Raw genomic sequence first — 199887 nt, 5'->3', positions numbered from 1 at the left:
TGGGATCAAGTCTAATTGTTGTGTTTAAGCAAAAATTGTGGTTAATCTATATAAGAAGAATTCAACATTTTTCACGGATCAAGTCCAAAATCTGGGTTTTTACGATTTTAAGAATATAATTTAATCAAGCGAATAAGAAGTATTCGGTATTCCTCACTCCTCTAAATTGTGATCTAAAAGCCTTTACTTTGGCATTAAAGGATTCTGCTGAAGCGTTTGTACTTCTATTGATTGATAAAGTAATTGAGAATGGATCTGTAGTTAAGTGTTATGGTGTTGGCTATGGTATTAAAAGCCTTATCCAGCTGGTTAATTACGGAATATTCTGGTATTTATGCAACCTATACTTCTGGATTTGGAGAAAGCGATTTTCAACAAATTGAAACGCAGCAACATACCATCGATTTTTATTTTTATCCAAAGGATAATCAATATTTAAGTGTAAGTGGTGAATATTATGGTAATTCGTTACCTGATAATGATAATAATTATTTTATGAACCTGAGTTATCAATTTATTTTTAAAAAACCAAAAATAGATTTGAACATTAGTTGGCGAAATATTCTAGATACCGATCAATATATTAACGTCAATAATAATCAATATTATAACATAATAAGTAGTTGTCGTTTACGTCCTTCCCAGATGCTGGCGTCATTAAAATTTACACTTTAAATAGTTTAATTGTATTAATTATCTATCTACAAATCCAATGATTTGCAGTTTGGCATCAACACAATTCAAAGTAGAACCCCAAGCTTTCTATTTAATATCCTTTTTTAAGTCTTCAGGATTTTGTCTTGTGTCAAAAATTGTAATTATTTCAATTTCTCTAGTATTCAATTTGATTCTATAATAAAATGTAGTCTGTTTGGTTACGACACATTTATATAGGTTTTTAAATTCTGATGATTTAGGACAACTATCCGGATGAATAGCTATTTGCTTAATTTTTTCGGTAAGTTTTAAAATGAATTTATCTCTACTTTTTAAGCCCTAATTTTCAACTAAATACTCTGATAGCTTCAAGAGTTTAGCTTCAGCAAGCTCAGATAAAAAAACATTCATCTGTTAAGATATTTTCTCTAAAAAAGATTCGTAAGAAATCCGTTTTCCGTTATCTAAATCTTTTATCCCTTTTTTTATCTCTTTTTGTTCAGACAAACTCAATTCATCCCAAAAATCTATTTTTTCATTTTTTACAAAATCTGAGACACGTTGGATAAAATCAGAATTATCATTTTCTAATATGAGCTTCAATAGTTCCAATTTTGTTGCTTGAATATCCATTTGTGATCTTTTAAGCAAATTTACGAAATTTATTAGTTGCTTTTTTTTATTGTTTTTCATTCTATTGGGGCTAGCCCTAATAGAATGAAGCTTTGTGGACTTGCAACAAAAAAGGACTCTAAGAAGGCCGCTTTGATATACAGTATACCAAATAAAATAAATCCGCTGGATACTAATGATTTAGATTTAAAATTATCTTTAACCCTAACATCGCAAAATTTTTGAAAACATTTACTCCAATGGGAAAATTACACTCTTCATATGTCTTTTCATAGGGCTCAATACAAAAGCTCAAACTATAAACATAAATTGATAAAGATCTGCTGGTTATTAAATACAGAACGGATGCAAATAATGGGTTCTCTGTTGATTTGGAATTTGATCTTGACGGTCTTTTTATAAATATGTCAACCAAGCATCAATGCAATGCACCAAAGAAAAAGAGGTTAAATTTTCTAGTGATGATTTTATAATATTATCCAAGCGCGGACTCGATTTTGCTTTTTCTGAGCTTTTTGAGCATCCTTTTATTACCGTTGATCGTGGACAGGATTTAATAAACGGGAAAAAAAGTAAAAGTCCTAAGCGTGATCCCTACCAGAAAAGAACCTGATATGGCACTTGTAACCCTGTATCTGGATCTTGTGAATCAGCGGTTGCAGCTTCTTAAATAATCACTGAAAATCAATAACTTCAGCTGAGTATCAACTATAACAGTGATAAAGATATGTTGTCCGGTTTAGTGGAAGTATTTACTACTTTCGAAAAGTAACCCCTGAATTTTATGGGGAATGACACGAAAATAAATCGTAAGACAATGCGTGATATGGATACTAAATCTGGTGTAATAAAGCTTAAAATAATCAATGATAAAATAGATTGATAATACCCCTAACAGTTACAGTGTTAATAAAAAGGACTTAAAATTTAGAATAGATTGGCTGTTGACTTTCTAAAATTAACCCCTGCAAATGTTGTTCGAATTGTTACCGCTTTAGATACTATTTGGAAATGTGTTAGAAATAAATTCAAAATTTTTCTCTATCAGTTTTTTTAGTAGTTAATGTGGCTAATCATCTCTAACATCAGAAAATTTTTAAACAGGTTCAATTCTTTCAATAATTAGACTTCGAAAATTAAAATTTCACAATATAAAAATTGAGACAAATTGTGTTAAAAATCATCAACTACACAGTCTTTTTGTTTGAAATTTATCAGTGACATAGAGAATAGAAGGCCTTGTTTATTTTTTAGTAAATTTCAAATATGGTTATTAAATATATGACAATCAGTTTTTTAAAACACTTGTTTAGATGTTTATTTAAAAAAAAATCAATTTTTTTTCTTATTAAATTGATATTAGATCAGATTGCATCATTTGTTATAGTATATTTGACTAGAAGTAAGTAAATTTGGCTATGTTGAGATCTTTTGAGACTCGAAGTCGCTTAAATTTATAGAATGAGGAATTTATTATTTGTATTACACAATCGGTTGTGTTGTTTTTCTAATAAAATATTTAATAGCTACGAAATCGATTGAGTGTTCTGATTAAAGATTTCATTTTATTCGATTAGGCATTACGATAGCAAGAGATTTAAACGTGTTACTAACTATATTTTAAGATTAATTAATTTCTAAATTAAATTTTATGGAGAACTTTTTACTTTCTCAGAGAAGGAATGTCAAGCGACTGGGATTGCTTTTCTGCACGGTATTCTTTTGTTCAGGATTGCATGCCCAGATTAGCGTCTCAGGTAATGTAAATGATGGAAATGGTCCTATTCCAGGAGCCAATGTCATTCTTAAAGGTACTAATAATGGTACTGTCACTGATTTTGATGGAAACTACACACTGTCTGATGTGGACCCCAACGGAATATTAATTTTTAGTTTTGTTGGTTATCAGTCAAAAGAAATTGCGGTAAATAACCAAACACAAATCAATGCATCTTTAGAAAATGATCTCCAATCCTTAAGCGAAGTAGTAGTGATAGGTTATGGTACTCAAAATAAAGAATCAGTAACAGGATCTGTTGTTTCTTTAGATGGGGGAGACCTTGAAGAGGTTCAGGCGGCTAACTTTCAACAGGCATTACAGGGGAGAGCACCTGGTGTAAATATATCAACCACCAGCACCCGTCCAGGAGCTAATAATACAGCTATTAGAATTCGAGGGGTTAGATCGCTTTCAGGAGGTAATGATCCATTAATTGTTTTAAATGGTATTCCTTTTGCCGGGGGACTTAATGATATTAGTATCAATGATATTGAAAGTCTTGATATTTTAAAAGATGCCTCTGCTACGGCTATTTATGGTTCTCGAGGCGCAAATGGAGTTATTTTAATCACTACTAAAACGGGAAAGAAAGGGCAGAAAGCGACGTTTAGTTATAATACGTATTACGCTGTAAAAGATGTTTTTGCCAAATTCCCAATGATGAATTCTCAGCAGTTTAACGACTTGAGACAGGCAACTGCATTATTTAATAATGGAAACCCGATCTATGAGACCGGCGTTGATGAAGATCCTTCGGTAAATACCGATTGGCAAGATTTAATTTACGGTACCGGTATTCAAACCAATCACGATATGAGCGTATCAGGAGGGAATGAAAATGGTAGTTATAGTATTGGAATTGGCTATTTTAAAGAGACTTCTGTATTGCCGGTAGAGGATTTTCAAAGATATTCACTGCGCGCTCAGGTTGATCAGCAAATTGGAGCATTTCGTTTTGGTTTAAATTCAATTATGAATTACAATCTTACTAATGCCGCTGGAGCAGGTTTATATGGTAATTTAAGTGCAACACCTATTTTAAATCCATATAATGAGGATGGATCTTTAAAAAGAGTGGTAAGCATGCCTTTAGACGATTTTTGGGTGACTACAAGAGGAACTTTAAATGCAATTGGAGAAGGCAGAGTCAATTTGCAGAAGGACTACGGTACTTACAACAATATTTATGGTGAAGTAAATATACCGGGTATTGAAGGTTTAAAATACCGTATTAATGTGGGACTAAACTTGCGTTTGAGTCGCGATGGTAATTTTACAGGAGAGGGAGTAGCTAATATAAATCCTCAGGCACCTAACGGGGGTGGAGTAAGCAGTAGTCTTACTACCGATTATGTTATTGAAAATTTACTGACCTACGATAAAACTTTTGCCAGTAAGCATAAGGTAAACCTGGTAGGGTTATTTTCTTCTCAGAATACACAAACTGATGGAACCAATTTAAGTGCACGTTTTCTTCCGAATGAAGAATTCTTGTTCTATAATTTAGGCTCTGCTCTTCTTGAGGATGTTACCGGTTATGGCGGGTTTTACGGAGAAAACAGTTTGCTTTCTATAATGGGTCGCGGGATTTATCAATATGATAATCGTTATCTTCTAACAGCTACCGTACGCTCTGATGCCTCCTCCCGGTTGGCGCCAGGAAATAAATGGGTTACTTACCCGGCAGTATCTGTAGGTTGGAATGTGGCCAACGAGGCTTTTATGGAAAATGTAAGTTGGGTAAATCTGCTTAAGCTGCGCGCGGGTTATGGGGAAACCTCTAATCAGGCCGTAAGTAATTATGCGACCCTTGGGAATCTTGGAATACGCAATTATAATTTTGGAAGCACCTTCGCCACAGGTTACTTTGTTAATGAGTTGCCTAACGCATCCTTAGGCTGGGAATTTTCAGAAACCTATAACTACGGTATCGATTTCGCCCTTTTTGACAATCGTCTATCAGGAACCGTAGAATATTATACCACAGAAACAAATGATATTCTGTACCGTGTAGGCTTGCCCTCAAGTTCTGGAGTAGGTTCATTTGTAGGTAATATTGGAGCGACCAGCAATAAAGGGGTAGAAGTAGCACTTAATGCAACAATACTGGACAACCCTGATGGTTTTACCTGGGATTTTGGTGTAAACCTGTATACCAATAGAAATGAAATTACATCCCTAGCTAGTGGTGAAGAGCAAAATGTGGGACAATTGTGGTTCGTAGGTTCGCCAATCAATGTAATCTATGATTATAAGAAAATTGGTCTTTGGAATGAAAGTGATCCGGATTTTCAATATTTACAGACTTTAGAGCCCGGGGGGAATGCAGGAATGATAAAGGTAGAATATACCGGCGATTTCAATGAAGACGGTTCACCTACACGACAAATTAATGCAGATGACCGGCAAATTATTGATCCTACACCTGACTTTCAGGGAGGATTTAATACACGTCTGGCATACAGGAATTTTGACTTAAATATGGTAGGGGTATTCCAAAGTGGCGGTACTGTGGTAAGTACCTTATACTCTTCAGCAGGTTATCTCAATTTACTTACCGGAAGAAGAAATAATGTGGATGTAGATTACTGGACCCCTACCAATACTGGTGCAAAATATCCGGCTCCGGGAGGTATCCAGACTGGTGATGGTCCTAAGTATGGATCAACAATGGGATATTTTGACGGTTCTTATTTAAAAGTACGTGCCCTGACCTTAGGATATAATTTTGAGCGTAATTTAACGGATAACATTGGGATTCAAAATTTACGATTGTATGCCACTGTGCAAAATCCCTTTGTATTGTTTTCTCCCTTTCACAGAGAATCAGGTATGGATCCTGAAACGAATTCTGGAACAGATGCAAATGGTAACGCTCAAAACTCAGCTACCGGTACAAATGGTGTGATTTCAAGAGGGATAGCGACCATCGGAGCTAACGTGCCAACTACACGAAACTTTATCCTCGGAGTGAATTTAAAATTTTAAAAAATTATTATGAAAAGACTACAACTTAAAATGGCCGTTATAGCATTTTTCGCTATAGGTTTGATAGTTACTTCGTGCTCAGAAGATATACTTGAAGAGCAACCGAGAAGTGTATTTACTCCAGACTTTTTTCAATCGGAGACTGGGGTAGAAGGAGGAATAACAGCACTTTATACCCATTTGAGGTTTTTATACGGAGCGTGGAACTATTACAATTCTACAGAAACCGGAACCGATGAGTATACCTGGGCGCAGAGTGCAGATGGAAACTTTAAGGACATGGATTTGTCTGGAGTTGGCTCTATTATATCTACAAGTGCGCCCCCGGCAGGGCCCTGGAACAGTTGCTTTGGAGCTATAAATACTGCAAGTGGTATTATTGAAAATGCTGAAGCGGTAGGGATCTCTGATGCGCTGATTGCTGAGGCTCGATTTTTCAGAGCTTTTGACTATTTTCTATTAGTTCAGACCTATGGAGGAGTTCCTTTAGATCTGGGAGCCGGGGAACTACAATTCAATACCTCGACAAATCGTGGTTCTGTGCGTAATACCGTTCCGGAAGTCTATACCAAAGCAATATTTCCAGATTTAATAACCGCTGTAAATAATTTACCGGAAAACCCAAGATTAACCGGAACAGTAACTAAAAATACGGCACGCTTATATTTGTCAAAAGCATACCTGACGTATGCCTGGTGGTTGCAGAATCCAAACAATATTCCGACCTATCCGGAAGCTCCAAGAACCGATCCTGATGGGAGAGATGTTTCCTGGTATTTTCAGGAGGCGTATAATGTAGCTACAACCGCAATTGATAATCCTGGGCCTTATTCTTTACTTGACTATTTTTATGACGTACACTGGGCACCTAATGACAGGCATTCAGAAATGCTCTTATATGCTGATCATACTGAAGAAAGTGCTATTTATAATGGTGCTGATTTAGGCTTTGGTATATCAGGGGCCGAAGATAATGCCTCTGTATGGATGGCAACCTGGAATTATACGGCTATACGAAGCTCAGGAGCGTCAACGGTACAGCGTGAAGCCGCACAAAGTTATGGACGTCCCTGGACGCGAATGGCTCCTCCTGTAAATGTTTTTGAAGAAACCTTTGAAGAGAAGGATTTAGACTCCCGCTACGACGGAACCTTTGTAACAAGTTATAGGGGCAATTGGGATAAAGCGGGAGATACGACTCCTACCTATCCCAATGCTAATGGGCTTCCTATCGCCCCAGGAGATGCGGTACTTACCTTCTTAGATGAAGATAATCCGGCGGTGGATTATAACTCCGGAGATGGGGCAGGAGTGGGAGCAGGTGTCTTATCGGGCAGGTCAGACTTTGTGATTAATCCGGGAGGTATTAGCAGAGTGGTGTATCCGGGATTGTGGAAACTGGGCACCTATCGTACCGATAATGATGGAGGTCTGGGGTCACCAAATGCAGGTTTAACACGGCCCTATCCTATAGCCAAGTTTTCTGAATTTTATTTTATTGCAGCGGAAGCAGCAGTAAAAGGAGCGTCACCTCAGGCAGGCAAAACTTCAAGAGAATTAATAAATGTGATTCGGGCTCGTGCAGGAAGATGGCGTTTTGATAATGGGGAGCAAGAAGAACGCTTAGAAGATAATAGTGATTTGCTGGTAGATCAGACACCGGCAGAAATAACCATAGATTATATTCTAGAAGAACGATCCAGAGAGTACTTTGGTGAGGGGTATCGCTGGTACGATCTTGTACGCACTCAGAAATGGGAACAGTTTGCAGGCAGTTACAAAATAGCAGGTTCAGGTTATGGCGATCATACCCCGCAAACCTTTACCCGCACAATTGAACCCTTTCACTATTTACGTCCTATACCACAGGGTCAACTAGATGCCATGGAAGCTACAGATGCTGAAAAAGCAGCTTTCCAGAATCCGGGATATTAAAAATTGTTTGAGTGAGTATTAATTACTGTCCAAGTTTAATTGCGATTATTCTTGGATAGTTTTTATTTTTTTAATGGAGGTCTTACTTTAAATAAGGTAGAATTCTAAGTCCATTAAAGCTTATCCATTCTATATTTAATTGCGGTTAAAATAAGTTTGTTCACTTTGTTTTGAACTAAAAATCTCAACAACTTAAATTTTTTAAACCATCAATCCAGTACAGATGAATTTTATATCGTTTAGAATTATAATTCTTGCTTTCCTTGTGATTTCAATATTCTCTTGTGAAAGCAAACAAGAAGCAAAAACTACAACTTCAAAAAATACAGAGCAACAGGCAGATGGTATTCTGCCTTTTAGAGACATGCAATTGTCTACAGATAAGCGTATTAATGATTTGATTTCCCGACTGTCTTTAGAAGAAAAGATTAAACAGATGATGAACAATACACCTGGGGTCGAACGTTTAAAAATACCAGCTTATGATTATTGGAATGAGGCCTTACATGGTGTTGGCCGTGCTTCGGCAGCAACGGTATTCCCTCAGGCAATAGGTATAGGTGCCACTTTTGACACTGATCTTGCTTACAGGGTAGCTGAAGCCATATCAAGCGAAGCTCGTGCATTGTATAATGCTACGAGTGAAAAAGGCTATTACAACAGGTATAATGGATTGACCTTCTGGACTCCAAATATTAATATATTTAGAGATCCCAGATGGGGCAGAGGGCAGGAAACTTATGGGGAAGACCCTTATTTGACATCAATTCTGGGAACTTCCTTTGTAAAAGGCTTGCAAGGGGACAATGACGCCTATTTAAAAACGGCAGCCTGTGCAAAACATTTTGCCGTGCACAGTGGTCCGGAACAGGTCAGACACGAGTTTAATGCAGAAGTAAGTCAGAAAGATCTATGGGAAACCTACCTTCCGGCTTTTGAAGTTTTAGTAGATCATAAGGTTGAAGCGGTAATGTGTGCTTACAATAGCACTAATGGTGAACCCTGCTGTATAAATGAATATTTAATAACAGATGTACTGCGTAATAAATGGAACTTTAAAGGGCACGTCTTAAGTGATTGCTGGGCAATTCTTGATTTATACGTGCCTAAAGGTAAAGGAGGGCATGGGGCTGCAAGCTCTCAGGCCGAAGCTGCTGCACTTGCTGTTAAAAGAGGGGTTAGTTTAAACTGCGGGGATTCTTATGAAGCCTTAGAGGAAGCGGTAGCGAAAGGACTCATTACCGAAAAGGAAATTGAGCAGCAACTTGTTGTATTGTTGAAAACGCGTTTTAAACTTGGACTGTTTGATCCCAGGGGTAATAACCCGTATGACACCCTGTCCATGCGTATTGTAAACAGTAAAAAACACAGAGCATTAGCTAAGGAGGCTGCGCATAAAAGTATTGTACTCTTAAAGAATAATGGGATATTACCTTTAAAGAAAAATCTTTCAAAATATTTTGTAACTGGCCCCAATGCCACAAGCATTGAAATCCTCTTAGGGAATTATTATGGGGTAAACTCTAATCTGGTAACTATTTTAGAGGGAATTAGCGCCTCCATTGATAATTCAAGTCAGCTGCAGTACCGATTGGGAGCTATGCTCAATCAAAAATCCCTGAATCCTATTAACTATGCGACAGGAAACGCGGGCAATAGCGATGTAACCATTGTAGTTTTAGGCCTGTCCAGCACCTTACAGGGAGAGGAGGGTGATTCAATAGATTCTGACACCGCCGGTGACAGATTGGATTACGGCTTACCCGCTAATCAAATAAAGTATCTTGAAGACTTGCGTAAAGCTGCCGACGAGGACGCTGAAGATAAAAAACCTATAGTCGCTGTGGTAACCGGGGGTAGCCCGGTGGACTTAACCCGCGTGCAGGAATTAGCAGATGCTGTTTTATTTGTATGGTACCCGGGCGAAGAGGGAGGAACCGCTGTTGCAGATATACTTTTTGGGGAGGTCTCTCCATCCGGCAGATTGCCTATAACATTTCCTAAGTCATTAGAGCAGTTACCGCCCTACGAAGACTATTCGATGGTGGGACGCACGTATAAATACATGAATGCAGACCCCATGTATCCCTTTGGTTTTGGTTTGAGTTATTCTACGTTTACCTATAGTGAAGCAAAAGCAAATGCAACCACAATAGCTAAGGGTGATAATGCCTCAATAGAAGTTACTGTGACCAATACCGGCAGTGTAAAGGCAGATGAGGTTGTTCAAATGTATATCTCAGATCTTGAAGCTTCGGTAAGAGTACCTAACTTTCAACTGATAACTACAAAAAGAATCACCTTAGCTCCCGGAAAATCAAAAACCTTAGATTTAAAGGTTAAGCCTCAGGATTTTGAACTTGTAACAGAAGAGGGTACCCGGATTACGGAGTCAGGAACCTTTAAGATATATATCGGCGGTTCTAGCCCTATGAAAAGGAGCGAGGAGCTTGGTGCCTCAAAAATGGCTGAGTTGGAAATAATTGTAAATTAATTTGAAGAAATGAAAACCGCGCAACTCCTCAGTATTATTTGTACATTTTTGATAGTTAATCCTGCTTTACAAGCGCAGTTAAAGCTTCCCCGCTTAATTAGTGATGGTATGGTGCTGCAGCGTAATGTAGAAGTTCCGGTATGGGGATGGACTGAAGCTAATGCGGCTGTAACCGTTTCTTTTAATGATAAGGAATACAACACACAGGCTTCAGCAGATGGATCCTGGCAAGTTAAATTAACAGCAATGAAGGCCGGGGGACCCTACGAAATGCGTGTAGCCGGCCGTGATACGCTAATTGTGAAGGATATATTAGTCGGGGATGTATGGCTTTGTACAGGGCAATCCAATATGGTACATCAGCTTGACATTCATGACGTGCGCTATGCTGAGGAGATAGCAACAGCAAACAACTCTGAAATAAGACACTTTAAAGTCCCTATCAGCACGAGTATTTCGGGACCGCTACAGGATTTATCAGGAGGTGTCTGGCAACAGGCAGTGGGGCAGGAAGTACGGCCTTTTTCTGCTGTGGCTTCTTTCTTTGCAAAGAAGATTTATGAGCGGTATAAAATACCTATCGGCTTAATTAATGCCAGCGTAGGAGGTACACCTATAGAAGCCTGGATACCAAAAGAAGCTTATAAAGATTTTCCTGAAATTTTGGCTATTATTGAAGAAAACAAGGATACCACTTTAGTCAATAGTCAACAAAACTCAGGCCTGCAAAATTCTGAACAGAAGGAGGTAAAAGATAAAGGTTTATCAGGGAAGCTTGCCTGGTACGATGTGAATTTTAAGCCTAAAGACTGGAGAAGAATAAATATTCCCGGATATTGGGAAGATCAGGGAATAAAAGATCTAAACGGGGTGGTGTGGTATAGAAAAGAACTAGAGCTTCCAAAATCAATGGCAAATCAGGAGGCCAGGGTATTTTTAGGTAGAATAGTTGATGCAGATCAACTTTATATTAACGGGCAACTGGTAGGTGAAACCACGTATCAATACCCTCAGCGCAGGTATCAGGTTCCTGAAAACTTACTCAAGGAAGGTAAAAATAGCTTTACAGTACGCGTCACCAATTCCCGTGGAAAAGGTGGTTTTGTGCCAGATAAACCCTATTACCTGTTTACCGATAAGGATACCGTAGATTTAAAAGGCTATTGGCAGTACAAAGTGGGAGAGGTATTTAAGCCGTTTGATTACGGCGCTCTTGAAAATAACGCAACTGAAGAACCCCAAAAAAGAAGAATAAATCCTCAAAATGAACCTGCCGCTCTTTATAATGCGATGGTAGCCCCTTACAAAAACTATTCATTAAAAGGGATTCTTTGGTATCAGGGAGAAAGTAATACCGGAAATCCTCAAATTTATGATGATTATATGATTGCGCTCATCTCGGGATTACGCAGCGTTTTTAATAATCCTGAACTACCTTTTGTTTTTGCCCAGCTTCCTAATTTTATGGAGGTTTCCTATCTTCCATCAGAAAGTAACTGGGCAGCATTAAGGGAAGCCCAACTAAAAGCTTCTTCTGTTTCCAATACAGCAATGACCGTTAATATTGATTTGGGTGAATGGAACGATATTCATCCCGATAATAAAAAAGATGTGGGTGAGCGTATGGCACTTGCCGGATTAAAAATTGCCTATAATGAAGATATTGTCTTCTCAGGCCCCCTATATGACCATCATAAAATAGAGGGCGATAGAGTCATAATTACATTTAAGAATGCAGGAAGCGGACTTATTACAAATGATGGAGAAGAATTGAGTGAATTTGCTATAGCAGGCAAGAATAAAAAATTTGTATGGGCAAACGCAAGGATCGAAGGGAACAAAGTGATCGTTTGGAGTGACCAAATAAAAGATCCGGTTTATGTACGTTATGCCTGGGCTGACAATCCTGACAATCCCAATTTATATAATGAGGAGGGCCTGCCCGCTTCCCCTTTTAGAATAGAATAAATTTTAAAAGAAGTATATTATTTATTTAAAAATTATACCCCTATGCAGCTACTTAAATGTAAGGCGATAGCAGTAGTTCTTCTCCTTTTAATTTGCTCGTGTGCAGATGATCGTATCGCTAAAAAAGAAACCAGCGCAGAAACGCTATTCACCCTAGTCTCCAATGACCAAACCGGGATACATTTTAAGAATACAGTAGTAGAAACATCAGCATTTAATATTCTCAATTATTACGATATGTATAATGGAGGGGGAGTTGCATTGGCTGATTTTAATAATGATGAATTGATCGATATTTATTTTACATCAAATCAGGAGTCTAATAAGCTGTATATAAATAAAGGTGATTTTCAATTTGAAGATGTCACAGATAAAGCAGGGGTTCAGGACACTGAAGGCTGGACTACCGGAGTAACAGCGATAGATATTAATAATGATGGGTGGATGGATTTGTATGTCTGTAAATCGGCATCTATAGCTTCAGACCGGCTTCGTACAAATAAATTGTTTATCAATCAAAAGGACGGCACTTTTAAAGAAGAGGCTCAGCAGTGGGGATTAGCAGATGATGGATATTCTATCCAATCCTATTTTTTTGATTATGATAACGATGGAGATTTAGATATGTATCTGATTAATCATCGCAATGATTTTCTGAACTCGGTAGATTTGAAGGCTATCGTTGAAGATCAGAATTTTTATTCGCAAAACTCAGATCATCTGTACCGCAATGACGGTTCAGCATTTACAGATGTTACGGGAATTAGCGGGCTCATTAATAAAGAATTCAGTTTAAGCGCGTCTATAGGTGATTTTAATAATGATGGCTGGTTTGATGTTTTTGTAGCTAACGATTTTATCACTCCAGATAAATTATACATTAACAATAAGAACGGAACATTTTCTAATAAGATCAATACCCAGCTGCAACACATCTCATACAGCAGTATGGGGTCTGATTTCGCAGATATCAACAATGATTTTTTACCTGATTTATTGGTGTTAGACATGTCTGCCGAAGACCATCGCAGAGGGAAACAGAATATGGCCAGTATGAATACAGAGGGATTTTGGTGGATAGTGGAGGCTGGATTTCATTATCCTTATATGTCTAATGTACTGCATCTCAACAATGGTAATGGTTATTTTAGTGATATCGCTCAGGTATCAGGCGTTTCTAAAACCGACTGGAGTTGGGCTCCTTTACTTGCAGATTTTGATGGAGACGGCTTTAAAGATATTTTCATTACAAACGGGATCAAACGGGAGATCGCAAATCAGGATTTTGGTAATTTTTTAGATGCGAATCAAGATTCATTACAAGACATGCCCCTTGAGGAGATTCTTAAAAATATGCCTTCTGAAAAATTACAGAACTATGCATTTAAAAACAATGGAGATCTTACTTTTAAAAAAGCAACGAATGAATGGGGTTTAGATTTGGCTGTAAACTCTAATGGAGTGGCTTACGCAGATTTAGACAATGATGGGGATTTGGATTTGGTTTTAAATAACCTGGAGGATCAGGCCAGCATTTATAAAAACAATGCGACCACAAATTTTATTTCTATAAAGCTTACCGGAGATAATCAAAATAAAAATGGAATAGGAGCTAAGGTTAAAGTTTTTACAGACAGCACGCAGCAATATCAGGAATTATTTCTCTCCCGAGGTTATCAATCTTCAGTTTCTCCGGTACTTCTTTTTGGGGTAGGAGAAGAAAAAATAATAAACCGGATTGAAGTAGTTTGGAATGATGGTACGCTATCCACTTTGGAGCAGGTAAAAGTAAATCAAAGGATAAACATTTCTAAAAGCGAGTCTGAACAGGGGGTAGAGACTAATATTCATAGGCCTGCTACCTTTCAACGCGTAGATCCAATCACACTCGGTATTACCTATAAACATCAGGAGAATGTCTTTAATGATTTTACGAAACAGGTTCTTTTACCTCAAAAGCAATCTCGGCAAGGACCAGCTTTTGTTACCGCAGACATTAATAATGACGGGCTTACTGATATTTTTATTGGAGGGGCCTTAAATCAATCTGGAGAAGTCTATATACAGTCTGGAGATGGAAAATTCAATAAAACTTCTCAGCCGGCTTTGGAACTTGATAAAGCTTATGAAGATAACGGAGCCCATTTTTTTGATGCTGATCAGGATGGAGATTTAGATTTATATGTAGCGAGCGGCGGGTATGAACTCACTGAAGGTGATGCGCTGTTACAAGATCGGTTGTATCTCAACAACGGCTCAGGAGCGTTTAGTAAGACCTCTGCACTGCCTGATATAATGACGAGCACTAAGGCAGTAACCTCTTTTGACTATGATAAGGACGGCAAGTTAGATCTTCTGGTAGGCGGCCGCGTCATTCCTGGTAAGTACCCTGTCTCCCCGAAATCTTATGTGCTTAAAAATGAAGGCGGTAAGTTTATTGATGTCACTAAAGAAATAGCACCCGATTTAAATGCACCAGGGATGATAAATGAAATCATACTTTCCGATTACGATGGGGATAATGATAAAGATATTATAATCGTAGGGGAATGGATGCCGGTTACTATTCTTAAAAATGAAGATGGAAAATTTCACAATACCGAGATTCAGTCTTTGTCTGATACGCAGGGATGGTGGAACACCATCAAAGCGGTTGATTTTGATAAGGATGGAGATATGGACTACTTTGTAGGAAACCTTGGAAGTAACAATAAGTTTCATCCTACTAAAGAAAAACCACTGCACATTTACGGTAACTATTTTGATGAGGATAACAACTACGATATGATTCTCAGTAAGTTATATCAGGGGAATCTCGTGCCGGTAAGAGGTAAAGAATGTTCCACAGCCCAGAATTCATTTGTAAGTGAGAAAATTAAAAGTTACAAAGAATTTGCAAATTCTACACTCACAGATATTTATGGAACAGAGGGCATTAAAAACTCCTACCATAAAACGGCAACACTGTTTGAGTCTGTTTATTTAGAAAATCAAGGTAACGGTATATTTATCGTAAAGCATTTACCCACGACTGCACAACTGGGACCTACGATGTCTTTTGTATTTACAGATATAAATCAAGATGGGCATCTTGATGTTATAGGATCTGGTGCTATTCACGAGACCGAAGTAGAAACTGTAAAGTATGATGCTAATGTAGGCTACATTCTACTCGGGGATTCGGCAGGGAATATGACACCTTATAAAGATTTTAGCTTTTATAATGATTTGAATGCTAAAAAGATGAAGCTAATTACACTGAACGAGTTTCCCCATCTCTTTATTGCAAATAACAATAGACCTCTAACGGTTTTTAGACTCAATACTGCTGAAAAGTAAATTTTAATTTACTTTCCAGCCCTAAGTATTTGAAACAGAAATGTTTTCAGAATTCTAAAGAAGTAGGTTTTTAAATGAAAACCTGAGTGATTTGTTACCACACCACAAGTATTTGTAACCCTAGATAAATTTAGGAGGAGATGATTCAGTTAACTTAGCTCAAGTAGATTTGATAAAGACTTGTATTTAAAGTTAGTTTTCTTCAATGTTATAAGTGTGTTATTACAAAGAGAAAACACCAAACCGTCTGAAATCAGTTTCAGGCGGTTTTTTAAATATAACGGACAACAAATCTATCTGCATTAAAACTACTAAGAATTTCTGACGGAAAAAATTTTAAAAATAACCGGCATTTAATGAGCTCTCATCAATCCAGTAAAGCAGGTAAGTCTTTCATCTCAAAATAAGTCGGATTACTCAGTTCATTCTGATAAGTTTAGGAAATTCAGAATATAATTTTTTAAAGCATTTTAGAAAGTAATAATTTAAAAGTTAAGATTCTCTTTTAAGTAGATACAAATTCTTTATCTGGGAATAATTAAAAGTTGAGGTATTCAATGAAAGCACAAAAATCTTTGATAAGCGTCTTTATTTTGATGAACTGTATTTCATTTATGAGTTGTTCAGACGCGCCACTATTTCAGGAAAAGAAGAAAGAAACTACAGGATTGAATTTTGAAAACAGAATTACTGAAACTTCAAAATTAAATGTGGTGACTTATGAATATATGTACAACGGCGGGGGCATAGCGATAGGTGACTTGAACAACGATGGGTTACCTGATGTTTATCTTTCCGGAAATCAGATCGCTAATAAATTATTTCTAAATAAGGGCAATTTAAAATTTGAAGATATAACGCAGCGAGCTGCCATTATTGAAAAAGAAGGTTGGAAAACAGGCGTGACCATGGCAGACATAAATGGAGACGGCCTGCTGGATATTTACGTATGCTACTCAGGAAACGGACCGTCAGAAGGTGTTTCAAAATCCTTAATTGAAAACTATGAACGACGTGCAAATCAACTTTTTATAAATCAGGGTATAGATGAAGATGGGATTCCTAAGTTTAAGGAAATGGCTAAAGAATATGGTCTGGATGCGGTGGGGACTTTTAGTACGCAAGCGTATTTACTGGACTATGATCAGGATGGAGATCTGGATCTTTTTTTACTGAATCATGCCAATACCTTCAGAAGCAATATTTTAAATATCAAGGATTTAAGGACTAAAAGACATCCTTATTTTGGCAATAAACTTTATGAAAACAGGGATGACTTTTTTATAGATATTTCTGAAAATTCAGGTATTAGCGGAAGTGAAATCAACTTTGGCTTAAGTGCCGCAGTAAGTGATCTTAATAATGATGGCTACCCGGATATTTTTGTGACAAATGATTATTCTGAACAGGATTTCTGCTACATAAATCAGAAAAACGGCACTTTTAAAGACATATCTCATACGGCATTTGGCCATTTTTCGAAGTTCTCCATGGGATCTGATATTGCAGACCTAAATAATGATTTACGGCCAGATATTTTTGTGGTTGACATGTTGCCTGAAGATAACTACAGGCAAAAGTCATTAAAGGGGCCTGACGCTTTTAACAGGGAACGCATGCTTGTAGACAGCGGGTATCATCGCCAGTATATGCGTAACACGCTACATTTGAACAGAGGTTTTAAGCCAGATACCACATTAGTGTTTTCTGAAATTGCCCAAATTTCGGGAATCTCAAATACAGATTGGAGCTGGGCTCCGCTACTTGCTGATTATGACAATGATGGGCTGAAGGATATTTTTATAACGAATGGATACCTGAGAGATTATAGCAATCTTGATTTTAATAACTATACGGTTTACGAAGCTTTAGACGAGGCCCGTGCAAAAGGTGAAGAACTGGACTTAGGACTTTTAATAAGCAAAATTCCTGCTACTAAAACGCCCAATTATTCCTTTAAAAATTTAGGAGATCTTAGGTTTGAAAACACATCAGCAACTTGGGGCTTAGATAAAAAACAAGTTTCAAATGCTGCGGCTTATGCAGATTTTGATAATGATGGGGATCTTGATTTGATAATTAATAATCTTAATGAGCCGGTTGCGCTCTACGAAAACACGATTAGTGAAAGAAAAGATTCCCATTATATAAAAATACAGTTAAAGGGATCTGGAAAAAATACGTTTGCTTTAGGATCTAAAGTGATTCTGACTCTGAGAAACGGGGAGCAAATAGTTCAGGAAGTATATTATGGAAGAGGCTATCAATCCTCAGTTGAACCTGTATTAACTATAGGCTTAGGGAAAAATAATTCAATCCCGAGGGTAGAGGTGATTTGGCCCTCGATGAAAAAAACCGTACTCGAAAATGTTGGGGCAGATCAAATTGTTGAGCTTTCAGAGAAAGAAGCCAACGCAACAGAGAAGGCTTTGCCAGTTCTTAAACCAGATATCTTAACCGAAGTCACCAGGGAGGCAGGGCTTGATTTTGTTCATAAAGAAAACAATTATGTAGATTTTTACAATGAGAGTTTAATTCCCTATCAGTTATCAAGAATGGGGGGTAAAGCGAGTGTAGCCGATATTAACGGAGATGGGAATGACGATGTCTATTTTAACGGAGCTAAGGGGCAATCTGCTCAATTATACTTAGGGACCGATGCGGGTGCACTAATTTTAAAAAATAAGGAGCAGCCGTGGACTACCGATTCTCACAAGAATAAGGAAGATACGGCATCCCTGTTTTTTGATGCAGATGGTGATGGAGATTTAGATTTATATGTGGTTAGTGGGGGCAATGAGGCTTTTAATGGCAAAGAATATTATCAGGACAGATTATATATCAACGATGGAGCAGCCAATTTTACTGAGGCTCAGAATGCTTTACCCGATATGAGATTTAGCGGGGGAGTTGTTACTGCCTCAGATTTTGATAAAGACGGGGATCTCGATCTGTTTATAGGAGGGCGTGTTACCGGTAATGGATACCCGTTATCCCCGCGGAGTACACTCCTTAAAAATCAAACTAAAAATGGAATAGTTCGTTTTATAGCAGAATCCAATCCTGAGCTTGATAATATAGGCATGGTGACAGATGCCGTATGGGAAGACATAGATAACGATTCCTGGCCTGATCTTATTTTAGCAGGAGAGTGGATGCCGGTATCCATTTTTAAAAATAAGAATGGGACGCTTATAAATAGTACAGAAAGTTATGGGCTTTCTCATACAAAAGGATGGTGGCTGAGTCTGGTTGCGACAGATATTGATCAGGATGGGGATACGGATTTCCTTTTGGGCAATCTGGGATTAAACACAGAATTTAAAGCTTCTCCAGCTGAACCAATACGATACTACATTCAGGATATTGATTCCAATGGACGTATAGATCCGTTGCTTACCTATTACAATCAAGGAGAAAGTTATCCTTTACCGGGAAGGGATGAATTTTTAGGGCAAGTGCCTGGTATGAAAAAGCATTTCAAAACATATGACAGCTATGCTAAAGCGACCACAGCTGTTGTACTTAACAAAGCCAATATCAAATCTGGTTTTATTTTAGAAATTGAAGAACTGCGTTCTTCTTACCTTATAAATAACGGTAACGGAACTTTTGAGATGCGGAGTTTACCAAGAGAGGTACAAATTTCTGCTGTGCAGGATTTTATTCTGGAAGATTTTAATGGAGATGGACAAAAAGAGATTTTAACAGCGGGTAATTTGTATCCTTTTCGTGTAAATATCGGTCAGATGGATGCTTCTCTTGGGGCCTTGTTATCTTTTGAAAACGGGAAAATTACAGACTTGAACGCATCAGAAAGGCTTTGGTTACAAGGAGATATTCGCGATTTGAATATAATGCAATTCAAATCAGGAGAAAAACGTTTACTAGTATCCCGCAATAATGATAAGGCGAGTTTGTATACTATAAATGCTTTGGAATCCAACTAAATCCTATTTTTCAGACCTAGTAGGTATTTGTTCGGCGTACGCGCTTACTGAGCATCACAAGTCCCACCTATCAATCACACTTGGTTTTTTCACAGAAAATCACCCCCTTTTTTTAATACAGCCTATTTTGACTCTTTGTTTTTGTTTCAGATTTTTTTTCAAGCGTTAACCAGTTTTTAAGTGTCATTAATTCAAAGATCAGATTTGCTCTAAAAACATCAATTATTTTCATCTAAAACCATGTTTACAAGAAGCTGGCTCTTTTTTTATCATGGTATTTTTGAATTTAATTAACTTTTCGACTACTACGCACACTACCGGACCTAACAGAAGATTTCTCTGTCATATTCAGATACATTTGTGTCGGGATTCTTTGCTAAACCCCTATAAATTATACGCTTTCTAAGATACATGTTATATTCCAAAAAGTATATGTAACATAACAACAACTCTCATTTCAATTTAGCAGATACATTTGTATTGTAACAAAATGTTAACAATTTGATGATTTTTGGATATCAAAGTTATCAATGTCACAATCAGCTCAAAATTTTAAAGTTTCCTTAACAAGAATGTTTTTTAAGCGATGCAAAACTTGAGTTAAAATGAATATTTAGCGCAATCGTTTGAGAAGAGCAAATACAAAAAATACAAATTAGAAGTAATTAATCACGAAATCGATTTCTCGAATAATTTAAATTGGAAAGCCAAAACGTAATATGAAAATACCATTATTTAAAATTGCTCCAGCATCAAAAACTCTTCTCTGTGGAGTGGCATGCATGATTTTGTTTTCTGGGGAAGTCTTGTCTAAAAATGTTACCGTTTATGATGCTAAAGAAGTAGATCAACAGATATCTGTAACCGGTACTGTTGTCTCTGCAGAAGACGGTCTACCATTACCTGGTGTAAATGTTCTTATAAAGGGAGTATCAGGAGTTGGTACCGTAACAGACTTCAATGGGGAGTATTCTATCAATGTATCTTCATCAGAGAGCGTGTTACTTTTTAGTTTTGTTGGTTTTGAGTCTCTCGAACGCACCGTAGGTACTAATACAGTCTTAAATATTTCTTTACAGACCGATCAGCAGTCTCTTGATGAGGTGGTTGTAGTGGGTTATGGAAAGCAGAAAAAAGAAAGTGTTGTTGCGGCAATTACCCAAACAACAGGGGATGTGCTGGAGCGTACGGGTAATGTGCCCAATATTGGATCAGCCTTGGCCGGTAACGTGCCGGGTGTTATTACCACATCAAGTACCGGTTTGCCTGGAGACGAAGACCCACAGATATTTATAAGAGGTCAAAGCAGTTGGAATGGGAGTGGTCCATTGGTCTTGGTAGATGGTATAGAACGACCACTGGGTACAATAGCAGCAAGTTCTGTTGAGACCATAACCGTTTTAAAAGATGCCTCGGCAACAGCTGTATATGGTGTGCGCGGAGCAAATGGGGTGATATTGGTTACTACAAAAAGAGGTAAAACCGGTAAAGCAGTAATTAGAGCCCGTGTGAATACAACCGTTAAAACAGCCTCTAGGCTTCCGGGTAAAAAAGACGCTTACGATACATTCTTAGTACGTAACCGAGCGATAGAAAATGAACTTTCAAGGACCCCGGCTGCGTGGGGAGCTTACATGCCACAGGAAATTATAGATAAATACCGTTTTCCTGCAAATTTAGCTGAGAGTGAGCGCTATCCTAATGTTGACTGGAATGATGCCTTATTCCGGGAATTTGCACCCTCTTATAATGCCAACTTAAATATAAGCGGAGGTTCAGAATTTGTAAAATACTTTGCAGGCGTTGATTATCAACGGGAAGGAGATTTATTGAGAGCATACGATAATGCGAGGGGTTATGATCCTGGTTTTTCCTACGACAGGTTAAATGTGCGAACAAACTTAGATTTTCAGCTAACTCCAAGCACGGTGCTAAAGGTGGGGCTTTCCGGCTCTTATGGGGTGCGTAAAACGCCTTGGGACTTCAACTCAAACCAGTATGTTTATTGGAATGCGGCTTACACAACTCCTCCTGATATTTATTTACCACAATATTCTGATGGAACCTGGGGGTATAATGCACCAGAAGGTGGGGGCCAGGGTAACGCAATACTTGCACTTGCTGTTAGTGGAGTTCAGTATCTTACAAATACGCAGCTTCAAACGAATTTTACCTTGGAGCAGGATTTAGATTTCATTGCTAAAGGTCTAAGTTTTAATGGGACGTTAGGGCTTGACAATACATTTGTAGAACAAAACAGAGGGGTTAATGATCTCTTTAATAGTCCACAGGAAAAGTATATAGACCCAAATACAGGAATCGAAACTTATAGACAAACCTTTGATTCAAATACGGGCTTTGATTTTCAGCAAGGGGTTCGATGGAACAGTGCACCGGGAGAAGTAAATAATGGTGCAGCTTATAGAAGATTGTTCTATCAAACACAACTTAACTATGAGACTACAATAGCTCAAAAGCACGCCTTTACTGCAATGGGGCTTTTTAATAGAAATGAGTATGCGACAGGAAGTGAGGTTCCTTTTTATAGAGAAGATTGGGTTTTTCGTACTACTTATGGCTATGATAATAGGTATTTACTGGAATACAACGGGGCGTACAATGGGTCAGCTCAATTTGGGCCGGAATATAGATTTGCATTTTTCTCTTCCGGGGGTATTGGGTGGAATATTTCTAATGAAGGGTTTATGGAAAAATTACCATTCATAAATAATCTTAAGTTGAGAGCTTCTTACGGGGAGATTGGGGATGATTCTCAAAATCGCGGACGATTTTTATACCTCACACAATGGGCTTATGGTGGTCAGGCTGTTATAGGTACACAGGGGGAACAGGCAGAATCTAGCCCGTATGTATATTTTATTGAAGATGCCGTAGGTAATCCAGACGTAAGTTGGGAGACGGTTAAGAAAGCTAACGTTGGTCTTGATTTTGGATTTCTTAATGGAGCAATTAGCGGAAGTATTGATTTATTTCAGGATGAGCGTGTAGATGTTTTAATCAATGGAAATGACAGAGCTATAGCCGCTTATTTTGGTACTACAGCTCCTACAGCTAACCTTGGAGCTGTTGAGAATAAAGGGTATGAAATTGTTCTTAATCTTAAACATAGCTTTAGTGCCAACTTCAGCATGTTTGCAGATCTGAATATGACGCACGCAAAGAATAGAATTCTGGAACGTGATGATCCGGAGTTGTTACCGGATTATCAAAAAAGATCCAATTTCCTTATAGGACAGGCACGTACGTTTTTAGATTCTGGTTATTACAATACTTGGGATGAATTGTATGGTTCTACCCCTTTTAACAGCGCAGACGACTTCAAACTACCGGGAGGTTATCAAATCAATGATTTTAATGCAGATGGTGTCATTGATAGTTTTGATCAGGTGCCGTATGGGTATTCTTCCGCTCCTCAAAACACCTACAATGCAACAGTAGGATTTAACTGGAAAGGTTTCAGCGGTTTTGTGCAGTTCTACGGAGTGAATAATGTAATGCGTTATGTTAATTTCCAGAGTCTGGTAAATCAAAACAATATTGTTTATGACGAAGGTTCGTATTGGAGTAAAGACAATACCAATGCAGACACCCCGATACCGCGTTGGCTATCCTTGCCTAATGGCGCATCCTATGGATCCCGATACTTATACGACGGGTCTTATGTGCGCCTTAAGAATGCTGAAATAGCCTATACATTTAATGAAGAATCAAAATTTCTTCAAAGTGTAGGCTTATCGAGCCTGCGTTTATTTGTAAACGGTAACAACCTAATATTCTGGTCTAAACTACCGGATGATAGAGAATCAAACAATGCCGGTACAGGGCTCGCTTCACAGGGGGCATATCCCACTGTAAAGCGTTTTAATCTAGGATTAAATATCACATTTTAAAATTGTAACTATGAAAAATTGTATTCGAATTATACTTGGGTATTCACTAGTGATGGTATCTCTAGTATTACTATCATCTTGTGAAGATTATCTTGACAAGGAACCTGAAACAATTGTCGGGCCTGAGGAAGCTTTTAAAAATTTTGCAAATTTTCAAGGGTTTACTGAGGAGTTGTATATGTGTATCCCTGATTTTTCAAATGCATACTGGACCAATTCTTTCAATTGGGGTGATGATGAGATCACTTCTGCAGATATGAATTACCACATTGTCAACAAATTTGATGATGGTGATTTCTGGGGTTGGCAAAGAGAATATGATGGTTGGGGAGCTTCTTGGCTCGATCGGGGAGATGCTGCATCGCGAAACAACGACCGGTTTACTAAAGATATCTGGAATAACATGTGGTATGGTATCCGTAAAGCCAATCTGGGCTTAGAAAATATGGATTTACTCACCGATGCCACCACAGAGGAAAAAAACTTCATTAGAGGGCAGCTTTTATTCTTCAGAGGTTGGTTTCATTTTCAACTCATTCAATATTTTGGTGGTTTACCTTACATAAACAGTGTTCTGCCCAGTGATGGTGCATTACGGGAACCACGATTAAGCTATCGCGAGTGTGCAGACCTGGCTGCCGCAGATTTAAGGGGAGCTGCAGATCTACTTCCAGTCAACTGGGATGGAACACAACCCGGTAGCAGAACACAAGGAAAAAATGATCTTAGAATTAATAAAATCATGGCCTTAGGATATCTGGGCAAGAACTACTTATGGGCGGCAAGTCCTTTAATGAATTTTGAATCTACAGGAGCAAGAACCTATGATGCAGAATATAGTAAAATGGCGGCCTCGGCATTCGGGGAATTACTCACATTAGTAGAAAACGGAGGAACACCGTATAGTTTATTAGCGTTTGAAGATTACAGTGATAATTTTTATACCATTGGTCAGGGTTGGCGTATACCGGGAGGTACTGAAGCTATTTTCAGAGGGCCTTACTTTGGAGCAAATGGCTCTAATTACGGTACTACAAAACAATATCAGCCGGCAGTATTACAGGATGCAAGTAACTTTATGCCTACGGCAAATTATGTGAACTATTACGGTATGGCTAATGGTCTGCCTATCACAGATATCACTAAACCTGATCCTGTTTCCGGATACGACCCACAATATCCCTGGAAGGACAGAGATCCTAGATTTTACCACGACATTATCTATGATGGTGTTCAGGTGGTTCAAGGCTCTATGCCCGATGATGTGGAAGCAAATCGCTATGCAAATTTATTTACCGGCGGTAGTTACAGAGATGTAAGTACAGGCAGCCGTACGGGTTTCTTGAATTATAAGTTTATCCCTATTACTGCAAATAGATATGATGATGGATTTAATTATGGTAATAATTTGAATTTACACCTGCCCTGGATGCGTCTTTCTGATGTTTATCTAATGTATGCAGAAGCAGCTGCCCAAGGCTATGGTAGTCCTAACGGAAAGTCTGGCAATTTTTCAAGAACAGCAATAGAAGCAGTAAATGTGGTACGTGAACGTGCGGGAGTAGGACCGGTAAGTATCACTGGAGGCGATGATGTCGCCAGCGGTTTAGGAGGATTTATGAGTGAACTGCGCCGGGAGCGTGCCGTAGAACTGGCATTTGAGGGGCATCGTTTTAATGACTTAAGAAGATGGATGCTGCTTATCAGCAAGCCCTATACTGTAAAAACTTCTCTTGAATTTGATAGAGCTGGTGATTTTAGTACAGAAGATCCAACCTTAAACCGGGTGTTAAATATCAGAGAAGAAATTATTCTTGAACGTAATTACTCCTCTAAACATTACTGGTTGCCTTTAAAAACAGCTGATGTTAGTTTGTATGAGGAGTTTTCCCAAAACCCCGGATGGTAAAACTAAAAATCAAGAATGTTTTTAACATAAGGCACTAAAAATTATATAATCCAAACGTAATAGTAAATGAAATACTTACAAACAAAAATTGTTCTGTTTGCCTTAATTGCTTTATTCTCCTTAGAAGTCTTTGCTCAGGATGATGAGCAACTAACTATTGAGGCTACGGTCTTAAATAGCGACGCAAAACCAATTGAAGGGGCAATTATTAAAGATCAAAGGGACAATACTTTGGCGATAAGCGATGATTTTGGTTTTTTCACCACAACAGTCGATCAGGATTCCTATGTGAATATAGCTGCTTCAGGTTATAAATCGTATACCGTTAAAGTAGATGATGAGGACCTTGGGGACATCATTTTACAAGAAGGATCTGACGATGAAGTTCAAATAGCTTTTCGTAAGGTCGATAAGGAGAATATAATAGCAGGAGGTGTTTCTTATGTAGATGTTCCTGAAATTTTAGAGAAGAATTATACCACCTACAGTTTGGATGGATTAAATGCTTTTGTAGGGGGATTTAACGGAGGAAATATTTGGGGAACCAGTAATTATCTGGTTCTTGTGGATGGTGTTCCAAGAAGTGCACAGAGTCCCTTACCTATAGAAATAGATCAGGTTACTTTTCTTAAAGGTGTTTCAGCGGTTGCTCTATATGGAAGTCGTGCGGCGCAAGGGGTTGTTTTAATAACCACTAAGCGCGGAGAGATAGGCGATCAAAAAATTGATGTACGTGTAAATGCTGGTTTGTTTGTTCCTAAAAGATATGCAGAGTATCTAGGTTCTGCAGAATATATGACGTATTACAATGAGGCACGTGCAAACGATGGGATAGACCCTCTTTTTACTGAGGAGACCATTTTTAATCACGCTTCAGGCAGTAATCCTTACAGATATCCTAATGTGAATTACTATAGCGATGAATACCTCAAGAAGGTTTATCAAAGGTATGACGCGACGCTGCAGATTTCCGGAGGTAATGAACGAGCACGTTACTATACAGATGTAGGCTTTTTTAGAACCGGAGATCTTGTTGACTTTGGGCAAGCTCAGAATAACAAAACAGAACGCTTTAATATTAGAGGTAACGTAGACTTAAAAATAAACGATTGGATAAAGGCATCTATAGGTACAAATGCCACGTATTACAATGGTCGCGGTGTGAATACAGATTATTGGGCGAGTGCCGCTAACACGAGACCTAACAGATTTACACCTTTCGTTCCTATAAATTTTATTGACCCGGGTAATGAGTCCGCTCAAATTTTAATAGACAATAGCTCTACTATTGTAGATGATCAATTTTTGCTGGGAGGTACGCCATTAGATCAGACGAATTCCTTTGCAGCTATTTACGCCGGAGGGTATAATACGTTTACGAGTAGAGAATTTCAATTCAATACTTCGGTAGATGCAGATTTAGGAGGTTTTCTTAAAGGGCTTACGTTTAATACCATGTTTGGTGTTGACTATTCCACATCGTATAATCAATCTTTCAATAACGAATATGCAGTTTATCAACCTTTCTGGAATAATGTTAACGGAGAAGATGTTATTGAAAGGATAGACCGGTTAGGTGCAGATGCTTCAAATGGTATTCAGAATATTAGCGGCAGCTCCTATCAACAAACGGTTTCTTTTTCAGGACAATTTAATTATAAAACCTCTTTTGATGAGGATCAGCATTTTTCTGCAATGTTGATCGCCGGGGGTTGGCAACAATTACAATCTGGAGTATATCACCGGTTGAGCAGTGCTAATTTAGGATTACAGTTGGCTTATGATTACAAAGAAAAGTATTACGTACTTTTTAATGAGGCTGCAGTTCATTCTGCCAGATTTGCAAAAGGGCAGCGCACAGGGTATTCACCTACGGCAACACTTGCCTGGAAAATAGGGAAAGAAGATTTCCTTTCAGATTCTTCGATTGTAAATGATCTGCAACTCTCCGTTTCTGCAGGGGTTTTAAGTACTGATCTGGGTATTGATAATATACAAGGAGCTGGTGATAATCCTTACTTTTTGTCTCAAGGAGTATATAATCAGTCAAATGGTAACTATTACAGTTGGAGAGACGGGGCTTTAATAAGAACGACAAACTCTTTACAAGGGGAGAATTTGGACTTGACTTTTGCAAGAAGAAAGGAGATTAATGTAGAGCTAAAGGGATCTTTGTTTAATAATACCATAGATTTTCAGACGGCTTTTTTCTCAAATCGTGTTAAGGGAAATATCATTCAGGCTTCTGTCTTATATCCCAGTTATTTTACCAATGGTTTCCCACAATCGTCCTTTATCCCGTATATAAATTACAATAACGATGATCGTATCGGGCTTGATTTTGATGTGACCTACAATAAAAACTTTGGAGATTTTGAATTAGCTGTAGGTGTTGCGGGGCTTTATTATGATACAAAAGCAGCACAGCGTGCAGAAGAGCAGTTTGAGAACGACTATCAGTTCAGACAAGGTCTGCCTTTAGATGCGCGCTTTGGTTTACAGAGTGATGGATTTTTTGAAAACGAAACGGATATTGAGAATTCCCCAAACCAGAGTGCTCTGGCAGGAGGTAATGTTGCTCCAGGCGATATAAAGTATATAGATCAGAATGGCGATGGGGTTATTAATGATCAGGATCAGGTCTATCTGGGTAAAGCCGGCTTTAACGGGCCTCCCTTATCCGGAGGATTACATATTACTGCAAAATGGAAAGATTTAACCTTCTTTGCACTTGCTACAGGACAAACCGGTGCCTACGGGATAAAGGATAGTCCTTATTTTTGGATCGATGGTGAAGACAAATACTCAGCAGCAGTAAGAGATCGTTGGACTCCGGCGACTGCCAGTACTGCAACCTACCCCAGATTGACCTCACAAAGCGGGGCTAATAATTTCAGATCATCAGATTTCTGGATGTATAGTACAGATCGTATTGATCTGGCAAAAATTCAGGTCAGCTATGATTTACCAAAAGCAATCCTGGGGAACTCTCTTTTCAAAAGCCTGAATATTTATGTAAGCGGTTCAAATCTGCTTACTATTTCATCGGAAGTTGAACTGATGGAATTAAATATAGGAGGCGCACCTCAGACGCGATTTTATAACCTGGGAGTTAGAGCTCTGTTTTAAAAATAATTTTACAAGCATATATACATATATAGAGGTATGAATAATAAAATAGTATACATATTAATAGCATTTCTAGGGCTAACAAGCTGTGAAGATCTTTTTGAACCCGCCATTGAAAATATACGTGACCTGGAGGATGCCTATGAAGAGGCTACTTATGCAGAAGGCCTTCTCATTAACGGATACATCAGGATACCTACTTTAAACTGGTCATTTAATGATGTAGCGACAGATGATGCGGTCTCTAATGATATTAACAATGCCTATAGACAGGCGGCAACGGGGAGATGGGCCTCTAACTATGACCCTTTTACACAATGGCAACGGTCAAGATCAGCAATCCAGTACTTAAATATTTTTCTTACGGAGGCTGATAATGTGGAATGGGCAACAGATCCTGATATAAAAGAGCTTTATAACAGGCGACTTAAGGGGGAAGCCTATGGCCTTCGGGCATTGCATATGTACTACTTGTTACAAGCCCACTCAGGAGAAGCAGAGGGTAACCTCTTAGGAGTTCCATTAGTACTGAGCCCTGAAACCCCGGATTCTGATTTTAATATTCCCAGAGACACCTTTAAAAACTGTTTTAATCAACTCTTAAGTGATCTTGATAGGGCCGAGCAGATGCTGGCATTGGATTTTGAAGATATTACAGACCCCAGCTTACTGCCCAGTGGCTTAACAGATATTAATGATTATAATCGTGTTTTTGGAGAACGCGGAAGACAACGTATGAGCGGGCGTATTGCCAAAGCGATTCGGGCACAGGCAACATTACTTGCTGCAAGCCCGGCATACAGCGATGCAAGTGGCATAACCTGGCAGCAGGCAGCGAACAGTGCAGGGGCGGTGCTGGCATTAAATGGGGGTTTAGGTGGTTTAGCTCCTGACGGGCACACCTGGTATGCCAATACTTCACAAATAGCAGCTTTAGAAACAGGATCCAATCCACCTGAAATTTTATGGAGAGGTGACGTAGGCAATAGCAACAACCTGGAAGCAGAGCATTTTCCACCTACACTTTTTGGTAATGGGAGGTTAAACCCTACTCAAAACCTTGTTGATGCATTTTCGGCAGCTAACGGCTATCCTATTACTGATCCTGCGAGTAATTACGATCCTAATGATCCTTATACAAACAGAGATCCACGGCTTAGAACGTATATTTTAGTAAATGGTGCCACAGCAGGCGTTAATAATTCGCCTGTAGTTACCGCAGCAGATGGCACTACAAATGATGCCCTTAATGCAGAGGCAACGTCAACACGTACGGGCTATTATATGAGAAAGTTACTGCGGCAGGATGTAAATCTGAACCCTCAAACAACCACACAACAATTGCATTATGTTCCTAGAATCAGGTACACAGAGTTATACCTTATTTATGCTGAAGCGGCTAATGAAGCTTTCGGGCCCTTGGGGACAGGATCATTTGGTTTTTCAGCGTACGATGTAATTGCTGCAATACGGTCCCGTGCAGGTATTACACAGCCCGATGCCTACCTGGAGTCTATTAAATCTGATGAAGCTGCAATGCGGGATTTGATTAGAAATGAGAGAAGATTAGAATTGTGTTTTGAAGGGTTCAGGTTTTGGGATCTGCGTCGCTGGGGACTTGATTTAACAGAAACAGCTCAGGGTGTCAGCATCGAGAACGGGACTCCTCAAATCATTACTGTGGAGCCGCGTAATTATCAGGACTACATGCAATATGGACCGGTACCCTACAGTGAAATTTTAAAATTTGATGCGCTACAGCAAAATCAAGGTTGGTAGATCGCAAGCGTTTAATGCTATAATAAAATAAAATACAGATGAAAATAAACTTTCTTTTAATGATTCTTGGTGCAGTTGCTCTTTTTACTTCTTGTGAAAATGGCGATGCAGAATTTCCTGATTTTGAATATAATGCCGTGTATTTTTCCTATCAGTATCCTGTAAGAACGATCACCTTAGGAGAAGACCTGTTTGATACCAGTCTTGATAATGAAGGAAAATGCAAGATTTTTGCCACAGTTGGAGGAGTATATGAAAATGAGCAAAATATCACCATTGATGTTCAGGTAGATAATTCGCTGGTAGATGGATTTCTTTTTGGCGCAGATCAGGGACCTGTGCAAGCGCTTCCGGCAACGCATTACACATTAACCTCTAATGAAATCAGCATCCCGTCCGGCTCGTTGTCAGGTGGGGTAGAGGTTCAGCTTACAGATGCTTTTTTCAATGATCCAAAATCATTGAGCAATAATTATGTAATACCCCTAAGAATGCTGGGTGCAACGGCTGTAGATACCATTCTTTCGGGAAGGCCACAAGTAGATAATCCACGACGTGGCGTTTTTACAGATTGGGCTGTACAGCCTAAAGATTTTACTTTTTATGCGGTAAAGTATATTAATGATCTGGAAGCTTTTTATTTAAGACGTGGTCAGGATATCATTACCGGTAAAAATGGCAACACAGCACTTAACAGAACTGAAACAAGAAGGGAGCAATATGTAGTGGATGATGAGATTGTATTTCTGGATTCTAAGGCAAGATATCAGGTGAGTTTTCCTTTATCACTTCAGGATATTGAAGGTAATGACTTAAATATTGTTTTATTGCTCAATTTTGACGAGGAGGGTAATATAACTGTAGAATCTTCAAATCCATCAGAATATACGGCTACCGGAAGCGGAAGTTTTGTTAAAGACGGCGAAATAAATAGCTGGGGATCTCAGGATAGGGATGCACTTTACCTTTCCTATGAAATTGATACTGATGAACTACAAATAAGTACTCAGGATACACTTGTAACCAGAAACCGAGGTGTTTCCGTTGAAACTTTTGCTCCCATATTGCAATAATTACCGTTTTTAATATCTAAAAAGACTATGAAAAATTTTTATTTAAAATATGCCCTTGGTGCAGGTTTAGCTTTTTTTGCGAGCTGTGCCGAAATGGATCCTTTAGACTATCAGGTAGAGAAGCCCCTGAGTATCGAGATGCAGGAAGAATTAAACAGTCTGGAAACACTTAAAACCTATGTATCTGACCCTTCATTCAAATTGGGAGCAGGAACCAGTATTGGTTCATACAATGATAAAGGCGGAGTTTTTATGCTGACTAACACCAATTTTCATGAAGCAACAGCCGGTTACGGTATGAAACACGGTGCGGTTGTGGGGGCTGACGGTGAACTCAATCTGACTGCTGTTACAGAGTTTATAGAAAATACCGAGGCCGAAGGTATTTCGGTTTACGGGCATACGCTTATGTGGCATGCAAATCAAAATGCCGAGTTTTTAAACAGTACAATAGCGCCTATAGTTATTCCGGCTACCGGTGGACCCGACTGGGATGTTATGGGTTCTAATGATTTTGAAACCGACGAAGCCTCTAATTATACAAAACCAAATGAAAATTCTATATTTTCTTTTACTGCCGATGGGGAAGGGGCTGAAGCTACCGGAAGGGCCTTAATGGTGACCAACGACCAGGTACAAACGAATGATTATGATTCGCAGCTCTTTTTTACTTTTTCCGAACCTACGGCTGTGGGTGATGTATACAGACTAACCATGCAAATAAAGGCAGATGATCCTGCTACAGTACCCACACAAGCTCAGACTACGCCGGGGAATTATAAGTATTTTGATTTCTTTGGGCAATTAAACTTTACGACAGACTGGACTTCGGTCAATGTAGAAATAACGATTAATGAAAATACGGCAGGCTGTAATACCATCGCCTTCAATCTGGGAGCTACAGCAACGACCTACTATTTTGACGCTATTGAAGTAGCACGACTGAATGAGTCAGGCGGCGGCGGCCCGGATTGGGAAGCTTTAGTGAATAAGACATTTGAACCAGATGATGATACTTCAAATTATCAAAGTAACGGACCTAATGCGGTATTCTCATTTACAGCAGAGGGTACAGGTTTTGAAAATCAGGGTAGAGCACTTAAAATAACGAACGATGCTGTGCGGGATGAGGATTTTAATTCACAGCTTTTTGTTGTTTTTCCTAAAACTACTGAGGTAGGTTTAAAATACCGGTTGGAGATGGATATCAGAGCAGACGATCCCGCTACAATACCAACCCAAGCACATACCACACCCGGAGGGTATAAACATTATGATTTTTTTGGGGGTATAAATGCCACCACAGAGTGGAAACATATTGATGTACAGACTACTATAGGCGAAGCAACTTCAGGTTGTACCGCAATTGCTTTTAATCTGGGCAGTACGGCAACGAGCTATTATGTGGATAATCTTAAAGTAAGCTGGTTCAATGAAGAAGCCGGAGGAGAAACCATAATTGAAAAAACCCCAGAAGAAAAAAGAGACACGCTGAGCTTTCACCTGAATGAATGGATAAGCGGTATTATGGAAGTTTCTAAGTCCAATACGCACGCCTGGGATGTTGTTAATGAACCTATGGATGATGGTAAGCCTTACGAGTTGAAAACGGCAGTAGGCAGATCAGAAATTGCACCTGATGAATTTTTCTGGCAGGATTATTTAGGTAAAGACTATGGTGTACTGGCTTTTAAACTGGCTGAAACTTATGGCAATGCTGATGACGTGTTGTTTATAAATGACTATAACCTGGAGTATAATCTGGATAAGTGTAAAGGGATTATTGCCTATGCAGAATATATTGAGGATAACGGAGGGCGTGTAGACGGTATTGGTACGCAGATGCATATCAATATTGATTCCGATAAAGCTAAAATCACCGAAATGTTTGAGTTGCTTGCTGCTACAGGTAAGATGATAAAAATATCGGAATTGGATATTGGGGTAGGGGTTAAAACTTCAGAAGCCACCGAAGAGCTCTATATGGAGCAAGCAGCGATGTACCAGTTTGTCCTTCAGGAATATTTTTCTATTATCCCTAAAGAACAGCAATATGGAGTTACCATCTGGAGTCCTACAGACAGTCCTGAGAATTCTTCCTGGAGAGCAGGGGAGCCTATAGGTTTATGGACACAGGGCTTATCACGTAAACCTGCTTATAAAGGTGTTGTTGAAGGCTTGTCTGCACAGAATTAAAGTGGTTGACTTCTATGTCTATAAATCAGCTAACCCAATGTGCCCTAAAAGTCACATTGGGTTTAGTTTTTTCAAACAACGCAACCGGTTAACCTAAAAATGAATATAATGCCTTGTAAATTGTGTAAAATACATTTATTTAATATAGCAAAAATAAAGGCTTTTTACTATGTTTGAGATTTCTTTAAAAGTTACGCAACCGATTTCCAAAAAAAAAATTACAGCGTATTCTTAATACCACTATTTAATATCAATACACTTCATGAAATCCACCCAAAATAATATTTCTGTACTAGAGAAAGTAGGCTATAGCTTAGGTGATCTTGCAGCCAATCTCATTTTTCAAACGCTGATGACCTTTTTAGCATTCTTTTATACAGATGTCTATAAGATTCCGCCTTCTGAAGCCTCTTTTATTATTTTTACCGGAGGTATGATCGGTGCTTTTTTTAATCCCGTAATGGGGGTGATTGCAGATCGTACAAAAACGCGCTGGGGTAAATTCAGACCGTGGATTTTGTTTACATCTGTTCCCTTTGGTATTGTAGCTATATTAGCCTTTAGCACTCCAGATTTTGATCTTACAGGAAAGGTTACTTATGCTTTAATAACTTATATCCTGCTGGTGGTTATTTACTCTGCCAATAACTTGCCCTATGCCTCTTTAAGTGGTGTGATGACGGGCAATATGTCTGAGCGTAATAGTATTTCTTCCTACCGGTTTGTTGCGGTTATGGTGGCGCAGTTTGTAGTGCAGGTACTGCTTTTACCCCTGGTGTTGATTTTAGGTGAAGGAGATAAGGTAGAAGGGTTTAAACAAACCATCTGGTTATTTGCCATAATAGGTATCATTTTCTTTATAATAACCTTTTTAACTACAAGAGAACGCGTACTGCCCCAGGCAGAGGGTGTTTCTTCAGTTAAACAGGATTTAAAGGATTTGGTTAAAAATAAGCCCTGGCGTGCAGTGCTGTTGATCACCATTTTTGTTTTTATCACCTTGTCTCTTAAAGGAGGGATGTATGTGTATTATTTCAATGATTTTGTAGATAATGCCAGCCTGAGCACGTTCTTAAATGACGTAGGATTTAACACCTTTATTGACGGTCTTAATAATGCCCTGATCAATATGGGATTTGTAGGATTTACGTGGCCTGACGACCCGGCAACTTCAGGATTCAGTTTATTTAATGCAGGTGGAATCATTATGATGATGATAGGGATAGGGTTTTCTAAAACTCTGGCTGACCGTTTTGGAAAACGTGATGTTTTTGGCGCCAGCCTTTTCCTTTCGGCTGTTTGTCTTTTTCTATTCTATTTCTTTGATAACGATGCTATAGCATTAATATTTATTACCCAATTAGTACACGGCTTTTTCTATGGTATTTCTACTCCATTGCTGTGGGCGATGATTGCTGATGTAGCAGATTATTCAGAACTCATTAATTTTAGAAGAGCAACCGCTATCATTTTTTCTGCGATGATTTTTGGGTTAAAAGCCGGTCTCAGTATTGGCGGAGCCCTGGTTGCAGGTCTGTTAGCCTGGTATGGTTATAATGAACAGGAAGTTCTTCAGGATGCACTTACCATCACCGGCATCAAATTATCTGTAAGTATTTTTCCTGCTGTGACCTTTTTTATTAGTGTGGCATGTCTTCTTTTTTATAAAATTAATAAAACCCGCGAGCTTGAAATTCAGGATGAGCTGGCTAATCGACGCAGCCCTTCTCCTATAAAACGATTGTAATATTTAAAACTAATCAATGAAATCTTTAACCTACTTAGTATTAGCAGCATTAATTGTGATTTCCTGCAAAACGAAAACCACTTCGGAGACATCAGATACCGATGCTGAATCATTAACTTTAAAAGAAGCCTTACAGGATAAATTCTTAATAGGAACAGCATTAAACATTCGTCAGATTCAAGGCTATAACCCTGAAGAGATGGAGGTGGTAAAGGGTAATTTTAATTCTATAGTTGCAGAGAATTGTATGAAAAGCGAGCGTCTGGTTCCCACTCAGGGAAACTATGATTTTTCTGCTGCAGATAAATTTGTTGCCTTTGGTGAAGAACATGATATGGTCATCCATGGCCATACCTTAATCTGGCATTCTCAGACCCCGCGTTGGTTCTTTAAAGACAGTCTGGGTAATGAGGTGACCCGGGAAGAACTTTTGTCCAGAATGCAAAACCATATCAATACCGTAATGACCCGATATAAAGGACGCATTAAAACCTGGGATGTTGTTAATGAAGCTGTACTGGATGACGGTTCGCTACGTAAGAGTAAGTTTTATGAAATTGTAGGTGCAGATTTTATAAAGAAGGCTTTTGAGTTTGCGCATCAGGCAGATCCTGAAGCAGAGCTCTATTACAATGATTATTCTACATCTGTACCTGAGAAAAGAGAAGGTATTGTGAAGCTGGTTAAAAGCTTGCAGGAGCAAGGGGTAAAGATTCATGGAGTAGGTATGCAAGGCCACATTGGTCTGGATTATCCTGAAATTGAAGAATTTGAAAAAAGTATTGTTGCTTTTTCTGATTTAGGCGTAAAAGTTTCGGTAACAGAGTTTGATATTACGGTGTTGCCCTCTCCCTGGAACAATCAGGGAGCAGAGGTGTCTGCAAATTTTGAGTATAAAAAAGAAATGAACCCTTATGCCGATAAGTTACCCGACTCCGTGAATACTGCTTTTAATGCCAGATGTCTCGATTTCTTCAAGTTGTTTTTAAAACATGAAGATAAGTTGGATAAAATAACCTTATGGGGTGTAAATGATGGCAATTCCTGGAGAAATGGATGGCCTATAGCAGGGCGTACCGATTATCCGCTTCTTTTTGACCGTGACAATAAACCGAAAGAAGTGGTAGAAGCTATAATACAAGCCGCAAAAGAATAAAAATGATAAGCAGTTATATTAAAATAATTCTCCTACTCCTTAGCACGATTGTAGTTTCTGTGAAGGGGAACGCTCAGGATCAGGCCAAAAACCCTGTAATTCATGCAGATGTACCAGATATGTCCATCATTCGTGTAGACAGCACGTATTACATGAGCAGTACAACGATGCATATGAGTCCCGGGCTGCCGGTTATGAAATCTGTAGATCTTGTGAACTGGGAGCTTATCAATTATGCATACGACCGTCTGGTTGATAATGATGCAATGAACTTAGAGAATGGTAAGCATACATATGGTCGTGGCTCTTGGGCAAGTTCGCTGCGATTTCATAAGGGAATGTACTACGTATCTACGTTCTCGGCTACCTCGGGAAAAACACATATATATACCACTACCAGCCTTGAAAAGGGACCTTGGGAAGTACACGAATTTGAACCTGCTTATCATGACCATACCTTATTTTTTGAGAATGATAAGGTGTATATGATCTGGGGAGCAGGAACGCTGAGTATTGCAGAATTAAAAGAAGATCTGTCTGGCATTAAAGCGGAAACTAAACAGGTGCTTATAGAGAATGCCACAGCGCCCATAGGGAGTGCTATTATTCTTCCGGCAGAAGGTTCTCAGCTTTTTAAGCATAACAATAAATACTACTTATTTAATATTGCCTGGCCTAAGGGTGGGATGCGAACGGTGATTATACATCGTGCAGATCACATTACCGGTCCCTACACGGGGAGAGTAGCTTTTCAGGATGAAGGGGTGGCTCAGGGGGGACTTATAGACACCCTCGGGGGAAAATGGTTTGCTTACTTATTTCAGGACAGTGGCGCAGTAGGAAGAATCCCGTATTTAGTTCCTGTAAAATGGGAAAATGACTGGCCCGTGCTAGGTGTAGATGGTAAGGTTCCTGCTACCTTAAAGCTTCCGGAGAGTAAAGGGCTTATTCCGGGTATTGTAAACGCTGACGATTTTGAACGAAGCCCCGGTGAAAATACATTACCACTGGTTTGGCAATGGAATCATAATCCTGATAATTCATTATGGTCTTTAACCGAAAGACCCGGGTTTTTAAGATTAACAACGGGAAGAACAGATACCTCATTTGTTCAGGCTAAAAATACCCTTACGCAACGTGCCATTGGCCCGGTATCCTCCGGATCTGTGAAAATCGATATTGCTAACATGAAAAACGGGGACCTTGCAGGTTTGGCAATGCTTCAGAAGAAGTACGGCCTGATCGGGGTTTCCAATAAAGGAAATCAAAAATGGGTATTTATGAGTAAAAATGAGGAAGACGGAGGGATTCAGGATCAAATTCCGCTAGATCAGGACCAGATTTACTTTAAAATCGATTGTGATTTTAGAGAGCGTACTGATAAAGCAGACTTCTTTTACAGCTTAGATGGAATCAGCTGGAAAAAACTGGGAGAAACCCTGCAAATGCAGTATACCTTGCCTCATTTTATGGGGTATCGATTTGGCTTATTCAATTATGCCACAAAAGAAAAAGGAGGATGGGTTGATTTTGATTACTTCAAGATTGAAGACAACATTAGTACGTCTGAAGGAGGTGCCAAATGAGGATTTTTTTGGTAAATAGAACTTCAGGTACTCTTAATGGTTTATGCCGTTATTATATGGGCACGATACTGTTTTTGCTCTTAAACAATGTCCTTTTTGCTCAAAATCCTTTAATACAGGATCAGTTTACAGCAGATCCTACGGCACGCGTTTTTGATGATACGGTGTACATCTATCCTTCTCACGACATTATGTGTACCGAGGATAAGGGAAAGCCCGGATGGTTTTGTATGGAAGATTACCACGTTTTTTCATCGAAGAATCTTACAGCGTGGAAAGATCACGGGGTTATTCTTACGCAAAAGGATGTGTCCTGGACCGACCCGCAAGCATATAGTATGTGGGCTCCGGATTGTATTGAAAAGGAGGGCTTGTATTACTTTTATTTTCCTACTAAAAGTAAGGAGAGTGGTGCATTTAAAATTGGGGTAGCTGTTGGTAAAAGTCCGGTAGGGCCTTTTATTTCGGAGAAAAATCCGATTGAAAATGTGGATGGCATAGATCCCAATGTATTTATGGATACCGATGGTCAGGCATACTTGTACTGGTCGGGCAAAAATATTTACTTAGCAAAACTCAAACCGAATTTAAAAGAACTGGCTTCAGAGCCTGTAGTTATAGCGAATCTGCCTGAAGAAGGGCATATGGAGGGTCCTTTTATGTTTGAACGTAACGGGAACTATTACTTAACATACCCCCACGTAGAGGATAAAACAGAACGTCTGGAATATGCAATGGGTGATAATCCTATGGGGCCCTTTCAGGTTACCGGAGTACTAATGGATGAAAGTGCTACGGGCTGCTGGACGAACCATCATTCTATTGTCGCTTTTAAAAAGCAGTGGTATTTATTTTACCATCATAACGATCTGTCACCAGATTTTGATAAAAACAGATCCATAAGAGCCGACAGTCTCACCTTTAATCCTGACGGCAGCATTCAAAAAGTCGTACCCACGCTTAGGGGTATTGGGATTAGCGCTGCTGCAGATAAAATAGAAATTGACCGGTATACTAAAAAAAGCAAACACGCATTAGTACGATTTAATGATCCTCAGGAACCTTTTAAGGGATGGAATATTGCTTTAGAGCAAGAAGATTGGGTACACTACAATAGCGTTCAGTTTGATGAAAAGTATAGTAAAATTATCCTGTATGCACGTGCTGAAAAAGCATCTGTTCTTTCCATTACAGATGCTGTTCTAAAAAGTACTATTGCAGAAATACAGATAGCCCCGGGTGATGGCTGGGAGCGCTACGAGATTGCTATTGCCCCTGTAAATACGGGCAGGTATGACTTAGTGTTCTCCCTGAAAAAAGGGAAAATAGCAATTGACTGGGTACAGTTTAAGTGAGGTATTTGTGTGAAGAACTACCATCTCCAGAACCGAAAATGGTTGAATAAAAAAATTAATTATAATTCAAAATAAACACTAAGAAGTATGACTGAACCACGTTATTTAGTAGATGATGGCTATATGGCAGACCCTTCTGCTCACGTTTTTAATGGTAAAATCTATATTTATCCATCCCATGATATAGAATCTGGCATCCCAGAGAATGATAATGGAGATCACTTTGATATGCGGGATTACCACGTTTTTTCAATGGAACGTATAGACGGGGAAGTTAGCGATCACGGAGTAGCCCTGGACGTCAAAGATATACCCTGGGCAGGCCGGCAACTTTGGGATTGTGATATAGCGCATAAGAATGGAACGTATTACCTCTATTTTCCCCTCAAGGATAAGACTGATATATTTAGGATAGGAGTTGCCATAAGTGATAAACCAGAAGGTCCTTTTAAGCCCTTAGAAGCCCCTATGAAAGGGAGTTTCTCTATTGATCCCTGCATTTTTCAGGATGACGACAATGCCTACTATATGTATTTTGGAGGTTTATGGGGCGGGCAATTACAGCGTTACCGTAACGGCAAAGCAATAGAATGTGGTGCCGAGCCAGCAGATTCTGAACCGGCGCTACCTGCACGTATCGCACGATTATCTGAAAATATGCTTGAATTTGCAGAAGAGTCTAAACCTATTGTAATTCTTGACGCGGATGGAACTCCTTTAACAGCGGGAGATCACGATCGTAGATTCTTTGAAGCATCCTGGGTACATAAGTATAAAGGGACTTATTATTTTTCATACAGCACTGGGAATACGCATAAATTATGTTATGCCACAGGTGACAATCCTTACGGGCCGTTTACCTATAAAGGAGTGCTGTTAACTCCGGTAGTAGGTTGGACCACACATCATTCCATTTTAGAATTTGAAGATAAATGGTATTTATTTTACCACGACAGCAATCCCTCCGGAGGAAAGACCTGGTTGCGGAGTATGAAAGTTGCAGAACTGGAGTATGAACCTGACGGGGCTATTAAGACCAGAGACGGTAACGCATAACTTAGCGTGCGCTATGCGAAAAGGAGGCTTAAGGTCTCCTTTTTTTATATAAAAATGTTTAGAGCATTCGACTATTCTTCTTTTTTTAAGTGCTTTTCCTGATACTTTTTTGGTGGAGTTCCATACAAACTTTTGAAATTCGTAGAGAAGGTAGACAGGTTAGAAAAACCTACGGCATAGGCTACTTCGGCCACACTTATTTGTTTGGAAACCAGCAGATCGGCGGCTTGCTTTAAGCGTATGTTTTTTATGAGGTCACTAGCGGCCTGATTGGTAAGCTCTTTGAGCTTTCTATATAAATGAACACGGCTTATACCTACTGCCTGAGCGATCATCTCGACATTAAGATCAGAATTGTTGAGATTTTTATTGATGAATTCAATCACCTTTTCCAGTAAAATTTCATCAGAAGACTTTAATTCAACCGGTTTTACCCGTTCTTCCTGGGACTGACTTCCATCATAATTGTTTTTAAGTAATTTTCTGTTTTGAATGAGATTAGAGGCTGTTTTTTGTAAAATTGAAATATCAAAGGGTTTTGGAATATAGGCATCGGCTCCAAGGGTGAGACTCTCCAGATTGCGCTCCTGACTCGATTTTGCGGTTAATAGAATTACAGGAATATGATTGATATTTATATTTTTTTTGATGGCATGACACAATTCAAATCCGTCCATTTCGGGCATCATAATATCACTGATTACAAGCTGAGGTCGCTCGCTTAAGATGAGAGATAACGCCTCTTTTCCGTTAGGTGCAGTGAGAATGTTGAATGTTGTAGCGAGTTCTTTTTGTAAATACCTGCGTATTTCAACATCATCATCAACGATTACCACCTTACTTGCGCCATAGATGGTATCGTTTGAGATCTCCTCAGACAAAGGCTCTTTCTCAATCTGCTCCTTGTTTTCGGGGGTTTTCTTTAAATGTACCTGTTCAACCAGTTGCTCAGAAGGTAAGTGCTTATTTCCCAAAGGGATATGAATCATAAAACTACAGCCTTTATGAGTATCGTTATTTTTAGCGTAGATAGTCCCATAATGCAGTTGCGCTATAGACCGGGTAAGATGCAGGCCTATGCCGGTACCTTCAATGTGATGCGGGGTACCCTTGGCTTGGTAAAACCTGTCAAAAACCAAATGTTCCCGTCCTTGCTCAATACCTATCCCGTCATCAGTTACACGAATACAAAAGTAAGGCTGATCGTAGGAATCTCTTTTTTCTTCAAGAACGTCTAATTCGACGTGTACTAAACCTCCTTTACTCACAAATTTAATAGCATTGGCCACCAGATTTTGAACCACCTTGTCAAAATAATTAGGATCTATCCAGGCATACAGACGATCTTGTTCGTGTTTGAACTTAAAGTTTAATTCCTTGTCTTCAATTTGATCCTCAAACAGAGAACATATATTTTGTATATAGGATACCAGCTCGGTCTTTTCAAATTTCAGTTCCAGTTCACCACCGTCAATTTTACGCACATCCAGAAATTGACGGGTTAAGTTTAATATACGGTCTGTATTTCTATAAATGATCTTATAGGATTTTTGACGCAGGGGGTCACCATCAGCATGAATAAGCTTTCTTAGTGGATTAACGATGAGTGTAAGTGGTGTTTTTATATCGTGCGCGATATTGGTTAAAAACTGAAGCTTTGCCTCGTTTATCTGTTTTGATTTTGAATATTCACGCAGTCTTTCTTTACTAAGTTGTCTTTGTTTTAGCAGATAATACATAAAAGCAGCAAAGATCAAAAATGCGATTAAATAGATCACTTTTGCCGTAGAGGTTAAATACCATAAGGGATGTATAATGACGGTTAATTCTTTTATTTCTGAATATTTGTCAAAATCTTTAGCTCTTATTTTAAAGGTATACGTACCGGCTTCCAGATTATCAAATGCTACCGTATTGAGCCCGGGAATCAGATTAACCCATAAACCATTATTAACAGCATAGGAGTAGGATATTCGCTTGGGATTCACATATTCCAGAGACGAAAACTCAATGCTGAAGGAATTGTCTTTATAAGCAAGCTGTAAGGTGTTTGCCTGATACAGGGGTTTGTTTAGAATGGTAAATTTGCCCGAGGTCATTCCTTCACGAACGGGTTTATTCTGTAAGTACAGATCAGAAATAAATAGTTCGGGGCGTTGCTGCTCATTGGTGATTTCAGACGGGTTGAAATAAGTGACCCCATTCATTCCTCCAAAAAAAAGTTGGTTTTTATTGTAAAAGAAGGAGGCATTTTTGCTAAACTCATTTCCCTGCAGTCCATCATTAAAGAAATAGTTCAGGAAATTTTTCCGGGTAGGGTTGAATACAGAGATTCCCTGATTTGTACTGATCCAGAAATCCCCTTCTTTATCTTCTTCAATGGAGCAAATGGTATTACTGGGTAACCCGTCATCTATCGTATAGCGCTTAATTTCGTTTAATTCGGCATCTACTTCACTAAGCCCGTTCGCCGTGCCTACCCAGAGATTTTGAGAGCGGTCTTTATGCAGGGTGTAAACGATTTCGCCGTCAAATTTGCGCAAGCCATCCTCAAAAGCTTCAAATTGTTTGGATTTAATATTGAACCTACTCAGGCCGTCATAGGATCCTACGTAGAGCCGGTTATTGGATTTATCAAGTAATAAATTATTAATCCATTTATTATTGAAGAATTTGGGACCTTTAGGAAGGTCGTCTAACGAAATGTTATGAGATGTAATGGTATTGGTAGTCAGGTTGAGCTGAAAAAGTCCGGACCCCATAGATCCCAGCCAGAGGTTGTTAGCATCGTCTTCAACAATGCTATAAATGTTTTTTACAGGATTGGACTGCTCATCAACGAGGTTTTCTATAAACTGAGGTTTTAAGGTGTTGCGATCAATTTTTACTAAACCATTTAAATACGTGCCAATCCATATATTTTTGTTGTGATCTTCAACGATAGTAACGACCGTATTGAGGCGTCTTCCCAGATAATCCTGGTCTTTATAGTGTGTCACATTATTTTGGGAAGGAGAAATACGATATAAGCCATCCCCATCGGTGCCCACCCATAAAATCCCCTCAGAATCTTTATAAACAGCCATAACACAATTGGACCCTATAATATCCAGAGAAGCAGATTCATATCCTATATAGTTAAAATTGTTGAGTTTATTAGGAAGTAATACCACGCCTTTTTGATAAAGCCCAAGCCATATATTTTCTTCACTGTCCTGAATAATTGTATGAACTTTAGATTTGGAAAAATCAAAACTGGATACACTAAGTTGTTTGGGTACGAAAGAAAGACGCTCAGGATCAAAATGATATAAACCATTACCATCTGTACCTACTAAGAATTCTTTCTTATCGTTTATGAATAAAGAATGAATAGCAACGTTGTTAGTATTAGGAACAGCCTTAAAAGCACCCTCATCGGGAACGTATTGAAAAAGCCCTTTGGTATAGCTGCCTACATAAATAGTCCCCTTTGGATCCTCAACAATATCAGATAGGGTTGCTCTGATATTAGCATTTTCAAAATAAGAAGCAGTACGGTTTAGAAAGTCTCTAAAAAACAATCCGCTTTGGGGAGTAACAATCCAAAGATTCTGCTGCGAATCTTCATAAATTTTATCAATAAAGGAAGTTGGAACAAAATTGTCAAGAGGAGTAGCGGTATAATCATCTCCATTTTTATCCAGTCTGAAAATACCTCTTCCGGAGGTTCCTACTAATAATTCACCATTTGCGCGTTGGGTTATGGTGGTTACATGTGCATCGTAAGAGGTATTCTCTTCAGCAGAAAGAGGAATAGATTTAAAGGTATCTGTCCCGCTATCATACACCTGAAGACCATTAAAAAATCCGAAATACAGATTGTGATCACGATCTTCAAAAATAGTCTTTACATAATTGTTTAAAATAGAAGAGGGCTCCTTATTTTTATGTTTATAGGTTTCAAACTTAGCACCATCATATTTATTAAGCCCATCCTCGGTGGCGATCCATATAATACCATTATGATCCTGATGAATATCATTAATAAGGCTACTGGAAAGCTCAGCGTTTGCTGAAAAGAACCTTCCATTTTGAGCATAAAAACATAAAGGGCAAAGGAATAAGAAAAGAGATATAACAAGATTCTTTTTCAAAATGATAACTTTTATTCTAAAAATAGCTAAAATCTAATGATTTATAGCTGTATGATTGGGGAATTCATAAGATGTTTTTATCGTTTTCAAACATTTGGTAAATTCCTTTGATAGCCTCCTGTAATTTTAGTTATTCAACTTGTAAAGAATGGGGTATCAGATAAGTGGGGTGCTCATGCGTGCTGTCTTTAATAACAAGATGTTGTAATACAATGCCGGGATCTATACCATAAATTTTTAGCTCATGCTTACCGGCTTCAAGCTTTACAGGAGTAACCACACGGGTGATGTTATTGCCTACAGCGCTGTACCAGTTGTCTGGAGTATCTTTTTGAAGGTTTAATGTTTGCATTTCGCCCCCATCCAGTGCATATCCGAATTTTAAACCTCCGGTGTTCAAAAAGTCCTGAGTAGGGGAGGTGTAAACTATTAACGATCCCTCCCAAGCCTCGGGTAGTGTAAAATTGTAGGATAATTGCGTGTTTTGCGTTGTGATCTCTGTACTGAACCGGAGTTGAGGACGTACTGCAGTTTCTTGTCTTCCCAGATCAGGAATTTGTTCCCATCCTGTATTTTCTGTAAACCCTGTTGCAGGTATCGTCAGGAGTCCGTCATAACCCAAAAAGCCGGAAGCATCCTGAGGATACGCAGCCAGAGTTACTTTAAATGGAATTTGATCCTTGCCAGATTCGATAATAAGCATTTCATTTTTAAGCGTTTGATTTTTAAACTCCTCTTTCACCTGTAGCTGTATTGCTAAAGATTCTTCGATGACGCCTTCCATTGATGAGGCGCTTAACCATTCGGGCAGCTTTTTTATTTTGTAAGAACCCTTCTTATTGCCTCGGTTAAAAAGTGTTATTTCCTGCACATCGTGAAAACGATCAAAGGTTTTAATTTTTAGCGTATCAGTTGCCGGAAAATAGTCTGCTGTCCCAGCCGTAGTGGCTCCAGTAGTATTTATATTCGGGACCGCTATGATTTTGGTTTCGGGAATCTTGTTTTCCCGGGGTTCCTGCCAGGAAGTGTAGCCTATATGGGTCTGAGACATAAAATGATTCCATTTTGAATCGTTCATAGTATGATAGCGTTCTGTAAGTGCTTTATCTCTTAAAAATAATTCCTGTACTTTTTGAGCATATTCATTGGTTGAAGCTCTGCCTTGTTTGGCATATAGCGCATTTTTAGCAGCAGCAATATACATACTGTTTAAATTTGCAGTAGCCTGAACAGGGAAAAGTACCAGTTGAAAATAGGCCGAATGATAGGAAGAATCCAGCTTTTCTTTAAGACTAAGTGCTCTGTTTTCAAGATGTGAATATTCTTTTAAGATACCTTCTGCTTCGCTGTAATTGACCAGGCTATACGTGTTTGAACTCAGCAATTCTGGTTTACGCCTGCTGGCAAGTGTGCTATAGTCTTGAAGAAGTGCTGCTATTTCAGAGGCGTATTTGATGCCAAAATTTTCTGAAGCCCATTTTTCAGGATAATTTTTAAGATCTTTGAGGTCAAACGCTTCAGGATTCCACGCGTAATCCATAAAAAAACTGGTAGGATATTCCATCGGTTTAATATCCCCTACATTAACAATCCAGATTTTGCGAGCATTGTACGAATAGGCGAGTGACATTTGCTCATAAACTCTTGAAATCTGATTGGTATTGAGCCATTTATAATTGCGCGGTCCCCCCACGTAATCAAAATGATAATAAATTCCGTATCCCCCCGAACGTTCCGGCGCATTGGGGTCTGGTAGTTTACGTATATTTCCCCAGTTGTCATCTGCCAGTAAGAGGGTAATATCTTCAGGAACACGCATTCCCTGATCATAATAATCCTGAACTTCCTTGTAGAGCGCCCAAACTTGCGGGGTTTCTTTTGCAGGTTTCTCAGTTACTTCTTCAATTATTTCTCGTTGCTCTTTAACAATACGCTCTAGGAGTTCTATAGCGGTGCCTTCTGTCATGGGTTCGTCGCCATCCCCGCGCATTCCTACAGTTACAATACTTTCATTATTCCCCATTCGCTGCATTCCTTTCTTCCAGAAATCCTGCAGGGTGTTGCTGTTAGTTATATAATTCCAGTCCCCTTCACCATATTTATCCCATTCGGCGTGTGCCCGCATCAAAGGCTCATGGTGTGAGGTGCCGATTACCACCCCATATTTTTCGGCTTCGATGGGATTTTGTGGATCGTCATCATAAAAGGCACGACCCCACATTGCCGGCCACAAATAATTTCCTTTTAACCTTAAAATAAGTTCAAAAACATGCTCGTAAAACTCATGATTAAAGGAACCAAAATTTTCTTCAACCCATCCCGAAAGAGCAGGAGCCTCATCATTGATAAAAATACCCCGGTACTGTACTTTAGGTCCGGGATTCGTATAGCCACTGGCCGTTATATAAAGCGCAGCAGATTTTTTAACAGGAACATCTGCCCACCAGTACCAGGGAGAAACCCCTATCTGTTCTGATAAGGTATAAACCCCGTAAATGGTGCCGCGCTTATCGCTTCCCACCACGATCAGGTTGCCATCTACTTCCTGAATTGAAAAGGCCTCCCAGTTGCCTTTAATAGCATCTACATCGAGTTTACCTGCCTTTACGAGCTCCTCAATGTATGTGTTCTTGCCTAAAGTACCAATAATGACATTTCCGGTTTCTGATGGGGTATTAGAAATAACAGCTTCCTGAGCTGTTACACGTTTTAAATCTTCTTTAAAGTTAGTTACGGCGATTTTAACCCCTTCAAACTCATCAATACCGGTAATTAATGGCGCAGCACCCTTAGCATCTGCAAGAGTGAAGCTTCCGTTTTCGGGAGTTGTTGTTACCCATTGATTTTGACTATAACCCTTACAAACAGTTAAAATAAAAACGGCAATAAGGTAGTATCTGCCCAATTCTGAAAAATATTTTTTTAGTAGCATAACCGCATTATTTAGAAGGTTTTATAGTGTATTTGTTCATCAGGGCTTTTGCAGGCCCAGTTCAAGACCGGTAAGCTCAGCAAGGCCTTTAAGTCTGCCTATAAAAGAGTATCCCGCATAATAGGCTTTGTCACGCTCTAATGCGTGTAAATAGCCGTGGTCTGGTCTCATAGGTATTTTTTTACCCGAAGCAGCAGTATACTCAAGAATATGTTGCATCACGCGCTTCATAGGTACATCTCCCTCGAGGTGATCAGATTCAAAGAAGCTGCCGTCTTCAAATTTTTGAACATTACGCAGGTGTAAAAAATGAATACGGTCTTTGTGTTTTTCAAAAATTGCTATCAAGTCATTTTCTGGATTCGCTCCTAACGATCCGGTACAATAACAGAGGCCACAGGATGTGGTTTCAATGGCTGAAAAAATAGCATTAAGATCGGCGGCTGTACTTACGATTCTGGGAAGTCCAAGTACCGAAAAAGGCGGATCGTCAGGATGAATAGCCAATAGAATACCTATTTCTTCAGCGACCGGCGCGATTTCTTTTAAGAATAAAACCAGATGTTCTCTTAGTTTGCTGTCATCTATTTTATCATATTCGGCAAGCTGCTTTAGTAAATCCTGTTCTGTGAAATCTTCTGTACTTCCCGGCAACCCAAGCAGAATACTTTTTTTAAGTGTTAAAAGATCTTCGGTAGTACGCTCAAATTGCACTTGGGCTTCCTTAATTTGCGAGGCGGTGTAATCGCCAGAAGCGCCTGGTCTTTTTAGAATAAAGAGATCAAACATCCTGAATTTTACCGGATCATATTTTAAAATTTCTGCACCTCTGGCATTTTTAAAGCGATGATCTGTGCGTACCCAGTCAAGGATGGGCATAAAATTATACGTTATTGTAAAAATGCCCTGATCTGCAAGGTTTTGTAAACTTGTTTTATAGTTTTCTATAAGCTCGGCATAGTTTCCGGTTCGTTTTTTAATATGCTCGTGTACAGGAAGGCTTTCTACTACTTCCCAGCTCATACCGGCGGCTTCAATTTTTGCTTTTGTCTTTTGAATCTCTTGCGGTGTCCAAACGGCTCCAACAGGAATATGGTGCAATGCGGTTACAATCCCGGTTATTCCTGCCTGAAAGAGATCGTCCAGGCTTAGCAGATCGCGGTCTCCATACCAGCGCATGGTTTTTATAATAGATGTTTTCATTTAAAATCCTATTGAGTTTCCTCCGTCAACACAAAGTACTGTACCCGTGGTAAACTTTGATAAATCTGAAGCATAATAATAAACGGTATCGCCTATGTCTGAAGGAGCTCCTAATTTGCCCATCGGGGTTCTGCCCAAGACCTTATTTTTTCGTTCAGGGTCGCTGTCTAAAGCTTTACCCGACATATTTGTTTTTATAAAACCAGGAGCAATACAATTAACGCGTATCCCGTACTGAGCTAATTCTACGGCCATGGCTCTTGTCATTCCCTCGATGGCAGCTTTACTTGCAGAATATGCTATAACCTTAGGGATACCATACTGTGATGCCATAGAGCTAATATTAATTATACTGCCAGCGCCTTGCGCTTTCATAACCTGGGTAACTTCCCGGCTTACGGTAAAAACACTGGTTACGTTAGTATGCATAATTTTTTGAAAATCAACATCTTCAACTTCAAGAAATTCTTTTTTCATATTGATACCGGCGTTGTTAACAAGAATATCTATACGGCCGGCCTCAGCGGCAATTTGGCGTATGGACTGAGGTATTTTTTCAAGCTCGGTTAAATCGAGAATACAGGCTCGCGCATAAGCTCCCAACTCTTTAAGAGCCTTTTCTGTTTTTTCCTTGTTGCGTCCTATGATGTAGGTGCGTATTCCTTCATCACATAGTTTCTTAGCTGTTGCAAAGCCAAGACCGGCATTTGCTCCGGTAACGATTGCTACTTTTTGATCCATATTAGTCCCAGGAAGGTTTTATTCCGGGAGCATAAGGATCCCGAATAGATTCATAATACTCAAGAGAATGTGGTGCTTTTGGTATAAATGGAGGCATTTTCATTTGGGATAACTGCTGAAAATACAGCAGACATGAGTTTCTCCACCATTGCGCCTCCTCATACTGAATGTCTAAAAGCATTCGCGTTTTTTCATATACAGCGGGAGAGACGTAGTCTTGCATAGCGTTCCAGGTTTTCTTCATTTGAGCTACATCTTCAACCCCGTCCTGATACTTACGTGCAAGAGTGTACCATAAGCTTTGTCCATTTTTCATCTCATAGTCCCAGGCTACGTGATGAAACCAAAGCAGATAGTCTTCGGGGATAGTGCGTTTATTTTTATAAGTATTTTCGATCTCCTCAGCATACTGCGCCAGAGCATTGCTGCCGGTTGAAGTACGGTCAAAACCAATTCCCATACGATCTGCTTTATGATAATATACCGAGGTCCAGTCTTCCCGGCCTAAATCTTTCACCCACGGTCCCGGGCCCTGATGATGCCCTTCTGCCATTATGTGGTGTAAGCCCAGCGGTGTCATATAGTTTACAACGGCTTCTCTCGAATTGAGCAACAGCGGGGTCATGGTATCGATAAACTCAGGAGTCGTTGTAAAGGTCATCCCAAGCCACTCCCGTGCTATGGTTTCAGATTTCAGGTAAGGATCCCAGGCTAAACGGCCAAAACCATACCAATTGGCCTGAGCAAAAGGATGGCCGGTCCAGTTACGGGCAGTACCTATATTGGCAACTCCGGCAATGCCGGTAAGCTTCTTAGTGTTTAAGGAGCCGTCTATAACCTTCGCCACGATGCTTCCCTCACCCCGGGCGTAGGTGTCTTCCTGAAGCGTTTCTTCATACATTTTGGGTAAGAAAACCAGATGAGACATGCCGCCTAAATATTCTTGTGTAATTTGAAATTCCATCATTAAGGGAGTCTCAGGCATAGCGCCAAAGAGCGGATGAAAAGGTTCTCTGGGTTGAAAATCTATGGGGCCATTTTTAACCTGCACCAATACATTCTTTTTAAATTTTCCATCAAAAGGGACAAATTCTGAATAGGCTTGTTTCGCACGGTCTTCGGGCTTCTCATCAGAGTATACAAAGGCCCGCCACATTACAATCCCGTTATGTGGCTCCAGTGCTTCCGCCAGCATATTTGCGCCTTCTACATGAGAGCGACCATAATTATTGGGCCCCGGTTGTCCTTCAGAATTTGCTTTGATCAGGAAACCTCCAAAATCCGGGATTTTCTTATAAATAGCATTTGCCTTTTCTTTCCACCAGGTACGAACCTCTTCATTTAACGGATCTGCCGTTTTTAAACCTCCTATTTCAATAGGTGCAGAAAAACGAGCCGTCAGATAGACCTGAATTCCGTAAGGTCTGAAAGTATCGGCTAAAGCTTTTACTTTGTCCAAATACGTATCCTGAAGGATATAAGCACTGGCATTTACATTGTTTAATACGGTGCCGTTTATGCCCACAGAGGCATTAGCACGGGCATAATCGATGTATTCTTCTTTAATCAGGTGCGGAAGCAGATGCCAGTCCCATATTGAAAAGCCGGCGTAACCGCGTTCTACGGTGCGGTCGAGATTATCCCAGTGATTTAATATTCTTTTTTTAATTTTTGGAGAATCGGTAACAGAAAGCTGGGAAGTATCTGTATGCAACTGCAGCAGGTTTAAGTATCTGAACACTCCGTAGAGCAAGCCCGCGTCAGTCTGTGACGTAATGAGAATTACCGGTTTACCAGTATAGTTTAAAGAGGCAATTGTAAAGCCTTCTTCATCCTGTACAGCGTTTGAGGGAAGTTGTTTTTGCAGTTCCTCAGGTAATGCGGCTTGTTTTAAAATTAGCAAGGAAGCTTTATCCGGAGATGTAAAATTGGGTTGTAGCTCTAGCATTGCCTCTAAAGCAGTATTCAATTCTTCCCGAATCACACTACCTGTAGGTGTATTGTGGTCTACACTGATAGCAGCATTTTGTGAGGTGTAGTGTTTTTTAAGTGCCGCATCTTCAACAGGATGATATTGCAACCATAATTTATAACCTTCCTGCGCCAGGAGTATATTAAGCGGAAGAATGCAAAGAAGCAGGCAAAGTGTAGTTTTTTTCATAGCATTGAAGTTCTCAAACGATTTCTTTGATAGAATTGAAACCGAAATTTATAAAAAATTAAGCAATCGGTTGTGTAAAGTGATTCTTTTTTGTGTAAAAAATACACTAAAAGCGTTTAGGTAGATTTTTTGCGCACACTTGAAGCTCTTGAGATTACGTGCGTCTCAAGTACAGATATTTCTGTGGTATGCATCCCGTCCTCTTTTTCCAGATGCTCCAGAATTCTTCTTGTTGAAAGTTCGCCCATTTTTTGAGCAGGATGATAAATGGTAGAAAGGGCCGGCTCAACTATCGAGGATATAGGATCGTCGTTAAAACCAATTACAGCTACATCATCCGGGATTCGAATCCCTTGTTTCTTCAAATACAAAATAGCGCTTACTGCGGCAGTGTCGTTAGAAGAGAAAATACCGTCAGGCGGATTGTTTAATTTAAAAAGTTCTGCCGTGACCTGGGCTCCTTCTTCAAAGCTTAAAGTTTTCATATCTACAATAAGCCGCTCATCAATTTCAAGATCGTGATGTTTTAAAGCCTCAATAAAGCCTTTTTTACGCTGACTGTATACATTGAGATGTTGGGAACCTGCAAAATGAGCAATACGTTTACAACCCTGTTCGATAAGGTGTTCTGTAGCTATATAGGCAGAAGTGTAATTGTCAATAATTACATGATAACTCTGAAAATTGTTGGGCACCCGATCCACAAATACTACCGGAATTCCCTGATCTTTAAATTGGTTGAAATGATCCGTATTTTCAGTTTGCATACTCAAAGAGGCAATAATACCACATACACGACTGTCGTATAGTGCTTTAGCGTTAGATACTTCGTTGTCATAACTGTCATGAGACTGACTTATAATAACATTATACCCCTTTTCGCGCGCTGAAGTTTCTATACCACTAATCATATCTGAAACAAAAGGTCTGCTTATGTTAGAAATAGATACCCCTATGGTTTTACTATTATTACTACGCAGGCTGGCTGCAAGAGAATTGGGTCGATAGCCTCGTTCTTCTGCTGCCCGTTGAATGAGCTGCGCGGTTTTTTTACTTATACTTTTATGATTTTTAAGAGCACGACTTATAGTACTAGTAGAATAGTTTAATTCCCGTGCTAAATCATATATGGTTAATGTGTTCTTTTTTTTCATGCATCTGGAAGATTATACAAATATAGACATTCAATTAGGTATAACTTCTCTGCAATTTGAGGGCTACTGGTTTCATTAGAAATTCTAAAACTTAAAAACAATTGATTCTAAAAGTATTGGGTTAGTATTAATACCTGGAAGCTGACCACTAATACGTAAAAATAGAACATAAGAGTAAACAATCGGTTGTTATCTGATTTTTATCTTTATGAAATCTGGCAACAGTAGTCTCTATAATCATGAGTTGGTTGAAAATAGTAGGGTATCCAACCGATTCGTAAATTGTTAATAGGTTCCGTATAGATCCTTCTGTTCTCTTTCAGTTGACTTATATCAGAGAACCGAATATTTATAGAAATGCCTTTATTCTAAAATTTAATAGTTGAGTAAATCCAGGGTTTCTTCAACCGTTTCAACCGGATATTTGCAAGAACGCTGCTCACAAATATAAATGAGGGTTTGATTCTCCTGCCAGCGATCTTCAAAAATGGGGATCGTATTTTCAGAAGTATTGAACAGGATTAGCGTGTTAGGTAAATTATAGGACTGTAACTCCAGAGCTAGTGCTTTGCTGTTTTTTCCAACGAGTGCCACATCATAAAACGGAAAGGCAAAATTCAACTGAAGGCTTTCCCAGTATGCATAAGATGCAGGAGACGCCTCGATATCAGGGATTATGGCTGTTGTCATTTTAGCTGCCCGCTCTTTAAATTTATCTTCATACAGAATGTTTGATAATAAGAAGAGATTTTCAGCCATTACCGCATTCCCAGAGGGTAAAACCCCATCATTGGTTGTAACAAGAGGAGATATCAGATTATCTTCATTGGTATATTTGAGGAGGGGAGAACCTTTAACCGTAAATTTTTCCAGAGCGGTTTCTGTTAAAAGGCGGGCGTCTTTTAAATAATTAACCTTACCGGTTACTGTATAAAGTCTTAATGAAGCCGAGGCTAAATAGGTGTAGTCATCTAAAAAGCCGGATAGTGGTTTACTGTTTAACTTATAAGAATGTACAAGAATTTTACCGTTCCATGCATCCTTCATTAAAGATTGATAACTCTCCTCTGCCTGTTGCAGGTAACTTTGTGTTGTGGTTACTGCAAAGGCTTCGGCAAGAGCTTTAATTGCAAGAGCATTCCATCCGACTACAATTTTATCATCTTTAAAAGGTTTTTTGCGTTGAGCACGCAATGCTCTTAATTGAGTAGACCATTGTAAATTAAGCTCTTGCAATACTGAAAGGCTTAGGTTGTTTTCTTTACTAAAATTAGCATCCGTTTGCGTTTTAAAAAGATTGAATTCAGTTTTACCCGCTTTTTTCTGACTTTTAATCCCGTAGTACCATTCAAACAATTCTGGTTTTGTTGTTATTGATTTGGAGATCTCCTCCTGAGTAAACGTATAGAATGCACCTTCTTTAGAATCAAGATCTGCATCCAGAGAGGCCATAAATACACCCGAATCATTGCTCAAATCGCTGTTTAAAAATGCGATGGTCTCAACCAGTCTTTTTTTATAAAGCGGTTTTTTAAATAATTTATATGCTTTAGCATAAACACTTAGCATTTGAGCATTGTCATAAAGCATTTTCTCAAAATGAGGGTTTTCCCAGCGCTCGTCTGTACTGTACCTGAAAAATCCCCCGCCGAGATGATCATAGACCCCTTTTAAAGCAATATTATCAAGGCTTAGTTCAATAAAATCCGGTACCTTCTCCTCTTTATAAAGCGTAGCATAATCCATAAGAAAGCAAAGCGTAGAGGGCAGCATAAACTTTTGAGAACCTGTATTTCCCCCATAATTCTGATCCCAGTTTTTTTGCCAGTTCACAAGATTGGCGGTTATTGATTCTTTATCAGGAAGACGAATTCCTGTTTTACCCGGAGTATATTCATTTAAGGCTTGTATGCGTTTTGTAACCTCTTGCGCATACTGGCTTGTTTTTTCAGGATTGGCATTGTGTATACTGTCAATACTCTTTAAGGCAGTCAGCCATTCGGTTTTAGTATGATAAGTGCCTCCGTAAATAGGTTCTCCGTTAGGTAGCGTAATGATATTTAAAGGCCAGCCTCCTGATCCTGTCATGAGTTGCAATGCGGTCATATAGAGCTGATCAATATCGGGGCGTTCTTCACGATCTACTTTAATAGTGATAAAGTTATTGTTCATAAACCGGGCTACCGTATCATTAGAAAAAGTTTCTTCTTCCATAACAGTGCACCAGTGACACGACGTGTAACCTACACTTATTAAAACAAGCTTATTCTGTTGTCTGGCAGTTTCAAATGCATCAGGGCTCCAGGGTTGCCAGTTTACGGGATTATGTGCGTGTTTTAATAAATAGGGACTTGTCTCATGGATTAATTGATTGGTATGCGTTTCTTCCCTCTCTTTTTTAGTAGTAGTACACGCACAGAATACACTAAAAATTAATAACAGGAGCGTTTTAAAGTATTTTCTAAGAGTCATGATTGTTGACATTAATTTTATATACCCGTCCTTTTTTAAGGATTATGGAGTTTTAAAAAGAAATTTTAGACATTCTTTAATAATGAATAATCACCGGGGGTAATTATTCTTAATTAGAGCTAATTGTTTTCTAAAATAAGCCACACTTTTGAAAATGAGCCTGATTCAGATCAAAATGCATCAAATTTTAAATATGTTGCATCATTTATTATAGTTTCTAACCGCATTGTAAAGATATATTTGTTCAAAATCAATTTTAATGGAGCTTACGCAATCGATGTAAACCTAAGGTAAATTGTTTTCTTAAATAGAATTAAATCAAACATGAACAAATATGACTAATTTAAAATTTGCATTCATTGCATTTCTCGCTTTGTTAGCAACTACAGACGGTTATGCGCAAACTAAAACCATAACCGGGACTGTAAAAGATCCTTCGGGATTGCCACTTCCCGGAGCATCTGTGGCTGTTGTAGGAACTAATAAAGGAGCTTCTACAGATTTTGACGGGATGTTCTCAATCGATGGAGTAGCTGCTCAGGATAAAATTATTATAAGCTATGTTGGATTTGTAAATGAAGAATTGACTGTAGGTTCTCAGACTACATTTGACATTACGTTGCAGGAATCTGCACAAGCTCTTGAAGATGTTGTTGTAGTGGCTTATGGAGCACAAAGCCGTGCAAAGGTTACAGGAGCTATATCAACGGTAGATTCTGAAGCTATAGACGCTTTGCCGGTTACCAATGCAGAACAGGCACTTCAGGGACGCGCACCCGGGGTAACGATCACCAATTCGGGCGGCCCCGGTACGACACCCAATGTACGTATAAGAGGTCTAGGAACATTTGGAAATAATGATCCCTTATATGTTATCGACGGAGTTATTGTGGGAAACCTTTCCGGGATTAGTCCGTCTGACATTGAATCGGTTTCTATTTTAAAGGATGCGTCTACCACAGCCTTATACGGGTCTCAGGGATCTAACGGGGTGGTTTTAGTAACCACTAAGAAAGGTAAGCAGGGGAAAGGTACGCTTAGCTTTAATGCTTATACAGGTTTTCAAACTATTTACAAGCGTTATGACTTATTAAATACAGAGCAATATCTAAACTATGCACAGGATTTTGGAGTAGTTCCAGACAGACCGGCAGGCTTTTTAAATAACAATACAGATTTTCAGGATGCGATATTCAGATCAGGGCTTATGCAGAACTATAATGTCGCCTATTCCGGAGGAAATGAAAACGGAGTGTATCGGTTTTCTGCCGGATATCAGGATCAGGAAGCAGCAGTAATCAACTCTGAATTTGAACGTTATTCTTTTAGAGCAACCTCTTCCTACAACTTGGGGAAATTTAAGATAGGAGAGACAATGTCTGTGGCCTTTAGCAAATCAAAACCTATTTTAGAGAGTGGCGGCCGCTCTTTAATAGAACATGCCATTAAAGTGGCTCCGTATCTTAGCATTTATAATGAAAACAACCTGGGAGGCTTTCAGGGACCTAACAGTTCGGCAGACGGGCAAGATGCCGAGAATCCTGTACGCGTTCAAAGGCTCAGTGATTTTCAGACCAACAATGTCGCAGTAATCGGAAATATTTTTGCAGAATATGAACTTCTGGATGGTTTGACTTTCAGAAGTCAGGTGGGTCTGGATTATTTCAACAGTTATACAACCGAATTTACTCCTGCCTATAACGATGATAATTTGGGAAGTACGCATTTTCAGAATTTTGCATTTGCTGCACGCAGAACAAATCGTGGGCAGGCCATAACTTTTGATAACAGTCTTACATATGAAAAAACCTTCAATGAAGTACATAATTTTGAAGTACTGGCATTGATTGAAGATTATAACAGTAGTGCACAGAATTTTGCATCTGAAGCGCGTAATACAATTTCAAATGACATAAAAGAGCTGGGAAATGAGCAACAGTCTACAGGAAGTTCTTCCAGCGAAAACAACCGTTTAAGTTACCTAGCACGTCTTAATTATGATTATGACGGGAAATACATTCTTTCGGCTTCTTTTAGAAGAGATGCTTCTTCCCGATTTGGTGCCAATAACAGATGGGGTAATTTCCCGTCAGTTTCGGCTGGTTGGAATGTTGCACAAGAGCGTTTTTTACAGAACAGTGCATTTAATACACTCAAAGTAAGAGGAAGTTATGGTATTGTAGGTAATGATAAAATTGATGCCTATTTATACTCTCCTCAACTTTTTAATAATTTTATTTATCCCATTGGGGGAGAAGCCGCTATAGGTACAACCACAACGGGTCTTGCAAATCCTAACCTCAAGTGGGAAGAAACGAGTATTCTTAACGTTGGGGCAGATATTGGTCTGTTTAACAATCAGTTTACCGCTTCAATCGAATATTATAGAAATAAAAGCGATGATTTATTGATTCCGGTACAGTTGCCTTTGTCTTCCGGGTTTAGCAATTCGCTGTTCACTGCAAATGCCGGGTCTGTTGAAACAACAGGTATGGAAGTAGCTTTAGGATATAACGATTATGACGGGGATTTTACATGGTCAGCTAATTTAAATTTAGGTACCAGCCAAAACGAGGCCCTTAATCTGGGTGGAGCCCGGGAGCTATTTACCGGAGATGGTTTTGAAGGAGAGCAAATAATAAGATTGGCAGAAGGAGAGTCCCTGTTTCATTTCTATGGCTTGGTTACAGACGGAATTTATCAAAATCAGCAGGAGGTTGATGCTGTTTTTAGTGCAAATCCTGATCAGGATATCGTGCAGCCCGGCGACATACGCTATGTGGATACCAATAATGATGGTACGATTACCTCGGCAGACAGGCAGATTATTGGGAATCCCTTTCCTGATGTGACCTATGGTTTAAATCTGGATGCACGCTATAAAAACTTTGACCTTAATATTTTTATAAACGGAGTTGCAGGTTCAGAGCTTTACAATACCAATATTTATGACCTGGAAGGGATGACCCGTCTTTTTAATGCCGGGACTGCTGTACTGGATCGCTGGAGTCCTACCAATCCTTCTACCACAACACCACGACCTTTAGGGGCTCCTCAAAACGTGGTCGCTTCAGATCGGTTTGTTGAAGATGGTTCCTATACGCGTCTTAAGAATATAAGTCTGGGATATACCTTTAATGATGATTTTACTGAATTTTTCAATAAACTGAGAATTTATGTAAGCGGACAAAATTTAATAACAATAACAGACTATTCAGGTCTCGATCCGGAAGTGGTAAGCAGAGCAGGGGAATATGGTTTAGACCGTGGTGATTATCCCCAGCCGGTTTCCTTATTATTTGGTCTTGAAGTATCATTTTAAAAAATACAACTATGAGAAAATATAGAATAATAGCCATTGTTGCACTCTTTCTGGGAGTGACACAATCGTGTGACGAAAGTGATTTAGAACTTGTGAATCCGAATACCTTGAGTCCGGAGACCTTTTTTGCCGACGAAAATCAAATACGCTCTGCGGTAAATGCAGCATATGCTCAAAATCAGACCAATGCCTTATACGGCAGGCTCCTGTTTTATATGTATGATAATATGTCTCAGGAAAACTCAGCCAATCCGCAGCAGGAAGCTAATAAAGTTACCTATAAGAATTTTTCATTCGACTCCAGTAATAATGAGATTTCAGAATTTTGGGATAGCTGTTTTAAAGGCATAAACAAAGCAAATTTTGTGCTTTCTAATGTAGAACGCATCAACGAACTTCCCGATGCAGTGATTTCTCAAAGGCTTAAGAATAAATACATAGCAGAAGCACGTTTTTTAAGAGCACACTATTACTTTTTGCTAGTTACCCGTTTTGGAGGCGTGCCCATTTTTGATGGCTTGCCAGAAAGTGCAGAAGGACGTCCAAGAAATACTAAAGAGGAAGTGTATGCCTTTTTGACGGAAGATTTTAGGTTTGCAGCGGCAAACTTATTGCCAAAGGGAGAAGAAGATAATGGTCGTGCAACTCAGGGCGCAGCCCAGGCTTACCTCGGTAAAGTACTGCTTTATCAAGGGCTGTTTGCAGATGCTTATGATGCATTTAATGCTATGACCGGCTATGACCTTGAAGATGATTATTTTGATAACTTTAAAGAAGAGACCGAGCACGGGATCGAGTCTGTTTTTGAGATTCAATACGACAGATCTTTGGGAACGGCTGCAAAATGGGACTCTAACGTAAGCGGCGAAGGTTTTAATGAATCTACTTTTAGAGGTCAGGATTATGGGGTGTTGGATTGGTTTAATGCCTATCCGTCAGATGATTTATTGGATGAATATGAAGATGGGGATTTTAGAATGGACGCTAACTTCTATTTTGAAGGAGACACCTATAATAACGGTACTGGGGTTATATTGGAGAGCGACTTAACAACTGCCGAAGGAGTACGTCGTGCCGGATGGAGAAAATATCAAAATTATTACAGACGTACAGCCGAAGAGCAGGAGTCCAGTATCAATATGAAAGTTATACGCTATTCCGATGTGCTTCTGATGATGGCTGAAGCAGCCAATGAGACTAACAGAACCCCGGAAGCGATTGATCTGATCAACCGCGTGAGAGACCGTGCTGATTTAGAAGATTTACCAGACAACCTCTCTAAAGAGCAGGTTTTTGATGCCTTGGTTCACGAGCGCAAAGTGGAGCTCGCCGGCGAGCAGGTACGCTTTGATGATATCTTAAGATGGGGAATTTCTAATACAGAACTTGCAGGAACAAATTTTCAACAAGGAAAACATGAAGTATGGCCTATTCCTGACAGAGAAATTGCCGCTAATGATGCTATCAATCAGGAAGATCAAAATCCCGGATATTAAGTATAGCCTGCGTTAGCTTTTAATTAAAGCAACATTATTAAGTATAGTGTTGCTTTAATTTATTTAATGTTTTGAGGTAAAAGATAAATTGCTAAATCCATTCACGTCGATGATTTATTTTAAAAGGCTTTTCTATTTGATTTTTTTGGGACTGTGTATCATCTCCTGCGATGATTCGAACTCAAAAACCACAACCTCAGAATCTGATGACTGGAAATTGTTTCAGGAACTCGACTCTGCGCATACAGGAATTTCCTTTAATAATACGCTTTCAGAGAACGACTCTCTCAATTACTTCACCTACAATTATATCTATATGGGTGGGGGTGTTGCTGCAGGGGATATCAATAATGACGGTCTTGTAGATTTATATTTTACAGGGAATCAGGTTTCTAATAAGCTATACCTCAATAAGGGAAATCTGCAGTTTGAAGATATAACTGGTAAGGCAGGCGTGGGAGGAGACCAGAGATGGTATACCGGGGTTACAATGGCAGATGTAAATGGAGATGGCTACTTGGATATATATTGTTCAGTAAGCGGAAAATTTCAACCCCGCGAAAACCAGTTGTTTATTAATAATGGGGATGGGACTTTTATAGAAAAAGCAGCCGAATATGGCCTGGCCGACGCCGGTAACAGCATACAGGCCACTTTTTTTGATTATGATAAAGATGGGGACCTTGATATGTATCAGGCAAATTATCCGCCTACAAAATTCAGTTCACCTACCTGGGTGTATTCTCAACTGATGAAAAACCCTAAAGACTTGGAAACAGACCATCTGTATGAAAATACAGGCTCGGGTTTTATTGATGTCACAGACCAAGCAGGGCTGCGCTCTTACGGGCTTTCTTTAAGTGCAACCATAGGGGATTTAAATAACGATTCCTGGCCCGATATCTATGTTTCAAGTGACTTTAACGCTCCAGATTTAGTATACCTCAATACGGGCAACGGTAACTTTAAAGAAGTGGTAAAAGAGGCTACAGCCCAGACTGCTTTCTATGGGATGGGAGCAGATATTGCAGATTTTAATAATGACGGATTGCTTGACTTTTTTCAGGCAGATATGGATGCTAAAATAAACCGACGCAAAAAAGCCAACATGGCGAGTATGAATGCAGATTTATTTTGGAGTGTGGTAGATGCAGGGTTTCATTATCAATACATGCATAATTGTATGCAGCTCAATAATGGTGTTTTTAATGAGGAAGGTATTCCTAACTTTTCTAATGTATCCAGAATTACCGGTACTTCCTCTACAGACTGGAGCTGGGGACCTCTTTTTGCCGATTTTGACAACGACGGGTTAAAAGATTTATTTATAACAAACGGTACGCGCAGGGAAATTAATGACAACGATTATTTTAATAGAATTGAAGAGAAAGGTGGAATCGCAAAAGACAGTTTGTTGTACTGGAGTCAGAAAATTCCGGAAGAGAAATTAGACAATTTTATGTTCCAAAATAAAGGCGGTCTGGATTTTGAAAAAGCAAACACTTCCTGGAATATTAGTTTCAAAGGCTTTTCGAATGGTGGGATCTATGCAGACCTTGATAATGACGGCGATCTGGAGTTGGTCACTAACAATATTGACGATAAAGCTTCAGTCTTTCAAAATAATGCATCCACTAGATTGAATTACCTGCAGGTTGCTTTTAAAGGAAATTCGGCTAATCATCAAGGATTAGGGAACAGAGTTTATGTTTCTGTGGGTGACACGCTGCAAATGCAGGAGTTAACCCTTTCACGAGGCTTTCAGTCTGCTGTGGCTCCTGTGCTTCATTTCGGGCTTAACAGGACCCGTAAAATTGATCAGGTAAGAGTGGTCTGGACCAGCGGGAAAGAACAAATCCTGAAGGACGTAAATGGGAATCAAAAACTCATTTTTAATGAAAAAGATGCTGTAAGCCCCGCTCAGCATTCAGAAGAAATAAATGTTCTTTTTACAGAAGCTGATAAAACATCTTTCCCCGAGCATATGCATGTAGAAAATGAATATGATGACTTTAAAGACCAGGTTTTACTTCCTCACGCGATGTCACAATTTGGACCAGCACTTGCCGTAGGCGACATTAACAAGGATGGTCTGGACGATTATTTTATAGGGGGTTCAAAAGGCGAAAAAGGAGTTCTTTTTGTACAGCAGCAAAAGGGTTTTGTACCTCTTGAGACTTCAGTTTTTGAGGAAGATCGGGGTTATGAAGATCTGGATGCCGTTTTTTTTGATGCAGACGGCGATGGCGATCAGGATCTATATCTGGTTAGCGGAGGTTATGAGTTTCAGACAGATTCAAAGGCTTTAGAAGACAGATTGTACCTCAATGAGGGTGCCGGTAAGTTTAAAAAGGCAGAGAAGCAGGCCTTGCCCGATTTACATATAAGTGGGTCTAAAGCCTATAGTGCAGACTTTGATAATGACGGGTTGCAGGATTTGTTAATACTGGGGCGTCAATCTCCGGGCAACTACCCGCAGCCGGTATCTTCTTATATTCTATGGAACAGAAGTAAAAAAGGGGCATTAAAGTTTGAATTAAATAAAGAGAAACAACCACAGGGCTTTGAGGCTTTAGGAATGGCTACAGCAGCCGTAGTTTCTGATTTTAATAGTGATAACAGACCCGATATCGTGGTGGTAGGAGAGTGGATGCCCATTCGGTTTTTTGAGAATAGCGCAACGGGTTTTATTGAAGTAACTGATGAGGTAATGCCCAAAATGGATACTACAGGCTGGTGGTGGAGTATTGCTTCGGCAGACTTTGACGGCGACGGCGATCTCGATTATATAGTAGGAAATAATGGGCTTAACTATAAATATAAGGCCTCAATGGAAGAGCCCTTTGATATTTATGCAGGAGATTTTGATAACAATCAGGAAGGGGATATTGTTTTAGGATATTATAATGAAGGTAAACAATATCCCCTTCGCGGAAGACAATGTTCTTCAGAGCAAATACCCGGTATTAAAAATAAATTCAAGGATTATGCTAGTTTTTCGCAGGCAACATTAGGCGAAGTTTATTCCGATAAATCACTGAAAAATGCCTTGCATTATCAGGTTAAATCTTTCGCCAGTATTTATTTAGAAAATAAGAATGGGAAAATGATTGCGCATCCCTTACCTGCTTTAGCACAGCTTTCAAATATAAACGGGATTGTGATTGATGATTTTGATGACGACGGGAAACTAGATGCAGTTATTGCAGGAAATCTATATCAGTCAGAAATAGAGACTCCAAGAAATGACGCCTCTCGGGGATTGTTTCTCAAAGGAGATGGGGCAGGTGGGTTTGAAGGCGTTCCCCCGCGCGAAAGCGGACTTTTTTTACCGGGTGACGTAAAGTCTTTAAAGTTGATATCCTTTGAAGGGCAGAAACACCTCATCGCCGTAAAGAATAATGATTATGTGCACGTGATCAAAAGTATTCAGAAGTAATGAGGTCAGGGATTTATACCCTCTCAAATCGAATTTTATTTGATAATTCAACCAGATAACTTATGATTTTTAGAACGAAACATGTATTGATACTCGGTTTTTTGCTCACCTTAGCTTTTAACGGGAGCTTATACAGTCAGCAATTGGGCCAGAACAAGGAGGGCAAAGCTTATTTTGAGCAAGAACTCGATTCCATGAATATTGCCTATCAATGGTCGGAGATGGCTATACTAGGCACAGCGAATGATACAGAGCGTATAGGACCGCGCCCCACTATTACTTCCAGATTTCTGGCGCTGACTTTTGTGGCTGTTTTTGATGCCTGGTCCGTCTATGATGATTCTGCGATCCCGGTATATTTAAAAGGTTACGAGAAGCAACCTAAAGATCAGCAAACCCAAGCCAATAAGCAAATTGCAATAAGCTATGCGGCATATCGTACATTAAAAGAATACTATCCGGGCGACAGCCTGGTTTTTAGTGCTTTTATGAAGCGTTTAGGGTATGATCCTGACGATAATTCTTTAAATCCTGATACTGCTGTTGGGATAGGAAATCTTGCAGCAAAAGCAACACTAACTGCCAGACATCACGACGGGGCAAATCAATATGGGGAGGTTGCAGGTTTTTCTAAGCCTTATGCAGATTATACTAACTATAAGCCTGTTAATACGGTGGATCAAATCACCGATTATGACCGTTGGCAGCCAAAGTACTTTGAGAAAAAAGATGGTAAAAAGTTTGCTCCGGCCTGTTTGACTCCGTTTTGGCAACTTGTAGAACCAATCGCCCTTAAAAGTGCAGATCAATTCAGACCGGGACCTCCGCCACGAGTAGGTTCTGAGCAACTAAAGAAAGAAGTAGAACAGGTAGTGGAATTTCAAGCGAATCTTACAGATGAGCAAAAAGCTTTAGTAGAATTTATGCGGGACGGTCCTCAGTCTGTTCAGCAGGCGGGGCATTGGTTAAAATTTGCGCAGCAGGTTTCTAAGCGCGATAAGCATAGCCTTGATGAAGATGTAAAAATGTTTTTTATCAATCAGGTTGCAGCGATGGATGCCTTTATTGCTTCCTGGGACTCAAAAATGTTTTACGATTCGGCACGGCCGTTTGCATTGGTTCATTACTATTTTAAAGACAAAGAAATTAAGGGCTGGAAAGGTCCGGGAAAAGGCATAGATACCCTTGGCGGAGAGGATTGGAGGCCGTATTCTCCATCTGATTTCTTGTGTCCGCCATTTCCCAGTTATACCTCGGGACATAGCACGATAAGTGGTGCCTGCGCAGAGGTTTTACGCCTGTGGACCGGGAGTGATTCCTTAAATGTGCAGGTAGCTTTAAGAGCAGGGCAGCTTACCGAACCGGAAGCCCTGGGGGAAGAAGTCATCCTGGACTTCCCAACGTTTACTCAAGCTGCAGAAATGGCCGGTATATCCCGAGTTATGGGTGGCTATCACATTCAGTCAGATAATATTGCGGGTTTAACCTTAGGCCGGGCAGTTGCCCATCGCGTATGGGATTTTTATAACGAGCACTTAGGCAATTAATCATAAAAGAATACGTATGAAATCTATTTTAAAGAAAAGCATATCCTTTACAATCCTTTGGATTTTCAGCAGTCTGTTGCTGCTTCTGGCCGTATCGGGCTGTAGTTTTGAAAGTCCTCAAAAGAGTGGTTTAAAAGAGGCTAGTCCATTTCCTATAGGAGGTGCTATCGAAATAAGACAAATAGCAAAAGACACGGTTTTAAAAAAGATAATACAGGAGAATTTTAATAGTATAACGGCAACTTCAGACATGAAGATGTATAATATCCTGCCTCAGGAAGGGAATTATAACTGGAGGCAGGCAGACAGTCTGGTCTCTTTCAGCACAAAAGATAACCTGAGATTGTTTGGTCATACGCTGGTTTGGCATTCGGGCACTCCAGAATGGGTGGCGGAAAAAGGTTCTAAAGACAGTTTATGGCTTGCTCACTTTCTCAAAGAATACATTCAGACCTATGTGGGGAAGTATAAAGGTCAAGTTGCCGCCTGGGATGTCGTCAATGAGGGTTTTGAAACCCAAGGAGGCGACTACCGCAAGAGCCTGTGGTTTGAGGTACTGGGTAAAGATTATATTGCCAATGCCTTTAGATACACTCATGAGGCAGATCCTGAAGCAGAATTGTTTTATAATGATTTTAATCTGGAAAGAGATACGAGTAAGCTTAATGGCGTACTCAGTATGGTAGAAGAATTAAAGCAAAATGGAGTTCCTATCACCGGGCTGGGTGTGCAAATGCATCTGAGAATGGATATACCCAATGCACTGATACGGGAAAGTGTGCGAAAAATGGCAGCCACCGGTTTAAAAATACATTTTTCAGAATTGGATATAATATTCAATACCCATGATGATACCCGAAAAGGGGGCGTACAGCTTTATAAAGAACTTACCCCCGAAATGCTGAAACAGCAAGCTGCCAAATACAAGGAGGTTGCATTAATATACAGGGAAGAAGTTCCCGAAAGTCAGCAATTTGGCATTACTTTCTGGGATTTTACAGACCGGGATACCTGGATAAATCCATTTTTTGGCTTAAACGACTGGCCCACTATTTTTGATGAAAATTTAAAACCTAAACCGGCATTTTACGGTTTTAAGGAAGGGCTTCAGGCCGAATAAAATTTCATTCATTTCTGATTTCGGTGGGAAGTTGTCCAAATTCATTTTTAAAACATTTTGTAAAATACGAGGGAGAGGAGAACCCTACTTTATAGCCGACCTCACTTACCGATTCTTCCCCGTTTTCTAAAAGTTCTTTTGCCTTTTGAAGCCGTATTTTTCTGATGAATTCATTAGCCGTTTGTCCTGTAAGCGCTTTGATCTTACGATACAACTGGCTGCGGCTCAAACTGAGTTCTTCGGCAAGATTCTCCACATTAAGTTTGGTGTCGTCTATATGAAGGTGAATGTATTTAATGACCTTGACAATAAAGTTTTTATCTATTGAAGTGGTTTGAGATTTAATATTAGACTTATTGACCTCTTCAAAATATTTATTGAATAAGATTTGTTTGCTGTCTACAAAGCGTTTGAGCTGAGACTTTATAACTTTAATATCGAAGGGCTTATTGATATACACATCAGCTCCTGCATTAAGACCATCTAACCAGTCATCGGTTTGCGCTTTAGCCGTAAGCATCATTATAGGAATGTGGCTGGTTTTAAGATCAGCTTTTATTCGTTTACAAAATTCAACCCCATCCATCTGAGGCATTAAAACATCGGTTATAATAAGATCTGGCATCGTGTCTAGGGCCATTTCTAATCCTTGTTTCCCATTTAGGGCTTCCAGGATTCGGTAGGTGGATTTCAGTTGATCTTTTAAGTATTTTCTGAGTTCAAAATTATCTTCAACGATTAATAAGGTTTCCCGTTTATCATCAGGCTTTTTTTCTGGTGCTGCTTTAGACGCCGCTTGTGGATGGGGCACGAGGTCTACGGCCTGATCCAGTGGGGCCTGACCTTCAAATTCATTCAAAAATTCAGATTTCTTAAAATGACCCTTACCTAATGCCAGGTAAATAGTAAAGGTGGTGCCTTTATATAACGTACTGGTCACTTCAATTTTTCCTTTATTCATCAATAAAAAATTTCTAACCACTTCAAGGCCTATACCTGTACCTCCATAGTATTGTTTATTCATCCCTTCAACCTGATAGAAAGGATCAAATATTTTATTCAGTTCTCTTTCGGGGATCCCAAATCCGGTATCCTCAACTTTTATTTCGATTGCGTCTACTGCAACTTCGTTTGAGATCTCAGGTAACATGATTTTTTGGGCAGGGGAGAGGATAGAAACAGATACGAGCCCATTATCTGGTGTTGCTTTAAAGGCATTTGATAATAGATTGAAAATGACTTTTTCAAGCATTCCGGCATCGGCATAAACACAAAGTTCAGTTTCCTCGGTAAAAACCTCGAGAGCAATATTTCTTTGATATGCTTCTTCTTTAAAATGAGCTACAATTAACTCGCAAAAACGTGTGATATTAATTTTTTCAACCTTTATGCTGGTTTTATTGAACTGTAGTTTTCTAAAGTCCATCAATTCATTAATGAGCCTGATTAAGCGTTCTGTATTCCTGTAGATACTTTTGTGCTTATCAACGATCGTTTTTGGAAATTTATAGTCTGTAGTATGAATAAGATCTTCAATAGGATTTTTGATTAGCGTAAGCGGGGTTCTAAACTCGTGTGAAATATTAGTAAAAAACTGTAGCTTTCTGTTATTAAGTTCTTCTTCCTGTTGCCTTTTGTCACGCTCATATTTGATCAAGCGCTTTTCTTCCAGTCTTTTTTGTGTAAACCGATAACTTAAAAATAGAAGAAACACTAAAAGTGCGATATAGAGGCTTATCGCCCAAAGCTGTTTCCACCAGGGATTAAGGATTCTTATTTTTAGCATAATGGGTTCTTCGGTCCAGACCCCGTCATTATTAGAAGCTTTTACCTTAAAATTATAAATCCCTGCAGGGAGGTTGGTATAGGTTGCGTTTTTAGTACTTCCTACGTAGTTCCAGCTGTTATCAAAACCTTCCAAAATATAAGCGTAATTATTATCTGCCGGTCGCGTGTAATCTATAGAAGCATATTCTATGGTAAATACAGACTGTTTATGGGTTAAGGTTAATGCATCGGTTAGAAATAAAGCCTTATTCAGGGGGGAATCTTTTTCTTTTGGAACCACTTCTTCGTTAAAAAGTCTCAGTCCCGAAAAGTATAAATCGGGCTGCTTGACATTACTGTTTAAAGCGCTGGGGTCAAAATAATTAATCCCGCTATAATTGCCAAAATAAAGCAGATTGTCCCGGGTTTTCAGCACGGCATTGTTGTGGAAATCATTAGCTAACAGACCATCATTTTGAGTATAGTTTGTAACACTTTTGTCTGAAGGATTGTATTTTGAAATTCCGTCATTCCCGGCAATCCAGATCTTACCCTCTGAATCTCCAATTATAGAAGCTACCGTTTGTTTTTTAATACGCTCCTGAAGCCACTCAAAAGTCTGACTTTTTTTATCATACTTACAAAGACCGCCTCCATCTGTGCCTATCCAGATCGTCCCTTCAGGATCTTCATATAATGATAAAATGTAATATTGAACCTCCTCCGCTTTACGGTTTTCATACATTTTTTCATTCTGAGATTGAACAGAATACTTGCCAGACTTCTTTCTTACTGTAAAAAGTCCTTTAGTCGTTCCTACCCAAATAACTTGGTTAGAATCAATAAGTATTTTACGCACATCACAATTGGCGATGCCCGCATCTCTAAATGATTTGTCGTTGAGATGGGTAAATGTTGCTGTTTTAGGATTATAGGTTTGCAGGCCTGCATTAAAAGTTCCTATATAAATTATGCCTTGAGCATCTTCGGCAAAGCAAATCGTACTCCTTGAAGCCAGACCGTCTTTTTGAGTATAATTAATAAAAGTATCGCTGCCGTCCTTTAAAAAATAAATGCCCGTATTCCATGAACTGGCCCAAAGATTATTTTGACTATCAAAAAATATAGATTGAATATCGCTGCTTAAAAGTCCTTTGGCTACCGGGTTGTTTTGATCCAATAAATGGGTGTAATGCTTGGTGCGTGGATTATAGATGTCAATACCGCCACCATCCATACTGATCCAGAGGTTGGTGTCATCATCTTCGAGAATACCGGTTACAGAGCCATATTGTAAGGATTCCTCTTTAAAAGGAACACTCTCAATATCTTTAAATTTATCATAGTTTTTATCATAAAAACTAATGCCATTACTGTAATAACCTATCCAGATACGCTCTTCATTATCTACAAACAAACTCCATAATGAATTCGCCTGAATAAGATTGTCACCAAACTTTTGATTGGTATAATTATCCTGCTGATTACCGTTTTCATCCAGAATAAACAATCCGTCATTTTCTGAACCCACAAAAAGTTTTCCGTCCTTAAGCTGAGTTATCGATAAAATACGCTTATCAGATATTGGAAATTTATGGATCTTTGGATATTCGTTTTCAAAATTTAAACGCACCAATCCCTCATTGTAAGTGCCTATCCATAAGTTTTGATTTAATCCGGGAAATAATTTATGAATGTGGGTATGAACCTCAGCAATACTGTCTTTCGTAATAAAACGGCTGCGTACTATTTTATTTTCTGAAGCATCGTAGTGATATAAGCCTAAAGAAGTACCTAGGTAGGTCGTTGCATTTAAAGTGGTGATACTATTAAAACGAATCCAGTCGTAATTTACATCAGATTTAAAAGGAATTTGCCTGAACGCGCCGGAGGATATAGTTACTGTATAAGCCCCATTCCCATGTGATCCTAAAAGCAGTGTATTTTTATCCAGACTCCCGATACTATGAACCGGAAGTGTAAAGCCGTTTGAGCCTGAAAAAAGGTCTATTTGTTCAAAATCATCCGTTTCAAAACGGTATTTGTTCAAGCCTTTTTCCGTACCTACCCAGATGGTTCCCGAGGCATCTACAAATACGGCATGCACCAGTGAACTGCTGAGTGAATTTTTCTTTTTCCAGGTATCCTTATAAATTGAAAAATTGTTTCCATCATATTTGTAAAGACCTGCTCCATAGGTGCCAAACCATAAAAAGCCGTTTGCATCCTGTGCAAATGCCGTAACTGCTCTTCGTACCGGGATGTCTTGGACTTCTATAAACTTATACTCTTCATTTGAATTCTGAGCGTAGGTTAAATAGGTGCTCAATATTCCTAATAGGAATACTAATGCGGTATTTCTTTTCTCGGGGCTCATCATATATAAATCAAATATTAAACAGTGTATTGAAGCGTTGATCGAGAACTGCCTTCTCGTTTGAACACTTTTTTTTATAAAACAGTTAAATGATATCCTGCTCTGTGTATCCTAAATACTTTTGAAAATGCAATGGGATTTACAATTTAAAAATATACGCTATAATAATTGGGCGGAGAATCATTAATACCTTCTGTATGTTACCAGACATAAAGTTTTTGTAACCAGCTCAGGGAAGCGATGCCGACTTCAAACACTATTTTTGTTTGAAATCTTTATGATTAACTTTCGATAGGGGAGTTCGTGTTTTGTAATTATAGTGTATTCGAATCTTAGACTTACTTGTTTTATCAAGAGTTTTGAGCTTAGACTTTCTAAAAGTAATTACAAGAGAGCTAAAGTCATCGTTATTTTTTTTTAATGTGTTTTATACATTTTTTTGACAGCCTTTTAGAAGTTACAACGTATAGGTAAACTTTTAGTTTTTATATATTTTATAAAAACTAAAATAATTCTCCGCGATAATGAATAAAAAATTTTTCATAGCCCTTCTGTTTCTTGGATCATCTATTAGTAAGGCTCAAAATCTCAAGACGGTAAAGAGCCCCGATGGTAATCTTGAAGTTTCTTTAACAATCGATGAAGGAACGCTTTTTTATACCGTAAGCTACCTCAAGGAAAAAATTATGGCTAATGCCCCGTTAGGAATCAGAACTAACGAGGGAAATTTTGACGAAGGCTTGTCTTTTGTAACATCAGTCTCAGAGAAGATAAGCAACAGCTATGAACAGGATAAAATTAAGCAGTCTCAGATCACCTATACTGCTAATTCTTTAAAATACACCGTAAGTAATAGCGAAAACAAGCAGCTATCTGTTTTATTTCAAGTGAGCGATAACGATATCGCTTTTCGCTATGAGATTCCAAAATGGGGAGAAACCCGGGCCATAGTTATAGAAAACGAATTAACAGGTTTTAAATTCCCTGAAAATACAACTTCGTTTTTATCAGGAATGATGCATCCTATGACCGGTTTTGCACGTACAGCACCCAGTTATGAATCAGCGTATAATGCAGATGTGCCGGTATCCGGGCAAAATGCTTCAGAAGGATATATTTTCCCGGGCTTGTTTAAAGTAGAGCAACGTTTTTGGGTGCTGATTTCCGAAACGGGTGTACGCAGCCTGTACCCGGGATCCCATTTGAGCAACTATCAGGAGGGGGTATTTTATGTAGACTTTCCTTCTCCGGAACAAAACAATGGTTTTGGGAGTAGTAAAGCACAGGTAGGTCTTCCGGGCATAACGCCCTGGCGTACCATTACGGTAGGAGAGCACCTTAAACCTATTGTTGAAACCACAATTTCCTGGGATGTGGTTGAGCCGCTTTATGAACCCTCTCAAAATTACGAGTATGGTAAGGGAACCTGGAGCTGGATCATCTGGCAGGATGCCAGTATGAATTATGAGGATCAGAAGACGTATATAGACCTTGCTGCAGCGATGCATTTTAAATATATACTTATAGATGCCTGGTGGGATGAGCGTATTGGTTATGAGCGTATGAAAGAACTTATTGATTATGCAGCTTCTAAAGAGGTAGGGGTTTTTCTCTGGTACAACTCAAACGGGATTGTAAATGATGCGTTTCAGACTCCATTAAACAAAATGAATACGTCTATTGAACGTAAGCAAGAAATGCAATGGCTCAAAAAAGCAGGAGTTAAAGGGCTTAAAGTTGACTTTTTTGGAGGGGATAAGCAGGAAACGATGCGTTTGTATGAAGATATACTGTCTGATGCAAATGATTATGGCTTGATGGTTATTTTTCACGGAACCACACTTCCCAGAGGCTGGGAGCGTATATATCCTAATTTTGTAGGGAGTGAAGCTGTTGTTGCTTCAGAAATGCTCGTTTTTGTGGAGGATGTTCGCAAAAAGGAGGCCTATAATGCTTCAATACATCCCTTTGTGCGTAATGCGGTCGCCAGTATGGAGTTTGGCGGAGTAGTGCTCAACGACTATTTAAACAGAGGCAATAAAGACGGACAAAAACGCATGACCACTGATGCGTTTCAGCTGGCGACCGGTGTTCTTTTTCAGAATCCTGTACAAATGTTTGCGTTAACACCAAACAACTTAGACGATGCTCCGCAATTTGAACTGGATTTTCTTAAGAAACTACCCACTACCTGGGATGAGACCCGCTTTATTGACGGGTATCCCGGTAAATTTTCGGTAGTAGCGAGACGTAGGGGAGATACCTGGTATGTTGCCGGTATTAATGCGGAAAGCGAAGCAAAAAAGCTGCAGTTAGACCTTGCGTTCCTTTCAGGAAAAAAAGTCACTTTGATCAATGACGGTCAAAAAGGACAAACCTTTACTAAAGCGCTTAACATTCCGAAAAACGGAAAATCATCAATAACTGTGCAGCCCGGAGGTGGCTTTGTTATAGTAAACAACTAAAAACAGATGAATCTAAATATTAAAAACCAGTTTCTAATTGCTATACTGTTTGGATGTACTGCAGTATTTGCACAAAATCCTATCGTACAAACCTCGTTTACCGCAGATCCTGCACCTATGGTTTATAACGGAAAGGTATACCTGTATACTTCTCACGACGAAGACCATGCTACATGGTTCACGATGAACGATTGGCGCTTGTACACCACAGAGGATATGGTAAACTGGACCGATCACGGCGCTGTGGCATCCTATAAAGATTTTGAATGGTCTAATAACAATGCTTGGGCACCTGCTGCTATTGAACGTAACGGCAAATTTTATTTATACGTGCCCATTACAGACCGAAATGGTAAAAATGGTATTGGTGTCGCAGTTGCATCCAATCCTTACGGGCCTTTTTATGATGCTTTGGGCAAACCCCTTATACAAAACAGCAATGCAGATATTGATCCTGCAGTTTTCATCGATGATGACGGACAGGCCTATTTGTTTTGGGGGAATCCGGTTTGCTACTATGTGAAACTCAATGAGGATATGATTACTTATGAAGGGGAGATTCAGCAAATACCTAATACTATTGAAGCTTTTGGGAAGCGGGAAGGGAAACCAAATGAGCGTCGCCCTACAACCTATGAAGAAGGTCCCTGGGTGTATAAGCGAGACGGTATATACTATCTCATTTTTGCAGCAGGTCCCATTCCTGAACACATTGGGTATTCGACAAGTAAAAGTATTACCGGTCCCTGGACGTATCAGGGCAAAGTGATGCCTACCGAAGGCGGCGCATTTACAAACCACCCGGGAGTTATTGATTACAAAGGAAAAACCTATTTATTTTACCACAATGCTGCACTTCCCGGAGGAAGTGGTTTTACCCGTTCGGTGGCTGTTGAAGAGCTCAAATTTGATAATAACGGAAAAATCCCGTCGCTCAAGATGACCGAGGGAATTACGAAAAGTCTACAGGTATTAAATCCTTTTGTGAAAACAGAAGCGGAAACCATCGCATGGTCTGAAGGAGTAAAGTCTAAATCTAATGATGCCGTGGGTGTTTTTGTAACGGCGATAAAAAATGATGCCTACATACACGTGCGCAATGTAGATTTCAGAAAAGAAGGCGCCGGTAAATTTGCAGCCCGCGTGGGAACTACGCATAACAGTGACGTGATGATGGAAGTTCGTATTGATAGTAAAGAAGGTCCACTTCTTACTTCCATACGGGTTCCAATGACAGGCGGTGATGATCGCTGGGCCTTGGTTTCTTCAGAAATCGAAAAGGTGAGCGGCGTGCACGATCTCTTTTTTGTGTTTAAAGGAAAAGCGCAAACCAATATCATGTTTTTTGATTACTGGATGTTTTCAAAAAACTAAAACATAAGTTCAAACTATGCATCTAAGCAGCACAAAATTCAAAATTGTAAAATTGCTTTCGTCGCAAAGCCTGCGCCTTTGCATCGCGCTTCTATTTGGTACAACTGCTGCTGCTCAAAATACAGATTTGAGATTAGAGTATGACGAGCCTGCCAAACTTTGGGTAGAAGCCCTTCCGGTAGGTAATGGGCGTTTAGGAGGGATGATTTACGGAAACCCAGATGTTGAAACCATTCAGTTGAATGAAAACACCCTTTGGGCGGGCCAGCCCTACCGCAATGATAATCCACAAGCCTTGGAAGTTTTACCTGAAGCACGTGAACTCATTTTTAACGAGAACTATACGGAAGCACAGGATTTGATCAACCAAAAATTCTTTAGCGGTAAGAGCGGAATGCCTTATCAAACTTTGGGAAATCTCAACCTTGAATTTAAAAATACCGGTGAGGTAACGGCTTATTCCAGATCTCTTGATTTAGAAAATGCGGTTGCAACAACTTCGTATTCTCGTGGCGGCGTGAATTATAAAATGGAAGTTTTTTCCTCTTTTCCTGATCAGGTACTTGTCGTTCAACTTTCAGCAAACAAGGCCGGAAAAATTAGCTTTGACGCGTCATTGACCAGGCCTGAAGGTGCAATATCTTTTGTAGATACTAATAACATATTGCATTTACAAGGAACGGGTAGCGATTACGAGGGTATCGCAGGTGCCGTGAAATTTGAAGCTCAGGTAAAAGTAAGAACCACAGGTGGAAGCCTTTCGCAAAGCGAAAACAAACTGCAAGTATCAAATGCAGACGCGGTTACCCTTTACATTTCAATGGCGACGAACTTCTTAAGCTATAATGATATCGGTGGAAATGCCGAAGCTAAAGCAGCAGACTTTTTAGAGTTGGCTTCTCAAAAAAGCTATACCGATTTGAAAGATGTGCACATTAAGGACTATCAAAACTATTTCAATCGCGTCACTTTAGAATTGGGCGATGCGAACAGTTCTACTAAAACAACTGATCAGCGTGTAGCCGATTTTAAAAACGGCGATGATCTGGGACTGGTAAGCCTATATTTTCAATTTGGGCGGTATCTGTTGATTTCATCATCCCGCCCCGGAGGACAACCGGCAAACCTGCAAGGTATATGGGCCGAGGGCCTCAAACCGGCCTGGGACAGTAAGTATACCATAAATATCAATACCGAAATGAATTACTGGCCGTCAGAAAACACCAATCTTTCTGAACTTAATGAGCCTTTAGTTCAAATGGTCAGCGAGTTGTCACAAACCGGAAAACAAACGGCTAAAGAAATGTACGGTGCATCGGGTTGGGTAGCACACCACAATACAGATATCTGGCGCATTACCGGCCCGGTAGATGGTGCATTTTGGGGAATGTGGCCTATGGGAGGAGCCTGGTTGTCACAACATCTTTTAGATAAGTACGATTATAGTGGTGACACCCAATTTTTAGATTCAATATATACTATTCTAAAGGGTTCCGCCCGTTTTTTGACAGATCATTTAGTTGAAGAACCCGATCACGCTTGGTTGGTTATTTCCCCATCTATTTCTCCGGAAAATGCACCGTATAGCGACCATCCGGAGTCGGTTACTGCCGGAGCAACAATGGATAATCAGTTGGTTTTTGATGTGTTTACACGAACGCTTAAAGCTGCTGAAATTTTGGGAAAGAAAGATCCTGTTTTAAAGCAAATTGAAGCAAGCCTTAAGCGCCTGCCGCCTATGCAAATAGGTAAATGGGGTCAGCTTCAGGAGTGGATGTATGACTGGGATAACCCTAAAGACAACCACCGGCACGTTTCGCATTTATATGGATTATATCCATCCAATCAAATTTCTCCGTATCGAACCCCTCAATTGTTTGAGGCCGCAAAGACCTCATTGGTAGCACGTGGTGATGAATCGACGGGATGGTCTATGGGGTGGAAGGTAAACCTATGGGCACGTCTTCTTGACGGCAATCACGCCTATAAGCTCATTCAGGATCAGCTTAAACCTTCTATTCAGCCTGATGGGAAAGAAGTTGGAGGCACGTATCCCAACCTTTTTGATGCACATCCTCCCTTTCAGATTGATGGGAATTTTGGTTGTACAGCCGGGATTGCTGAAATACTGATGCAAAGCCACGCTGGGGCAGTACATATTCTACCTGCTTTGCCTGATGCCTGGAGACAAGGTAAAATTACCGGCTTAAAAGCACGCGGCGGATTTGAAGTAGCTGTGGAATGGACCGAAAATAAACCGGAGAAAATCGAGATTAAATCAGCGCTTGGCGGTATTTGCAGAATACGCTCCTATTACCCTCTGGCCGGAGATGGACTCACGAAAGCTCAAAATGAAAATACAAATCCGTTTTACCAGACACCCGCAATCAAAAAACCTTTAATCTCAAAAGAAGCTGAAGTTAAAATGCCGGAATTGAAACAGGTATTTGAATACGATTTGAAAACCGAAGCCGGTAAAACGTATAAAATTAACGGAAGAATTTAAAATTAATTAAGAGCCAAATCTTGATCAATAAAATAATTGGAAATGAAAAAAGAACTAAACGTATTTCTCTATTTTTTTCTTTTAGTAAGTAGCATTTCAAGCTTTGCACAAAGCAAATTATACCCTAACGAATTTGACTTAGATCAGGTAATCTTACTGGATGGCCCGTTAAAAGAAGGTCGTGATTTAAATATTAAAGTACTCCTTGAATATGATGCTGACCGCCTTTTGGCACCGTATCGTATTCAGGCAGGGCTTGAGTCAAAATCTCCGGGTTATCCCAACTGGGCAGGACTGGATGGTCACGTGGGCGGGCACTATTTATCGGCTATGGCTATGAATTCTACTGCCACCGGTAACGCCGAGTGCAAAAGCAGAATGGAGTATATGATTGCTGAATTAGAAGAAATTCAGCAGGCAAATGCTAAAAATAATCCCGATTGGGGCGTAGGATATCTGGGTGGGATGCCCGACAGCAAAACCGTTTGGACAAAATTGAGATCCGGGGATTTTTCATCCTATAAACAAACATGGGCACCCTGGTATAATTTGCATAAAATGTATGCCGGTCTTCGGGATGCCTGGCTTTATACAGCTAATCAAAAAGCTAGAAAACTCTTTTTGGAGTATTGCGATTGGGGAATAGCGATTACAAACAACCTCGATGCAGCACAAATGGAACAAATGCTGGATGACGAGCACGGCGGGATGAACGAAGTTTTTGCAGATGCTTTTAAAATAAGCGGGGACTCAAAATATTTGGAAGCCGCAAAGCGCTTTTCCCATAAAGATTTACTCGATCCATTGGCAGAAGGAAAAGACATCTTAAACAATATGCACGCCAATACGCAGATTCCAAAATTCGTGGGTTTTGCACGAATTGCTGAACTGACAGACGCAAAAAAGTATAAGGATGCCAGTACTTTTTTCTGGAATACAGTAGTAGAGAACCGAACGCTCGCTTTTGGCGGAAACAGCAGAAGAGAGCATTTTCCCAGTAAAGCATCCAGTATCGATTATATAAATGTAGTAGACGGGCCAGAGACATGCAACTCGTATAATATGCTCAAACTTACCGAAGATTTATTCAGAATAGATCCGCAGGCTAAATACGCGGAGTATTACGAGCGCACCTTGTTTAACCACATACGATCTTCCCAACATCCGGAACATGGGGGTTACGTGTACTTTACGCCTACCAGACCCAGACATTACCGCGTGTATTCTGCACCTAACGAGGCGATGTGGTGTTGTGTGGGTACAGGTATGGAAAACCATGCCAAGTACAACAACTTTATTTATACCCATAGCGGGGATGAACTGTATGTAAACCTCTTTGTTTCCTCCATTCTTAACTGGGAAGAAAAAGGAATCACCTTAAAACAGGAAACAAACTTTCCGGAAGAAGAACAAACCAAAATTACAATTACCAAAGGTTCTTCAAAATTTAAACTAATGCTGCGGTATCCTTCCTGGACAACAGAAAAAGGTTTTAGCATCAGCGTAAATAACAAGCCGGTTTCTATAGCTAAAGAAGCCTCATCCTATATTTCTATAGACCGAAAGTGGAAGAAAGGAGATGTGATAACATTGAATTTCCCTATGAAAAATACGACGGTTCAAATGCCTGATGTACCGGAGTATTTGGCATTTATGCACGGTCCTATTTTGTTGGGCGCAAAAACAGGAACCGAAGATCTCAATGCAATTATAGCCGGTGACAGCAGATGGGGACAATATGCTTCGGGCAAATTACTTCCTGTAGACCAGGCGCCCATTCTTATCAACAATGATCTGGCAACTATTGCTAACACGCTGCAACCTGTTGCAGACAAGCCGCTTCACTTTACATTAGAGACTAAAAAATTAAACGGAGAAAACATAGAATTAGAACCTTTTGCAAACATCCATGATGCCCGGTATATGACGTATTGGTTATCCCTTACCGAAGAAGGTTATAAAAGCTATACCGATTCTTTAGCCTTGATAGAGAAACGTAAAATAGCGCTTGAGAATCGTACCATTGATGCTGTTGCCACAGGGGAACAACAACCCGAGACCGATCATAACATGCAGGAAGAAAAATCCAGAAGCGGCAATAGCAACGAAGAGTTTTTTCGGGAGGCGCCTGCGGATGGGTTTTTCAGTTATGAGTTGGCCACAGCATCAAAAAAAGATTTGAGTTTGATGGTGCGCTATTGGGGAGCAGAATGGGGCGGTCGCAAATTTGATATTTACATTGACGATCAAAAATTGATAACAGAAGATAATAGTAAACGTTGGGAGCAATCTTTATTTAAAGACATCATTTATGAGATCCCCAATACGATGGTCGAAGGCAAAGAGCAGGTGCGGGTAAAGTTTCAGGCATTGCCTTACAATACCGCAGGAGCGGTTTATGAGGTGAGGATTTTAGATAAAGAATAAAACAGGCCGCACGAATCAATAAAACTCGAACAAAAACTAATGAAAAAAGCGATAGTCTACCTTTCAATATTTTTTTTAAGCTGTAGTGGTATAAGCGCGCAGGAATATCCCTATCAAAACCCTGCGCTTTCTCCAAACGAGCGGGCGGCAGATTTAGTAAGCCGGTTGACCCTTGAGGAGAAAGCCAATTTAATGTGCGACGTATCTGAAGCGATTCCGCGTTTGGGAATAAAGAAATTCAACTGGTGGAGTGAGGCTCTACATGGGTTTGCAAACACCAATGATGTTACCGTGTTTCCTGAACCGGTAGGGATGGCAGCGTCTTTTGATGATGAGCTGGTATTTAAAATATTTGATGCAACCTCAGACGAGGCACGAGCCAAATACCACGAGGCTATGCGTAACGGGGAAGAGAATAAACGTTTTTTAAGCCTTTCGGTATGGACGCCAAACGTAAACATTTTTAGAGATCCGCGATGGGGTCGTGGGCAGGAAACCTATGGGGAAGATCCGTATCTCACTTCCCGAATGGGCGTGCAGGTGGTAAAAGGTCTGCAGGGACCGGAAGAAGCCAAATATCGAAAATTACTGGCCTGTGCAAAGCATTACGCCGTGCATTCTGGACCAGAGTGGAGCCGGCATGAACTCAATTTGAATAGCATTTCACCCCGGGATTTATGGGAAACCTATTTACCGGCCTTTAAAGCACTGGTACAAGATGCAGAGGTGCGACAGGTGATGTGCGCGTATCAACGCCTTGATGACGAGCCTTGTTGCGGAAGTGATCGGCTTTTACAGCAAATTCTAAGGGAACAGTGGGGATTTGAGCATTTGGTGGTATCAGACTGTGGAGCCATTCAGGACTTTTTTACGTCACACAAGGTGTCTTCAGATGCGGTTCACGCAGCTGCGAAAGGGGTTTTAGCCGGTACCGATGTAGAATGCCAGTGGAACAACCACAATTATAAGCTCCTGCCCGAAGCCGTTGAGCGGGGATTGGTTCAGGAAGAAGATATTGATATTCGCGTTCAGCGGGTGTTAAAAGGACGCTTTGAACTGGGCGAAATGGATCCCGATGAAATCGTGCCGTGGGCTCAGATTCCGGCTTCAGTCATCAACAATGAAGAGCACAGGCAGCTGGCCCTGGAGATGGCGCAAAAATCAATGACTTTGCTTCAGAATAAGAATGACGTACTTCCGCTAAATAAATCAATAGATAAGGTGGGCATCATAGGTCCCAATGCAGATGATGAGCCGATGCTTTGGGGAAATTATAACGGGACACCGGTGCGTACCATTACCATTTTAGACGGCATCAGGTCAAAAATTTCGGAAGAGCAGCTCATTTATGATCAGGCCTGCGATTTGGTGGAAGACAAAGTAACACAAAGTTACTTTTCAAAAATAGGGATTAATGGTAAAAAAGGCTTTAAGGCTACCTACTGGAATACGCCCGATTATAGCGGTGAGGTCATTGCAGAAGAATACGTTACCAATCCGCTTAAATTGACCACCGCAGGTCAGCACGAGTTTGCTTCGAGGGTAAAGCTCGAAGGTTTTTCAGCCAAATACATAACTGAATATACTGCAGCGCGTGATGAAGAACTTGCGTTTAAGTATGGAGCTACCGGCCATTTCGAACTTTTTGTGAACGGTAAATCACTACAGGAAGTGAATAACTGGCGCACCCTGCCTGCATCGCTGCCTTTTAAGGTAGAGCAAGGAAAAACCTACACGATTGAAATACATTATGCCCAGCTGAATGACTGGCAGGCAAATCTCGAGTTCAATTTCGGAAAAGAAATTCCGGTAGATTTCACCAATTTGATCGCCAAATTAAAAGGAGTGGATACCGTGGTATTTGTAGGTGGACTTTCAACCTTGCTTGAAGGAGAGGAGATGCCGGTTAATTACCCGGGTTTTAAAGGAGGTGACCGCACCGATATAGAACTGCCGGCAGTACAGCGTAATTGCATGAAAGCCTTAAAAGATGCCGGTAAAACGGTGATTTTTGTAAACAATTCGGGTTCTGCAATTGGTCTTGTACCAGAGACACAAACCTGTGATGCGATCCTGCAATCCTGGTATGGTGGGGAGTCTGGTGGACAGGCCGTGGCCGATGTGCTTTTTGGCGATTATAATCCTTCAGGGAAATTACCCATTACATTTTACCGGGATACCACCCAGCTGGCAGATTTTGAAGACTATTCTATGGATGGTCGCACTTACCGGTATATGAAAGAAGAACCGCTGTTTAAGTTTGGATTTGGGCTAAGCTATACCCGGTTTGCCATAGGAGAGGCTTCGGTACCGGTAAGAGCATTGAAAAAGGGAGAGCCTTTGCAATTTACGGTGCCGGTTTCTAATGAAGGAGACCGCAACGGGACAGAAATCCTTCAGGTATATCTGAGAAAACAGAACGACCCGGAGGGTCCCGTTAAAACGCTCAAACAGTTTAAAAGGGTTGAGCTTAAGCCAGCGCAGGAAAAAATAATTGACCTTAAAATTGAGCCTGAATCTTTTGAATTCTATAATGATGAATTACGGCAAATGACAGCTGACAGTGGAGAATATATCATCTTTTATGGTAATAGTTCTGATGAAGCAGATTTAAAAAGTTTTACAATTAACCTACACTAGATAAAATTATGAAACAGCCTATCGTATTATTTTTTTTATGTTTAAATTTCTTATGGTCATTTGGACAAGAAGATGTTTTAGAAGATTTTCAATCTTCAGAGCTAAATCAACCCGGTAAACAATTTCCTATGGTTAATTCTCAGGGTTATGTACGTTTTAAGGTGAATGCACCTGCGGCAGATAGTGTATCTGTAAGTTTAGGCCTTGGTGGGAGCGGGGGTACCACACTTACAAAGAACAACGAGGGCTTTTGGACGGGTACTACAGCAGGGCCAATGGATGAAGGCTTTCATTATTACCACTTGACTGTCGACGGCGGAACGTTTAACGATCCCGGAGCGAATAACTATTATGGTTCTACACGCTGGGAAAGTGGGATTGAGATCCCTGCACACGATGAAGAATTTTATGCATTAAAAGAGGTGCCGCATGGTGCTGTGCAGCAAATTTTATTTCCGTCGCCCAGCACAGAAACTTCTCGTAGAGCTTTTGTATATACACCGCCTGGATATCAAAAAGACACCGATAAAGAATACCCGGTATTGTATTTACAGCATGGTTGGGGTGAGGATGAAACTGCCTGGATGAATCAGGGCAGAGCTAACCTGATTATGGATAATCTGATCGCCGAGGGTAAAATCGATCCATTTATTATAGTTACCACGTATGGGATGACCAATGAGATCAAATGGGGCGGTATTCGCGATTTTGATATTAAACATTTTCAAACGGTGCTTACCGAAGAGTTGATCCCGTATATAGATTCGAATTTTCGTACACTGGCTCATCCCGGAAACCGGGCGATGGCAGGTCTTTCTATGGGTGGGATGGAAACACGAATGATCACGATGAATAAGCCCAGCTTGTTTGCATACTATGGTTTGCTAAGCGGAGGTACGTATTCGCCTGAGGACGTGAAGGAGCACGATGAACTTAAACTTGTATTTCTAAGCGCTGGAAGCAAAGAAAATCCAGATCGTGTAAAGAACGCGGTAAGCGAATTAAAAAATGCCGGGGTTAATGCAGTTTCTTATGTTTCAGAAGGTACCGCACACGAATTTTTAACATGGAGGAGAAGCCTGCGGGAGCTTGCACCTTTGTTATTCAATTAAATTATGAAACGAATTAGAAAAACAGCAGGTCTTTATTTTCTCTTGGCAACCGCCCTTTGTGTTGCTCAGGATCAAGACGATTATAAACCTTCAAGGGTAAATCAACATGGCAAAGCTTTCCCGAAGGTAAGCTCTGGCGGGAGTGTCCGCGCTCAACTACTTGCTCCTGAAGCTCTTTCGGTTAAACTGGATATTGGTGGAGAGAAGTATGAAATGATCAAAGATTCTGCAGGGGTCTGGACGGGCGAGTCTGCGCCTCAGGATGCAGGGTTTCATTATTATCAACTAAATATTGACGGGGCTTCGGTTCCTGATCCGGGAACGAAGTATTATTATGGTGCCGGCCGCTGGGGAAGTGGGATTGAAATTCCTGCTCCGGACAATAAGATATTCGCTTTGCGAAAAGTACCACACGGCACTGTGGTTGAAAATCTCTATTTCTCACAAATTACCCAACAGTGGAGGCGTAATTTTATATATCTCCCACCGGGTTATAGAACTTCAGAAGAGCGTTATCCGGTGCTTTACCTGCAACACGGCAGTTATGAAGATGAGACCGGCTGGTCGTCACAGGGGCACGCGAATTTAATTCTCGACAATTTGATTGCTGATACTGAAGCAAAGCCTATGATTGTTGTGATGGACAACGGCTATGCATACGCTCCTGAAAACTCAAAGGAAGGCAGACCGGATTCTGTTTTTGAAGAAGTAATGCTTAAGGAGGTTATACCTTCTATAGATAAAGAGTACCGAACCCTTGCAGACCGCGAGCATCGTGCAATTTCCGGCCTTTCTATGGGAGCCAATCAAACGATGCGCATCCTTATGAATAATCTGGACACCTTTTCGTATTACGGTGGGTTTAGCGGCACTTCTAATTACCCGAGTACAGATTTAATTGACGTCAACACTTTTTTGAACGGGGCTTTCTCAGACGGAAAGGCATTAAATGAGCAGCTTAATTTATTCTGGCTTGGTCTGGGGACCAAAGAACCCGATCCGTTTCCGGAATCGGTAGGGGAGTTTAAAAAAATGTTAGAGCGCCAGGGCATAAGCTATACCTTTTACGAATCTCCTGAAACTGCGCATGAATGGCACACCTGGAGAAGGTGTCTGCATCAGTTTGCCCAGAAACTTTTTAAGTAATAAAACAAACACAAACTCGTACCTATGACAAAATATATTCTATTCTTTAGTATACTCCTTATGGCTTTTAGCCAGACTTCTGCACAGGATGAAAACTTTCAGATTTATCTGGCGTTTGGACAGTCTAATATGGAGGGGCACGCCCGGTTTGAAGCTCGTGATACCCTTGTTAACGATAGGTTTAAAGTTATGCAAACGGTAGATTGTTCTGATCTTGACCGTAAAAAAGGCAATTGGTATACCGCAAAACCACCTTTGTGCCGTTGTAAAACCGGTTTAACACCTACAGACTATTTTCGCCGTGAACTCCTTGAAAATCTACCCGAAGAGGTAAAAGTAGGGGTAATTAACGTTTCGGTTGGGGGATGCAAAATTGAGCTTTTTGATAAAGACAATTTTGAATCTTATGTAGAAACATCGCCAGACTGGCTCAAAAATATGGTTGCCGAATACGATGGGAATCCCTATGCCCGTCTGGTTGAAATGGCAAAACTGGCTCAAAAGGATGGAGTCATAAAGGGTATTTTATTACATCAGGGAGAATCAAATACGGGCGACAGCCTTTGGCCTCAAAAAGTCAAAGGAGTGTATGACAATCTGATCAAAGATCTGAAATTAGATCCAAAAAAGGTTCCGCTTATTGCCGGTGAGCTGGTTAGTGAGGAACAGGGCGGAGCCTGTGCCAGTATGAATCCGATTATAAGAACGTTGCCTGAGGTTATTCCTAATTCTTATGTGGTTTCTTCAGAAGATTGTGAGGCTATTGAAGACCATTTGCATTTTTCGGCAGCAGGCTATAGAAAGCTTGGCAGACGCTATGGGCAACAAATGCTTGACCTGTTAGGCTATCCGAAACTGGTTAGGGAAGCACCAAAAGGCTTTGATGTGGAACAGGAGAATATTCCCCACGGAAAAATGGATACCATTCAATATGCATCAAATACAGTGGGAACAAACCGAAAGGCTCTGGTTTATACCCCGCCGGGATATTCTAAAGGTGAAAAATACCCGGTGCTCTATCTGTTACACGGCATAGGCGGCGATCATCTGGAGTGGCTAAAAGGAGGCCATCCCGAAGTGATTCTTGATAATTTATATTCCAACAACGAGGCAGAACCCATGCTTGTAGTAATGCCAAACGGAAGAGCGATGCAAGACGATCGCGCGGTGGGTAACATAATGGCTTCTGATAAGGTCGAGGCTTTTGCCACTTTTGAACAGGATTTGCTGAATGATCTGATACCCTTTATCGAGAAGAATTATCCGGTTAAAAAAGACAGGCAGAGCCGTGCTCTTGCAGGCTTGTCAATGGGGGGCGGGCAGTCGCTTAATTTTGGTCTCGGCAATCTGGATACTTTTTCCTATGTAGGAGGTTTTTCTTCGGCTCCTAATACTAAAGCTCCTGAAGTTCTGGTTCCGGATCCTCAATTAGCCCGGGAAAAACTCAATTTACTCTGGATATCATGCGGCGATGCAGACCGCTTATTGCGTTTTAGCGAGCGAACTCACGAGTATCTGGCTAAAAATGATGTTCCGCACGTGTACTATATAGAGCCCGGAGATCACAACTTTAAAGTCTGGAAAAACGGACTTTACATGTTTGCTAAGCTCATTTTTAAGCCAGTAGATGCTTCCCTTTTTAATAAATACAGTTTGCTGGGTACACCGGCTCCTACAAACAGCGGCAATTCAAAATATCCGCAGTTGATGCCTGATGGAAGTGCAATTTTTAGGTTTAAAGCTCCAGATGTAAAGCGCGTACAGCTTGATTTAGCCAAAAAATACGAGATGAATAAAAATACTGAGGGCGTTTGGGAAGTGCGTACCGATTCTCTTACAGAAGGATTTCATTACTATTCATTGCTTATTGATGGAGTTGCCGTTGCAGACCCCTCAAGCGATACTTTTTATGGAATGGGTAGAATGGCCAGTGGGATAGAGGTTCCGTTTGATGGTGATGAGTATTACCAATTAAAAGAAGTACCGCATGGAGACCTGCGTATCAAACAATACTTTTCCCCGGTTCTTAATACATGGAGGCAACTTTATATGTATACGCCTCCCGGATATGACGACAGCGATAAAAAATATCCTGTTTTGTACCTCATGCATGGGGGTGGAGAGGATGAAAGTGGTTGGGCACGGCAAGGCAAAACTAATGTGATTCTCGACAATTTAATAGCTGATGCAAAAGCAAAACCTATGGTTGTGGTGATGCCAGACGGTAATATGCCCGTTTCGAGCTTTTCTGAAAATGGGCTGGAACTGTTTACAAGAGAACTTAAAGAAGGCCTTATTCCATTCATAGAGAAAAACTACCGCATCAAAGAAGGTGCTAATAATCGTGCGTTGGTCGGTCTTTCTATGGGGGGCATACAAACCTTATATGCCGGCGTTGAAAATACCGGTTGGTTTGGTTATCTGGGCGTATTCAGCTCCGGCTGGTTTGCAAATGATGATTCTATTTCGGGTAAGCATTATGAGTTTATGGGTGAAAACACAACACAAATTAATACAAACCTGAAGGAATTCTGGATCGCAATGGGGGGAAAAGAAGATATCGCTTATAAAAACTGTAAAGCGATGCTTCAAAAGTATGATGAGATTGGCATAGACTATACCTACTCAGAATATCCGGGAGGGCATACCTGGCCGGTGTGGCGCAACAATTTGTTTCATTTTGCACCCTTGCTTTTTCAATAACCTTCCAAAATGTATAAAAATAGGAGTAGAGACTCTGAAGTAACAAAAAGCAGCGTTTTCTCTCGTGGGATAGCAGCTAGATTAATCAAAGAAAGAAAGTAGTAATGCATAAACAAGAAAAATAATAAAATGAAAAAACAAAATCTATTTATTGTGCCTGCAATGGCATTCTTCTTAAGTCTTTCGGGATTTAGTTTAAAAAAAGATCAGCCAGATCCTCCGTCAAATACTCCGGTATTTTCAAAGGCCACCTATACGGGTAACGATGCAGTTTATACGAATAATCCGTTAGCATCAAATGAATTCTACAATCCGATATTGCAGGGTTGTTATCCAGATCCGGCGATAACACGTAAAGGAGAAGATTACTATCTGGTAGCCTCCTCCTTTGCCATGTTTCCGGGGGTACCCATTTTTCATTCTAAAGATCTGGTAAACTGGAAACAAATAGGGCATGTGCTTGACCGGGAATCTCAACTGGATGTTCACGATACAGGGATTAGCCAGGGAGTGTATGCTCCCGGGATCACGTATAATCCTAATAATGACACCTTCTATATGATTACCACAGCCTTTGCAGGAGGTCTGGGGAATATTGTTGTTAAGACTAAAGATCCTATGCAAGGCTGGGGCGAGCCTATTAAGCTGGATTTTGAAGGGATTGATCCTTCCCTATTCTTTGATGATGACGGTAAAGCTTATGTAGTGCATAATGACGCACCAGATAAAGGGAAAGAACTGTATCAGGGACATCGGGTGATCAAAGTTTGGGAATACGATGTTGAGCATGACCAGGTCATTAAAGGAACAGATAAAATAATTGTGGATGGCGGTGTTGATATTACTGAAAAACCAATTTGGATTGAAGCACCGCATTTGTATAAGAAAGCGGGTAACTATTATTTAATGTGTGCCGAAGGCGGTACCGGAGGCTGGCATAGTGAGGTTATCTTTATGGGAGACAGTCCCAAAGGGCCTTTTGAACCTGCCCCAAGCAATCCGATACTCACACAACGCTATTTTCCCAGTAACAGAGAAAATATGGTAGACTGGGCGGGCCATGCCGACCTGGTTGAAGGCCCCGACGGTAAGTATTATGGTGTTTTTTTAGGAGTACGACCCAATACTGAAAATCGCGTAAATACTGGGCGGGAAACCTTTATTCTTCCGGTGGACTGGTCTGGCACCTATCCTGTTTTTGAAAATGGTCTGGTACCTATGAAACCAAAGTTAGAATTACCCGAAGGAGTAACTAATAAAACTTCGGAGAAGGGCTATTTCCCGAATGGCAATTTTACTTTTGAAGAAGATTTTTCAAATAAGCAATTAGACTACCGGTGGATAGGTCTCAGAGGCCCCAGAGAAGCTTTTATCAAACAAGGCAAAAAAGGCTTAGAAATAAAACCTTTTGAAACTGAGATTACAGAGTTAAAACCCACATCAACCTTGTTTCACAGGCAGATGCATAAAACCTTTACATTCTCAACCGATTTGGCCTACAAACCAAAATCGGAGAACGATTTTGCCGGAATTACGTGTTATCAAAATGAGCGCTTTAATTATGCATTTGGGATAACCAAAAAAGATAAAGCGTATTATATAGTTCTTCAGCGTACTGAAAAAGGCAATTCTGAAGTACTTGCCAGTAAACCAATCAGTCTTTCTGAAAATATCTCGCTAAAAGTGGAGGCAGACAATGACGTGTACACCTTTAGCTTCTCCACAGATGATACTGCTTTTACAAAACTTGGCGACAGTGTCTCTGGGGATATATTATCCACAAATGTTGCCGGTGGTTTTACAGGGGCGATGATTGGTCTTTATGCGACTTCAGCAAATTCTATTCAGCCCTAAGAAGTACAAAAACAGGTAAGAATTCGGAGTCTTTTTTATATAAATACCCGAATGTTCTAATCGCGGGACATTCGGGTTTAAAAATTAAGCAGTACACTACTTCTATTGTGGGAATAAGGACTAATAATGTTTTAAAATGAGTATTCAGATAAGAGCTAACACTACTAAAATTAGTATTCTAATAATTTGCTCGTAACAATTTCGGATAGAAGAATTGATATAATTTAAATGACTAATACCTTAGACTGATTTGGTAGGTTTGTAAAATTAATTCATACTCCAAATCGTTCTAAATCTATTAGAAAAGGCAGTTTCTTTCGAAGTTTTATCCATTTCTTTTATGTATTTCATTAAAGATTCAATTCTGGAACTTCCTGATGGATGCGTAAAATCACCACTTCCCAGTAAGTCTTCTAAATAAACTAATTTTTGAACTAACAGATCATATACTTTTGGTTCGTTTTTAGAAATAAGGTAAAATGCCATTAAATCGGCTAAATATTCTGCCTTTTTGTAATCATTAGTTTCAGAGCCTGATGATAGTTCACTCTTTAAATTGAATGCCTCTACTTGTTTTAGGGTCGCGATATGTGCAAGCTCATGTGCCAGGACAAAGACCTGAATGGCTTTGTCGTTCAATTCTACAAGGCCTCTACTCACTTCAACATACCCAAAAGCAGCTCCTGCATTCACCGAAAGATCTTTTTTATCAATCTGAATTTCCTCCGGAATATTCAGATCTGGGTATTCATCAAACAACGGAACAACCTCAAGGGTATATAACTGAATGAACTGTTCTTCTTTGGTCAAGGTTTTTTGATCATCTTCAGTAGAATTGCTGTTGCAGGATGAGGCAATGCCTATAATAAATAGGATTAAAAGCATGTTTTTCATGGTATTATCAGGATAAAAGAAGTAGAGAATAGTGGTTAAATGCTGTCAAAGGATTTTCTGAAAGATTCGTGCAGATCAGCCGAATAAAAAAGAGGCTGTCTTAGCTTGTAGACAGCCTCTTTAACTAAGAATATAAAATCACAAGGCTAATTATTCTGCGTAATAGGTGAAGGTGTTTGTTATATCGGCCTCAGGAGTCGAATACGAAGATTCTAAAGGATAATCGTCTGAATTATACGCATAAGAAACTTCAGTCTCATCTCTTGTTATTGGATTATTCGTATTCACCCCATCAATTCCTGAAACACTAATCGCAGCGTAGGCTTTTGGATAAATACTTTTAAAAGGATTGTTTTTAGTATCGTAGGTAGCTTCTACAGGATTGATTTGCGCTGTACCATTATTATATTTTATGACATTACCATTAGCATCATATAGGTATGTTTGTAGATCATCTAAAACAGGCTCATCTCCTTGATGATTAGTTCTTTCTTCTCTTACCATTAAATCATTCTCATTATAGGTATACTCGAAGGTGTATTTTAATTCTTGGTCTTCAAATTCCTCAGCTTTCATGATTTTACCGTCTTCATAGGTGTAAACAGTTCGTTGTCCTTCAGCGGTTTTTTCAATCACCTGATTTTTGTCATCATAAACCAATGTATAGGTTACTGTATTTAAAAAGGCTTCAGATACCGAAAGTTTATTCACGAAACCTGAGTCGTCATCATACTCGTAAGTCCAAGTATCCTCTAAAACAAAACCACTCAAATCCAAAGTTTTAGAATAAGTCTTTATCTTAGAACCACTTCCTACTTCCGGGCGTATGTTTACGGTTACCGTGTATTGCTTTGCTGCTCCGTCTTCTGCGGTTACAGTAAAGGTTTTGGCTACACCATCTTCAAAGCTTATTGCGTCTCCTGAAGCTGGAGAAATGCTAGCATTTTCTGAAATAGTAATGGCTGGTATTACGCCAGTTAAGGAAGTTCCGTAAGGTACACTTACAGAAATAGCTGTTCCAAGGTCATAAGCTACAGCATCGGCTTCTAAACCGGTAAAGTCAAGTGTAAAGTTAGTGATTTCTGCAAGTGACGATTGTGGGATTGTATCATCATCATTGGAGCATGAAATTGTAGTCATTGCGACTACAAAAAGGCTAAGAATAAAAGAATACGTTCTTTTCATAAAGAATTAATTATAATGTTATGTTATCTTTTTTGTTCTCAGACATTGCGCAAGATAACAACGCAAGGCCCGGTTTAATTTTTAGTGCTTTTTAGAGATTTGGGTTGTTGATTATAGCATCATTGGGAATGGGAATACTATACCGCTCATCATTTTTTTCTAAAGTATAGCGTTGTCCATCGTAAGTTTTGGTAATTTTAGGCTGTGTGGTACGCCTTAAATCGAACCAGCGATGTCCCTCCATGGCAAATTCCCTCCTGCGTTCTTCAAGAATTGCCGAAAGCAATTCTTCCTCATTCAATGTTTCGATATGCTGCTGGTAGGTAGCGAATCCTTCAGGCGTATACCTGTGTTTGGCCAATTCCAGCAACGACGATGTTGCAGCTTCAGTTTGACCGAGCCTGACAAACGCTTCCGCTTTGATCAAATAGAGTTCTGAAGTGCGATAGCTCACTTTATATTTGGTATCTGCATTTTTTTTACTGCGGAATCTTCCTCCTGAAATCGGGCGGAAATACAGGTCAAAACGCAGATCGGCAGATTGGTCGTAGATTCCGGTTAGGTCATCTGAAATACTTGTGTTGTTCGCGGTGTCAAAAGATGCTACTGTTTCAAGTGCCAAAATAGATTCTACCGAGTTGTATTCGGAAGGCATACGGGAGGCATCAGCATTTAAATCCTGCAATTCGGAATGTATGTTCAACGCCGCATTAGCGTGATCAATCGCTTTTTGCCATTCATTTTGATAGAGATAAACACGTGCCTGAAATGCCTTAACCGCTTCAGTTGAAAATCGATAATTTAAGCCCACTTCCTGCTTATCCACATTAATCAAATCTTCTGCCCGGTTCAAATCATCCAGAATCAAATCATAGACTTCCTGTAACGAACTTACCGGGTACTCTACGTCAGTTTCATATTTAGTTACGATGGGGACTGCAGGATTCTGACCAGCTGTTGCTGTATCATAAGGCTTAGCATACAGATTTACCAGATTAAAATATTGCATCGCCCTAAGGGCATAGGCTTCTCCCACAAGCTCATCAATGGCACCCGAATCGCCTGTTATCTCGTTCCTGTTTTCGATAATGTGATTGCAATAAAAAATGATGCTATAAAAACTGGAGTATGGGAAACTCCTAGTCAATGGACTGGGATTATCATCATTCCAGATATATATGTCCGCATATTGTTCTATTCCAGGGCTGTCAGTATCAAGCTGTAATTCATCACTTCGGTAGGTAGTTAAAACGTTACCCAGATTGGTTATACTGTAAGCTGAAGTCAAAAAGCTTCTATAATCTTCTACCGAACTTGGAATAACCTGTCCCACGGGTTTGATATCCAGATAATCATCACAGGATATGCAAGCCATCAGCACTATATATAGGTATACTAGTTTTTTCATAAGAGTCATTTAAAATGTGAGATTAAATCCTGCAGAAATAACCTTTGGAATGGGTTGGGCATAAAGACTTCCATAGGTTTCGGGATCAAAGAACCCATCATAATCACTTCCGAACACAAATAAGTTTCGGCCTTCTATATTAAAATTCAATCCTGATAGTTTCAATTTTTCAAGATGCCTGGCGGGCAGTGCATAACTTAGTCTGATGCTACTTATGCGTATATAGGACATATCTTTTACCCAAATATCCAGATCGTCATACGTTCTTCCTGCGTCAAATGAATTGTACCAATTGTAGACCAGATCGGTATTAAAACCAGGAGAATTAGCACCAATGAGTGCAGGCAAATTACCGGTACCGGCATTTAAAATTTCAGTACTGTAATTAGTGCCCGGCCGAGCTAGTGTAGGGTAATAGCTAGGGGCTGCCTGCACAGTTTGGTTAAGTATAAAATTGCTTAGTATTCGTAAATCAAACTGTTTGTATTGAAAGGTATTTCTAAAACCTCCGCTAAATAGTGGAGCGCCATCACCTACATAGGAATACAGATCCCGGTGCTCTTGGTTGGTTAATTGACTGCCATCGGTACCTTCTTCCAGATTATAAAAATCAACAGCCGAAACTTTTTTCCCATCTTTCCAGAATAAGGGGAGACCGTTGCTGTCTAAGCCGGCAGTTTTGATAGCAAAAATAGCATTTGCGCTATATCCTTTCAAAGAAGGTTTAAAGTTTTCCTCTCGTATTTGAATGTCTTCAACAATGCTTTTATTATGCGAAATATTAAGACCGCTGGTCCATTTAAAATTGGTATTGGAGATGTTAACTGTGTTTATAGCGAGTTCAAAGCCCCTGTTGCTAACCGTTCCCCAGTTGGTATTGATGAAATTATAGCCGCTCTCCAGCGGTACTGCTCTCAGACCAATCAAGTCTGTACTCTTACGATAGTAGTAATCTCCAACCAGAAAGACTTTATTATCAAAAAGACCTAAATCAAGACCTATGTTAGTGGAAGTGGTTTTTTCCCATCTTAAATTGGGATTGGGGGCGCCCAGCGCCTGAATGATTTCTTCGTTCATTCCGGGTAAAATGGAGACATTTTCATAAACCCCCAAGACATAGGGAGAGGTACTTTTATCGATATTGCCCTGAATACCATAAGAGGCTCTTACTTTAAGATTGCTTACCTCTCTAAATTCATCCATAAAGCTTTCCTGATGTATATTCCATGAACCCGCTACGGACCATATAGGGAGGTAGCGGTATTTAGGGTTTACACCAAATAAGTTGGAGCCGTCATATCTTAAGCTCGAAAACAATGTGTATTTACGGTCGTAGGTGTACGATGCAGTGCCAAAGAATGAAGCAAAAGCATTCTCATTGTAGCGCTTATTAAGCGGGTCAAATAAAGAATTGGCTAATACCCGCTCATCGGTTATAGGGATGGTGGTTAGCGTATTCGGGTTATAGCCAAAACCTTTGGTTTGAATTTCTTCAGTTTTATTCCTTCGAAACTCGGTGCCTAACATTACATCCAGTTCGTGAAGATTATTAAAAGTGGTGTTGTAATTGGCAGTACTTTTCCAATTATATTGAAAAACGTCCGTATTCCAGTTCTGAATTATTCCACCATCGGGCATAAAATAGGCATCGCCGGTAGGGGTAGCGTATTGAGAACGCTGTCTGTATTTTCGGGTATAATAGCTGTTTCGGTCACTGAATTTTTCGGTTCTGTTAAAGTCAAATTGCAAACCCAGCTGTGTAGAGAAATGAAGGTCTTCGGTTACATCATAAGCTGCATTTAAGATCGATTTTATAGAATTTGCTACCAGATCATGACTGGTATTTCTGCGCTCCTCCAGTACATTATAATTGAGGTTAAGGTCAGAACGCTCTACCAAATCAGGATCGTAAACGTAATTCCCCTCATCATCCGTTAGACGTAAATAGGGATTGGCATTACGAGCATAATAAGCGGGATTGGTATACGAGTCAGCGCCTGTTATATAGGAAAATGTTTTATTCTGACTGGCAAATACCGAAACACCCACTTTAAAATCATCGTTTAAATTAAAATTATCTTTTAAAGTGATGTTGTAACGCTGCTGTCCCGTTCCAATGGTGCTTCCTTTTTCATCAAAAATACCTGCAGATAAGTAATATGTATTCTGGTCGTTTCCGCCCGAAATACTCAAACTGTATTGCTGGTTTACTGCCATTTGGTATAATTCACTCCCCCAGTTTGTATTTAGGGCCCTGAGATTATTGATCGCGTTTTGTACTTCGGGATCAAGTGCAGAAAATCCGTTGTTTTGAAATGTATCATAGGAATTGTAGGTATTGAGTATACGCGCCACATCACCCCGGTCCTTTTGGTAGGTCAGATCTTCGCGGCTGGCCAGAAACAATTCAAAATCCACCTTTTGAGAAGCGTTCATCAGGTTTAATTTGCTGTAATCCGGTTTTTGAGTAATAAAGGTATTCGCAGAGGCATTTATGTGCATTCCACCTTTTTTGCCACTTTTACTGGTGATAACAATAACTCCATTGGCTGCTCGTGCTCCATATATAGAGGTCGCAGCGGCATCTTTTAAAACGGTGATACTTTCTATATCTTCAGGATTCAGACCAGCTACCGGAAAAGATTGGAGGTTATCAATATTATCCTTATCACGGAACTCTTTGGGAATGTCTTCTCCTTCTAATGGAATACCATCTAAAACCCACAGCGGATCGGACGAACCGTTTAACGTTGCGGTTCCGCGTATGGAAATTTTAGAAGGGGCACCTGGAGCACCACTGGTAGGCTGTACCAAAACTCCAGGGAGTTGTCCGGTAAGCATTTGGTCTACTGTTGCTACCCCTGCCTGCTGAATTTCTGAAACGTCAATTGTGGAGTAAGCAGAAGTAGCCTTACGTTTTTCAATCTTCTGGTAGCCAGTGATGAGTACCTCCTCTAAATTCTGGGTACTTTCTTCAAGTACAATGGTTAAATCTGTAGCAGCGCCAGAAACATCAATGGTTTTGGTTTTAAACCCCATATAAGATACTAGAAGCGACTTTACAGTATCATCAATTCTAAGCTCAAAATGTCCGTCAAAATCGGTCGTTGTACCCAACATAGCGCCGTCAAGTACTCCCTCTTCTTTAGCTTTACTGCCTACCATCGATGAAGAGATGTAGACGGAAGCACCTGGAATGGGCATGTTCATAGCTGCGTCAACAACTGTACCGCTCACCAGTTTCTGCTTTTGTTGAGCGGTAGTAAGAATAGGAATGAAAATTACCAGATATAATAAATTCTTCATGAGCTCTAATGGTTCAAATTATATTCAATTCTTGAGATAAGATCCCGATAATGGGCCCGGGTTGCTTGATCACCTCTTTTCTTTTTCTTTTTTAGTAAAGACAATACTTTTTCAAGCGCTGCTCGTTTATTTGTACCTGCGTCTGAAACACGGGGGAGGTATGAAAAATGGATATTCTTAAACTGTTTAGAATTTTCCGATACCGTGTTCTCCTTTGTTTTTTCAAGAAGCTTGTTACGGTCTACAGTGAGCACATCTACATAATTCTTCTGGGTTATCCTGTCAAACATGTCTAAGGATTTACCTTTTTGGGTTTTTTCAAAAATGGCATCATAAAGTTGATCAAAAAGGTATTGTTCCGTAAATACCGGATTATCCTTCTTTTCAAGCACTTGATTTTCTGTTATACGCATAATACGATCGGTATCTACTAAATCATAGATTACATTGGTCTGATAAATACGAAGCATAGAAACAGGCGAGTAATAGCGTTCTCCATCAGGAGCATCGCGAACTGCAAAAATTTTATCAGTAATTTCAGGGGTGAAAAGCCATTTTTGCGGTTTTATCGCGTGCTCTATCAGGTATTCTAAAGCTCTTTCTTGTTGGGTTGCTGGTACCGGCACATAAGAATCTTTGCCATCACCATAAACCGTATTGTTGAGATAGACTCCTCCTATGTTTGCCATTACATGATGGTTGTAACGCTCCCATTGATCAATGACAGCCTTATAGAGTTTGGATGCTTTATAATAATCCTGCCCTTCTTCATGGGTCCAGTTAAGGAGATTAGGGATAATACGCTTTAAATTTTGTAATCCATATTCACTGGCTTTGACAGCATCATCACCCAAATCTTCGCTTTGTGATCTGGGGTCTATAACTTCGGCCTGTTGGGGGCCATAGAAATAGAGCGGATCGTCTTCGTGTTTGCGTATCCATTGATTCAGAATGGGAAGTTCTTCCTGAGCTGTTTTATCCTCTATCCATCTGTAACCCCAGGCAATGGCATATTTGTCGTATACTCCAATTTCAGGAGTTATATCAATTACATTATCCTCGGGCTGAGCTACATAATTAAATCGGGCATAATCCATAATAGAAGGTGCCGTACCGCCCATTCTTGAAGTAAAAGATCTTGATCTTAACGAATCTACAGGGTAGCTGTGGGAAGCACCCATATTATGTTTAAGGCCAAAGGTATGACCTACTTCATGAGAAGAAACAAAACGGATAGCTTCACCCATCAATTCGTTTGAAAAGGTATTGGCTCTTGCCTCAGGATCTATTGGACCTGTTTGAACACGAATCCAGGAATGCAAACCTTTCATCAGATTATGCCACCAAATAATGTCTGATTCCAGAATTTGTCCACTTCGCGGGTCTACCACTGAAGGGCCCATTGCGTTTTGATTTTCTGAAGCTGCATAGGTGATTACAGAATAGCGTACATCATCCACATCAAAATCAGGGTCTTCTTTACCGGGTACTTTTACCTGAATTGTATTTTTAAAACCAGCCTCTTCAAAAGCTTTATTCCAGTTAAGGACCCCTTTTTTTATATAAGGCACCCACTGGGGTGGAGTGGAAGGGTCTATATAATAAATAATAGGTTCTTTAGGCTCAACGAGTACTCCTTCATTGTATCTCTTAATATCCTCCGGCTTGGGTTCCAGTCGCCATCGGGTAATTAATTCCCGGGTTTCTACTTCCTGTTGTATATCGGAGAAATAGTCCATCGGTGTACCAAAATAACCAATGCGCTTATCAGCAAATCTTGGTTTCATAATATCGATAGGCAACAGGACTATGTTTGTGGTTACTCCAATAGATAGTGGTAGTGCCGGTCCGCCGCCTTCACTCACAGATGTGGTTAAAAGCGATTTTACCACAATATTTTCAGGAAATGACTTTACTTCTTCAAGAATTGACAATTCGGTTTTTATACTGCCACCAAGCCCTGTATTGGCTAAAATGTCACTAAAGCTTTTTTCCTTTCCGTTAAAGATTTTGTTCACTTTGATAAAGGCCGAAGTAGAATCTGTATTTTTAGCTTTTATATCAAATTCTTCGATAATAGATTCTCCAAAGTTAGCTTTTACGGAACGGGTGATAGCGTCTGAGGTAGGGGATTGTACACGTGGGTTGATTGTTTTTACCCATACTTTGTTCAGAACCGTATCTTTATAAAATCGAATCAATTTCGTTTCAAAAGCCATTCCTTTATTTAATCCGTGTCCGTTTAACGCATAAGGAACGCTTGAGATTTTGTTTACAACCAATAAATCTCTGGCTACTAAAGAATCAGGAATTTCAAAGTAATAATCCCCTTCCAGATTGTAAACATTGAATAAGCCTTTTTTGACGTTACCTTTTTTTAAAAAGTGCTGGTACGATAATTCCTGATCTGCATCGGCTATAGAATCAATTACCTTTTTAATATCTTCCGTACTATTCTTGTCTTCTTTCTGGTCCTTAGTTTTCTGAGCAAATTGAGAATGATACGCAAAAAATGCCAAAAGGATGAAAAACTGTCGAAAGTAGACGCAAGCTCTTAAAGATTTATCCATTGATTTAGATTATTTTAACGCTAAATCTCCGTTAATTGAAAAGTTAAAAAAAAGCAAATGGAGTGAAGTATGTAATTTAGAGAGTGAAATTAGATTTTAAGGTAGCAAAGGTAGGATACATTTAAATTTATCTCCAGTAACCTTCGTTTGAAAGCCTTCAATATTATAAAAATTGTAAGTGTTTTTAAGATAGATCAATCCCAGTTTATGACTTGCTGCTTTTGGGGTTTTTCGTGGGGTATACGTATTGATGACTTCAATGTAATTCTCATAAAAGAGAAGTTCTATTTGAAGCGGATTTCGTTTGGTAAATTCATTGTGTTTAATGGCGTTTTCTACAACGGTTTCCAGAGCAAGAAAAGGGATTCTTTTAGAGTAGAATAGCCGTTTATCAACTATATTATTCATAATGAATCGTATACTTTCACCAAATCGAATTTTTTGAAGAAAAAAGTATTGGTCAAGAAAGGTAATCTCCTTTTTAACTAAAATCAAATCACCTTCTTTATTCTCTAACAAATACCGGTAAACATCGGCCAGTTTTAGTACAAACTCTTGAGATAATTCCGGTTTTGATTCAATGAGTATATGAAGGGAATTTAAGCTGTTAAAAAGAAAATGAGGGTTCATTTTCTTTTTTAATTGATTCAATTGTAAAAGTGCATTTTCCTTTTGATATTTTTCATTAGCATTTATAAGCTGTTCTTTTTCTTCAACAACTTTGAGGTTTTCCAGAAACTCCTTTTTTAACTGATATCTGGATACCAATAGCAACAACATAAAAACAGCAAATGCTAACAAGCTTATCCAGAGAAAATACCTGTTAATTTGTTGGGTTCGCTCCTTGAGGATGAGATCTAGAGGAAAACTTTCAATAACAATCAAAGAAGAGTTTCCCACCTGAACCTTATCAAAATAGCGTCTTACGTCCAGATTTAGATATTCAGAAGTAGCTTCATCAGTAAATAGGTTTTTACCAGAATGGAGCGCAGGGTTTACTATATCTTTAGTTGAGACCCTTGTAAAGTAGGAATCTAATTTTGTACCTATATATTCCGGATCAGGATGTAAAAGACATATTCCTGTATCGGTAGTAACAACCGTGTATCCTATACGCGCTTCATTATTTTCAGAAAAATAGTTCCAAAAAGCTATTAAATCAATGTCATACCCTACCACATAACTTAAATTCTCTCGGCTTCTATCTACATAGAATTTTCGATAGATCACTTGACCTTTTGGTCTCACAATGGTATCTACAAACCAGGTGCGAGCTTTATCATAGTTTACGGGTAGCCCCTTTTTAAATAGTGTATCCTTGGTGCTATAAAGGTTTTCTACACCCTCCGGATTAAGGGTATAGGAGAAACTGTTTGCTATTAGTTGTGATGTTTGAGCTAAATCTGAAGTGAACTGCAGTTTTTCTACCAGTTGGTTACCCGGTTTCTCAAGAGTATCCGCTAATATTTTTTCGGAATACACCAGAAAAGTATTCAGGTTATTGAATTCAAAAGCAATACTATTCTTCTTTGAAATCAGATTTTCCTGAACAACATCTTCTAATAAATTTTCAGCAACTAAGGTTATTTTAGGAGTGATAAGAGCACTAACCACAAAAAATAAAATGATGAGAGTCAGGCTCGCATATAAATACCGCTTATGTTTTCTAAAGCTAATGAGCAGTTTACCGGAACCCATTTTAATTGTTTAACCAGTCTTTGAAGGACTGTATGTTTTTTGCACTTATTAAAATGGGATCATTGAAGCTGGGTACAGGTTGGAGTTCTACTTTCAAGCGACTTTGACTGTATTTAATAATTGATTTTATAGAATTGTGTCTTATAATAAATTTTCGATTCACTTTAAAGAAATCCCGAGGTGATAGTTTTTTTTCCAGATTAGATAAGGTGTCATCGTAAAGAAATACCTCTCCTTTACGGGTAAAAAGAAAAAGAGACTTATTGTCAGCCATAAAATAGGCGATTTCCTCACTGTTTATAGAGACTAACGCATCTCCTTTTGAGATTAAAAACCGGGTTTGGTATTTGTTTATTTCGGGTATGGTACTTAAATGATTGATAAGGTTTTCCAGGTTTTGGCTATCCTGAGTTGTTTGCTTTCTGTTGGTGACAGAAAAAAACTTCTCCAGAGCCCTGTTAAGGTTAGATCGGTTATAGGGCTTTAATAAATAATCAATCGCTTGAAATTGAAAAGATTGTATAGCGTAATGATCAAAAGCAGTAGTAAAAATGATGGGAATATCAATCTTTAAAGCTTCAAATATTTCAAAACTGTCTCCGTCACCCAGACTTACATCGCTAAAGATCAGATCACAATGATGTGTTCTAAACCAGTCGATAGCCTCAGATACGCTCTCTAATCTTTTCTTAATTACGAGATCGTAAGGTGTTTGCAATAAAAGTTTCTCCAAAGAATCAGCTGCAAGGTCTTCATCTTCAATTATCACAACTTCCATCGCTATTCCCGATTTAAATTAGTTATTACTCATAAAATCTGCCAAAGTTAACAAACTTCAAGTTTGACTAATAAAAAAATCTAGGAGAATTTTTCAGCAATCATGCCTAGATTCTTTTATCTTACCTATAACCGGAAAGGAAAACTTAAGTATTAAACACTATTTTTGAAAAATTCTTAATCCATAATGCGTGTAGAAGCTCCTAAACGATTTGATAGAATTATAGCTATTCTCATTCAGCTCCAGTCTAAACGAATTATTAAAGCTCAAGAATTGGCAGATCGTTTTGAAGTAAGTTTGCGTACGATTTATCGCGATATTCGAACATTAGAGGCTTCAGGAGTTCCGATTTCAAGTGAGGCCGGTGTAGGCTATTCTATTATGGATGGATATCGCTTACCGCCAGTGATGTTTACACGAGAAGAAGCGGGTAGTTTTGTTGCTGCAGAGAAGCTTATGCAGAAGTTTACAGACAAAGGACTGGGGACTTATTTTGAATCAGCTATGTTCAAATTGAAATCGGTGATGAAAGATGAAGATAAGGACTGGGTGAACGCTATTGAATCTCAAATACTCATAGAGCCTGAAGAAGCATTGTTTAACAAGGAGGTACCTAATGCTTTAGAAATTCTCTTTGAAAGTATAGCCGAGAAAAAACAAGTGCACTTGACCTATTTAGCTCAAGATACGGAAACACCTACGCATCGATTCATTGAACCTGTGGGTTTATTTCATGAATCTAGTCTCTGGTATATTTTGGCGTATTGCCATTTACGAAAGGATTACAGACAATTTCGAACGGATAGAATTAAACGCATTCAACGAACAGAAGTTTTATTCTTTAAACAGCACAATTCATTAGATAGTTATTTGAAAAGCAATATCGAAAAGGCTACAGTCAAGGTTCGTATTTTAGTAGACAAGAGTATTTTAAAGTATATCCGTAGTGGACTTAAGTACTATGGGTTTATATCTGAAAAAGACAAGGGAACACACGTGGAAATGAGCTTTTTGCCGCGTAATATTGAAGATGGTTTTGCCAGGTGGTACATGATGTTTGGAGATTATGCAGCAATAATAGAACCTGAAGATTTAAAAGATCGCGTGAAAGCGCTGTCAAAAAAAATAGCAGATACGCTTTAATTAATGTTCAATTGATGGCGTGAAAAGAAAACCATAAAGGATGAAGTGTTTTTATATATAAAAACACTTCATCCTTTATGGTTAAGTTATGTGAATTTAGTGTAGCTCCTCACATAAATAGCCTAAGGTATGCAAGCTGTCGAGCACTGCGGTGGCTCTCAAATTCTGAGTCTCAATCCTTAAAATATTATCACAATCTTCCAAGTCAAAATTCCATAGATCTGTAGGGGGTGTCAATGCATTTAAAACAGGACGTAGTTTATTAATATCCTTTTCCTCGCTTACAGATGTTTTAAAGACTAGTACGTTTTTCATAGTTATAAGCATCTAGCGCTCCCAAAAAAATGGAGGTTCAATTCCGAGATTTCTTAAGTATACATAACCTTGTCCGCGATGGTGTATTTCATTATCGATAAAATAAAAAATAGAAGAAATCACCGTCCCTTCATATTGTCCAAAAGTTTTAATGGTCTCATGAAATCTATCCTGAGTGATTTGGTTATAGTAGGTATTGATTTCTTCTGTAGCTTGATCCCAAAGGTTTAGGACCAGTTCTTTTTGATTTTTAGGATCAATATGTTCGTTTAATGCTTGAGTTTCTCCGGTGACAATTTCTTTTAAACCCGGTCCTGCAATAGCCAAAAGTTCTAGAGTCATCTCCGCAAAGCTTCGCATACCACCCATGCTATAATTGAAAAATTCCTTTTCTGGAAATGCCTGAATGACCCTACGGGTTAAACTACGATGGCCTTGCCAATGTGCTAATAATTCACTGGATGTAATCACATGATTTAGCGGTCTGTCAAATTGTTTAGTACTCATAATTTAAAATTTTAAGGTTGTTTGTAATTATTTAAACCAAAAGTAAAACTGGAGGGTGACAACAGTTTGTCAGCAGTAAAATCTATTTAAAATTTCGGTTGTGAGATTGAATATAGGCAGTGTGTCTACGCGTGAAGCTATCATACTCCCAATCGGTTATAATTCTATTAAACACCTGAAAAGATTAGATTTTTTTATCCCCAGCTGTTTTATCAAAATCAATCAAATTAAGCAAGTCGTATAGACATGATGTAGCCCTCTTTTGACTCTTTGAGATAAAATTAGTTTTAATAAAGAGATTGTATAGGAAGAAAGAATTCTACTGTAACATTTAAATCTTTCCCAAACTCCTACTTATTCGATGCTGCTAATTAGTTGTCATTGAAGCTTAAAGAGTTCTCTACTTTAAAAGTTAAAGCGTAGAGACGTCAAATTTGCAAACGTTCAGGTTTTGAGAGGTTTAAAGGAGGTCTGTCCTGTTGTACTGGTAGGGTTTGGGTTTTTGAGATCTTATACAAGTAGCATTGCTCACTATACTGTAGGGATTTAAAATCCTAAGACCAATTTTAGAAGCTCTATTAAATATTTGTTAAGCAGATTGTTTTTTATTTTACAATTTGGTGACATCCCCGGGTAGGGGATTTTTTCTTTTTGTAGCTCTTTATAGTAAAGGCAATCTTTAATATGAATGGGAATACACAAAAGGAGTTAAAATGTACCCGATACCTTACTGGTGAAATGGAACCTGAAGATCGTTTGGTATTTGAAATTGAGCTATCAGTAGATGAGGAGTTGTTAAAGCTCTTTAGGGATTATAAAACCATTTGGCAATTATATCCTCAAACTGAATTTGATCAGTCGGACTCAGAAATCGATAATTCATCTCCTGCTAGGGGATGGTATAAAAAATTAAGCAAGCCGATACTTGGTCTTGCAGCAGTCCTACTAGTAGTAGTTGTTAGTCTTCATTTCTTTAAAGGTTCTAATTCATTAATCCACCAAATCACTACGGCAAAGAATGAGCGTATACGCATACTGTTACCAGATAGTAGCGAAGTAGTTCTCAATTCAAAGAGCAGTATTGAATATCCAGATTCATATGACGAAATACGAGAAGTTACACTAAAGGGAGAGGCATATTTTAAAATTACTAAGGATAAACAGAGACCCTTTATAGTACATAATAATGGTTTTGATGTAAAAGTGTTGGGAACCTCATTCAGTGTAAATACACATACCGATCAAAAAAAAATATCATTGAAGGAGGGTAAAGTAGAAGTTTTGATAAAGGATAATAACGACAAAATCACACTCAACCCCAATGAACAATTGCTTTTAGATACGAATAAAAACAGAGTTATAAAACGCAATTTTAATGTTCATACAGAACTCTCCTGGGTAGATAATTTACTTATTCTGGAGAACTTACCCTTTAAGGAAGCACTGACAAAAATCGACAGTTTTTATGGTGTTCGATTTATAATTAATGATCCTCATATCCAGCAGCAACGCATCACAGGAGCATTCAAAGATCAAAACTTAGAAGATTTTATATCGTCATTAGAATTCATCACTAATGTGAAAGTAATTTATGATGAAGCATGTAGTTGCTATTTAATTAAGGCTATAAAAAATGATTGATTTGAATAACAAAGCAGAACATAAATCCCTGTCAGAAGATCGGCATTTGTTTAAGCGAATAAGTCAAAATGAGTATAAGGCATTAGATCTTTTATTCAATAAATATTACGATCCTTTATGTGGTTTTGGAAATCTTTTTGAAAAAGATCAAATGATTATCGAAGAACAGGTTTCAGACGTGTTTATGCTGCTATGGAATAAAAGAGAAGCGCTTACTGAAATAGAGAATCCCAAGTCATATATATATGTAATAGCAAAAAATTTACTAATCAAGAAAAATAAGTATGTAAAAAACAAACACTATTTAGATGACAAAAAAGAAAATCAATTGGTGTTAAAGGCGCACCCAAGCTTTGAAGAGGAAGTCATTGATCAAGAGCATCAACTGGCCTATCAAAAAGCAATAGCACAAATTTTAAAAGAGATACCTAAAAAATCAAGAGAGATTTTTGAAATGAGTCGCGTAGAAGGTTTGAAGTATAAAGAGATATCAGAAATAATGGGAATTTCTCCCCGAACTGTTGAAAACCATATAGCTACGGCACTTCGACTTATTAGTAAGAAAGTAGCAACAATAAGCTTTTAATTTTTTTAAAAATTAACCAAAATACGACCTCTCGTCAAGAGTTGGTCACACCAAACACACTCTAAAACTCCTATTTATGAAAAGAATATTAATTCTGACATTAGGCATATGCTGTATGTTTAATCTGAACGCATCACCTGATTTAACACCTGGAGATAGTCATTACAGGATATCGTTGAATCAAAATATAAATCTTCAATTACACAATATTAAGGTACAGCAAGTATTTCAATTGATAGAACAACAAATTGATAGAAAATTTATATACCGGTCAGATCGGGAAATATTTAAAAAAATTATCACAATTAATATTGCTAATGCGAGTCTTGAAGAGGTTCTTAGTCTACTTAAAAATCAAGTAGACTTAGACTTTAAAATTACTGAAAATGGCATTTTAGTTAAAGAATTAGCTTCTTCGAAAAGGAATTCCATACAAAAAAAGGGTATTCTAAAGGGACATGTAATAGACGATACAGGAAACCCGGTTCCCGGAGCAACTATTTTTGATCAAAAAAGCGGGATAGGTACTGTTACAGACTTTGAGGGTGACTTTAGTCTTGAGATTGTTTCAAGTGATAGGCCTGTAAACTTAAAGGTTTCCTATATGGGCTATCAAACCCAATTTATTGAAATTACGGATCCAGATGAAACTATAGCCATCCAACTGCTTCCCAATACAGAGAGCTTAAATGAAGTGGTTATTACAGGTCAGGGGGCCGATGTACGAAAAAAGCGTTTGCCTACTCAGGTTACAACGATTAATAGTGAAGAATTGGATAAAATCCCTTCACAGCGTATTGATCAACAACTGGCGGCGAAATTGCCCAATGCACAAATCAATCTTACTGGAGGTCAGGCAGGTGCCACCTCCATCATCAGAGCCAGAGGAGTAAATTCGGCCTTCTTAAGCTCAACTCCTATTATTTATTTAGACGGTGTACGAATGGACAATCTCAATACGCAGATGCAATTGGGAGGTACCTCTCAGGGTGCAGCTATAAGTGCTATTGCAGATATCCCAATGGATAATATTGATAAAATTGAATACATCAACGGAGGAGCGGCGGCAACACTATACGGTTCTGATGCGGCAAATGGAGTCATTCAGATTTTTACTAAAAAAGGAGGAAGCAAAGGGACTAATATTACTGTAGAGGCACAATCCGGAATTGAGACTCCAACGACTGATTTTTTACATTTTGACAGAACAAAAGACCTGCTCTTTAGAAATGGGGTATACCAGAAATACAGACTAAACCTGAACGGGAAAAGTGAATCTGGCTTTGGGTATACATTCTCCGGGAGTTTTAGAAAGAGCTCCGGAGTTCAGATTGAAGATCAGAATAAAAACATGAAGGCTGACTTTAGCACTGGTTTTCGGGCATCCCTCAGCGATAAAATAGATTATGAGAGTTCCTTTATCTATGTGCATAATGAGTATAAGCGTAATAGAAATGGAAATCAAGGGGGCTATACCGGGTTATGGTTTGCAGAAGATGGTGCTTCAAAAATTACCGGCCCCGGTTTTAATAATAGACTTGATGAACTGTCGCAGGAGGAGTATGATGAGATTAAAGACTTTGTAAGACGTGCTGAAGCCTTGCAGGACAACCAAATCATCGTAAACAGGTTTACAAGCTCTCAAATATTTAAATATAGACCCATAGAGAATTTATCCATACGTTTTACAGGAGGACTAGACTACAGAGCGCAGGACCAAAGTGTGGTGGTTACTAATGAATACTTATCAGCAACCAGAGGAGCAGAGGTTGTAGATGAGGGGAGTATTCAAAATGTACAGCGCAATTATCTCGGAATAACTTTAGAGTTAACCGCACAGCATAAATACAACACAGGAGATTTCTCCTTTATTACAACCGGAGGGGGGCAATTTTTCAGAACAGAGGATCATCAGATATTGTATAGCGGTTCCAATATAAGAGATGGAGCTCAAACTATTAGTGATGCCGCTGTAAAGGATAGTGATGAATTTTTAGCTCAAGTGCTTAATTACGGAGTATATCTTCAGGAAAATCTAGGGTATAAGGATAAGCTGTTTTTAGATTTAGGGATTCGTGGAGATAGAAACCCTTCATTTGGGGACAATATAGGCACTCAGTTTTATCCTAAAGCAGGGGTCTCCTATATGCTTTCTTCTGAGCCCTGGTATAAGAATACGGTTGTTAACTCCCTGCGGATAAGAGGAAGCTACGGGAGAGCCGGAAATTTACCGCCGGCATTTGCAAATGAAAAAACGATACGGTTTGATGGTTTTGCAGGGGATCAGGCTGCCTATTTTGGGCAGCCAGGAAACGACGACTTAAAACCAGAGAAAACAACCACAGTAGAAGGGGGGATTGATGTGGCATTGTTAAATAACAGGATTAAATTTTCAGCAGGATATTATAGGTCATTAACCGCTGACGCACTGTTTTATATCCCACCATCTCCTTCCAGTGGATATGCGGTGAGTCAGTTATTTAATATTGGAGAAATTGAAAACCATGGTCTGGAGTTGAGCGCAACCTTTGTTCCTATTCAAACCGATGCCGTTTCTCTGAGCATTAATGCGTCTTTTAATACGCTGAATAATGAAGTGCTCAACTCCGGAGGTGCTCCCCCCTTTAATATAAACGGGTTTAGTGCTCGTACTCTTCAAACGGTTGTGCAAGAAGGCTACCCTATTGGTTTTCTGAGAGGTAACTTTGGAACCTTTGATTCAAACGGTGTTTTAGAAGCTACAGAGCCTCAGTCGTTTTTAGGATCAACCATTCCAGACATTTTTGGGAATTTTGGATTAAACTTTTCATACAAGAACTTTAATCTTTTTGCCAACGGATCTTATCAGGCAGGAGGATTTGCACATAACTGGGATGCACAATTTAGATACTACTATGGGGCATCAGAGGACTTTATTCCACAAGGTGAAATTGATGCTAACGGACGAGCAAACTGGCTCAGTTTTACAAACCGATTCGTAGAGAAAACAGATTTTCTAAAAGTAAGGACTATAGGAGCTAGTTATTCCTTGGTATCTCAAAAAGCTACTTTTTATAAATCAATAGTTTTTGGAGTATCAGCTGTTAATCCAATCAATATTGCGGCATCCACATTCGATCCGGAGGCTACTATAAGTGGTGCGGCTCAGGGACAGGGAGGTGCCAGCACCGGCGGGATCTCTTATGCAACCTATTCCGCTCCGAGACAATTCTTAGGATCAGTAAAGATTAATTTTTAACATACATAAAATGAAAAATAATATAGCAATAGCAATTCTATGCGCTTTGTTGATAAGCTCTTGTGTGGAAAATCCAAATGTTACAGAAGAAGTCTATCTCTCTAACCCCAATGCAACCAGTAGCTGGATAACCGGCTTAAAACGTCAACTGGCCATTACTACCAATACCGTTAATATTAATGTGGCTATTACATCAGATAACTACTTTAACAACTATTCTCAGTATAGCAAAGTATTTGATGCTTTACAAATATCTTTTATTGATGTTGATGTGAATGCGTTACAAGCAGATGTACAGGCACTGCGGGAAATGGCTTCCTACGGTATTGAAACGATACTTCCTTCAGATGATTCTGCAACTGAAGAAGATGAGGCCTATATGTATATGCTTCCTATAACTATGCCTAATAAGCTGTTGTCAAACAGTTATCTTCCCATATTTAAGTTTTATTGGATATCGTATATACTTCCGTTACTTTTGATATAAGCAGTTGGTTTTGAGACAGACTGTCGTTGGCAACAAGCTAAAAAACATCGTGCTGAAATTGAAAATACTGTAAAATGACGAAAATTATTTCAAGTCCAAATTGTGGGAACTCACCGAAAATGGAGTTTTTAAAAGAATTCAATATTGCCTTTGCAAGAGGGAACGTGGAATTTATTACCGAAAGTGTAACAGACAACATTGTTTGGAATATAATTGGAGACAAAACAATCGAAGGAAAGGAAAAATTTACCGAAGAATTGGAAAAAATGAAATCCAGGAAAGTAAGTAAATTAGTTCTTGAACAAATATTATCGCACGGAAAAGAAGGAGCTTCAAATGGAATTATGAAAATGCAAGACGGAAAAAAATATGCGTTTTCTGACTTTTATAAGTTCAAAGGGGCAAAAGGAATAAAAATCACACTAATAACATCATACATAGTTGAAGTTTGATTGAATCGTAGACTTTTAGACCAAAAAGTAGAAAATTAGTAACGAAATGAAAAATTTAAAGCCAAATACAATTGAAGAATACATTCAATCTGCTCCAGAAGCATCTCAAAAAATAATGAAAGAACTAAAAGAACTGATAGAAAATTCAGTTCCAAAAGCAGAAGGCGGAATAAGTTGGAATGTTCCTATTTATAAATACAATGGAATACTTGCAGGATTTGACGTAGCAAAACAGCACGTTAGTTTTGGAATAGATTCTTTAAAAGAAGAAGATAGAAAAGCACTTAAGGAAAAAGGATATAAAACAGGAAAAAGTACTATTCAAATTAAATTTGACCAAAAAGTACCTATGGCAGAAATAAAACAACTGATAAAAGAGCAACTGATTACTAACGAAAAATAAAAAGCCAGTTGCCAATAACTTAGGAGATTCGTGCGGTCGGTACAGCCTGTCCCGTTGCAGAACGGGAACCCGGCATAAACGCCGTGTTGATTGAACCGCTTATTAGATAGATGTATTTTTTAGGTAAAACATTAGACCGTAATCTGGTTTGTGGGGGATGCGGTCTTTTAGTGTTATCAATGGATAAACAGGAATTAAAGTTCCGGTTATCCCGAAAAAATTAGAGGTAATGGGTATATTTATCGCGATATAACGAGTTGGCAGCAAGCTAAACCAAACAATTACAGAAAAAGGAATAAAACCAATAACAAATTGAAATCTAAATTAAAAAGTATCATCAAGGTCACCAACGACTATCAACCAAAGGAAGAGATTATCCTGAGAGATCATTTAGCTATGGAACGCACTAAATTAGCTAATGAGCGCACCCTACTTTCTTATATTAGAGCCTCACTTTATCTACTACTTGGTGGTATTGGCCTATTAGGACTGAAAGATTTTCAAGATCTCCGAATTCTAGGTTATGTTTCTTTATCCTTTAGTATTATACTATTGATAGTTGGGATATATCGTTTTACACAATTAAAGAGACACCTTAAACAACAGGTTTATAAACCTGTAGAAAACAAAAAGAATTGATGGCCTATGAGAATTTAATGTTCTAGAATTTCCCCCGATCCCTGCCGTATCTACATTAATACACTTTTAATATTCTTGGAGCTTTACAATGATGTGGTTGCTTACCCGTGCAAAATGCCTCTGTATACGATTCCTGCTTGGTTTATCCTGAGCAACGCCGAAGGGTCAGTACCGGTCCCGATAGGGATTGTAGTCCCGCTTTACTCATCCTTTTTTATTCTTCTTTAGTATCCGTCCGTTTCAAATTTCATCTGTAATTCTGGCTTACTTAATAAGTAAAAATATTAAACAAAATACAAAACGGAACATTGAACCGAATGAAAAACAAAAAGTATAACGGAATAAAAAAGCCAGTTGCCCCAACACCGGTAAACGTTGCACCCTCTAGATTAATAGTTTACCTTTCGGTAAAACAAAAAATGCCCATACTGGGCACACACAATCGCTAAAAAATAATAGCTGCCCTGCGGGACAGCAACGCTTTTTAGCGTAGCGTTGGCAATAATTACAAACAAAACGCTATAAAAATGAAAAAAATTAGACTCACAATTTTATTAACTTTCATTTCAAACTTATTATCAGCGCAGGATAAATCTGATATTATACAATTTGATAAATCACTAAATCAGTTTCATAATGTGCGAGATTTTAGTATTTCAAAAGACGGAAATGAAGCATATTTCACTATACAAAGCCCAAATCAAGAAATCTCGCAACTAGCCTACATTAAAAAGGAAAATAATAAATGGTCAAAACCAGAATTATTACCCTTTTGTGATTCATATATGTACTTAGAACCATTTTTATCATTTAATAATAACCGATTGTTTTTTGTTTCTGATAGACCATTAAATGATTCTATTAGTACTAAAAAAGATTTTGATATTTGGTATGTAGACAGAAATAACAAAAATGATGAATGGTCTAAACCCATTAATATGGGAGACCCAGTTAATTCAGAATTAGATGAATTTTATCCTTCCGTTAGTAAAAACAACAATTTATACTTCACAATGGTTTCCTCTAAGGGTTTAGGAAAAGATGATATTTATTTTTGTAAATGGGAAGGAGATAGCTATTCAAACCCTATTTTATTAAACGAAAATATAAATAGTGCTAGTTATGAGTTTAATGCCTTTATATCAGAAAAAGAAGATTTTATAATATTCTCAAAATACAAAGAAGAAGATGGTCAAGGGAGTGGTGATTTGTACATTTCTAAAAAGGATGAAAATGGAAAATGGAAAAAAGCAACAAATTTAGGGACTCCTATAAATACAGAGTATATGGAATATTGTCCATTTTATGATGAAAAAAAACAAATATTGTATTTTACAAGCAAGAGAAATAATTTAAAACCAAGAAAATTTAATAATATTTCAGATTTAAGTAAACATATTAACGAAAGTAGTAATGGACTAAGTAAAATATATATGATCTCTTTTAAGATTGAATAAAATTATTGCCAATAACTACTAGCATTCGTGTGGTCGATACAGCCTGTTCCGTTACAGAACGGGAACCCAGCATGAACGCCGTGTGTGTCCAAGTATGGGCATCTTTACTATATTGAGAGATATAGTATTAATCTAGAGGGTACAAGCTTGCCTTTGCTGGTAGGGAGGTCCCTTATGGGCATGGTAGTGCCTTGAACCATTAGTAAGTCGCAAGGTTGCTATTCGCAAGAATAGGACTGAAGGAAGCGGAACTACAATCCCGATCCTATCGAGACCGGTACTGACGAACAGAAATCAGATAAGAAGCTATTAGTTTGGACGAGCAAGCACATCAATGTGAGGTTCAAAATACTTATAGTGAAAACTAATATAGTAGATCTGGCAGGGATCGAGTGAAAGAAGATGTTCTTACCTGGAGGACGGAGCGTAAAGAAAATGTCTTGTAGACATTTTTAGCGAACGGGCCAGGCTGCCGCGTAGGATAGTCACGGGTTGGTATAGCGAAGAAGTCAGCAAAGGTTGCAATTCCGTAAACTACTTCTAGGACAAATATCTATTTTTATATACACAAAGCTAAAGTCTTTATATCCCATAAATTTTGAGGGGATTGGTGTATATTTAGTGTTGATATAACAAGTTGCGCAACATTTGATGAACTATCGAACAGAATTGAAATATGGGAATTTTTGACCTTTTTAAGAATAAACAAAAGTTCACCGAATTTAGATGTTCGACTTGCGGAGAAATACACGATGAATTGCCTGCTCTTGGATTCACAACACCATGCTACTATGAGACTCTAAATAAAAAAGATAAAGAAGAAATTGCGGAAATTTCAAGTGATTTTTGTGTAATAACTCACGAAGACCAAACTGACAGATTTATAAGAACTGTATTGACAATTCAAATTAATGATGCTTGTGAAAATTTGGATTATGGAGTTTGGGTTTCTTTAAGCGAAAAGAGTTTTAAAGAATATGAGGCTGACTTTAAAAATGACTCAGAAGAAAGAACCTATTTTGGAATGATTAGTAATGACATTCCAGATTATGAAGAAAGTACTTTGGGACTACACGTAAATGTAAACACAAGAAAAGACGGAATTAGACCAGAAATAATTCCGCACCAAAGCGAACATAAATTGATTTCAGATTGGGAAAAGGGAATCACAATTGCGGAAGCAGAAAAACGAGTGAAACGAATGAAAAAAACGTTGCACAATAACTAGCGTTCGTGTGATCGGTACGATATAACAAGTTGGGTGTAATTAGTCCTCACCAAGAAAATTAATTGCAAAATTAAACCATACGGATTGTTTTTATATATTTATACGTATAAAATAAATGTTATGGATACAAAGTTGACTTTAAAGCTTAATCAAAGGATTATTGAGAAAGCAAAGGAATATGCTTCCAACAAAAATATGAGCTTATCTCGAATTGTTGAAGCCTATTTACAGTCCTTGACTACAGAAAATGACAGCTCTGAATTTGAAATTTCACCTTTCGTGAAAAGCATCGCAACAGGAACTGAAATACCAGCTGATTTGGACTATAAAAATGAATATGCTGATTATTTAATGAAGAAATATAAATGAGTAAAAGGATTTTTATAGACACCAATATAATGTTGGACTTTTTAGGTGAGCGAAAACCTTTTTATGAACCGATTGCAAAAATTGCAACCCTAGCGGAAAAAGAAAAATTAACAATGGTTGTTTCTCCTATTTCATTCGCAACAGTAAATTATTTTCTTTCAAAATTCGAGAACCCTAAAATTGCGAGAGAAAAGCTACGAAAATTCAAAATAATCAGTGAAATATGTTCTCTAGATGAACAAACAATTGAAAAAGGACTCAATTCTTCCATAAAGGATTTTGAAGATGCTTTACAATATTTTAACGCAACCGAATCAGAATGCGAAATTATAATAACAAGAAACGGAAAGGACTTTAAAAAATCGTTACTACCTGTAATGTCAGCAAACGAATTTTTAAAATCTTTGAATATAAAATAACTACATCCCATTCCTGTTAAAAAAGGTAACTAAAATTAAACGAAAGGACAGTGGTACTTTTAAATTTAATCAAAATACATCATGGATTAAAGAGACTTTTTATCATGTAATCTATCCAGATAAGCTCTCCAGATGATCGTTATAATTGCCAAAAATGCAAAAACAACACCAACCCAAGGCGTAATAGATATACTGTATTGCGTAATAAAAAAACCACCTATAGCAGTTCCTAATGAAACGCCTAAATTTCCAAATGAAGTTTGTAAACTGTTTGCAAATTCTTTTGCATTGGGTGCTGCCGAAATCATATATCCCACTCCAATCAGAAAACACGGACCGTACATAATTCCCCAAAAACTGGTAACAAGTGCTACAATAAAAAATGTGTCGCCAGTATATGCAAAGGCTAATGGTACTATAAATACTCCGAGAATAAAGATCAGGGTTGTCCAAAACATATATTTACCCAAAAATTTACCTGCCAAGTAATTTGAGAATACACCCATAGCTCCAAATAGTAATAATAACAGACTTATTTCTTTTTCACTCATGTGTTTTTCTTTAGCAAGATAATCTGCGAAATAACTGTACGAACAAAACCATGCGGTGATCAATAATAAATTTAAAAGAGTTCCGGAAATAAATCTTGGCTGTACTAAAATAGAAAGTTGATTTTTGAATGATACTGGTTGTTCATTCGGCATGGAAGGAATAAATTTAAAAATGATAAATATCGTTACCAATATAATAAATCCTTGGATTGCGTAAGTGATCTGCCATGCATAGATACTAGCAAGAAATGTTGTCAAAGGAATTAGCGTTACTTGCGCAAGTGCAATACCTCCAATAATGATTGAGGTCAATTTCATTTGATCATTTTGAGATGTTCCTTTTACGGCGGCTGCTATGGCCATTGAGAAAAATGCAGGATGAAGCACTGTTGGTAATATTCTGAGGATCATTAAAAGCCAAAATGGCGGACTAAACATCGAGAAAAAATTGGATATGAAGAATAATCCTAATGCACATAGCATTATTGTTTTCTTATCGAACCTTGAAGCAAATAACACAGTAAAAGGTCCGGTAACGGCTATAAATAATGCAAATGCACTGAGGAGATATCCGGCTGTACCAATATTAATATCATAATGAGCGGCAATTTGTGGTAAAACACCAATAATTCCAAATTCTGTACTGATAATTCCAACGACACCAAGGCATCCTACGTAAGCAATTTTTTTATTTAAGTCTGTTTGCATAATAAACTGATCGGTTTAAAATAAGGGTGAAAAATATATCATTAACTGATATTGTAATTTTAACTAACTATAAAATTAATTTTATGATTGTAATTATTTTTTAATCAGCTGAATAAGCAGCTGAATCATTGCGGTCATTTCTGTTTTTTTTCTGTACAAAACATAATTTTTAAGTAGGGTTGTGGATGAGCTTGAAAGAAATAAAGCGGTAGTCTCCGTGTCCAATTCCTCTTTTACCAAATTTTGCTTCATACCTCTTTTAATGATTTCTACATATACATTTTTAATTTTTTTCTCATTTGCTACTAGCATTTGATTGATCTCATTGTCAACAAGCGCAATTTCAAAAATCATTCTTACAGCTAAGCAAACCTTATCATCAATAATACTCTGTGCTACAGCTAGATTTAATATTTTCTCTAAATCTTTAAGTGCGTTGTCACTATTATCATTGAGAAAAGCTTCATATTCCAACAATTTAGATTTTTGATATCGGTCAAGACACTTTAGAAAAAGTTCTTTTTTATCACCATATGTGGGATAAATACTGCTTCTATTTATCTTCATACGATTTTCAAGGTCAGAAAGTGAGGTTACATAATAACCTTGTTCCCAAAATAGATGCATTGCTACATCTAGTTTCTCTTCGTATTCAAATTCTTTTTTTCTTGCCATAGCGACGCAAATATATAATTATAAACCGTTCGGTTTAAAAATTTCATCTACTTTTTTTAAATAAACTTAAGGTGTTTACTAAGTGGTAGATAACGATCTAGTTTGCCCTTCTGCTTTTTCACAAAGACTGTCTGTCGGTTTAAATCTACATCGCAGAACCGTAGGGTAAAGAGTTGGTAGCTCCTTAGTACAGACCCATACAGCCTGTCCAGTATCAATCGGTGTTTGAGATATTTGGGTGCTTTGAGTAATGTGTGGATTTCGGCTTTGCTAAGCACTACAGGGAGTTGGTTCTTCCGCTTTATTTCGGAAAGCTTGACCTACTTGTTTTTTCTATGCCCAAGATCTTGTAAATGGTCTGCAGGTCGAAAATAGTGTGCTTGAAAAAACTGTCGGATGAAGTTTTGTGTAGGTTTTCACAATGAAAGTGGTAATCATTGATCATTTCGGTAGAGAGCGTCTCCGGGCTTTGTTTGTAGTGCAGACCCAGATGTGCCAGACATAGCTTGTAGTTATTCAGTGTACTTGCGACTTTACCATTGATCAAAAAGCTCCTACCAAGTTTTAAGTAAAGGCTTTCAAAGCCAGGAACGGCTGCGATAGCGGTCTCTACTATCGTTTTACTTTTTTATACATAACGGTAAATTTTAAGTTTACCCTAAATATAAGAATTGTTGTATTTTAGCTTAAGTAAGCTTCCGACCGATAGGGAGGATTCGCTCAGTCGAGTATATGGCTCCGCGATCAAATGACGGAGTCCCCCCTCACACCACCGTGCCCTTCGACTTAGCTCAGGATAAACCAGGCGGGTCACGTATATAGCAGTTCGTTAACTTGACCGCGATTGTTGATAGTATTCGAGCATTGCTGTATATCCCCTTGTCTTCAGGCTTTTTACGGTAATTGTAGTTCCGGATTTGGCGTTGCGCAATGAGCAGCTTCCTTTTTTGTTCGGCTCCACGCATTGGCGTGCTCTGGGTCGACACCAAACCGAATCAGGTTTTTCCGTTTTTGTTAGGGGCGTTTCCAATGATGCCATATACTAGGCAATCATGCTTTTGATACCTGGAAAGAACAGGCATTATGCAGTTGCAGCAGACTTGTAACGACTTTATTAAAACCCGAGATTTTGAGGCCTGCGATAAAAGAGCTTTGTAAGCTTCCCATAAATATGCTTAATAAGTTGCTGCGTTATCTTCTCATATTTAAGTTTTATTGGATATCTAATGTACTTCAGTTACTTTTGATAAAAACGGATAGTTTTGAAATAGACTGCCGTTGTATAGCTCCTAAAACAGAAATAAAGCAATGAAATTAAAGCAAAGAAGAAAATTAGTAACCTACTTAGCTGTTTTAGATCAACCGATCCGATTTAACCCTTTCGTTTTCAGTCGGACTTTTTTGTTATGGGCGTTACTTGGATTGATAGGTGGAGTAATTGCAGGAATTTATTGGATTGGACTTGAGTTTCTGACTCATCAATTGTCCTTTTTTAGCGGTTGGCAAGTAATTCCAGTAATGGCAATTTGTGGGCTTTTGGCAGGCTTGATAATTCATTTCATTGGAGATCCGGGAGAAATACACTTGATTGTGAACAACATTCGATTTAATAAAGGTAAACTAGACCCTAAAAGCAATCCTTCAATGGTTCTCTCTTCTTTGCTGTGTGTTGCATCAGGAGGTAGTTTAGGACCAGAAGCTCCATTGGTTCAAGTGACAGGTTCCACGGGAACTTGGGTAGGTAAATTGTTTCGACTAAAAGGAGAAGAATTAAGATCATTAAGTATCGCAGGAATGGCTTCAGGGTTTACAGCTTTATTTGGTGCTCCTCTAGGTGGTAGTCTCTTTTCATTAGAAATTTTGCATCACAAACACGCAGTTGAATATTACAAAGCAATTATTCCTGCGTTTGTAGCAAGTTGCTTCAGCTATTTAGTTTTCGCATTAATCATTCATTTAGGACTTGGCCCTGTTTGGGATCTATCAGCTTATGAATATTCAGGAATTTTTGATTTTGGCTATGCAGTTCTCTTTGCAATTATTGGAGCTTCTTTTGGTTGGGTATTTATATTTAGTACTAAATTTTTAAAATTACTTTTTGAGAAAAGACCTATACCTATTTATATTAAAACACTAATTGGTGGTATTCTACTTGGGTTAATTGCATTTTATTTTCCTATAACCCGATACTTTGGACATCACGAAATTAATGAACTACTCTCGGGCAATTTCCCATTGACCTTATTGTTTGCAATATTGTTCTTTAAAATTATTGCTATCTCAATAACTGTGACATCAGGTTGGAGAGGTGGATTTATTATTCCATTATTTTTTGTAGGAGCAACATTAGGGCTAATTATACATCAACTTTTCCCGACAATCAATTTAACGTTAGCTATAGTTAGTTGTATGGCTGCAATTAATGCTTGCGTAACTCGAACTCCAATGAGTACTACAATTTTACTTGCTACCTTGACAGGATTCGGACATTTTATCCCAATCTTGTTTGCAAGTTTAACAGGTTATTTTTTAGCACCCAGAATACCTTTTATAAGTTCACAAATGGAGAAAGAATAAAAAATAGGGTATACAATAACTAAGATTCTGTGGCTGATACTGTCTGTACCATTACATAATGGGAACCTAGCATGAACGAAGTTTTGACTCAACCGGCTGTTAGATTTTTTTTATTAGATAGGTGTATTTTTTAGGTTATGCAGAGTTCCGTAATCTGGTTTGTAGTGAATGCGGTCTTTTAATGGTATCTATTTATAAACAGGGATTCAAGTTCTGGTTATCCCTAGAAATGCAAAGGGGTAATAGGTATATTCATCGGGATATAACGAGTTAGCGGTAAGCTGAAAAAAAATGAGAAAATAGTTGAAAATATATGAACTACAACAACAAGAAATTTAAACCAGTTCAAAATTCAGAGAATGGCGAAACTACGGAAGAAACTATATTTGAGTATAAACAAATTGACAACATCCTGACATCTGAATATAAGGGTGGGCAAATAATAAAAGGGCATCTGATCGGATTGGTGGACGAAAATGGGAACATTGAAATGCGTTACCATCAAGTAAATGAAAAGGGACAATTAATGACAGGAATCTGTTATTCAAAACCAGAAATTTTAGAGAACGAAAAAATACGACTTCATGAAAGGTGGGAATGGACTTCTGGGGATATGTCCAGCGGAAATTCCATTTTGGAAGAGTTGTAGTTTGAATTAATAAATAGAAAAGCCAGTTGCCAGTCGAGTAGGTAAAGGGTAGTCTCACCCCTAAACCGCTATCAGGTAGGGTCGAACGACTGTATCAGGATATACTCAACACGCAGGGACAGGTCTATTGTGTATGGAGGGAACCCCCCGGTTGGTGCGCGATTGTATCGCGTGCACTACAATCCCTGACTCAGGTTGCTTGGTATATTCTCTGGAAACGAAAGCGTAGCAATAGGAAAGATTGAGTTTCCCCTTAGATACTAGTGGACGCATACTATACCCTAACGTGATCAACTTAAGTTCCTGTAGAATCGGGTCAAAATTCGGGCAATTACCACCAAACTGTCTGTATAGATAGCTATTTAAGAACGTGTGTATCTTTAATGTATACACCTTAGAAATTAATGACGATGCTATTGATTATAAAATTTTAAAATGACAAACTTCAAGCGACTCTTCCAAAAAAATCTTAAGGTCTCAAGCTAGTACTTTCAAGATCTAATGAAATTACCCGGTTTCGTAATTTATAGACGAGTTGGGTATTAGTCTTACACCCTCATACTTTGCGTAACCTATGTAAACTCTTTTCAATACTGCTTATAGAATTCGCTTCCATACCATACAATTCAAGAATTGTCTGTAACTTCCCAACAGGTACGCCGTGCGCCAAACCACTAATTACATAAATTTCATATTTATTGAGTTTAGGTTTTTTTACAGACGATTTCATAGGTTACTGATTTTTACAACTGCTTGATAATAAGATTTTTGAATATAAGCTACTTTATTTGTCTTATTGTATCCTGAGCCTTTCAAAAGCGGACTTTCCACGTTAATAAGAGTCGTAATTTATGAATTACGACTACAAGGGCTTGAATCAATGCTAGTAATCTACTTAATTTGCTCGAACAAAATTATCGATACAATTTTTCAAATACTACAGTTCTGATCAGCTTTTCATCCTCGAATTAAGATCCTTATTATTCTAAAAGAAATAGCATTATAAAAGCTTAATATTTTATTGGGGACTGCTATTCTTAAAACTAAATACTTTTAGTATTTAGTCAGCAAGCAGGCCAACTGTAGGGGGGTGGTCTGTTTTTTTTCTGTTTGTGATATCTTCAAACTTCTTATTCCGAAACTATTCTTTATTAAACGTTTTAAATAGCGCTATTATTGGATATTTTGTTTAGTATCCTCCTGTTCTATACTTTTCATAAACATACATCGATGCTTCATGAGAATTTGAATCCAATTAATACTTTATTAAAGTTAGTTTACTACATAAAAATCAGATTATTTACTATTGAAAAGGTAGTGGATATCTACTGTACTTCAACACTTTTAAAAACATAGCAAGAAGTTTTTGATCCGCCTTCTTTTGATTGAAAAAATCTGAACGTTACAAAGTAATCCAACTAAAAACGAAACTGGAATAGAAATTTGAGACGCTTATGAGGATTTGAAAAGCCTTCATCGCACGATTCATAAAATAGGAGGTGGGTTGGATGAATCTAATCCAAGAGATAAAGGCCAATCGGATATTACAATGAGTTTTGCCTATGAAGTTAGAAAGACTTTTGAATACCAGCGATTGAAAAGGGAATTCAGCTTCGATTCTGAAAATAAAATAGCATATTATTATCTGGTTTTAGATTTCATACACGATTAAGGGCTTTGGGCGGGCCACGCCCGAGTGATGTAATACTGTTGCTGAAGTGATCTTTTTTTTCTTAATAGGATGGTCTTAATCCGGGTATAGCCATATTCTGTGAGTTTATAGGCTGTCTATATATTTAGTGTTGATATAACAAGTTGTGCAGCATTTTTATTTTAGATCTATTAATCAAAGTTATCAGATAGAAATACATCATACTTAGTAAGTTCTTTTTCAACATCTGCATTTTTCTCCATATCATGAAAATGAGTTGTAGCCATCAATTCTAATCCAATGAATTTATTCATTTTATGAAATCCAAATAAGACTCCTTCATCAACACTTTTCTGATCAAAAAATTCATCTTTCAACTTGAAAGCTTCCTCAGGAGCATTCCAACTTGAGGTAACTATATATTTCTTGCCTTGTAAACTTCCTCCTGTTCCATAATTGATTGCAGGATTTTTTCTGCTCCTGCCGTCGCTTACATAAATTCCTTTATTATGGCCAGCTGTAAAAACTCTGTCTATATATTCTTTGAATCCAAAGGGTACTTGAAACCACCAGATAGGTGTATGATAAATAATGATATCAGCCCATCTGTATTTTTCAACCTCTACATTGATATCGTAAGCCTCACCAATTTGAGTTGTTTGGATATTGAACTCATCTTTTGCCTCTAGAAAAGATTTAGTTTTTTCTAATAAAGTTCTATTAAATCTTCCAGGTGAATGAGCAAATTTATGTCCACCGTTAATTATAAATACATTAATCATAACAATTATTTTTATTTCTGGATACAAAATTAAGCTGATCAATTCCATTATAAAAATAATATGATTTATACATTTGTATAAAATAATTAATAGATGGTAAATTTTGAATGGTATAGAACTTTCATTGCGATTTATGAAAAGAATACCCTAACTAAAGCTGCAAAATCCTTGTTTACATCTCAACCAGGAGTGAGTGTACATTTAAATGCTTTGGAATCATATGTAGGTAAAAAGCTCTTTGAAAGAACCTCAAGAAAAATGATTCCAACAGAAGATGGGAAGCAATTGTATGGATTTATAATTGACGCCATAGAGAAACTAGAAAAAGCAGAGCAACATTTTAAAAAAACGTCTAAAGAAATAATTCCATCTATAAATATTGGAATGTGTACAGAAACATTTCAAACGATTCTAGAATCAGAAATTTCATCCTTAAAATTTAATTTAGTAGCAAAGTTTGGAGATCATCAGGATTTAATAAAGGATTTAGATAATGGATTATTAGATCTTGTAATAACACCAAAAATCGATAAAAAATATTCCTTGACAGAATATGAAGCCTTCACAAAGGAAAATATTATAATGGTTGCGGGAAATAATACAGATTTAGGTAATATTAAAAATTATATAGAAGAAGAAAATTTTTCTGCATTAGAAAACGAATTAAAAAATAAAATATGGTATAGTGCTTCAAATGAAATGGAACATTTTAGAAGGTTCTGGTATGAAAATTTTAAAAAAAGAGTAGATTTTAAACCCAATTATATTTTACCAAATATTGGTTCAATAGTTAGGTGTATTGAGAATGAGGAAGGTTTTGCAATCGTACCAGATTTCTTAGTAAATAAATCATTAAAGGAAGAAAAAATAAAACTTATTTGGAGGGGGAAAAAGGATATTTCGAATACACTATATTTTGCAACTAGGTCAGATTTACAATTCAAAAAAGAAATAGATTTCATTAGAGAAATCTTCAAAAGAAAAATGGATGTAAAAACGCAGTACAAAAGCGGTTCATCCTACCGCTAAGCTTTGACTAGTGGCGTAAGAATAAGCAAAAGTATAAAAACTTAAAAAACGACTAATACAAGAGAGACTTGCTCTGTAATAGATGTTAGCGAATGCCAAACCTATGACCCTAATTTTAAACGCTAGGGTATAGTTATACATTTGCATTTCTAAACCCTGAACGAACTAAATAATTTTAATAGATTACGAAATTCTGTAAACTACTTCTAAGACAAAGGTCTATTTTTATAAACATAATTATAAGGTGTTGATATCCAGTGAATTTTGAGGGGATAGGTATATATTTAGTGTTGATATAATAAGTTGGCACCAATTAAATAAACTATGTCAGACCTAAATACAAATAACGACCCTGAAGAAGAAATTCGACAAAGACTTAAGCTTTGAATTGCCAGAAACCATAAGATGGGTAATTAGCATTCCTATAATCCTCTTGATACTTTTCATACTTGGGGTTTATGCATACCTAATTTTCTGCAATCCGAAATATATTGACCCTAACAAATTTGGTTTACCCTCAACTCTGATTGTTCTTATAATAATTTTGTGGATTAATAGTTTACTTTTCGGTAAAACAAAAGATGCCCATACTGGGCACACACACCGTGAAACACGCATTGCTTCTGATTTTCCTTTCGGAAAATCCTCGCAAGCGTTAACGTGCGTGTTTTTTAAGTATCTTAGTTCTTAAACCACGCAACGCCTGTTACACAATCACGTTGCGGTCTATTTAAGACAAACATTATGAAAACGAAATTTAACGCTTACGAAAAGACTCTTTACGAATTTTTAAGCGACATATATGTTGTTTGTCCCAAGTGCGAGAATCATGAAATAGGCGATCACTAGTCCTGGTCAATTAGTAGAAAGCTTATAGTATCATCTTTAAATTTGAAATGATAGGACAACATTAGAGGACTACCGGGGAAATTTCCTGAAATCTCAGCTTTTAGGAGCTGTTGACCCTCAAAATAATCTAGAGGTTTCATGGCTATTTTAAAGGTTTCGTTGGTTTTAGATATCCAATTTTTTATTTCCTGTTTACCCCGATGAGTTTTTCCTTCATCTTTTACAGTAGCCTCTTCTGAGAAACATGCTACATAGGCAAGGCTATCAGAATTATTTTGAGCATCGATTAAGTCTTTGATTGTCTGCGGTAATTTCATTTTCTTTTAAATTTACATTATTTGTATTGTTAGTGGCCTTCCACCAATATGCCGTCGTATAAAGCGCCATTGTAGCGGTGTTTAGAGGCATTTTGATAGGCATCGCTGTAGTACCATTTTTTAGCGGAATCTCCATCGGGAAATCGGGCGATTACGATACCCTCAATGGGTCTGCCTTCCAGAACTTCAAAAACCCCATAAGAAACCAAAACTTCCATAGGATGTCCATCTATAGTATCTTTTATCAGGTTTTGATAGGTTTCTAATTCCTTTTTGTCTAGGGTTTTTGTTCGTGTAAATACGATATAGGCTGCCATAGTCTTTATTTAAATTGTAGGAATAGTTCCGCCATCAATAACGTATTCCGTTCCTGTTAGATAATTTGCTCTTGGGGAAACCAGAAATCCTATCAGTTCGGCAATTTCTTCTGGTTCTGCCGGTCGTCCGTAGGGTATTCCGCCTAATGACTCCATTAAACTTTGTTTGGCTTCTTCAAAACCTGTATTTGAATTTTCGGCCAATCGTTCTACTAATCGTGATGATGATGTGGTCATGATCCAACCCGGAGATACCGTTAAGACGCGAACTCCTTTTGGAGATACCTCGTTAGATAAGCCTTTACTGTAATTAACTAAACCAGCTTTTGCGGCGGCATAAGGTAATGTGGAATCGTATAAAGGTAATTTAGCCTGTATGGATCCTATATGAATAATTACACCACTTTTATTCATAATCATTTGAGGTAAAAATCCACGATCTAAACGAACAGGAGCAAGTAAATTGGTCTGGAGCGTCTCCACCCAGTCGCTATCAGTTAATACAGCATAACCACCCCCTTTAGTTTCAGACCCTCCCAGGTTATTAATCAGAATATCCAACCTTTCAAATAGTTTTAAGGTTTCAGTAACTACTTTTTCAGTACCAGCGGTTGTACTTAGATCTGCAGCTATGAAGTTTAGGTTGCTTGCTTTGTTTTCAGGTAAATTTCTTGCAACTGCAATAACTTCTGCACCGGCTTGTGATAAACGCTCTGCAATTGCTCTTCCGGCTCCTTGGGTGCCACCAGTAACTAAAGCGATCTTACCTTTTAATTCGTTGTTGCTATTTGATGCTCTCATTTTTCAAAATTTTACTATTCAAAATTGAGTTATATGCTGAGTTATCACAAGTACGGAATATCGAATTGCATAGGGATAAAAAAATCCCTTATTGCTGCATTTGAGGCTTTAAAGTAAGTTTGTACTATGAACGAAAGAAAAATTCCTATAAATCTTAATTGTGGTCTCGACCTGGTTGCGGCTGTTTTGTACGCTAAATGGAAAATCCGTTTATTGTGGTTTATCCACCAAGGCTTTTTAAGGCCCAGTGAATTGCAACGTAAAATTCCGGAGGCTTCAAGAAGGGTTTTAAATATTCAATTAAAGGAACTGGAGGGCCACGAATTGGTCACTAAGAAAATTTACCCTGTTGTTCCTCCTAAAGTAGAATATACGCTCACTGAGTTTGGCAAATCAATCATTCCCATAATTTCAGTTTTAGGTAAATGGGGTGACGATAATGAAGATCGATTACGCTCAGTTATTACGAAATAAACCTAAAAATTCTACTTTTAAAAGACCATCCGGTCTTAGGTTGACTCCGTAAGATTACTAACTTTATAAATTAGAGTAGGGGATCTGATGCTCAAGCTTAAAAAATACTTAAAGTGTATTAGGGTACTTCTAACTCATAGAATATTCAACAAATTTTAAGCATTTCGAGGATATCTTTTTAAAAAAGGGGTAAACTTTTGAACAAAGGGATACGATTTGACACGTTCCAGATCGGCGGTGTCTGTTGATGAAGATAAGATGTATAACTGTAGATTGCATACCGGTTTAGGTATTGATTGAAATTTATCCAGAAATTCCCATCCGTCCATTACGAGTATATGTAAGTCTAGTAGTATAATGCAGGCTGACGTCGTTTTTGAATATTGCTCTAAAGTATTTAAGGCAGTTGCTCCATTTTCGCAGTATATGAAGATTAACGAACTAGCTGTCAGATTCATCATCATTTTTTCAACAATGAGCTGAATGATTGGATAAATACCGATTTATGCATTTAAAAGTATTTGTTGAGCTTCTTCCGTAATTTTTTTAACAATAGAATCCATTCCATTAGACGAAATTTTTAATTGATTTAACCAAAATTGCAAATCATCCAATTCATCTTTGTTTGACTCAAGTAGATTAATAATCCCTAATATTTTGATTAATGGAGCTCTTACCACATGAGACTGGGGCCACGCTATGTTTTTAAGTTCTCATTTAGCTTTTCAATTTGTTGAACGTTTAAGCAGGGGGTACTATGCCTATTCGATTTTAATGACAAATGAAATTCAACACCTACTTGATGAATATAAAAAAGCCTTGATTACTAAAAAGAAATAATATAAAACCTATAATAAATAGCCCAAATGTTTGTTTTAAAGCAGAAGAACCTTCAATGAAATGGAAAACAAAAAACTTGTAAGAAAACTTAAGAAAGCCAATAAAAAAGCTTTTAAGGATATTTATACATCTTACTATTCAAAATTAATTCAAACCGCAGAGCGATTTGAGTTTAAATTTCTTACACCCGAAGATTTTGTTCAGGAAACTTTTCTCAAGATCTACAATAACAGAGAACAATTAAAAGAAGACGTTCTTTTTGATAAGCAGTTATTTGTCATTTGTAAAAACATAATTTTAAATCATTTAAACAGAGAAAATAAGGTTATTTCTATTAACACCTATAACCTTAAAAGTGATTTTCAGGAAGAAGATAACCATAATTTTTATGAAGATTTCGAGCATAGAAAAACTCAATTAGAGTCTTTACTCTGCCAACTTCCAGAACAACAAAGAAAAATTTTTACACTTCACAAACTAAAAAATTATTCTTATCAGGAAATAGCAGAAGTTACCCAACTCTCCCCAAAGACAATTGCCAACCACATTTACCTAGCCAATAAATTTATTAAGAAAAAAATAGCGAACGCTTAGGAACTTTTTAATTCTCGTTTGTCATATAGGTGAATACAAAATAAACGTAATATGAAAAACCTAGTGAAATTTCTTAGTCTATTATCTTCATTTTAATTTTCTCGTCATGTAGTGATGATGATGCCCTTGTTCCCGAAACCACAACCGTGTTGGCAATTGGATTCAAGCCAAGGTTAGTTTGAAATATGAAAATCCATCTAATGGTAACATTATAGAAAGAGTTTACAATTTAACCGATTTATATGATCTTAAACTCACCTATACGGATGTTATAATTGACACCAATGCTAAACAAGAAATAACTTGTGAAAGCACAAATGCGATAGAGGGAGAATGGGAAAAAATTAATGAGAACACTTACAAACTTATCTTCGGCGAACAGACACAGGAAATAGGTGTTTCTTTTTTAGGTGTCGAAACAATGATGACCTTCGATATTGCTGAAGGAACGGGTGAAGGGACTATTATCCTTGAACGCCAATACCACTGAAGAAAATTTGTCTTTAGCGGTAAAAACAGTGAAGGGACTATTATCCTTGAACGCCAATAAACTACTCCAATATAATGACCTGAAGTTTAATTCAAACTTCGGGTTTACTTTTTTAAGGAAGGCTTTCACTTACGAGGGTTCAAATTGATATACAACTGAATATAACCCTGCATTATCAATCCAATGAGAAATATGAAAAGAAAAATGAATAAAGCTTAGGAACTTTTTAATTCTCGTTTGTCATATACCTATACGCAAACAATGAAAGTTGAAATATTTAAGACTGATATTAAAAATGAGCAACAGGCCAATTACTTGTTAACCTTACTTAGAAAAAGCATTTCAGATGCGTTAATCGATTTTGATTTTAAAGAGAACCATACTTTATTAAAAGTAAAAATAAATCGTGATGTTTCAGAAATCGTACATTCATTATTTATAACTCAGGGAGTAGATTGTCAAAAGCTTTAAAAGATTTATTATGGATGATAAAGAAATTGAAAAAAAATTACAAGATGCTTGGGAGGAAACTTCTAAAATACAGCCCAAAGATAAAGTTGAAAAATCCTGGCAAGATTTTTCATCAAGAACATTTAACCGTAAAAAGAAACCTATTAAACCCTGGCACTACGCAGCTGCGGCTGTGCTCGTTACTTTCCTTTCGATAGGTGGTTTGCGGATGTACAATAATTCATCATTTGAGTCTTCCATTGCCAGCAATATTAATATTATTGAAAACCCGGGCAATCAGAATAAAACCGTTTACCTTCCGGATGGCTCACTCGTAGAACTTGAACCAAATTCTCAACTCGAATTTTCAGATAATTTTAAAAAGAACAGAAAAGTCAGGGTAAAAGGAGAAGCTTTCTTTAGAGTTGAAAAAGACAAAGACCATCCATTTCAAGTATCGTGCAAAACTACCACGACTACTGTTTTAGGCACTGAGTTTACCGTGAAAGAAGAAATTAGTAATAGCGTAAGTGTCCAGCTTTATGAAGGTAGTATACAACTGAACGTAAAGGATAGTATCAATAACTGGATATTGTCCCCTGGCGAAAAGTTTGTCTATAATACTAATCAATTGACCATAACCGCTTTTGAAAGGTTTAAAGACTTTAATAAAAAACCTTTAAAAGAAGTTATTAACTATATTCAAACAAATTACAATTATAAAATAACCTTCCCTCAAGAACTACTACAAAAACAAGTAACAATTCGGATTCGAAAAAAGGAGACGCTATCGAACATTACACAAATATTATCCGAAATATATAATCTAAATTCTTATAGAGATGAAAACATAAAAGAAATAACATTTAAATAAAAAGCGAAAGGATGCCCTAGCCGCTAAACTAAGCATCCTTTCTATGATTAAAAGAGATATATCCATTTTAACCGAATATAAAAATACAAATTTCATGAAGCATATAAAGTATTGCTTTCTAATGCTTAGCTTAAATATCTTTTCGCAAAATATTACTGTTTCGTTAGATCAATCAGCAACGTTGAAACAATTATTTACTGAAATAGAAAATCAGACAGACTATAAATTTGCTTATAATAACTCCATAAATGTAGACCAAAAGCTAAGTGAAAAAATGGACTATAATGATGCAGAAATTGAAAGCTTTATTTCTATTCTCAATAAAAACTCACCTTTTCAATTTTCTGTCATAGGCAACAGTATTACTATTAAGAAAAGGGAATTACAATCTCAACAAGAGAGACATAAACTTTCTGGCGTAATTCTGGATGATTTGGGACAGCCTCTGTTAGGAGCTAATATTTACATTCAGGAAATATCAACAGGAGCTGTAACTGATGAAAATGGATATTTCTCAATGTGGCTCCCAGAAGGGAACTATACTTTAATTGCCAGTTATTTAGGGTTTGAAAACCAAACCCTAAATATAACCCTCAAGAGCAATAAAAATCTTAACATCTCAATGCTTGCAAACAACCAAACCTTAGACGAAGTTGTAATCACCCAGAACACGAAAGCATTGAATATCAAGAAACCGCAAATGAGTGTGAATAGCCTATCTGCTGAAGAAATAAAAGGAATGCCAGTAGTAATGGGGGAAGCCGATCCTTTAAAATCCTTGTTAACACTACCTGGGGTGACCAGTTCTGGAGAAGCCTCATCGGGCTTCAATGTACGCGGGGGTGCCGCAGATCAAAATTTAATTCTATTAGATGGAGCTCCCATCTATAGCGATTCTCATTTGTTTGGATTTTTCTCTGTTTTTAATGCTGATGCAATTAGTAGTTTAGATTTATATAAAGGAGGCATTCCTTCTCGTTTTGGCGGGAGAGTTTCTTCCATATTGGACGTACATCAAAAAACGGGAAATTATGAAGATCTCCATATTAATGGTGGAATTGGCTTAATATCCAGCAGGCTAACTGTAGAAGGGCCTATAAAAAAAGAAAAAGGATCTTTCATGGTGGCGGGACGTACTTCTTACGCTCATCTTTTTCTAAAACTAGCAGATAATGAAAATTCTGCAAAGTTTTATGATTTGAATACGAGGCTTAATTATAAATTAAATGAAAATAACAGCCTCCATTTTTCCGGGTATCTTGGGAACGATATTTTTGATATAAGCGACAGTTTCTCTAGTACTTATGGAAATACTATGGGAAATTTGAGTTGGAAACATCGCTTCTCCAATAACATCAACACAAATTTATCATTATTCTACAGTGACTATACTTTCAATTTAAATATAAACGAGCAAAACTTTAATTGGGATAGTACTATTAAAAGTTATGGATTAAAATACAATTGGAATCATTTTATTTCAGAAAATATACAGCTTAACTATGGTGTAGCAGCAAATTATTATGGTTTCAACCCCGGCACCTTAAACCCTGAAAATGAGGATTCTCAATTTAATTTTCAGCAGCTTGATAAAAAATATGCATTAGAACCTTCCGCATATTTAGATGTTGAACATAAAATTACAGAAAAACTTAATCTACGCTATGGATTACATTATAGTATGTTCTACCGCTTTGGAAAGCAGGAAATAAATACCTATGCTAATGATAACCCGGTAATCTATAATCCTACGTATAACATTTATGAAGAGGCTATCCCTACAGGATCAATTACTTATGATAAAGGTGAAAAAATTGCAAATTTCAATAATTTAGAACCCAGAATAGCCCTGTCGTATGCTTTAAACGATGATCAATCTTTTAAAGTGAGTTATAACAGAATGGCGCAATATCTACACATTTTATCCAACACACAATCACCCACGCCAATGAATATATGGACTCCTAGCGGACCGTTTATAAAACCACAACTGCTTGACCAATATGCCGTAGGATATTTTAGAAATTTTAATAACAAGAAATATTCACTCGAAACGGAATTCTTCTATAAAGATATTAAAAATAGAGTGGATTATGTAGAAGGTGCAGATTTATTGGCGAATAACAATATAGAAAGGGTAATTCTTAATGGGAAGGCGAGAGCTTATGGAATGGAATTATTACTTCGTAAAAACACAGGTAAATTAACGGGTTGGATCGCCTATACACTTTCACGGGCAGAACAAAAAACGGTGGGTAGATCTCCCGAAGAACCTGGAATTGCAAATGGAAATTGGTATTTATCTCCATATGATAAGCTACACGACATCAGTATTATAGCAAATTACGATTATAACAAAAAATGGTCTTTTAACGCTAATTTTTCATTGCAATCAGGTCAACCCGTGACGTATCCGAATGGATATTATGAGCTTGGCGAAATTCATATTCCTAATTATTCAAGCCGGAATGAAAATCGGTTACCTGCCTATCATCATTTGGATTTGGCAGCCACATATACTCCAAAACCTAATAAAAATAAAGGGTGGCAAAGCTCCTGGGTATTTAGTATTTATAATGTTTACAACAGACAAAATGCAGCTTCAATTCGTTTCACTACCAATGAAGATAATGGGTTAAATGAAGCACGCCGACTATCTATCTTTGGCATATTACCAAGCATATCGTATAATTTCAAATTTTAAAGAGATGAAAACAATAATAAAACTGAAAAAATTAAAATACGTAGGAATTCTTGTCCTGCTTTTTCTATGCTCCTGTGAGGATGTTATTGATGTGGATCTGGAAACAGGTGATTCCACAATTGTAATTGATGCCGAGATTTTATGGAAAAAAGGAACGGATGGAAGTCTCCAAACTATACGAATAAGCCGAATGACTGATTATTATAATCCAGAGCCCCCAAAGGTATCCGGAGCTCAAGTTTATATAGAAGATAGTAATGGAGATTTATTTACTTTTAATGAATCCAGTCAGTCAGGCCTATATATATGTGATAATTTTATTCCTCAATTAAACGAAAGTTATACGTTAAACGTCACATTGGAAGATCAAACTTTTACAGCCTCTGAAAAGTTGATGCCTGTACCGGAAATAAATCGTGTAGAGCAAGATTACGTAAAAGGATTTTCTGGAGATGAAAATTTTGAGGTTTCCATTTTTTACGATGATTCTGAAAATCAAGCTAATTTTTATTTAACTGATTTTAAAGCTAATGTTTTACAATATCCCGAGTACATTCTTACCGATGATGATTTTTATAACGGAAACGAAATTGAAAATAATTTTTCAAATGAAGATTTAGTCGTAGGAGATACAATAGAAATAATGCACAGGGGAGTTTCTGAACAATTTTATAATTATATGAATCTAGTATTGGAAACAACTAGTTCTAACCCTTTTTCTACTCCACCTGCAAATATTCGAGGAAATATCATAAATCAAAACAGTCCTGATGAATACGCTTTGGGATATTTCAGGTTATGTGAAGCAAACCATTTGTTATATATTCTAGAAGAATAGTGAACTGAGAATACCATTAAAATTGTACCGGTGATAATTTACAAAACTACTACAGAGTCTTCTGAAAGTAGTACAGTAGTAGTAGAGAAATTTCAAGAATTTGATTATACAGATTCGGTAAACGGTTGAAGCATTTTTAGTAGCCTGTTTATTCCTGAAGATTATGATGCTGACACTTCCTACCCCAATGATAGTTTTTATTGCTGATGCAAGTGTGGTATTCCGTAAGCGAATTTGTTATTGATTTCCTAACTTAGCTTTAGGATTGATAAACAGAAACAAAAGTTCCGGTTATCCCCGCAAAAAAAGGGAATAATGGGTGTATTTATCTTGATATAATGAATTCCCTGCAAGCAAAAAAATGAAGTACAGCGATAAAATTTATGGAGGCGTTGAATTCACAGGAGTTATCAAAGAGTTGATAAATACGAGTGTATTTCAAAGATTAAAGAGAATTCATCAAGGAGGAGCAATTTTTTTAGTCAATCCGAAAATAAACCATACGAGATTTGAACATTCAATCGGAGTGATGTTGCTTATAAAAAAAATAGGGGGAAGTATTGAAGAACAAGTAGCCGGATTAATTCACGATATTTCGCATACTGCATTTTCTCATTTAATTGATTACGTATTAGAAATCGAAGAAGAAGATTATCACGAGAATAGGTTTGAAGAAGTCTTGAGGGATAAAGAGTTAAACAGTGTTCTTAAAAAATATCAACTTGATATTAATAAGTTCATTGAAATTGAAAGCTATCAACTTTTAGAATATCCTCTACCAAATTTATCAGCCGACAGAATAGATTATACGCTAAGAGATTTGTTTCAAATTGGAGAAATTTCGATAAAAGAGATTTTATGGTTTCTAAGTGGATTGAAAATAGTTGATAATAGAATCGTCTTGATTTCTGAAGAGCACGGGAAGTGGTTTCAATCAAAGTATGAATTTTTAGTATCTGAATATTTTGGAGGAAAACAAAACAAAGAGGTGAATATCTTAATGAAGAAGATTGTAAAAGATTGTCTAACAAAACGAATTATTCAAGAGGAGGATTTTCACCAAGACGATTTTTATTTAATCGACAAGATAAACCGTTCAGTAAATCTAAAGAAAATGATAGGTGAAATCGGGAAAATAGGAATAGACAACGGAAAATTTATACAAAAGAAAAGGAAAGTTGATCCTGAAATACTTGTTGATAATCGAGTGTTGAAATTATCAGAAATAAGTTAAAAGAACCCAGCAGGTAATAACATCGGCTATAACAAAAGAGAGTTAAAAGACTAAAATGAAAATAATTACACAAAATAAACTAATTGCTCAACGGACAAGTAAATGAATTATAATCTCGCACTTGCTATAGACGAAAACCGTTGGTGCACCCAGCCGCTGTACTATTCCAATAGGTGAAAATCCTATCTGGGTAATTGACTGTTCACCCGGCAGAAAAATGAACAGGAATTACCGTGAGGTAGTGAACTGAAGCCTTGTTCTTTCAAATCATCAAGCCATAATGTTCAGTCGTGAACCCCATAGTAGCTAGGAGTTGTGTAAGCGTAGATTTGGGGAGTGTGTTGACGTTCGCGAACCCTGCCTACAGGAATTTTATAAAATACAAAAACCTGTTAGATATAGAAAAATATGCCCGTTTGAAAACCCTTGCGAAAGCTCAATGAAGAATACTATCGCTAAGCCGCGAGGAAAAATTCATGCACGGTTTGATCCAGAGATACTGCTATCCGAAATTTAATAACCTAGCAATTAAATATATTAATTCGGATAGCAGGCTCTATTCTACTGTTTCATACAGAACAAAATCCCCTGATTAAGAGGATATTTAAAACATTTTAATTCTTTGCGGAAAAAATATGAACTGGATAATGTAAAAAATATTCATCATTTAATTTTGAAACATTTATCCCTAAATCATTTACACCCAAATCAGCAATAATCATACTTTTTAAAGCATTTGCGTCTTTTGGAAAAGATGCTTTAAGTTGCTCTTTTAGTCCAATCTGCATCGAATAAAAATCCGTATTTAAACATTTAAAACCGACCTTTTCAAAAAGATTAGAAAATTCAGTTAATGAAAGTGCCGTAACATGAGAATAATCCCTGTTTTTTTCCATTTCATTGTATTTTTTAATTTTGGTATCTGGTAAAGAAACATCAACAACTAAAACCTTGCCCTCTGGTTTACAAACCCTTTTCATCTCAGACAAAACTTTAAATGGATTTAAGAAATGATGAAAACCAAATCTTGAAATTACAATTGAAAAGCTATTATCCTTGTAAGGTAAACTTTCAACATCTCCAATTTGCCAAGTCACATTAGCAAGGTTGAGCTTAGTCTGTAATTTTCTTGCCTCATCAAGCATTCCTTGTGTCATATCAATTCCTGTCACATGCTTGGTATATTTGGCGAATTCACATGATACAATACCAGAGCCACAGGCAATATCTAATACTGAATCACTCTTTGAAGCGGATGACAAGGAAATTAGCTTATCTAAAGCATCACTATGTGAAGTAATTGCAGTGTATCCACTTGCTTGCTTTGAAAATTGCTCCACAATTTTTTTTTTATGATTTTTAATATCCATAATCTATTATTTTAAATTTCTACAAAGCTCAGGAATAGAAACAATGTCTTTATTACTATATTTAGACAATGAATATTGATTATAAGACAAGTATTGAAATAGATTCGGGTTATGAAATAAACGAGTTACGTCCAGTAATTACCTATTCGGAAGATATTCAAAATGCTAAATGTGCAAATTCACATGCACATCCAAGAGGACAAATTATATCATGTAGCTCAGGTGTTATGGAGATTGTTACAAAATGTAACATTTGGATAGTTAACCCTTTACAAAGTGTTTGGATTGCTAGTAACGAAGAACATCAAGTTTTTTTTCCAAATAACGTAAAGGTAATTACAGCATTTATTGACAAATCAAAATTAAAGAATCTTCCAAAAGATAGTTTTGCCTTTGACAATTCGAATTTTTTAAACAGTCTTCTAGAAAAAATAATCTCTTTTTCTAATCCCAACAAGTTCACTCAACAACAAAATAGAGTACTCGAAGTATTTCTAGATGAAATCTCTACTTTGGAACCAAGCACAACCTTTTTACCGACAAGCCAAGATGAAAGAGTAAAAATCGTAGTAGACGATTTAATGGATAATTTTTCAAGCAAAAATACCATTGATTATTATGCTGATAAATCATCTGTGAGTCCAAGAACACTTTCAAGGTTATTTAACAAGGAATTAGGTATGAGTTTTGGAGATTGGAGAATGCGTTTAAAATTAATAGAAGCTGTCAAACAGCTAGGAGAAAATAAAAGTGTAAAGGAAATTGCCTTTGATCTAGGTTATGAAAATGTGAGTTCATTTACTGCGATCTTTAAAAAGCATTTTGGAAAAACACCGACAAGTTATCTAATGAAATAAGTACGAAAACACAACAACGTATCTTATGGTGGGAAAAATGCTAAATTCAAGCTTTGTGCGTTTAAGTAAATTTATAGCTAGCCGACAGGAATGAGTTTTGAAAACCGTCACAAGTCATATGTGTGCCGAGAGTTTTAGTCAAGACAAAATAGATCATTACAAATAAACTCAACTTGACAATACCTTATATTTACGAATGCAAAGTAAGACGCTTTTCGTTTAACTGGCATGCAGTAGGGTAGAGGAAATGCGATCAGAAGTTTAGTTTAGTAAACTAAATAAAACCCTGTAAATCGTAGTATTTACAGGGTTTTATGTTTTTGTGATATTCATATAATTTGATCCCTTATTTTAGGATGGATCTGTAGTTTTGAATCATTATTTATTTAAAAGTGGTTTTAAAACAGACCATACATTATTAGCTACAATTTTATGACCTTTTGGGTTAGGGTGTATCCCATCGTTTTGATTGAGACTGGCAATTCCACCTACATTTTCTAATAAAAAAGGAATGAGTTTAATGTCATTTTCTTCAGCAAGTTTTGGGAAGATAGCTTTAAAATCCTGAGTATATTCAGTTCCTAAATTTGGGGGGAGTTGCATACCGGCTAAAACAATTTGCGCCTGATGCGCTTCGGCTTTGACTTTATTGATCATCCATTGTAGGTTTTCACGCGTTTCAGCTACAGAAACCCCGCGTAAACCATCATTTGCTCCAAGTTCAAGAATAAAAATAGCTACATCAGGTTCTAAAACCCATTCTAATCTGCTTTTTCCACCGGCAGTGGTTTCACCGCTCAGGCCGGCATTTATAATCTGGTAGTCCAGATCAAGACTGTCAATTTTACCCTGAATCAAATCTGGGAAGGCATCATCTGGATCTTCTAGTCCGTAACCAGCGGTTAGACTATCGCCAAAAAACAAAATAGTTTTTGAAATAGTGTCAGTCGAAGTTTCAGAATTATATGAAGTGGCGTCAGTAGAAACTTCAGTTGAATTTTCTTTAGTTTCTACGGAATCTTTACAGCTTGTAAAATTCAGGCAAGCTAAAAAACAACAAAAGATTAACAGGCTTCGTACAGGTATCGTAAGTATATGTAAACGCATTTAGTTATTTTGCTTAAAAGCCAACATTTGTAAGGTTTTACACGGTTTTAACGTCAAAACCAAGATTATAGAAACAAACGCGATGACTTCCATATTAGAAATATCAAATTTAGAAAAAAGCTACACCAGTGGCTCTAAAAAGCTTACTGTACTTGAAGATATTAACTTTAGTATAACAGAACAAGAAACATTTTCTATTGTGGGGCCTTCGGGTAGTGGTAAAACCACCTTGCTAGGATTGTGTGCCGGACTTGACAAGCCAGATTCTGGCAGTGTTATTTTAAATGGAATTGAACTGAGCAGTCTTTCTGAAGACGAGCGCGCCGTTTTGCGTAATAAGCACGTGGGTTTTGTGTTCCAGGATTTTCAATTGTTACCTACACTTACAGCTATTGAGAATGTAGCTGTTCCGTTAGAATTGCAAGGCAATAAAAATGCATACGCAAGGGCTAAAGAACTTTTGATAAAGGTAGGTCTGGTAGATCGTAGCGATCATTACCCGTCTCAATTATCCGGAGGGGAACAACAACGAATTGCGCTGGCTAGGGCTTTTGCTAATGATCCTAAAATCTTATTTGCTGATGAACCTACTGGTAATCTAGATGCGGAAACAGGAGAGAAAGTCGTACAACTTCTTTTTGAATTGAATAAAGAGTTGGGAACTACGCTGGTTCTGGTCACGCACGATATGGAACTCGCTAAAAAAACGCAAAATATTCTTACCATTAGAGGTGGTAAAATAGCCAATTTAACAAGCGCTGTTTAATGAGTGAGTCAACAAAAAATGCAGCAGGTGTAAACTGGCTATTTAAAATGGCTTGGCGGGATTTTAAAGCCAGCGCAGGTAAATTGAGCCTGTTCTTGGTTTCGATTATTCTTGGGGTTGCGGCGATTGTTTCCATTCAGTCTTTTGGAGAAACTTTGAAAGATAATATCGCGTTGCAATCTAAGGCCTTGATGGGAGCCGATTTTAAGATTGATAGTGATAACGAACTTACCGAAGAAGCTATTCAGATCATAGATTCTCTGGGTGGAGCAAATGCAAAAGAAATCTCCTTTTCCTCAATGGCTGTCTTTCCTAGAAACGGAGCGACAAAATTAGTACAGGTTCGGGGTATAAGTGGAGGGTTTCCGTTTTATGGCGAACTGGAAACAGAACCTGTTGCTGCCGGAAAAGGTTTTCAATCTCAAGAAGGAGCGCTGGTAGATGCGACTGTGATGCTTCAGCTTGATATTAAAGTAGGAGATTCTATTAAAATTGGGGAGGTGCAACTTCCTGTTTTGGGAGGTTTGAGTAACGTGCCGGGAAGTAATGCCGTGTTTAGTGCGATTGCTCCACCTGTTGTTATTCCGTATAGTTATATTGAAAAAACAGGTTTGGTTCAGCTCGGTAGCCGTATAGATTATGAATATTATTTCAAGGCTCCACAGACTAATATGGAGCAGTTAGAACAAGCTATAGGAAAGCGTCTGGATGAGGCAGAAGCTGATTTGGATACGCATACTTCGACCAGTGAGCGTTTAGGAAGACGTTATGAGAACTTCGGAAAGTTTCTCAATCTGGTAGGATTTATCGCGTTATTACTAGGTTGTGTAGGAATTGCAAGTGCAACAACGATTTACATACGTGAAAAATTAAAATCTGTTGCTGTTTTAAAATGTTTGGGCGCTACCCGAATTCAGGCATTCTTGATTTACCTGATTCAGATTGGTGTCTTAGGATTTATAGGTGGAATTTTTGGAACACTTGCCGGTTTGCTTTTACAACAACTTTTTCCGGTGCTGCTTGAAGGATTATTACCGATAGATGTTGAGATTAGTATCTCGTGGACGGTTATTGCATTGGGTATTTTTATAGGTTCGGTTATGTCTGTGCTTTTTGCATTGTATCCGTTGTTGAGTACGCTGAATGTTTCGCCTTTACAAACCTTACGGGTTACGGAAAATGATAACAAACAATCTCTTAAAACAGCAATAGTTGTTTCTCTGGCTATACTCACGTTTATATTCTTGTTTGCATTTTGGTTGCTGGATAACTGGAAATATGCAGCTTCTTTTCTCGCAGGAATCGTAATCATTTTTGGAATCCTTGGCGGAATTGCACGCTTTTTTATGCGCTTGCTTAGAAAGTACTTTCCAGACTCCTGGAGTTTTACTTCGCGTCAAAGTTTGCGCAATCTCTTTCGCCCCAGAAACCAAACCGTGGTTTTGGTATTAGCAATTGGCGTGGGATCATTTTTGATCAGTACGCTTTATTTTACTAAAGATATTTTGCTTGCTCAGGCTAATTTAGATAGCAGCGCGCAACAGGCTAATATGATCTTGCTTGATGTGCAACGTGATCAGATGACAGATGTTGCTCAGACACTGACTAAGAACAATCTTAAACCTATAGATCAAATTCCGATTGTGACGATGCGTGTTCATAGTATAAACGGAATTACTAATGCTGCGCTAAAAGCAGACACCACACAGCGCATCAACCGCTGGATTCTCAATCACGAGTTTAGAACGACCTATCGCGATTCGCTTATTGCTTCGGAGGATTTACAGGCAGGTGAGTTTACAAATCGAGTGAAAACCGAAGAAGGGATTGTTCCCATTTCGGTAAGTAATAATTTTGCTGAAGATGCACAGGTTGCAGTAGGAGATAAGGTTATTTTTAATGTACAAGGAAGGTTGCTAGAAACCCAAATAGGGAGCATTCGTTTGGTAGATTGGAGCCGTCTGCAGCTTAATTTTTCTATTGTTTTCCCGGCAGGAGTTTTAGAAAAAGCACCACAGTTTGGGGTAATCACTACGCAGGTTCCGGATTCTGAAACTTCAGCAGCTATTCAACGTATTTTGGTAACCGACTATGCTAATATTTCAATTTTAGATTTACGTCAGGTGCTAACCGTGATTGAAGAATTACTGACCAAAATAAGCTATATCATTAATTTTATGGCGTTTTTCAGTATTCTAATTGGGATCATTGTGTTACTTGGCGCAGTGCGAACCAGTAAATATCAACGCATTCGTGAAAGCGTGCTACTTCGTACAATGGGTGCAAAAAGCAAACAGATTTTACGCATTCAGGGATTAGAATATTTGTATTTGGGAATTCTAGGATCGTTAAGCGGAATCTTATTGTCGTTGTTGGGAAGTTTATTCTTGGCTTATTTTGCGTTTGACACAGGTTTTATTCCGTCTTGGATTCCTTTTTTAGTGTTACTTCCGGGGATAACACTGCTTGTTTTGTTTATAGGATTGAGCAACAGCCGAAGCGTTATTAAAAGTTCGCCTTTAGAAGTATTGCGTAAAGAGGGCGTTTAACTTATAAAAACCGGATGAGGTACTGAAAGACTAATCCTGCGCCTATTGCGATACCAAAACTTAGCAAAGTTCCTATTAAGACATACTCGGTAAGTTGGCGGTTTTTCCCTTCGGTTAAATCTCCAAAACGAAAGACCGATTTGGCAGCGATAAGAAATCCTATAGCAGACCAGGCATTCAGTAAAATAAAAGCAAAGACAAATAAGCGTTCTAGAATACCTATTATTTTTCCGGCTCCTGCCAAAGAAGTACTTTTTTGGTTTTCTTTTTTGGAAGGTTCAATGGCATTTTGCCAGGGTTGTAAGATTACTTTTATTAAAATACCGGAAACAAAAGTCACAAAAAGCAATAGGCATAGCAGCAATAGAAACTGCGGTTGAAACAACGAGTTGAGATTTATAGGATAGAGTTCATAATAATATAATATCAGATTGAGCACCAACAAATGTGCAACCTGATCTGCCACAAAAAGTTTTCTGCTGTTCTTTTTTGTAGTTAATTTTATTTTCAATGCATCAATAGCATAATGGGTAGCAATAATGACAAAAACGCCCAAAAAATACTTGAGCTGAAATTGCAAGAGGATGAGTAATGCTAATAAATGAACACCTATGTGTGCGAGTAAATATTTTGATTTCCAACCGTGTTTTGTTTTATGCTTTACCCATTTTGTAGGCTGCAATACAAAATCACCCAGAATGTGAGCGAGTACTAATTTTAATGCGAGAGCTATCATAGCGTTTCGATTTGTTTTTCATAATAAGTAAGCATTTTTGTAACCTCGTCATAACCGGCTCTGCTAAGCGCTTTACTGATGGCGCTTTGTGCTTTGTTTAATTGCTTACTGAGTTCAGTTTGGTTAAGCTCTGGGGCTTCTAGGCGGGCTTTTACAATCGCTGCGGTCACTGGTGGCCAGTTATCCATAGTTAAGCTAGCTAGTGACAGCATCACGTTGAGCGTTTCGTCAAAATCTTTAGAAGCTGACTGAAGTACCAAGGTATTGTTTTTAATAGCGTCAAACGCTGTCCCAGAATGTACAAAAGCACTTCCGTTTGCCTGAGTTATTTGTGTCGCGGTATAGGTTTTATCACCAAGGCCAATAGCAATGCGCACATCGAGTTCTGCGCGCGTTTTAATTACGGCTTTGATATGTATTGCCGCTTTTAAGGCTGTTGTCGCATCAACTTCTAACTGAAAGCTGTCACCGCGGTAAATTTCCCAATCTTGAGGAGCCGTCCCATACTGATCAAGAATTGCAACAAGTTCTTGTTGCCATCCTTCATCTTCTCGTGAGTTTATGATGTCTCCTGTTAATACAGCTCTCATAATGTTACTAAAATTATACACTAAATAGATTATATGTTCGAATATACATTAAATAAATTATAATTTAAAATATATACTAAATGAGTTATAATTTAAAATATAGCTTAGAGAGGATATAACTGAAGCTTTCAATTTAAAAACCAACAGCCGTATCGTCACCACGACGGTCTGCGCCACCTTCTAAAGTTCCGTCTGGCAATACTAAAACCCCGTCAACTTTACCCAGAATTACGCTGTTTTCCTGACGAATTTCATAACCTTTATTTTGTAGACTATTGAGTGTTTCTTTCCCAAAGGCATTAGGCTCAAAAGTAACAATATCGGGTAACCATTGATGGTGAAAACGCGGCGCATCTACAGCTTCCTGCATTCCCATATTATAATCTACAACATTTAAAATAGTCTGCAATACCGAAGTTATAATTGTAGAACCACCCGGCGTACCAACGGTCATCCAAAGTTTACCGTTTTTCTCAACAATAGTAGGTGTCATCGAACTCAACATGCGTTTTTGCGGTTCGATTTTATTCGCTGCGGCACCTATAAGACCAAACATATTAGGTACACCGGGTTTCACACTAAAATCATCCATCTCATTATTCAGAAAAAAACCGAGTTCGTCTACATAGAGTTTAGAACCGTAAGCACCGTTTAAAGTAGTCGTTAGTGCAATCGCATTACCGTACTGATCTATGATCGAAAAATGCGTGGTTTCCATAGATTCATAACCGCTAATTACGCCTTGTTTAATTTCAGCAGAAGGAGTAGCGTTCTCAAAACTGAAGTTCTGCATACGTTCAGAAGCATAAGCTTCACTTGTGAGGCTATCAATCGGAATATCATTAAAGTCAGGATCCCCTAAAAAGAAGCTACGATCAGCATATGCATGGCGCTCTGCTTCGGTAATTACCTGAATGCTTTTTACGGAATTATGACCAAATCTCTGCATATCATAAGGTTCAAGCATTTTAAAGATCTGAGCCAGGCACACACCACCACTAGACGGAGGAGGCATCCCTATTACTTTTAGATTCTTGTACGTTGAGGTTATGGGTTTACGCCACACTGCTTCATAATTTTTAAGATCTTCAAGCGTGATAATACCGCCGTGGGCTTCAATAAAATCGACTAATTTTTGAGCAGTTTCTCCTTTGTAAAATTCGTTTTTTCCATTATCTGCAATGCGTTGTAAGGTTGCTGCTAAAACAGGATTTTTGATGAGATTACCGGTTTCAATTTTTAATGTATCGCTTTCGCGAAAGCCAACAGAATACAGAATCTCTTTTCCATTTACTTGATCAAATACAGAAGCATAATTTTGAAATCTGTTCAATTGATTTTCGGTTATAGCATAGCCATTTTTAGCGAGTTCAATAACTGGTTTTAAGATTTCAGACATAGGCATAGATCCTAGTTTTTCATTAATAGCAAACATCCCTGAAATGCTACCGGGAACACCTACAGCAAGCGGCCCTTGCCGACTTAAAGAATCAATAGGATTTCCTTCAGTATCAAGATACATATCATGCGTTGCAGCTATAGGAGCTTTCTCGCGATAATCAATACTGCCAATCTCGCCATTGGCTTTACGATAGACCATAAAACCACCTCCGCCTAAGCTTCCGGCGAAAGGGTAGGCGACATTTAAAGCCATATCTACAGCGATAAGCGCGTCAAAAGCATTACCGCCATTTTTTAAAATTTCGGCACCTATAAGAGAAGCTTCTTCTCGTGCAGAAACCACCATAATACTGTCTGCAAGATTCCCGCGTTGAATCTCACGCGGAGTTTCTTGTTCGGTTTTACAAGAGCTAACCAGTATTAAAAGAAGCAAAACTGTAAGCCAGTGATTAGAGATTTTAGAGCTGGTCAAAATAGTTTTTATCATATTTTATTGAAATTATACGGGGAATTGATCTTCTAATTCTTGAAGTCGTTGCTCACAAAATTGCCGTAATTCTTCAAAAAACAATGTGAATTCATTTTCAAAATCGTGGTAATACAACTGAAGGTCTTCAACGGCGCGATCCATACCACTAATATTCTTAGTTCTTCGGTTCATATTATAGAGAACAGTCGCTATACCGCTAATTTCAGTATAGCTCAACAACCAGTTATCTGCAATCATATGCGGTATCATTCTCTGAATCCCCGGAGTCAGTAACTCAAAGTGTTCATCAAGACTGTCGTAAAAATTCTCGATATAACTGGAGAGGGGAGTTGTAGCATAATTCTTCCAATTTTTTGCTAAAAAATGATCGTATAGAATATCTACAATCACACCGCTATAGTGACTATACTTGCTATGAAGACGTTTTGTACTTTGTTTCACAATGGGATGACTATCAGTAAAACTGTCTATGCTGCGGTGCAGTAAAATACCTTTTTGAAGTTGTGGTAAATAGGTTTTGTATTGTTTTCCTTTTATACCATCTGCCATAAAATTACCAATGGTAATTAGCGAGTCATCGCCAGACAGGTATATATGCGCTAAATAATTCACAGGCTTAAATTACAAATTATTGCCATATGCCTGCATTAGCATGTGATGTAATTATTTACAATCTATAGGCAATGCCAAGATTAAGTTCTAGCGCGTCGTAGCCTTCGTTAGGTTGTTTGATTTCGGCATTAGAAACATGCCTAAAACCTATTCTGCTATCTAACACAAATCTTCTAAAAAACTGAAAGTTGATTCCCAATGCCAGGTTATCAGAGAAACCAATGCCCTTAGCCATACGCTCAGAATCTTCATCAAAGTATCCCGGGCCTATGCTCGCAAGGCCGTAAATATTCAATTTTTCGGTAATAGATGTTCTGATGATTAAGCCACAGCTGAAAATATACTCATTTATAAATTTATGTAGCATTAAACGCTCTCTAAGAGCGCTATACTGGTCTGGATGCCCTGCAAACCAAGGATTAAATAGTTTGTGCTGGGCTCTATTTATTTCTGGTTGAAAGATAAAATCGTAGTCTAAAACACCGGACTTTATTCGATATAAAATCTGAATTTTTTGAAGATAAACTTCGTAATAATAATCGTCATCTTTAAAGATAAAATTGTCAACAGAGGCATAACCTGCGTTATAGCCTATTTGATAAAAACGTCCTTGAAGATTATCTTGAGAGGTCACCTTTAAAGTAATAGACAGGAAAAAGAGTATCAATATAAATCGTACCATAAAAATCAACTTAAATTTCAATTGTTTTGAAAATCAGTTTTTTAGGGGTATGATTAAAGAGGTGTTACAATATGAGGAATTTCAGGGAAATACTTTAATGCTATATTTGCCTTTAGTAATAGTTATCAAACATTATTAAATAGCAGAAACATATCTTATGACCCTAATAAAATCTATTTCAGGAATACGCGGAACCATTGGAGGCAATCCCGGTGATAATCTTACACCAATTGATGCCGTGAAATTTGCTTCGGCATACGGAACATTCATAAAAAAACAACGTAATAAAGACGAATATCGTGTTGTTGTAGGGCGTGATGCTCGTATAAGTGGAGAGATGATTCAGCAGCTGGTTATGCAAACACTTGTCGGGATGGGGATCGATGTAGTAGATCTTGATTTGTCAACAACACCTACAGTTGAGCTTGCTGTGCGACTAGAGCACGCTGATGGCGGAATTATTTTGACTGCATCTCATAACCCAAAACAATGGAATGCACTGAAATTACTTGATAAAAACGGAGAGTTCTTAAATGCTGAAGCCGGTGCTGAAATCCTAGAGATCGCTGAAGCTTCAGATTTTGCTTATGCTGAAGTAGATAATCTAGGCGAAATACACAAAAATGATGCGTATATAGACATTCATATTGACGAAGTTTTAGATCTGGAACTCGTGGATGAAGATGCTATTAAAGCTGCAAAATTTAAAATTGTGGTTGACGGGGTGAATTCAACAGGAGGTATCGCAATCCCAATGCTTTTAGAGCGTTTAGGCGTAGACGTTGAAAAATTATATTGTAATCCTAACGGAAACTTTCCGCACAATCCAGAGCCTTTAAAAGAACATTTAGGAGACATTTGTAAACTAGTCCCGGAAGAGCGAGCAGATTTAGGGATTGTAGTTGATCCTGATGTAGATCGTTTGGCTTTTATAGATGAAAAAGGGGAGATGTTTGGCGAAGAGTATACACTAGTTGCTTGTGCAGATTATGTATTAAGCGAGAATCCCGGCAATACGGTTTCAAATTTGAGTTCGTCTAGGGCACTTAGAGATGTTACTCAAAAACACGGCGGCACGTATTATGCAGCTGCCGTAGGTGAGGTCAATGTGGTTACAAAAATGAAAGAAGTAAAGGCTGTTATAGGTGGTGAAGGTAACGGTGGAATTATCTATCCCGATTCGCATTACGGTCGCGATGCGCTAGTGGGTGTTGCTTTGTTTTTAACACATTTGGCTAAAAAACAAATGAAAGTAAGCGAGTTGCGAGCTAGTTATCCGGCTTATTTTATGAGTAAGAAAAAAATACAACTTACACCAACTCTAGATGTAGATGGTATTTTAAAAATTATAGCAGAGCGTTATAGCAATGAAGATGTGAATACGATTGATGGCGTAAAAATTGATTTTGAAAACTACTGGGTTCATCTTCGGAAATCGAATACAGAACCTATCATTCGTATTTATACGGAAGCACCCTCGCAAGTGGAAGCTGATAAAATTGCAGATGATATGATATTAGAAATCAAGGAAATAGCGGGGATTTAAATTCTTGTGTTATCAAATAAAAAATGCCTTTGCCAAGAATGGTAAAGGCATTTTTTATGTTCTATCTGGCGTGTTTAAAACGTTTGTGAGTCCAGAGGTAATATTGTGGTGCTTTGTAAATTTGATTTTCCAAATGTTCAGCAAAAGCATCTGTAATTTCAAAATCAGGAACAGTATTGGGTTCTTCAGTAATTACTTTAAAAGAAGCTTTATAAAATCCACGTTTTACTTTATCTACAGCGAGATAGAGTACCGGCATATTTTCTGATTTAGCTAAGCGTTCAACACCTGTAAAAAACGGAACATTTTGACCAAGAAAGTCGGTACAATATTGATTACGTCTCGTTTTAGGTGATTGATCAGCTATAAAAGCATAGGTCGCCATTTTACCTGTGCGCTGCTGTTTTCTTATAATAAAAGTAGCTTCTTTATTAGCGAGTAATTTAGAATTCCATTTTTCACGAATATCGTGAATGAGCTTATCAAAATACTTATTCTTAATACGTTTGTAAATCCCGTAACCGGTGTGATCAAAATAGAATTGAAGCGCAGTCAACCATTCGTAACTAGCATAATGGCCCATTATAATTAGCGAACTGCGTTGTTCTTTTGCGAGTTTTTCGATGATTGTTAAATCGTCAAACTGAAAACGCTTTTGCAATTCTTCAGCAGATATAGATATCGATTTTATCATCTCTAGAAACATATCGCACATATGCCGATAAAACTGCTTTTCTATCTTCTTTATTTCAGTTTCTTCTTTCTCAGGGAATGCCAGTTTCAGGTTTTTTGTTACTGTTTTTCGGCGATAGCCAACAATATGGTAAGCCAGCACAAAAACAGCGTCAGAAACCTTATAAAATAGCCAAAACGGGAGTCTTGAGATCATCCACAGAAGTGGGTAAACCAGCCAAAAGATTAGCCATTGCATAACGCGTAATTTTTAAATTATGGGGCAAATCAGTATCTAAAATGTAAAACTTTAAAACCTGAATACTTCTCAAAAGCCTTTACGTTTTAAACGCTCTTAGTGCACAAATATAGGTATATTTGATCCTAAAATTAGAGCTTTTATGGGCGATTTAAATTTAATAACTGTTGTTGTTATTGGTATCAATGTATTGATTTCAATGAAGGGTTTTAATGATTATTCTTTTTTTGAAAAATATAAGTTTAATACCGGTGCGGTACGCAGGGGTGAACAAATACGTATTCTTTCTTCAGGATTTTTGCACGTGAGTACATCTCACTTGTTTTTTAATATGCTAACTCTTTATTTTTTTGCACCAATTGTTATTTCTCTTTTAGGAAACTGGGAATTTGTGGTTATCTATCTGGGGAGTTTAATTCTGGGGAATTTACTTTCCTATTACTTCCACAAGGATGAATACCATTATACGGCGGTAGGAGCTAGTGGCGCAGTATCCGGAATTTTGTATTCAGCTATTTTGCTTAATCCAGATATGAGCTTATATATGTTCTTTATTCCTGTTCCTATTCCGGCATATATTTTTGGAATAGGTTATTTACTGTATTCTATTTATGGAATGAGAGCTAATAATGACAATATAGGTCACGACGCGCATTTTGGTGGGGCAGTAGGTGGTTATGTTATTACTTTGTTAATGGCGCCTGTGTTGCTTCAGATCAACACCTTGATGGTAGGGCTTTTAGCAATTCCTATCGTAATTCTTTTTATCCTCAACAAGACTGGGAAGCTATAATGGCACGCCTCTTGCTTCTGTAATAGAAAATAAAACAACTATTATGAAATCTATTTTAATTCTTGCAATTACCGCTATGACAACTATGGCGCATGCACAGCAAATTCAACCAACAGTAAATGTAACCGGAGAAGGCAAAGTTATAGCCGTACCTGATGAAGTTACTATACGTATGGGGGTTCAAACCGAAGGAAAAGATGCTAAAACAGTGAAAACAGAAAACGATGCGAGCGTAGATAAAGTGCTTGATTATTTATTAAAAATGAATATTCCACAAAATCAGGTTCAAACCGAATATGTGAATCTAAATAAGAACTACGACTACAATACAAAAACCTATAGTTATAAAGCGAGTCAGACGATTTCAGTAAAACTGAAAGATTTATCAAAATACGATAAGGTAATGTCTGGCCTTGTATCTTCTGGAATAAATACAATAAACGGTATTGAATTTTCTTCTTCAAAAATGGAAGCGTATGAAGCTGAAGCTCGTAAAAAAGCAGTAGCAGACGCTAAAGAGAAAGCAAAAGAATACGCTGGTGTTTTAGGTCAGAATATAGGTAAGGCTTTGATGATAGCCGAGCAAGGAACAAGTGCACCACAGCCACAACCTATGTACAAAATGGCAATGGCAGAAATGGATTCTACACAGCGAACTCTTGCTCCGGGTGAACTAACGATTACTTCTAAAATTCAAGTAAGTTTTGAACTTTTAAACTAATAAATAATTTACTTGGCGTTAGCCAAAAACTAATAAAAGGGCTTATAAATCACGTTTATAAGTCCTTCTTCTTTTGTGTAGAACGTGATCATATTTTTTCCAAAGCTGTTGTATCGCTTTGTTTTCTTCTAATTCAGGATTGGTTTCTACTTGCGTGATTCCATTGGCTGAAAACAGGTCTTGCATCGCCTGGAATATCACAGCAGTTACTCCTTTTCCTTGATATTCAGGATCAATACCTATCAAGTAAAAAGCAGCAGTATCGTTTTGTTTACGGGCTTTTAAAAGATGGATAAATCCAAAAGGCCATAAACTTCCGTTTGCTTTTTTAAGAGCTTTACTAAACGAAGGCATCGTGATTGCAAAGGCAATTAATTTACCTTCGGCATTTTCAATACATTTAATATAATTCGGATTGATATACTTGATGTATTTGTCTTTATAATGATCAATCTGGTATTGCTGAATAGGCACAAAGGTGCTTAGATCATTATAGGTTTTGTTGAGCAACCCAAACATATCATCTACATAAGGCAAAATCTCTTTGCTGTTATTAAAATGAATCAATTTAAGTTTGTAACGCTCTGTAATTATTCGAGCAAACTTCTCTACTTTTTCAGGAGATTTTTCAGGAATCTGAATTTTATATTCTACCCATTCTGAAGCTTTTTCAAAGTTTAGTTGTTCAAAATGCTCTTTATAATAGGGGTGGTTGTACCAGGTAATCATGGTATTGAGGTACTCAAAACCTTCTACGAGCATTCCGGCTTTTTCCATATTACTAAAACCTACAGGCCCTTCAATCCAGTTAAGCTTATTAGCTTTTCCTATTTCTTCAATCTGAGCAATTAAAGCTTTTGTAACCTCAATGTCGTCAATAGCATCAAACCAGCCAAAACGCATTTTTGGTTTTTCTTGCTCATTAATTTCAATATGATTTATGATAGCAGCAATACGTCCTACAAGCTTTTTTCCTTTATAAGCCAGAAAAAAACGTGCTTCAGCATTTTTGAAAACAGGATTCTTTTCAGAATCCATGCTTTCGAGTTCGTCATTTATTAATGGCGGAACCCAGTTTGTGCTTTTATCATATAGTGAGAACGGGAATTTGACAAATAGTGTCAATTCCTGTTTCGTTTTCATTTCCTTAATTGTAATCATTATGCTCGAGTAATATAGCTTGTAAAGGTAACCGTATTTTTATTTCTGCGGAAGTAACTCGTCGTTACTGTGAAAATCAAGACGGTAAGAAAGCCCCAGTCCCAGTTGCTGGCGTTTCGGTGTTTCTTTAAAATTAATTAATGCACTGATGTCTACCTGTAAATCTTTGGTGATTAAATAAGCTCCACCAAACCGAAATAAATCATCAGCATAAATATCACTCATGATAACCTGAAACTCTGCAAATGCAGCAATTTTAGAGTTAAAGGAATGAGTCATTGTTGTTATCCAGGCTTTGGTAGGATAATCAGTTAAAAATTGGTCATATATAAAATTGTTCACCCATACCCAGCGTCCCCAATTGTGTTGAGTAATAGCAACAACCTTAGGTGTAAAACCAGACTGACTTTTTGGTAAAAAAGGATTATCATCCTCATATACATAGTTAGCACCGGAGTAAATAGATATTGCCGGTATTAAAGTACGCCATTTAAAAGCTCTGTTCGCGTGATAGCTATAGACGTTTATTTTTTCTTCATAATTTTTATAAGGATCGTACAACAGGTATTTTACACCTGCAGTAATAATTGGGAAGCCGCTATGACTGTATGGTTCACTTGTTCCTGAAGTTGGGGTAATATCCTCATATAAGTAAGAACCACTAAGATTGAACTCCAATTGCTCTCTTATGGCTCCATATCTAAATTGAAATTCGCCACCAATATTATCAGTATCAGTGTTTAGCAGGTTATGAGATTCTTTTCCCATTATCGCGCCAATCTCTGCCTGAAAAACACCACGTCCTACAGCAAAAGCACCCTGAGATTGCCCGGGACGATTGGAGTTAAGTGTTTCAGTGTACTGAGATTTAGCCTGTTGCATGCAAAAACACAGCAAAAAGGTTAAACTAAAAATCAATTTAGCTGGCATAATCCTGAAATATTTTGGTTTAAAGTTTAGGTGATAAAACCCCTAATCAGACAAACATAGTGTAAAAATAAGAGATAGCCTAAATATAGAATTAGAACCCTAAGATTTGGTTTTTATTCTTTTTTTAAGTCTAAAAAGAAGGGTAATGGTTAATTTTGTTTCAAATACAGTACTGATGAAATTTATACAGACACTTCTTATAATCCTCCTTATATTTTTTGGATTGCGCATTCTTTTTAGATTGTTGGCCCCTTATATTATGCGATATATAGCTAAAAAAGCAGGAGAACGTTTTCAAAATATGGCTCAGGGGTATTCTTCTCGAAATCAATCTCCTAAACAAGAAGGAGAGACTGTTATTGAAGATGTTCCCAGACGTGAGCAGACTTCAAATAAAAATGTAGGGGAATATATCGATTACGAAGAAATTGATTAATTTCCGCTTTCTAGTTTCTAGCAAATATTTATGAATTTTTCTTTTAAAAAAATAGGGCCACACCTCGCTGTGGTTTTGGTTTTTATAGTATCAGCATTACTTTATTTTAGTCCGGTGCTTTCTGGTAAAAAAATGTTCCAAAGCGATATACAGCAATATCGTGGGATGGCTAGAGAGCAAATGGATTTTAGAGAGCAAACAGGCGAAGAACCGTATTGGACTGACGCTGCTTTTGGTGGAATGCCAACCTATCAATTGGGCGCAAAATATCCTTTTAATTGGGTTAAAAGTTTAGATCTGGGTATTCGCTTTTTACCACGACCTGCAGATTATCTTTTTTTATACTTCATAGGTTTCTACATACTACTTCTCGTTCTCAAGCTAGATTGGCGCTACGCCGGACTTGGAGCGCTGGCTTTTGGTTTTTCGAGTTACCTTATTATCATTATTGGTGTTGGTCATAATGCCAAAGCGCACGCAATTGCATATATGCCGCTGGTTTTAAGTGGGATAATTCTAACTTTCAGAAAGAAATATATTTGGGGATTTGTGCTCACTACAGTTGCGATGGCTCTAGAAATTGTAGCCAATCACGTGCAAATGACTTATTATTTGATGCTTCTTGTTCTGGTTTTAGGTGTAGCCTATCTTATTGACGCGTTTCGTAAGAATGAGTTGCCGCACTTCTTTAAAAGTGTCGGGGTTTTAGTTCTTGCTGTTGGTCTTGCAATCGGGACTAATGCTGCAAGTTTAATGGCTACTTCAGAATACAGTTCTTTTAGTACACGAGGAAAAAGTGAATTAACTATATCTCCTGATGGAAATCCTAAAACGGATGTGGGCGGTTTAGATAAGGCATATATCAATCAATACAGTTACGGTATTTCTGAATCACTAGACTTATTTATCGCTGGTCTTTACGGAGGATCTAATTCTGAACCTTATAATAAAGATAGTGCTTTTACAGAATTCTTGAAAAAGCAAGGAGTTCCTGCAGCTCAAGTGCCTTCAATATTTGAACAATTTGGTTTGTATTATTGGGGAAGTCAGCCCGGTGTTTCTGGTCCGGCTTATTTGGGAGCAGTAATTGTTTTCCTATTTGTTTTGGGATTATTTATGGTAAAAGGTCGTCTTAAATGGTGGCTTGCTGGCGGTTCCTTACTTTCTTTATTGTTAAGTTTCGGCGGTAATTTATCTTGGTTTACTGATCTATGGATTGATTATTTTCCACTGTACAATAAATTTAGAGCGGTTACTTCTATACAAGTAATCTTAGAGTTGTGTGTACCGGTTTTGGCTGTATTCGGATTGTATAAAATGCTTCAGACAACTGATTCTAAAGAACATAAACTAAATGCGTTAAAGTGGACAACGGTAATCACGGGAGGATTGTCACTGATTATCCTTCTGTTTAAAGGAAGTCTTTTTTCATTTTCCGGTGGAAATGACGCGTTTTACATTCAGAATTATGGAATGGAGTTTATAAACGCGGTAAAAGAAGACCGAAAAGCACTTTTGGTAAGTGATACTATAAAGACTTTAGTTTTGGTATTAATCGCTGCTGGATTGATTTGGTTTTACTTGAAAAAGAAGGTTTCAGAAACACAGGTTATTCTTGTAATGGCGATTCTTATTGTTTTTGATTTGGTTCAGGTTGACCGTCGTTATGTAAATACAGAGAATTTTATGGCTGCTCGTATTGTAGAAAAACCATTTCAGGCGACACAGGCAGACCAGCAAATTTTGAAGGATACTACAAGATATCGTGTTTATGAGCAAAATGTAGGTCTTAATGGTGCGCGCACAAGCTATTTTCACAATTCTATAGGCGGTTATCACGGTGCAAAACCAGCACGCTTGCAAGATCTGGTTGAGTTCTATTTATATAATGGAAACATCAAACCCTTAAACTTGCTTAATGTTAAATATATAATTACCAAAAATGAAGAAGGTGCAGAGCAAGTACAGATAAATCCGCAGGCTAATGGTAATGCATGGTTTGTACAAAATGTAAAAATTGTACCTGATGCAGATACCGAAATACTTTCTTTAGATAGTTTAAACACTAAACAAACTGCAGTTGTTCAAGAGCAATTTGCAAATGAAATTTCTGGGAAGATGTTTCCTCAGGATTCTACTGCTTCTATAAGCTTAGTTGAGCATCAACCTAATCACTTAAAGTATCAGTCTAATTCTGATATGGAACGTTTAGCTGTTTTTAGTGAAGTATATTATCCTAATGGTTGGAATGCTTATATAGATGGAAATGAGGTAAATCACTTTAAAACAGATTATATTTTAAGAGGAATGATGGTTCCTGCGGGAAATCATACTATAGAATTTAAGTTTGAACCTCAGGTTGTAAAAACAGGTAGTAAAATTAGTTTAGCCAGTAATATTCTTCTGGTTTTAGTTATCATGGGAGCTGTGTTTTTAGGTATTAAAAGATCTAAAAAAGATTCTGAGACTGTTTCTCAATAGGTTTTAAACCTTGAATAATAAAATTTTAGTTCTGTGAAAAAGGTGTTGATTATCTGTTATTATTGGCCTCCGGCAGGAGGGCCCGGAGTTCAGCGCTGGTTGAAGTTTGTAAAATATTTAAGGGATTTTGATATAGAACCTGTAGTTTATGTTCCAGAAAATCCACATTATCCAATTGAAGATTCCAGCTTAGAAAAAGAAATTCCAAATGGGATTGAAATCATCAAAACGCCCATTTTTGAACCTTATGGTTTTGCCAAGCTGTTTTCAAAAGAAAGCACACGGCAAATAAGCTCAGGGATTATAAAACCAGAAGGCAAGCAAAGTTTTCTTCAGAAGTTGATGCTTTTTGTGCGTGGAAATCTTTTTATTCCGGATGCCCGAAAATGGTGGGTAAAACCTTCAATTAAATTTTTGGCTAGCTATTTAGATAAAAACCCAGTAGATATTATTATTACTACCGGTCCGCCGCATAGTTTACATTTAATAGGTTTGGCATTAAAAGTGCAAAAGGATTTGTCATGGCTTGCCGATTTTAGAGATCCTTGGACGACTATAGGATATCAGAAGAAATTAAAACTGACAGACTGGGCTACTAAAAAAAATGCAAATCTCGAATTTGAAGTTTTGAATAAAGCTGACCATATCTTGGTAACTAGCCCAACAACGCAGTCTGATTTTGAAAAAACGACAAGCACACCTATTAGCTGTATAACCAACGGTTTTGATGATGAAATTGTACCTGAAACGAGTTTAGACACTGCGTTTACTCTGGCACATATAGGATCTTTATTAGAAGATAGAAATCCTGAAATTTTATGGGAAGTGCTTCAGGAGTTAGTAACAGAATTACCCCATTTTTCAAAGGATCTAAAAATTGAATTGACAGGTAGAGTAGGAGCTTCAGTTGTTGATTCGATCAAAGAAAAAGGTTTAGAAACTAATTTATCACTTCCGGGATATGTGAATCATACAGAAGCTTTACAAAAGCAGCATAGTGCACAGTTGTTACTTTTGATAGAAATAGATTCTCAAGAAACAGAAGCGATAATTCCCGGAAAGCTTTTTGAGTATTTGGCATCAAGAAGGCCTATACTTGCAATAGGCCCTAAGCATTCTGATATAGCTTCAATTCTAAAGAAGTCAGAAAGTGGAATTTATTTTAACTATCAGCAAAAGCAAGGACTCAAAAAGCACATCAAATTTAATTATGAGCTTTTTAAAAATACGGGTATATCTTCGACCTCAGGAAATGTTGATGCATATTCCAGAAAAAATTTAACTCGAGATCTAGCCCGACTTATACATTCAATCTAAAATAAATATGGGTATTGTTGCGTCACAGTCCTTTAAGAATCTAATTACAACCTATTTGGGTTTTGGTATAGGCGCATTGAATACGCTCGTGCTTTATGTGCACTTTTTTAAAGATGAATATTACGGCTTAGTTGGTTTTTTATTGAGTGCTGCAACGCTGGCAATGCCTTTTGTTGCAGTGGGCGCACAGAATACGATGATTAAGTTTTATTCGTCGTATAGTGGTCGCAAACAAGATGATTTTCTATCCTTTATGCTGGTTATGCCCATTCTGGTTTTAATTCCGGTTTCTATAGGTGTTTCGATTTTTTATGATCAGCTAGTAGATTTTTTAGCTTCTAAAAACGAAATTGTTCGGCCTTACGCATTTCTTATAGGAATTATCGCTTTTGCGATGGCTTATTTTGAAATTAGCTATGCCTGGTCAAAGACACAATTGCAAAGTGTATTTGGTAATGTGATGAATGAAGTTTTTCATCGTTTAGGTATTATGGTTTTGTTGATTCTGTTTGCTTTTAAAGTATTTACAACTGAATATTTTTTATATGGTGTAGCAGTAGTTTATCTTATGAGAATGGGGATAATGATGAGTTATGCATTTAAATTACGCAGACCTCGTTTACGGATATCAATTCCTCAAGAATGGAAATCTATTTTAAAATATAGTGCATTGATCATAATTGCAGGTTCTATAGCAGTAATGATTCTTGAAATAGATATGTTCATGTTGGGTAAGCTAGTCCCTATTGAGAATGTAGCTTATTATTCTGTGGGAATCTATATCGCTGCAGTTATTGCAGTTCCTGCCAGAGCGATGCATCAGATTATGTATCCGCTGACCGCAAATTACTTAAATGAAAGACGTTTTATAGAACTTAAGGACTTATACAAGAAGAGTTCTATAACGCTTTATGCAGTATCAGGTCTGATTTTTCTTTTAATTATATGTAATATTCAGAGCTTATATTTATTGCTTGACCCTGCTTATAGCAAAGGACTGTATGTGGTACTTCTTATTGCTCTGGCAAAGTTGGTAGATAATCTAATGGGAAATAATAATGCAATTTTATACAACAGCGATTATTACCGACTTGTTTTAGTCCTAGGAGTTATCCTCGTCATTGTTGCTGTTAGTCTAAATCTGATTTTTATACCAAAACTGGGGATAAACGGGGCAGCTATTGCTACATTTATGGCTTCAGTTGTTTATGCTTTTTCAAAAATAGTGGTTGTGTTTAAGAAATTTAAAATGCATCCTTTTTCTAAGGAAACACTTTTCTTAACGGGTATTCTTGCGATATTGGGAGTAGGGTTTTTCTTTTGGAATTTCACTTGGAATCCTATTGTATCGATAGGAATGAAGTCGATTATTTTAAGCCTAACTTATTTAATTATTATTTATAAACTGAATATTTCCAGCGAAATCAATAATTGGTTAAACCTATACCTATTAAGGAGAAAATCCCGACCTGAATAAAATCAAGTGCGGGACCTTCCAACTAACCAACCAAAGCGTTTATATTTTAATTACCTCTTCCTGATCTTGAAGAAGCTTGTTTTTGTGTACTTCTACTAGTTCTGGCAGCATTGCTACTGCGTGATGTTTGTGAGCGTTGTTTTACGCTACGTTGCGGAGTAGCAACTCTTTTTGCTACAGTTCGCTGAGCGCTTTGTACTTTACGCTGACTACTAGAATTACGTTGTGCAACTGAGTGTTGCGTATTAGCATTTCTAGAAGTTGCAATATTACGATTATTTGAACTTCTTTGAGCAACAGAATGTTGTTGATTTACTCTTTTTACCGTATTATTTCCTCTAGAATTACTGGTTCTTGTAGTTTTAATCGTATTTCTTGCAGAATTATTAACTCTCGCTGTATTTTGAGCGCGACTTGTAACCCTTGCATTTTGGTTTACCGTATTATTAGAATTACTAGATCTATTATTGATAATAGCCTTGTTATTGCTAGATGTTCTTTGCGCAGTGTTTACACTGCGAGTTTGTCTAGAGTTATTAGAACTTCTACTATTTCTATTTGCTACAGTATTACGACTAGAGCTTGATCTGCCAGAATAATTTCTAGTGTTGCGGGCCTGCACTCTTGCTTTAGTATAACTACCACGTCTAGCATTATTGTGTGCAACGCGACCTTTTGGTCTTTTAAAATCGTGATATGCATTTCTATAGCCATTACGGTATCCTTGAGCATAATGATTTCTATGATATGCATAATCATAACGAATCGGACGATAATATCTTCTGTAAGGAGTATTATAGACTAAACATCTGTCAAAAAATGGTCTGTAAAAGAAGTTGTGATAAGGATGATACACATATCTTCTGTTGTGAATATTGATATAACCAGTCACGTGTGAAAAGCGAGCGCCACTATAATATATATTTAGACCACCAACATTGACGATTCTATTATTTCTATAATTAATATAGACATTTCCCGCTTGGGTGATTCTACCCCAATTATCATAATAAATGGGGACACTTTCAACTTGTATTACAGCACCATAGTCATCATATTGTACATATGGATCATAATTATAACCTGAATTGTAACTTATATTTACTGGTCCTGTGTTGATATTTACATTAACGCCTTGAGCGACCTGTGGCAAAACGAAATCAAATTCTCCGTCTGGATAAACTGAAAATTCAACCCCGTTTTCAACAAAAATATAGCGGCTACCGTCATAGTATCTATTTATTGAGGTATCATCCAAGGGTTCTGCATTTGCAGAACCTAAGCCTGTTATAAGGCCAACAAAAAGGTAAATTAGATTTTTCATAAGTTCTAGATTTAGATTGTTTGTACTCTTTTTAGATATTTTTGGATGGTACACTGATATAATTACAAGGAGCGTGCCATAAATTGAAAAGAGCTATAGGAGACGGTGTAACATCATTTAGAAATCTGCTACTAATGGTGTAAACAATCAAAAAATCAACATATTATGATGCTTAGAGAAGATAGAAATTTATTAGTAGCTGCTCATTTGAGTCAACTATTAGATTTTGTTACTGGTATAGGAGGGTTTATCATTCCCTTAATTTTATGGTTAACTCAGAAAGATAAAGTGTTGCAAATGGATGAGCACGGCAAGCAGATAATCAATTTTCAGATAAGTACTTTTATCTATTCAATACTTTGTATACCTCTTATTTTGTTTTTAGGTTTGGGAATATTAGGGTTTATTGTACTTGGAGTCTTGGTGTTAATATTTCCTATAATCAATGCTATTAAAGCTTCAAATGGAGAACCTATTTACTACCCATTAAGTATTCAGTTTTTGAAATAGTAACAAAATAACATTCATAAAAAACCACCAAAAAATGAGGGCACTGAAAAAGTCCCTGAAGGATTGAATTAAAAGGAGTAAAAACCGTAGTGGTTCTGCTCTTTTTTTTTGTTTTAAATATTGATTAACAGTAGCTTATTTTTATTGTTACAGCAACAAAAAAATCAATTAAGTGCATATTCCGATCTATATGATTCAATCGTACCCAAGGGCAATCTTCTTAGAAAAATCAATGAACTCATTGATTTTTACTTTATCCACGATGAACTGGTTGATAAATATTGTGCGAATAATGGGAGAAATGCAGAAAGTCCTATCTGCATGTTTAAATATCTGTTATTGAAAACGATCTATTCCATTTCCGACATGGATGTAGTGGAGCGTTCCCGATAAGATATGTCCTTCAAGTATTTTTTAGAAATGGCTCCTGAAGATGCAGTTATCAATTCCAGTTCCTTGACTAAGTTCCGCAAGCTGAGATTGAAAGATACCGATCTGTTGAACTTATTGATAAACAAAACTTTATCATTAGCATTGAAAAAGAAATTATTAAGTCCAAATCCATTATTGTTGATGCCATACATTCGCTATCTAGATCAAACCCTTATTCAGCACTTGAAGTTCTCAGAGAGCGTTCCAAGTTATTTCGTAAAGCAGTTTACGCTATAGATGAAGAGATGAAAGACCGCATGCCACAAAAGAACCTTTCCGGTGAACTGGATAAAGAATTGGCTTACTGCAGGGAACTTGAGAAGTGCATTGAATCGGATATGACATTAGCTTTAGTTCCTCCAGTCAAAGAAAGATTGAACCTGTTGAAGGAAACCGTGGAAGATACTCAGTAAAACTATATCCTTTCTAAGGATACAAGATGCTAAGATCGGCCATAAATCAGTTGAAAGCAAATTCTTTGGGTATAAGACTCACCTTATTTTGATATAGATAAATGCAAAACTTGCCCATTAAAGGATGGTTGTTATAAGCCAGGGGCGAAGACCAAAAGCTATTCGGTCTCTATCAAATCAAACTTACACCAAGAACAAATGATATTTCAGAAATCTGACTATTATAAAGAAAAATCCAAACACCGCTATAAGATCGAGGCCAAAAACAGTGAGCTAAAAAACGTTCATGGGTACGATCGTACTGTATCATATGGTATCCATAGGATGCAAATGCAGGGGCACTTGCTATTTTCGCCGTAAACCTCAAGAGAATTCTTAAATTAACTATATAAGTCCGAGATTTTGAGGGACACAAGCTTAAAACGTGCTACAGAGGGTTATTAGACTATTTTGAAGCATAGAATAATCAAATTATCGACACCTTAAAAATCACCAATAAAAAAGCGACCAAGTCAAAAAATATTTTTTTGCTTGGTCGCCTTCATAAAATCACCTCAAAAGAGATAGTTTTCAGTGCCCTCAATTTACAGGGCTTTTTAATTTATATATGGCTGAATTTATTCTTCGTCTTCACCATTATAATAAGCAGCAGTACCATGCTCGTGTACATCCAGGCCTTCTACTTCTTCTTTTTCAGAAACACGTAGACCTATAGTTTTCTTAACTATAAATAATACGATGAATGAAGCTAATACAGACCAACCTATCATAGAGATAGATCCTAAAAATTGAACACCAAGCTGACCAAAGCCACCTCCGTAAAGAACTCCGCCTTCAGTAGCGAATACACCTACTAAAACAGTACCTAAGAAACCACAAACACCGTGTACAGATATAGCTCCTACAGGATCATCAATCTTAAGTTTCTTATCAATAAATTCAATAGATAATACGACTACAATACCACAGATAAGACCTATAGCTAGTGATCCAAATGCATCAACATTACCACAACCAGCGGTAATACCTACAAGTCCGGCTAAAGCACCGTTGAGAGTCATAGAGATATCTGGTTTTCCGTAACGAATCCAAGTTAAGAACAGGGCAGAAACAGCTCCTATTGCAGCGGCAATGTTTGTGTTGATAATAACACTTCCCACTGCAATAGAATCATCACCACCAAAGGCTAACTGAGAACCACCGTTGAAACCGAACCAGCCTAACCAAAGGATGAAAACACCCAAAGCACCTAATAGTAAGTTGTGTCCTCTAATCACATTAACTTCTCCGTTAGGACCGTATTTTCCGATTCTAGGCCCAACTAATTTTGCAGCTACTAAAGCAGCAAAACCACCTACGGCATGTACAATTGTTGAACCTGCGAAATCAATAAACCCAAGATTATTTAACCAAGCTTGATCATCGAAAGGCCATAACCAACTACCGGATACCGGATAGATAAATGTAGTTAGTAGTACAGAAATTATAAGGTAAGATGAAAACTTAAATCTTCCCGCAACAGCACCAGATACAATGGTTGCTGCTGTAGCACAAAATACTGTTTGAAAAAATAAGTTATGCCAGTCATCTTGATTAAAAAATGCTAGCTCAGCAGGATTTCTCATAAATCCACCAAGTATGGTTTCTCCACCATACATAATAGAGTAACCTACTACCCAAAACATTAATGATCCAATTGCAAGGTCCATTATGTTCTTCATAATAATGTTACCAGCATTTTTAGCACTCGTGAAACCGGTTTCAACTAAAGTGAAACCTGCTTGCATAAAGAATACTAAGATTGCAGCAATGATGATCCAGAGAATACCTAAATCAGCATTAATAGCATCTACAGCAGTCTGTACAGCATCTGCTGGTTCTTGTAATAACATATAAGCCATAAAATTCATTTGTATAGATTAATTAGTTTTAGTTTAAAGTGTCTGGCCCTTTTTTGCCGGTTCTTACTCGGTATGCTTCTTGGACGTCAGAGACAAATATTTTACCGTCTCCAACTTCTCCTGTAGCACCTGCATCAAGAATCGCAGCAATAGTAGCTTGTTCAAAATCATCATTTACAACAATTGACAAATATCTACGCTGTATATCACTGGTACTATAAGAAACTCCACGATAAACGTGACCGTGTTTCTCATTTCCTAGGCCGGTTACATCCCAATAAGAGAAAAAGTTTACTCCTTTTTCATGTAAAGCCTTTTTAACAGCTGAGAATTTTGATTTTCTAATAATTGCTTCAATTTTTTTCATTGTAAAATTTAGTTTAGGTTAAAATGAATATACGGCCGCAAGCAAGAAAGAACCTAGGCTACCTGTATAAGTAGGTGTTCCGTCATAAGAGTCAAGAAAAACATCTTCGCTAGCAGAATCTAATCTAAATTCGGGAATAAAAGTCAAAGGACCAACTTTTGCATTAGCAGATAATGTAACCGCAAATACATTAGCATCTCCGTCAGCATCTGCACCTCCAATAGCATCAAAATCATTTATACCAGTACCGAATTGACTAAAGTACTCTGGGCGAAGTCCTAATGAAAATGAATCACTTAAAGCTGCTTGTGCATAAAGCGCAACACCGTAGAATCCATAATCATCAGCTAAATCTCCAGCATCCGTAGTGTTATAAGTAGCGTTTAATCCTAAATAAAATAAGTCACTTAAGTCATAACCCGTAGTTAAATCAACTTGAAAAGTTGATCCAGCTCCTTCTCCCATGCCTTGGTCGGTATAATCCCCATCCTGATCTCCGTATAATAAGTTTAAGAATGTGCTACCGCTGTCTGTAGAATATCCTAACTGACCTCCAAAAGTGTAACTCCCTGAAGGGTTAAAGTCGGTAAAGTCAGTAGCATTCATAACGGCAAGCATTGCACTCCAGTTGTCATCTAAAGCAAAGTCTGCTTTAAGACCTGAATGAGAGAATGGTCCGTAAGAGAACATATACGATGTAGAGTAGTTGAAGTTTGCGGCTGGTGAAATAACTTCATACCCTAAATAGGTGTTCCAGTTACCAAAAGTTAAGGTTACACTTTCACTAACGTTCCAGTAAACGTATAACTGGTTAACAATACTAGAACTGGAAGTTGTAGAATTAAAAACCGCATCTGTACCACGAGGACCATAAACCAGATCGGCAACAGCACCTACATTTCCTTTTTCGTAGCTTAATACTGCGTTTGCCATGCCTAAAGCAAAACCCGGTTGGTTTGCAAAAGAAGATCCTGGTGTAGGATACTCTTCATCTGTAACCTTGTTCAGAGTAGTGATGTTTTGTCTGAAATAGGCATCAATAGATCCAGATAATGTGAATCCATCAGTCCATGAAGTTTCTTCTTCTTGAGCAAAGGCAGAAATACCTAAGCATAGCATAACAGGTAAAATTAATTTTTTCATTTTCTAAATTGATTAATTGGTGAATTGCTAAACTAGGTATTATTTGAAACTACCCCTAAAAAAATAGGGGTAACGGTCAAATTTTTGTTATTTCGATAATTATACCCCCTAAATTTTTAGGGTATGTTACTCGAAACCGATTTCGATAGATTTAAATTGTGATATTATTTATGTTTAATGTGCAGTTTTTGTTAATTTTTAGTAAAAAATGAGGTAAAAAAGCATCAAAAACGTCAATTGTTAACATTCGCTTAAGATTTAGAGTTGTTCAATTATTACGGAAAAGGACGATTTTAGCCAAAAACCCATTTCATTTTCATCAAAAAGCAAAGCCATTTTTTGACTTCTTTATAATTTATAGTGCTTATTTTATGAAAATCGAAATAATGAAAATCTTATTCTCCAAAATTATTGGCATTTCAGTTTATTGAATAGCTTTATAATTCTGTCTTTAATAAAGAGCAAAAAATTTATGGAAAAACAAGGTTTATATTCACCAGAATGGGAGCACGAGAATTGCGGTGCGGGGTTCATTTGTAGTCTTGAAGGAAAGCAGTCTAATGGTATTATTCATAAGGCACTTGAAATTCTCGAAAAATTAGAACATCGTGGCGCAGTAAGTAGTGACGGTAAAACAGGAGATGGTGCCGGTATACTTATAGATATACCATATGATTTTTTTAAGAAAAATTGTGATTTTGAACTTCCTGAAGCAAGAGAATATGCTATGGGTAATGTTTTCTTACCTAAAAAGGAAAATCAGCGTGCATACTGTAAAAAAGTATTTGAAGAGCAAATTAAGGCGAAAGGTCTAGTTTTATTAGGCTGGAGGAAAGTTCCGGTTGATGCCGGTTATCTAGGTGCGATTGCAGCTAGTGTTGAACCACATATAGAGCAAATATTTGTAGGTAAGCCTAATGCTGATATGGAAGAGCGCGAGTTTATGGTTAAACTCTATACCGCTCGTAAAATAACAGAGCATACTATATTAGAAAGTAAACTTTCTGAGCGCTCTTATTTTTACTTACCAAGTTTATCTAATAAGACACTTATTTTTAAAGGTCTTCTAATGCCTGAGGATATTAAGTATTATTATACAGACTTATTAGATCCAGATCTAACGACAAGACTTGCACTGGTACATCAGCGATTCTCAACAAACACATTCCCTACATGGGATCTAGCCCAACCTTTTAGATATATGTGCCACAACGGAGAGATAAATACTTTACGTGGTAATGTTTCGCGTATGCGAAGTAGAGAAGAGCTCTTAAAGAGTGAATGGTTTGGTGATGAGATAAAAGAATTGTTTCCTATTATATTAAAAGGAAAGTCTGATTCTGCTTCTATGGATATGGTTGTAGAACTCCTTTTAATGTCTGGTAGATCTTTGCCAGAGATTATGATGATGCTTGTGCCCGAAGCTTGGGAGAAGCATAAAGATATGAGTGCTGAGAAAAAAGCATTTTATGAATTCAATAGCTGTATTATGGAGCCGTGGGATGGTCCTGCGTCTATTCCTTTTACAGATGGAGATTATATAGGTGCCGTATTAGACCGTAATGGTTTAAGACCTTCTCGTTATACGGTAACTAAAACAGGAGATGTAATAATGTCTTCTGAAACCGGAGTTCTTGATATAGAACCTAAAAATGTTGCTTTTCACGGTAGATTAGAGCCAGGTAAAATGTTTTTAGTAGACATGAAAGCCGGCCGTATTGTAAATGATGAAGAGGTTAAAGAAAGTATCGTTACGCAAAATCCTTATCAGGCTTGGTTGGATAAAAATAGAGTAAACTTAAAAGACATTCCTTATAGGAATGTTGATTTTAAATTAGAGGATACTGTTTTTGACTTGCGTAAAAATGCCTTTGGATATACTCAAGAAGATATTCGCACTATTATTTTGCCAATGGCTAATAAAGGTAAAGAGCCTATAGGTTCTATGGGATCAGATACGCCAATAGCAGTATTATCAGATAGACCTCAGCTCATCTACAACTATTTTAAGCAGTTGTTTGCTCAGGTAACAAACCCGCCTTTAGATGGTATCCGTGAAGAGTTGATTACAGACCTAAGTCTTACTTTGGGGCCAGATACCAATTTAATGGAGATTACTCCAGATTACTGTAAGAAAATTAGAATTCAAAATCCGGTTATATCTAAAGAAGATCTTGATAAGATTAAGAATTATGACAATCCTGATTTCAAAGTAAAGACCATACCGATGCTTTATGAATCTAAGCGCGGGTTAAATGGACTTGAAGATGCTTTAGAAGAAATGGTTGCTCAGGCTTCAAAAGGAATTGACGAAGGTCATACTATTTTAATTTTATCAGATAGAGGTGTAAATGCAGAAATGGCACCTATTCCAGCATTATTAGGATGTTCTTATTTAAATAGTGGTCTATTTAGAAGCGGTCAGCGCTCTAAGATGAGTATTATTGTTGAATCTGCAGAACCTCGCGAGGTACATCATTTTGCTTTATTATTTGGTTATGGTGCAAGTGCTATTAATCCATATATGGTAAATGAGATTATTCAGAAAGAAATTGAAGCAGATAACTTAGAAGGTGTAAACTTTCAGGAAGCTGTTGAAAATTATAACAAAGCTGTAGGTAAGGGTGTTGTTAAGGTAATGAATAAAATAGGTATTTCAACTTTGAATTCTTATCGTGGTTCTAGACTATTTGAAGCTTTAGGACTTAATTCTAAACTTATAAATAAATATTTCCCAAATACTCCAAGTCGTATTGAAGGTATAGGTCTTTATGAAGTTGAGCAAGAAATTGCAAAACGTCATAATCGTACATTTAACCGTAAGGATATTTCAGGAAATTTAGACTTGGAAATAGGTGGAGATTACCGCTGGAGACGCAACGGGGAAAAACACATGTTCAATCCCCTTTCTATTGCAAAACTTCAGGAAGCAGTACGTCAGAACAATCCTAAAACCTATAAAGAATATTCAAAACTTGTAAACGAGCAGTCAAAACAGTTGATGACAATTCGTGGTTTATTTGAGTTTTCTAATTACGATCCTATTCCTATTGAAGAAGTAGAACCTTGGACTGAAATTGTAAAGCGTTTTAAAACGGGAGCAATGTCATATGGTTCTATTAGTAAAGAAGCTCATGAAAACCTAGCTGTTGCAATGAACCGTATAGGGGGTAAAAGTAATAGTGGTGAAGGAGGAGAAGATGCAGAGCGTTTTTACAAAAGCCCTAACGGTGACTGGAGAAACTCAGCAATTAAGCAGGTTGCTTCAGGTCGTTTTGGAGTTACCAGTAATTATTTGACTAGTGCTGCAGAGATTCAGATTAAAATGGCTCAGGGAGCTAAACCAGGAGAAGGTGGGCAATTACCTGGTGAAAAAGTAAATAAATTTATTGCGAAAACCCGTAAAAGTACACCTTACGTAGGTTTGATTTCACCACCACCGCATCACGACATTTACTCAATTGAAGATTTAGCTCAATTAATTTATGACCTTAAATCAGCAAATAGAGAAGCGCGTATAAACGTAAAATTAGTGTCTGAAGTTGGTGTGGGTACAGTTGCAGCTGGTGTTGCTAAAGCAATGGCAGATGTGATCTTAGTATCTGGTTTTGATGGAGGTACAGGAGCTTCACCTTTAACGTCATTACGTCACGCTGGTTTACCTTGGGAACTCGGTATTGCAGAAGCGCAACAAACATTAGTTCTTAATGATTTACGTAGCCGTATTCGTTTAGAATGTGACGGTCAGTTAAAGACAGGTCGCGATGTTGCTGTAGCTTGTTTATTAGGAGCAGAAGAATTTGGTTTTGCAACTGCACCATTAGTAGCTTCAGGATGTATTATGATGCGTGTGTGTCACTTAAATACATGCCCTGTAGGTATTGCAACTCAAAATCCTGATTTACGTAAGAAATTTAAAGGTCAACCAGAACATGTGGTGAACTTTATGTATTTCATTGCTGAAGAATTAAGAGAAATTATGGCTCAGCTTGGTTTCCGTACTGTCGATGAGATGGTAGGTCAAGCTCATAAATTAAATCGAAATAAAGCAGTAGAACATTATAAGGCTGCGGGTATTGATTTATCTCCTATTTTGCATGATATTCAAGTTCCTAAAGGTGTAAAAATTTATAATACTGAAACTCAAAATCACCATTTAGAAAAAGCTATAGATTTTGAAATTATAGAACTAGCACACACTGCTTTGTTCCGTAAGGAAAAAACTACTTTAGATCTTGATATCACCAATTTAAACCGTGCAGTAGGAGCCATTTTAAGTAACGAGATATCTAAAATATATGGAGAGCAAGGTTTACCAGATAATACATTGAAAGTAAACTTTAAAGGTTCTGCCGGTCAGAGTTTTGGAGCATTTGCTACACGAGGTTTGACCTTAAAGATAGATGGTAATGCTAACGATTATGTAGGTAAAGGTCTTTCTGGAGCAAGATTGATTATTAAAGTGCCAGAAGAAGCAACTTTTGAAGCTAGCGAGAACATCATCATTGGTAACGTTGCACTTTATGGAGCAACTAGTGGGGAAGCTTATTTTAACGGTGTAGCCGGAGAGCGTTTTTGTGTAAGAAATAGTGGAGCTATAGCTGTAGTAGAAGGTATAGGAGATCACGGTTGTGAGTATATGACTGGTGGTGTTGCCGTAATTCTTGGTAAAACAGGGCGTAATTTTGGTGCAGGTATGAGTGGTGGTATCAGTTATGTTCTTGACGAGGATCAAACTTTTATAGGAAAATGTAATGCTACTGATTTAAACCTTGATCCCATTACTGAAGAGGAAGATAAGCTTCAACTTAAGGAGCTTATTACAAATCACTACAATTACACGCAAAGTTCATTAGCTCAGCGCATTTTAGAGAATTGGGATGCTTATTTACCTAAGTTTGTTAAAGTTTTACCGGAAGAATATCGTAAAGCATTGATAAGACTTGAAGAAGAAGAAAAATTAACAGATTTAACGGAATAAATAGAATCATGGGAAAAGTAACCGGATTTTTAGAATACGAAAGAAAGATTGAACCGTACAAACCTGTTGAGGAACGGATTCAGAAATATGAAGAATTTACCATACCATTAGATAAACCTGAGCTTAAAAATCAGGGTGCACGTTGTATGGATTGTGGTATTCCTTTTTGTCACAGTGGTTGTCCGTTAGGAAATTTAATTCCAGATTTTAACGACGCTGTTTATCGCGAGCGTTGGGAAGAAGCTGCTACTATTTTACACGGAACAAATAATTTTCCTGAATTTACAGGTAGATTGTGTCCTGCCCCTTGTGAAGAAGCTTGTGTACTTGGGATTAATGAAGACCCTGTTACCATTGAGAATATTGAGAAAAATATAGCTGAAGAAGCTTTTAAAAATGGTTGGATAAAAGCTAATCCTCCAGAAAATAGAACTGGAAAAAGTGTTGCTGTTATTGGATCTGGTCCTGCTGGTATGGCAGTAGCACAACAATTAAATCGTGCAGGTCATCTCGTAACTGTTTTTGAACGTGACGAGAAACCGGGAGGTTTATTACGCTATGGTATTCCTGATTTTAAGATGGAAAAAAGCGTGATAGATCGCAGACTAGCGGTTTTAGAAGAAGAAGGAATTATTTTTAAATGTGGTGTTCATGTGGGGAAAGATATCAAAGCTGATGAATTAAAGTCAGAATTTGATGCAGTAGTTTTATCTACGGGTGCAACAGTAAGACGTAATTTACCAATACCGGGTTCTGATTTAAAAGGTATTTATCAGGCGATGGATTTCTTACCACAAAGTAACCGTCGCGTAGATGGATTGACTTGGGAAGGGGAAGATATTAAAGCTACTGGCAAAGATGTTATTGTTATTGGTGGTGGAGATACCGGAAGTGACTGTATTGGTACTTCTATCAGACACGGAGCGAATAGTGTGAATAATTTTGAGATTATGAGTAAGGGGACTGCAGAGCGCCCTGAAAATCAGCCTTGGCCATATTGGCCGATGCGTTTACGCACCAGTAGTTCGCATAAAGAAGGAGCAGAGCGTTTCTTTTCTATCTCTACAAAGAAATTTGTTGGTGATGATGCTGGTAATTTAACCGGTCTTGTTACTGCAGAAGTAGAATGGACTCATAAGCCTGGAGAACGACCTAATCTTTCTGAAATTCCTGGAACGGAGAAAGAATGGAAAGCAGATATGGTTTTATTAGCACTTGGTTTTACTGGTAGTGAACCAACAATTGCTGAACAGTTAGGTATAAAGATGGATGCCAGAACAAATATTGAAGCATCTATTGAAGATTATATGACCAATGTCCCGGGTGTTTTTGCTGCTGGTGATACACGTAGAGGTCAGTCTTTGATTGTTTGGGCTATTTCTGAAGGTAGACAAGCTGCTCATCACGTTGATAAATATTTGATGGGAAAATCAGATTTACCGCTTAAAGGTGATGGAGATCTTCCGCGAGTGTAAATTATTTTTATTATAAGTATCTGAAAGACCGATTATTAATTTAGTCGGTCTTTTTTATGCTTTTTTGACGCAACCTTTTTATCATTTTTGCGTCTTATAACAAATAATAAATAACAATGAATATAAGAATAGCTTCAGTAGCACTTATTGTGAGTCTGTTTGTTTCATGTGCAGATGAAAATGATACTACAGCAGATTTGGTTCAACAAGAAATTTCTGTAGAATTAAATTTGGTTAAAATGAGCGGTCAGATTAGAGGTTCAGAAACTACCGGTGAAGAAATGTCTTGGCGAGAAACCTACACTTTAGGACCGGGAATGCGGTTTAAAAAGGTTAGAAAAAGTGAAGGCAAGACTTTAACATCCGAAGGTTTTTTTGATATCGTTATGATTAATAGTGATAAGTACCTCAAGTTTGTACATGATTCTGATAGTGAACTCGTAGGTAATTGTACAGGAGATAAAACAGAATTATTAAAATATACTAGCTCTGATAGTTTAGAGAGTACTTGGAGTGCTTGTGACGGCCCGGGATTGCAGTATACATTTAATTAAGAACACAAACTAGAATTTAAAAGGCTCGGCATATGTCGGACTTTTTTCGGAGAAAAACAAAAAGCGCCCTAATGCTTTAACACAAGGACGCTTTTACAATAAAAGGTACTTACTTATCTTTCTTAACTATTTAGCATTACGGGCATTACCAGCATGGTTACTTTTTCACCTTCATCTAGTCCGTCTACAGGAGTTAAAATTCCTGCACGGTTAGGAAGTGACATTTCTAAAGAAACGTCATTAGCGTTAAGGTTATTAAGCATTTCTACAAGAAAACGACTGTTGAAGCCTATCTGCATATCGTCTCCTTGATAATCACAGGTTAAACGCTCTTCTGCTTTGTTACTGTAATCTATATCTTCAGCAGAAATGTTAAGTTCTGCTCCTGCAATTTTTAAACGGATCTGATGCGTGGTTTTATTAGAGAAAATAGAAACCCGACGTACAGAATTTAAAAATTGATTACGGTCTATAATTAGCTTATTTGGATTTTCCTTAGGAATTACAGCTTCGTAATTAGGGTATTTTCCATCAATTAATCGGCAAAGTAACTGAACGTTATCGAAGCTAAACTTCGCATTTGAGTCATTATATTCTACCTTAATATCATCATCACTAGCTGCTAAAATTCCTTTTAAAAGATTCAAAGGTTTTTTCGGCATAATGAATTCTGCCGTCTGATTTGCTTTCACATCAGTACGACCATACTTTACAAGTTTGTGTGCGTCAGTTGCTACAAAAGTTAAACCTTCTGTATCAAACTGAAAGAACACCCCACTCATTACCGGTCTTAGATCATCGTTACCGGTTGCAAAAATAGTATTGCTCACCGCTGTTGCTAAGACCCCCGCAGGAATACTTACCGTACTAGGATCGTCAAGTTCTACAGCATTAGGAAACTCTTCACCAGAAGCATATGCTAATGCATATTTACCGTGATTTGAGCTGATTTCAACAGTGTTGTTATCACCTGCCACAAACGTTAACGGTTGCTCTGGAAATGTTTTTAGCGTGTCTAAAAGCAAACGAGCCGGTACAGCAATGCTTCCGTTATCGTCAGATTCTACATCAAGTGTAGCAATCATTGTTGTTTCTAAATCAGAAGCAGAAACTTTTAGAATGTTTTCGTCTAACTCAAACAAAAAATTGTCTAAGATAGGTAGGGTATTGCTGTTATTGATTACTCCACCTAAGACTTGTAATTGTTTCAAAAGGTAAGAACTCGATACAATAAATTTCATAAGAAATAGCTATTTATGCGGTTTGACCAGAAGTCAAAACTTGAATTCAATTGGTTGTGAAAATTTTTTTAAGCTGAATTTGCAGCCTCACAAAGATATCGTAATAGGCTTTTTTGTCGAAACAAACTTATCAACACTTATGAGTTGTAACGGCGCTTTCTCAAATAGGTATAAACAAAGCTAAAAATTAAAAGCATAACCAGCGGAAGCCCTAATGTCAAGGCCTGCCACGTGTAACGGTCATTAGTTGTTTTTTGAATATCAAGTGCAGGAAGCACAATACTCTTGCTTCTAATGTTAATAAGACCGGAGTCGTCCAGAAGGTAATTGACTGCATTGAGTAAAAATTCTTTGTTGCCATATTCTTTAAAAGTGAACTTATCAAAACCTAATTCTAAGGGTCGTCCATTTTGATCCAGATCATTTTTAATTAAATCTCCATCTGCGACAACAATCATTGCTGTTTTTCTTATTGCGCTTTCGCGAAAAGGAATCTGGCTATTCTCAATAGGAAGAATACGATTTATAAAGGCTGAAGTAAATTGGCCTTCCAGTAAAACTGCTAAATTTTGATTTCCTGAGCTGTAGTTTTCGGGGCTTGGTTCTGTTGTGATTGATTCAAGACTAATAGGGAGTGGGACACCATTCAGTTTAGATAAAACAGAACTTTGAAGCAACACTGTTTTTTCTACAGGAGTATCTAAAAGGTCTATCTGGTTGGCATATTTAAAAAATACCGGATTGTCAATATTAGTGCTAATTGGGTGATTTTCTTCAGGTGATACTAGCGGATAGAAAAACCACGGTAATTGTGAGTATTGCGAATTGTTGCCTTCACCACTAGCTAAAACAAGCGGAGCGGCATATAAATCTTCAACTAAAACCGGATTGATACGTATTCCATATTTAAAGAAAAAATCATCTAGATTCAAGCTTCTTGCCGTAGCAAGAGCCCTTCCGTTATTGAGATACAGACTATCTGTTTCCATCGCAACTTGATCTATCAGATAAAGCGATTTGCCACCTTGCATTGTATACTGATCTAAAGCATATTTCTCAAGATCTGTAAATGCTTCGGTAGGTTTTGCTGCTACAATAAGGTTAAATTTATTCAGAGCAGCCATTACAGTATCTGGCTTAGCCGAAATTGAATCTAACGGAAATGGAGCAATATAATAGCTTTCGCGTAGTGTTTTTAAAAAATCTGCGATGTATTTATCTTGCATTTCTCCATTCCCTTTTAAAACAGCAATACGCTTACTTTTAGGATTGAGTAACTTGTAAAATGCTTCAGAAAATGCATATTCCAGATTTTGAACTGACCTGCTAACCAATTCATCAGGACTTGCTCCTAAAGTCTTTTTTAATAAAGGAACACGAACTGTTTGACCTTTATAGGAAGCGATAGCCCACGGAAAAATAAACTCCTGACTCACTTTACCATTATTGCGTAATTGAACCTGTTCGGGGCGCATACCGCGGTTATTGAAGTCTTCTGCAATTTGTTCTACAACTGCTCCTTCAGGAACGGGATTGACAAATGCAAATTTGATATTTGAGTTTGCCGAAGCATACTCTTCAAGTAATTGGCGGGTTTCAATCTGTAGTTTTAAAAACGCATCAGGAACGTTTTCTTCGAGAAAAACGTCAACGATAACTGCATCTGTGGCTTTTGCAATTATATTTTCTGAAGTTTCAGATAAAGTATATCTACCGTCTGTGGTTAGATCTATTCTAAAGTGAGCCATTTTTGAAATAATCAGAATACCGACGATGATCACCAGAGACAATAGATATTTAGTGTTCTGTTTCATATTATCTTATTTTATGTTCAAGCTTAAAAACGGTAAGACCGATAAAAAAAGCGGTTGAACTTAAAAAATAAATAAGATCCCGACTGTCTATGACGCCTCGGCTGATGCTTTCAAAATGTTTTTGTATACTGAGTTCTTTTAAAACCGAAATATTTACAACTTCCGCTAGCGCATTAAAACCGAAGAAAAACAGGAAGCACAAAAAAGCTGCAATTATAAAAGCTACAATTTGATTTTCAGAAAGGGTAGAGGCAAAAACACCTATCGCGGTATATGCTGAAGCTAAAAATAATAAGCCTAAATATGAACCTGTTAAAATACCAAAATCATAATTTCCTTGTGGATTACCCAGTTGATCAATGGCATAAACATAAACTAGCGTAGGAACTAATGCTAAGACAATTAGAAGTAATGCGCCAAAGAATTTACCGAGGACCAACTGTACTTTACTAATTGGTCGAGTAAGCAACAATTCTAAAGTTCCTAAACGCAATTCATCACTAAAACTGCGCATCGTCACTGCCGGAATCAGAAAAATAAAAATCCACGGAACTAATTGAAAGAAAGGAGTAAGATCTGCAAAACCATAATCAAAAAGATTATAATCATTGTCAAATACCCATAGGAACAGCGCATTTAAAACAAGAAAAAGACCTATAACAAGATAGCCTACAGGCGATGCAAAAAATGAATGAAATTCTTTCTTTAAGATTGCAATCATATAGTGTTGAGCAGCTTTTACTCGATAATCGAAATTAAAATTCGTTTAGTTAAACTCTGAGTTCGTTTTACAATTATAAATCAGCAATAATCTTCATAGCAATACGAAGCGCTTCGGTGCCTTGTGCTAAGCTAACGATAGGAGTCGTATCTTGTTGTATCGCTTTAGCAAAAGCATCTAACTCATCTAAAATAGCATTATTCGGTTCAACTTCAGGATTATCAAAATAGATTTGCTTTTTGACACCTTCGGCATTTTGAAGAATCATCGCAAAATCATCAGGATTTTGTGGCGCATCTTTCATACGTACAACTTCGCATTTCTTCTCTAAAAAGTCAACAGAGATATACGCATCTTTTTGGAAAAAACGTGCTTTACGCATTTTTTTCATTGAAATTCTACTGGCAGTAAGATTAGCCACACAGCCATTTTCAAACTCAATACGTGCATTAGCAATGTCTGGAGTATCACTAATTACAGAAACTCCAGAAGCAGAGATATGTTTAACCTTACTGTCTACAACACTTAAAATCGCATCAATATCATGAATCATCAAATCTAACACCACAGGAACATCTGTTCCTCGTGGATTAAATTCCGCCAGACGATGTGCCTCAATAAACATTGGGTTTTCAATCAAATGATTTACCGCCGTAAACGCCGGATTAAAACGCTCTACGTGTCCCACTTGACCACGTACGCCATGCTTCTTTGCAAGTTCACGTATCGCTACAGCTTGCTCAACGGTTTGTGTTATAGGTTTTTCAATAAACAAATGTTTACCGGCCTTTATAACCTGTTCTGCGCAGTCAAAGTGATGTGTGGTAGGTGTAACTACATCAACCATATCACAAGCTTCGATTAAGGCTTCAATGGTTTTAAATCTGTGATATCCAAATTCATTAGAGACTGCTTCAGCAGTTTCTTCAGACTCATCGTAAAAACCTACCAGTTCATATTCTTCAGATTGTTGTAAGAGTTTTAAGTGAATTTTTCCCAGATGACCTGCACCAAGTACGCCGGCTTTTAGCATAATATATTGTGTATTTTTCCTTGAAAAGGATTTAATTTTTAAGAATTCAATCTAAAAGAAAATTGTAGAATTTTAAATTGTGTTATACAAAAATAGACTTTCTAAAGCAGATTGAAAGCGTAAACAACATTGTTGAAAATTTGAAGCATTTTGACTAGGATTGCGTTTACAGGTTTCCTTATTTTAGCGGTATGAAGGATACTACTCGTCATCAAGGCAAGCGTCGCTTACTCGCTCAGGTTGTGGAAAAAAAAGGGGTTACTAATACAGCTGTATTAGATGCAATACGAAAGATACCCAGACACTTTTTTATGGATAGCAGTTTTGAAGATCATGCCTATCAAGATAAGGCTTTTCCTATTGCTGCTGATCAAACTATTTCTCAACCTTTTACAGTAGGTTTTCAAACCGAATTACTCGAAATTAAAAAGGGTGATAAAATTTTAGAAATAGGCACAGGTAGCGGTTATCAAACAGCTGTTCTTTGTGAAGTTGGCGCTAAAGTTTACAGTATAGAACGTCAACAAGAGTTGTTTAGAAAAACCAAGAATTTTCTATCAAAATTGGGCTACAGACCTAAACGACTGACTTTTGGAGATGGCTATTTAGGGATGCCAGAATTTGCTCCTTTTGATGGAATCATAGTTACTGCTGGTGCTCCTTTTATACCAAAACCACTTTTAGCTCAGCTTAAAATAGGAGGGAAGTTAATAATTCCTGTAGGGGATGAAGTGCAGACAATGATTCGTATTATTAGAAAAAGTCAGACTGATTTTGAGAAAAAGGAATATGGCGAATTCAGATTTGTACCCTTACTTGAAGATAAAAATTAGACTTTATGATCTTGCCAGTATAAATAGTGGTACAATCCCAGACAAAGACTAGATAATAATATAACGGTATAAATAGGGATATATTTGAGTTGAGCTAATTGTTCAAAAGAATTAGAATTTGCGATAGCAAAACCAATCATTCCTATTCCTATTAACCAAACCAGACTACTACCGATTAATTGTTTTGAATATTTTATTGTTTTTAAAGAACTCATATATAGATAATTTACATTTCTATGATTCTTTAAAATTTACATAAAATAAATCAAAAACCCAAAAAACGAGTTGGTTTAAACAAAAGAGCGATTAATCAAGTCCTAAAATTATAATTTTCAAGATCTTAGCAATATGATTTATAATCTTTAATCTTTAACAGGAAAGGCAAAGATGTTATCGTCTATTTCCGGATTTATGATTATTTCTCGTATAGTTATCGGTTGTCCACCCTGACTTAAATTAAACGGAAAATATAGACCTTCAACTTCTGTGTAATTATTCATTTTAATACTTATAGGCTGACCCATTTGAGTAGCTTCTATAGCGATAGGGTAATACGTTTCAATATCAAAAAAATAATAGCTTTCATAAGGTTTTTCTTCACCATTTAAAGAAATTGGTTCTTGAGTAAGCTTAACCTTAAACGTTACAACACCATCTTTTGCCACTGTCCCTTCATAATTTACTGTGTATCCATTTTCTTTATAATTATTTAATGGAGACGGAAAGTCGTTGCGTTTAAGCATCATATTCTTTCGCATATCATCAGAAGATATTTCGGGTTCCATAGTCATAAAATTAGTAGTCCACAGAGTTGCGCCATCAAAAGCCATTTGTGTGATTCTTTTTCCACTATATTCAACAATTACGGCTTGTTTACCTTCTTTAGTATTATAAATCGTTATTGGTATGGTTAGATCGCCTTGCGTTAAACTTGCTAACATCTTTGTAGCTTCAACTTCAGACCAAGCTTCTACACCTCCTGTTTTTTCAATATAATTCGCTATGATTTCATCTGCGTTATGATCGTAAAGGTCTAAAAGTATTTCTTCTTGAGCACTAAGAAATGTAGAGGTTAAGAAAAAGAAAAGTAGAAAAAATGATTTCATAATTAAGTTAAAGGTTGCACTGTTTATTCAATAAAATTTTTGCTGAAATTTATTACTATTTATTCAGTCAAACCGAGAATAAGAGAAATAATAAACTTCATTATTATGAATAGGTTACTGCTTGAACGTGTTTTTACAGTTGCAAATTATATATTTAAGCTATAGCTAAATTGGTGTTTTGTCACTTTTAGTTTTAATCCTTTTAAAAATCAATTAAAATGAAATTTGGAAAAGTAGATGATCCGGGAAGTATAGATTTTACGTTGCCTCCAGATCATCCTGATACTGAGTTTTTATTGAACAGTAAAGCTTCAAAAAAGACAACAGAATTGTACGTAGGATGTGCAAAATGGAACAAACAGGATCTTAAAGGTTTTTACCCCAGAGGTACTAAAGATGAACTAGCCTATTATTCGAGACAGTTCAACTCTATTGAATTGAATGCTACTTTTTACAGGCTTTTTCCGAAAGAGCAATTTGAAAAGTGGTATGTAAAAGTACCAGCTGACTTTAAGTTTTTTCCTAAAATAACCCAAACCATCAGTCATTTAAAGCGCTTGATAAGTGCTGCAGAATTATTACCAGAATATTTAGACCATACTTTATTATTAAAGGAAAAACTAGGTTGTGTGTTTTTACAAATGCATAATAATTTTCAGCCAAAGAACTGGGATCGGGTAGAGCAGTTTGTAGAAGCATGGCCTAATGAGGTCCCACTCGCGGTAGAATTTAGACATACAGATTGGTTTAATAATGATACGGTTTCCCAAAAATTATATCATTTATTAGAAGAGAATAATATTGCTAACGTGCTAGTAGATACTGCCGGAAGAAGAGATATCATGCATATGAGAATGACCAATAACGAAGCTTTTATACGCTTTGTAGGTGCAAATCATCCCAGTGATTATGATCGGCTAGATGCATGGGTAGAAAGATTGGAAACATGGATTGAAGCCGGAATCGAAAAAATTGATTTTTTTATTCACCAGAATGTCGAGAAAGAATCTCCGCTGCTTGCAACACATTTTATAAAGCAAATGAATGAGCGCTTAGGATTTAATTTGCACCTTCCAGGCACTGATGCAGATAACCTAACTTTAGATTTATGAGTAAATTGATAATTGTAGCCGGCGTTTCTGGCTCAGGAAAAACGACTATAGGAAAATTATTAGCTAAAAAATTAAATCTTCCTTTTGAAGATGCAGATGATTATCACCCTGAGGCTAATGTAGAGAAAATGAAAGCTGGTCACGCGCTTAACGATGCTGACCGGGAACCTTGGTTAAAAATATTAGCAGAGAAATTAACCGAATGGAAAACTCAAGGTGGAGTGGTATTAGCTTGCTCTGCACTCAAAGAATCGTATAGAAAGACCTTATCATCTAAATCTGATGCAAAATGGGTGTTTTTAGATGGAAGCTTCGAAGTTTTAAAATCGAGATTAACGTCTAGAAAAAATCACTTTTTTAAACCTGTTTTGCTCCATTCTCAAATAGAAACTTTAGAAGAAGCTGATTACGGAATACACGTTTCAATAGATCAGACTCCCGAAGAAATCACCGAAAAAATTCTGCATAAACTATACTTTTAAAACTATGGATTATCAGCTTCTATCTGCTGTAATAGCAGGCATAGCCTTACTCTTATTTTTAATATTAAAATTGAAGCTCCAGGCATTTTTAGCATTACTTATTGTTTGTATAGTAGTAGGAGCTTTAAGTGGCTTAGCTCCAGATAGTATTCTAGATTCGATCACAAATGGAATGGGTGGTACACTTGGCTTTGTGGCAACTGTAGTAGGGCTAGGATCACTTTTTGGTGCGGTATTAGAACATTCTGGAGGGGCACAGCAATTAGCTCATTATCTTTTGTCAAAATTTGGAATTGAAAAAGCACCGTGGTCAATTATGTTAGCAGGTTTTTTTATAGCAATACCTGTATTTTTTGATGTAGCTTTTATCATTTTGATTCCGTTAATCTATGCATTGCAACGAAAAACCAAAAGATCATTGTTGCTATATGCACTGCCGCTTTTAGCAGGATTAGCAGTTACGCACGCATTTATTCCGCCAACGCCGGGGCCTATCGCTGTTGCTGATATTTTAGGAGCTAATTTGGGTTGGGTGATTGTTTTTGGTTTCATAACCGGAATTCCAACAGCTGCAATTGCTGGTCCGTTTTTTACAAAATTTATTTCAAAAAGAATACATATAGATGCTCCTTATGAATATTTAGAAGAAGAAAGTTCAGGAATAGAGTTGCCTTCCGCAGGAACCATTTTAAGTATTATTTTCCTTCCTATTTTTTTAATAGTATTAAATACAGTTTTTACGAGTCCGTTAGTAGAAGATTGGTCAATCCCTCAATCAATTTTGTTTCTAATAGCACTTTTAGGACATCCATTTACCGCATTGATTTTAGCAAACATAATAGCTTGGTATGTTTTAGGCATTCGCCGAAATGTTGCTAAAGATGAATTATTAAAAATTTCTACCAAAGCTTTATATCCTGCCGGAGTCATAATTTTGCTGACCGGTGCCGGTGGGGCATTCAAGCAGATTTTAATAGATACCGGAATAGGAGAAGGAATTGCAGCATCACTCTCGAGTGATTATTTTCCGCCGGTGGTTTTTGGTTTTTTAGTAGCAGCAATTATACGCGTTATGCAGGGTTCATCTACTGTCGCAATGATTACAGCTGCGGGAATTACAGCTCCTCTTTTAGCAGCTACGGATTATGGAGAAATGAAATTAGCTATTCTTGTAATTGCGATTGCAGCAGGAGCATCTATATTCTCACATATAAATGACAGCGGGTTTTGGCTGGTAAAACAATATTTAGGTCTTACCGAAAAGCAAACTTTTAAAACCTGGTCTGTTTTAACGACTTTGTTGGCCGCTACAGGACTAATCGTATCAACAATTTTATGGTATTTGGTTTAAAGAATTGAAAGATTTTAGAAGCTCAATATTTTTATTTTGTTTCTTCAGTTTTTGAAGAAGTAGTAGCTTGTTCAAAACGGAAAGGTGAATCTTTTGTCGCACCATACAATTTAATTTCCTGAATGTCTGCCGGCATATAGAAGCCGTTATATTCAAGTGCTTCTTTCACGTTCCGTACCACACTACCTTTTGTAATTAGGGCCATTCTACGGAAATCTTTAGTATCAACCCAGAAAAAGACTTTCAGGTTTACCGTGCTAGTGGCGAGTTCGTCCTCTATAACAAAGTTCTCATGCTCTTTATCTTCAATGACATTGGGTTCATTTTTTAGAACTTTCATAACCACACGTTTGGCTTCATCAATATTATCTTCATAAGCGATACCAATGATGAATGTCCACCTGAAAAATCCGTCTTCAGTATAATTAGTTACGGGAGTCGTAAGCACGTCGCTATTGGGTATATAGACATCTTTTCCATCAAAGGTTTTGAGTTTAGTGTATCTAAATTCTAATGCTTTTACCTTACCAAAATTTTCGCCTATTTCAACAGTATCATCTATATTAAAAGGTCTGTTGAACGCCAAAATAATACCAGCTATAAAATTTTCACCAATATCTTTAAAAGCAAAACCTAAAACCACTGCACTTGCTCCTGCAGCTGTCAGAATACCTGTTGCTATCGACCCGAGCCCAGCGGCTTTTAAAGCCAGCATAACAGCAATTATAAAAAGGGTTATGCGAATTGCTTTACCTAAAAACCGACTCATCAAGGGGTCTTGAGTTTGTTGAGAGATGCGTCTTTTCGCAAAATTACCAATCCAGGCTCCCAACAATAAACCCAAAATTATAATAAGAACACCGATACCTATTCCCGGTAACTGATCTATAAAATTATTATAGAAGTTATTAAAGGATTCTGATAGGGTATTGGTTGCTTCGGTCTGCATCGGTACTATTGTTTAGTGTTTTTTTGAATAGCTTCTTTTTCTATAATTTCATATGCGTTTTTAAGTTGACTTTCCGTAGGTAGTTTAGGTATTTGCTTATCTTTTCCTTCGAGTTCTAAACTCAGTTTGGCATATGCCGGGAAGTGATCAGAATCAATAGTATTTCCTCTTAAAACTTCTAGAGCTCTAAAATGTTCTGAAACAAATATATGGTCTAAGGGCCAACGCATAATCTTGCTATCTGCACTGAAGGTATTGAATAAGCCTCTACCAACGCGAAGATCAAGTAACTCACTAACTTCTTTGAAGAGTTCGGTGGATTCTGACCATGCCACATCATTAAAATCACCAATTACTATAACCGGTAATTTTGATTTTCGGCTTTTAAAAGCAGTTTTCATCATCTCTGCATCACGGTCTGTTGACCGCGTATTGTGCTGTGGCATAGGTGGGGTAGGGTGTATTGCGTAAAGTTGAATTTTCTCACCTGATTTCAATTGAACTTGCGCATCGATAGATGGGATACTATCATCTATTAAGTAATGAACTTCTGGATTAATCAATGGTAATTTTGAGTATAAAAGCATACCATATGTATTGCTGATGGGAGTACCTTTATAAAATGAATAGTTATTTTTAAGTTTAGTATTTACTGCATTGTACCAAACAGTATCAGTTTCCAAAAGAAGTAAAATATCTGGTTCTTTTTGTTTTACTTCCTCTAAAAGTAATTTATGGTTTTTGTTTTTCTGCAAAACATTAGAAACCAAAACACTGAATTGACTTTGTTTATCATTTTTTGAAGCATTTAAAACTTCGAGAGGAGCAACTGGAGTATAAGGATAAATTTTTAAAACCTGTATCGTAAGACATGTGGCCATTATTGCCATAAATGCATAATCTTTAGCCCATTTGATGTCAAACTTCATAAAATAAGCAAGTGTTGCAATTGCAGTAAAGATTGTAAGCTGCATATGTGGAAAGTCAAATACACGTATCCACCAATAATCTGCTGCTACAAAAGGTACAAGAGTAAGCACAATAGCAATACCCCCAAGAATTTGGAGAACGTTTTTAAAGGTCATTTAGATTAGGTTAGTAGGGTTTGTGAAACCTAAAGTTTCAATATCGAGTAAGCTAACCTTTAATATCCTGTTGATGCGTTAAGAAATTTGTAATATCTTTAGAAGATGGCTCTTCAAAAATTTCCAAATCAAAATAACCTACTGCAGCAATAATATGGTCAAATATATCTGCTTGTATGTGCTCGTAATTTTCCCATCGTTTGTCATGACTAAAACAGAAAACCTCAATTGGGATACCTTGAGAAGTAGGGGGTAAGTGTCTTACCATTAAAAACAAGTCTTTATTTATAGCAGGGTTCTCATATAAATAAGCGTCAATATATTTTCTGAAAACTCCTAGATTAGTCTGATTAAGACCGTTTATAGCAAGACTGTCATCTACATCGTGTTTGCGGTTGCTGCGATTGACCTCTTTTTCCATATGTTCAATATATGGAGCTACGAGTTGAATTTTTTTGAGTTCAGAAAGTTCTTTAGAGGTGAGAAATTTAACTGAGTTTTGTTTTATAAAAACTGCTCTTTTAATACGCCTACCACCACTTTCTTGCATACCTCTCCAGTTCTGAAAAGAATCAGAAATAAGGCTGTAAGTTGGGATTGTAGTGTAAGTCATATCCCAATTTTGAACCCGTACGGTAGCAAGGTTAATCTCACTTACATTACCATCTGCACCATATTTACTAAAGGTAATCCAGTCACCTATACGTACAATATCATTTATTGAAACCTGTATTGAAGCTACAAAACCGAGAATAGTGTCTTTAAAAATAAGCAATATTACAGCTGAGGCAGCTCCCAATTCTATTACAAAGTTCATTGCATTTCTATCAAAAAGCTCTAGAACAAAAAAGAATATTCCGATTCCCCAAAGAAAAAGCATCGTGACCTGCAGATAACTCTGAAGCGGTTTATCGTGGAATTGTTTTTTAGTTTGAAAGTAATCTCTAGAAGTTCTAAGTAAACTGCGTATAATTTTTAGAATTAGCAAAATCACATAAATATTAAAAGCTTTTAAAAGCCAATATAATGTGACCTGATAGTCTACTAAAAGTTGAATGAAAAACCACTTGAAAATCGCAAGAGGAATAATATGTGCTATATATCTAGGAAAATTAGTAAGAACCAAAAAATCATCAAAAGAGGTCTTAGTTTTATTACTGAATATTTTAAATACTTCAACTATAACTCTTTTGAGTAACTTATCTAAAAGTGCAAGCAACAATATAAAGATAAAGCCATTAATAAAAACCGATAGCATTTCGGCATAAAAAGGAAGAATACCCCAGCCTTCAATATACCTTGTAAAGTCTTTTAAATATGTTTCTAATTGATATGCCATCTTAGGGTGTTTAATCTGACAAAAGTAAACATTCATTTTAGAAGAATCACCTATACAATAATCAAGATTTTAAGTTGATTTCAGGGAATAAAAAAGTCTGAAAACTTACGCTTTCAGACTTAATATTTAAATAGAAATATTATCTATGCCTGAGCATTTTGCATTTCTAATAACTCTTCTTGAATAGCTTCTACACTACCAAATATTACTATAAGTACCAAGCAAATAATAGATATAATAATAGAGAGGATTAGACCTACAATAGCTATAATTCTGGCGGTTTTTACTTGGCCATAATTTTCATAAAGCTCTGGATTTTCTTCAGCTACTTTTTTGTCTTTGTTAGCAAGATAGAGAGCTATTGCAGAAAGCAATACGCCTCCAAAACCAGAACTAAAGCAGCATGCGATAAAAGAAACTATTCCAAGAATTAGTGATATCGTTGCGTTAGGTAGTTTTTGTTGTTCCATATTAGGTTGTTAGTTTAAGAATGTAGCTTACAATAATAGTGGTTACAGATAAGATAGCCAAAACTGAAATGATACGATTTGCATATTTTAAACCAAAAGAAAGATTAATACCGATAACAGCTCCTAAAAAAACTAAAGGGAAAATAGCGGGATATAGGACAAAAGCTTCAGTAAAATGTCCCTGAAAAAGGGCCACTAATGACCGTTGTAAGCCGCAACCCATGCACTCGAAGCCAAAAAAATTTTTAGTAAGACAGGGAAGCATATGTTCTTCCATAAATTATTTTTGATTTTTTACGGAAACTTTTTTAGAATATTCAATATTCTCACGGGTTGTTACGCGTACTATGTAGATTCCATCACTCCATGCGTCAGAAGGAATAGTGACTTTTGAGTTTATACCTTCATTTAATTTAGAAACCAATAAACGACCACTAATATCAAAAACATTGATTTCTTTTAACTCAGTTTCTAATGGGTTTAGGACAGTCAATTCTGCTCTACCATTATTTTGATATATATTGAAAGAACGTTTAACTTCTTCAATTTCTTCAACATCAAGTGTTTTTACATCTTTAAAAACAATCTCAAAGCGATCTGTATAAGTGCCTTTTTCTAACTCAAATTCATAGGATTCGTTTAGAATATCGTGATACTCATCAGTCTGTTTATCATGAAGGTATATGCTCTTGTCTGGAGTGAAGTTTAATTCGGAAACTTGCATTTCATATGTGTTTGTTTCAGACGCTCCAGAAATTTTTAAAGGCAGCGCAACATCAATATCGTAAGGAAAAAGATTGATTAAAAATGGGTAGTCATTACCTTCAGAAACTAAAAAGTTTATATCAGAAGGTAATTCAGAAACATTGTTGCCATCACCTGCGATATCATAACCAAGCGTAGCTTCATCTAACATTACCGCAGTTAGTCCACGAGTATAGGACTTATTTACTAAAGTTTTTATACGAAACTTTGAAAGAATAATAACACCGTCTTCATTAAGACTAAATTCACCTGCTTTTTGTGAAAAAGGGATAGTTTTGGAAGAAGAAGACTTTTTCTTAGAGCTTTCATTACTTTTAAACTGAGAATAAGGGTTTTCTGTTTCTTTTATAAAAATTCTAAATTCATTTTTTGCAGTAACAGAACCAGATTTAGCACCATTTACAAAAAAACCTTGACCAACTGGAGTAAAATGTCGTTCAGTAGTACTACCATATAATCCTGTTTCAACAGCATTACCATCTGTATCCAACACTGGTTCTCCTTCATTGTCATATTCTATAAATACAGGACGCTCATAAGTTCCTGTAGAGTTGCAGCTAGCTTCAGGACTAAAAGTTCCATAACCTCCTTCATAATCTCTAATATAATGAGATTTAATACTAGGATCTGATTCCCAAAAGTATGCGACGCCAGTAATATTTTCTCCAATTGCAGTTGGAGTATAAGAACTGGGATAGGTTCCCAAACATCCAGCAAGAGATGTACCTGTAGCTAATGAGTTAGATAGTAAATAAAAACTAAGATTCATAGCCGAAGGATAAGGGTTACCAACTAGAGTTAAATTATTATTAGCTACTGTAACATTTATAGTACCATTATTAGGTCTACCTCTAAAATCTATGGGAACAATACCCGAGGGACTTGTTCCGTCTCCAAGACCTTTCATTGTGAATCCTTCTCCTGCACCTAAAGGATTGGTCTCAGTGATTTTTTGCCAATTACCGTATCCTGTTGTAGCTACAAATTTGTATAACCAGTAACTTGATAGACTAAATTCATTTTCATTTGTTATTGAACTATTAAAATTTGTAGTAAAACTAACAGGGTAAGCTGTAATGGTATTGAGCGCATCTGTTTTATATAAACCTCCATTATCATCATCACTTAAGTAAAAATCAACATTACCAGTGTTTCCATTCCCAGATGCTGATTTACCAGGGTCACCCACCGGTGATGTCCAATAATGATAATCCCACTTATTTTGTGTGTTTACTTGATACAACGAAGCTATACCATCCCCTTCATTTTGACTCGAATCGTCTCCTTGTATAAGTTGCCCCTCTTCTCTTAGGTATAAATTGCCTCCCGTCTGATCAGGAGCCCCTTGAAGATTTACATCTTGAGTTACAAAAACAATTTCTCCTTTATTATAAACATAGGAAGTGCTTGACCCTTCACCAATATATAATTGACTCGATGCCAAGATTGGCAACATTAAAAAAAACAATTTGGAGTAAAAATTTCTCATAAAGGAATATTTTTGCGAAGATACTAAATTTACAATATGAATTGCGTTGTTCAAAGTATTTCCAGTGCTTTTTATCGAATTAATAGTTAAATAATGGATTCACAATTTGAAATAGGTCAGTCAGTTACGCTTTTAGACGATGACTTCTCTGGTGTAATTACGAAAATTTTAGAAGAACGGATTTTTATTTCTACAGAAGATGGTTTTGAATTTGAAGTCAACGCTAAAGAAATTGTGCCAAATCAAAAATTTCAAATTGAGGAACCGGATGATTTTGAAGCTTTAGTTTCAGAAAAAGAAAATGCCTACAAAAAGAAAAAAAGCACTACTCAAAAGGTAAAAGGTACAATTCCTCCAATGGAGGTTGATTTACATATTCATCAGCTTACTTCAAAAGAAAGAGGAATGTCTGCTCATGATAAGTTAAACTTACAAATTGATACTGCACGGCATAAGTTAGAGTTCGCCATGAAAAAGCGTATTCAAAGAGTTGTTTTTATTCACGGCGTTGGAGCAGGAGTTTTAAAAGCAGAACTTGAATATCTTTTCTCTAGATATGAGAACGTCAAGTTTTACGATGCCGACTATCAGAAATACGGACTAGGAGCTACTGAAATTTATATCTATCAGAATTAATTAGGATATTCTGGTTTTACTGTTACTGTTTGTGAGCTTGCATTAAATTCACCAAAATAAAGTTCTTGCTGGCGTATGGTTTCACTACCATCTTCATTAACAAAAACAAGATTAGTCAAATTAATTGTTAATGTAATATTTTCTAATGTATAGCTATGAGGTCTGTATTCATTTATTTCATAATCTACAGCAAAATTAGGATTAAGGTAATCAGGTTCTGCTGAAATATCAGATTGTGTATTTGCTGGGTTAAGAGGAGTTTCATCTTCTGGATTTGCTTCGTTAATTGTTAGTACGCGATCGCCATCGTCGTCAGGATCCAAGAAGTTAGGAATACCATCACCGTCAGTGTCTAAAGATTCTTCTATGTTAATAGATCCATCTTCATTAAAAACAACTCCTTCACTAATTGTAGGGATATTATCACCATCATCATCAAAGTCATAATAATTAGGGATGCCGTCTCCATCATAATCAGCTTCATCTAATAATAGCATTTCAAATTCAGCATCAATCCCGTCAGTATCGGTATAATCTCCATTGGTGACTATAGTTACTGTTCCTTCTGCACTTTTATATTCTTTAGACACGGTAGGTTGTGTCGGAGGTAATTCAGAACAAAAATAATCTGAAGTAATAGGACTATTAAAAATACGGTATGAAACAAATGTAGAAGAACTACTTCCTAGCGTATAGGTGTATGTATTTGTTCCGCTAGGCTCTGTTAAAATAGGATCACTTGTACTAATTCTAAAAGCAATAGCTTCATTTGTATCCGGATTTATTTTATAAAAAATATAGTTAGTTACTTCTGTTTCGTTGTCATCTACAGTAGAACAATATTCTATATTTTGATCGCTAAAATCAAAAGAAGTTACAATAACATCTCCATCATCACACGCGTTAAATAGAAATAAAGAGAATATAAGAATCAGGTGCTTTTTCATAGAGCAGTATAGAATTTTGGGCAAAAATAACCGAATTGAACTTTATTAACGTTAATGAGTTCTAAATAATTTTATTCTAGTTAATTTTGTGCATCTAAATTTTTAAGATGACGCAAGTATATTTTGATAATGCTGCTACTACAGCTATTCGCCCTGAAGTATTAGAACGTATGATCGAAGTTATGCGTGATGTACCGGGTAATCCTTCTTCAACACACGCTGTAGGTCGCAAAGCAAAAAGCATTGTAGAACAAGCTAGAAAGACAATAGCGGGTTATTTAAATGTCACTCCATCGGAAATTGTTTTTACATCTGGCGGTACAGAGGCAGATAATCTTATCATAAACAGCGCTGTTCGTGATCTTGGTGTGCGTCATATTATCACAAGCCCCATAGAGCATCATGCTGTAATACACGTGGTAGAACATTTACAATTGGCTTACGACATTAAAGTGTCTATGGTTAAAATTAAAGAGTGTGGTAGCATTGATATGGAGAATCTTGAAATGTTACTTGCCGAAAGTGGAGAGAAAACTTTAATAAGCCTGATGCATATCAATAATGAAATTGGTAATATACTTGATATCGAAGCGGTATCTAAATTTGCAAAAGCTCACAATGCGTTATTCCACAGTGATATGGTGCAATCGGTAGGGCATTTTGACCTGAACCTTACCGAAATACCGGTTGATTTTATTGCTGCAGCTGCTCACAAATTTCATGGACCCAAAGGTGTTGGCTTTGCTTTTCTTAGGAAAAATAGCAAAGTTAAATCCTTGATTTTTGGAGGAGGCCAAGAACGTGGAAGCCGTGCGGGTACAGAGCCTGTGCATAACATTGCAGGTATGGAAACTGCACTTATAAAAGCTCAAGAAAACCTTATTGTTGAGCGTAAACACATCGAACAAATCAAATGGTATTTTAAAGAGCAACTTGAAAAGAATATTCCTGGAGTGCATTTTAACGGAAACTGTCACGATGGTTCCCTTAGCACGTATACACTTTTAAATGTATGCTTACCAGTACCACCCAATAAGGCTTTGATGCTTTTATTTCAATTAGATTTAAAAGGGATCGCGTGTTCTAAAGGTAGTGCTTGTCAAAGTGGAAGCGATCAGGGAAGTCACGTCTTAAATGCCTTTTTATCAAAAGATAAATTAGACAAGCCTTCTATTCGTTTCTCATTTTCTCACGAAAACACCAAAGAAGAAGTTGATTATGTGGTTTCTGTTTTAAAAGAATTTATTGCTTAATTAAAACTTAGCGCTGAATTTTACATTAAAAACACGAGGCGTTAGGTAATTGGGAACTGCATACTGTTGCTGAGTAGCGGCATCTCTTACAAAAGTATTGGTGATGCTGTTGTTACGATCAAATATGTTGAAAATTTCGAGACCAGCGCTGAGTTCTTTAAATATAGACTTACTCTTTAAAGCTCTTTTTGAATTTATGATGGTATAGGCAAATCCTACATCGGCTCTAAAGTAAAATGGTAAACGGGTTTGATATACGTAAGGGTTCGCGTAATTCGGTGATCCACCGGGTAAACCGGTTTGATAAACCATATTGAGATACAATTTCACATCAGGAATTGTTGGTACATAATCCTGAAATAAAAAGCCCAATTTAAATCGTTGATCTGTTGGTCGGGAAATATATCCGCGGTTTTGAATATTCTCTTCTGTTTTTAGTAGTCCTAGACTGATCCAACTTTCTGTTCCCGGTACAAATTCTCCGGATAATCTCAGATCTAAACCATAAGCGTAGGCTTCGGCATCATTTTTAGCTCTGTAACGAATTCTTACATTTTCTAAAGTATAGGCATTTACATTACTTAAAGATTTGTAATACGCTTCGCTAGTTAAGGAAAAAGGCCGTTCCCAAAGTTTAAAGCTCCAGTCGTTTCCGGCTACCAGATGAATACTTTGTTGTGCTTTTACATCAGGAATGACTTGTCCTTGCATATCGCGCAACTCCCGATAAAAAGGAGGTTGATGGTACATCCCGGCAGCTAGCCTAAAAACCATATTTGTATTTTTCCAAGTCGGTTTTAGACTGAATTGCCCCCGCGGACTAACAACTTGCTGGGTTTTCGAAGCGATGTCTTGTCCGCTTACCGTCCATAAATGACTGCGTATTCCTAGATTATACCAAGCTTTGGTTGTGTTCCAGTTGAGGCGCTTGCTAAATTGAAAGTACCCGGAAACTCTATTAATTACAACATCATTTTGCGCTCTTCGCGAACTAAAAGGCTTTAGTGGAGCTTCAAATGGTTCATAGGGTTGCTGATTAGTAAACCTCTCAAGCGATGGTCTAATTGAAAACCCGGCAGAATCAATAATCTCATATTCTTGCAAACGGTCGCGAATCGATTCCCGCGCATATTTCAATCCCCAATCTAGTTGATCGCTTCCTTTTTGATACTGTCCCTTATGCTGAAGATTTACAATCAACGCATCCAGATTATTCCGCGCATGAGTAAACTGAGAACCTATTGCTCTAGTGAAATCTACTTCACCGACAGAAGTATCACCTATATTTGTGCTGGGGGTTCCCAAGGCATATTTCGCATTGATGTCATAATATTCCTGCTCCTGTGTGTGATAGGATGATGCAATTAACTTCAGCTTCAGATGATCATTAGGTTTGTAAGTCCCAGAAAAGGCACCAAAATAGGTTTCATATTTATCTTCTTCCTGGCCGTCATAAACCACGACAAGAGCTATGGGATCAGCCAGTGTGCCAAAGTTTGTCTGGCGAGTTTGCGGCTGATAACTGTATCTATTGACACCTATATTTCCTAAAAAGTCCAATTCAAATTTAGAATTAAAGGTGTAGGTCAGGTAGGTTTGTATATCTGTAAATCTGGGTTTATAATTGGTTTCTGTTGGTTTGGCGTTTACTAAAAGGCTATTATCCCAATATCGAGTACCAAAAAGCGCAGTTAGCTTTTTATTTTTACTTAAGCCTTCGGCGGAAAGATTAACACCTAAAAGACTGATATCTGCCGAAGCTGCAAAATCTACCGGGCGGCGATATGTGATATCTAAAACTGAAGATAATTTGTCACCGTATTTCGCCTGAAACCCTCCGGCACTAAAACCTATATCTCTTACCAAATCAGGATTTACGATACTTAAACCTTCTTGTTGACCAGAACGTATTAAAAAAGGTCGGTAGACTTCAATATCATTTATGTAAACCAGATTCTCGTCATAATTTCCACCGCGCACAGCGTATTGTGTACTTAGCTCATTATTAGAACTTACTCCGGGTAAAGATTGTAAAAGGTTTTCAACACCGGGATTTGCACCGGGTATTTTCCGCACGGTTTCTGGATTGAGGCTTACAATACCTTCAATTCTATCTTGATTTTCAGATGAAATAATAACTTCACTTATTTGCTGAATACGTGTACTTAAAACAGGATTAAACTCTAATAGTTCATTTTTCTTAAGGAAGAATTTAGCTTCTACAACCTTCAATCCCACGTGCGTAAACCGAATAGTAATAATGCGTTCCGCAGGAATTTCTATTGAATAGAATCCGCTTTCATCTGTCAGCCTTCCTCCATCGGCATACGAAACATTAACATCTGATAATGGAATATTATTTTGATTAAAAGCAATCCCTTTTAAAGTTGCAGTTTGTGCAAACAGAACAGGAGCGACCCCGAAGCAAAGAAGAGTAAAGAAAAAATGAGGTAGCGCTTTCAATAGGTTTATTTTCTATAAAAGGTTGCTTCAAAAGTAGTGCTGTTTCCTACATTATCAGTAACTATGAGTTTAAAAGCATTTGCTCCACTAGTACTAATACCATCTTCAAAATTGTATGTGAGCAGATTCTTTTTGTACTCATATTCCATCAAAGCAAATTTTCCATTAATGGTAGCACGATAGCTTTTTATACCGGTGTCTTGGTCTGTGATTTTAAAGTTGATGGTATTAAGATTCGATATCCATTTTCCGTCAGTAAAATCTAATGACTGGATTCTAGGCGGTTTGGTGTCTAACCCTAATTTAAAATCTCCCAATGCATTTACTGTCGCTGTGATATGATTATCTTCAATTTTAGCTCCTTCATAGCGCAGCAAATCTCGATAATTCACTCTACCTATATATAATTTTTCACGATCTTGAGACTGAAATTCAGAAACGTCATAGGCAAGTCTGATATATTTGTGAACAGGAATTAAATCTTCATCAAAGTGAAGCGCATCTGTATTTGCTGAAATGTCAAGAAAATAATCATCATAGAATGAACCTTTAGGAATGAAAATTTCCCAATCACCAATTTCAAAATTCTGGCTTACATCTGCTTGAACAAAGTAAGGAGTAGTTTTTTTGTGCTTAGGTGTTAGAATAGTGTCCTTTTTGATGTTTATCGGGACAATCAGTTTACTCGTGTTCCCCTGTATGTCTGATACGCTTATGGTATAAATTGAAGAATTGCCAGCTTGAGTGAGGTTTAAAATACCTTTATCTTTCTCAAATTTGTAAATACTTAATGGATTATTACGTTCGATAAATAGCTTTTGTACTCGGTTACGCTCATCTTCAAAAAGCGCATAATCAATCATTCGGTTGAGATAGCGAGTTTCGGCAAAAGAGAATTTATCCATCTCAACTTCCAGCGTTTTTTCTCCGTTTAGTGTGGTTTCAATTTTATAAATACCATTATTGTTATTCGCACCGTCTTGCTGGTCAACCGTTCCCAGAGCAAAACCTATAGGTCCGTAGGCATTGATCTTTTCACTTAAAAACGTTCCGTCAGGCTGTTTTTTAAAACGCAAGCGCTGTTGTTTTTGAGATTGATTTACCTGACTGGTATCGCTTAATGGATAAACAACCAAATCTTTCAATAAGGGATCTCGATGATCTGGTGCTTGTATGCCAAAGAGTTGTGCATTTAAAGGGCGCTCATTTTTATCTCGTATTTCAAAATGAACGTGAGGGCCACCGCTTCCGCCAGTATTGCCGCTATATGCGACCAAGTCACCTTGACTAACTATGAGTTCATCAGGATTTGGGAAAAGCTCTATCTCGTAGCTTTCGGCTTCATATTGTTTAGCTTTTACATATTTTTCAATAGCGGGTCCGTACGCGTTTAAATGACCATAAACTGTTGTGTAACCATTCGGGTGAGTAATATAAAGGGCTTTGCCATACCCATAATGAGAGACTTTTATTCTGCTAACATATCCGCTGGCACTTGCCAAAACATCCAGTCCCGTGCGCTGTTGCGTTTTAATATCAAGACCACTATGGAAGTGATTACTACGTAATTCCCCAAAAGTTCCGGCAAAAACAGGAAGTATTCTTAATGGCAGAATAAACTCATTCTGAGGGATGTCAGACTGGGCTTTTAAAGCAAGACTTGTAATTAAAAGAAGTAGTGTAATTCTTTTTTTCATAGAAAAGGCTAAGTTAAATATTTTGCTAAGACCTAATTGTATAAATCGCTACGACAATCTAATTATTATAAGTGATATTTATAGGCACTAACTATTTAATAGAATAAAAGCGGTATTATAAAAATAGTCAGACTTCCAATACCTGTGTAATCTATTGAAAGCTATAAAATTAAAATTCAATTTGTTATAGAGGAAAGATGTAAGCATTAAAAATAAAATAGATTGTATTGGGATATTAGTAAGCGAATGTTAACTTTGTGTGACTAAGCATTGTTAAAATTAGGTTATGAGTGAACTGTTGGAGCGTGTAGATGCGTTGCAAAATGTAATTAGCAAATTAGTGCATCGGTACCAGAAGCTTCAGCGTCAGAATGAAGTATTAACAACTGAAAATGAGCAGTTGAAGCACGAGCAGAAAGATCTAAAAATTCTTCTGGAAAATTGGGAAGCTAAATACAGTACACTTAAAACTGCTAACGCGATGCTGGGCAGTAACGAATATAAACGGGAAACCAAGCTCAAAATAAATACTATGATGCGAGAACTTGACGCATGTATCACTCAACTCGCAGATTAGAATAAAGGATATGTCTGAACACTTAAAAATTAAATTATCTATTGCAGACCGGGTTTATCCTTTAACAATAAAACCTCAACAGGAAGAAGGCTTACGTAAAGCAGCAAAAGAAATTGAGGTGATGATTAAAAAATTTGAGCAAAGTTATGCTGTTAGAGATAAGCAAGATGTTTTAGCGATGTGCGCTTTACAATTTGCTTCAAAAGCAATACAACAGGATTTAGACGGAAGCGGGGAAAGTTCAGAAGCTTTAGAACAGCTTAAAAATCTGGAACTACTCGTTAAAAGTCAGTTATCCTAACGTTCATTAAAATAGAATTACTTACTGCCTACATTGGTTATATTTTTTGGTAAACTCAACACTATATTCTTTAAGAGGGATGAGTCTGAGTTGTAAAAGCGCGCCGTCTTAGAACGGATTCTTGATCAGCTCGTTAGTCCTATGATTTATTTTAAGGAGTTTACACAAAACCCTACCGATGTAGGCTTTTTTTATATATACACAAACTCAATGGGAAATACTGTACTTATAATCGTAGGAGTCATCTTAATAGCTGGCACACTGGGATTTTTATTAGCAAAACTGCTAGAAAAAAATAATGCATCACAAATTGTTAGTAATGCCAAAAAAGAGGCTGCTAATATTGTGAAAGAAGCTAAAAGTGAAGGAGAATCGATTAAAAAAGACAAGATTCTTCAGGCTAAAGAAAAATTTATAGAGCTCAAATCTGAGCATGAAAAAGTAATCTTATCACGTGACAAAAAGATAAATGATGCAGAAAAGCGTACTCGTGATAAAGAATCACAAGTAAGCAGTGAACTAGCTAAGAATAAGAAACTCAATAAAGAGATAGATATTAAGATAAAAGATTATGATGATCGTTTAGAATATCTTGATAAGCGTCAATCTGATGTAGATAAGCTCCACGCAAGTAAAGTACAGCAGTTGGAGGTAATCTCTGGTTTGTCTGCAGACGATGCAAAAGAGCAATTGGTAGAATCTTTAAAAGATCAAGCAAAAAGTGATGCAATGGCGTTTATTCAAAATGCCATGGAAGAAGCTAAGCTTACTGCAGAACAAGATGCTAAAAAGGTTATCATTAATACTATTCAGCGTATAGGGACTGAAGAAGCTGTAGAAAACTGTGTGTCTGTTTTCAACTTAGAAAGTGATGATGTAAAAGGTCGTATTATAGGTCGTGAAGGTCGAAATATTAGAGCGATTGAAGCTGCAACCGGAGTTGAGATTATTGTAGATGACACTCCAGAAGCGATTATTCTTTCTTGCTTTGATAGTGTGCGTAGAGAAGTTGCCAGATTATCATTGCATAAATTAGTGACAGACGGAAGAATTCATCCTGCACGTATTGAAGAAGTGGTTCAGAAAACTACAAAACAAATTGAGCAAGAAATTGTTGAAGTTGGAAAACGTACTGTAATAGATCTTGGGATTCACGGCTTACACCCTGAGTTGATTAAAGCGGTAGGTAGAATGAAATATCGTTCTTCATACGGTCAGAATTTATTGCAACACAGTAGAGAAGTTGCTAAGTTGTGTGCTACGATGGCTGCTGAATTGGGTATAAACCCTAAACTCGCTAAACGCGCCGGACTTTTACACGATATAGGTAAAGTGCCAGAAACGGAAAGCGAAATGCCTCACGCATTATTAGGTATGGAGTGGGCTGAGAAATATGGCGAAAAACCAGATGTGTGCAATGCTATAGGAGCTCACCACGACGAGATAGAAATGAAAACATTACTGGCACCTATTGTTCAGGTTTGTGATGCGATAAGCGGAGCAAGACCCGGAGCACGACGTCAGGTTTTAGATTCTTATATTCAACGATTGAAAGATCTTGAAGATATCGCGTTTGGTTTTGCCGGAGTTAAAAAGGCTTATGCAATTCAGGCGGGTAGAGAACTGCGTGTTATAGTTGAAAGTGAAAAAGTAAATGACGAGAAGGCAGCTGCTCTTTCTTTTGAAATTTCACAGAAAATTCAAACGGATATGACTTATCCGGGTCAAGTTAAGATTACGGTTATACGAGAAACCAGAGCTGTAAATATTGCAAAATAGAAATAGTAGTCGCATTACATAAATAAAAAGGAGCCAATTGGCTCCTTTTTATTTATGTATACTTAGTAATATTATTCTTCAGAAGAAGATTCATCCATAGAATGATAAACGTTTTGCACGTCATCATCTTCTTCAATTTTTTCTAAAAGCTTTTCTACATCTTCAGCTTCTTCGGGAGAAAGCTTTTTAGTTACTTGAGGAATACGTTCAAAGCCACTAGAGAGTATTTCGTGTCCTGCTGCTTCAAGATAAGACTGTAGAGCTCCAAAGCTTCCAAAAGGCCCGTAAATTAGAATTCCGTCTTCATCTTCAAAAACCTCTTCAGCACCATAATCTATAAGTTCGAGTTCTAATTCTTCAGCATCTATACCTTCAGCATTGATTCTGAAGTTACAGGTATGATCAAACATAAATTCAACAGAACCTGAAGTTCCCAAGTTTCCATTACATTTATTAAAATAAGACCTTACGTTAGCAACAGTACGATTATTATTATCTGTTGCAGTCTCAATAAGTACAGCTATTCCGTGAGGAGCATAACCTTCAAAAAGTACTTCTTTATACTCACCCAGACTTTTATCACTTGCGCGTTTTATAGCGCGTTCGATATTGTCTTTAGGCATGTTTACACTTTTAGCATTTTGTATAACTGCTCGCAGACGTGAATTAGAATCAGGATCAGGACCGCCTTCTTTTACGGCCATTACAATGTCTTTTCCTATTCGAGTAAAGGCTTTAGCCATTGCGCTCCAGCGCTTCATTTTACGAGCTTTTCTAAACTCAAATGCTCTTCCCATAATTCAGATTTTTAAAGGCGGTAAATTTAACAAAAATTGGCTTTACTAAAAGGCTTATTTCCGTTTTAAAATAAGATTGAAAACTTACCTAGTTCCCTAATAAGGTTTCTATAGTATGCGCGAGTTTAAAGTCTTTTTCGGTAATACCATCTGCATCGTGAGTAGATAGCGATATGTTCAGAGTATTATAAACATTCGTCCAATCCGGGTGATGTTGTTGCAGTTCTGCTTCAAAAGCTATTCGCGTCATTGTAGCAAAGGCTTCTTTGAAGTTTTCGAATTCAAAAGAAGTATGAATAGCATTTTCTCTATATTCCCAGCCCTCTAATTTTTTCAGGCGTTCTTCGATAGTTTGTTGATCTAATTTTTTCATAATAGAATATTTGTTTTTAATAAGATAATCAGAGTACATTCAGCATAAAAGCGTTTAAGCCAAGATTAACGTTTGGTTTAATTCTATGCTCGAGCCAAAGGTAGTTTATCAAATTTAACGACTACTCAAAGAGAACCAGTACCTTTGTAAAAAATGAATTTTATGACAAATATTGAAATACGACAGCTAGAGCCGCAAGCAGTTTGGCAGAAGTTTGCAGACCTTAATGCTGTACCCAGACCTTCTAAGCATGAAAAGCGTGTAATTGCTTTTATGAAAGCTTTTGGTGAAGGTTTAAATCTGGAAACATTTGTAGATGGAATAGGAAATGTGATCATTAGAAAACCAGCAACTAAAGGTTTGGAAAACCGAAAAATGGTTGTTTTGCAGTCGCATCTGGATATGGTTCATCAGAAGAATAATGCGACTCAGTTTGATTTTGATGTCGAAGGAATCAAGATGAAGGTAGAAGGAGATTGGGTTAAAGCTGAAGGAACAACCCTAGGTGCAGATAATGGTCTGGGTGTTGCTACCATAATGGCTTTGTTAGAAAGCAGCGATATACCACACCCTGATCTTGAAGCACTCTTTACAATTGATGAAGAAACCGGAATGACCGGAGCGATGGGTTTGAAAGGCGGTGTTCTTAAAGGAGATATTTTACTCAATTTAGATACGGAAGAAGATGATGAGATTGGCGTAGGTTGCGCCGGTGGCGTAGACATTACTGCTATACGTACCTACAAGGAAGAACCCGTTGAAGAAGCAAAAACCGGATTTAAACTTACCGTAAACGGATTGCAAGGTGGTCACTCTGGCATGGAAATTATAAAAGGTCTTGGGAATGCTAACAAATTTATAAACCGAATCTTATTAGACAGTTTTGAGAATTACGGTTTACGTATTAACGAAATAAATGGCGGCGGACTGCGTAATGCTATACCGCGAGAAAGCGTGGCGGTTTTTTGTATTGATACGGTTCATGAGGAGGCTTTTAAAAGCGACATACTAGAATTTACGGAAGTCTTACAGGAAGAATATAAAACACTAGAGCCTAATTTAAAAGTAACTTTAGAATCTGTTGATCTTCCTGAAAAAGTTATGAATCTTGGAGTGCAGGAAGGTTTTCTAAAAGTTATACAAGCAGCGTGGAATGGTGTTTATCGTATGAGTCCAGATATTGAGGGGCTCGTGGAAACTTCTAATAATTTAGCTCGAGTTCTAGTGAGTGATGGCGAACTCGAAGTTTTATGTTTAACTCGTTCTTCTGTAGAATCTTCTCGTACCGATCTTGCGAACACCATAAGAAGTGTTTTTGAATTGATAGGTTGTGAAGTTACGCTGAGTGGAGAATACCCGGGATGGAAACCTAATATGGATAGTGCTATCTTAAAAGTTTTGGTTGATAAATATAAGAAAATCAATAATGAAGAGCCGCATGTAGCCGCTTGTCATGCCGGACTAGAATGCGGTATTCTGGGACAAAATTATCCAGAAATGGATATGATTTCTTTTGGACCAACTATTAGAGGTGCTCATTCGCCTGATGAACGCGCAAGTATTTCTTCGGTACAGAAATTCTGGAAATTTGTTCAAGAAATTTTAAAAGATATACCTGTTAAAAATTAGTTAGTTGATTAGACATAAAAAAAGGAGTTGTATTTCTACAACTCCTTTTTTTATGTTATAAACTTACCTGAAAATTATCCTTCAGTTTGTTTCTTCATCAGTATTCCTTGAAATTTTTGCTGTAAGCTTTTATCTTGTTGCAATGCCATAGCTACTGCTTTATAACGATCTAGGGTTAAACCATGATCAGCAATAATTTCCTGCATTTTACTTTCCAATTCAGGTTGCATTTTTTGTAGTTCTGTAACTACAGCTGCGTGCATCTTAAGCTCTTCGTCTGTGGCTTCAACTTTTGCTTCAGGATTCATCTGTGCTTTTTGAATTTCAGTGAAACGCTCTACATCTAATCCTTCATTTTTAATGATGCCCATCATTTTCTCCTGAGCAGCTTGGTTTTCAACCTGCACTTGCTGAAATGCATCAGCAAACTTATTGAGTTCTGCCACAGAAACATCTGTTTGAGTTTTTACGCTTGCAGCGGCTTGTGTTTGTTGAGCAGCAGCTGTAAGACTAAATCCTCCTACTAATGCACCTGTAAGTGCTAGCGTTACTATATTTTTTTTGAATGTAATCATTTGTTGTCGTTTTTAATTAAACGGGAAGATTAACAATTTGTAGCGGCTATCCTGATGATTTAAGAAAAGGTTAATTCAATTTTAGAAGAGCTTAACAATAAGCAGCTTTTATTTTAATATTTGGTAGACATATAACTATCAAATATCCTTAATTAAAAAATGCTTCCACATATATAGAAGCATTTTTAGTTATAATAATTCATTCATTATTCGTTCTCTGGCTCTCGGTCATCAATTAGTTCTACCATAAATACCAGATTTGTTCTTGGTGGAATTACACGATACCCACGTTCTCCATAACCCAAATAATAAGGGATGAATAAAGTGGCTTTATCTCCATAATTGAGTTGCTGGATTCCTTCTTTAAAACCGGCAATCATTTGTGCTTCCGGGCCGTATGGAATATTTAAAGGAACATACATATCTTCTTTAGGTCGCGTTTGCATACCCCATTCTTCAGCACAAGAAAGTATGTTGCTATCAAACAATTCACCGTCCTCAAAATAACCAGCATAATCTACTTTGACTTTTTGAGAGCGTTTGGGTTGTGCATCGCTTCCTTTTTCTGTGATGTAGTATGCTAGCCCACTTTCTAACGTATCTGCGTTTTTGCGTTGTTCTTCAAAGATTGCTTTTTGTTCTTCTTTGAGTTTTTGCTTAGCGGCAGCGGCTTGCTCTATTTCTTCGGCTTTTTTATCGATTTCTTCAGTAAAAACATCAGGAGCTTCAAAGTGACGCGCATCTTTTCCTTTTCTAATAATTTTGACTGTCTCAATAGTCACAGGTCTTTTTGGTTTGCCTCTTCGAGGATCTTGCATTTCAACTTCTGTAATACTTTTTAATACATCAAAACCTAAAATAAGTTGACCAAAAACGGTATGACAACCTATCTGTGGATTCTCACAATTCTTAAGATTGCCTTCAGCATCATAACCGTTGAGATGTGGGGTAGGAGCATCGGTGATGAAAAACTGACTACCATTGGTTCCATAGCCAGAATTTGCCATCGAAAGTACGCCTATAGTATCATGCTTGAGTTCCGGAGTAAATTCATCATGGAATTTATAACCGGGACCTCCGCTGCCCGTACCCGTAGGATCACCACCTTGTATCATAAAATCTTTTATGATTCGGTGAAAGGTGATGCCGTCATAATACGGTTTGTCATTATAAATTGAATCTGCAAGTGGATTATTGCCTTCAGCTAAAGAAACAAAATTAGCAGCCGCTGCGGGAGCTTTGTCGTAATAAAGCTGAACAACCATTGTACCTTTATTGGTCTTAATCTCAGCATATAAGCCGTCTTGTAGATTGGGATATTGGTCATCAGAGCATGCTACTAGACCAAAGAGAATTAAGAAAGCAAAAATGGAAGCTTTTTTCATAGTTAATTTTCAGTATTGCTTTGTTTTATATCGTTGAGTGTTACTCGGGTTTGTATAGGTAAATTTGACCCTATTTTGTCTTCATAACCATAATAACCAAAAGCCTTATGAGATGGCAGTAAAAAAGTAACCGTTTCTCCTTCTTTCATCAATTTGAGTCCGTCTTTAAGTCCGGAGATCAAATCTTGATTACTTTGTTCTATTTGATAGGTTTGTGGCCCGAGTTCATTTTTTGTTACAATAGAGGTTCCATCAAGAGCATTAATTTGATAATCAAAAATAACCAGATCACCTGTTTCTGCTGTAGGTAAAGCAGTAGTATCTTTTACATTATAATAATACCAGAATCCTTTATTTGAAGTAAAATATTCATACTGAGGATTTGCTGCCATTAATTCTTTTATGGCAGCTTCATCGGCTTTATTTAATTCCTTATTACGAGCAATTGAAACATCAATATAAGAACCGCTAGAATGACTTACGGGTTTGCGGGCTTCAGGAGTTTTGCAGGCCGCTACCAGAAAAAGCAAAAGTATTAAGCCGATGAGTTTATTCATTTAAAGCGTCTTTGTATTGGGGTAATATACTAATAAAATACGCAACGGTTTCTTCTAAAGAGCGATCGCTTTTTCCTCCTGCAGCGTTGGTATGACCACCACCTTCAAAATGTTCACGCGCCATTAAATTAACCGAGAAATCACCTTTAGAACGTAAAGAAATCTTAATTATTCCTTCCTGTTTATTTTCGATAAAAATCAAAGCTAAGACGG

Annotated in this window: 143 protein-coding genes, 1 other RNA gene and 1 pseudogene (1 of these 145 running past the window's edge); 83 read left to right on the top strand and 62 right to left on the bottom strand. The window is 37.6% G+C overall.

Going from position 1 to position 199887, the window contains the following annotated elements; genetic code table 11:
• Window positions 1–124: 124 nt before the first annotated feature.
• Window positions 125–232, bottom strand: coding sequence for a transposase (locus tag BUB91_RS21230; RefSeq protein WP_241652674.1), 108 nt, complete (start codon window positions 230–232; stop codon window positions 125–127).
• Window positions 233–276: 44 nt separating this feature from the next.
• Here BUB91_RS21230 and BUB91_RS04895 point away from each other — a divergent pair, with 44 nt between their 5' ends.
• A complete protein-coding gene (locus BUB91_RS04895) occupies window positions 277–675 on the top strand; it encodes a hypothetical protein (RefSeq protein WP_175551000.1) in 399 nt (132 codons plus the stop codon).
• 396 nt (window positions 676–1071) lie between these two features.
• On the opposite strand, the gene BUB91_RS04885 is transcribed toward BUB91_RS04895, so the two are convergent.
• Window positions 1072–1290, bottom strand: a complete 219-nt coding sequence (locus tag BUB91_RS04885; protein WP_073097707.1) for a hypothetical protein — start codon at window positions 1288–1290, stop codon at window positions 1072–1074.
• A 421-nt stretch (window positions 1291–1711) separates the two neighbouring features.
• Between BUB91_RS04885 and BUB91_RS04880 the strand changes: the two genes are divergently transcribed.
• The 18 genes from BUB91_RS04880 to BUB91_RS04795 all read left to right on the top strand — a co-directional run bounded on the left by BUB91_RS04880 (window position 1712) and on the right by BUB91_RS04795 (window position 40641).
• Window positions 1712–1903 (top strand): hypothetical protein, encoded by a 192-nt coding sequence (locus tag BUB91_RS04880; protein ID WP_073097703.1) that lies wholly within the window; start codon window positions 1712–1714, stop codon window positions 1901–1903.
• A 1038-nt stretch (window positions 1904–2941) separates the two neighbouring features.
• Window positions 2942–6058: a SusC/RagA family TonB-linked outer membrane protein gene (locus BUB91_RS04875; RefSeq protein ID WP_073097698.1), complete on the top strand. Its 3117-nt coding sequence runs from the start codon at window positions 2942–2944 to the stop codon at window positions 6056–6058.
• 9 nt (window positions 6059–6067) lie between these two features.
• Window positions 6068–7993, top strand: a complete 1926-nt coding sequence (locus BUB91_RS04870) for a RagB/SusD family nutrient uptake outer membrane protein (protein ID WP_073097692.1) — start codon at window positions 6068–6070, stop codon at window positions 7991–7993.
• Between the two features lie 223 nt (window positions 7994–8216).
• Window positions 8217–10487: a glycoside hydrolase family 3 C-terminal domain-containing protein gene (locus BUB91_RS04865; RefSeq protein ID WP_083557836.1), complete on the top strand. Its 2271-nt coding sequence runs from the start codon at window positions 8217–8219 to the stop codon at window positions 10485–10487.
• Between the two features lie 9 nt (window positions 10488–10496).
• On the top strand, window positions 10497–12455 hold the full coding sequence (locus BUB91_RS04860) for a sialate O-acetylesterase (protein ID WP_073097689.1): 1959 nt from the start codon (window positions 10497–10499) through the stop codon (window positions 12453–12455).
• A gap of 42 nt (window positions 12456–12497) precedes the next feature.
• The gene (locus tag BUB91_RS04855) at window positions 12498–15794 is read left to right on the top strand and encodes a VCBS repeat-containing protein (protein WP_073097686.1); all 3297 of its coding nucleotides are present in this window, start codon (window positions 12498–12500) and stop codon (window positions 15792–15794) included.
• Between the two features lie 557 nt (window positions 15795–16351).
• Window positions 16352–19744, top strand: a complete 3393-nt coding sequence (locus BUB91_RS04850) for a VCBS repeat-containing protein (RefSeq protein ID WP_073097684.1) — start codon at window positions 16352–16354, stop codon at window positions 19742–19744.
• 719 nt (window positions 19745–20463) lie between these two features.
• The gene (locus tag BUB91_RS04845) at window positions 20464–23655 is read left to right on the top strand and encodes a SusC/RagA family TonB-linked outer membrane protein (protein ID WP_073097682.1); all 3192 of its coding nucleotides are present in this window, start codon (window positions 20464–20466) and stop codon (window positions 23653–23655) included.
• Window positions 23656–23665: 10 nt separating this feature from the next.
• Window positions 23666–25564 carry a RagB/SusD family nutrient uptake outer membrane protein gene (locus BUB91_RS04840; RefSeq protein WP_073097679.1) on the top strand — a complete coding sequence of 633 codons (1899 nt, stop codon included), beginning with the start codon at window positions 23666–23668 and terminating at the stop codon, window positions 25562–25564.
• A 66-nt stretch (window positions 25565–25630) separates the two neighbouring features.
• Entirely contained in the window at window positions 25631–28693 is a 3063-nt protein-coding gene (locus BUB91_RS04835; protein WP_073097675.1) for a SusC/RagA family TonB-linked outer membrane protein, read from the top strand.
• A gap of 36 nt (window positions 28694–28729) precedes the next feature.
• Window positions 28730–30472, top strand: a complete 1743-nt coding sequence (locus BUB91_RS04830; protein ID WP_073097671.1) for a RagB/SusD family nutrient uptake outer membrane protein — start codon at window positions 28730–28732, stop codon at window positions 30470–30472.
• Window positions 30473–30510: 38 nt separating this feature from the next.
• The gene (locus BUB91_RS04825; protein ID WP_073097665.1) at window positions 30511–31545 is read left to right on the top strand and encodes a DUF5627 domain-containing protein; all 1035 of its coding nucleotides are present in this window, start codon (window positions 30511–30513) and stop codon (window positions 31543–31545) included.
• Window positions 31546–31572: 27 nt separating this feature from the next.
• On the top strand, window positions 31573–33741 hold the full coding sequence (locus tag BUB91_RS04820) for an endo-1,4-beta-xylanase (protein WP_073097660.1): 2169 nt from the start codon (window positions 31573–31575) through the stop codon (window positions 33739–33741).
• A gap of 262 nt (window positions 33742–34003) precedes the next feature.
• Complete coding sequence (locus tag BUB91_RS04815; RefSeq protein WP_073097657.1) at window positions 34004–35488, top strand: MFS transporter; 1485 nt, start codon at window positions 34004–34006, stop codon at window positions 35486–35488.
• A gap of 16 nt (window positions 35489–35504) precedes the next feature.
• Complete coding sequence (locus BUB91_RS04810) at window positions 35505–36644, top strand: endo-1,4-beta-xylanase (RefSeq protein WP_073097655.1); 1140 nt, start codon at window positions 35505–35507, stop codon at window positions 36642–36644.
• A 2-nt stretch (window positions 36645–36646) separates the two neighbouring features.
• Window positions 36647–38230 carry a glycoside hydrolase family 43 protein gene (locus BUB91_RS04805; RefSeq protein WP_073097653.1) on the top strand — a complete coding sequence of 528 codons (1584 nt, stop codon included), beginning with the start codon at window positions 36647–36649 and terminating at the stop codon, window positions 38228–38230.
• 56 nt (window positions 38231–38286) lie between these two features.
• On the top strand, window positions 38287–39585 hold the full coding sequence (locus BUB91_RS04800) for a family 43 glycosylhydrolase (protein ID WP_073097777.1): 1299 nt from the start codon (window positions 38287–38289) through the stop codon (window positions 39583–39585).
• Between the two features lie 87 nt (window positions 39586–39672).
• Window positions 39673–40641, top strand: a complete 969-nt coding sequence (locus BUB91_RS04795; protein WP_073097650.1) for a glycoside hydrolase family 43 protein — start codon at window positions 39673–39675, stop codon at window positions 40639–40641.
• A gap of 71 nt (window positions 40642–40712) precedes the next feature.
• Here the strand turns inward: BUB91_RS04795 and BUB91_RS04790 are convergent, their stop codons facing one another.
• From BUB91_RS04790 to BUB91_RS04760, 7 genes are all read right to left on the bottom strand, one after another.
• On the bottom strand, window positions 40713–44777 hold the full coding sequence (locus BUB91_RS04790; protein ID WP_083557835.1) for a hybrid sensor histidine kinase/response regulator transcription factor: 4065 nt from the start codon (window positions 44775–44777) through the stop codon (window positions 40713–40715).
• Window positions 44778–44907: 130 nt separating this feature from the next.
• The gene (locus BUB91_RS04785) at window positions 44908–47709 is read right to left on the bottom strand and encodes a glycosyl hydrolase 115 family protein (RefSeq protein WP_073097644.1); all 2802 of its coding nucleotides are present in this window, start codon (window positions 47707–47709) and stop codon (window positions 44908–44910) included.
• A 39-nt stretch (window positions 47710–47748) separates the two neighbouring features.
• Window positions 47749–48900, bottom strand: a complete 1152-nt coding sequence (gene uxuA / locus BUB91_RS04780) for a mannonate dehydratase (RefSeq protein ID WP_206635262.1) — start codon at window positions 48898–48900, stop codon at window positions 47749–47751.
• Window positions 48901–48912: 12 nt separating this feature from the next.
• Window positions 48913–49653, bottom strand: a complete 741-nt coding sequence (locus tag BUB91_RS04775) for an SDR family NAD(P)-dependent oxidoreductase (protein WP_073097637.1) — start codon at window positions 49651–49653, stop codon at window positions 48913–48915.
• A gap of 1 nt (window position 49654) precedes the next feature.
• A complete protein-coding gene (locus tag BUB91_RS04770; RefSeq protein ID WP_073097632.1) occupies window positions 49655–51814 on the bottom strand; it encodes an alpha-glucuronidase family glycosyl hydrolase in 2160 nt (719 codons plus the stop codon).
• Between the two features lie 116 nt (window positions 51815–51930).
• Window positions 51931–52968, bottom strand: coding sequence for a LacI family DNA-binding transcriptional regulator (locus BUB91_RS04765; RefSeq protein ID WP_073097627.1), 1038 nt, complete (start codon window positions 52966–52968; stop codon window positions 51931–51933).
• Between the two features lie 375 nt (window positions 52969–53343).
• Window positions 53344–55440 (bottom strand): thioredoxin domain-containing protein, encoded by a 2097-nt coding sequence (locus BUB91_RS04760; RefSeq protein ID WP_073097625.1) that lies wholly within the window; start codon window positions 55438–55440, stop codon window positions 53344–53346.
• Between the two features lie 334 nt (window positions 55441–55774).
• Between BUB91_RS04760 and BUB91_RS04755 the strand changes: the two genes are divergently transcribed.
• The 5 genes from BUB91_RS04755 to BUB91_RS04735 all read left to right on the top strand — a co-directional run bounded on the left by BUB91_RS04755 (window position 55775) and on the right by BUB91_RS04735 (window position 66364).
• Window positions 55775–58762: a SusC/RagA family TonB-linked outer membrane protein gene (locus tag BUB91_RS04755; RefSeq protein WP_073097620.1), complete on the top strand. Its 2988-nt coding sequence runs from the start codon at window positions 55775–55777 to the stop codon at window positions 58760–58762.
• An 11-nt stretch (window positions 58763–58773) separates the two neighbouring features.
• On the top strand, window positions 58774–60258 hold the full coding sequence (locus BUB91_RS04750) for a RagB/SusD family nutrient uptake outer membrane protein (RefSeq protein WP_073097618.1): 1485 nt from the start codon (window positions 58774–58776) through the stop codon (window positions 60256–60258).
• Between the two features lie 109 nt (window positions 60259–60367).
• Window positions 60368–63697, top strand: a complete 3330-nt coding sequence (locus BUB91_RS04745) for a VCBS repeat-containing protein (protein WP_083557833.1) — start codon at window positions 60368–60370, stop codon at window positions 63695–63697.
• Window positions 63698–63759: 62 nt separating this feature from the next.
• Window positions 63760–65244 (top strand): vanadium-dependent haloperoxidase, encoded by a 1485-nt coding sequence (locus BUB91_RS04740; protein ID WP_083557832.1) that lies wholly within the window; start codon window positions 63760–63762, stop codon window positions 65242–65244.
• A gap of 16 nt (window positions 65245–65260) precedes the next feature.
• On the top strand, window positions 65261–66364 hold the full coding sequence (locus BUB91_RS04735; RefSeq protein WP_073097616.1) for an endo-1,4-beta-xylanase: 1104 nt from the start codon (window positions 65261–65263) through the stop codon (window positions 66362–66364).
• 4 nt (window positions 66365–66368) lie between these two features.
• Here BUB91_RS04735 and BUB91_RS04730 read toward each other — a convergent pair whose 3' ends face one another.
• A complete protein-coding gene (locus tag BUB91_RS04730) occupies window positions 66369–70511 on the bottom strand; it encodes a hybrid sensor histidine kinase/response regulator transcription factor (RefSeq protein ID WP_083557831.1) in 4143 nt (1380 codons plus the stop codon).
• A gap of 521 nt (window positions 70512–71032) precedes the next feature.
• Here BUB91_RS04730 and BUB91_RS04725 point away from each other — a divergent pair.
• The 9 genes from BUB91_RS04725 (at window position 71033) to BUB91_RS04685 (ending at window position 88735) form a co-directional block, all read left to right on the top strand.
• A complete protein-coding gene (locus BUB91_RS04725) occupies window positions 71033–72973 on the top strand; it encodes a glycoside hydrolase family 97 protein (protein ID WP_073097614.1) in 1941 nt (646 codons plus the stop codon).
• A gap of 6 nt (window positions 72974–72979) precedes the next feature.
• Window positions 72980–74347: a glycoside hydrolase family 43 protein gene (locus BUB91_RS04720; protein WP_073097612.1), complete on the top strand. Its 1368-nt coding sequence runs from the start codon at window positions 72980–72982 to the stop codon at window positions 74345–74347.
• Window positions 74348–74363: 16 nt separating this feature from the next.
• A complete protein-coding gene (locus tag BUB91_RS04715; protein ID WP_073097610.1) occupies window positions 74364–76853 on the top strand; it encodes a glycoside hydrolase family 95 protein in 2490 nt (829 codons plus the stop codon).
• A gap of 42 nt (window positions 76854–76895) precedes the next feature.
• Window positions 76896–79280: a glycoside hydrolase family 127 protein gene (locus BUB91_RS04710; protein WP_073097607.1), complete on the top strand. Its 2385-nt coding sequence runs from the start codon at window positions 76896–76898 to the stop codon at window positions 79278–79280.
• Between the two features lie 39 nt (window positions 79281–79319).
• Window positions 79320–81920, top strand: coding sequence for a xylan 1,4-beta-xylosidase (xyl3A, locus tag BUB91_RS04705; protein WP_073097604.1), 2601 nt, complete (start codon window positions 79320–79322; stop codon window positions 81918–81920).
• 8 nt (window positions 81921–81928) lie between these two features.
• Window positions 81929–83032 carry an alpha/beta hydrolase gene (locus BUB91_RS04700; protein WP_073097602.1) on the top strand — a complete coding sequence of 368 codons (1104 nt, stop codon included), beginning with the start codon at window positions 81929–81931 and terminating at the stop codon, window positions 83030–83032.
• 3 nt (window positions 83033–83035) lie between these two features.
• The gene (locus tag BUB91_RS04695) at window positions 83036–84178 is read left to right on the top strand and encodes an alpha/beta hydrolase-fold protein (RefSeq protein WP_073097599.1); all 1143 of its coding nucleotides are present in this window, start codon (window positions 83036–83038) and stop codon (window positions 84176–84178) included.
• Window positions 84179–84202: 24 nt separating this feature from the next.
• Window positions 84203–86881 (top strand): alpha/beta hydrolase-fold protein, encoded by a 2679-nt coding sequence (locus BUB91_RS04690; RefSeq protein WP_073097596.1) that lies wholly within the window; start codon window positions 84203–84205, stop codon window positions 86879–86881.
• Window positions 86882–87010: 129 nt separating this feature from the next.
• Complete coding sequence (locus BUB91_RS04685) at window positions 87011–88735, top strand: glycoside hydrolase family 43 protein (protein ID WP_073097594.1); 1725 nt, start codon at window positions 87011–87013, stop codon at window positions 88733–88735.
• Window positions 88736–89002: 267 nt separating this feature from the next.
• Here the strand turns inward: BUB91_RS04685 and BUB91_RS04680 are convergent, their stop codons facing one another.
• The 7 genes from BUB91_RS04680 to BUB91_RS04650 form a co-directional block, all read right to left on the bottom strand.
• Window positions 89003–89620: a M48 family metalloprotease gene (locus tag BUB91_RS04680; protein WP_073097591.1), complete on the bottom strand. Its 618-nt coding sequence runs from the start codon at window positions 89618–89620 to the stop codon at window positions 89003–89005.
• A gap of 159 nt (window positions 89621–89779) precedes the next feature.
• Entirely contained in the window at window positions 89780–90814 is a 1035-nt protein-coding gene (locus BUB91_RS04675) for a hypothetical protein (protein ID WP_073097589.1), read from the bottom strand.
• A gap of 91 nt (window positions 90815–90905) precedes the next feature.
• Window positions 90906–92222, bottom strand: coding sequence for a RagB/SusD family nutrient uptake outer membrane protein (locus BUB91_RS04670; RefSeq protein WP_083557830.1), 1317 nt, complete (start codon window positions 92220–92222; stop codon window positions 90906–90908).
• 9 nt (window positions 92223–92231) lie between these two features.
• Window positions 92232–95528 carry a SusC/RagA family TonB-linked outer membrane protein gene (locus BUB91_RS04665; RefSeq protein WP_073097585.1) on the bottom strand — a complete coding sequence of 1099 codons (3297 nt, stop codon included), beginning with the start codon at window positions 95526–95528 and terminating at the stop codon, window positions 92232–92234.
• 5 nt (window positions 95529–95533) lie between these two features.
• Window positions 95534–98098 (bottom strand): zinc-dependent metalloprotease, encoded by a 2565-nt coding sequence (locus tag BUB91_RS04660; protein WP_073097583.1) that lies wholly within the window; start codon window positions 98096–98098, stop codon window positions 95534–95536.
• Between the two features lie 96 nt (window positions 98099–98194).
• Window positions 98195–99796: a sensor histidine kinase gene (locus tag BUB91_RS04655; protein WP_073097580.1), complete on the bottom strand. Its 1602-nt coding sequence runs from the start codon at window positions 99794–99796 to the stop codon at window positions 98195–98197.
• 1 nt (window position 99797) lies between these two features.
• The gene (locus BUB91_RS04650; protein ID WP_073097579.1) at window positions 99798–100574 is read right to left on the bottom strand and encodes a LytR/AlgR family response regulator transcription factor; all 777 of its coding nucleotides are present in this window, start codon (window positions 100572–100574) and stop codon (window positions 99798–99800) included.
• Between the two features lie 186 nt (window positions 100575–100760).
• Between BUB91_RS04650 and BUB91_RS04645 the strand changes: the two genes are divergently transcribed.
• Window positions 100761–101717, top strand: coding sequence for a helix-turn-helix transcriptional regulator (locus BUB91_RS04645; protein WP_073097577.1), 957 nt, complete (start codon window positions 100761–100763; stop codon window positions 101715–101717).
• A 96-nt stretch (window positions 101718–101813) separates the two neighbouring features.
• On the opposite strand, the gene BUB91_RS04640 is transcribed toward BUB91_RS04645, so the two are convergent.
• Together BUB91_RS04640 and BUB91_RS04635 are read right to left on the bottom strand one after the other, a co-directional pair.
• Window positions 101814–102032: a hypothetical protein gene (locus BUB91_RS04640; protein ID WP_073097762.1), complete on the bottom strand. Its 219-nt coding sequence runs from the start codon at window positions 102030–102032 to the stop codon at window positions 101814–101816.
• A 12-nt stretch (window positions 102033–102044) separates the two neighbouring features.
• Window positions 102045–102539, bottom strand: a complete 495-nt coding sequence (locus BUB91_RS04635) for a DinB family protein (protein ID WP_073097574.1) — start codon at window positions 102537–102539, stop codon at window positions 102045–102047.
• A gap of 738 nt (window positions 102540–103277) precedes the next feature.
• Between BUB91_RS04635 and BUB91_RS04630 the strand changes: the two genes are divergently transcribed.
• The 11 genes from BUB91_RS04630 (at window position 103278) to BUB91_RS04580 (ending at window position 113458) form a co-directional block, all read left to right on the top strand.
• Complete coding sequence (locus BUB91_RS04630; protein ID WP_175550999.1) at window positions 103278–104180, top strand: FecR family protein; 903 nt, start codon at window positions 103278–103280, stop codon at window positions 104178–104180.
• A 1-nt stretch (window position 104181) separates the two neighbouring features.
• Window positions 104182–104766 carry an RNA polymerase sigma factor gene (locus tag BUB91_RS04625; protein WP_241652559.1) on the top strand — a complete coding sequence of 195 codons (585 nt, stop codon included), beginning with the start codon at window positions 104182–104184 and terminating at the stop codon, window positions 104764–104766.
• A gap of 76 nt (window positions 104767–104842) precedes the next feature.
• The gene (locus BUB91_RS04620) at window positions 104843–108004 is read left to right on the top strand and encodes a TonB-dependent receptor domain-containing protein (RefSeq protein WP_083557829.1); all 3162 of its coding nucleotides are present in this window, start codon (window positions 104843–104845) and stop codon (window positions 108002–108004) included.
• Window positions 108005–108014: 10 nt separating this feature from the next.
• Window positions 108015–108491, top strand: coding sequence for a hypothetical protein (locus BUB91_RS04615; protein ID WP_073097567.1), 477 nt, complete (start codon window positions 108015–108017; stop codon window positions 108489–108491).
• A 74-nt stretch (window positions 108492–108565) separates the two neighbouring features.
• The gene (locus BUB91_RS04610) at window positions 108566–108943 is read left to right on the top strand and encodes a nuclear transport factor 2 family protein (protein ID WP_073097565.1); all 378 of its coding nucleotides are present in this window, start codon (window positions 108566–108568) and stop codon (window positions 108941–108943) included.
• A gap of 46 nt (window positions 108944–108989) precedes the next feature.
• Complete coding sequence (locus tag BUB91_RS04605) at window positions 108990–109346, top strand: iron chaperone (protein ID WP_073097563.1); 357 nt, start codon at window positions 108990–108992, stop codon at window positions 109344–109346.
• A gap of 312 nt (window positions 109347–109658) precedes the next feature.
• Window positions 109659–109985 (top strand): DUF202 domain-containing protein, encoded by a 327-nt coding sequence (locus tag BUB91_RS04600; RefSeq protein ID WP_241652560.1) that lies wholly within the window; start codon window positions 109659–109661, stop codon window positions 109983–109985.
• 527 nt (window positions 109986–110512) lie between these two features.
• On the top strand, window positions 110513–111442 hold the full coding sequence (locus BUB91_RS04595; protein ID WP_073097561.1) for a hypothetical protein: 930 nt from the start codon (window positions 110513–110515) through the stop codon (window positions 111440–111442).
• Between the two features lie 676 nt (window positions 111443–112118).
• Window positions 112119–112670, top strand: a complete 552-nt coding sequence (locus BUB91_RS04590) for a DUF2199 domain-containing protein (protein ID WP_073097558.1) — start codon at window positions 112119–112121, stop codon at window positions 112668–112670.
• Window positions 112671–112790: 120 nt separating this feature from the next.
• Window positions 112791–113039, top strand: a complete 249-nt coding sequence (locus tag BUB91_RS04585) for a DUF6364 family protein (protein ID WP_073097555.1) — start codon at window positions 112791–112793, stop codon at window positions 113037–113039.
• On the top strand, window positions 113036–113458 hold the full coding sequence (locus BUB91_RS04580; RefSeq protein ID WP_073097551.1) for a type II toxin-antitoxin system VapC family toxin: 423 nt from the start codon (window positions 113036–113038) through the stop codon (window positions 113456–113458). Before BUB91_RS04585 ends, BUB91_RS04580 begins: the two co-directional genes overlap by 4 nt.
• Window positions 113459–113544: 86 nt before the next feature.
• On the opposite strand, the gene BUB91_RS04575 is transcribed toward BUB91_RS04580, so the two are convergent.
• From BUB91_RS04575 to BUB91_RS21225, 3 genes are all read right to left on the bottom strand, one after another.
• Window positions 113545–114717 (bottom strand): MFS transporter, encoded by a 1173-nt coding sequence (locus BUB91_RS04575; RefSeq protein WP_073097547.1) that lies wholly within the window; start codon window positions 114715–114717, stop codon window positions 113545–113547.
• Between the two features lie 93 nt (window positions 114718–114810).
• Window positions 114811–115392: a TetR/AcrR family transcriptional regulator gene (locus BUB91_RS04570; RefSeq protein WP_073097542.1), complete on the bottom strand. Its 582-nt coding sequence runs from the start codon at window positions 115390–115392 to the stop codon at window positions 114811–114813.
• Between the two features lie 56 nt (window positions 115393–115448).
• Window positions 115449–115670, bottom strand: a complete 222-nt coding sequence (locus tag BUB91_RS21225; protein ID WP_073097540.1) for a tyrosine-type recombinase/integrase — start codon at window positions 115668–115670, stop codon at window positions 115449–115451.
• Window positions 115671–116700: 1030 nt separating this feature from the next.
• Between BUB91_RS21225 and BUB91_RS04555 the strand changes: the two genes are divergently transcribed.
• Window positions 116701–117969, top strand: a complete 1269-nt coding sequence (locus BUB91_RS04555; protein ID WP_073097536.1) for a chloride channel protein — start codon at window positions 116701–116703, stop codon at window positions 117967–117969.
• Between the two features lie 313 nt (window positions 117970–118282).
• Window positions 118283–118618, top strand: a complete 336-nt coding sequence (locus tag BUB91_RS04550) for an avidin-fold protein (protein WP_073097534.1) — start codon at window positions 118283–118285, stop codon at window positions 118616–118618.
• 556 nt (window positions 118619–119174) lie between these two features.
• Here the strand turns inward: BUB91_RS04550 and BUB91_RS20940 are convergent.
• Window positions 119175–119348 carry a hypothetical protein gene (locus BUB91_RS20940; protein WP_164917820.1) on the bottom strand — a complete coding sequence of 58 codons (174 nt, stop codon included), beginning with the start codon at window positions 119346–119348 and terminating at the stop codon, window positions 119175–119177.
• Window positions 119349–120080: 732 nt separating this feature from the next.
• On the opposite strand from BUB91_RS20940, the gene BUB91_RS20740 reads away from it, so the two are divergent.
• A complete protein-coding gene (locus BUB91_RS20740; RefSeq protein WP_139250528.1) occupies window positions 120081–120290 on the top strand; it encodes a hypothetical protein in 210 nt (69 codons plus the stop codon).
• Between the two features lie 170 nt (window positions 120291–120460).
• On the opposite strand, the gene BUB91_RS04545 is transcribed toward BUB91_RS20740, so the two are convergent.
• Window positions 120461–121051 (bottom strand): NAD(P)H-dependent oxidoreductase, encoded by a 591-nt coding sequence (locus BUB91_RS04545; protein ID WP_073097751.1) that lies wholly within the window; start codon window positions 121049–121051, stop codon window positions 120461–120463.
• 93 nt (window positions 121052–121144) lie between these two features.
• Between BUB91_RS04545 and BUB91_RS04540 the strand changes: the two genes are divergently transcribed.
• Complete coding sequence (locus BUB91_RS04540) at window positions 121145–122080, top strand: LysR family transcriptional regulator (protein ID WP_073097532.1); 936 nt, start codon at window positions 121145–121147, stop codon at window positions 122078–122080.
• Window positions 122081–122925: 845 nt separating this feature from the next.
• Here the strand turns inward: BUB91_RS04540 and BUB91_RS04535 are convergent.
• Genes BUB91_RS04535 through BUB91_RS04525 form a run of 3 tightly spaced genes read right to left on the bottom strand, consistent with a single transcriptional unit; the run spans window position 122926 to window position 124364 of the window.
• On the bottom strand, window positions 122926–123246 hold the full coding sequence (locus tag BUB91_RS04535; RefSeq protein ID WP_073097530.1) for a hypothetical protein: 321 nt from the start codon (window positions 123244–123246) through the stop codon (window positions 122926–122928).
• Window positions 123247–123275: 29 nt separating this feature from the next.
• Window positions 123276–123563 (bottom strand): DUF1330 domain-containing protein, encoded by a 288-nt coding sequence (locus BUB91_RS04530; protein ID WP_073097528.1) that lies wholly within the window; start codon window positions 123561–123563, stop codon window positions 123276–123278.
• A gap of 9 nt (window positions 123564–123572) precedes the next feature.
• Window positions 123573–124364 (bottom strand): SDR family oxidoreductase, encoded by a 792-nt coding sequence (locus tag BUB91_RS04525; protein WP_073097525.1) that lies wholly within the window; start codon window positions 124362–124364, stop codon window positions 123573–123575.
• A gap of 126 nt (window positions 124365–124490) precedes the next feature.
• Here BUB91_RS04525 and BUB91_RS04520 point away from each other — a divergent pair, with 126 nt between their 5' ends.
• From BUB91_RS04520 to BUB91_RS04480, 8 genes are all read left to right on the top strand, one after another.
• Entirely contained in the window at window positions 124491–124838 is a 348-nt protein-coding gene (locus BUB91_RS04520) for a winged helix-turn-helix transcriptional regulator (protein ID WP_073097523.1), read from the top strand.
• 900 nt (window positions 124839–125738) lie between these two features.
• Window positions 125739–126272 carry an RNA polymerase sigma factor gene (locus BUB91_RS04510; RefSeq protein ID WP_073097518.1) on the top strand — a complete coding sequence of 178 codons (534 nt, stop codon included), beginning with the start codon at window positions 125739–125741 and terminating at the stop codon, window positions 126270–126272.
• Window positions 126273–126450: 178 nt separating this feature from the next.
• Window positions 126451–126762, top strand: a complete 312-nt coding sequence (locus BUB91_RS04505) for a hypothetical protein (protein WP_073097516.1) — start codon at window positions 126451–126453, stop codon at window positions 126760–126762.
• Window positions 126763–127023: 261 nt separating this feature from the next.
• Window positions 127024–127233, top strand: coding sequence for a hypothetical protein (locus tag BUB91_RS04500; RefSeq protein WP_073097514.1), 210 nt, complete (start codon window positions 127024–127026; stop codon window positions 127231–127233).
• A 10-nt stretch (window positions 127234–127243) separates the two neighbouring features.
• Complete coding sequence (locus tag BUB91_RS04495; RefSeq protein WP_073097512.1) at window positions 127244–128086, top strand: FecR family protein; 843 nt, start codon at window positions 127244–127246, stop codon at window positions 128084–128086.
• A gap of 94 nt (window positions 128087–128180) precedes the next feature.
• Window positions 128181–130790, top strand: a complete 2610-nt coding sequence (locus BUB91_RS04490) for a TonB-dependent receptor (protein ID WP_073097746.1) — start codon at window positions 128181–128183, stop codon at window positions 130788–130790.
• 4 nt (window positions 130791–130794) lie between these two features.
• Window positions 130795–131628, top strand: coding sequence for a DUF4249 domain-containing protein (locus BUB91_RS04485; RefSeq protein ID WP_073097748.1), 834 nt, complete (start codon window positions 130795–130797; stop codon window positions 131626–131628).
• Between the two features lie 361 nt (window positions 131629–131989).
• A complete protein-coding gene (locus BUB91_RS04480) occupies window positions 131990–132862 on the top strand; it encodes an HD domain-containing protein (RefSeq protein ID WP_073097510.1) in 873 nt (290 codons plus the stop codon).
• Between the two features lie 614 nt (window positions 132863–133476).
• Here the strand turns inward: BUB91_RS04480 and BUB91_RS04475 are convergent.
• Window positions 133477–134232: a class I SAM-dependent methyltransferase gene (locus tag BUB91_RS04475; protein ID WP_073097507.1), complete on the bottom strand. Its 756-nt coding sequence runs from the start codon at window positions 134230–134232 to the stop codon at window positions 133477–133479.
• A 68-nt stretch (window positions 134233–134300) separates the two neighbouring features.
• Here BUB91_RS04475 and BUB91_RS04470 point away from each other — a divergent pair, with 68 nt between their 5' ends.
• Window positions 134301–135089, top strand: a complete 789-nt coding sequence (locus BUB91_RS04470) for an AraC family transcriptional regulator (RefSeq protein WP_073097505.1) — start codon at window positions 134301–134303, stop codon at window positions 135087–135089.
• Between the two features lie 378 nt (window positions 135090–135467).
• Here the strand turns inward: BUB91_RS04470 and BUB91_RS04465 are convergent, their stop codons facing one another.
• Window positions 135468–136196 carry an arylesterase gene (locus tag BUB91_RS04465; protein WP_083557828.1) on the bottom strand — a complete coding sequence of 243 codons (729 nt, stop codon included), beginning with the start codon at window positions 136194–136196 and terminating at the stop codon, window positions 135468–135470.
• Window positions 136197–136278: 82 nt separating this feature from the next.
• On the opposite strand from BUB91_RS04465, the gene BUB91_RS04460 reads away from it, so the two are divergent.
• Both BUB91_RS04460 and BUB91_RS04455 read left to right on the top strand, forming a co-directional pair.
• Window positions 136279–136962 carry an ABC transporter ATP-binding protein gene (locus tag BUB91_RS04460; protein WP_073097503.1) on the top strand — a complete coding sequence of 228 codons (684 nt, stop codon included), beginning with the start codon at window positions 136279–136281 and terminating at the stop codon, window positions 136960–136962.
• Complete coding sequence (locus tag BUB91_RS04455; RefSeq protein ID WP_241652561.1) at window positions 136962–139511, top strand: ABC transporter permease; 2550 nt, start codon at window positions 136962–136964, stop codon at window positions 139509–139511. Before BUB91_RS04460 ends, BUB91_RS04455 begins: the two co-directional genes overlap by 1 nt.
• 1 nt (window position 139512) lies before the next feature.
• Here the strand turns inward: BUB91_RS04455 and BUB91_RS04450 are convergent, their stop codons facing one another.
• The 5 genes from BUB91_RS04450 to BUB91_RS04430 form a co-directional block, all read right to left on the bottom strand.
• Window positions 139513–140247: a DUF3307 domain-containing protein gene (locus BUB91_RS04450; RefSeq protein WP_073097502.1), complete on the bottom strand. Its 735-nt coding sequence runs from the start codon at window positions 140245–140247 to the stop codon at window positions 139513–139515.
• Window positions 140244–140837 (bottom strand): transcriptional regulator, encoded by a 594-nt coding sequence (locus tag BUB91_RS04445; RefSeq protein WP_073097500.1) that lies wholly within the window; start codon window positions 140835–140837, stop codon window positions 140244–140246. Before BUB91_RS04445 ends, BUB91_RS04450 begins: the two co-directional genes overlap by 4 nt.
• Before the next feature lie 133 nt (window positions 140838–140970).
• Complete coding sequence (ggt, locus tag BUB91_RS04440) at window positions 140971–142725, bottom strand: gamma-glutamyltransferase (RefSeq protein WP_073097498.1); 1755 nt, start codon at window positions 142723–142725, stop codon at window positions 140971–140973.
• A gap of 12 nt (window positions 142726–142737) precedes the next feature.
• Window positions 142738–143340 (bottom strand): acyl carrier protein phosphodiesterase, encoded by a 603-nt coding sequence (locus tag BUB91_RS04435; RefSeq protein WP_073097496.1) that lies wholly within the window; start codon window positions 143338–143340, stop codon window positions 142738–142740.
• 55 nt (window positions 143341–143395) lie between these two features.
• On the bottom strand, window positions 143396–144022 hold the full coding sequence (locus BUB91_RS04430) for an acyloxyacyl hydrolase (protein WP_073097494.1): 627 nt from the start codon (window positions 144020–144022) through the stop codon (window positions 143396–143398).
• A gap of 157 nt (window positions 144023–144179) precedes the next feature.
• Here BUB91_RS04430 and glmM point away from each other — a divergent pair, with 157 nt between their 5' ends.
• The gene (gene glmM, locus BUB91_RS04425) at window positions 144180–145568 is read left to right on the top strand and encodes a phosphoglucosamine mutase (RefSeq protein ID WP_073097492.1); all 1389 of its coding nucleotides are present in this window, start codon (window positions 144180–144182) and stop codon (window positions 145566–145568) included.
• Between the two features lie 61 nt (window positions 145569–145629).
• Here glmM and BUB91_RS04420 read toward each other — a convergent pair whose 3' ends face one another.
• Complete coding sequence (locus BUB91_RS04420) at window positions 145630–146499, bottom strand: lysophospholipid acyltransferase family protein (RefSeq protein ID WP_073097490.1); 870 nt, start codon at window positions 146497–146499, stop codon at window positions 145630–145632.
• A gap of 142 nt (window positions 146500–146641) precedes the next feature.
• Here BUB91_RS04420 and BUB91_RS04415 point away from each other — a divergent pair, with 142 nt between their 5' ends.
• Entirely contained in the window at window positions 146642–147292 is a 651-nt protein-coding gene (locus BUB91_RS04415) for a rhomboid family intramembrane serine protease (protein ID WP_073097487.1), read from the top strand.
• A 43-nt stretch (window positions 147293–147335) separates the two neighbouring features.
• Complete coding sequence (locus BUB91_RS04410) at window positions 147336–148013, top strand: SIMPL domain-containing protein (RefSeq protein ID WP_073097485.1); 678 nt, start codon at window positions 147336–147338, stop codon at window positions 148011–148013.
• Between the two features lie 42 nt (window positions 148014–148055).
• Here BUB91_RS04410 and BUB91_RS04405 read toward each other — a convergent pair whose 3' ends face one another.
• Window positions 148056–149174, bottom strand: coding sequence for a GNAT family N-acetyltransferase (locus BUB91_RS04405; RefSeq protein ID WP_073097483.1), 1119 nt, complete (start codon window positions 149172–149174; stop codon window positions 148056–148058).
• 39 nt (window positions 149175–149213) lie between these two features.
• Window positions 149214–150104 carry a transporter gene (locus BUB91_RS04400; RefSeq protein ID WP_073097480.1) on the bottom strand — a complete coding sequence of 297 codons (891 nt, stop codon included), beginning with the start codon at window positions 150102–150104 and terminating at the stop codon, window positions 149214–149216.
• Window positions 150105–150279: 175 nt separating this feature from the next.
• Here BUB91_RS04400 and BUB91_RS04395 point away from each other — a divergent pair, with 175 nt between their 5' ends.
• The 4 genes from BUB91_RS04395 to BUB91_RS04380 are packed head-to-tail and all read left to right on the top strand — an operon-like array spanning window position 150280 to window position 155815.
• Window positions 150280–150540 carry a DUF4834 family protein gene (locus BUB91_RS04395; RefSeq protein ID WP_073097736.1) on the top strand — a complete coding sequence of 87 codons (261 nt, stop codon included), beginning with the start codon at window positions 150280–150282 and terminating at the stop codon, window positions 150538–150540.
• A gap of 30 nt (window positions 150541–150570) precedes the next feature.
• Window positions 150571–153021 carry a YfhO family protein gene (locus BUB91_RS04390; protein ID WP_073097478.1) on the top strand — a complete coding sequence of 817 codons (2451 nt, stop codon included), beginning with the start codon at window positions 150571–150573 and terminating at the stop codon, window positions 153019–153021.
• Between the two features lie 33 nt (window positions 153022–153054).
• A complete protein-coding gene (locus BUB91_RS04385) occupies window positions 153055–154338 on the top strand; it encodes a glycosyltransferase family protein (protein ID WP_073097476.1) in 1284 nt (427 codons plus the stop codon).
• A 7-nt stretch (window positions 154339–154345) separates the two neighbouring features.
• Complete coding sequence (locus tag BUB91_RS04380) at window positions 154346–155815, top strand: lipopolysaccharide biosynthesis protein (RefSeq protein ID WP_073097474.1); 1470 nt, start codon at window positions 154346–154348, stop codon at window positions 155813–155815.
• A 46-nt stretch (window positions 155816–155861) separates the two neighbouring features.
• On the opposite strand, the gene BUB91_RS04375 is transcribed toward BUB91_RS04380, so the two are convergent.
• Entirely contained in the window at window positions 155862–157139 is a 1278-nt protein-coding gene (locus BUB91_RS04375; protein ID WP_073097472.1) for a hypothetical protein, read from the bottom strand.
• 165 nt (window positions 157140–157304) lie between these two features.
• Here BUB91_RS04375 and BUB91_RS04370 point away from each other — a divergent pair, with 165 nt between their 5' ends.
• Window positions 157305–157649, top strand: coding sequence for a DUF4870 domain-containing protein (locus BUB91_RS04370; RefSeq protein ID WP_241652562.1), 345 nt, complete (start codon window positions 157305–157307; stop codon window positions 157647–157649).
• A 123-nt stretch (window positions 157650–157772) separates the two neighbouring features.
• Window positions 157773–158886, top strand: a pseudogene (locus BUB91_RS04365) (transposase).
• 225 nt (window positions 158887–159111) lie between these two features.
• On the opposite strand, the gene BUB91_RS04360 reads toward BUB91_RS04365, so the two are convergent.
• The 3 genes from BUB91_RS04360 to BUB91_RS04350 are packed head-to-tail and all read right to left on the bottom strand — an operon-like array spanning window position 159112 to window position 161905.
• Window positions 159112–160386: an ammonium transporter gene (locus BUB91_RS04360; RefSeq protein ID WP_073097728.1), complete on the bottom strand. Its 1275-nt coding sequence runs from the start codon at window positions 160384–160386 to the stop codon at window positions 159112–159114.
• A 37-nt stretch (window positions 160387–160423) separates the two neighbouring features.
• On the bottom strand, window positions 160424–160762 hold the full coding sequence (locus BUB91_RS04355; protein WP_073097470.1) for a P-II family nitrogen regulator: 339 nt from the start codon (window positions 160760–160762) through the stop codon (window positions 160424–160426).
• An 18-nt stretch (window positions 160763–160780) separates the two neighbouring features.
• Complete coding sequence (locus tag BUB91_RS04350) at window positions 160781–161905, bottom strand: porin (RefSeq protein WP_073097468.1); 1125 nt, start codon at window positions 161903–161905, stop codon at window positions 160781–160783.
• A 472-nt stretch (window positions 161906–162377) separates the two neighbouring features.
• Here BUB91_RS04350 and gltB point away from each other — a divergent pair, with 472 nt between their 5' ends.
• The 3 genes from gltB to BUB91_RS04335 all read left to right on the top strand — a co-directional run bounded on the left by gltB (window position 162378) and on the right by BUB91_RS04335 (window position 168915).
• Complete coding sequence (gene gltB, locus BUB91_RS04345) at window positions 162378–166886, top strand: glutamate synthase large subunit (RefSeq protein ID WP_073097466.1); 4509 nt, start codon at window positions 162378–162380, stop codon at window positions 166884–166886.
• 8 nt (window positions 166887–166894) lie between these two features.
• Window positions 166895–168361 (top strand): glutamate synthase subunit beta, encoded by a 1467-nt coding sequence (locus tag BUB91_RS04340; protein WP_073097464.1) that lies wholly within the window; start codon window positions 166895–166897, stop codon window positions 168359–168361.
• Window positions 168362–168477: 116 nt separating this feature from the next.
• Window positions 168478–168915: a hypothetical protein gene (locus BUB91_RS04335; protein WP_073097462.1), complete on the top strand. Its 438-nt coding sequence runs from the start codon at window positions 168478–168480 to the stop codon at window positions 168913–168915.
• Between the two features lie 122 nt (window positions 168916–169037).
• Here the strand turns inward: BUB91_RS04335 and dnaN are convergent, their stop codons facing one another.
• The 4 genes from dnaN to BUB91_RS04315 form a co-directional block, all read right to left on the bottom strand.
• Window positions 169038–170156 carry a DNA polymerase III subunit beta gene (gene dnaN / locus BUB91_RS04330; RefSeq protein ID WP_073097459.1) on the bottom strand — a complete coding sequence of 373 codons (1119 nt, stop codon included), beginning with the start codon at window positions 170154–170156 and terminating at the stop codon, window positions 169038–169040.
• Between the two features lie 137 nt (window positions 170157–170293).
• Complete coding sequence (gldG, locus tag BUB91_RS04325; protein ID WP_073097457.1) at window positions 170294–171970, bottom strand: gliding motility-associated ABC transporter substrate-binding protein GldG; 1677 nt, start codon at window positions 171968–171970, stop codon at window positions 170294–170296.
• A gap of 1 nt (window position 171971) precedes the next feature.
• On the bottom strand, window positions 171972–172691 hold the full coding sequence (gene gldF / locus BUB91_RS04320; RefSeq protein WP_073097455.1) for a gliding motility-associated ABC transporter permease subunit GldF: 720 nt from the start codon (window positions 172689–172691) through the stop codon (window positions 171972–171974).
• 73 nt (window positions 172692–172764) lie between these two features.
• Entirely contained in the window at window positions 172765–173724 is a 960-nt protein-coding gene (locus tag BUB91_RS04315) for a Gfo/Idh/MocA family oxidoreductase (RefSeq protein ID WP_073097453.1), read from the bottom strand.
• A 191-nt stretch (window positions 173725–173915) separates the two neighbouring features.
• Between BUB91_RS04315 and BUB91_RS04310 the strand changes: the two genes are divergently transcribed.
• On the top strand, window positions 173916–174557 hold the full coding sequence (locus BUB91_RS04310) for a protein-L-isoaspartate(D-aspartate) O-methyltransferase (protein WP_073097450.1): 642 nt from the start codon (window positions 173916–173918) through the stop codon (window positions 174555–174557).
• Here BUB91_RS04310 and BUB91_RS04305 read toward each other — a convergent pair.
• A complete protein-coding gene (locus tag BUB91_RS04305; RefSeq protein WP_073097448.1) occupies window positions 174554–174772 on the bottom strand; it encodes a hypothetical protein in 219 nt (72 codons plus the stop codon). The two genes, BUB91_RS04310 and BUB91_RS04305, sit on opposite strands and share 4 nt — an antisense overlap.
• A gap of 147 nt (window positions 174773–174919) precedes the next feature.
• A complete protein-coding gene (locus BUB91_RS04300; protein ID WP_073097444.1) occupies window positions 174920–175663 on the bottom strand; it encodes a hypothetical protein in 744 nt (247 codons plus the stop codon).
• A gap of 218 nt (window positions 175664–175881) precedes the next feature.
• Here BUB91_RS04300 and BUB91_RS04295 point away from each other — a divergent pair, with 218 nt between their 5' ends.
• Genes BUB91_RS04295 through BUB91_RS04285 form a run of 3 tightly spaced genes read left to right on the top strand, consistent with a single transcriptional unit; the run spans window position 175882 to window position 178608 of the window.
• Complete coding sequence (locus BUB91_RS04295) at window positions 175882–176775, top strand: DUF72 domain-containing protein (RefSeq protein WP_073097442.1); 894 nt, start codon at window positions 175882–175884, stop codon at window positions 176773–176775.
• A complete protein-coding gene (locus tag BUB91_RS04290; RefSeq protein ID WP_073097439.1) occupies window positions 176772–177257 on the top strand; it encodes a gluconokinase in 486 nt (161 codons plus the stop codon). The genes BUB91_RS04295 and BUB91_RS04290 overlap by 4 nt, the downstream gene beginning before the upstream one ends.
• Window positions 177258–177261: 4 nt before the next feature.
• Window positions 177262–178608, top strand: a complete 1347-nt coding sequence (locus BUB91_RS04285; RefSeq protein ID WP_073097437.1) for a GntP family permease — start codon at window positions 177262–177264, stop codon at window positions 178606–178608.
• Window positions 178609–178639: 31 nt separating this feature from the next.
• Here BUB91_RS04285 and BUB91_RS04280 read toward each other — a convergent pair whose 3' ends face one another.
• The 6 genes from BUB91_RS04280 to BUB91_RS04255 form a co-directional block, all read right to left on the bottom strand.
• On the bottom strand, window positions 178640–179557 hold the full coding sequence (locus BUB91_RS04280) for a mechanosensitive ion channel family protein (RefSeq protein ID WP_073097435.1): 918 nt from the start codon (window positions 179555–179557) through the stop codon (window positions 178640–178642).
• Window positions 179558–179562: 5 nt separating this feature from the next.
• Complete coding sequence (locus BUB91_RS04275; protein ID WP_073097433.1) at window positions 179563–180642, bottom strand: endonuclease/exonuclease/phosphatase family protein; 1080 nt, start codon at window positions 180640–180642, stop codon at window positions 179563–179565.
• Between the two features lie 52 nt (window positions 180643–180694).
• On the bottom strand, window positions 180695–181981 hold the full coding sequence (locus BUB91_RS04270) for a mechanosensitive ion channel family protein (RefSeq protein WP_073097724.1): 1287 nt from the start codon (window positions 181979–181981) through the stop codon (window positions 180695–180697).
• Window positions 181982–182124: 143 nt separating this feature from the next.
• On the bottom strand, window positions 182125–182451 hold the full coding sequence (locus BUB91_RS04265; protein ID WP_073097430.1) for a CCC motif membrane protein: 327 nt from the start codon (window positions 182449–182451) through the stop codon (window positions 182125–182127).
• A gap of 1 nt (window position 182452) precedes the next feature.
• Window positions 182453–182728, bottom strand: coding sequence for a DUF2752 domain-containing protein (locus tag BUB91_RS04260; RefSeq protein ID WP_073097428.1), 276 nt, complete (start codon window positions 182726–182728; stop codon window positions 182453–182455).
• 3 nt (window positions 182729–182731) lie between these two features.
• The gene (locus BUB91_RS04255; protein WP_073097425.1) at window positions 182732–184705 is read right to left on the bottom strand and encodes a T9SS type A sorting domain-containing protein; all 1974 of its coding nucleotides are present in this window, start codon (window positions 184703–184705) and stop codon (window positions 182732–182734) included.
• A 93-nt stretch (window positions 184706–184798) separates the two neighbouring features.
• Between BUB91_RS04255 and BUB91_RS04250 the strand changes: the two genes are divergently transcribed.
• Window positions 184799–185341 (top strand): Smr/MutS family protein, encoded by a 543-nt coding sequence (locus BUB91_RS04250; RefSeq protein WP_073097421.1) that lies wholly within the window; start codon window positions 184799–184801, stop codon window positions 185339–185341.
• On the opposite strand, the gene BUB91_RS04245 is transcribed toward BUB91_RS04250, so the two are convergent.
• A complete protein-coding gene (locus tag BUB91_RS04245) occupies window positions 185338–186288 on the bottom strand; it encodes a hypothetical protein (protein ID WP_073097419.1) in 951 nt (316 codons plus the stop codon). The genes BUB91_RS04250 and BUB91_RS04245 overlap by 4 nt on opposite strands.
• 107 nt (window positions 186289–186395) lie before the next feature.
• On the opposite strand from BUB91_RS04245, the gene BUB91_RS04240 reads away from it, so the two are divergent.
• Window positions 186396–187541 carry a cysteine desulfurase family protein gene (locus BUB91_RS04240; RefSeq protein WP_073097417.1) on the top strand — a complete coding sequence of 382 codons (1146 nt, stop codon included), beginning with the start codon at window positions 186396–186398 and terminating at the stop codon, window positions 187539–187541.
• Here BUB91_RS04240 and BUB91_RS04235 read toward each other — a convergent pair whose 3' ends face one another.
• A complete protein-coding gene (locus tag BUB91_RS04235) occupies window positions 187542–190004 on the bottom strand; it encodes a TonB-dependent receptor (protein ID WP_073097415.1) in 2463 nt (820 codons plus the stop codon).
• A 5-nt stretch (window positions 190005–190009) separates the two neighbouring features.
• The gene (locus tag BUB91_RS04230) at window positions 190010–191701 is read right to left on the bottom strand and encodes a M23 family metallopeptidase (RefSeq protein WP_073097413.1); all 1692 of its coding nucleotides are present in this window, start codon (window positions 191699–191701) and stop codon (window positions 190010–190012) included.
• Between the two features lie 286 nt (window positions 191702–191987).
• Between BUB91_RS04230 and BUB91_RS04225 the strand changes: the two genes are divergently transcribed.
• The 4 genes from BUB91_RS04225 to rny all read left to right on the top strand — a co-directional run bounded on the left by BUB91_RS04225 (window position 191988) and on the right by rny (window position 194358).
• Window positions 191988–192278, top strand: coding sequence for an MreC domain-containing protein (locus tag BUB91_RS04225; RefSeq protein WP_073097411.1), 291 nt, complete (start codon window positions 191988–191990; stop codon window positions 192276–192278).
• A 10-nt stretch (window positions 192279–192288) separates the two neighbouring features.
• Window positions 192289–192579 carry a cell division protein ZapA gene (locus BUB91_RS04220; RefSeq protein WP_073097409.1) on the top strand — a complete coding sequence of 97 codons (291 nt, stop codon included), beginning with the start codon at window positions 192289–192291 and terminating at the stop codon, window positions 192577–192579.
• 53 nt (window positions 192580–192632) lie between these two features.
• A non-coding RNA gene (gene ssrS / locus BUB91_RS04215) (6S RNA) lies at window positions 192633–192741 on the top strand.
• Between the two features lie 48 nt (window positions 192742–192789).
• The gene (gene rny, locus BUB91_RS04210; protein ID WP_073097407.1) at window positions 192790–194358 is read left to right on the top strand and encodes a ribonuclease Y; all 1569 of its coding nucleotides are present in this window, start codon (window positions 192790–192792) and stop codon (window positions 194356–194358) included.
• Window positions 194359–194429: 71 nt separating this feature from the next.
• Here rny and BUB91_RS04205 read toward each other — a convergent pair whose 3' ends face one another.
• Together BUB91_RS04205 and BUB91_RS04200 are read right to left on the bottom strand one after the other, a co-directional pair.
• Complete coding sequence (locus BUB91_RS04205) at window positions 194430–195155, bottom strand: YebC/PmpR family DNA-binding transcriptional regulator (protein ID WP_073097405.1); 726 nt, start codon at window positions 195153–195155, stop codon at window positions 194430–194432.
• An 88-nt stretch (window positions 195156–195243) separates the two neighbouring features.
• Complete coding sequence (locus BUB91_RS04200; RefSeq protein ID WP_073097721.1) at window positions 195244–195528, bottom strand: 4a-hydroxytetrahydrobiopterin dehydratase; 285 nt, start codon at window positions 195526–195528, stop codon at window positions 195244–195246.
• A 162-nt stretch (window positions 195529–195690) separates the two neighbouring features.
• On the opposite strand from BUB91_RS04200, the gene BUB91_RS04195 reads away from it, so the two are divergent.
• A complete protein-coding gene (locus BUB91_RS04195; RefSeq protein WP_073097403.1) occupies window positions 195691–197157 on the top strand; it encodes an aminoacyl-histidine dipeptidase in 1467 nt (488 codons plus the stop codon).
• 74 nt (window positions 197158–197231) lie between these two features.
• Here the strand turns inward: BUB91_RS04195 and BUB91_RS04190 are convergent, their stop codons facing one another.
• From BUB91_RS04190 to BUB91_RS04175, 4 genes are all read right to left on the bottom strand, one after another.
• Window positions 197232–197732, bottom strand: coding sequence for a DUF4168 domain-containing protein (locus BUB91_RS04190; protein WP_073097401.1), 501 nt, complete (start codon window positions 197730–197732; stop codon window positions 197232–197234).
• Between the two features lie 206 nt (window positions 197733–197938).
• Complete coding sequence (locus BUB91_RS04185) at window positions 197939–199117, bottom strand: peptidylprolyl isomerase (RefSeq protein WP_073097398.1); 1179 nt, start codon at window positions 199115–199117, stop codon at window positions 197939–197941.
• Between the two features lie 2 nt (window positions 199118–199119).
• On the bottom strand, window positions 199120–199674 hold the full coding sequence (gene gldI / locus BUB91_RS04180; protein ID WP_073097397.1) for a gliding motility-associated peptidyl-prolyl isomerase GldI: 555 nt from the start codon (window positions 199672–199674) through the stop codon (window positions 199120–199122).
• Window positions 199667–199887, bottom strand: partial view of a DHH family phosphoesterase gene (locus BUB91_RS04175; protein ID WP_073097395.1) — the 3' end only. It continues 796 nt past the right edge of the window; 221 of the gene's 1017 nt are visible here — the last part of the coding sequence; its start codon lies off the right edge, out of view; the stop codon is at window positions 199667–199669. Before BUB91_RS04175 ends, gldI begins: the two co-directional genes overlap by 8 nt.

Source organism: Leeuwenhoekiella marinoflava DSM 3653, assembly GCF_900129005.1.
Lineage (GTDB): Bacteria > Bacteroidota > Bacteroidia > Flavobacteriales > Flavobacteriaceae > Leeuwenhoekiella > Leeuwenhoekiella marinoflava.
Note: the sequence above shows the minus strand (reverse complement) of the source record. Positions and strands in the feature narration are given on the sequence as shown.

Bases quoted from the DNA above. Each gene is read 5' to 3' on its own strand.
- BUB91_RS04885 (WP_073097707.1), bottom strand. From the start codon at position 1,290: ATGGATATTCAAGCAACAAAATTGGAACTATTGAAGCTCATATTAGAA.
- BUB91_RS04880 (WP_073097703.1), top strand. From the start codon at position 1,712: ATGCAATGCACCAAAGAAAAAGAGGTTAAATTTTCTAGTGATGATTTT.
- BUB91_RS04875 (WP_073097698.1), top strand. From the start codon at position 2,942: ATGGAGAACTTTTTACTTTCTCAGAGAAGGAATGTCAAGCGACTGGGA.
- BUB91_RS04870 (WP_073097692.1), top strand. From the start codon at position 6,068: ATGAAAAGACTACAACTTAAAATGGCCGTTATAGCATTTTTCGCTATA.
- BUB91_RS04865 (WP_083557836.1), top strand. From the start codon at position 8,217: ATGAATTTTATATCGTTTAGAATTATAATTCTTGCTTTCCTTGTGATT.
- BUB91_RS04860 (WP_073097689.1), top strand. From the start codon at position 10,497: ATGAAAACCGCGCAACTCCTCAGTATTATTTGTACATTTTTGATAGTT.
- BUB91_RS04855 (WP_073097686.1), top strand. From the start codon at position 12,498: ATGCAGCTACTTAAATGTAAGGCGATAGCAGTAGTTCTTCTCCTTTTA.
- BUB91_RS04850 (WP_073097684.1), top strand. From the start codon at position 16,352: ATGAAAGCACAAAAATCTTTGATAAGCGTCTTTATTTTGATGAACTGT.
- BUB91_RS04845 (WP_073097682.1), top strand. From the start codon at position 20,464: ATGAAAATACCATTATTTAAAATTGCTCCAGCATCAAAAACTCTTCTC.
- BUB91_RS04840 (WP_073097679.1), top strand. From the start codon at position 23,666: ATGAAAAATTGTATTCGAATTATACTTGGGTATTCACTAGTGATGGTA.
- BUB91_RS04835 (WP_073097675.1), top strand. From the start codon at position 25,631: ATGAAATACTTACAAACAAAAATTGTTCTGTTTGCCTTAATTGCTTTA.
- BUB91_RS04830 (WP_073097671.1), top strand. From the start codon at position 28,730: ATGAATAATAAAATAGTATACATATTAATAGCATTTCTAGGGCTAACA.
- BUB91_RS04825 (WP_073097665.1), top strand. From the start codon at position 30,511: ATGAAAATAAACTTTCTTTTAATGATTCTTGGTGCAGTTGCTCTTTTT.
- BUB91_RS04820 (WP_073097660.1), top strand. From the start codon at position 31,573: ATGAAAAATTTTTATTTAAAATATGCCCTTGGTGCAGGTTTAGCTTTT.
- BUB91_RS04815 (WP_073097657.1), top strand. From the start codon at position 34,004: ATGAAATCCACCCAAAATAATATTTCTGTACTAGAGAAAGTAGGCTAT.
- BUB91_RS04810 (WP_073097655.1), top strand. From the start codon at position 35,505: ATGAAATCTTTAACCTACTTAGTATTAGCAGCATTAATTGTGATTTCC.
- BUB91_RS04805 (WP_073097653.1), top strand. From the start codon at position 36,647: ATGATAAGCAGTTATATTAAAATAATTCTCCTACTCCTTAGCACGATT.
- BUB91_RS04800 (WP_073097777.1), top strand. From the start codon at position 38,287: ATGGGCACGATACTGTTTTTGCTCTTAAACAATGTCCTTTTTGCTCAA.
- BUB91_RS04795 (WP_073097650.1), top strand. From the start codon at position 39,673: ATGACTGAACCACGTTATTTAGTAGATGATGGCTATATGGCAGACCCT.
- BUB91_RS04785 (WP_073097644.1), bottom strand. From the start codon at position 47,709: ATGCTACTAAAAAAATATTTTTCAGAATTGGGCAGATACTACCTTATT.
- BUB91_RS04775 (WP_073097637.1), bottom strand. From the start codon at position 49,653: ATGGATCAAAAAGTAGCAATCGTTACCGGAGCAAATGCCGGTCTTGGC.
- BUB91_RS04770 (WP_073097632.1), bottom strand. From the start codon at position 51,814: ATGAAAAAAACTACACTTTGCCTGCTTCTTTGCATTCTTCCGCTTAAT.
- BUB91_RS04765 (WP_073097627.1), bottom strand. From the start codon at position 52,968: ATGAAAAAAAAGAACACATTAACCATATATGATTTAGCACGGGAATTA.
- BUB91_RS04760 (WP_073097625.1), bottom strand. From the start codon at position 55,440: ATGACTCTTAGAAAATACTTTAAAACGCTCCTGTTATTAATTTTTAGT.
- BUB91_RS04755 (WP_073097620.1), top strand. From the start codon at position 55,775: ATGACTAATTTAAAATTTGCATTCATTGCATTTCTCGCTTTGTTAGCA.
- BUB91_RS04750 (WP_073097618.1), top strand. From the start codon at position 58,774: ATGAGAAAATATAGAATAATAGCCATTGTTGCACTCTTTCTGGGAGTG.
- BUB91_RS04745 (WP_083557833.1), top strand. From the start codon at position 60,368: ATGATTTATTTTAAAAGGCTTTTCTATTTGATTTTTTTGGGACTGTGT.
- BUB91_RS04740 (WP_083557832.1), top strand. From the start codon at position 63,760: ATGATTTTTAGAACGAAACATGTATTGATACTCGGTTTTTTGCTCACC.
- BUB91_RS04735 (WP_073097616.1), top strand. From the start codon at position 65,261: ATGAAATCTATTTTAAAGAAAAGCATATCCTTTACAATCCTTTGGATT.
- BUB91_RS04730 (WP_083557831.1), bottom strand. From the start codon at position 70,511: ATGATGAGCCCCGAGAAAAGAAATACCGCATTAGTATTCCTATTAGGA.
- BUB91_RS04725 (WP_073097614.1), top strand. From the start codon at position 71,033: ATGAATAAAAAATTTTTCATAGCCCTTCTGTTTCTTGGATCATCTATT.
- BUB91_RS04720 (WP_073097612.1), top strand. From the start codon at position 72,980: ATGAATCTAAATATTAAAAACCAGTTTCTAATTGCTATACTGTTTGGA.
- BUB91_RS04715 (WP_073097610.1), top strand. From the start codon at position 74,364: ATGCATCTAAGCAGCACAAAATTCAAAATTGTAAAATTGCTTTCGTCG.
- BUB91_RS04710 (WP_073097607.1), top strand. From the start codon at position 76,896: ATGAAAAAAGAACTAAACGTATTTCTCTATTTTTTTCTTTTAGTAAGT.
- xyl3A (WP_073097604.1), top strand. From the start codon at position 79,320: ATGAAAAAAGCGATAGTCTACCTTTCAATATTTTTTTTAAGCTGTAGT.
- BUB91_RS04700 (WP_073097602.1), top strand. From the start codon at position 81,929: ATGAAACAGCCTATCGTATTATTTTTTTTATGTTTAAATTTCTTATGG.
- BUB91_RS04695 (WP_073097599.1), top strand. From the start codon at position 83,036: ATGAAACGAATTAGAAAAACAGCAGGTCTTTATTTTCTCTTGGCAACC.
- BUB91_RS04690 (WP_073097596.1), top strand. From the start codon at position 84,203: ATGACAAAATATATTCTATTCTTTAGTATACTCCTTATGGCTTTTAGC.
- BUB91_RS04685 (WP_073097594.1), top strand. From the start codon at position 87,011: ATGAAAAAACAAAATCTATTTATTGTGCCTGCAATGGCATTCTTCTTA.
- BUB91_RS04680 (WP_073097591.1), bottom strand. From the start codon at position 89,620: ATGCTTTTAATCCTATTTATTATAGGCATTGCCTCATCCTGCAACAGC.
- BUB91_RS04675 (WP_073097589.1), bottom strand. From the start codon at position 90,814: ATGAAAAGAACGTATTCTTTTATTCTTAGCCTTTTTGTAGTCGCAATG.
- BUB91_RS04670 (WP_083557830.1), bottom strand. From the start codon at position 92,222: ATGAAAAAACTAGTATACCTATATATAGTGCTGATGGCTTGCATATCC.
- BUB91_RS04665 (WP_073097585.1), bottom strand. From the start codon at position 95,528: ATGAAGAATTTATTATATCTGGTAATTTTCATTCCTATTCTTACTACC.
- BUB91_RS04660 (WP_073097583.1), bottom strand. From the start codon at position 98,098: ATGGATAAATCTTTAAGAGCTTGCGTCTACTTTCGACAGTTTTTCATC.
- BUB91_RS04655 (WP_073097580.1), bottom strand. From the start codon at position 99,796: ATGGGTTCCGGTAAACTGCTCATTAGCTTTAGAAAACATAAGCGGTAT.
- BUB91_RS04650 (WP_073097579.1), bottom strand. From the start codon at position 100,574: ATGGAAGTTGTGATAATTGAAGATGAAGACCTTGCAGCTGATTCTTTG.
- BUB91_RS04645 (WP_073097577.1), top strand. From the start codon at position 100,761: ATGCGTGTAGAAGCTCCTAAACGATTTGATAGAATTATAGCTATTCTC.
- BUB91_RS04640 (WP_073097762.1), bottom strand. From the start codon at position 102,032: ATGAAAAACGTACTAGTCTTTAAAACATCTGTAAGCGAGGAAAAGGAT.
- BUB91_RS04635 (WP_073097574.1), bottom strand. From the start codon at position 102,539: ATGAGTACTAAACAATTTGACAGACCGCTAAATCATGTGATTACATCC.
- BUB91_RS04630 (WP_175550999.1), top strand. From the start codon at position 103,278: ATGGAACCTGAAGATCGTTTGGTATTTGAAATTGAGCTATCAGTAGAT.
- BUB91_RS04620 (WP_083557829.1), top strand. From the start codon at position 104,843: ATGAAAAGAATATTAATTCTGACATTAGGCATATGCTGTATGTTTAAT.
- BUB91_RS04615 (WP_073097567.1), top strand. From the start codon at position 108,015: ATGAAAAATAATATAGCAATAGCAATTCTATGCGCTTTGTTGATAAGC.
- BUB91_RS04610 (WP_073097565.1), top strand. From the start codon at position 108,566: ATGACGAAAATTATTTCAAGTCCAAATTGTGGGAACTCACCGAAAATG.
- BUB91_RS04605 (WP_073097563.1), top strand. From the start codon at position 108,990: ATGAAAAATTTAAAGCCAAATACAATTGAAGAATACATTCAATCTGCT.
- BUB91_RS04595 (WP_073097561.1), top strand. From the start codon at position 110,513: ATGAAAAAAATTAGACTCACAATTTTATTAACTTTCATTTCAAACTTA.
- BUB91_RS04590 (WP_073097558.1), top strand. From the start codon at position 112,119: ATGGGAATTTTTGACCTTTTTAAGAATAAACAAAAGTTCACCGAATTT.
- BUB91_RS04585 (WP_073097555.1), top strand. From the start codon at position 112,791: ATGGATACAAAGTTGACTTTAAAGCTTAATCAAAGGATTATTGAGAAA.
- BUB91_RS04580 (WP_073097551.1), top strand. From the start codon at position 113,036: ATGAGTAAAAGGATTTTTATAGACACCAATATAATGTTGGACTTTTTA.
- BUB91_RS04575 (WP_073097547.1), bottom strand. From the start codon at position 114,717: ATGCAAACAGACTTAAATAAAAAAATTGCTTACGTAGGATGCCTTGGT.
- BUB91_RS04570 (WP_073097542.1), bottom strand. From the start codon at position 115,392: ATGGCAAGAAAAAAAGAATTTGAATACGAAGAGAAACTAGATGTAGCA.
- BUB91_RS04555 (WP_073097536.1), top strand. From the start codon at position 116,701: ATGAAATTAAAGCAAAGAAGAAAATTAGTAACCTACTTAGCTGTTTTA.
- BUB91_RS04550 (WP_073097534.1), top strand. From the start codon at position 118,283: ATGAACTACAACAACAAGAAATTTAAACCAGTTCAAAATTCAGAGAAT.
- BUB91_RS20940 (WP_164917820.1), bottom strand. From the start codon at position 119,348: ATGAAATCGTCTGTAAAAAAACCTAAACTCAATAAATATGAAATTTAT.
- BUB91_RS04545 (WP_073097751.1), bottom strand. From the start codon at position 121,051: ATGATTAATGTATTTATAATTAACGGTGGACATAAATTTGCTCATTCA.
- BUB91_RS04540 (WP_073097532.1), top strand. From the start codon at position 121,145: ATGGTAAATTTTGAATGGTATAGAACTTTCATTGCGATTTATGAAAAG.
- BUB91_RS04535 (WP_073097530.1), bottom strand. From the start codon at position 123,246: ATGAAATTACCGCAGACAATCAAAGACTTAATCGATGCTCAAAATAAT.
- BUB91_RS04530 (WP_073097528.1), bottom strand. From the start codon at position 123,563: ATGGCAGCCTATATCGTATTTACACGAACAAAAACCCTAGACAAAAAG.
- BUB91_RS04525 (WP_073097525.1), bottom strand. From the start codon at position 124,364: ATGAGAGCATCAAATAGCAACAACGAATTAAAAGGTAAGATCGCTTTA.
- BUB91_RS04520 (WP_073097523.1), top strand. From the start codon at position 124,491: ATGAACGAAAGAAAAATTCCTATAAATCTTAATTGTGGTCTCGACCTG.
- BUB91_RS04510 (WP_073097518.1), top strand. From the start codon at position 125,739: ATGGAAAACAAAAAACTTGTAAGAAAACTTAAGAAAGCCAATAAAAAA.
- BUB91_RS04500 (WP_073097514.1), top strand. From the start codon at position 127,024: ATGAAAGTTGAAATATTTAAGACTGATATTAAAAATGAGCAACAGGCC.
- BUB91_RS04495 (WP_073097512.1), top strand. From the start codon at position 127,244: ATGGATGATAAAGAAATTGAAAAAAAATTACAAGATGCTTGGGAGGAA.
- BUB91_RS04490 (WP_073097746.1), top strand. From the start codon at position 128,181: ATGAAGCATATAAAGTATTGCTTTCTAATGCTTAGCTTAAATATCTTT.
- BUB91_RS04485 (WP_073097748.1), top strand. From the start codon at position 130,795: ATGAAAACAATAATAAAACTGAAAAAATTAAAATACGTAGGAATTCTT.
- BUB91_RS04480 (WP_073097510.1), top strand. From the start codon at position 131,990: ATGAAGTACAGCGATAAAATTTATGGAGGCGTTGAATTCACAGGAGTT.
- BUB91_RS04475 (WP_073097507.1), bottom strand. From the start codon at position 134,232: ATGGATATTAAAAATCATAAAAAAAAAATTGTGGAGCAATTTTCAAAG.
- BUB91_RS04470 (WP_073097505.1), top strand. From the start codon at position 134,301: ATGAATATTGATTATAAGACAAGTATTGAAATAGATTCGGGTTATGAA.
- BUB91_RS04465 (WP_083557828.1), bottom strand. From the start codon at position 136,196: ATGCGTTTACATATACTTACGATACCTGTACGAAGCCTGTTAATCTTT.
- BUB91_RS04460 (WP_073097503.1), top strand. From the start codon at position 136,279: ATGACTTCCATATTAGAAATATCAAATTTAGAAAAAAGCTACACCAGT.
- BUB91_RS04455 (WP_241652561.1), top strand. From the start codon at position 136,962: ATGAGTGAGTCAACAAAAAATGCAGCAGGTGTAAACTGGCTATTTAAA.
- BUB91_RS04450 (WP_073097502.1), bottom strand. From the start codon at position 140,247: ATGATAGCTCTCGCATTAAAATTAGTACTCGCTCACATTCTGGGTGAT.
- BUB91_RS04445 (WP_073097500.1), bottom strand. From the start codon at position 140,837: ATGAGAGCTGTATTAACAGGAGACATCATAAACTCACGAGAAGATGAA.
- ggt (WP_073097498.1), bottom strand. From the start codon at position 142,725: ATGATAAAAACTATTTTGACCAGCTCTAAAATCTCTAATCACTGGCTT.
- BUB91_RS04430 (WP_073097494.1), bottom strand. From the start codon at position 144,022: ATGGTACGATTTATATTGATACTCTTTTTCCTGTCTATTACTTTAAAG.
- glmM (WP_073097492.1), top strand. From the start codon at position 144,180: ATGACCCTAATAAAATCTATTTCAGGAATACGCGGAACCATTGGAGGC.
- BUB91_RS04420 (WP_073097490.1), bottom strand. From the start codon at position 146,499: ATGCAATGGCTAATCTTTTGGCTGGTTTACCCACTTCTGTGGATGATC.
- BUB91_RS04415 (WP_073097487.1), top strand. From the start codon at position 146,642: ATGGGCGATTTAAATTTAATAACTGTTGTTGTTATTGGTATCAATGTA.
- BUB91_RS04410 (WP_073097485.1), top strand. From the start codon at position 147,336: ATGAAATCTATTTTAATTCTTGCAATTACCGCTATGACAACTATGGCG.
- BUB91_RS04405 (WP_073097483.1), bottom strand. From the start codon at position 149,174: ATGATTACAATTAAGGAAATGAAAACGAAACAGGAATTGACACTATTT.
- BUB91_RS04400 (WP_073097480.1), bottom strand. From the start codon at position 150,104: ATGCCAGCTAAATTGATTTTTAGTTTAACCTTTTTGCTGTGTTTTTGC.
- BUB91_RS04395 (WP_073097736.1), top strand. From the start codon at position 150,280: ATGAAATTTATACAGACACTTCTTATAATCCTCCTTATATTTTTTGGA.
- BUB91_RS04390 (WP_073097478.1), top strand. From the start codon at position 150,571: ATGAATTTTTCTTTTAAAAAAATAGGGCCACACCTCGCTGTGGTTTTG.
- BUB91_RS04380 (WP_073097474.1), top strand. From the start codon at position 154,346: ATGGGTATTGTTGCGTCACAGTCCTTTAAGAATCTAATTACAACCTAT.
- BUB91_RS04375 (WP_073097472.1), bottom strand. From the start codon at position 157,139: ATGAAAAATCTAATTTACCTTTTTGTTGGCCTTATAACAGGCTTAGGT.
- BUB91_RS04370 (WP_241652562.1), top strand. From the start codon at position 157,305: ATGATGCTTAGAGAAGATAGAAATTTATTAGTAGCTGCTCATTTGAGT.
- BUB91_RS04360 (WP_073097728.1), bottom strand. From the start codon at position 160,386: ATGTTATTACAAGAACCAGCAGATGCTGTACAGACTGCTGTAGATGCT.
- BUB91_RS04355 (WP_073097470.1), bottom strand. From the start codon at position 160,762: ATGAAAAAAATTGAAGCAATTATTAGAAAATCAAAATTCTCAGCTGTT.
- BUB91_RS04350 (WP_073097468.1), bottom strand. From the start codon at position 161,905: ATGAAAAAATTAATTTTACCTGTTATGCTATGCTTAGGTATTTCTGCC.
- gltB (WP_073097466.1), top strand. From the start codon at position 162,378: ATGGAAAAACAAGGTTTATATTCACCAGAATGGGAGCACGAGAATTGC.
- BUB91_RS04340 (WP_073097464.1), top strand. From the start codon at position 166,895: ATGGGAAAAGTAACCGGATTTTTAGAATACGAAAGAAAGATTGAACCG.
- BUB91_RS04335 (WP_073097462.1), top strand. From the start codon at position 168,478: ATGAATATAAGAATAGCTTCAGTAGCACTTATTGTGAGTCTGTTTGTT.
- dnaN (WP_073097459.1), bottom strand. From the start codon at position 170,156: ATGAAATTTATTGTATCGAGTTCTTACCTTTTGAAACAATTACAAGTC.
- gldG (WP_073097457.1), bottom strand. From the start codon at position 171,970: ATGAAACAGAACACTAAATATCTATTGTCTCTGGTGATCATCGTCGGT.
- gldF (WP_073097455.1), bottom strand. From the start codon at position 172,691: ATGATTGCAATCTTAAAGAAAGAATTTCATTCATTTTTTGCATCGCCT.
- BUB91_RS04315 (WP_073097453.1), bottom strand. From the start codon at position 173,724: ATGCTAAAAGCCGGCGTACTTGGTGCAGGTCATCTGGGAAAAATTCAC.
- BUB91_RS04310 (WP_073097450.1), top strand. From the start codon at position 173,916: ATGAAGGATACTACTCGTCATCAAGGCAAGCGTCGCTTACTCGCTCAG.
- BUB91_RS04305 (WP_073097448.1), bottom strand. From the start codon at position 174,772: ATGAGTTCTTTAAAAACAATAAAATATTCAAAACAATTAATCGGTAGT.
- BUB91_RS04300 (WP_073097444.1), bottom strand. From the start codon at position 175,663: ATGAAATCATTTTTTCTACTTTTCTTTTTCTTAACCTCTACATTTCTT.
- BUB91_RS04295 (WP_073097442.1), top strand. From the start codon at position 175,882: ATGAAATTTGGAAAAGTAGATGATCCGGGAAGTATAGATTTTACGTTG.
- BUB91_RS04290 (WP_073097439.1), top strand. From the start codon at position 176,772: ATGAGTAAATTGATAATTGTAGCCGGCGTTTCTGGCTCAGGAAAAACG.
- BUB91_RS04285 (WP_073097437.1), top strand. From the start codon at position 177,262: ATGGATTATCAGCTTCTATCTGCTGTAATAGCAGGCATAGCCTTACTC.
- BUB91_RS04280 (WP_073097435.1), bottom strand. From the start codon at position 179,557: ATGCAGACCGAAGCAACCAATACCCTATCAGAATCCTTTAATAACTTC.
- BUB91_RS04275 (WP_073097433.1), bottom strand. From the start codon at position 180,642: ATGACCTTTAAAAACGTTCTCCAAATTCTTGGGGGTATTGCTATTGTG.
- BUB91_RS04270 (WP_073097724.1), bottom strand. From the start codon at position 181,981: ATGGCATATCAATTAGAAACATATTTAAAAGACTTTACAAGGTATATT.
- BUB91_RS04265 (WP_073097430.1), bottom strand. From the start codon at position 182,451: ATGGAACAACAAAAACTACCTAACGCAACGATATCACTAATTCTTGGA.
- BUB91_RS04260 (WP_073097428.1), bottom strand. From the start codon at position 182,728: ATGGAAGAACATATGCTTCCCTGTCTTACTAAAAATTTTTTTGGCTTC.
- BUB91_RS04255 (WP_073097425.1), bottom strand. From the start codon at position 184,705: ATGAGAAATTTTTACTCCAAATTGTTTTTTTTAATGTTGCCAATCTTG.
- BUB91_RS04250 (WP_073097421.1), top strand. From the start codon at position 184,799: ATGGATTCACAATTTGAAATAGGTCAGTCAGTTACGCTTTTAGACGAT.
- BUB91_RS04245 (WP_073097419.1), bottom strand. From the start codon at position 186,288: ATGAAAAAGCACCTGATTCTTATATTCTCTTTATTTCTATTTAACGCG.
- BUB91_RS04240 (WP_073097417.1), top strand. From the start codon at position 186,396: ATGACGCAAGTATATTTTGATAATGCTGCTACTACAGCTATTCGCCCT.
- BUB91_RS04230 (WP_073097413.1), bottom strand. From the start codon at position 191,701: ATGAAAAAAAGAATTACACTACTTCTTTTAATTACAAGTCTTGCTTTA.
- BUB91_RS04225 (WP_073097411.1), top strand. From the start codon at position 191,988: ATGAGTGAACTGTTGGAGCGTGTAGATGCGTTGCAAAATGTAATTAGC.
- BUB91_RS04220 (WP_073097409.1), top strand. From the start codon at position 192,289: ATGTCTGAACACTTAAAAATTAAATTATCTATTGCAGACCGGGTTTAT.
- rny (WP_073097407.1), top strand. From the start codon at position 192,790: ATGGGAAATACTGTACTTATAATCGTAGGAGTCATCTTAATAGCTGGC.
- BUB91_RS04205 (WP_073097405.1), bottom strand. From the start codon at position 195,155: ATGGGAAGAGCATTTGAGTTTAGAAAAGCTCGTAAAATGAAGCGCTGG.
- BUB91_RS04200 (WP_073097721.1), bottom strand. From the start codon at position 195,528: ATGAAAAAATTAGATCAACAAACTATCGAAGAACGCCTGAAAAAATTA.
- BUB91_RS04195 (WP_073097403.1), top strand. From the start codon at position 195,691: ATGACAAATATTGAAATACGACAGCTAGAGCCGCAAGCAGTTTGGCAG.
- BUB91_RS04190 (WP_073097401.1), bottom strand. From the start codon at position 197,732: ATGATTACATTCAAAAAAAATATAGTAACGCTAGCACTTACAGGTGCA.
- BUB91_RS04185 (WP_073097398.1), bottom strand. From the start codon at position 199,117: ATGAAAAAAGCTTCCATTTTTGCTTTCTTAATTCTCTTTGGTCTAGTA.
- gldI (WP_073097397.1), bottom strand. From the start codon at position 199,674: ATGAATAAACTCATCGGCTTAATACTTTTGCTTTTTCTGGTAGCGGCC.